The 230,686-nt window shown below is 37.9% G+C and carries 210 protein-coding genes, 14 tRNA genes, 3 rRNA genes, 1 pseudogene and 2 riboswitches (2 of these 230 running past the window's edge); of the genes and pseudogenes, 58 read left to right on the top strand and 170 right to left on the bottom strand.

Features of this window, described 5'->3' with window-relative positions; all coding sequences use genetic code 11:
- The 6 genes from BME96_RS03880 to BME96_RS03855 form a co-directional block, all read right to left on the bottom strand.
- Positions 1 to 484, bottom strand: the start of a protein-coding gene (locus BME96_RS03880; protein ID WP_197035842.1) for an acyl-CoA synthetase. 1,115 nt of this gene lie to the left of the window's left edge; 484 of the gene's 1,599 nt are visible here — the first part of the coding sequence; it begins with the start codon at positions 482 to 484; the stop codon falls past the left edge of the window.
- A 220-nt stretch (positions 485 to 704) separates the two neighbouring features.
- Entirely contained in the window at positions 705 to 1,160 is a 456-nt protein-coding gene (locus BME96_RS03875; protein WP_071648323.1) for an RDD family protein, read from the bottom strand.
- A gap of 15 nt (positions 1,161 to 1,175) precedes the next feature.
- Complete coding sequence (gene sppA / locus BME96_RS03870) at positions 1,176 to 2,171, bottom strand: signal peptide peptidase SppA (protein ID WP_060680293.1); 996 nt, start codon at positions 2,169 to 2,171, stop codon at positions 1,176 to 1,178.
- Positions 2,172 to 2,185: 14 nt separating this feature from the next.
- Positions 2,186 to 2,797, bottom strand: coding sequence for a 3'-5' exonuclease (locus BME96_RS03865; RefSeq protein ID WP_060680291.1), 612 nt, complete (start codon positions 2,795 to 2,797; stop codon positions 2,186 to 2,188).
- 44 nt (positions 2,798 to 2,841) lie between these two features.
- Complete coding sequence (locus BME96_RS03860) at positions 2,842 to 3,267, bottom strand: RDD family protein (RefSeq protein ID WP_019377079.1); 426 nt, start codon at positions 3,265 to 3,267, stop codon at positions 2,842 to 2,844.
- Between the two features lie 80 nt (positions 3,268 to 3,347).
- Positions 3,348 to 4,046, bottom strand: a complete 699-nt coding sequence (locus BME96_RS03855; RefSeq protein ID WP_071648322.1) for a CBS domain-containing protein — start codon at positions 4,044 to 4,046, stop codon at positions 3,348 to 3,350.
- Positions 4,047 to 4,248: 202 nt separating this feature from the next.
- Positions 4,249 to 4,354: riboswitch (SAM riboswitch) on the top strand.
- An 87-nt stretch (positions 4,355 to 4,441) separates the two neighbouring features.
- On the opposite strand from BME96_RS03855, the gene BME96_RS03850 reads away from it, so the two are divergent.
- The 6 genes from BME96_RS03850 to serA all read left to right on the top strand — a co-directional run bounded on the left by BME96_RS03850 (position 4,442) and on the right by serA (position 11,004).
- Positions 4,442 to 5,491 carry a homocysteine S-methyltransferase family protein gene (locus BME96_RS03850; protein ID WP_071648321.1) on the top strand — a complete coding sequence of 350 codons (1,050 nt, stop codon included), beginning with the start codon at positions 4,442 to 4,444 and terminating at the stop codon, positions 5,489 to 5,491.
- 28 nt (positions 5,492 to 5,519) lie between these two features.
- Positions 5,520 to 6,281 (top strand): cyclase family protein, encoded by a 762-nt coding sequence (locus tag BME96_RS03845; RefSeq protein ID WP_071648320.1) that lies wholly within the window; start codon positions 5,520 to 5,522, stop codon positions 6,279 to 6,281.
- Positions 6,282 to 6,325: 44 nt separating this feature from the next.
- On the top strand, positions 6,326 to 7,429 hold the full coding sequence (locus tag BME96_RS03840) for a 5-methyltetrahydropteroyltriglutamate--homocysteine S-methyltransferase (protein WP_071648319.1): 1,104 nt from the start codon (positions 6,326 to 6,328) through the stop codon (positions 7,427 to 7,429).
- Between the two features lie 117 nt (positions 7,430 to 7,546).
- Positions 7,547 to 7,975, top strand: a complete 429-nt coding sequence (locus BME96_RS03835) for a general stress protein (protein ID WP_071648318.1) — start codon at positions 7,547 to 7,549, stop codon at positions 7,973 to 7,975.
- 270 nt (positions 7,976 to 8,245) lie between these two features.
- Complete coding sequence (locus BME96_RS03830) at positions 8,246 to 9,397, top strand: pyridoxal-phosphate-dependent aminotransferase family protein (protein WP_071648317.1); 1,152 nt, start codon at positions 8,246 to 8,248, stop codon at positions 9,395 to 9,397.
- Positions 9,398 to 9,417: 20 nt separating this feature from the next.
- Positions 9,418 to 11,004 (top strand): phosphoglycerate dehydrogenase, encoded by a 1,587-nt coding sequence (gene serA / locus BME96_RS03825; RefSeq protein ID WP_060680280.1) that lies wholly within the window; start codon positions 9,418 to 9,420, stop codon positions 11,002 to 11,004.
- 132 nt (positions 11,005 to 11,136) lie between these two features.
- Here the strand turns inward: serA and BME96_RS03820 are convergent, their stop codons facing one another.
- A complete protein-coding gene (locus tag BME96_RS03820; protein ID WP_071648316.1) occupies positions 11,137 to 11,913 on the bottom strand; it encodes an HAD family hydrolase in 777 nt (258 codons plus the stop codon).
- A 160-nt stretch (positions 11,914 to 12,073) separates the two neighbouring features.
- Between BME96_RS03820 and BME96_RS03815 the strand changes: the two genes are divergently transcribed.
- The 3 genes from BME96_RS03815 to BME96_RS03805 all read left to right on the top strand — a co-directional run bounded on the left by BME96_RS03815 (position 12,074) and on the right by BME96_RS03805 (position 14,727).
- A complete protein-coding gene (locus BME96_RS03815) occupies positions 12,074 to 13,171 on the top strand; it encodes a branched-chain amino acid aminotransferase (RefSeq protein WP_040954510.1) in 1,098 nt (365 codons plus the stop codon).
- Between the two features lie 173 nt (positions 13,172 to 13,344).
- A complete protein-coding gene (locus BME96_RS03810) occupies positions 13,345 to 14,112 on the top strand; it encodes an NRDE family protein (RefSeq protein ID WP_071648315.1) in 768 nt (255 codons plus the stop codon).
- Positions 14,113 to 14,127: 15 nt separating this feature from the next.
- A complete protein-coding gene (locus tag BME96_RS03805; RefSeq protein ID WP_071648314.1) occupies positions 14,128 to 14,727 on the top strand; it encodes a class I SAM-dependent methyltransferase in 600 nt (199 codons plus the stop codon).
- Positions 14,728 to 14,793: 66 nt separating this feature from the next.
- Here BME96_RS03805 and BME96_RS03800 read toward each other — a convergent pair whose 3' ends face one another.
- The 8 genes from BME96_RS03800 to BME96_RS03765 form a co-directional block, all read right to left on the bottom strand.
- Positions 14,794 to 16,155 (bottom strand): FAD-binding oxidoreductase, encoded by a 1,362-nt coding sequence (locus BME96_RS03800; RefSeq protein ID WP_060680272.1) that lies wholly within the window; start codon positions 16,153 to 16,155, stop codon positions 14,794 to 14,796.
- Between the two features lie 474 nt (positions 16,156 to 16,629).
- A complete protein-coding gene (locus tag BME96_RS03795; RefSeq protein ID WP_071648313.1) occupies positions 16,630 to 18,285 on the bottom strand; it encodes a peptide ABC transporter substrate-binding protein in 1,656 nt (551 codons plus the stop codon).
- A gap of 225 nt (positions 18,286 to 18,510) precedes the next feature.
- Positions 18,511 to 18,945 (bottom strand): universal stress protein, encoded by a 435-nt coding sequence (locus tag BME96_RS03790; protein WP_019377064.1) that lies wholly within the window; start codon positions 18,943 to 18,945, stop codon positions 18,511 to 18,513.
- A 105-nt stretch (positions 18,946 to 19,050) separates the two neighbouring features.
- On the bottom strand, positions 19,051 to 19,473 hold the full coding sequence (locus BME96_RS03785) for a DUF1801 domain-containing protein (RefSeq protein WP_071648312.1): 423 nt from the start codon (positions 19,471 to 19,473) through the stop codon (positions 19,051 to 19,053).
- A gap of 16 nt (positions 19,474 to 19,489) precedes the next feature.
- Positions 19,490 to 19,819: a chaperone CsaA gene (gene csaA / locus BME96_RS03780; RefSeq protein ID WP_019377062.1), complete on the bottom strand. Its 330-nt coding sequence runs from the start codon at positions 19,817 to 19,819 to the stop codon at positions 19,490 to 19,492.
- 117 nt (positions 19,820 to 19,936) lie between these two features.
- A complete protein-coding gene (locus BME96_RS03775; protein WP_071648311.1) occupies positions 19,937 to 21,184 on the bottom strand; it encodes a glutamate-5-semialdehyde dehydrogenase in 1,248 nt (415 codons plus the stop codon).
- A gap of 13 nt (positions 21,185 to 21,197) precedes the next feature.
- The gene (proB, locus tag BME96_RS03770) at positions 21,198 to 22,298 is read right to left on the bottom strand and encodes a glutamate 5-kinase (RefSeq protein ID WP_071648310.1); all 1,101 of its coding nucleotides are present in this window, start codon (positions 22,296 to 22,298) and stop codon (positions 21,198 to 21,200) included.
- Positions 22,299 to 22,675: 377 nt separating this feature from the next.
- Positions 22,676 to 24,100 carry a DHA2 family efflux MFS transporter permease subunit gene (locus BME96_RS03765; protein ID WP_121615660.1) on the bottom strand — a complete coding sequence of 475 codons (1,425 nt, stop codon included), beginning with the start codon at positions 24,098 to 24,100 and terminating at the stop codon, positions 22,676 to 22,678.
- Between the two features lie 226 nt (positions 24,101 to 24,326).
- Here BME96_RS03765 and BME96_RS03760 point away from each other — a divergent pair, with 226 nt between their 5' ends.
- Entirely contained in the window at positions 24,327 to 24,833 is a 507-nt protein-coding gene (locus tag BME96_RS03760; protein ID WP_071648309.1) for a YusW family protein, read from the top strand.
- Positions 24,834 to 25,174: 341 nt separating this feature from the next.
- On the opposite strand, the gene BME96_RS03750 is transcribed toward BME96_RS03760, so the two are convergent.
- The 24 genes and pseudogenes from BME96_RS03750 to BME96_RS03630 form a co-directional block, all read right to left on the bottom strand.
- Positions 25,175 to 26,038, bottom strand: coding sequence for a DUF6612 family protein (locus BME96_RS03750; protein WP_019377057.1), 864 nt, complete (start codon positions 26,036 to 26,038; stop codon positions 25,175 to 25,177).
- A 129-nt stretch (positions 26,039 to 26,167) separates the two neighbouring features.
- Positions 26,168 to 26,545, bottom strand: coding sequence for a hypothetical protein (locus BME96_RS03745; protein ID WP_071648307.1), 378 nt, complete (start codon positions 26,543 to 26,545; stop codon positions 26,168 to 26,170).
- A 120-nt stretch (positions 26,546 to 26,665) separates the two neighbouring features.
- The gene (locus BME96_RS03740) at positions 26,666 to 27,019 is read right to left on the bottom strand and encodes a DUF7957 family protein (protein ID WP_040954496.1); all 354 of its coding nucleotides are present in this window, start codon (positions 27,017 to 27,019) and stop codon (positions 26,666 to 26,668) included.
- 644 nt (positions 27,020 to 27,663) lie between these two features.
- Positions 27,664 to 27,915, bottom strand: coding sequence for a hypothetical protein (locus BME96_RS03735; protein ID WP_071648306.1), 252 nt, complete (start codon positions 27,913 to 27,915; stop codon positions 27,664 to 27,666).
- A gap of 208 nt (positions 27,916 to 28,123) precedes the next feature.
- Positions 28,124 to 28,609: a hypothetical protein gene (locus BME96_RS03730; protein ID WP_071648305.1), complete on the bottom strand. Its 486-nt coding sequence runs from the start codon at positions 28,607 to 28,609 to the stop codon at positions 28,124 to 28,126.
- A gap of 85 nt (positions 28,610 to 28,694) precedes the next feature.
- On the bottom strand, positions 28,695 to 29,168 hold the full coding sequence (locus BME96_RS03725; protein WP_019377048.1) for a hypothetical protein: 474 nt from the start codon (positions 29,166 to 29,168) through the stop codon (positions 28,695 to 28,697).
- Positions 29,169 to 29,367: 199 nt separating this feature from the next.
- Complete coding sequence (locus tag BME96_RS03720) at positions 29,368 to 29,628, bottom strand: hypothetical protein (protein WP_071648304.1); 261 nt, start codon at positions 29,626 to 29,628, stop codon at positions 29,368 to 29,370.
- A 215-nt stretch (positions 29,629 to 29,843) separates the two neighbouring features.
- Positions 29,844 to 30,206, bottom strand: a complete 363-nt coding sequence (locus BME96_RS03715; protein ID WP_071648303.1) for a hypothetical protein — start codon at positions 30,204 to 30,206, stop codon at positions 29,844 to 29,846.
- A 493-nt stretch (positions 30,207 to 30,699) separates the two neighbouring features.
- Entirely contained in the window at positions 30,700 to 31,287 is a 588-nt protein-coding gene (locus BME96_RS03710) for a hypothetical protein (protein ID WP_156035940.1), read from the bottom strand.
- A 415-nt stretch (positions 31,288 to 31,702) separates the two neighbouring features.
- Complete coding sequence (locus BME96_RS03705; RefSeq protein ID WP_121615661.1) at positions 31,703 to 32,182, bottom strand: hypothetical protein; 480 nt, start codon at positions 32,180 to 32,182, stop codon at positions 31,703 to 31,705.
- A gap of 658 nt (positions 32,183 to 32,840) precedes the next feature.
- A complete protein-coding gene (locus BME96_RS03700) occupies positions 32,841 to 33,167 on the bottom strand; it encodes a hypothetical protein (RefSeq protein ID WP_071648302.1) in 327 nt (108 codons plus the stop codon).
- 800 nt (positions 33,168 to 33,967) lie between these two features.
- A pseudogene (locus tag BME96_RS19940) lies at positions 33,968 to 34,410 on the bottom strand (pre-toxin TG domain-containing protein); the annotation flags it as partial.
- Between the two features lie 601 nt (positions 34,411 to 35,011).
- A complete protein-coding gene (locus BME96_RS03685; protein ID WP_071648299.1) occupies positions 35,012 to 35,500 on the bottom strand; it encodes an SMI1/KNR4 family protein in 489 nt (162 codons plus the stop codon).
- The gene (locus BME96_RS19935; RefSeq protein ID WP_231478667.1) at positions 35,497 to 36,552 is read right to left on the bottom strand and encodes an HNH endonuclease; all 1,056 of its coding nucleotides are present in this window, start codon (positions 36,550 to 36,552) and stop codon (positions 35,497 to 35,499) included. The genes BME96_RS03685 and BME96_RS19935 overlap by 4 nt, the downstream gene beginning before the upstream one ends.
- A gap of 279 nt (positions 36,553 to 36,831) precedes the next feature.
- Positions 36,832 to 37,458 (bottom strand): hypothetical protein, encoded by a 627-nt coding sequence (locus BME96_RS03675; protein ID WP_071648298.1) that lies wholly within the window; start codon positions 37,456 to 37,458, stop codon positions 36,832 to 36,834.
- 17 nt (positions 37,459 to 37,475) lie between these two features.
- On the bottom strand, positions 37,476 to 39,236 hold the full coding sequence (locus BME96_RS03670) for a T7SS effector LXG polymorphic toxin (protein WP_071648297.1): 1,761 nt from the start codon (positions 39,234 to 39,236) through the stop codon (positions 37,476 to 37,478).
- A 20-nt stretch (positions 39,237 to 39,256) separates the two neighbouring features.
- On the bottom strand, positions 39,257 to 39,556 hold the full coding sequence (locus BME96_RS03665) for a YwqI/YxiC family protein (protein ID WP_019377040.1): 300 nt from the start codon (positions 39,554 to 39,556) through the stop codon (positions 39,257 to 39,259).
- Entirely contained in the window at positions 39,553 to 39,984 is a 432-nt protein-coding gene (locus BME96_RS03660; RefSeq protein WP_071648296.1) for a YwqH-like family protein, read from the bottom strand. Before BME96_RS03660 ends, BME96_RS03665 begins: the two co-directional genes overlap by 4 nt.
- A 26-nt stretch (positions 39,985 to 40,010) precedes the next feature.
- Complete coding sequence (gene essA / locus BME96_RS03655) at positions 40,011 to 40,466, bottom strand: type VII secretion protein EssA (protein ID WP_019377038.1); 456 nt, start codon at positions 40,464 to 40,466, stop codon at positions 40,011 to 40,013.
- Positions 40,447 to 43,371: a type VII secretion protein EsaA gene (esaA, locus tag BME96_RS03650; protein WP_071648295.1), complete on the bottom strand. Its 2,925-nt coding sequence runs from the start codon at positions 43,369 to 43,371 to the stop codon at positions 40,447 to 40,449. Before esaA ends, essA begins: the two co-directional genes overlap by 20 nt.
- A complete protein-coding gene (gene essC / locus BME96_RS03645) occupies positions 43,368 to 47,792 on the bottom strand; it encodes a type VII secretion protein EssC (protein ID WP_071648294.1) in 4,425 nt (1,474 codons plus the stop codon). The genes esaA and essC overlap by 4 nt, the downstream gene beginning before the upstream one ends.
- A 21-nt stretch (positions 47,793 to 47,813) precedes the next feature.
- Positions 47,814 to 49,151, bottom strand: coding sequence for a type VII secretion protein EssB (gene essB, locus BME96_RS03640; protein ID WP_071648293.1), 1,338 nt, complete (start codon positions 49,149 to 49,151; stop codon positions 47,814 to 47,816).
- 83 nt (positions 49,152 to 49,234) lie between these two features.
- On the bottom strand, positions 49,235 to 49,474 hold the full coding sequence (locus BME96_RS03635) for an ESX secretion system protein YukD (protein ID WP_019377034.1): 240 nt from the start codon (positions 49,472 to 49,474) through the stop codon (positions 49,235 to 49,237).
- Positions 49,475 to 49,610: 136 nt separating this feature from the next.
- On the bottom strand, positions 49,611 to 49,904 hold the full coding sequence (locus BME96_RS03630; protein WP_019377033.1) for a WXG100 family type VII secretion target: 294 nt from the start codon (positions 49,902 to 49,904) through the stop codon (positions 49,611 to 49,613).
- Positions 49,905 to 50,188: 284 nt separating this feature from the next.
- On the opposite strand from BME96_RS03630, the gene BME96_RS03625 reads away from it, so the two are divergent.
- A complete protein-coding gene (locus BME96_RS03625; protein ID WP_197035853.1) occupies positions 50,189 to 51,514 on the top strand; it encodes a D-serine ammonia-lyase in 1,326 nt (441 codons plus the stop codon).
- A gap of 48 nt (positions 51,515 to 51,562) precedes the next feature.
- Here the strand turns inward: BME96_RS03625 and BME96_RS03620 are convergent, their stop codons facing one another.
- Positions 51,563 to 52,039, bottom strand: a complete 477-nt coding sequence (locus BME96_RS03620; protein ID WP_071648291.1) for a GNAT family N-acetyltransferase — start codon at positions 52,037 to 52,039, stop codon at positions 51,563 to 51,565.
- 123 nt (positions 52,040 to 52,162) lie between these two features.
- Between BME96_RS03620 and BME96_RS03615 the strand changes: the two genes are divergently transcribed.
- Positions 52,163 to 53,392, top strand: coding sequence for an MFS transporter (locus BME96_RS03615; protein ID WP_071648290.1), 1,230 nt, complete (start codon positions 52,163 to 52,165; stop codon positions 53,390 to 53,392).
- Here the strand turns inward: BME96_RS03615 and BME96_RS19325 are convergent.
- From BME96_RS19325 to BME96_RS03560, 11 genes are all read right to left on the bottom strand, one after another.
- Entirely contained in the window at positions 53,333 to 54,145 is an 813-nt protein-coding gene (locus tag BME96_RS19325) for a helix-turn-helix domain-containing protein (protein ID WP_083547407.1), read from the bottom strand. The two genes, BME96_RS03615 and BME96_RS19325, sit on opposite strands and share 60 nt — an antisense overlap.
- Before the next feature lie 46 nt (positions 54,146 to 54,191).
- Entirely contained in the window at positions 54,192 to 54,692 is a 501-nt protein-coding gene (locus BME96_RS03605; RefSeq protein WP_071649941.1) for a GNAT family N-acetyltransferase, read from the bottom strand.
- A gap of 504 nt (positions 54,693 to 55,196) precedes the next feature.
- A complete protein-coding gene (locus BME96_RS03600) occupies positions 55,197 to 55,472 on the bottom strand; it encodes a hypothetical protein (RefSeq protein ID WP_156035938.1) in 276 nt (91 codons plus the stop codon).
- Between the two features lie 38 nt (positions 55,473 to 55,510).
- Positions 55,511 to 56,542, bottom strand: a complete 1,032-nt coding sequence (locus BME96_RS03595; RefSeq protein ID WP_060681068.1) for a potassium channel family protein — start codon at positions 56,540 to 56,542, stop codon at positions 55,511 to 55,513.
- Between the two features lie 233 nt (positions 56,543 to 56,775).
- Positions 56,776 to 57,192, bottom strand: a complete 417-nt coding sequence (locus BME96_RS03590) for a GNAT family N-acetyltransferase (protein WP_071648288.1) — start codon at positions 57,190 to 57,192, stop codon at positions 56,776 to 56,778.
- A gap of 7 nt (positions 57,193 to 57,199) precedes the next feature.
- Complete coding sequence (locus BME96_RS03585) at positions 57,200 to 57,550, bottom strand: ASCH domain-containing protein (RefSeq protein WP_071648287.1); 351 nt, start codon at positions 57,548 to 57,550, stop codon at positions 57,200 to 57,202.
- 5 nt (positions 57,551 to 57,555) lie between these two features.
- On the bottom strand, positions 57,556 to 57,969 hold the full coding sequence (locus tag BME96_RS03580; protein ID WP_071648286.1) for a VOC family protein: 414 nt from the start codon (positions 57,967 to 57,969) through the stop codon (positions 57,556 to 57,558).
- Positions 57,962 to 58,672, bottom strand: a complete 711-nt coding sequence (locus BME96_RS03575; RefSeq protein ID WP_071648285.1) for an aspartate/glutamate racemase family protein — start codon at positions 58,670 to 58,672, stop codon at positions 57,962 to 57,964. The genes BME96_RS03580 and BME96_RS03575 overlap by 8 nt, the downstream gene beginning before the upstream one ends.
- Before the next feature lie 3 nt (positions 58,673 to 58,675).
- Entirely contained in the window at positions 58,676 to 59,140 is a 465-nt protein-coding gene (locus tag BME96_RS03570) for a GNAT family N-acetyltransferase (protein ID WP_060681060.1), read from the bottom strand.
- A complete protein-coding gene (locus BME96_RS03565) occupies positions 59,130 to 59,555 on the bottom strand; it encodes a hypothetical protein (RefSeq protein WP_071648284.1) in 426 nt (141 codons plus the stop codon). The genes BME96_RS03570 and BME96_RS03565 overlap by 11 nt, the downstream gene beginning before the upstream one ends.
- A 12-nt stretch (positions 59,556 to 59,567) precedes the next feature.
- Positions 59,568 to 60,053: a GNAT family N-acetyltransferase gene (locus BME96_RS03560; protein WP_071649940.1), complete on the bottom strand. Its 486-nt coding sequence runs from the start codon at positions 60,051 to 60,053 to the stop codon at positions 59,568 to 59,570.
- 166 nt (positions 60,054 to 60,219) lie between these two features.
- Here BME96_RS03560 and BME96_RS03555 point away from each other — a divergent pair, with 166 nt between their 5' ends.
- A complete protein-coding gene (locus BME96_RS03555) occupies positions 60,220 to 60,489 on the top strand; it encodes a hypothetical protein (RefSeq protein WP_071648283.1) in 270 nt (89 codons plus the stop codon).
- A 97-nt stretch (positions 60,490 to 60,586) separates the two neighbouring features.
- Positions 60,587 to 61,360: a glycoside hydrolase domain-containing protein gene (locus tag BME96_RS03550; RefSeq protein WP_071648282.1), complete on the top strand. Its 774-nt coding sequence runs from the start codon at positions 60,587 to 60,589 to the stop codon at positions 61,358 to 61,360.
- A gap of 331 nt (positions 61,361 to 61,691) precedes the next feature.
- On the opposite strand, the gene BME96_RS03545 is transcribed toward BME96_RS03550, so the two are convergent.
- The 8 genes from BME96_RS03545 to BME96_RS03510 all read right to left on the bottom strand — a co-directional run bounded on the left by BME96_RS03545 (position 61,692) and on the right by BME96_RS03510 (position 69,341).
- Positions 61,692 to 62,345, bottom strand: a complete 654-nt coding sequence (locus BME96_RS03545) for an SIMPL domain-containing protein (protein ID WP_083547405.1) — start codon at positions 62,343 to 62,345, stop codon at positions 61,692 to 61,694.
- Between the two features lie 81 nt (positions 62,346 to 62,426).
- The gene (locus BME96_RS03540; protein WP_071648281.1) at positions 62,427 to 62,984 is read right to left on the bottom strand and encodes an SLOG family protein; all 558 of its coding nucleotides are present in this window, start codon (positions 62,982 to 62,984) and stop codon (positions 62,427 to 62,429) included.
- Between the two features lie 195 nt (positions 62,985 to 63,179).
- The gene (locus tag BME96_RS03535; RefSeq protein WP_071648280.1) at positions 63,180 to 63,593 is read right to left on the bottom strand and encodes a spore coat protein; all 414 of its coding nucleotides are present in this window, start codon (positions 63,591 to 63,593) and stop codon (positions 63,180 to 63,182) included.
- A 200-nt stretch (positions 63,594 to 63,793) separates the two neighbouring features.
- Entirely contained in the window at positions 63,794 to 63,946 is a 153-nt protein-coding gene (locus tag BME96_RS03530) for a small acid-soluble spore protein P (protein ID WP_019377013.1), read from the bottom strand.
- 129 nt (positions 63,947 to 64,075) lie between these two features.
- Complete coding sequence (locus tag BME96_RS03525) at positions 64,076 to 65,422, bottom strand: dihydrolipoyl dehydrogenase family protein (RefSeq protein WP_071648279.1); 1,347 nt, start codon at positions 65,420 to 65,422, stop codon at positions 64,076 to 64,078.
- 618 nt (positions 65,423 to 66,040) lie between these two features.
- Positions 66,041 to 67,264 carry an IS110 family RNA-guided transposase gene (locus BME96_RS03520; RefSeq protein ID WP_071648278.1) on the bottom strand — a complete coding sequence of 408 codons (1,224 nt, stop codon included), beginning with the start codon at positions 67,262 to 67,264 and terminating at the stop codon, positions 66,041 to 66,043.
- A gap of 518 nt (positions 67,265 to 67,782) precedes the next feature.
- Positions 67,783 to 68,715 carry a manganese-dependent inorganic pyrophosphatase gene (locus tag BME96_RS03515; protein WP_071648277.1) on the bottom strand — a complete coding sequence of 311 codons (933 nt, stop codon included), beginning with the start codon at positions 68,713 to 68,715 and terminating at the stop codon, positions 67,783 to 67,785.
- A gap of 68 nt (positions 68,716 to 68,783) precedes the next feature.
- A complete protein-coding gene (locus tag BME96_RS03510) occupies positions 68,784 to 69,341 on the bottom strand; it encodes a hypothetical protein (RefSeq protein WP_071648276.1) in 558 nt (185 codons plus the stop codon).
- 144 nt (positions 69,342 to 69,485) lie between these two features.
- Here BME96_RS03510 and BME96_RS03505 point away from each other — a divergent pair, with 144 nt between their 5' ends.
- On the top strand, positions 69,486 to 70,604 hold the full coding sequence (locus BME96_RS03505; RefSeq protein WP_071648275.1) for an NAD(P)/FAD-dependent oxidoreductase: 1,119 nt from the start codon (positions 69,486 to 69,488) through the stop codon (positions 70,602 to 70,604).
- Positions 70,605 to 70,705: 101 nt separating this feature from the next.
- The gene (locus tag BME96_RS19505; RefSeq protein WP_019377008.1) at positions 70,706 to 70,867 is read left to right on the top strand and encodes a hypothetical protein; all 162 of its coding nucleotides are present in this window, start codon (positions 70,706 to 70,708) and stop codon (positions 70,865 to 70,867) included.
- Positions 70,868 to 70,902: 35 nt separating this feature from the next.
- Here BME96_RS19505 and BME96_RS03500 read toward each other — a convergent pair whose 3' ends face one another.
- The 5 genes from BME96_RS03500 to BME96_RS03480 form a co-directional block, all read right to left on the bottom strand.
- Positions 70,903 to 71,856: a cation diffusion facilitator family transporter gene (locus BME96_RS03500; RefSeq protein ID WP_071648274.1), complete on the bottom strand. Its 954-nt coding sequence runs from the start codon at positions 71,854 to 71,856 to the stop codon at positions 70,903 to 70,905.
- Between the two features lie 56 nt (positions 71,857 to 71,912).
- On the bottom strand, positions 71,913 to 72,557 hold the full coding sequence (locus BME96_RS03495) for a YczE/YyaS/YitT family protein (RefSeq protein WP_071648273.1): 645 nt from the start codon (positions 72,555 to 72,557) through the stop codon (positions 71,913 to 71,915).
- A gap of 183 nt (positions 72,558 to 72,740) precedes the next feature.
- Positions 72,741 to 74,237, bottom strand: a complete 1,497-nt coding sequence (gene hutH, locus BME96_RS03490) for a histidine ammonia-lyase (protein WP_071648272.1) — start codon at positions 74,235 to 74,237, stop codon at positions 72,741 to 72,743.
- A 286-nt stretch (positions 74,238 to 74,523) separates the two neighbouring features.
- Positions 74,524 to 75,090 carry an NADPH-dependent FMN reductase gene (locus BME96_RS03485; RefSeq protein ID WP_071648271.1) on the bottom strand — a complete coding sequence of 189 codons (567 nt, stop codon included), beginning with the start codon at positions 75,088 to 75,090 and terminating at the stop codon, positions 74,524 to 74,526.
- A gap of 12 nt (positions 75,091 to 75,102) precedes the next feature.
- Positions 75,103 to 76,158, bottom strand: a complete 1,056-nt coding sequence (locus tag BME96_RS03480; protein WP_071648270.1) for an LLM class flavin-dependent oxidoreductase — start codon at positions 76,156 to 76,158, stop codon at positions 75,103 to 75,105.
- A 153-nt stretch (positions 76,159 to 76,311) separates the two neighbouring features.
- Between BME96_RS03480 and BME96_RS03475 the strand changes: the two genes are divergently transcribed.
- Positions 76,312 to 76,665: a winged helix-turn-helix transcriptional regulator gene (locus tag BME96_RS03475; protein WP_019377002.1), complete on the top strand. Its 354-nt coding sequence runs from the start codon at positions 76,312 to 76,314 to the stop codon at positions 76,663 to 76,665.
- Positions 76,666 to 76,811: 146 nt separating this feature from the next.
- On the opposite strand, the gene BME96_RS03470 is transcribed toward BME96_RS03475, so the two are convergent.
- Positions 76,812 to 77,213 (bottom strand): RDD family protein, encoded by a 402-nt coding sequence (locus BME96_RS03470; RefSeq protein WP_019377001.1) that lies wholly within the window; start codon positions 77,211 to 77,213, stop codon positions 76,812 to 76,814.
- 131 nt (positions 77,214 to 77,344) lie between these two features.
- Between BME96_RS03470 and BME96_RS03465 the strand changes: the two genes are divergently transcribed.
- Entirely contained in the window at positions 77,345 to 77,911 is a 567-nt protein-coding gene (locus tag BME96_RS03465; protein ID WP_071648269.1) for a Maf family protein, read from the top strand.
- Positions 77,912 to 78,266: 355 nt separating this feature from the next.
- On the opposite strand, the gene BME96_RS03460 is transcribed toward BME96_RS03465, so the two are convergent.
- Positions 78,267 to 80,084, bottom strand: a complete 1,818-nt coding sequence (locus tag BME96_RS03460; RefSeq protein ID WP_071648268.1) for a hypothetical protein — start codon at positions 80,082 to 80,084, stop codon at positions 78,267 to 78,269.
- Positions 80,085 to 80,086: 2 nt separating this feature from the next.
- Positions 80,087 to 82,033: an efflux RND transporter permease subunit gene (locus BME96_RS03455; RefSeq protein WP_083547404.1), complete on the bottom strand. Its 1,947-nt coding sequence runs from the start codon at positions 82,031 to 82,033 to the stop codon at positions 80,087 to 80,089.
- A gap of 268 nt (positions 82,034 to 82,301) precedes the next feature.
- On the opposite strand from BME96_RS03455, the gene BME96_RS03450 reads away from it, so the two are divergent.
- Positions 82,302 to 82,871, top strand: coding sequence for a TetR/AcrR family transcriptional regulator (locus BME96_RS03450; RefSeq protein WP_082388048.1), 570 nt, complete (start codon positions 82,302 to 82,304; stop codon positions 82,869 to 82,871).
- A gap of 132 nt (positions 82,872 to 83,003) precedes the next feature.
- Here BME96_RS03450 and BME96_RS03445 read toward each other — a convergent pair whose 3' ends face one another.
- The 21 genes from BME96_RS03445 to BME96_RS03345 all read right to left on the bottom strand — a co-directional run bounded on the left by BME96_RS03445 (position 83,004) and on the right by BME96_RS03345 (position 96,205).
- A complete protein-coding gene (locus BME96_RS03445) occupies positions 83,004 to 84,935 on the bottom strand; it encodes a fructose-bisphosphatase class III (protein WP_040954448.1) in 1,932 nt (643 codons plus the stop codon).
- Between the two features lie 199 nt (positions 84,936 to 85,134).
- Positions 85,135 to 86,325, bottom strand: coding sequence for a DUF4317 domain-containing protein (locus BME96_RS03440; RefSeq protein WP_071648266.1), 1,191 nt, complete (start codon positions 86,323 to 86,325; stop codon positions 85,135 to 85,137).
- A 457-nt stretch (positions 86,326 to 86,782) separates the two neighbouring features.
- Entirely contained in the window at positions 86,783 to 87,880 is a 1,098-nt protein-coding gene (locus BME96_RS03435) for a metallophosphoesterase family protein (protein ID WP_071648265.1), read from the bottom strand.
- Between the two features lie 422 nt (positions 87,881 to 88,302).
- Positions 88,303 to 88,386: transfer RNA gene (locus BME96_RS03430), tRNA-Leu, on the bottom strand.
- A gap of 7 nt (positions 88,387 to 88,393) precedes the next feature.
- Positions 88,394 to 88,467: transfer RNA gene (locus BME96_RS03425), tRNA-Cys, on the bottom strand.
- Positions 88,468 to 88,476: 9 nt separating this feature from the next.
- Positions 88,477 to 88,551, bottom strand: a tRNA-Gly gene (locus tag BME96_RS03420).
- A gap of 3 nt (positions 88,552 to 88,554) precedes the next feature.
- A tRNA-Gln gene (locus BME96_RS03415) sits at positions 88,555 to 88,629 on the bottom strand.
- Between the two features lie 25 nt (positions 88,630 to 88,654).
- A tRNA-His gene (locus BME96_RS03410) sits at positions 88,655 to 88,727 on the bottom strand.
- A gap of 10 nt (positions 88,728 to 88,737) precedes the next feature.
- Positions 88,738 to 88,811: transfer RNA gene (locus BME96_RS03405), tRNA-Trp, on the bottom strand.
- Between the two features lie 22 nt (positions 88,812 to 88,833).
- A tRNA-Tyr gene (locus BME96_RS03400) sits at positions 88,834 to 88,918 on the bottom strand.
- A 21-nt stretch (positions 88,919 to 88,939) separates the two neighbouring features.
- A tRNA-Phe gene (locus BME96_RS03395) sits at positions 88,940 to 89,015 on the bottom strand.
- A gap of 38 nt (positions 89,016 to 89,053) precedes the next feature.
- Positions 89,054 to 89,130, bottom strand: a tRNA-Asp gene (locus BME96_RS03390).
- Between the two features lie 47 nt (positions 89,131 to 89,177).
- Positions 89,178 to 89,254: transfer RNA gene (locus tag BME96_RS03385), tRNA-Met, on the bottom strand.
- Between the two features lie 21 nt (positions 89,255 to 89,275).
- Positions 89,276 to 89,351, bottom strand: a tRNA-Val gene (locus tag BME96_RS03380).
- A gap of 4 nt (positions 89,352 to 89,355) precedes the next feature.
- Positions 89,356 to 89,430 (bottom strand) — tRNA-Glu (locus BME96_RS03375).
- Between the two features lie 16 nt (positions 89,431 to 89,446).
- Positions 89,447 to 89,538 (bottom strand) — tRNA-Ser (locus BME96_RS03370).
- A 2-nt stretch (positions 89,539 to 89,540) separates the two neighbouring features.
- A tRNA-Asn gene (locus BME96_RS03365) sits at positions 89,541 to 89,615 on the bottom strand.
- 36 nt (positions 89,616 to 89,651) lie between these two features.
- Positions 89,652 to 89,767, bottom strand: a 5S ribosomal RNA gene (gene rrf / locus BME96_RS03360).
- 154 nt (positions 89,768 to 89,921) lie between these two features.
- A 23S ribosomal RNA gene (locus tag BME96_RS03355) occupies positions 89,922 to 92,837 on the bottom strand.
- 397 nt (positions 92,838 to 93,234) lie between these two features.
- A 16S ribosomal RNA gene (locus BME96_RS03350) occupies positions 93,235 to 94,800 on the bottom strand.
- Together the 16S, 23S and 5S rRNA genes with 14 tRNA genes alongside form the textbook arrangement of a ribosomal RNA operon.
- Positions 94,801 to 95,329: 529 nt before the next feature.
- Positions 95,330 to 96,205, bottom strand: a complete 876-nt coding sequence (locus tag BME96_RS03345) for a nucleotidyltransferase-like protein (protein ID WP_019375472.1) — start codon at positions 96,203 to 96,205, stop codon at positions 95,330 to 95,332.
- Positions 96,206 to 96,337: 132 nt separating this feature from the next.
- Between BME96_RS03345 and BME96_RS03340 the strand changes: the two genes are divergently transcribed.
- The 3 genes from BME96_RS03340 to pabB are packed head-to-tail and all read left to right on the top strand — an operon-like array spanning position 96,338 to position 99,082.
- Entirely contained in the window at positions 96,338 to 96,730 is a 393-nt protein-coding gene (locus tag BME96_RS03340) for a YgzB family protein (RefSeq protein WP_060680259.1), read from the top strand.
- Positions 96,731 to 96,774: 44 nt separating this feature from the next.
- Complete coding sequence (locus BME96_RS03335; protein ID WP_060680257.1) at positions 96,775 to 97,374, top strand: anthranilate synthase component II; 600 nt, start codon at positions 96,775 to 96,777, stop codon at positions 97,372 to 97,374.
- Positions 97,352 to 99,082 carry an aminodeoxychorismate synthase component I gene (gene pabB, locus BME96_RS03330; protein ID WP_071648264.1) on the top strand — a complete coding sequence of 577 codons (1,731 nt, stop codon included), beginning with the start codon at positions 97,352 to 97,354 and terminating at the stop codon, positions 99,080 to 99,082. Before BME96_RS03335 ends, pabB begins: the two co-directional genes overlap by 23 nt.
- A 184-nt stretch (positions 99,083 to 99,266) precedes the next feature.
- Here the strand turns inward: pabB and perR are convergent, their stop codons facing one another.
- The 5 genes from perR to BME96_RS03305 all read right to left on the bottom strand — a co-directional run bounded on the left by perR (position 99,267) and on the right by BME96_RS03305 (position 102,697).
- Entirely contained in the window at positions 99,267 to 99,716 is a 450-nt protein-coding gene (gene perR / locus BME96_RS03325) for a peroxide-responsive transcriptional repressor PerR (RefSeq protein ID WP_033353393.1), read from the bottom strand.
- A 172-nt stretch (positions 99,717 to 99,888) separates the two neighbouring features.
- A complete protein-coding gene (locus BME96_RS03320) occupies positions 99,889 to 100,836 on the bottom strand; it encodes a D-2-hydroxyacid dehydrogenase (RefSeq protein ID WP_083547403.1) in 948 nt (315 codons plus the stop codon).
- Between the two features lie 76 nt (positions 100,837 to 100,912).
- Entirely contained in the window at positions 100,913 to 101,542 is a 630-nt protein-coding gene (locus tag BME96_RS03315) for a sugar transferase (RefSeq protein WP_081504556.1), read from the bottom strand.
- A gap of 202 nt (positions 101,543 to 101,744) precedes the next feature.
- Positions 101,745 to 102,212, bottom strand: a complete 468-nt coding sequence (gene bcp / locus BME96_RS03310) for a thioredoxin-dependent thiol peroxidase (protein ID WP_060680250.1) — start codon at positions 102,210 to 102,212, stop codon at positions 101,745 to 101,747.
- 53 nt (positions 102,213 to 102,265) lie between these two features.
- Positions 102,266 to 102,697: a potassium channel family protein gene (locus tag BME96_RS03305; protein WP_060680248.1), complete on the bottom strand. Its 432-nt coding sequence runs from the start codon at positions 102,695 to 102,697 to the stop codon at positions 102,266 to 102,268.
- A 168-nt stretch (positions 102,698 to 102,865) separates the two neighbouring features.
- On the opposite strand from BME96_RS03305, the gene BME96_RS03300 reads away from it, so the two are divergent.
- Positions 102,866 to 104,158, top strand: coding sequence for a glutamate-1-semialdehyde 2,1-aminomutase (locus BME96_RS03300; RefSeq protein WP_071648262.1), 1,293 nt, complete (start codon positions 102,866 to 102,868; stop codon positions 104,156 to 104,158).
- A gap of 36 nt (positions 104,159 to 104,194) precedes the next feature.
- Here the strand turns inward: BME96_RS03300 and BME96_RS03295 are convergent, their stop codons facing one another.
- The 3 genes from BME96_RS03295 to BME96_RS03285 form a co-directional block, all read right to left on the bottom strand.
- Positions 104,195 to 105,952, bottom strand: a complete 1,758-nt coding sequence (locus BME96_RS03295; protein ID WP_071648261.1) for an ABC transporter ATP-binding protein — start codon at positions 105,950 to 105,952, stop codon at positions 104,195 to 104,197.
- Between the two features lie 75 nt (positions 105,953 to 106,027).
- A complete protein-coding gene (gene ntdP, locus BME96_RS03290; RefSeq protein ID WP_060680247.1) occupies positions 106,028 to 106,555 on the bottom strand; it encodes a nucleoside tri-diphosphate phosphatase in 528 nt (175 codons plus the stop codon).
- A 277-nt stretch (positions 106,556 to 106,832) separates the two neighbouring features.
- On the bottom strand, positions 106,833 to 107,003 hold the full coding sequence (locus BME96_RS03285; protein WP_019375460.1) for a gamma-type small acid-soluble spore protein: 171 nt from the start codon (positions 107,001 to 107,003) through the stop codon (positions 106,833 to 106,835).
- A 142-nt stretch (positions 107,004 to 107,145) separates the two neighbouring features.
- Here BME96_RS03285 and BME96_RS19750 point away from each other — a divergent pair, with 142 nt between their 5' ends.
- Positions 107,146 to 107,319: a hypothetical protein gene (locus BME96_RS19750; protein ID WP_019375459.1), complete on the top strand. Its 174-nt coding sequence runs from the start codon at positions 107,146 to 107,148 to the stop codon at positions 107,317 to 107,319.
- Between the two features lie 235 nt (positions 107,320 to 107,554).
- Here BME96_RS19750 and mutY read toward each other — a convergent pair whose 3' ends face one another.
- On the bottom strand, positions 107,555 to 108,616 hold the full coding sequence (gene mutY / locus BME96_RS03280; protein WP_060680245.1) for an A/G-specific adenine glycosylase: 1,062 nt from the start codon (positions 108,614 to 108,616) through the stop codon (positions 107,555 to 107,557).
- 131 nt (positions 108,617 to 108,747) lie between these two features.
- On the opposite strand from mutY, the gene BME96_RS03275 reads away from it, so the two are divergent.
- Positions 108,748 to 109,734 carry a metal-dependent hydrolase gene (locus tag BME96_RS03275; protein WP_019375457.1) on the top strand — a complete coding sequence of 329 codons (987 nt, stop codon included), beginning with the start codon at positions 108,748 to 108,750 and terminating at the stop codon, positions 109,732 to 109,734.
- A gap of 259 nt (positions 109,735 to 109,993) precedes the next feature.
- Here the strand turns inward: BME96_RS03275 and BME96_RS03270 are convergent, their stop codons facing one another.
- A complete protein-coding gene (locus BME96_RS03270; protein WP_060680243.1) occupies positions 109,994 to 110,332 on the bottom strand; it encodes a YfhH family protein in 339 nt (112 codons plus the stop codon).
- 107 nt (positions 110,333 to 110,439) lie between these two features.
- On the opposite strand from BME96_RS03270, the gene BME96_RS03265 reads away from it, so the two are divergent.
- Positions 110,440 to 111,099 carry an SDR family NAD(P)-dependent oxidoreductase gene (locus tag BME96_RS03265; protein WP_060680241.1) on the top strand — a complete coding sequence of 220 codons (660 nt, stop codon included), beginning with the start codon at positions 110,440 to 110,442 and terminating at the stop codon, positions 111,097 to 111,099.
- A 54-nt stretch (positions 111,100 to 111,153) separates the two neighbouring features.
- Here the strand turns inward: BME96_RS03265 and recX are convergent, their stop codons facing one another.
- Positions 111,154 to 111,966 carry a recombination regulator RecX gene (gene recX / locus BME96_RS03260; protein ID WP_071648260.1) on the bottom strand — a complete coding sequence of 271 codons (813 nt, stop codon included), beginning with the start codon at positions 111,964 to 111,966 and terminating at the stop codon, positions 111,154 to 111,156.
- A gap of 125 nt (positions 111,967 to 112,091) precedes the next feature.
- On the opposite strand from recX, the gene BME96_RS03255 reads away from it, so the two are divergent.
- From BME96_RS03255 to BME96_RS19500, 3 genes are all read left to right on the top strand, one after another.
- Complete coding sequence (locus tag BME96_RS03255; RefSeq protein WP_071648259.1) at positions 112,092 to 113,000, top strand: TIGR01777 family oxidoreductase; 909 nt, start codon at positions 112,092 to 112,094, stop codon at positions 112,998 to 113,000.
- Between the two features lie 330 nt (positions 113,001 to 113,330).
- Positions 113,331 to 113,888: a GNAT family N-acetyltransferase gene (locus BME96_RS03250; protein ID WP_019375452.1), complete on the top strand. Its 558-nt coding sequence runs from the start codon at positions 113,331 to 113,333 to the stop codon at positions 113,886 to 113,888.
- A 142-nt stretch (positions 113,889 to 114,030) separates the two neighbouring features.
- Positions 114,031 to 114,162, top strand: a complete 132-nt coding sequence (locus BME96_RS19500) for a YfhE family protein (RefSeq protein WP_019375451.1) — start codon at positions 114,031 to 114,033, stop codon at positions 114,160 to 114,162.
- A 171-nt stretch (positions 114,163 to 114,333) separates the two neighbouring features.
- Here BME96_RS19500 and BME96_RS03245 read toward each other — a convergent pair whose 3' ends face one another.
- A complete protein-coding gene (locus BME96_RS03245; protein WP_019375450.1) occupies positions 114,334 to 114,624 on the bottom strand; it encodes a hypothetical protein in 291 nt (96 codons plus the stop codon).
- Between the two features lie 146 nt (positions 114,625 to 114,770).
- Here BME96_RS03245 and BME96_RS03240 point away from each other — a divergent pair, with 146 nt between their 5' ends.
- The 6 genes from BME96_RS03240 to BME96_RS03215 all read left to right on the top strand — a co-directional run bounded on the left by BME96_RS03240 (position 114,771) and on the right by BME96_RS03215 (position 119,015).
- Positions 114,771 to 115,187, top strand: a complete 417-nt coding sequence (locus tag BME96_RS03240) for a helix-turn-helix domain-containing protein (protein WP_019375449.1) — start codon at positions 114,771 to 114,773, stop codon at positions 115,185 to 115,187.
- A 357-nt stretch (positions 115,188 to 115,544) separates the two neighbouring features.
- The gene (locus BME96_RS03235; RefSeq protein WP_019375448.1) at positions 115,545 to 115,940 is read left to right on the top strand and encodes a GntR family transcriptional regulator; all 396 of its coding nucleotides are present in this window, start codon (positions 115,545 to 115,547) and stop codon (positions 115,938 to 115,940) included.
- Positions 115,941 to 117,047, top strand: a complete 1,107-nt coding sequence (locus tag BME96_RS03230) for a DUF1648 domain-containing protein (RefSeq protein ID WP_019375447.1) — start codon at positions 115,941 to 115,943, stop codon at positions 117,045 to 117,047.
- Between the two features lie 76 nt (positions 117,048 to 117,123).
- Positions 117,124 to 117,327 (top strand): PLDc N-terminal domain-containing protein, encoded by a 204-nt coding sequence (locus BME96_RS03225; protein WP_019375446.1) that lies wholly within the window; start codon positions 117,124 to 117,126, stop codon positions 117,325 to 117,327.
- Positions 117,328 to 118,236 (top strand): ABC transporter ATP-binding protein, encoded by a 909-nt coding sequence (locus BME96_RS03220; RefSeq protein WP_071648258.1) that lies wholly within the window; start codon positions 117,328 to 117,330, stop codon positions 118,234 to 118,236.
- The gene (locus BME96_RS03215) at positions 118,236 to 119,015 is read left to right on the top strand and encodes an ABC transporter permease (RefSeq protein WP_019375444.1); all 780 of its coding nucleotides are present in this window, start codon (positions 118,236 to 118,238) and stop codon (positions 119,013 to 119,015) included. Before BME96_RS03220 ends, BME96_RS03215 begins: the two co-directional genes overlap by 1 nt.
- 9 nt (positions 119,016 to 119,024) lie before the next feature.
- Here BME96_RS03215 and BME96_RS03210 read toward each other — a convergent pair whose 3' ends face one another.
- The 6 genes from BME96_RS03210 to mbcS form a co-directional block, all read right to left on the bottom strand.
- Entirely contained in the window at positions 119,025 to 119,726 is a 702-nt protein-coding gene (locus BME96_RS03210) for a hypothetical protein (protein ID WP_019375443.1), read from the bottom strand.
- A 2-nt stretch (positions 119,727 to 119,728) separates the two neighbouring features.
- Positions 119,729 to 120,589 (bottom strand): ATP-binding cassette domain-containing protein, encoded by an 861-nt coding sequence (locus BME96_RS03205; protein ID WP_083547402.1) that lies wholly within the window; start codon positions 120,587 to 120,589, stop codon positions 119,729 to 119,731.
- A complete protein-coding gene (locus BME96_RS03200) occupies positions 120,576 to 120,953 on the bottom strand; it encodes a GntR family transcriptional regulator (protein WP_071649938.1) in 378 nt (125 codons plus the stop codon). The genes BME96_RS03205 and BME96_RS03200 overlap by 14 nt, the downstream gene beginning before the upstream one ends.
- Before the next feature lie 833 nt (positions 120,954 to 121,786).
- Positions 121,787 to 122,662, bottom strand: a complete 876-nt coding sequence (locus BME96_RS03195; RefSeq protein WP_019376992.1) for a ComEC/Rec2 family competence protein — start codon at positions 122,660 to 122,662, stop codon at positions 121,787 to 121,789.
- 297 nt (positions 122,663 to 122,959) lie between these two features.
- A complete protein-coding gene (locus tag BME96_RS03190) occupies positions 122,960 to 125,089 on the bottom strand; it encodes an ATP-dependent Clp protease ATP-binding subunit (RefSeq protein WP_060680224.1) in 2,130 nt (709 codons plus the stop codon).
- Positions 125,090 to 125,359: 270 nt separating this feature from the next.
- Positions 125,360 to 126,934: an acyl-CoA synthetase MbcS gene (gene mbcS / locus BME96_RS03185; RefSeq protein WP_071648256.1), complete on the bottom strand. Its 1,575-nt coding sequence runs from the start codon at positions 126,932 to 126,934 to the stop codon at positions 125,360 to 125,362.
- 162 nt (positions 126,935 to 127,096) lie between these two features.
- On the opposite strand from mbcS, the gene BME96_RS03180 reads away from it, so the two are divergent.
- Positions 127,097 to 127,474, top strand: coding sequence for a PilZ domain-containing protein (locus tag BME96_RS03180; protein ID WP_019376989.1), 378 nt, complete (start codon positions 127,097 to 127,099; stop codon positions 127,472 to 127,474).
- 14 nt (positions 127,475 to 127,488) lie between these two features.
- Positions 127,489 to 129,183, top strand: coding sequence for a sensor domain-containing protein (locus BME96_RS03175; protein ID WP_071648255.1), 1,695 nt, complete (start codon positions 127,489 to 127,491; stop codon positions 129,181 to 129,183).
- Positions 129,184 to 129,211: 28 nt separating this feature from the next.
- On the opposite strand, the gene pdaA is transcribed toward BME96_RS03175, so the two are convergent.
- The 4 genes from pdaA to BME96_RS03155 form a co-directional block, all read right to left on the bottom strand.
- Entirely contained in the window at positions 129,212 to 130,006 is a 795-nt protein-coding gene (gene pdaA, locus BME96_RS03170; RefSeq protein WP_019376987.1) for a delta-lactam-biosynthetic de-N-acetylase, read from the bottom strand.
- Positions 130,007 to 130,060: 54 nt separating this feature from the next.
- Positions 130,061 to 131,368 carry a Na+/H+ antiporter family protein gene (locus tag BME96_RS03165; RefSeq protein WP_019376986.1) on the bottom strand — a complete coding sequence of 436 codons (1,308 nt, stop codon included), beginning with the start codon at positions 131,366 to 131,368 and terminating at the stop codon, positions 130,061 to 130,063.
- A 700-nt stretch (positions 131,369 to 132,068) separates the two neighbouring features.
- Positions 132,069 to 132,866: a YfkD famly protein gene (locus BME96_RS03160; RefSeq protein ID WP_071648254.1), complete on the bottom strand. Its 798-nt coding sequence runs from the start codon at positions 132,864 to 132,866 to the stop codon at positions 132,069 to 132,071.
- A 68-nt stretch (positions 132,867 to 132,934) separates the two neighbouring features.
- Complete coding sequence (locus BME96_RS03155) at positions 132,935 to 133,327, bottom strand: OsmC family protein (protein WP_019376984.1); 393 nt, start codon at positions 133,325 to 133,327, stop codon at positions 132,935 to 132,937.
- A gap of 145 nt (positions 133,328 to 133,472) precedes the next feature.
- Here BME96_RS03155 and BME96_RS03150 point away from each other — a divergent pair, with 145 nt between their 5' ends.
- Positions 133,473 to 134,648: an MFS transporter gene (locus tag BME96_RS03150; RefSeq protein ID WP_019376983.1), complete on the top strand. Its 1,176-nt coding sequence runs from the start codon at positions 133,473 to 133,475 to the stop codon at positions 134,646 to 134,648.
- A 198-nt stretch (positions 134,649 to 134,846) separates the two neighbouring features.
- Positions 134,847 to 136,787 carry a heavy metal translocating P-type ATPase gene (locus tag BME96_RS03145; protein WP_071648253.1) on the top strand — a complete coding sequence of 647 codons (1,941 nt, stop codon included), beginning with the start codon at positions 134,847 to 134,849 and terminating at the stop codon, positions 136,785 to 136,787.
- 17 nt (positions 136,788 to 136,804) lie between these two features.
- Here the strand turns inward: BME96_RS03145 and BME96_RS03140 are convergent, their stop codons facing one another.
- Both BME96_RS03140 and BME96_RS03135 read right to left on the bottom strand, forming a co-directional pair.
- Positions 136,805 to 137,623: a YihY/virulence factor BrkB family protein gene (locus BME96_RS03140; RefSeq protein WP_019376981.1), complete on the bottom strand. Its 819-nt coding sequence runs from the start codon at positions 137,621 to 137,623 to the stop codon at positions 136,805 to 136,807.
- 30 nt (positions 137,624 to 137,653) lie between these two features.
- Positions 137,654 to 137,950, bottom strand: coding sequence for a YtxH domain-containing protein (locus BME96_RS03135; RefSeq protein ID WP_019376980.1), 297 nt, complete (start codon positions 137,948 to 137,950; stop codon positions 137,654 to 137,656).
- 254 nt (positions 137,951 to 138,204) lie between these two features.
- On the opposite strand from BME96_RS03135, the gene BME96_RS03130 reads away from it, so the two are divergent.
- A complete protein-coding gene (locus BME96_RS03130; protein ID WP_019376979.1) occupies positions 138,205 to 139,569 on the top strand; it encodes an alanine/glycine:cation symporter family protein in 1,365 nt (454 codons plus the stop codon).
- Between the two features lie 120 nt (positions 139,570 to 139,689).
- On the opposite strand, the gene BME96_RS03125 is transcribed toward BME96_RS03130, so the two are convergent.
- The 3 genes from BME96_RS03125 to BME96_RS03115 form a co-directional block, all read right to left on the bottom strand.
- Complete coding sequence (locus BME96_RS03125) at positions 139,690 to 140,358, bottom strand: SOS response-associated peptidase (RefSeq protein WP_019376978.1); 669 nt, start codon at positions 140,356 to 140,358, stop codon at positions 139,690 to 139,692.
- Between the two features lie 23 nt (positions 140,359 to 140,381).
- Entirely contained in the window at positions 140,382 to 141,377 is a 996-nt protein-coding gene (locus BME96_RS03120) for a glutaminase (RefSeq protein WP_060680213.1), read from the bottom strand.
- Positions 141,378 to 142,011: 634 nt separating this feature from the next.
- Positions 142,012 to 142,911: a CAP domain-containing protein gene (locus BME96_RS03115; protein WP_019376894.1), complete on the bottom strand. Its 900-nt coding sequence runs from the start codon at positions 142,909 to 142,911 to the stop codon at positions 142,012 to 142,014.
- A gap of 440 nt (positions 142,912 to 143,351) precedes the next feature.
- On the opposite strand from BME96_RS03115, the gene mreBH reads away from it, so the two are divergent.
- The 4 genes from mreBH (at position 143,352) to BME96_RS03095 (ending at position 148,666) form a co-directional block, all read left to right on the top strand.
- Complete coding sequence (gene mreBH, locus BME96_RS03110) at positions 143,352 to 144,359, top strand: rod-share determining protein MreBH (protein ID WP_019376895.1); 1,008 nt, start codon at positions 143,352 to 143,354, stop codon at positions 144,357 to 144,359.
- A 439-nt stretch (positions 144,360 to 144,798) separates the two neighbouring features.
- The gene (locus BME96_RS03105; protein ID WP_071648252.1) at positions 144,799 to 145,953 is read left to right on the top strand and encodes a CaiB/BaiF CoA transferase family protein; all 1,155 of its coding nucleotides are present in this window, start codon (positions 144,799 to 144,801) and stop codon (positions 145,951 to 145,953) included.
- A gap of 19 nt (positions 145,954 to 145,972) precedes the next feature.
- The gene (locus BME96_RS03100; protein WP_071648251.1) at positions 145,973 to 147,178 is read left to right on the top strand and encodes an acyl-CoA dehydrogenase family protein; all 1,206 of its coding nucleotides are present in this window, start codon (positions 145,973 to 145,975) and stop codon (positions 147,176 to 147,178) included.
- 42 nt (positions 147,179 to 147,220) lie between these two features.
- Entirely contained in the window at positions 147,221 to 148,666 is a 1,446-nt protein-coding gene (locus BME96_RS03095) for an NAD-dependent succinate-semialdehyde dehydrogenase (RefSeq protein WP_060680209.1), read from the top strand.
- A 399-nt stretch (positions 148,667 to 149,065) separates the two neighbouring features.
- On the opposite strand, the gene BME96_RS03090 is transcribed toward BME96_RS03095, so the two are convergent.
- The 7 genes from BME96_RS03090 to BME96_RS03060 form a co-directional block, all read right to left on the bottom strand.
- A complete protein-coding gene (locus BME96_RS03090; RefSeq protein ID WP_060680207.1) occupies positions 149,066 to 149,383 on the bottom strand; it encodes a DUF3870 domain-containing protein in 318 nt (105 codons plus the stop codon).
- Between the two features lie 12 nt (positions 149,384 to 149,395).
- Positions 149,396 to 150,157, bottom strand: a complete 762-nt coding sequence (locus BME96_RS03085) for an IclR family transcriptional regulator (protein WP_060680205.1) — start codon at positions 150,155 to 150,157, stop codon at positions 149,396 to 149,398.
- Between the two features lie 110 nt (positions 150,158 to 150,267).
- A complete protein-coding gene (locus BME96_RS03080; protein ID WP_071648250.1) occupies positions 150,268 to 151,440 on the bottom strand; it encodes a saccharopine dehydrogenase family protein in 1,173 nt (390 codons plus the stop codon).
- 75 nt (positions 151,441 to 151,515) lie between these two features.
- A complete protein-coding gene (locus BME96_RS03075; RefSeq protein ID WP_060680203.1) occupies positions 151,516 to 153,012 on the bottom strand; it encodes an aldehyde dehydrogenase family protein in 1,497 nt (498 codons plus the stop codon).
- 33 nt (positions 153,013 to 153,045) lie between these two features.
- On the bottom strand, positions 153,046 to 154,728 hold the full coding sequence (locus BME96_RS03070; protein ID WP_172675281.1) for a thiamine pyrophosphate-dependent enzyme: 1,683 nt from the start codon (positions 154,726 to 154,728) through the stop codon (positions 153,046 to 153,048).
- Positions 154,698 to 155,879: an aminotransferase class I/II-fold pyridoxal phosphate-dependent enzyme gene (locus BME96_RS03065; protein ID WP_019376904.1), complete on the bottom strand. Its 1,182-nt coding sequence runs from the start codon at positions 155,877 to 155,879 to the stop codon at positions 154,698 to 154,700. The genes BME96_RS03070 and BME96_RS03065 overlap by 31 nt, the downstream gene beginning before the upstream one ends.
- 115 nt (positions 155,880 to 155,994) lie before the next feature.
- Complete coding sequence (locus tag BME96_RS03060; protein WP_019376905.1) at positions 155,995 to 157,578, bottom strand: Na+/H+ antiporter NhaC family protein; 1,584 nt, start codon at positions 157,576 to 157,578, stop codon at positions 155,995 to 155,997.
- A 303-nt stretch (positions 157,579 to 157,881) separates the two neighbouring features.
- On the opposite strand from BME96_RS03060, the gene BME96_RS03055 reads away from it, so the two are divergent.
- Together BME96_RS03055 and BME96_RS03050 are read left to right on the top strand one after the other, a co-directional pair.
- Positions 157,882 to 159,228, top strand: a complete 1,347-nt coding sequence (locus tag BME96_RS03055; RefSeq protein WP_071648249.1) for a sodium-dependent transporter — start codon at positions 157,882 to 157,884, stop codon at positions 159,226 to 159,228.
- 36 nt (positions 159,229 to 159,264) lie between these two features.
- On the top strand, positions 159,265 to 160,611 hold the full coding sequence (locus BME96_RS03050; protein ID WP_071648248.1) for a CoA-disulfide reductase: 1,347 nt from the start codon (positions 159,265 to 159,267) through the stop codon (positions 160,609 to 160,611).
- A gap of 203 nt (positions 160,612 to 160,814) precedes the next feature.
- Here the strand turns inward: BME96_RS03050 and BME96_RS03045 are convergent, their stop codons facing one another.
- The 6 genes from BME96_RS03045 to BME96_RS03020 form a co-directional block, all read right to left on the bottom strand.
- The gene (locus BME96_RS03045) at positions 160,815 to 162,035 is read right to left on the bottom strand and encodes a hypothetical protein (RefSeq protein WP_071648247.1); all 1,221 of its coding nucleotides are present in this window, start codon (positions 162,033 to 162,035) and stop codon (positions 160,815 to 160,817) included.
- Positions 162,019 to 163,239 carry a DUF58 domain-containing protein gene (locus tag BME96_RS03040; protein ID WP_071648246.1) on the bottom strand — a complete coding sequence of 407 codons (1,221 nt, stop codon included), beginning with the start codon at positions 163,237 to 163,239 and terminating at the stop codon, positions 162,019 to 162,021. The genes BME96_RS03045 and BME96_RS03040 overlap by 17 nt, the downstream gene beginning before the upstream one ends.
- 445 nt (positions 163,240 to 163,684) lie before the next feature.
- A complete protein-coding gene (locus tag BME96_RS03035) occupies positions 163,685 to 164,359 on the bottom strand; it encodes a hypothetical protein (RefSeq protein ID WP_019376909.1) in 675 nt (224 codons plus the stop codon).
- A gap of 111 nt (positions 164,360 to 164,470) precedes the next feature.
- Positions 164,471 to 165,523, bottom strand: coding sequence for a C45 family autoproteolytic acyltransferase/hydrolase (locus BME96_RS03030; protein WP_071648245.1), 1,053 nt, complete (start codon positions 165,521 to 165,523; stop codon positions 164,471 to 164,473).
- 25 nt (positions 165,524 to 165,548) lie between these two features.
- A complete protein-coding gene (locus BME96_RS03025; protein WP_071648244.1) occupies positions 165,549 to 167,423 on the bottom strand; it encodes an ABC-F family ATP-binding cassette domain-containing protein in 1,875 nt (624 codons plus the stop codon).
- Between the two features lie 314 nt (positions 167,424 to 167,737).
- Positions 167,738 to 168,316 carry a redoxin domain-containing protein gene (locus tag BME96_RS03020; protein WP_071648243.1) on the bottom strand — a complete coding sequence of 193 codons (579 nt, stop codon included), beginning with the start codon at positions 168,314 to 168,316 and terminating at the stop codon, positions 167,738 to 167,740.
- A gap of 294 nt (positions 168,317 to 168,610) precedes the next feature.
- Here BME96_RS03020 and BME96_RS03015 point away from each other — a divergent pair, with 294 nt between their 5' ends.
- Complete coding sequence (locus BME96_RS03015) at positions 168,611 to 169,966, top strand: alkaline phosphatase (protein WP_071648242.1); 1,356 nt, start codon at positions 168,611 to 168,613, stop codon at positions 169,964 to 169,966.
- Positions 169,967 to 170,152: 186 nt separating this feature from the next.
- Positions 170,153 to 171,139, top strand: coding sequence for a DmpA family aminopeptidase (locus tag BME96_RS03010; RefSeq protein WP_082388029.1), 987 nt, complete (start codon positions 170,153 to 170,155; stop codon positions 171,137 to 171,139).
- A 569-nt stretch (positions 171,140 to 171,708) separates the two neighbouring features.
- Here the strand turns inward: BME96_RS03010 and BME96_RS03005 are convergent.
- Entirely contained in the window at positions 171,709 to 172,608 is a 900-nt protein-coding gene (locus tag BME96_RS03005; protein WP_019376915.1) for an RluA family pseudouridine synthase, read from the bottom strand.
- A gap of 184 nt (positions 172,609 to 172,792) precedes the next feature.
- Between BME96_RS03005 and BME96_RS03000 the strand changes: the two genes are divergently transcribed.
- Positions 172,793 to 173,464, top strand: coding sequence for an NAD(P)H-dependent oxidoreductase (locus BME96_RS03000; protein WP_071648241.1), 672 nt, complete (start codon positions 172,793 to 172,795; stop codon positions 173,462 to 173,464).
- A gap of 264 nt (positions 173,465 to 173,728) precedes the next feature.
- On the opposite strand, the gene BME96_RS02995 is transcribed toward BME96_RS03000, so the two are convergent.
- From BME96_RS02995 to pdxR, 5 genes are all read right to left on the bottom strand, one after another.
- Positions 173,729 to 174,172, bottom strand: a complete 444-nt coding sequence (locus BME96_RS02995; protein WP_071648240.1) for a GNAT family N-acetyltransferase — start codon at positions 174,170 to 174,172, stop codon at positions 173,729 to 173,731.
- Positions 174,173 to 174,362: 190 nt separating this feature from the next.
- Positions 174,363 to 174,593 (bottom strand): excisionase family DNA-binding protein, encoded by a 231-nt coding sequence (locus BME96_RS02990; RefSeq protein ID WP_026041369.1) that lies wholly within the window; start codon positions 174,591 to 174,593, stop codon positions 174,363 to 174,365.
- Between the two features lie 116 nt (positions 174,594 to 174,709).
- Positions 174,710 to 174,985 (bottom strand): GNAT family N-acetyltransferase, encoded by a 276-nt coding sequence (locus BME96_RS02985; RefSeq protein WP_019376920.1) that lies wholly within the window; start codon positions 174,983 to 174,985, stop codon positions 174,710 to 174,712.
- 16 nt (positions 174,986 to 175,001) lie between these two features.
- A complete protein-coding gene (gene cyoE, locus BME96_RS02980) occupies positions 175,002 to 175,919 on the bottom strand; it encodes a heme o synthase (RefSeq protein ID WP_060680183.1) in 918 nt (305 codons plus the stop codon).
- Positions 175,920 to 176,740: 821 nt separating this feature from the next.
- On the bottom strand, positions 176,741 to 178,153 hold the full coding sequence (pdxR, locus tag BME96_RS02975) for a MocR-like pyridoxine biosynthesis transcription factor PdxR (RefSeq protein ID WP_071648239.1): 1,413 nt from the start codon (positions 178,151 to 178,153) through the stop codon (positions 176,741 to 176,743).
- A gap of 129 nt (positions 178,154 to 178,282) precedes the next feature.
- Between pdxR and BME96_RS02970 the strand changes: the two genes are divergently transcribed.
- On the top strand, positions 178,283 to 179,212 hold the full coding sequence (locus BME96_RS02970) for a DMT family transporter (RefSeq protein WP_071648238.1): 930 nt from the start codon (positions 178,283 to 178,285) through the stop codon (positions 179,210 to 179,212).
- A 135-nt stretch (positions 179,213 to 179,347) separates the two neighbouring features.
- On the opposite strand, the gene cspD is transcribed toward BME96_RS02970, so the two are convergent.
- The gene (cspD, locus tag BME96_RS02965; RefSeq protein ID WP_019376924.1) at positions 179,348 to 179,548 is read right to left on the bottom strand and encodes a cold-shock protein CspD; all 201 of its coding nucleotides are present in this window, start codon (positions 179,546 to 179,548) and stop codon (positions 179,348 to 179,350) included.
- Positions 179,549 to 179,757: 209 nt separating this feature from the next.
- Complete coding sequence (locus BME96_RS02960) at positions 179,758 to 182,292, bottom strand: transglycosylase domain-containing protein (protein WP_071648237.1); 2,535 nt, start codon at positions 182,290 to 182,292, stop codon at positions 179,758 to 179,760.
- Positions 182,293 to 182,668: 376 nt separating this feature from the next.
- Here BME96_RS02960 and qoxA point away from each other — a divergent pair, with 376 nt between their 5' ends.
- From qoxA to BME96_RS02935, 5 genes are read left to right on the top strand one after another with little or no spacing between them, the layout of a single operon-like run.
- Positions 182,669 to 183,610 carry a cytochrome aa3 quinol oxidase subunit II gene (gene qoxA, locus BME96_RS02955; RefSeq protein ID WP_060681297.1) on the top strand — a complete coding sequence of 314 codons (942 nt, stop codon included), beginning with the start codon at positions 182,669 to 182,671 and terminating at the stop codon, positions 183,608 to 183,610.
- 24 nt (positions 183,611 to 183,634) lie between these two features.
- A complete protein-coding gene (gene qoxB / locus BME96_RS02950; RefSeq protein ID WP_071648236.1) occupies positions 183,635 to 185,578 on the top strand; it encodes a cytochrome aa3 quinol oxidase subunit I in 1,944 nt (647 codons plus the stop codon).
- 1 nt (position 185,579) lies between these two features.
- The gene (gene qoxC / locus BME96_RS02945) at positions 185,580 to 186,185 is read left to right on the top strand and encodes a cytochrome aa3 quinol oxidase subunit III (RefSeq protein ID WP_019376928.1); all 606 of its coding nucleotides are present in this window, start codon (positions 185,580 to 185,582) and stop codon (positions 186,183 to 186,185) included.
- Position 186,186: 1 nt separating this feature from the next.
- Positions 186,187 to 186,555 carry a cytochrome aa3 quinol oxidase subunit IV gene (gene qoxD / locus BME96_RS02940; RefSeq protein ID WP_060681300.1) on the top strand — a complete coding sequence of 123 codons (369 nt, stop codon included), beginning with the start codon at positions 186,187 to 186,189 and terminating at the stop codon, positions 186,553 to 186,555.
- A 25-nt stretch (positions 186,556 to 186,580) separates the two neighbouring features.
- Positions 186,581 to 186,784 carry a cytochrome C oxidase subunit IV family protein gene (locus BME96_RS02935; RefSeq protein WP_060681302.1) on the top strand — a complete coding sequence of 68 codons (204 nt, stop codon included), beginning with the start codon at positions 186,581 to 186,583 and terminating at the stop codon, positions 186,782 to 186,784.
- 58 nt (positions 186,785 to 186,842) lie between these two features.
- Here the strand turns inward: BME96_RS02935 and BME96_RS02930 are convergent, their stop codons facing one another.
- Positions 186,843 to 187,112 (bottom strand): hypothetical protein, encoded by a 270-nt coding sequence (locus tag BME96_RS02930; protein WP_019376931.1) that lies wholly within the window; start codon positions 187,110 to 187,112, stop codon positions 186,843 to 186,845.
- Between the two features lie 288 nt (positions 187,113 to 187,400).
- Between BME96_RS02930 and cyoE (BME96_RS02925) the strand changes: the two genes are divergently transcribed.
- Together cyoE (BME96_RS02925) and BME96_RS02920 are read left to right on the top strand one after the other, a co-directional pair.
- On the top strand, positions 187,401 to 188,309 hold the full coding sequence (gene cyoE, locus BME96_RS02925) for a heme o synthase (protein ID WP_071648235.1): 909 nt from the start codon (positions 187,401 to 187,403) through the stop codon (positions 188,307 to 188,309).
- A 166-nt stretch (positions 188,310 to 188,475) separates the two neighbouring features.
- Complete coding sequence (locus tag BME96_RS02920) at positions 188,476 to 188,748, top strand: hypothetical protein (RefSeq protein ID WP_071648234.1); 273 nt, start codon at positions 188,476 to 188,478, stop codon at positions 188,746 to 188,748.
- 162 nt (positions 188,749 to 188,910) lie between these two features.
- Here BME96_RS02920 and BME96_RS02915 read toward each other — a convergent pair whose 3' ends face one another.
- The 33 genes from BME96_RS02915 to BME96_RS02760 all read right to left on the bottom strand — a co-directional run bounded on the left by BME96_RS02915 (position 188,911) and on the right by BME96_RS02760 (position 230,345).
- A complete protein-coding gene (locus tag BME96_RS02915; RefSeq protein ID WP_071648233.1) occupies positions 188,911 to 191,181 on the bottom strand; it encodes an ATP-binding cassette domain-containing protein in 2,271 nt (756 codons plus the stop codon).
- A 454-nt stretch (positions 191,182 to 191,635) separates the two neighbouring features.
- Positions 191,636 to 192,772: an ArgE/DapE family deacylase gene (locus tag BME96_RS02910; protein ID WP_071648232.1), complete on the bottom strand. Its 1,137-nt coding sequence runs from the start codon at positions 192,770 to 192,772 to the stop codon at positions 191,636 to 191,638.
- A 222-nt stretch (positions 192,773 to 192,994) separates the two neighbouring features.
- The gene (rlmD, locus tag BME96_RS02905) at positions 192,995 to 194,371 is read right to left on the bottom strand and encodes a 23S rRNA (uracil(1939)-C(5))-methyltransferase RlmD (protein ID WP_071648231.1); all 1,377 of its coding nucleotides are present in this window, start codon (positions 194,369 to 194,371) and stop codon (positions 192,995 to 192,997) included.
- Positions 194,372 to 194,492: 121 nt separating this feature from the next.
- Complete coding sequence (locus tag BME96_RS02900) at positions 194,493 to 195,416, bottom strand: diacylglycerol kinase (RefSeq protein ID WP_071648230.1); 924 nt, start codon at positions 195,414 to 195,416, stop codon at positions 194,493 to 194,495.
- Between the two features lie 155 nt (positions 195,417 to 195,571).
- Positions 195,572 to 197,002 (bottom strand): Asp-tRNA(Asn)/Glu-tRNA(Gln) amidotransferase subunit GatB, encoded by a 1,431-nt coding sequence (gene gatB, locus BME96_RS02895; RefSeq protein ID WP_019376942.1) that lies wholly within the window; start codon positions 197,000 to 197,002, stop codon positions 195,572 to 195,574.
- Entirely contained in the window at positions 197,002 to 198,468 is a 1,467-nt protein-coding gene (gene gatA / locus BME96_RS02890; RefSeq protein WP_019376943.1) for an Asp-tRNA(Asn)/Glu-tRNA(Gln) amidotransferase subunit GatA, read from the bottom strand. The genes gatB and gatA overlap by 1 nt, the downstream gene beginning before the upstream one ends.
- A gap of 13 nt (positions 198,469 to 198,481) precedes the next feature.
- The gene (gatC, locus tag BME96_RS02885; protein ID WP_040954361.1) at positions 198,482 to 198,772 is read right to left on the bottom strand and encodes an Asp-tRNA(Asn)/Glu-tRNA(Gln) amidotransferase subunit GatC; all 291 of its coding nucleotides are present in this window, start codon (positions 198,770 to 198,772) and stop codon (positions 198,482 to 198,484) included.
- Between the two features lie 451 nt (positions 198,773 to 199,223).
- Complete coding sequence (gene putP, locus BME96_RS02880) at positions 199,224 to 200,744, bottom strand: sodium/proline symporter PutP (protein WP_019378807.1); 1,521 nt, start codon at positions 200,742 to 200,744, stop codon at positions 199,224 to 199,226.
- Positions 200,745 to 201,240: 496 nt separating this feature from the next.
- Positions 201,241 to 201,384, bottom strand: coding sequence for a hypothetical protein (locus BME96_RS19495; protein ID WP_156035936.1), 144 nt, complete (start codon positions 201,382 to 201,384; stop codon positions 201,241 to 201,243).
- A gap of 29 nt (positions 201,385 to 201,413) precedes the next feature.
- Entirely contained in the window at positions 201,414 to 202,691 is a 1,278-nt protein-coding gene (locus BME96_RS02875) for a helix-turn-helix domain-containing protein (RefSeq protein ID WP_331279799.1), read from the bottom strand.
- Positions 202,692 to 202,902: 211 nt separating this feature from the next.
- Positions 202,903 to 204,450: an L-glutamate gamma-semialdehyde dehydrogenase gene (pruA, locus tag BME96_RS02870; RefSeq protein ID WP_019378804.1), complete on the bottom strand. Its 1,548-nt coding sequence runs from the start codon at positions 204,448 to 204,450 to the stop codon at positions 202,903 to 202,905.
- 130 nt (positions 204,451 to 204,580) lie between these two features.
- On the bottom strand, positions 204,581 to 205,828 hold the full coding sequence (locus tag BME96_RS02865) for a CamS family sex pheromone protein (protein ID WP_071648228.1): 1,248 nt from the start codon (positions 205,826 to 205,828) through the stop codon (positions 204,581 to 204,583).
- Between the two features lie 14 nt (positions 205,829 to 205,842).
- On the bottom strand, positions 205,843 to 207,846 hold the full coding sequence (gene ligA, locus BME96_RS02860; RefSeq protein ID WP_071648227.1) for an NAD-dependent DNA ligase LigA: 2,004 nt from the start codon (positions 207,844 to 207,846) through the stop codon (positions 205,843 to 205,845).
- Positions 207,847 to 207,861: 15 nt separating this feature from the next.
- Positions 207,862 to 210,081: a DNA helicase PcrA gene (gene pcrA / locus BME96_RS02855; RefSeq protein WP_019378801.1), complete on the bottom strand. Its 2,220-nt coding sequence runs from the start codon at positions 210,079 to 210,081 to the stop codon at positions 207,862 to 207,864.
- A gap of 20 nt (positions 210,082 to 210,101) precedes the next feature.
- Positions 210,102 to 210,788, bottom strand: coding sequence for a heptaprenylglyceryl phosphate synthase (gene pcrB / locus BME96_RS02850; protein WP_071648226.1), 687 nt, complete (start codon positions 210,786 to 210,788; stop codon positions 210,102 to 210,104).
- A 358-nt stretch (positions 210,789 to 211,146) separates the two neighbouring features.
- On the bottom strand, positions 211,147 to 211,926 hold the full coding sequence (locus BME96_RS02845; protein ID WP_071648225.1) for a TatD family hydrolase: 780 nt from the start codon (positions 211,924 to 211,926) through the stop codon (positions 211,147 to 211,149).
- Between the two features lie 553 nt (positions 211,927 to 212,479).
- Positions 212,480 to 212,776: a YerC/YecD family TrpR-related protein gene (locus tag BME96_RS02840; RefSeq protein WP_019378798.1), complete on the bottom strand. Its 297-nt coding sequence runs from the start codon at positions 212,774 to 212,776 to the stop codon at positions 212,480 to 212,482.
- A 23-nt stretch (positions 212,777 to 212,799) separates the two neighbouring features.
- Positions 212,800 to 213,843 (bottom strand): DUF3048 domain-containing protein, encoded by a 1,044-nt coding sequence (locus BME96_RS02835; RefSeq protein ID WP_071648224.1) that lies wholly within the window; start codon positions 213,841 to 213,843, stop codon positions 212,800 to 212,802.
- A gap of 42 nt (positions 213,844 to 213,885) precedes the next feature.
- Entirely contained in the window at positions 213,886 to 215,628 is a 1,743-nt protein-coding gene (locus BME96_RS02830; protein ID WP_071648223.1) for an adenine deaminase C-terminal domain-containing protein, read from the bottom strand.
- Between the two features lie 259 nt (positions 215,629 to 215,887).
- The gene (gene purD / locus BME96_RS02825; RefSeq protein WP_071648222.1) at positions 215,888 to 217,132 is read right to left on the bottom strand and encodes a phosphoribosylamine--glycine ligase; all 1,245 of its coding nucleotides are present in this window, start codon (positions 217,130 to 217,132) and stop codon (positions 215,888 to 215,890) included.
- Between the two features lie 36 nt (positions 217,133 to 217,168).
- Positions 217,169 to 218,704 carry a bifunctional phosphoribosylaminoimidazolecarboxamide formyltransferase/IMP cyclohydrolase gene (purH, locus tag BME96_RS02820; protein WP_071648221.1) on the bottom strand — a complete coding sequence of 512 codons (1,536 nt, stop codon included), beginning with the start codon at positions 218,702 to 218,704 and terminating at the stop codon, positions 217,169 to 217,171.
- Positions 218,701 to 219,279 (bottom strand): phosphoribosylglycinamide formyltransferase, encoded by a 579-nt coding sequence (purN, locus tag BME96_RS02815; RefSeq protein WP_071648220.1) that lies wholly within the window; start codon positions 219,277 to 219,279, stop codon positions 218,701 to 218,703. The genes purH and purN overlap by 4 nt, the downstream gene beginning before the upstream one ends.
- The gene (gene purM, locus BME96_RS02810) at positions 219,272 to 220,291 is read right to left on the bottom strand and encodes a phosphoribosylformylglycinamidine cyclo-ligase (RefSeq protein ID WP_071648219.1); all 1,020 of its coding nucleotides are present in this window, start codon (positions 220,289 to 220,291) and stop codon (positions 219,272 to 219,274) included. Before purM ends, purN begins: the two co-directional genes overlap by 8 nt.
- A 27-nt stretch (positions 220,292 to 220,318) precedes the next feature.
- The gene (gene purF, locus BME96_RS02805; protein WP_071648218.1) at positions 220,319 to 221,728 is read right to left on the bottom strand and encodes an amidophosphoribosyltransferase; all 1,410 of its coding nucleotides are present in this window, start codon (positions 221,726 to 221,728) and stop codon (positions 220,319 to 220,321) included.
- Complete coding sequence (gene purL, locus BME96_RS02800; RefSeq protein ID WP_071648217.1) at positions 221,704 to 223,935, bottom strand: phosphoribosylformylglycinamidine synthase subunit PurL; 2,232 nt, start codon at positions 223,933 to 223,935, stop codon at positions 221,704 to 221,706. Before purL ends, purF begins: the two co-directional genes overlap by 25 nt.
- Positions 223,919 to 224,602, bottom strand: coding sequence for a phosphoribosylformylglycinamidine synthase subunit PurQ (gene purQ, locus BME96_RS02795; RefSeq protein WP_071648216.1), 684 nt, complete (start codon positions 224,600 to 224,602; stop codon positions 223,919 to 223,921). Before purQ ends, purL begins: the two co-directional genes overlap by 17 nt.
- Positions 224,599 to 224,850, bottom strand: coding sequence for a phosphoribosylformylglycinamidine synthase subunit PurS (gene purS, locus BME96_RS02790; RefSeq protein WP_019378788.1), 252 nt, complete (start codon positions 224,848 to 224,850; stop codon positions 224,599 to 224,601). Before purS ends, purQ begins: the two co-directional genes overlap by 4 nt.
- Entirely contained in the window at positions 224,847 to 225,560 is a 714-nt protein-coding gene (purC, locus tag BME96_RS02785; protein ID WP_071648215.1) for a phosphoribosylaminoimidazolesuccinocarboxamide synthase, read from the bottom strand. The genes purS and purC overlap by 4 nt, the downstream gene beginning before the upstream one ends.
- A gap of 1 nt (position 225,561) precedes the next feature.
- Complete coding sequence (gene purB / locus BME96_RS02780) at positions 225,562 to 226,866, bottom strand: adenylosuccinate lyase (RefSeq protein ID WP_019378786.1); 1,305 nt, start codon at positions 226,864 to 226,866, stop codon at positions 225,562 to 225,564.
- Positions 226,863 to 227,993, bottom strand: a complete 1,131-nt coding sequence (gene purK / locus BME96_RS02775) for a 5-(carboxyamino)imidazole ribonucleotide synthase (RefSeq protein WP_197035841.1) — start codon at positions 227,991 to 227,993, stop codon at positions 226,863 to 226,865. Before purK ends, purB begins: the two co-directional genes overlap by 4 nt.
- Positions 227,980 to 228,471: a 5-(carboxyamino)imidazole ribonucleotide mutase gene (purE, locus tag BME96_RS02770; RefSeq protein ID WP_071648213.1), complete on the bottom strand. Its 492-nt coding sequence runs from the start codon at positions 228,469 to 228,471 to the stop codon at positions 227,980 to 227,982. The genes purK and purE overlap by 14 nt, the downstream gene beginning before the upstream one ends.
- Positions 228,472 to 228,730: 259 nt before the next feature.
- Positions 228,731 to 228,830: riboswitch (purine riboswitch) on the bottom strand.
- 195 nt (positions 228,831 to 229,025) lie between these two features.
- Positions 229,026 to 229,559 carry a GNAT family N-acetyltransferase gene (locus tag BME96_RS02765; RefSeq protein ID WP_071648212.1) on the bottom strand — a complete coding sequence of 178 codons (534 nt, stop codon included), beginning with the start codon at positions 229,557 to 229,559 and terminating at the stop codon, positions 229,026 to 229,028.
- A 138-nt stretch (positions 229,560 to 229,697) separates the two neighbouring features.
- Entirely contained in the window at positions 229,698 to 230,345 is a 648-nt protein-coding gene (locus tag BME96_RS02760; RefSeq protein WP_071648211.1) for a DUF2179 domain-containing protein, read from the bottom strand.
- 228 nt (positions 230,346 to 230,573) lie between these two features.
- On the opposite strand from BME96_RS02760, the gene BME96_RS02755 reads away from it, so the two are divergent.
- Positions 230,574 to 230,686, top strand: partial view of an Hsp20/alpha crystallin family protein gene (locus BME96_RS02755; protein ID WP_019378781.1) — the beginning only. It continues 325 nt past the right edge of the window; only the first 113 of its 438 coding nucleotides appear in the window; the start codon lies at positions 230,574 to 230,576; its stop codon lies beyond the right edge, outside the window.

The raw sequence follows: 230,686 nt of genomic DNA, 5'->3' as shown, positions 1-230,686 counted from the left end.
ACGGTGTCCATGCAGATAAATTATTATTATCCGCTTCCTTCATATCCATCAAATAACGATGGGCTATATTCAGCCCTTCTGCAGATTGATCAAGTACTGAAGCATACTCTTCCGAAGCAATTAATCCTGTAACCTCTGCATGTTCGAGAATGTACGTAATATCTTCTTTTGTCAGCATGTAATTAATAGGTATCATTACCGCACCAATTCTTGCTAAAGCAAAAATACTAATTACAAAATCAAGACTATTTCTGGACATAACCGTAATCATGTCCCCTTTTTTCATTCCTGCTTCTATAAAAGCTCTTGCCGTTTGATTAACACGGTTATCTAAATCTTTATATGTTAATCGGAGATTGTTGTAAGCGATTGCAAATTTATCTGGAGTACGTTCTCTTGTCCTTGCAAGCAGATCCCCTAACGTGTTCCTTCTAACCCGTTGCAGCAGCTGATCAAGTTCATTGTGAATCGTTGTATTCTTCAATACATCCACTCCTCATTATTTTTGATGCTCACACATGCGCAATATTCTAATTTTTATAATATTTCAGTTATTAGATAAAATCAAGTATCTATACAAATTTCTACAAATGAAAGTTAACATAAAAATATAAAACTCGATTTGTCTCAGGCGCCCATATATTATTGTTAATATTCAAAACAAAAGGCAGTCTTCGCAGACTACCTTTATTTGGTCTTATTTATTATTCAATAATTACTCTTGTATTTCCAATTCTGTCATGCACTCCCTGCTTTTCAGGAGAAAATGCTACGACAATATAAAGCAAAAACGTGAAAAAGAATACACGATGCAGAAACCTTCCGACTACCTCTCTAAATAAAAGATCACTCCATAAGAGCTGTTTTTGATCCTCTCGTACGACTTTGAGACCAAAGATCATTTTTCCCAATGTTTGGTTATAAAATTTGGTCATCAACAAGAAATAAAGATAAAAAATCAGCGAACCTAAAATACCTGTCACTGTCCAAAATCCAATATCAATGGGAGCTCCTTCAAAAAACTTGAATGGACTAAGCAGGATGCCAGTCACACTAAAAATAATGAGAAGATCTGCCAGATATGCCCAGAAACGCATCCAAAAACCAGCATATCTAACAACTGGTTGATCAGTCAAAGAGAATTCGTTTGCCTCTTCCATTACGACTGCACCTCCTTATTCCGAATATAAATACATTGCTCTTGGCCCATTGGATTGTCTTAGGAATTCCTGTATTCCGAAAAGATCTTTTTCTGTACCAAGCATATTTTGCATTGTTCCACTTAAGAGTTGGTTAAAAGGTAAACCTTTTTCATATTCAATAACAGACGCTTTACCAAGTTGATTGTCTTTTTTCATCAAAGCAATCGTGTCGTCCAATGTCCCCAAATCATCCACGAGATTAATCTCTTTCGCTTGGGATCCTGTATAAACACGACCGTCTCCAATTTCCCTTACCCTCTGTTCTTTCATCTCTCTACCTTCCACTATAACGTCAACAAAGTCACCATATAAGTCATCGATCATAGTTTGAAGAATGTCACGCTCATCGTCTGTCATTTTTCTACTGGAAGACATGATGTCCTTGTATTTCCCACTTTTAATTGTATTGAAATTAATCCCATGTTCTTCCGCAAATTCAGCAAAGTTAAAACTTTCCATAATAACACCGATAGAACCGGTTAATGTAGCAGGATGAGCGACAATCTTATCAGCAGGAGCCGAGATATAATAACCACCAGAAGCAGCTGTATTTCCCATTGATACATACACAGGCTTTTGATATGTATTTTGAATGTCTACGATTTTATCGTGGATTTCAGCACTTTCTACAACACCACCGCCAGGGGAATTAACCCGGATAATGATTCCTTTTACGGACGAATCCTCTCCTGCTTGGTCTAGCGTATCCAGAAAGCGCTTGTGATTATATACGTTCGCATTTATTAGAGAACCTCCGGAAGCATCCTGAATCACACCTTCTAAATGCAGGACAGCTATTTTCTTATCTACTGCTCCTTCTTCTATTACTGTTTCAGATAGTTGATTATCTTCAAAATTAAACATTTGATCAAAATTGGCTGTCGCAACACTTGTAGATAACTGCACGACAATGGATATAACAAACAATCCTATCGCAATAACAAGTGCAAACCATCTTTTGTTATTCATTTATAAACCTCCTTTTATAAATATAGCCTTCTTTTTTTCTTTGATGAAATAGATTTAGGTGCAACATATCCTCTTTCGTAAATCTTCCCTTTTCTCATTTGGCATATTTTTAAGAAACTATCAAACGAATCAGCTTTTCGTTCATCAAGTGCCTTCATAAAAACTTTGGCAGCTACACGAGCGTCTTCTAGTGCGTGGTGATGTTCAAAGTTAATCTTATGATGGCTAGCTAGTGTATTCAGTTTATGATTTTGTAAGTGTGGCCAGATTTTTTTAGAAATATTCACTGTACAAAGGTATTCCATTTCTGGATATGGCAGTTGAAAATAATCTAATGTATTTCGAATTACACTCATATCAAAACTTGCATTATGTGCAATAACCAAATTATTGGATAAGTAATTATTTAATTGTGGCCACAATTCAGCAAATGTCGGTGCTTCTTGAACATCATTTTCAGTTATCCCATGAATACCAATATTAAATCCGCTAAAAGACATCATAGGATTAATCAAACTATAAAATTCATCAATTATTTTGTGTTCATTAGCAACTACTAGACCTACTGCGCAAGGACTGTGTCGCTTCTCATTAGCTGTTTCAAAATCTATGGATACGAAATTCATATAATAGCTCTCCCCCATTATAAATATTTACACTGGTATCTGAATTATTTATTTCTGTACACTACCCTCGTGCCACAAATGACATCATGTAGAGCTTTTTTATTTTCCGTAAAACCTGCAACAATAAAGCCAAGCATAAACGGAATAGCCGAGAGAATATAAGAAAAATATCTTCCAACAGATTTCAATATACTAATTTGTGTCATATCTTTATTTAAGACTTGTATTTTACAAACCATCTTTCCAGGAGAACCACGAAACTTGCTTGCCGTAAATATTATAATGAATACTACGGAGTATAATAGACTTGATATCCCTTCCGATATGGAGTCCTCCGAGCTTCCTCCCTGGAAGAATGTCTGATCACCTATAATGACCGCGATAATTAGTGCCATTAAGGAAATAATAATTCCATCAACAAAATTTGCTAAAAACCGTATCCAAAATCCTGCTGGTTTATAATTGTCCATGTTGTGCCTCCTTACATTTTTCATTTACTTTTCTATACGATAAGAGAAGAAAAAGTTTCCATTTTTCTTCCACTTCAGATTTATGGAATTTCAAGAATATCAGAGGTAGTGATAATCCCTGCTAGTTTTTCTCCCTGCGATCCATTTCTAGTTATTAACAAAGCTTCAAGCCGTTTTCCCTTTGATGCATATTCCTTGTAGAGTTCAACTGCTGCATAGATGGAGGTTGAAGCTGAAATAAATAGCACATTATCTTTTTCTTCGAATGGGAGCACATCCTTCAATAAAATATCGTTGAAAGAGAAACTACCCTCTCCATTATTTTCTGCAAGCCAATTTGTAATTCCTTTCTGTGTAAGTAAACCCATAAACGTTTGATTAGCGTAGACAGGAAATTTGGTATGCCCTTTCTCATGAATGGTGTGTAACATATCTGCTAAAGAATCCTGTTCATCAAAATAATGTACTTTCTTGTTGAATAAGGGAATAACTTTTTTAGGATGTGCAAGCTCTTCTTGGATTGTTTCAATTTTATCAACGATCGAATCATGTGGTTCTGCTATTGCATGTGTAAGCTCCACTTTATTATGTACAATTGCGTTTCGCAGTTCAGCAAATTCCAATAGGTCCTCGCTGTAACGTTTTACCAAAGAATTGGAATTCCTCAGTATTTTAACCATTTTAGAAAATCCTAAATCTTTTTTGTTAATCATCATGGACCTTAACTCTTTTTCAATTCGGTTAAATGCTGTTAAAAATTTCTCTGAGTTTTTGAACATTCGATAATCTCCTGCTTATTAATTTAGTATTCCTAGTATTATTTTAAACTATTATGCGGATGCATGAAAGAAACTAATATATATACTAGGATTCTGTTAATTAAATATCGTTTAGTGAAAGATATGAATTTTCAATTATCCACTTGACAATCCATTCTTGCTCCTGTATGTTATTACTTAATATCAAATTGAATAGTTAGAATTCTTATCCAGAGAGGTGGAGGGACTGGCCCTTTGAAGCCTCGGCAACAGACTTAGCAAAGTACTGTGCCAATTCCAGAAGCATATTACATGCTTGAAGATAAGAGGAGAAACAATATTTTGGTGACAACAGCCTCTTCTTATTTTTAGAAGGGGCTTTTTCTGTTCACACAATAAAAAGAGGAGGAAACAAAATGAAAAGAAGTTTAGAACAACGTCTACAAGATGGGACAGTCATTGCTGGTGAAGGTTACTTATTTGAACTGGAAAGAAGAGGGTATTTACAGGCTGGCTCTTTTGTTCCGGAAGTCGCATTGGATCATCCAGAAGCTTTAAAACAAGCTTACCGCGACTATATGAATGCAGGTTCTGACATTGTCTTGGCATTTACATACAATGCCCACCGAGAAAAGATGCGAATTATCGGTAAGGAAGATTTACTGGAACCATTAAACAGAAATGCAATCCGTCTTGCTAAAGAAGTAGCCAAGGAGCATCCAATCGAAGAAGCGCTGGTAGCAGGAAATATCTCCAATACAAACTTATTTGACCCGAATGACCTTGAATCAAAAGAAAAAGTTATGGAAATTTTTGCAGAGATGGTCCAATGGTGTAAAGAAGAAGGTGTAGATTTCGTTAATGGGGAAACTTTCTACTATTATGAAGAAGCTCTGATTGCTTTAGAGGAAATTAAAAAGCAAGGCTTGCCTGCTGTTATTACATTCGGTTTAATGGGCGAAAACATTCTCCGTGATGGGTATACCGTAGAAGAAGCATGTCGACTCCTTTCCGAAAAAGGAGCATTGGTTGTGGGAATGAACTGTTTCCGTGGGCCACACACTATGCAACCATATATAGTTGATATCAGAAAAAATGTAGATGGCTATGTTGGAGCATTGCCAATTCCATACCGTACTTCAGAAGAACATCCAACCTTTTTTAATTTGCCAGATGGGGGCTGTAGCTGTCATTTGCCTTTAGAGACCACATTCCCAACAGCTTTAGATCCACTTTATCATAACCGTTATGAGTTGGCGGAATGGGCGAAGGAAGCTAACGATCTGGGTGTTAATTATATTGGCTTATGTTGTGGTGCATCTCCGGCAATGCTTCGAGCTGTTGCAGAAGCAGTCGGTGTTGAAACCATTAACTCCAAATATTCACCTGATATGGAAAAGCACTTTTTGTTTGGCAAAGATAAAACATTAAAGCAGCATAATTTAAGTTATCGTTTAAAAGCATAATAAACTTTCAATTAAAGAGGTGATTGTAATGACAAATGAGTTAGTACACCAAGAAAAAAACGAATTATTGCAAGCAATTGATTTATTGAAACAAAAGCAATGGATAGACTTAACTCACACTTTCGGACCGAATTCCCCTCATTTCGCTGCGTTTGATGGTGCGGAATTTAAAACATTATTTGATCACAGCGACGGATTTTTTGCTCAACAATTTAGCTTTGCAGGTCAGTATGGAACACATATAGATGCTCCAATCCACTTCGTACCTAATTCGCGTTATGTTGATGAATTGGATTTAAAGGAACTTGTCCTACCATTAATCGTAATTAATAAATCAAAAGAAGCCCAACTAGATCCTGATTTCACTTTATGTGTTCAAGATATTCTCGACTTTGAAGCGGAGCATGGGGAAATAGAATCCGATGTATTTGTAGCTTTACGAACAGATTGGAGTAAACGTTGGCCAGATCAACTAGCTTTTGACAATAAAGGAGAAGATGGTGATAACCGCACACCTGGATGGGGACTAGATGCTCTAAAATTTTTATTTACGGAAAGAAAGATAAAAGCCATTGGACATGAGACATTCGATACTGATTCTGCTATCGATTATAAAAAACGAGGAAAACTGGCTGGTGAATATTACGTACTTGATCAAGACACGTTCCAAGTAGAATTATTAACAAATCTCTATCAACTCCCTCCCACTGGGGCAGCAATTTTAAATTTTGTACCGAAAGTAGAAGGAGCTTCTGGATTCCCAGTACGATCTTTTGCGATTCTACCTTAGAAATAGGTTACAAAAAAGACAAATGAAGAAAGAAGGATTAGATGATGACTGTTACATTGACGAAAGCACCATTTAAAGCCGACCATGTTGGAAGTTTATTGCGGCCAGATACATTGCACAAAGCAAGAAATGAGTTCAAAGAAAGTACTATTACCGCTAGTCAGCTCCGAGAAATAGAAACAGCTGAAATTAAAAGAATAGTAGATAAACAGATTGAAATAGGTCTTGAAGTAGTAACGGATGGAGAATTCAGACGTTCCTGGTGGCACTTGGATTTCTTGGAGCATTTAGATGGAATAGAAGGATTTGTACCGGAGTCAGGCTACCATTTTCAGGGGGAAGAAACAGAACGATACAATATACGAAATACAGGCAAAATAGCTTTCAACCCAGATCATCCGTTTATTCAGGATTTTATTGAATTTAACAACATTGTAGACGGGCGTGCGACAGCAAAACAGACCATTCCAAGTCCAAACCAACTATTCCACGCTGGTATTCGTAACCCTGAGGTTTATCCTGATGTAGAAACATATGCTGATGACATTATTAAAGCATATCAAGATGCCGTGGCAGCATTCTATAAAGCTGGAGTACGGTATCTTCAATTCGATGATGTTTATATTGCTGGACTAAACGTGGATGACCTCTTCGCATATGAGCCAGATTATTCAAGAGAACAATTAATAGAATTGGCACTACGCGTTGTCAATAGTGTATTGGAAGCAAAACCTGCTGATCTTGCCATTACCACCCACCTTTGTCGGGGTAACTATAAATCGACATGGGCATTTGAAGGTAGTTATGCACAGATAGCTCCTACTTTATTTGCAAAAGAAGAAGTAAATGGCTTCTTTCTTGAATACGATGATGATCGATCTGGCAACTTTCAGCCATTAGCACATATTCCCAATGGGGGAGCACAGGTTGTAATTGGTGCAGTCACCTCCAAGTTTGGAAATCTAGAGGAAAAAGAAGCAATCAAGGCAAGAATAACGGATGCTGCTAAATACGTACCCTTAGAACAGATTTGCTTAAGTCCACAATGTGGATTTGCTTCCACCCATCACGGTAATAAACTAACGGAAGAACAGCAATGGGAAAAATTAAAACTTATCGTTGAGGTTGCTAAAGAAATTTGGAACTAGTAAATTTTTATTCTTTTCCAAAAATAGATTCTATTTTTATGATCTCCCATGTTTTAAACCTCTTAGTGCTGGGAAGTTACTTATATAGGTAGTTTTTCTTATAAAAGGAGGTTGCATATGGGTAAGGAAGTCTTTGGTCCTTTCCAAGCAAATGATGAAGTAATCAGACTTGTAAGCAACTTAGAATTAAAAGGCTATAAATCTGAAAACATTACTGTATTCGCCAACTCTGATGATTTCGAAGAGCTAGACAAAAGAACAGATGTATCTGTTGAAAGTAGTGTGACTGATGAGGAAGAACCTACTTTCATGGACAAAGTAAAACGAATCTTCTCCAATGATGCAGGAACACACCCGCACTTACACGACCGCCTGTTAAATTCTGCTGTAACAGATAAACAAGCCAAGGAATATGTGGATGCAATTGAAGATGGCGGCGTACTTGTAATTGCAAATAATGATTTAAAAATGGGGCATGATGCCACGAATGAACCAATGGTAAATAATACAAATATGAGTGAATCTGCTATTAAAAGAGACTATTAATGAAATGGTGAACATAAAATTGTTCACCTTTTTTATTGTTCAAAAAAGTACTTAAAGTGTAAAACCCCTTCTCCTACTACTGATTTGCCTTTCCTACAGCTTTTAAAAATCTCCCTATCTTAAAAACAAATTCTAAATTTCATATATTTTATTGACATTATATTTATTTCTGCTATGATTTTAAATATTTACACAACATAATGATTAACAAACTTTTTAAGGTTAAAAGTCTAATAATGTTCGGATTTCAAAAAGGAGTCGATAATAAGTATGCTTGCAGAACAAACAATTTTAAGAATACCAGGACCCACACCTATTCCCCCCTCTGTGAATCGGGCAATGAACCAACCAATGATTGGGCACAGGGATCAGGAAACCAAATCTCTCTTAGAAAGCATCAAGCATAGATTAAAGCCAATATTTGGTACGAAGCAAGAAATAATGGTACTTGCAGGAAGTGGAACTGCAGGTTTAGAAACAGCTGTAGTAAATACCGTACAGCCCGGGGATGAGGTATTAGTTATTATTACTGGAGCATTTGGGGAGAGGTTTGCCAAAATCTGTCAGGAGTATAATATTACTACTCATCTACACGATGTCCGTTGGGGTAATGCGGCAGAACCTCAAGCAGTTGCGGAATTACTAAAAAAACATCCGTCCATCAAAGCAGTGTTCGCAACATATTGTGAAACCTCCACGGGAGTATTAAATCCGGTTAAAGATATAGCCGAAGCAGTACATACTAATTCAGATGCGTTGTTTATTGTGGATGGTGTATCATGTGTTGGTGCAGTGGAAACCAAAATGGACGAATGGGGTATTGACGTTCTCGTAACCGGATCTCAAAAAGCAATGATGCTGCCACCCGGGCTTACATTTATTGCTGCAAGTAAGAGGGCGTGGAAAGTAATAGAAAAGAATAAACAACCCCGTTTTTATTTTAACCTGCAAAAATACCGGGATAATCTAGAGAATAATTCTACACCATTTACTCCAGCAGTGTCTCTATTATTCGGTTTAGAGCAAGTGCTGCAACTATTGGAGAGTGAAACGTTAGAAAAGGTATATCAGAGACATCAAGTAATGATGAATATGACAAGAGCAGCATTTAAAGCAATGAATATTCCGCTTTTAACAAGCGACACAGCCGCCTCCCCTACAGTTACGGCCATAAAACCAGAGGATTTCAATCCAGAGGATCTTAGAAATATAATTAAGCAGGATTTCAAAATGACTGTAGCCGGTGGCCAGCAGCATCTAAAAGGAGAAATTTTTCGCGTTGGTCATATGGGTTACTGCTCACCTGCAGACGTGCTTCAATCCATTAGTTTAATAGAGATCGGCATTAAAAAGATAGGAAAAGATATTACATTAGGTCGAGGAATTCAGGCCGCACAAGAAGTGTACATTCAACAACTATAAATTCAGGAGGTTATTTATAAATGGCACATAAAGTCTTGATCACCGATCCACTTAGCGAAGAAGGTATCCATCCACTCCTCCAGTCAGAGGATTTTACAGCAGACATTGCTACAGACCTGACACCTGAAGAGTTGAAAATCCGAATTACTGGTTATGATGCATTATTGGTAAGGAGCCAAACACAGGTCACTCGCGATTTAATTGAGAAAGCAGTAAATTTAAAAATCATTGGACGTGCTGGAGTCGGCGTTGACAATATTGATCTGGAGGCAGCTACGGAAAATGGGATAATCGTAGTAAATGCACCAAATGGTAATACGAATTCGGCTGCTGAGCATACAATGGCGATGCTGATGGCATTGGCGAGAAATATTCCACAAGCCTATTTATCTCTCAAAAACCAACAATGGGATCGTAAAAAGTATGTTGGGACCGAATTAAAAAATAAAACGTTAGGTGTCATTGGTCTAGGTAGAATTGGCGCTGAGGTTGCTTATCGAGCCAAAGGCCAGCGAATGAATGTAATGGCATATGATCCATTTTTAACAGAGGAGAAAGCAGAAGCTATGGGGCTGGACTATGGATCTGTTCAAGATGTTCTTAAAGCTGCAGATTTCATTACTATTCACACACCATTGTTAAAAGAAACCAGGCATTTACTTAATAAAGAAGCTTTCGAAATAATGAAAGATGGTGTTCAAATCGTGAATTGTGCTCGTGGTGGGATTATAGATGAGGAAGCCTTGTATGATGCAGTTCTTTCAGGAAAAGTGGCAGGCGCAGCACTAGATGTTTTTGAAGAAGAGCCTTTTTATGATAACAAACTTCTCGATTTACCAGAAGTTATTGCTACACCACACCTTGGTGCGAGCACGGTAGAGGCACAGGAGAATGTTGCCATTGATGTATGTGCAGATGTCATGCATTTTCTTGTATCTGGCGCTGTAAACAATCCTGTAAATCTTCCATCCGTCCCAAGCGACATATTAAGTAAAATCAGGCCTTATTTTGAGCTGGCGGAAAAGCTTGGCACCTTCCTTATCTATTTAACTGATGAAGTGCCTGAGGAAATTAATGTTACCTATTCCGGGGAAGTGTCAGCAGGAGAAATAGCTCCAATCACAAGAAATGCAATTAAAGGAATACTAAAACGCCACCTTGGTGACCATGTAAATGATGTAAATGCAATGTTCCTTGCTGATAAAAAAGGAATTAATGTAAATGAAAGTAAAACATCAAAAGCGAGAGGCTTTGCTAACCTTCTGACTTTAGAAGTGAAAACGAAGTCAGGAGTACGAAGGGTTTCTGGCACACTATTAAACGGCTTAGGGCCACGTATTGTTAAGGTTGATAATTATAGTGTTGATGTCACTCCACAGGGCCATATTGTCGTAATTCATCACCAAGATCAACCAGGCGTTATTGGTAGAATGGGAAGCTTGTTGGCAGAACATCAGATTAATATCGCTACAATGCAAGTGGATCGTTCTGATATGGGTGGCGATGCCATTATGATGTTAACGGTTGATAAACATTTGGAGGATGCAGAGATCAATGCCCTAAAAAACCTTGAAGAAATAAAGGAAGTAATGGCAGTAGATTTATAGATACGAAAAACTGCTGGATTGCAGTGTTGCAAACAATAAAGCCGGACGCACTCGAAAGATAGTACTAATTTTCGGGTTCGTCCGGCTTTTACTTTATTCAATAACTTTTAGACTTTGAATCTTAGTGGGGTTCTATAGCAACTTATGAATTTCCCGTAAGCTACTTATTTCATATGTAGGAACAATCTCATTATTCTTTTCCTTCCCATTACGATTAACCCATACAGAGTCGATCCCGGCCTTTGAGGCCCCTAATATATCTGTATGTAAATTATCTCCAACCATCAGCACTTGCTCTTTTTTTAAAGAGAGCAGCTCCAAAAGATGCATAAATATGCTGACATCCGGTTTTCCCCTTCCAAAAGCACCAGAAATAACAATATGTTCAAAATACGGTTGCAGCTCCGGTGTAATATCCAATTTTGTATATTGTAGTTCTGGAGAACCGTTGGTTAGTAATACAAGAGGATAATTATTTTTTAACTCATCAAGCACTTCAAACGTTTCCTCATAAACATACGGATGTCTTTTTCTCATTTCGGGGAATGTGTTAGCCAGCTCTTTACCTAATGCAATATCATTTACACCGATGTCCTTTAAACCCAACGTCCAAGCATCCTGTTTATATTGGGGCACTATTTCTCTCAATCTATTAAAGTCCTTGCCTTCATCATTAAAATTCCCCCAAAGTCCTTCAAATGGGTTAATTCCTATCTCTTGAGTAAATGCATACGTGTCATAACCTGCATATAATTGTCTGGCTCGCACCCTAACTTTTTCCTCGAACAGCTCAGGGTCAACACCATATCTTTCACGAACCACCTCACAGGTAGCTTTAAATGCTTCTTTTACACTCTTTGCATCCCACAATAGAGTGTCATCCAAATCAAATATAATAGCTTTTTTCATTATCTGTATTCCCCCTTTTCAATTCATAATTACGTCAAATTATACTACAATTCAGTAGACATTTTAATTAATTCTAAAAAACTGAAAATTTAGGGTTGCGTTTATATTGAATATAGCTTATTATTAGTATTAAAATTTTTAACAACAAGGGGACAGTGACATGGAAGAATGGACAGTAGAAGTAGAGCATTGTAAATCACCAAAAGAAAAGCCGAAAACCGAGGAATTGGAGTTTGGGAGGATTTTCACAGATCATATGCTAGTGATCGATTACACGGAACCGGTAGGATGGCATGATGCCCGCATTATACCTTATCAGCCATTGACCATCGATCCATCTGCCATGGTATTTCACTATGGCCAGTCGGTATTTGAAGGTTTAAAAGCTTATTATACACCGGATGGCGATATCCAATTATTTCGCCCGGAAAAAAACCTGGAACGTATGAATCGTTCGAATGATCGTCTCTGTATTCCACAAATTGATGAGTCGCACGTGTTGAAAGCAATTAAGCAGCTTGTTCATATGGAAAAAGACTGGGTACCAACTGCTGAAGGAACTTCTCTTTACATTCGTCCATTCATTATATCAACAGAACCTTTTATTGGCGTAGCACCGGCACACCATTATAAACTAATCGTCATCTTATCACCTGTAGGCGCCTACTACAAGGAAGGAATAAATCCTGTAAAAATTGCAGTCGAAAACACCTTTGTCCGCGCAGTTAAAGGGGGCACCGGAGAAGCAAAGACCGGTGGGAATTACGCCTCCAGTTTAAAAGCTCAAGAATTATGTGCAAAACAGGGCTTCACCCAGGTTTTATGGTTGGATGGAGTAGAAAAAAAATATATTGAAGAAGTTGGCAGTATGAACGTTTTCTTTAAAATCGATGGCGAGATTGTAACCCCTTCGTTAAACGGAAGTATATTGGAAGGTGTTACACGAAATTCTGTCATCCAACTATTAAAGCATTGGCAATTGCCTGTAACGGAAAAAAGAATCTCCATGGAAGAATTATATCAAGCTCACATGGATGGTACTTTAGAGGAAGCATTCGGCACAGGTACGGCAGCTGTTATCTCTCCTATTGGACAATTAAGCTGGGAAGGTAAGGATTTGCATATTAACAACGGTAAAACAGGCAAAGTAGCTAAGGCCCTTTATGAAACATTAACCGGCATTCAATATGGCAAAGAAAAGGATCCATTTAACTGGATCGAAAAAGTTACTGAAACAGAAACAATACCAGTGAAATAATTTGTTATATAGGACGATCGTATTTTTTACGATCGTCCTTTTGCGTTTATAAGAACAATATAGATTAGAGCAAAAACTTTCTCATTGTAATTTGTTTGATGATATACTTTTTACTAAGCAAACTTCCTGGGGCATACCATGAAGAAATTTACTGTAAGTAGAGGTGGGCCTCTATGTGCCTAATTAATTTGCACTTTCAGCAACACGCAAATTATAAATTAATCGTAGCTGCAAACAGAGATGAATTTTATGACAGACCGACAAAACAAGCACATTTTTGGGATGACAAACCTTTTATATTGGCAGGAAGGGATCTTCGACAAATGGGGACCTGGATGGGAATTACAAAAAATGGACGTTTTGCCGCATTAACCAATTACCGAGATCCAAGTCAAGCTGAAACCGGAAAACGATCCCGTGGAAGCATTGTTACAAATTTTCTATCTGGTAATGTCAAACCAATAGAATATCTTTCTTCCTTACAAAAAGACAAAGATAACTTTGCTGGATTTAATGTCATTCTAGGCAGTAGTGATTCTCTCTATTACTATAGTAACCAAGAAAATAAAATTAGGCCAATAAATGTTGGCACACATAGTTTGAGTAATCATTTGCTCAATACCCCATGGCCAAAAGTTACGAAAGGCAGAGATAAATTAAAAGAATATGTACAAACACATTCAGAAATGGTCCACGATGATCTGCTCCAGCTTGTCGCGGATGCCGAAATGGCAGAAGATCATGCATTGCCTGATACTGGTGTAGGACTTGAATTAGAACGTAACTTATCACCTTTGTTTATTAAGACCGATGGCTACGGTACTCGAGCTTCTACAATATTAACAATAGATATAAATAATATGGTACATTTTACGGAGCGTACGTATGAAGGTGGAATAGCAAAAAACGAAGTAAGTTACCATTTCAAAATCAACTCATAAAGAGGGGAAGAAAAAATGTCAAAGAAACATTGGAATGATCAATTTTCAGAGGCTTATTATATTTATGGTGAAGATCCAAATGCGTTCATAAAAGAAAACAGCAATCGAATCCCCTCTCATTCTAGCATTGGGTGTTTTGCGGAGGGCGAAGGCAGAAATGCAGTATACCTTGCCGGGTTAGGACACGAAGTCACTGTATACGACCAAGCAGAAGAAGGTTTAAGTAAAGCGAGACGGCTTGCCGATAGAAATAATGTCACTATAGAAACAAAAGCAATAGACTTGGTACAGGAAAAAATAGCTCAAAACCAATATGATGCAGCCATTCTTGTTTTTGGACATGTGCCAAAAAATGGTCAAGAGACCTTTTTCACTAATATATTTAATTCTGTTAAACCTGGTGGTTATATTTTGTTTGAGGTTTATTCAGAAGATCAATTCCAATATAAAACTGGCGGGCCACCAACAATCGAAAATCTTTATGACCCGGCCTCTATTTTAAATTGGATAAAGGAATATAAGTGTTTACATTTCTACTACGGAGAAGCAGTAAGAAACGAAGGAAGTAAACACACGGGATTATGCCATGTTATTCAAGGAATTGTTCAAAAATAAAAAATGCATATTCAAAAAAGAGTCTGTCACTAAAATTGTTTTTTGAGACAGACTCTTTTATATACTTTAACCTAATACCTTACCTGGATTTAATATATTTTCCGGATCAAGGGCTGCTTTAATTTTACGCATAACTAATAATGCATCTCCATGTTCCTTTTCCTGGTATTTTTGTTTCCCCACTCCAACACCGTGTTCACCTGTACATGTGCCTCCCCTTGCAAGTGCATAGGAAACGATATGTTCATTAACCTGATTTGCCTTCTCTATATCCTTTGGGTTATTTACATCTACCATGAGGAGGATATGATAATTTCCATCGCCAACATGACCAACGATTCCGCCAATAAGTCCGGACGCTTCAACTGCTTGTCTTGCATCCTTTACCGCTCCAGCAAGTTCAGAAATTGGTAAACAGACATCTGTCACCATTTGCTTTTTACCTGGATTCCCGTGCAAATATGCATAAGCGGCATTATGTCTTGCTTCCCATAATTGATTTCTGGCTGCGGTATCTGCTTCAAAAGCCATCTCTTCACAGTTGAAATCAGTAAGTATCTCTTTGGTAAACGAGACATCTTGGTTTAAGCCTGCCTCATTTCCATGAAACTCAAGAAAAAGTGTTGGTACTTCTTTATAATTCGTATCACTAAAAGAATTAATTTGTTTCATAGATTGCTCATCTACTAACTCTACTCTGGCTACTGGTACACCAGCTTGTAAAATTCCAATTACAGCATTAACTGCATCTGCAACTGTTTTAAAGGATGCTCTTCCAGCCATAATTTCTTCTGGAATTCCGTGAACTTTTAATGTTAATTCTGTTATACATCCTAATGTACCTTCAGAACCTACAAACAAGCTATTCAAATGATAGCCTGAAGAAGACTTAGCAGCCATATTTCCAGTATGTATTACCATTCCGTCAGCTAGAACAACTTCTAAATCTCGAACTTGATCACGCATAATACCATATTTTACTGAGGTCGTTCCACTCGCATTCGTGGCAGCCATTCCTCCCAGAGTTGCGTCTGCTCCTGGGTCAACAGTGAAAAACAAGCCATATTTCTTTAGTTCTTTTTCAAGCTGTGTCCGTGTAACTCCTGGTTGCACTTTTACTAAGAAATCATCTGCTCTTACTTCTAAAATTTTATTCATTAATGAAAAATCTATTGTTATTCCACGTTCATACGGAATCACATTTCCTTCTAAACTTGTACCGAGTCCATAAGGTACAACTGGAATGTTGAGCTCTGCAGCCACTTGCATCACCTTACTTACTTCCTCTGCACTATTTGGAAATACTACGACATCCGGTGTTTGTGGTGTATGATAAGATTCATCGGAACTATGCTGTTCCAGTACGTTCTCGTTTATTGTTACTCTGTCTGCTGGTATAAATTCTTTTAAAGCATTAAGAAGTTCCATTGTCGTTCCCCCTTCATAAAAGCAATCTCTAAGCCATTTTATCAGACAATTACGTATTTTTGAAGAAATAGCACACCTCAACTTCTCTATGATAGACATTCACTCTCGATTCCCTACCCCCAATGTCCGTCATCTACCTTATGATAGACATTCACATCCGATTTCCTGCTCCCAATGTCCGTCATCTACTCCATGATAGACATTCACATCCGATTTCCTGCTCCCAATGTCCGTCATCTACTCCATGATAGACATTCACTCTCGATTTCCTGCTCCCAATGTCCGTCATCTACCTTATGATAGACATTCACATCCGATTTCCTGCTCCCAATGTCCGTCATCTACTCCATGATAGACATTCACATCCGATTTCCTGCCCCCAATGTCCGTCATCCTCCCCACCACATTCTCACAAAAAAAGATTATCCCTAAAGCATTGCTTTTGGGATAATCTTTTACCTTGCTCTATACTATTTATTCCATGCTTGCCCACTTATATTCATACTTTGCTCCAAATGAATTATTAATTACTCCCGTCAGCTCAGGAGAAATTAATTGAGCTCTTGCTTTCTGGAATAATGGTGCAATTACTGCATCGTCGAATAATACCTTTTCAGCTTCAAGAGAAGCTTCAAATCGTTCTACTGGTTTTTGTGCTAAGTCTCCTACAGTACTCTGGACGAGCTTGTCATATTCTTCACTTGAATAACCAGTTTCGTTATTTCCGCCGTCCGTTAACCATAGATTCAACCAACCGTAAGGATCAAGATAATCTGCACCCCATGCAGAAATCGCAATATCGTAATCCATATTTGTAGTTAAATCAAGACGTTGTTCGAAAGGTACTTGCTTTAAAGTAACAGTGAGACCTGGCAAATTCGTTTGCAATTGGTTTGCAATATATTCATTCATTACTTTAGATGTTTCACTATCTCCACTTAAAAATTCAAGTTCAACTTTATCTTGACCTATTTCTTCGAGACCTTTTTCCCAATATTTCTTAGCTTCATCCTTGCTAAATGTCACCATATCACCATTAATATCCCGGAAATCTTCTCCAGTTTCAGGGTGAGCAGCAAAATCCTGAGGCACTGCTCCATTGGAGACAAGTGAGCCATTATTTAAAATTTCATCCACTAACGCTTGCTTGTCAACTGCACGACTCAATGCTTTACGGATATTCTCATTCTTAAGTGCTTCTGATTTAGTCTGGTTAAATTTAATAAAAGTCATGCTAGATTCGGTAATCGTATTAAAATCGTCTCTTGTTGAATAAAGATCCACAAGATCAGAAGAAAGATCTGCACGATCAATTTCACCTTTTTCATATAAATCAACAAGTGTTTGTGGGTTCTGAACTACATCATAAGTTATTTCCTCAAGTTGTACTGTATCTGCATCCCAATAATCAGGGTTCTTTACAAGCTTCCATTTATTAGCAGTACTTTCCCAATCTTTTAAGATAAATGGCCCATTCGATAATAACGTATCCGTAGAAGTTGCATAGTCTTTCCCTTGTTCTTCAACAAACTTCTGGTTCAGAGGTAAAAATGTACCAAACGTAGTTAAAGACTCAAAATAAGGCGTAGGTTTTTCCAAGGTAACTTCCAATGTATAGTCATCTAGTGCTTTAACACCTAGTTCATCTACTTTTTTATCTCCACTGCTTATCGCAGAAGCATTTTTAATTACACCACTCATCATGTATGGTCCATATTCAGAACCGGTGTCCGGGTTAACCGCACGTTGCCATGCATATACAAAGTCATTAGCTGTAACAGGGTCACCATTAGACCAAACAGCATCTTCACGAAGATTAAATGTCCAAGTTAACGCATCTTCACTTACTTCATGATTAGTAGCAATTCCTTCTTTAATCTCTCCATTCTCCCCCAAACGGTATAAGCCATCTGTGGTACTGCTTAAGAATTGAAAGGCATACTCATCTGTAGCCATCGATGCATCCATCGTTGGAATTGTATCTCCATTTGTTAAGTGTAAGACCTGCTCGTTATTTCCTTCAGCAGAATCTCCTGCATTATCCTCATTATCATCGCCACCACACGCAGCCATTAAGCTAAGCAATAATGCTGCCACTAACAACAATGATAATTTTCTGAATGATTTCATGTTGTATTCCCTCCTGTTTATGTAATCCCTGATGAAAAAGTCACAAAAACCATTATACTCTTTTCCTGATTAATTTGCACTAGTTTTCAAAAAATATGTCGAAATCTGTAACTTATTATTCATACTATTTTTATAGATAATGACTTTTTATTTCTTAGATAATGCTTGAACATGTTTTTTGAAGACATAAAAAATAGCCAGCATTATCAGCTGACTATTTTCGATTTATTTCATTATTAATATAGGAGACGTAGAATGTTGGACAACATAGTTACTCACACTGCCGAGGATAATCTTCTTTACATTTCCCAATCCTCTACTACCTACAATAATTAGATCGATATCTTGTTCTTCAGCGAACTTACATATGCTTTTTCCTGGGTTTTCATTTGGATCCCCCACAATAACTTCCATAAATATGGAGATGTCTAGACGTTCAAATTCTTGCTTTATTTTCTCAAGCTGTGGATGAAAATGTTCTGCGAGTTCATTCCCTATGCTTCTGGAAACAACTACATTTGTGTTAGGACCGGAAGTTCTCGCCACTGCTATGACATACACTTCTGCACCTTGTTTGATGGCCGCCTGTTGTTTCGCCTCTTCAATAGCCTGTCTGCTTAATGGAGAACCATCATACGCTACAAGTATTTTTCTACTCATCGCAGATCAACCCCTTCGTAGAGCTATTATTGACTTCCTACTTTTAGTTTAACATATTTTGGCAATATAATTAAGGTAATTAGTAGCTCTTCTATGAATTCCCTCTTATTCAGGATAGGTCTCTCTCAAAAAGGTAATAGATTGAAGGATTAATTCTTTTAGTATATTTATGTCTATATCTTCTACCTTATTAATATACACACAAGCCTTTCCGGATTTATGCTTACCTAAGGATTTCAATAATTTTTCACGTTCCATATCACCTGTTGCAAAATACAAACTTATTCTTGCTTTTCTGGGAGAAAAACCTACAAGTGGTGCATCTCCTTCATGACCAGTTTTATATTTATAATGGTAAGAACCAAAGCCAATAATACTATCTCCCCACATTTTCGCTTCATATCCAGTTGTTTCTGTAAAAATCTCCAGTAGTTTATAAGCATCCTCACGCTTCCGGTTATTTTCCACTTTTTCTATAAATTCAATTACATTTTCATCATTTTCTTTCGTTTTCAATTCGTATGCCATCATGCTTCATCCTTTTTTAAGATATTGAAGTTCCATTCTCCACTTTTTCATCAGGGCGTAATAAAACCACATCACCTTCTTGAGGGACTCCTCCGATTACGAGGACTTCTGATTTAAATCCAGCTATACGCATTGGTGGGAAATTTACGACACCTACTACTTGTTGACCAATCAGATCTTCAGGGGAGTATCGCTTGGTGATTTGAGCAGAGGTCTGCTTTATTCCTATTTCTCCAAAATCAATCTTCATTTTAATTGCCGGTTTCTTTGCCTCAGGAAAAGGCTCTGCTTCCAAGACGGTTCCTATTCTCATATCAACTTTCATAAAATCCTCAATATTAATCATTACGTTTGCCTCCTGTCAATTACTTATTAATCATTATTTCTATTTAACAAGGTAAAATACCTTTAAAAATAGACACATTTCTAAGCATAGAAATATGTCTATCATTTGTTATATTATTCAATTCCGTATTTGACCATTTCCATGAATAACAAATTTACTTGATGTCATTGCCTGTAAACCCATTGGCCCTCTTGCATGTAGTTTTTGAGTACTGATGCCAATCTCTGCTCCATACCCAAACTCAAAGCCATCCGTAAATCGTGTAGAGGCGTTATGGTAGACAGCAGCCGCATCTACACCAAGCATAAATTGAGTAGCATGCTTATCATTTTCTGTAATGATTGCCTCTGAATGCTTTGTTCCGTATTTGTTTATGTGCTGAATAGCATCACTACAAGAAGATACAACTTTTATGCTTATAGACAGACCGAGATATTCAGTTGACCATGCCTCCTCTGTTGCTCTTTCTGCATCAGGGTAAACCTCACAGACATTTTCATCCCCTACAGTCTGCACCTCATTATCATTAAGTGCCTGTAGCAGTTTCTTCCCATGCTCCATAAACCATCCCTCATGTATTAATACACTTTCAATTGCATTACATACAGAAGGTCGCTGCAGTTTTGCATTTAAAACAATATCTATAGCCATTTCTTCTTTTGCGGATTCATCAATAAAAACATGACAATTACCTGCCCCTGTCTCTATTACTGGCACGGTAGCTTCTTTTACAACTGTGTCAATTAAATTTTTTCCTCCACGTGGAATCAATACATCCAGATATTCATTTAATCGGAATAGTTCTTTTGCTGAATCACGACTGGTATCTTCTATCAGTTGCACTGTGTTGACAGGTAGTTTACTTTTCTTTAAAGCTTCGTGAATGGATTGTACGAGTGCCATATTGGAAAACTTTGCAGACGAACTTCCTCTTAATATCACAGCATTCCCTGCTTTAAGGGTTAATGTTGCAGCATCAATCGTTACATTTGGCCGAGCTTCATAAATCATTCCAATGACCCCAATTGGAACGCGCTGTTTCTGGATATGCAAGCCATTTTCCTTTTCGATCGATTCCAGTACTTCCCCAATCGGATCGTTTAACTCTACGAGCTGATAGATGGAATCAATCATGCCTTTCACTCGTTGTGTATTCAGCATTATTCGATCAAGAATTGCAGGGAAAATACCTTTCTTTTTGCCAGCTTCCAAATCTCTTTGATTTTCTGCAAGTATTTTCTCTTGATCTAGAACTAATTGTTCTGCAATCAACCTTAATGCTTCATTTTTTTCTTGGGTAGTAACACGCATTAAAACAAAACTCGCTTCCTTGGCAGCCTTCCCTTTTTCCCTTACCTCTGTCATAAAAACTCCTCCTTTATTTTACATTCACCCAGCGATTGCGATGAATCACTTCTACTGATGGTATGATTGACTTATCGCTTATTCCATGTCTTCTATTTATAGCACGATTTACATCTTCCGAAGAACAGCTCACCTCTCCTTTTCCAAGTAAACCATTTAACCCATATACTTCTACAACATCACCTATGTTGAACCGGCCTTCCACTTTGAAGACTCCTGCTGGTAGCAAGCTTCCGCCATGGTATAAAATGGCCTCCTCGGCACCTTGATCAATAAAGAGTTTTCCACTTGTTTCCGAATGAAGGGCTATCCACTGCTTTTTTGTATTAATCGGTTGTAGGGAACCATTGGATATATAAGTACCGTCACCTTCACCTGCCAGAATACGAAGCAGTTTATCCCTTCCTCTTCCTTGACCGATAAAAACAGAGACTCCTAAAGAAAGAGATGTTTTGGCGGCCTGTAGCTTTGATTTCATACCACCCGTTCCAACTTTTGAACCTCTATCATCTGTTTCCTTCAGCATTTCTTCTGTAATGTCTTCAAGATAGTCATATCTTTCTGCATCAGGGTTCGTTCGAGGATTCCCATTATATAATCCATTAATATCTGTTAGCATAATTAATAAATCAGCATGAATAAACCCACTAACAAGTGCTGAGAGCATATCATTATCTCCAAAAGTTAATTCTTCAATCGCAACGGTGTCGTTCTCATTAATAATTGGTAAAATTCCCCTGTCAAGTAATTCAGTGACTGTGGCAAAGCCATTTTGATATCGTTCCCGACTGGCAAAATCCTCCCGCGTCAATAATATTTGGGCAGGGATGATGTTAAATTCTTTAAATTTAGCAATATATGTCTGAATAAGAAGGCTTTGTCCTACTGCGGCCGCAGCCTGTTTGCCTTTTACGGTAACAGGTCTGGAAGAATACCCTATCTTAGGAAAGCCTGCAGCCACGGCGCCAGAGGAAACAAGAATTACCTCATGGTTTGCTTCTCTAAGACCAGCAATTGCTTTCACATGTTCATCAAGCTTTTTTTGGTCGATTTCACCACATTCATTTGTTAAAGAACTACTGCCAATTTTTACAACAATTCTTTTTTTGCTCATTCATCTCTACTCCTATACACTGTCCATTATATTTTTCTTCTCTTAGCTCTCTTAAATAACGGAACTAAAAAAAGCCCAATCATCCTCTATATAAGGACGAAAGGGCTTCACTTCCGCGGTACCACCATTATTGGATGCATAGTGCATCCCACTTCATTCTCTAACGCTGAATAGCGCCCATGTTTTGCATGGGACTCTAAAGGCAGGTTCTGCAAGGAGATCGTGGCGATATCTTCCAGCTGCTAAATATCACTCTCTGTCACTACTCCAACACATACTAATCCTTCATTAACGTTCATCTATATTTCATATTATTATGGAGAGAATTGGAGCGTATGTCAATAGTATTTTCAAAATATTTTTTTATACTTGGAGATCTAGGCAGATTGCTTTATCTCTGATCTGGAGCCTTTAATAAAAAAGGCAAGGATTAAAGCAATTACTGCGAACACACCAGCAACAATAAAGGACACATTTACACCATGAATGAAACCATGCACACCTTGTTCAGGTATAGCGCTGTTCGTCATGACGGTTACGAGCAATGCAGTGCCGACAGCACCAGCAACTTGGCGCATCGTGTTATTCATAGCTGTTCCATGTGGAATCAAATGAGCTGGAAGCTGATTAAGACCAGCTGTCGTTACCGGCATCATTACCATTGCAATACCGAACATACGAACAGCATTAACAGTTGCTAAGTAAGCAAACGTAGTGTTTTCATCCAAGTTTGTAAACATAAACGTAGTAACCGTAACAATAGATAAACCAATGATCGCTAACCATTTAGCACCATACCGATCAAAAATTCTTCCTGTTATCGGGTTCATTATCCCCATGACGACTGCGCCGGGTAACAGCATTAAACCAGATTCAAATGCACTAAAACCAAGCATGTTCTGCATGAGTAATGGAAGTACAACAGCTCCACCAATCATTGCCATAAAGACGACCATGCCCAGGATGGTAGTGAGCGTGAAAATACTATTTTTAAATACTCTAAATTCCAAAATAGGCTGTTTCAACTTCATCTGTCTTAAAATAAACCATGTGAGTGATACTGCGCCAACAATCATAGCTATCGCAACTTGCAAGCTTAGCCAGCCGGAATTTCCTGCTGTACTAAATCCATATAGCAAACCACCAAAACCAAAGGAAGATAATATAATCGATAATACATCCACTTTAGGAAATGTTTGTTTGGTAATATTTTTCAAAATAAAATATGCAACGAAAATATCAATAATAACAATTGGAAGGATTACATAAAATAAACTTCTCCAAGGATAGTGTTCAACTAACCATCCAGATAGTGTTGGTCCTATAGCCGGAGCAAAGGCAATCACTAAACCGAACATCCCCATGGCAGACCCACGTTTTTCAATTGGGAATATTAAAAATAGAATTGTTTGCATTAATGGCATAATAATTCCTGCTGCTGCAGCTTGCAAAATTCTGCCGACCATTAGCATTGCAAAATTCGGTGCTAAAGCACAAACTAAAGTCCCCGCAGCAAAAGTAATTAGAGCCGTTAAAAATAATCTTCGAGTAGTAAAACGTTCAATTAAAAATGCTGTTATTGGAATCATAATACCGTTAACGAGCATAAATACAGATTGCAGCCATTGCGCTGTATTCGCATCCAGCTCTAAATCTGCCATTATGTGAGGTAAAGCTGTAGCTAACAAGGTCTGATTTAAGATAGCTACAAAAGCCCCTGAAATTAATACAATCATAAGAGGTACTCGGTTAATCTCTGGAGTTCCAGACTGATTATTAGTTTGATCCATTTGATCTCCCATCTTTTATTTCCTTCTTTCTATATATACTGCCTGTGCCCACTATTTCTTAACTCATTTTATACTACCCATTCTATATGTGCTTAACACTTAAATCGGATAACTTGTACACTTTATCATAACTTACCATAGAATAAAAGTGATAAATCAATCCTAACTCATACGTTTAAAAGCTGTGTTTTCGGGTAATACTACTTCATATATTCACAACAAGATGGGAGCGAAAAGAATGAAAAAGAGATTAGCAATAACACGCTTATTAGCCTTTCTCCTTTTAGTTATAATTATTACTGCATGTAGTGACAATGAGGAAGTGACAAATCCTCCACAAGACAATGCCACAGAGCAACAGCAGGGAGAAAATGATAATACGGATACAGGAGATGCCGGAACTAAAAAAGAAACAACTACGAGCTATCCATTTACAGATTTCGACTTGGATGCTGACTTTAATAATATAAATGACACCGTGGATGTGGATTACGAGCAAGAAACAGAGAAAACAGAAGCAACGTATAAGGATAAAGAACAAGAATTAGACCTAAAAGGCAATGAAGCAATGGACAAACTAGATAATATCTTCTCTAACTTTGACTTTAACAAAGATACATCTCAAGAAGAAGTTATAAAAGCTGTACAAGATGCATTCAAATTACCAGAAGATGCAGCTATAGATCTAGAAATCACTTTTACGGATGGCACCAATAAAGAGTATCAACTATATAATCCTAACTAAAACGAGCAGCTAAATGCTCGTTTTAATTATTTTTTGTTTCTCTTTTTTTTCTGAAAAAATTAGTTGAAAGTAATAAAAGTATGCTTACAACGATAAGGGGGGTAGACAATGCCCCAAGAGCTTCAGGCACTTCCTCCACCAATTCAAATCGGTCACTTAAAGCAAAACCAATCGCAAAAACAACCAACCCAACATAAAAAAGAGCTTTACCGGTTCTTGTATAATTAAAAATGGTCTACACCTCTTTCAAAGCCAGAGAATCTATAATTAGTATTATAATGCATTTCTAATAAACCGTAAAAAAGGACACTCGTGGAGTAATAACGAGTGTCCCTTTATTTTTATTGTACTACAGCATCATTTTTAACTTCTTCAGGAACTTCAATTTTATCAATACTGTTGATATTGGAATACGTTGAATCAACTTTTTGAACGATGTTAATTGCATCCCCCTCCGGCTGCATTGTCATATCCATATCCATATTAAATTTATTCATTTGATATGTTTCTTTATCAAGGTAAAGTTCGAAAGACATGCTATTTACTTTCATGTCTTCAATCGCCTGCTGTTCTTCTTCTCCCATTTCTTGCATAAGTTCAGGAGGCATTTGTTCCTTTAACATTTCTTGAATTAATTCATTGAATTTCTCACCATCTGCTTTCAGCTTTAAAATGAATTCATCAGAGGATTGCTCAAAGGATAATTGATCTGCATAATCTTTTAACATCTTTAACTGTTGAGATGGATCCGGTTGTTGACCTGCCATTTGTTGGATCATTTCCATAGAAGCACCTTCCATCTTCATCCATTGACCCATTTGATCGCTAAAGACATACATAGCGTTATCGACCAAATACATCTCCATTTCCATTGCCGGCAAATTTTCCGTACCTGCCATATTCATCTTTGTCGTCCCTTTTAAATGAGTGGCAAGTGGATCTAATGTCATTTTTGTCGTAAAATCACTCTCTGTATCCATTGCTACTCCGTCAGCTTCCGAGCTAATTTGTTGTTCTAGCTTCATATCCACTTCAGCACTTTCCATCTTTTCTGAAGCTTCCAGTGCCTTAGTATATACTTCTTCTGCCGTTAACTCACTTTCCTCTTCTTTTTCTGTACCTTCTGTCGGCTCCGCCTTCTCATTACAAGCCACAAGAACAGTTGCCAATAGAGTTGTTAGGAGCAGCATCATCCATTTCTTCAATGTAATATCCACCTTTCTAAGTTAGTCTCCCTATCTATACGAAAGACGGATATGGAAGGTTCCAGGTTTTTCCGAATAGTTAGTGATTTTAAGGGGCAGGAATTTTAAAATAGCTTATTTCCTGCTATTCTATTGAAGTAATTGTTTTAAGTAATCGTTTATATAAGAAGGATTTACTCTAGTTGTAACCAAGCCTTTTCTTCTAAATCTTAATATATGATTTTTCATCTCAATGAGGGCGTCAATCTCTTCTAGCGCTACATTCTTATGGCATACAAATTTATCTTCTCGAAAAAAATTATGGGTGGAGATATCCTGTAAATTATCACTTAACAACAATAACTCACCTTCGTCTAAGGTATGTTTTCCAATTCCACTCGTTTGAAAAGTTACTCCCTTAAAAATAGCTTCATGTGTTAATTCATATACATCTTCTACTTTTCGATCACTTACTTCCTTTATAAATATATCAGAATGAACATTTCCTTCTAAATCAATCAATGCCAAAAAATAATAACACCCTGACAACAAATGTTTTTTATTTATTTGTTCAACAGATTTCTTCTTGAATTGATAAATTTTCTGGTATTACCACCATTAAAGATGTTGTTAATTTGTTAAATAAAACTACTTAACTATTTGCATATCTATTATTTTTCCATCGTTTACATCAATTTGAAATTTTCTCCCCATAAAATCAGTGGCAAATAAATTATTATTTTTATCTAGATTTAAACCAACATAAGGCACACTTTTCAGTTCTTTTCTACTCCTAATATTTGAGGGGCATATTTGCCAAAGCTTATCTCCTGAAATAGTATAACATTGTACGTTGTTTAGTTCCTTGTGGCTTAGTGGTACTCTAGTTGGAATCTTTAACAGTATGAAAATTCTATCTGGTAAAGATATGGTACTTTCTATAGTATATTCAAAATAAATAGTCCGGTCTCTTAATTTTAATTCATTTTCATTTACTAACATGTTTATTACCTCAACAACTCATCACACTGTTCAATGTTTAAGCAATTTTATACTTTTAAAAAATATTAATGCTCATTTGAAGTTCTTTTTATGTTGTATTAGCACGAGTTCATAGAAGTAATTAAAAGCATCGGATTCTTTATTGAATTTTTTAATAATATAATGACCTAAACGTTCACGAGTTTTAAAAACCTTCCATACTCCTTCATCAAAACAACACCCCATCACATAAGAGTCATCTGTAATTTATTCTAACTCAATTTCAAATTCACCCAGATTTATATCTTCTTTCTCAAGCCTTTTTATAAACTCAGATTTCCTCATAATGTACCTCTTTCTATTATAAGAATTCTGTTTTGGAGAAGATGTCGCCAGTAATTCGATAGACATCAACAGAATAGTAAGCAGCAAACTTTAATTACGGTGGTTTTATGTGAGTGAACTGGATGAAATTTGTCATGCATTTAGTGGGAGGAAAATTTATTCAAATTTAAAAAAACAGCTGAATAATTTACATTTACTGTATTTACTGTTGTAAATTATTTAAATGGTAGGAAATCCCCACCATTGGTACAGTATATCTATTTTTAGTCATTCACCACTTTTCAGATATTGAAGATTTTTTTGTTGAATAGTAAAATGTGTTAATTGCTAAATCTATTATGCTGACTTAACACTAATTTATAAAAATAGTCAAACGCATCCTCTTCACTATCTATCTTTTTAATAATGAAGTGACCACCACGTTCTCTTGTTTCGTAAACTTTCCATACCCCTTGATTATATGCACAACCTAATACAAGTGGAGCATCAGATATCTTGTCGAGTTTTATAATATATTCCCCAATATTTAACCCTTCAGATTCTATTCTTTCTAAAAATTCTTGCTTTTTCATTTTTACCCTCCTTCTATTATTTCGGTATAAACCTAATTATTCCCATTATTTGGGTACCACCTTAATTATAGTGGTAAAGAATACACTCATCAGATAAAGGCGCGAAAAAGAGAATTAAGCCCGTGTCTGCTGAAAAATAATACCCTGCCAAAAAGGTTAATTCTATCTTTGTTTAGAAGGTTGGATTGAATTTATCTGTTATCAATACTTATTCAATTAGGTTACTTATATATTCTCTTATGTTCTCTTTATTAATTCGATTTACTTCAGTATCTCTATCACTAAATTTCAAAATTGGTACTTTATATTCTATGAGTGCATCAATATCATTTAATGCAATTTCTTTCTCAAAAATAAATTTATCTATTCGCTCAAAACCATAACGAGGCATATCTTCAATATTATTACTATAGATGGGAATAGAATCATTACCTAACAAAAACTTACCTATGGCAGTTGGCAAAAAAATCTCCCCTTTATAAAGCACTTTAAATTCCAGTTTATAAGCAAAGCTAATTTCTGTCTCCGATACTATCTTAATTAAAATCTCAGGGTGTTCTTTACCAAGAATATCTGTATATTCTTTAAAACCATATATTTTGTCTTGCGGGTTATGGCTAGTTAATTCTATTTCTTCATTAACTAAATCTATTGTATATATGTTATTTTTATAAATACCATATTGAATTGTCATCAAACCCTTTTCAATAAATATACATTCACTTAAATACTTTCATTTTTTAATTTATAAATGTAGTTGTTTATTTTAATTATCCATTTTAGATAATGCTGAAAATATACTCTTTCTCATAATACTTATTAAAATTTTCAATGTTTTTTAGAGGGTTATTTTTTTTCATACCATTTTCAAAGGTTATTATTTGAGTTAACTCATCTTTATTTTTATATACTGCTTCTTTTATATTTCGTACCAGGATTTCTCTGTTGATAAAAAATGTTGCTTTTCCAATTTCTTCGTAAAAAATACAGGCATCAAAATATAGTATTGCAATATACACATTACATGCATTCTCGTTTAACAACTGTTTCAAATTATTTTCAAATATTTCCTTTATATTTGCTGCATTTTCAAGTTGTTTATAAAAACAATTTACTAAAACTGAATTTATATCTGTGGGAAATACATCTGATGTATACTTTGATACCTCTACTTCATATGGCTTTTTCCCACATAACAGATCTTTGGCTTCATTATTTTGAATAGCTTTATTTATCAAGTAATCATAATTCATATTTTATTCTCCCTAAACGTAAACTCTAGTATTTTATAATTGAAACTTATAAAGTGATCGTTAATAAATAATTCTTCTTCTTTAACTTTAATTTTATTCAATTGATACCATCCTTTCTAATTAATCTCCCATTTCCAAATTCTCCTATATGCTGACCAATTAAGTTCGACATAAATTGTTCGACATGTAATTAGATTCATTATTTATCTCTATTTTTTATATATTTCTCTTGCAATTTAACCAGCTCATATAGTTCATCAAAAGCTATATTTTCATTCTGCACTTCATCTATAATAAAATGCCCACTTCTCTCCTTTTTTTCATATATTTTCCATGTATTATTTTCCTTATAGCACCCTAAAACAAATGGTTCATCTGTCAAACTATCAACTACTACAATATATTCTGCTAAATTAATATTTTCATTTTTTAATCTATCTAAAAATTCATGTTTAGTCACAATATCTCCTCCCTACTAAAATTCAATATTTAATAAACCTAACCTTTTTAGAAAATCATCGATAAGATTTATACTTCTACTAGCTACTGGTTTTAAAATAAATAATATGCCAACGACTCATGTACTTCAGTTGCTGAGGTTTTCCCGTCGACAACATCCTATTTTCATCTCTAATTGCTTTAAATTCTATCAGTTAGTTTTTTAAGTAACAGTAACTAATATGCCTTTCCATGCTTTTTAAATTCACCGGTTTTAAGATCAATTGAAAAATACCAGTCCTGCCACCCAGAACTTTTATCTTCATAACAAACTACTGCCGGCTCGATTTTAGGGTGAGTAGTTACATAGGAAAAATGATAGCCATTAGGAGAATTGGCTTCTATCATCTTTTTTCCTTGTGCAGTATAGATTAATAACTTTTTGTTCTCTTTTACTTTTTCATCAATGAGTAAAACCAATCCTAAATCCTGTATTATAGTTCCACTATCTACTTCTACCTCTTTGACTTTTATTGTATTTCCATCAAAGTCCCAAATAACTATATTTTTTTCTCTGTCTAAAATCAAATCACTAATCATCTTATTTATCCTTTCTTGCCTTGGATTTTATCTCGAAAATCGCTTTAATAAAGTATATCCATTATTTTATTTTCAAGAAACACTTAATGCCATTATATTTATTCTGTGGTGCAATTCTTCCTTTGTAATTTCAATGTGTTTATTTCTAAGAAATTCTATCCTACTCAGTTCGTTTGCATTTTGTTTTAAAAAGTGAGTTTTATTAGCGGCTGCTTTGTATTAGGATTCTCACTACGAAGAGCAAGATCTAGTTTTATCAGAAGCTACTTCTTCTGAAGATAAGTAAGTACCTCCAGAGTATCTTGGGAGAAGTGATAGTGATAAATCTCGAAGCATGTTAGATGGGCTTTGAGGGAGATGGAAATGATACAGTGATTTCATAATTCTTATATAGGAATTTTTATACTAGGAAACCTGTCAAAAAATGAAGTTTATAACAGATTTCCTATATTTATACTTAATTAATTTACATCTATTTTACAGTTATACAAATTTATAAGTATACACAGATATCCTCATCCGTGAAGTTGGAAGAAAGTACATTAGAATTCATTAATTCTTTCTCCAATGTTTTAAGTAAATATAAAAGGTATATTCTCTCATACATTACTTCATAACCTTCTTCAATTTCTAACGGAAGTGTTTCCAAATGGATTTGCTGATCATTGCCAATGAATTGTACAATTAAGTTGTTTTCATTATTCTTTTCTACTTGAATCGAAGAGGGCTTTCTTTTATCTTTAAAGTCATAATAGCTTGAAGGAATGCCCAGAACCGAAACTTTTTGTTTAACTATTTCTTTTGTGAAATCTACTTCATTTTTACTAGTAGGTAATACAAAATTAAGATAATAGTGGGAAGATAGCTGCTTTAAAAAGAAATATTTAACCGCGATCTCTTCATTTGAAAATTTTTTAATTACTTTTTTCTTAGGTGCATCTTTTCTTTCGCTATATATAAGACTGTATTCCCAGTTCTTTTCTGTTTTTTGTACTTGATAGTAATTCTCCCCTTGACCAGACTTTTCTATTAATTTATCTCCAGAAAGGATTACTTCCTTCCCAACTTTATTTAAAATCATAGACGCTTCCTCATATTTCAACTTTTTAGCTCCTCTCGCTCAACATATCCAACTTATATCTCTTTAATATGTTTGTTTTTAAGTAATTTTTCAACCGTAGCTTCTACCATATTGCCTTCAAAAACTTTAATTTGCATAGAAAAATGAAATTGTATTCCACCGCCTTTTCGGTCAAACCAAGGAGATATTTCCCCTCATTCTAAATAGAAGAGGGAGAGATACAAAAAATTTGGTATGCAGAAAATCATATTACTGTGGAGGATAAGATAAAGTAACGTGATTAGAAACATAAACCGTATGGTGAATTATATGATAAATACAAGCTTACTTTCGACAATTAGCGTGTAAATGGACGTTAAAAGAACTAATTCTCTATAGTTGTCATAGATCGCACCTATTACCAGGTCAGTAAGATCTATAAAAGAGATATCCCCCAACGTCTTTTACAAATACTATCCATTCGTAAAACTTCCGTCCACATTCCTTCTGGCTTTCCAAGTCCTTCCCATTCAAAACAATTCTTCAATTCCTTCTCCTTACGATTCAAAGTAATTCTAAGCTTGTTTAGAATTTTATCTTGATTAATTTTAAATGGAGCTGTACCTAGACCTTCCTCTATTAATTGGCAAAAGATAGTTGATAGAGCACAATATATATCAAATAATTCACCATCTATCATAGTTATTAAAGATTGTTCTAATTTCAATTCTACTCTTTTATTTTGATCATCTAAATATAGTGGATAAATTCCTTTCGTTAATATACTCTCTACATCTGTAGGCACGTTTGCACTAACCCCTTGATGAAGTTCAATTTTATAATCTCCTTTCCCCTTTAACAAATCAATGAACTCATTATTATCAATAGCTTGAATAACTTTCATCTTAATATTCATACAAACTACTCCTATTCTATAAATGTTTTATTTACAATCTATTTTTTTAATATTAATAATAATGAGCTAATCTATTTCAATTAACTCACCATCTCATTTCAATACATTATATATATAAATATTAAATAATAAATACACCTATAAATATGAAAAATTACTATTCATAAATTCTTTACTTATTTGTAGATTATTTATTCTATTTGATGGGATGAATAATCTAATTTACCCCATCAAGTAATGAGACTCATAGTTTCATTTACTTTATAAGGTTCTACTTATCTTTTCACTTGAACCATAAACATAAATTTTATAGGCTTTGGCCCCTATATACTTCATCCTTATAGAAAAAACATCTGCCTGTAATTTGCTAAATTTATACTTTTAATACTTTGAAATCACAACCATTAACTCTTTTTGTAGAAACAGACGAAAGGTGAGCCTATATTGATTGGCTCACCTTTCGTCTGTTTCTTTGATTAGTATCACTTAAAATCTGTCCTAAGATCAATCTACTTCAAAATATGCTCTATTTCAATTTCTTAATTAATTAAGATTATCCATCACTTAAAACTTATATTAATTCAAAAAACATTTATTCATTAAACATTTTCTAAATCATTTACTCGCTACTACTTTTAATACTAATAAACAAAATAATTTAATCATCTTTCATTTGCTCATCTACTTCTTCAAGATATCTTTCTGTATCTAAATAAGATTCTATAAGATTATCTAAAAATTGAATACTAACCTCTCTATTATCTTCATATATATGGATTTTGGCACCAGCTTTTGATAATAAACTTATAAGTTTTCTCATTTCTAACAATTCGTCAATATCTAATAAATTATACGATAAGACAAAGTCGTTATTATTAAGTAATTCTTTTATTTCATATATACTTTTATCAATTTTATTTCTTAAAATAGCGACGTACTTGACTTCATTAGCATCTTTCTCTATTCGCATATTCATTTTAGCCATTCAAATATCTCCTTCCGTAAATTAGAAATCATAAATATGGTTAATCCTTTTTCCTGGCAGACTATTTTTCCAGTTACCACCATGCCAACCGTTAAAATACTCATTAGGTATAGCTGGATATATAATTTCCCCTTTATTTGCTAAATGCGGATATAGCGAAGCACTGTAAGAATGATGCCCTTGTATGTTTTACCATCTACTTTTGGTTACTTGCCATTCAGAATATCATTTAATTGCTTCTGATCCCAGTTTCTTGTTGGAGTTTCGTTATTCAATATTCTTTGACGTTCTTGCTACGAGAAATCGTTCACACCCATACTTCTATGTTTAGCAAACTTTTTATTCCATGTATATTGTTCATACTCGACTTTTGTAATTGTCCTATTCTCTATTTTAACTCTGAGTTCTTTCATTTTCTTAGCACTTAATTGTTTTTGCTGAATAGGATGTTTCATTAAGTCCAAGCCTTTAGTTCTTTCCAAAATCACTTCTTCTGCAACTATAGGTTCAGTAGTTTCCTTTCTAGCCCCACCCGTACCTTTAATACCTACACTAACTCCTTCAACACTTTCAGCTTTTTGAGAAGTGACACTCTTCTTCTCTACCTGATCCACAAAACCAAACATATCCTTTCGCACAGAGGAAGCTCCAGCTGTTGCAAGGTGTGGACCATTACCTATACTTAAACCATCAAAAGCCTTTGAAACTTGTTCATTTAGGCCTTTTCCTAGCTCTTTCCCACCAGCGACAAAGTTTGTTGCATCCTTTGAAATGCCGTATACACCCTTTATGCTAACATAACCAACGCCCAACACAAACAGTGCTTCTGTCAAACTGCTATTCCGCTTCTCTTCACTCAATTCATTTCCAAACATATCTTTTCCGGTAATATATTCACTGAAGCCGTTTGCGGAAGCAAGGCCATAAATGCCGTACTCTGTTTTTTGTAGGTAGTGAATGCTTTGGCATTTTTATAGGCATCCAGGGAGTGGTCCACCGCGTTGACGCCCTTGGCGGTTTTGTAAATGGCATTTCCGCCTTTTGCAGCTCGGCCGGCCTAGCCGACAAAGGGAATGAAGCCTGCTGCTGCAAAAGTGGCTGCTTTGACACGATCTGCTTCAGATAGTTCCTCGCCCGTCATTGGATCAATACCTGTAGCTGCGCGTTTCATATCATAATAGCCAGTGACTTCTCCAGTAAACGTAGAAACAGTATCCCATGCTTTTTGATACCATGGTCGGTTTTCCAATCGTATAAATTCAAGTTAGTCCCCAACATGATTTAATTACATCTTCTTTATATTTCAAGCTACTTTCATCTCTTGCCTGCTCTTTAGTTAAGACACGTATATACCCGTCGACGTTTCACATTTCACCGTCTCGTAAATTTATAACGCTATTTTCGGCTGCCCTGTTGTAAAACTAGTAACCTTCTTATGTAAACTACCGTTTATCGCCACGAGCTTTGTCATTGTCTTTAATTTGTGGTTTTTTTAATATAATAAGTCTTCTTGGGATTAAAAATGTCATGACTCCTATTTATCTTATTATTTTCACAAACCAATTAATAAAACAACATGCCTGGATAGTACCGCCTTCATGAGTTATGAATTTCATTAGCTATTTTTATGTTGTCCAAAGTTACAATTCAAAAAAATCACTTGTTGCCTAAAAGACAATCAAGTGATTTTTTGTTATATCTATAGTATTAATTAATAGTTCTCTCTTAAACCAACATGCCCGTCTATTTACGTTAGTTTTAGTTTGATCTCTGTACCAATACATTATGTTAATAATGTCATCTCGCATATTTTATAATACTTATTTTCTTAACTTCACAGTTTTTTAGTCATGTAACTTATTAAGAAATTCTGTAAATGTTGCTGCAACGTAAAATACATTTTCTCTTGCACGTTCTTCAGCCTGTTCTTCTGTTAACCCTTCTTCTTCCATTAACATTTCTTTTTCAGCAGCATTTTCATGTTCCCAAAATACCACAATGGGATTATCTTCATGATCTGTATAATCAAAGCATATTAAATTTCCAGACGGATCAAAGGCAAATGGAATTATTTTTTTTTGAAGAGTATCCTTATAATCATTGAAAACTTCTAGAATATGCTCATCATCTTCACTATCATATGTTAGTAATGTTCCAAATACCTTTTCTTTTCCTTCAACTTGAAATAACTCAGGGCTAACATGTGCACCATTATAATCCATAGCAACTTCTATATAATCTAAGGGAAATTTCACTCCTAATTTTTCTCCAACATTCTCCACTTCTTTCTTAGTTATTGGTTCATCCCATGATCTCCAATTTAACTTACTCATCTGATACCATCTCCACATAATTTATTTCCACCTAAATGATTCACTTTATGCGTCTTAGATACCACAAGTTGCATCTTACCAGGTGCCTGATGATGATGCCATGTCAATCCTTTAATTCTGGCTTCACCATTTTCAATATCTCGAAGTTGTTTTGGTGTAAATATGCTCTTAGAGATTTCCCCTTGTTCAATCGCTTCTTTTAACAACCCTGTACATTCTTTAAATTGAGTATCATCAATTGCTTTAAACATACTCCCCTTTAGTTTCATTGAAAATTTAACATCGTCTCCCTTAAAAATTGGAAAACCTAGTACATCATAATCTACATCTTTCACATGTTTTCCTCCCGCTAATCCTTTATTTACTATATTATTCTTTGGTGAGGCATTTAAATAATCATCCACATGCCCCACTACGGCTTTAAATTCTTCAACACTCTCGTAACCAAATTCCTTTATAGTTGTATCATCTACAACTTTCAAAAAGTCTTCAACACTCTCATAACCTTTTGGAACAATGGATCTGTTAATCAAGTCTCCATTTTTATCATAATTATTTTTAATAACTTCATCAATTTCAGAACGTTGAACATCACCCGTGCCCTTAGCACTTAAACTAACTCCTTCAGCTTTTTGAAAAGTGACACCGTTCGTCTCTACCTGATCCACAAAACCAAACGTATTGGATCTCACAGGGGAAGCTCCAGCTGTGGCTAGGTGTGGCCCATTACCTATACTTAAACCATCAAAAGCCTTTGAAACTTGTTCATTTAGGCCTTTTCCTAGCTCTTTCCCATCAGCGACAAAGTTTGTTGCAACCTTTGAAATGCCGTCTACACCCTTTATGCTAACATAACCAACGCCCAACACAAACAGTGCTTCTGTCAAACTGCTATTCCGCTTCTCTTCACTCAATTCATTTCCAACCATATCTCTTCCGGTAATATACTCACTGAAGCCGTTAGCTGATGCGAGTCCGTAAATACCGTACTCCGTCTTTTGCAGGGTGGTGAAGGCTTTGGCATTTTTATAGGCGTCGAGGGAGTGGTCCACCGCTTTCACGCCCTTGGCGGTTTTGAAATGGCATTTCCACCTTTTGCTGCTCGGCCAGCCCAGCCACAAAGGGAGACCCTGTTTCTGTAGAAAAATAATAACCTGCCAAACAATAATAAATTTTTATCATTGCTTAGCAAGTTATTTTACTACTTATCATTTTTTATACAACTCACTACAGGTCCATATGGTAAATCTAAAAATTGTTTGTTCTACTAGTTCCGTACATTTTATCATTTTTTATTTCGGCTTCACACAAACACAGGTGCTATGTTTAGCTTAAGATAGAACTATTTTTATATACTCATCTGATAATTTTTCCGCATCTAGATTGCAAGTCAATAAAAATTCAAAATGTTTATCTAACAAATACAGCTTATACACTTTCTTAAAAGTATTATAATAGGCTAACCAGTTTTCTACTACTGGAGATTCAACAACAATCTTTTCGCCTTCTCCTATAAAGAAAACCTTACTTTCAGTAACGTTAACTGGCTCTAGTAGAATACTATTAGCTTTTTTAAGTCCGTTAAAACTATAATACGATTGACTTATATTTAATCTATTAAATGCTTCCTGTAAATCTCTTAAACTACAATGAGGCTCTCCAATATTTATATCCTTATTATCTTGCTCAAATGGATAAATATATTGTTCAAAAAAGTACCTTTTTAGTTGGAATGAATAGAAATATTTACTTGCCTCCGTTTCCGACGAAAAGTTTTTTAAAATTTTTATTTTACTATTCTTTTCTTTTTCAACGAATTCAAACTTCCAATTAAGCTTGTCTTTGTGAATTCTATAAAAATTCTCTCCTTGCCTTCTTTTTTCTTCTAGACCTTCCGTAGTAATTTGTATAGGTATTGTTAGTTTATTTAGTAGGACCGAAACTTTCTGAGTATTCATATACAAACCTCGCTTTTTTATTTTATTGACTTTATATATTTGTACTCAACTAAATTAGAAACTGTTGCTTCTACCCAATTGCCATCAAAATCTTTTATTTGGTAATCTGAATAAAATTGTATGCCCTTCCCTTCTTGGTCAAACCATGGAGCTACTCTTCCTGATTTCACATTAAATTCTCTAATTACTTCATATCTTTCATACGGTTTATCCTTCATAAAAGGCGGTAATGCTCTACTCTCAAACGATGACCCATCAGGAGAAAAGTATTTACCTGTACCGTTGTCTCCAAAACGATCTATAACTTTCCCTTTAGTTATCATCTCTTTATCGTATTCTCCTCTAATAAATCCATCGGTATTTGGGTCTCCATTGGTACCTGGGTAATGTATGTTACCTGTATATTGGTCAAAATATTTAGGGTTATCATAAATGTTTTTATTAGCTAAATATAAGTTATCACTTGGCGGATACACCCATCCATCTAATCGCTTACGATCATTTGCACTAAGAGTTTTAACTTTCTCTCGCATTACCAATTTTTGCTTAAATTGAAGTCTATCAACACCATACCCTGCACCACCAACGCCCAACACAAACAGCGCCTCTGTCAAACTACTATTCCGCTTTTCTTCACTCAATTCATTCCCGAACATATCTTTTCCTGTTATATACTCACTGAAGCCGTTAGCTGATGCGAGTCCGTAAATACCGTACTCCGTCTTTTGCAGGGTGGTGAAGGCTTTGGCATTTTTATAGGCGTCGAGGGAGTGGTCCACCGCTTGAACGCCCTTGGCGGTCTTGTAAATGGCATTTCCACCTTTTGCAGCTCGGCCGGCCCAGCCGACAAAGGGAATGAAGCCTGCTGCTGCGAATGTGGCTGCTTTGACGCGATCTGCTTCTGATAGCTCTTCACCCGTCACTGGATCAACACCTGTAGCTGCGCGTTTCATATCATAATAGCCAGTGACTTCCCCTGTAAACGTAGAAACAGTATCCCATGCTTTTTCATACCATGGTCGGTTTTCCAATTCTTCCATTTCCTTTTGGATACGCCGCTGCTCCTCCTGTTGCTCTTTAAATTCGAGATAAGCATCTGTTTGTGCTTGTGCATCTTCTAGCATCTGGTATACATCACTATTTTGATATGCCTGTGCATCAAAATTTATTGGCGAAATTGCTGAGCCTTGGCTTGTTGCATCAAGCAGAGCACTGAAGAGACCTACCATCATATTCTCGAGATACTCAGAAGAGGCATATTCCTCCACTAGTCCTTCATCCAGATTAACTACCTGTTCCATCGTATCTTTTCGTTTCTTATTGGCCTGGTCTATCTTTTCTTCAAAGTCCTCCTTTGAGAAAGGCTGAAGAGAGACAAGGTCGTTTATTCGATCAAAAATGCTTTTTAATGATTTATGCTGGGAGTCAACCATCTCTTTTGACTGTGTATGTCCAGTATATAACTCTTCTTTCAAGAATGGTACCTGGACCAACGTGTCTCCTGATAAATCCACATCCTCCGTTGAACCTGATATACCATTAAAGAAGGCAATTCTCACATTGCAGATAGAGATCCAGGAATCTACCACTTCAATCTGCCCCTGATAGAATCCTTTGATTGCCCTGGCTCCCTGACCCTTAAAACCATCCAGATCCACTATTTTTTGAAAGGCATTTTTCAAACTAACAAACTGCTTCTTCAAGCTTTCATATTGTACAGCTCTATCTTCCATGGAAGCTACCAGTGTTTTGGATTCCAATAAACGTTCATTACCCATGACTTTCCTGCCTCTCCATGTTAAGTTCGCTTTATGGCTTCATCCTGCTCTTTGAGTGTCTTCACATTAGCCACTGTATCTGCTAGATTTTTTTCCACGACCTGCATATATTGCTTAAGTAATTCCTCTAGATTTTTTTCTCTTTCCAACCATTGGTCTGTATAATTCAGCTTGTTTTTCCCATACACATCTTCGCTAGCACCTGTTAATTTGACTTCTTGCAATGCTTCCTTTGCATCATCTATTTCACTTAAAACAGACTCTATTTCCAAACGGATTTCTGAAGCTCCACCACCAGTTGTTTCTATATGTGCCTTCATGAGAACAACCTGCCTTTTAGATCTCTGATTTTATCTCCCAATTCTGCAGCAACCTCTTCACCTTTATCCAGAAGGTTGTCTGCCTGATGAGCAATAGAACTCGCTATATCCAATGCACCTTTTTGCAAATTTAATTGAAATATTTCATTCTCAATGCGCTGAATGTAGTCATCATAGTCATCAGTAATTTTTTCCATAATTTCTAAAGCATCTTCTCGATCATCATCAAAGTTGTTAGCACGGTTGCCTGACCAAACACCTTCTAAAGTCGGCTTGGTAATTTTCGTTATTTCCGTCATACTGGATGCCTGTTCCTCACGAATATCATTTTTAGCTTTCGTTAATCTGTCAATTTTTTCTTCAATATCAGCAGACCGACCGGATATAACTGCAAAAGCCTGACTTAGGAAATCAGCATCATCTGCCATCTGATACACCTCCGATATAAGTTTACTCAGCTCTCCGAGTGCTTTAACTTAGGTAGAAGAACAAAGAACATAATGCCGATAATAAGCACGACGGCTATAATTAATAGCATCATGACATTCGTGCTACTTTCCACATTCTCCTCGTCACCATCTAGCTTCATTTGTTTCTCTTTCTGTGAAAACAAACCAAGTTGGTTCGACTTGGATGTAATCGTATTTGTCTCTTTTACAGAAGAGGCAAATAACTTTTCCTTAATTAAGTTACTCTCCGTCTTATCTTTCTTCTCAAAAGATAATTGTTTCTGTTCTTCTGGAAGTTCTTCACGTTGTTCGATTTGATCCCGACTATTCGGCTTAATATTAATTTCTTTTTTTTCATATATATTTGGCTCTACCGGTGCTTGATTATCCTCTGCATGCACCGGCAGGCTTACAAACATAATAGATACTAATAGAAGAAGACTAAGAAGCTTTTTCTTCATTCGGCTCCACCCTTGCTTTATTTCTCATAACTTGCAATGTGTAAATAAAAGCAGAGATTGCTAGTGTAATAGCAGCTAATACAATTATTGTTAGTATAAACGATGTTTCCGTACCATACTGTAATCCCATATATACATTGGATACTGGATTATTAAAGGTGAACTCAGGAACCACAATATTTAATAGTGGTGTAATAAAGAACACGATCATCGCTATACTTGCCAACCACCCGACAAATGGTCCAATGAACAAACCACCACGGACCACGTTTGCACAGGCCATCAATAAAAGAATCGTAAAGACAGACCATTTTATTGCCTGAGCATCATCCAATTCATATAGATTCAAACCATAAATACTTATTATCATTCCAACCGCCAGATTCAGTAAAAGGAATAAACCACCTTGTACGAGATACGTATTGTTGGAGTAATAATGACTTAAGAACCCGATTAATAATCCACTTATAAGGATAATCATGAACATAACCACAGGTGGCACTCTTTCCTCCGTTTCAGAAAGAACCTTGCCATTTACTTGTCCTTCTACATTTACAGGATTGGCTAAATGATTATAAACAAATGGATTTTCCTGGCCATCGACAACGGTGTTCCCAAGGATCTCGTATGCATCCTCTCTGATTAACCCAGTCGAAGCTACATTGACAGACCATTTATTATTCAACTCATCCGATTGCTTTTGAACAGTACTAATTTGAGCTTGTAAATCTTTTGTGTTTGTGGTAATTTCGCTCTGATTTTCTTCCAGGTTGGTAACTAAATCAGATAATTGCTTTAAGTCAGAAGCAGTGCCCTGTTGGATACTGAATACCATTTGACCATCTAAATACTCCAAAGACGGAGATTCCTGCCATTCAAACGTATCTGCATTCACCGTTTGAAGTTGGTTCGTAATCTCAGTTGCGTTTTGTTGGAGTGCTTTTATTAAATCGTTTGTATTGGCTTGCTCTGCTTGGATAAGTTCTTTATTTTCGTTAAGAGTCGATTCTAATCCATCCAAGACCTCAGAAAAGCTTTCAGTTGGACTTTGATTTCTTAGTTGATTTATTTCCTCACTTGCTACACCAAAGACTGGACTTAAACGATCAGTATATTTTTGGTTAACTTCTACAAATAATTCTTTCATTTTTAAATCTATATTCAACTTATCTATTTCTTTAATTATTTCTTCATTTATATTTGTTTTCTGATGTAGTGTTGTTTTTACTACGGTAAGAGAATCGTTATATGTTATTAATGAATCAATGGTTTTCTTTTTAAGGCTGTCCTTTTCTGGAAAGCCTACCTTCAATTCGTCCTCAAGTTGATTATTTATAGCTCCCTGCTTTTTGTCAATGTTATCAACTATCCTTTGAACTAATCCTTTTCTATTTTCCTTTATTTGTTTGAAAATATTTTCATACTCAGTCACCAAGTTATCCCAGCCTTCAAAAGGAAGACCTTTATTTATTTCGCCCTCTTTTGAAGATAATGCATCACTAATATCATGAATACTAGTGTATAAACTATCCCAGTCCAAAACAGGAAGTTCAACGACATTATTTATTCGACCTTGCCCTTGTTGCGTTGAATCGCCTGTATTTTCACCCTCTCCTTCACCACTATTATCAGGAGGAGAAGTTTCAACTAAGCTCTGAATCGCCTTAATTTCACCTTCCAAAGTACTCAAATTTTCTCTAAATTCTTCTAAGGAAACGGTACTATTTTCGGGTTTGTTTAAGTCACCTATTTCCATAGAGACAGGTGCGTTCGTTATCAAATTAACTGCTTTAACCGCATCTTCACGTGCAGCATTCCGTTTTTGATTATCTATTCCATCAATATAGGAATCTATTATGCTATTTATCTCCGTATTTAGGTTTGTATAGATTTCCTTATTCGATCTCTCCCATTCCACCCAGTCATTAATCGCATTTTTACCTTTAGCGATATTCGTAGAATAGTTTTCAAGAAGGTTTCTATTTTGATTTTCTAAATAAACTACGGAATCCTGCATTTTACTTATTTGCTCTTGTTTTTTTGCCATACTCTCAGAAAGCTTCGTATTGTATTCCTCTATAATACCTGCAATAGCTTCCTGGTTCTTTGTCTGTGCTGCTTCGAGTAGCTTTTGCTGCTCCAGTTGTGTTTCTTTATATGCTTCCAAAGCTTCGGTAAATGTCTTCATTTTATTTTCTGCTTCATTCGCAGCATTGGCACTGTCGCTGGATACATCATTAATTTGATCTGTCTGATTTAAGATGTTCTCCAAATTGTTTTTATGCTGATCAATTTCATGTGCCAATGTTTTGGAGGATGGAGTATAGAATGAGTACATCGCATCCTGAAAAGCAACTTCTTTTTCAAGAATTTTATCAAACTGGGCTCGGATGTTGTCTACTTCTTTTGACACATAGCTCCAGTAAATGGTGGACATCTCTTCATTAATTTTGTTTTTTGCAGTCGCCATTTCTCTGTGAATCCGTTGACGATCTTTCGCTTCCAGATTTGGCTGGATAACGTAGTTCAATGCTGCCTTTGTAGGCTTATCTTCCTTAAAGGTCATGATGTTCTCTGAAAAAGTTGATGGTACATAAATAATGGCATCATATTTTTGATTGCTAAATCCTTGTTCTGCTGCACTTCTGTTTACGACTGTCCATTTGTAATCCTTTTGTTCATTTAATAGAGCTGGGATCTCTTGCCCCAATATCAATTTTTCTTCTTCCTGTATTATTCCTGTATCTTCATTTACAACAGCAACACTTCTTGTCGCTTCATCCTCTTCCTCCTGGACAGCCGGTACTGGCTGGCTGTCCACATAACGGAATAGAAGGAGTGGGAGAACAAGTATGACAAGAATTTTTGCTGCTAGAGTTAAAGAGGATTTAAGTCCTTCACTCATGTAGCTGTCACCCTTTCTGCATCATAATGGGGAACCTGTATTTTCTTAACTTGGCCATTTACTACAAAGTAGCCAAATCCTGCTTTAATTTCAGGTTCATTTCTTGTATATGGTAATGTAATGAAACTTTGATCAGACTTCTTCATTAATAAAATAGCTTGCTTTATTTGTTTTACTTCACTTGTCAGTGGATCGAATCCTTTAGAGAACTCGTTTGCATTTCCTGTTGCAATAAAACTAAAGCCTAAATGACTGTATTTTTTAATAAAGTCAGCAATTTTCGTTTGTAAACCAGCATCCAGATTTTGCTGGAAATTCGCCATACTATCAACAAGAAGAATATATGGTGTAAATTGAAGATTCGCTGAGGTACGCTCACGTAGTGCCTCACGATATTTCTCTTCCCGGCTTTCAAACTCGCTTCCAGCCGTATTCAGCCAATTTTCCACATGCTCTTTTACTTCCATATAGGTTACGCCGCTCTCATCAACATAGTTTGCCAATGAACGATCAACTGAATCGAAGACACCAATCTGCGCGTCCGCCTGTTCCTGCATTCGGTGAATAATCAGTTGCAGCATATTTGTTTTTCCTTTTTGAGCGTCTCCTAAAATAAGACAATGACGATTTTTTTGCCAGTCAATGTACACTGGCTTAACTGTGTCCTCATCTAATCCTATAGCGAGCTTTGTTTTAGAAGGTATCACGTTGTAATCCTGATAGAACGTGATGAACCCTAAACGTTGTGGTAGCATGGCAATTCCTTCTGGTTTTTCGCTATGCTTATATGTTTCTTTCAATTGTTTTACTTTTTCTTTTATATTTTCCAATACTTCCACTTCTGTTTCTCCAGCTACCGGCAAATAGATCTGAGCAAGAAAGGCATCATCATTTTTGATATATACTCTTCCTGGCATTGCCTCTGTATCGTATTGGGTTTTACCAATAATCGCGTATTTCTCTGCCTGATCCATAAGGTAGTGAGCAATTTTGGTTTTTAAATTACTCATCAGTGCATGCTTAACGGCGTTGGATCTAGTCGCAGTTAATACAGTGTATACACCAAGTGACTGGCCATCTCTGGCAATCTGGGTAAATCTGTTTTCCAAATCGATCATTTCTTCTTTTACTAAATCATAGTTATCAATGGCAATATAAATAAGTGGCAAACTTTCCTCAGAAATCAGATTATACATCTTGATATTACTAACTTCCTTGCTTCGGAAAAGCTGCTTTCTTCTTTCCATTTCTTCCGCCATAAATGTTAGAAATTTTTCTATTTTACGTTGATCATCCGAACGGAAATAATCTCCTGTATGTGGTAATTGTTGCAACGGAAGAAGCGCGCCATTACCAAAGTCAAAAATATAACAATTAAAAGCTTCAGGGCTGTTTTCTTCAGCGAAAGCCAACAGTAATGTTTGTAGAGTGGTAGATTTCCCATAACCTGATGAGCCAAAGACACCAATATTCCCATCATCCATTGCCTTATAGGTATATGGCATTTGACGTTGTTGCTCTGGTTCATCCACCATAGCAATTGCATAGTGATTGACTTCATTGCTTATCTGCTCAGGTGCAAATGCTCTGGATGGCAATGGAGGCAACCAAGGACTTGGCAGCTTATTAATATTGAGTCGTTGCTGCACCACAGCTATCTCTTCAACCACCGCATCAATTTCAGTACGTTTATCCTTTTTACCACTCTCTTCTGTTGCTACATCAGATAATGGGATTAATCCCAAATCAGTAACGAGAGCTATTTCATCTTCAGCACCGAAGGCTTCTTTCGTATAAGGCGCGCCACTCCATGCTGACTGGAATAATTCATAGACTTCGTTATTGCCAACCTGCAAATAGCCTCGACCGGTAACTGTTATTTTTGCGGCATCTCCATTTTTAAGGATCTCTTTACTATCACTCTCATCCTGTACCTTTAATGCGACTTTAAATCTAGCATTACTCCATATTTGATCATCAATAATTCCTCCTGGCTTTTGTGTTGCCAATATCAGGTGGACACCAAGACTACGACCAATACGTGCAGCACTGACCAGTTCTCGAATAAATTCCGGTTCTTCGCTCTTTAATTCAGCAAACTCATCGGAAATTAAAAATAAATGTGGTAATGGCTCCTCTGCTTCGCCTTCTTTATACAAATCCGTGTAATCATTAATGTGATTTACTTCATACATATCGAATAATCGCTGTCTTCGTTTTAATTCACTCTTAATTGAGGCAAGGGCACGTTTACTAAAGTTCTTGCTGCCTTCAATATTCGTAATAGTACCCAATAAATGCGGCATGGATTTAAAAGGCTGTGCCATTCCTCCACCCTTATAGTCGATAAGCAGAAAAGCAACTTCATATGGATGGTAATGAACAGCAAGGGACAAAATATACGATTGTAAGAATTCACTTTTTCCTGATCCCGTGGTACCTGCTAATAATCCGTGCGGACCATGTGCTTTTTCATGCAAATTTAAATATACATAGTCGTCCTTTCCTTTAAGCCCTACTGGTACAGCAAGCGACTTAGAGGATTGATTCTCCAGCCATTTTTCCTGAATCCCGATCTCCGCAGCATCTTCTGTATGAAATAATTCTAAGAAACTTACTTTATCCGGAATAGAGTTACTCATGCCTAATTGGTGATCTAGCGATCGTAGCGTCCTCGCAAATGTTTCATTGTCCTGTTTCGTATGTTCATCGAGATAAAATGGAATATGTACTGCTTTTTGTTGTTGAATTAAAATATCACCTTGTGTTTCATCGATATAACGGACAAGTGTGTGAATATTTTCGGATAGACTTTCCTTCGTGTCAGCTGCAAAAATAGTGGAAATCCCTATATCTGCATGCTCTCCTTCTAAATACTCTAAAATTACGTGCTCGGAGATCAGCTGTCTATTCGTAATTAAAAAGACAAAATGTGGACTGAAAATTTTCTTATCCTTTTCTTCATCTAAATCTCTTTCCTTCAATAACTCGTAAATAGAAGTAAGCAGCTGATCTCTCGTTTGTTCATTATAAATAAACCCCTTTGCATACGCATGTGGTAATTGAAAATGTGGCAGCCATTTCATCCATTCCCACGAGGCATATTCCTGTTCATCAAAAATCGCAACAAATCGAACATCATGGTAGCTTTGTGAGAAGCTTAGCTGTCCTACAATTTGTTGTATTTCCTTTTTTACGATAGAGTCTTTTCCAATCATCCCCATAGAGCCTTCAGATAAATTAATAACGAGCGGAGAATTTTTTATCGTTTTATAATGCGACACTAATTCTTGGGATTTTTCCAGGAGATCATCAATTTCCTGATTGGACATATCCGTTCGTTGAGCAGAAACTTTGAAACTGGCTGGCACACTTGCACGCCCTACGCGAAATTGTAAAAAGTCATTACTAACAAGTGTGCGTTCCCAAATACGGTTACTTATCTCGTTCGTTAAATATTTCATTCTTTCAAAGGAAGGAAAATGATAATACAACACGTCCCGTTGTTTATCTGCTAAATTCTGCAGCTCTTCCCGCTTGTTTTCTAAGTAACGTGTATACAGACGCTTTCTCTTTTCCTTGCGATGTCGTTGCTTCTTTTTTTCCTTAAAATATTGTACTGTAGATGTTACTAATGTTGTTCCAAACATAGCTACTGAAATAAGTATAAAGATTCCTCTTGGACGTACTAAAGCTACTACCCCCATAACAATCAGCATCATCAATGGAGGCATAATAATTAACCAAAGTCCACGCTGATTATCTTCACTTTCTTCAGAAGGAAAAGAGAAATCAATCTTATCCTCTGGTTGCTCATAGATCATCCGAGGGGTTCTTCTGTATTTTGGATACTTTTGCTTTAACACACTGGAAGGTAGTTCTATTTGTTCCAATTCCATTTGAATATTCTCATGAGTGGATAACTCAAGCGTGTCATCATCTGTTAATGTCACCAAACTACCGGCACTGTAAATAATATCTCCACAATTCAGTACTGTTCTTGACCTGATCTGTTGCCCATTAATATAGACAGCTTCATCTATAGGCAATACACACCATCGTTTATTCTGCTTTAACATACGGAAAGCTGGTAAGTCAGCCGCATGTGGAATGCTTATTTCAGTTCGATTACCCGTATAGAACATTTTTGTTTCATATTTGGACGTAGTAATTAGAAATTTAACCTCTTGGCCATCAATAAAAACAGGAAGCGGAACCCCTTCCTTCAGATCATGAATTACTTCCTGGTCTAAGTACAAAACAGTTCTATCCTCATTTAGTTCTAATCTGTATGGTGTTGGGATTTCAACGGCTTTAATTGTTAGTGTATGGTGTAATTGGTTACCAATGGTAATTTCTTTCAAATCATCTATTCCTAAACGCTGATAGTAGTCTTTATAGAAGACCCATAATTCCCTCATTCTGACACCTCCTTACCCATTTTACTTTTTGGAATCCTCTTCTTTATTTGTATCTTTCTTTATCGTTTCAGCTGATTCTTTGGACTCTTCTTTTTCTTTTGCCTTTTCATCTGTCGAAGTTCCATTTTCTTGACTGCCAGCTGCCTCTTCTTCTACAGTGGTGCTGCCTTGCTCAGAATCAGATTCTTTTTGCTGCTCCAATTCTTTTTCCATTTCTTCTTGGTATTCATCAATTTCTTTTTCAATCGCATCTAATTGGTCTTCACGTTCAGATCCAGTAAGACTTTGGTCTGTTTTAATATCCTCTCGCTGCTTCAGCAACCCATAAATAATTAATTCTCTATCTTCCAATAGTCTTGCGGTGTCTACTGCTTCCTGATAATTCCCGCGACCGATATCTATCCAATAAAGAAAGTACTTACGGTCAGACTGAAGTGTGATCGTATTTTGGACATTCTCCCTTTGTTCCTCTGTTAATGATTCACTTACAATATAGGAAGAAGCTAACTGATATTGAACTACGTACGGCATATCGTCATGATCGTATTTTTGTAATTGGTCGATCACTACACTGTACTCGTTTTGTAAGAAGGAACGATTACTTGCGACATATGCCTCTGTTTCCGGAATTTTAAAGAACAATGCATAAGCTGTATAAATGAGGGCTGGAACTAAAAAAATAAGTAATGCTAGAGAAATATATCTCTGAAACTTCCACTTTTTCCTCGGAACATGGAAAACAGTTTCTTCATATGCTTGATCCTTTTTCAAATTATCTTCAATAATTTCATATAGCTCTACATAAGAAGCTGCATGCATAATTTGTTTTGTAACAGAGGAAAGGTCTTTCGTTTCATAATGCGATAAGTACGTTTTAAAATCATACTTTTCATCAGCAATTGCCGCTATTATTGCTTTCGTTTCTAACCAAAGCCTGTCCGTATCCTCCTCATAAGGTGGAAGACTTTCCTTTACCCCATAATGAAGGAAATGGGGAGTTAAACCTCGATCATACATGATGTTCTCAGGACTTATAATTAGTTTTAATCTATCCAATGAATGACTTTGTATCTTTTGGAGTATGTTATAAGCAAACTGCCATCTTGACCGCACATTTTGCTGATGTATTGCTTGGAATGATGCGAAAGTATCAGGTGGAGTTAGTGTAATAATCAGTTGATCCTCTGTAAGCGTAAATGTTTTATTGAACTCTGGCTCTATTTCCTTCAAAAAATGTATCTCCATCTCATCATTCAATTTTAGCTTTGCACGCTGAAAGATAAGATTAATTCTCTCTTCCTCATAAGAGAGGTTTACTTCTGTTTTTTCTTCTAAGTATGTAAGACTTTCCTTTGCCATTTATATACCACCTTCTGCAGCAGTCTATTGTATATTAACAGCTCTTCCGCTGTTATATTTTCCTTAAATATGTATTCATAGTTTCACAGAATTTCAATACGGTCACCTGCTGTAATTCCACAGTCTTTCAGCGTTGATGAGCCATCAAAAACTCTTTTTTTGTTGGCTATACGAATCCAATAGCCCTCCCGTGGTTTGGTAGGTATTTTAGCAGCCTGCCAGGTAATATCCACCAAATTCTTTACCCGATGCTGGTCAGATAGCCTTAATTCAACTGGTGTTTGATTGTATTTGTTTAAATCAATTGTCACATTTATATACATATCGCCAGACTCCTTCTTTAGTAACTAACCCTCTAGACACTACCATTCTCCTGGTATATAATACTTACATTTTATACAAAAAATAGTGCCGACATGTTATAACTGCGGCACTATTTCATCTTCTATTTCTACTGTATTATCCGCGAATTTGACCTGCAATATTAGCATCTGTTTGTCTAAGTGTATCAGCACTAGAAGCTAATTGACGTTGAATGTCCTCTAAAAGAGTTACCATGTTAACAAAAGAAGGTCGTAGTTCTACATATTGATCTTGGAAAGCTTGTGAAGCTCCACCTTCCCATGCGTCTCCTAACTGTGCAATGAGATCATCCAAGGTTTTTAGAATGGCATTTACATTTCCACTTTCAATACCATACCTTCTCGCAAAATCTTCTAATTCTTCAGGGTTTAAACGAATCATACCAGACATTTAAACAACCTCCATTTATTTTATTGTTCTTTCTACATGATATTATAAAAGAAAATATTGGTAATAACTACAGTTTATACAGAATGTTTTATAAAATAAGTCCTTATTCCCACAAAATCAAAGCTTCAAAAATCATTTATAGGCAATAAGTTTGATTAATCTGGTTACCATTAATTACCCATATTGGATGAAAGCTAAACCTTATAGATTATAATATTTGTTTCCTTCAGTAAATACTGAGAAAATAGAAAAATATCAATGAAGCATTTAAGGAGGGATTGTTTATTTTTACAAATAACGAATTAAAAGCGTGGGAATCAACGTATCCTTTATTAACTGATTTAAGAGAATTACGGCCTGTGTATTGGCAGAATCCTCATTTAGCACCTGCTTCTTGTTTTGATACATTACCCTTAACGATGCAGGATATGAAAGAAGCCGAAGAAAGATGGCATAGATTTGCTCCTTTTTTGGCTGAGGTTTTTCCGCAAACCGAAGAAAGTAACGGAATCATTGAATCCCCTCTGCGCCGCATCGCTGGTATGAAGGACAAACTTGCTAATTACTATAATAGAAGTGTAGCTGGAGAGCTCTATTTGAAATGTGATAATGAATTACCAATAGCTGGTTCTGTAAAAGCAAGAGGGGGAATTTACGAAGTATTGCATCATGCAGAAGCACTTGCTATTGATGCAGGCTTAATCTCAAAAGAAGATAATTATACCCTTTTTGCTACCAAAGAGTTCAAGGATTTTTTCAAAGATTACTCCATTGGCGTTGGGTCTACTGGGAACCTTGGATTGAGCATTGGTATTATGAGTGCAGCATTAGGCTTTCAGGTTTCTGTTTATATGTCCGCAGATGCCAAGCAATGGAAAAAGGATTTATTGAGAGAAAAAGGAGCTAAAGTAGTTGAATTTAGTGGCGACTTTAGTGAAGCGATTGAAGAAGGAAGGAAAACAACAACAGAGGACCCTAATGGCTATTTTGTTGATGATGAAGACTCCAAGCATTTATTCCTTGGTTACAGTACTGCCGCATTTCGACTAAAGCATCAATTGGAAGAACAAGGAATAAAGGTGGATAAAGATCATCCTCTATTTGTCTATATACCATGTGGAGTTGGTGGGTCCCCAGGTGGTATTACATTTGGGCTTAAGCAACTGTTTGGAGACCATGTTCATTGTTTCTTTGTTGAGCCCACACATTCCCCGGCTGTGTTAATTGGATTATTAACTGGAGAAATGGACCGTGTTAGTGTTCAGGATTTCGGACTCGATAACAAAACGGCTGCGGACGGTTTAGCTGTAGGACGCCCATCCCAGTTTGCTACTTCTATTAGCGATCAGTTAGTAAGCGGCATGTATACCATGGAGGATGATGATTTATATCGATTACTTGCTATGCTTCAGGATACAGAAAATATCCAAGTTGAGCCATCAGCAACAGCAGGACTTCTTGGTCCCCAAGCCGTCTTAAAAAGTGACTATGTTAAACAACTGGAAATAAATCCGGATCATATTAATCATATCGCCTGGGCAACCGGAGGAGACCTTGTGCCTCAGAAAGATCGAGAAGTATTTTATAAGACGGGGAAAGATCTCATGTAGAAGAATGTAGCGGTCAGAGTGCCGCTACATTTTTTAAAAAGAGGAAGCTTATCCTTTATTTCTTGTCATCGTAATAAAAGTTGCCCGCTCTGTATTAAATTCGTTTTCTTGTTTAAATCCAAACTTTTTATATAAATGGATGGCACGTTTATTGAAAGTAGCGACTGTTAGACGTTGCGGCAGATCGGGTGAATTCTGCCCAATTGTTTTAAATATATAGTCACAAAATGAATAACCTTTTCCTTGACCAGTTAAATCTGGATTCATACCGAACCCAATATCGAGTTTTCCTTTCTTGTAAGCTTCTACCCTATTCCCCGCTGGCACTTGTGCAGCAGTTCCAGTACAGTAAAAACCAATCAGTCTCTGCCTCTCATCTACAATTGCAAAATAATCCTCGCTTATAAATTCATGTAAAGCTTCTTCCGTTAGTTCATTATTATAAAAATCATATGGTTTATCATATTTCCAGTTTAGTATGGACATGGCAAGCTCTACATCCATAGGAACTGTTTTTAGCTTCATATTATGTCTCCCCTTCTCATAATCGAATGAAGTAATTCTATCAAAAAATTGCTGGAGTTCAGCGCAAGATTCAGAAAGAAAAGGTAGCCTCTCCTTCGTAAAATAGATGAGAGGTGAAAAACAATGTATCTAACTACATTAACTAACAAAAATATTCGATATTATTTGCTCGGAGGTGGTGTTTCTCGTTTAGGTGATGTACTTTCTGGCATGGCTTTTCTTTTTCTTGCTTATGATCTTACTGATTCAACTATATATACAACTATAATGGCAATTGCAGAAACAATACCATACTTGTTATTTGGACTGATTGGTGGTGTTATTGCAGATTGGATTCCTCGAAAAAAACTATTAATTTTATTAGATAGTCTACGTATTCCTATTATTTTATCCGTCTTTCTTTTCCATCAGACTGGTTTACTAAGCTTTAGCTATTTACTTATTGTAAGCTTTGTCATTCAAACAATAGGGTGTTTTTTCAACCCTGCACACCGGGCCATTTTACCAATGATTACACAAGCTGAGCAACGTGCCTCTGCAAACAGTCTATATGATACGGTTAGTCGTGGCGTCACAATCTTAAGTCCCGTCTTATCTGTTTGGCTTCTAACTTATGGAACGGTTTATTTTTTTATCGTTGATGCATTATCCTATGGTATTAGTATTGTATGTCTCAGAAAGATCCATTTTACGGAAGAAAAAAACCTGGCTAAAAAGACAGTTCGAACTGCAGTTCTTTCTATCGTTGAGTTTTTTTCGTGGGTGAGAAAACATACAAAGGTAAAATATTTGTTTACTGTAACATTTCTAGTTGTGTTTTTTAACACCTGGGTATGGCAAGTTGGGTTGTTGCTTGCTCTAACTGAACTAACCTCAAACAGTAAAGAACTATATAGCATCCTTCAAGGGGTTTTCGGAGCTATTGTTATCATTACTAATCTAATTATCCCTTACTTCATTCGGGAGATGACCCTAAAAACATATCTTATAGGAGCACTTTTATGGGGTTTGGGGATAACCTATTACGGATTCATGTATAGTCTGACACACTTTTTTATTGGTGTAGCCTTAGTAGGAATTGGCCTGCCATTGTCCAGCTTAGCGAGAGTTTATATGCTCCAAACTCTTGTGCCTGAGAACATGCATGGTCGTGCCTTTAGTTCCAATGCATTTCTTCTTTATACGGCAAATACTGTTTCTCTTTTGCTTTTTGGACTGCTTGTTATAGTTACTCCTATTCAATGGTTAATGCTTGGTAGTGGCCTAATGATCATCACAATAAGTTTAGCCGCGTTAACTATTTCTTCGGTAAAGCAGTCGAAATTCCGAGGGAGTTCTCCCATAGATTTTTAGAAATAGCGTGTTAAAGGATGAAACGTTTTTAAAACCAACATCCAGGGCAATTGATATAATACTTCTATTCGTCTTAGTTAAAAAATGCTGGCTTTTTAGTAAACGAAATAACTGCAACCAAGAGTACGCAGATAATCCCGTTTCTCTTTTAAATGCATGAGAGAACGGAAATTTATTCATGCCAGCTATCGTTGCCATATCATCCAACGACCAATCCTGCTGGTAAGATTGCTTTAACGCATCAAGCACTCTATTTATATTCGGCGAATATAAGCTATGTGGCAATTCCTCAAGCTGGGACCCTGGAGCGTATTGAAGCATCAGTGTTGTCAACTGAATAAGGCTTGACTCAATAAATAATTTCTGCATTCCAATTGTCATATTTTCATTCATGGTAAGAAAATTTTTCGTGAAAGATACCCATTGTAATAGCAGGGGATTTTTAAAAGCAGTAGAGGCAAATTCCATATCTGTTCCTGGAACACCCAGTTGACTAGCTATTTCATTTAGTAAATTCGGTTCAACTTCAACGAGAAATTTTTCTTGTGTTACCTGAATCTGTTTGTGCTCAAATTTCGGATTAAATATAAAAAACTGGTCTTCCTCTATTTGAATGTCAGAACGAGACGTTTGATAGAGGCTTTTTCCATAAGGAGTAAATATTAACTTATAGCATGAATCATATCTCCAATCACGTTCACCTAATCGGTCGGTACGATATAATAAAAGCCCTTTTTTATCCTGCAAAATCATTTAAAAAACTCCTAATCTTAGTCAATCAGCTAAAATACAAAACTTCCTAGATGAACAATACCATATGAACTTCATCATAGTACACATCTTCCAACTTAAGTGCCTTGGTCTCTGTTCCAAAAGAACGAAAACCCATATCTTGATAAAGGCGACTTGCTCTCGTATTTGTTTTTACTACACTAAGGTTAATTTGTTCAATTTCTCTTAATGCTTGTGCCTTTTCTATTGCCTCTTGCAGAAGGGCTCTTCCTATACCCTTGCCGCGTTCTTCCGTGGAGACATACATTGCAAACAGATTTGCTTTGTGCTTTATTTTCTCTCTTGTTTCAATTAATAGAGTTACCATTCCAATGAGACTTCCATTCTCAAACGCTCCAAATGTGTAATTCTCTTCCTTTTCCAGATTGGCAGCAACGCCTTGCAATGGGTTTTCTCGCTGAACTGCCTCTTCATAACTAGTTAAGAATGCTTCTGGATGTCTCTTCAAAGCTTCCAATCTTAAATTCCAATAGCTTGCTGCATCTGCAGGCTTCAATCGTTTAATCAGCATCGTCCAATCCTCCTATTTTCTAATCTATTATATTCGCTATTTATCAAGCATTTTCCTTTAGTGGTTTGGAGAATAGACAAAAAAGTTTCATAATAAAGGTATTTTTTATGTACGTTTGGTGTATTTCTGCTAAATAACTGTTGGAAAAAATATGCTTTAGCTATAAATCCCCCGCTTTTTCAGTGCTTCAGTGATCATAAACCAATAAAAAAAGGCAAAATGAAACAGGCTAATGCCGATTTCATTTTGCCTATTATTAGGACCGATTAAAATTTTTACTATTTTTTCGTTTGTTAAGAAACTTTCTAACGATCGGATAGATGACTGGCCCGTATCTAATTAGTCTTTTGATTAAGCGTCCCATTCATTGTTCCTCCAATTCATTCTTGGGTTATTTATATATTCCCTTTAACTAGACAACATTAAACAATCTACTTGAGAAAAGCGCAGCTGTCCGTAAAATATAGACATTACTTCTGTTAATATATCTTTAAGGGCATATTATAAAAATAAAAAAGGGGCTCCTATACACAGTACCGCAATAATTATTAAATACCATGTACTTGCTTTAGACAACTTCTTGCTTCTTTTACCTTTATACCAACCAGTGAATTGCAGTCTATTTCGGTAGTATACAAATAACAAAATATAAATACCAACGATCCCATACCATTGATCCTTTTGTTCAATACCATTATTTGTATATACCTGTCCTAATATATACCAAGCGATTCCTCCAACAAGCGTAAAAATAACAATAATCCGTATTAAGTCCAATACTAGCCTCATCAATTCACACCTTTCCCCCGTGGTAACTAGCTTGATTTCTTAATTTGTTCGTAAATTTCACTCTTACAAACAATTAACAATTTGGATTGAGGTGGAAGTTTTTCCGAAGATTTAGCAGCGATATCCAAGTTATTATCTACAGACAATAATGTTGCTCCCATGTTATGCAGAGATTGACACGCATCCCCATATGTTTTCCATGAAGCCTGGGGAACTATCGTAAAAATATCTTCACCATAATTAGAGGAGGTCAACTGTCTGAAAACCTCACTTATCCCTTTATATGTTCCGCTTTTGGCTATCAATCTGGCACTAGTTTGATTAGGTGTAATAAATTCATCCACCCCGCCGTGAACAAAGCTTGCAATATGCTTTTCGCTTGTCACTTCTACAATCGTGTAAATAGATTTGTTTATTTTTTGAGAATAGTCTTCAACGGAAGTAGCGACGAGCAAAGTTTGACCATCCGCAAAAGATGCATTTGGAACACCATCTGAAGAAAAAATCATAACAGAAGTAGAGTCAGCAATATTTGCTTTTTCAAGTGTATGTATATCGGCAGGCTCTCCATGCACAAAATGGACATGCTCATGGACAAAAGGCACCTTTTCTATATCTTCATCTATTAGAACGATTTGTTTATCTTCATGCATATTTAGTAACTCTTGTATGGTTTCCTTGGAACGTCTTGTGTAATTAATAATGACAAAATGATCTTTTCCTTTAAAAGCCAATTTCCCACTCTCCTTCTTATTTTTAAATTCTACGTATACGTCCACTACATAGCCTACAGCTACCCCCATTATGCCAATACCGACAATGTAGACAATAACCATAGCAAATAGTTGACCACCCGCTGTCACAGGAGAAATATCTCCGTAACCTACCGTGGTTACACTTGTCATAACCCACCAAAGGGCAGAGAAATAAGTGGTAAATGTTTGTGGTTCTATTACCTGAATTGCTTTGGCAGAAAGTAGAACAAAGATGAGCAAGCCTATAAATATCGTAGCTTTCACATTCATCTTCATTGCTTTCTGCAAAATACGAAATATCATAAATGACCTCCTGGGTTTTTAGTAATCGATTGAGAAAGGACAGGTTGTGTTGTTAAGTGTCGCGAATGTACGTGGTGTTGTCTCGGTTGTGAGCGCTGCTGTCTTGGCTGGGCGCGTTGTTGTCTCGGCTGAGTGTCCTGCTGTCTCGGTCGATCCGCGCGTTGTCGCGGATGAGTGCTTTGTTGTCGCGGACAGCTCTTATTTTGGCTCAACCATTAGGATAATAACAGCCCCTATTCCAAAATTGTTTTTCTATAACCATAAAAAGGACGAAATTGTTTTTGTTCATAGAACGTGCGTGAAGTGCTGCTTGCTAACAACTCCATTCTGGTTTTCGGGTATAATTGATGAACATAGTCTAATAACATTTTACCAATCCCCTGTCCCCTATGTTCCCTCTTTACTAATAGTTCACAAATAAAAAGAGTTATATATTTATCTGTCAGCCCGCGTACATAGCCAACGATCTCACCGTCCAGTTCAGCAATATAAGTCACATTTGAGTGAGACCAGGCTTTTTTTAAGTCACCAGATTTTACGACAAGGTTGCCCCACTCTTCTAACTTGTTGAGTTGATTAATAGAATCAAAGTCCTTTGTGTCATAAGCACGGACAATGATCTCAGATTCACAGATGGAATTCCTCTCCATATGAAATTCACCTTTCTTTAATTAATTTCACCCCGATTGCAAGTGTTCCCCATTTCTCTTCCTGCCTCGGGGAATAGATTTCATAAGTAGCTTCCACCATTTCACTTAAAGAACCACCCTCATCTCCAAAGTGTTGAGTTGGTATCGCTAAATACATAGCTTCAAATGTATTAAAAGTCTCCAGACTAATTACGTGGACTTCTAGCTTTTCTTTTAACTCAGGCAGCTTTCTGAATTCAATTCTATCTCCTACAGATAGCCCCTGTCTTTTAGGATCATTTAAGCGAACTTCAATTGTTTTTTTACCTGACTTCATAGCAGTAAAAGGGCCTTCATTTAATTTCATTTTATGCGACATGCTAATTACTCCTTCATCCTTTGTTTGAAGGTAGGACTTAACTCACTCCAAACATCAAACTTATTACCATCCAAGTCGGCAAATACAAAGTTCCTTCCAGCATGGCCTCTGTCTTCTATATCACCAACCTGGACAGCTTTTTGTTTTAAATCTTTATGTAGGATTTTTAATTCTTCTAAACCATCTACCTCGAAGGTAAGAGAAAAACATTCCGTTCCATTAGCTGCATAGAAATTGGCTGATGCTTCTTCCTTTGCTTTTATCAGAAAAAAACTTTGATCAGCAAGTTCTAGAATCGCCTTTTCTTTATCCTGATAATTTATTTTAGCCCCTAACTTAGCTACATACCACAAGGCTGCCTCTTCAAGGTGACGCACAGGTAAGTAGATTGTTCCCACTCTTATTAGCTTTTCATTCAATTTTTGTCGCCTCTTCTCCTAATGAAATTTTCACAGCTTCCACGGCATGAATACTCGTCGTATCAAATACTGGGAGACATACTTTTTCCTGCTTCACTAAAAGTCCGATCTCTGTGCAACCTAAAATAATCCCTTCTGCACCTTGCTCTTTTAACTTTTCAATTACTTCATGAAAAAAAGCACGGGACTCTGGAAGCAGTTGTCCAAGGCAAAGCTGTTCAAATATAATTTGATTTATTTTCTCTCTGTCTGTTTGACCTGGTGTCATTATTCTGAGGCCTTGTGATTCTAATGTCCCCTTATAAAAGTTCTGCTCCATTGTATATGCAGTTCCTAATAAGCCTATATTTTCTATACCCTGCTGTTTAATTCGGGTAACAGTTGCTTCCGCAATATGTAGTATGGGGATACGGATAAATTTCTCTACTTCTTGAGCTAACTTATGCATGGTATTTGAGCAAATAACAATAAATTCAGCACCAGCCATTTCTAGTCTCATTGCAGCATCACCCAAAACCTCCGCTGCTTTCTCCCATTCATTTAATGATTGATATCTCTCTATCTCGGCAAAGTTAACACTAATCAACAAGCATTCAGCTGAGTGTAATCCACCAAGCCGGCGCTGTATTTCCTGATTAATTAACCGATAATATTCAGAAGTCGATTCCCAGCTCATACCTCCAAGAAGCCCAATTCGTTTCATTCATTAGCCTTCTTTCTGTAAATTTTTTTCTAAACGAAGCATATCTCTACATCTGATTCCATTTTCAACTATTTCTTCCTCATAATGATCTGTAAAATAATCCTTTCTTACACCGATAATGCGAAAGCCACATTTCTGATACAATGCAAGTTGTCCAATGCTGGAATTACCAGTACCAATCTGTATCACGTCATAACCCTTTTGTTTTGAATTCTCAATGGCATGTAAAACCATTTTTCTTCCGATGCCTTTTCCTTGCATATTTTCTTTCACAGCAATGTTAACCAATTCAATAAAGCGAAGGCCTCTTGGAAGAAGAACATATACACCTACTATAGCTTCACCTTCAAATGCAACATAACATTCCCCTCTAGCAAGATAATCCTCTACTATTTTTAAGGAAGGATCTGCAAGAAGCAACAAATTCATTGGGGCATCTTCCAGATCTTTTATTCTTTTAATTTCCATTGCTTGCTTTCCCTTCTATTAAATGATCGTATTCTTTTGTACTGGTTACAGGGATAGAATATCTACCAGCATAATTATGTAAATCGTCAAATACTTTCTGCGAGTTATAGTTATTAATATGGATAGGAAACCCCTTTTCTCGTAATATTGCAGCCCCTCTCTTCTTCCAACCAACACGCTTAAATTGTATCTCCTTCATTTCTTTTGGAGAAATCCTTACTTCTCTAATAATAAAATTAAATAGTGTTACTCTATAAAAGATTTCTGTGTCCAATGTTAACTGCATGCGACATAAACTAGCAGCAAATAGAAGCACCGTACCAATAAGAAAATATGAACTTATATCAATTAGAATCAATGTGACTAGTATTAAAATGAGTAGAAACGCAGTTCTCGGTCTGCCATAATACGTCATTACCCTGCTCCTTTAAACTGTTAATTCCATGCGAATAGTTTTCAAAATATGGCCATCAAAATTCTCATCGAAGGTAGAGATCATTTCAAACCCTTTTGCTTTGTAAAATTTCTTACCTATTTCATTATCTTTTTCTACATTAATAAAGATCTTTTTCACCTCAGGTAAATAGGTTATTCCCTTTTTAAGAAGGGCTGTGCCAATGGAATTACCTTGATATTCAGGGAGTAAATAAATTGCACCCAGCTCTGCTACTCCTTCGTTAGAAACAGAAGAGAAATTAGCAAAGCCAACTACTTTCCCGCCTACTTCAGCAACAATAATTGTTGATATTTCGATTCGTTGTTTGAGCATTTTTTCACTGTATGCATGTTTTAAAAAGTTATCTTGAATTTTCCTCGGTATAATTCCTTCATAGGTTGCATGCCAGCTTGTTTCAGCAACATATTGCACTTCTAAAATATCATCCTGCTTCATTTTTCTAATTAAAAATTTCATTTCGTCTCCTCCATTTACAACTATAATATCAGAATTTTCCTTTATAGCGGGAGTATTATGTAAAACTTTACTTCCCTTATTTTTAAAATGATTTTCATATGTTATCTTACGAACTTGGCTTATAATGTAGTTATAATCCGCAATAATCATAAAAGGAGCTCAAAAAATGACATTATTTTTTATAATTGCGCCACTAACCTTTATCCTTCTTACTAGTTTAAATTGGTTTTTTGGTCGGTCAAAATCACCACTGGCATATCTCATTCCTATTTCAGTTATTTTCATTAGTATGATATTGATAATAATCGCATTTCTTATAAATGATCTTGAAGGTATTGGCATCATTGGTTTTGCATTATTTATTGGTGCAGCGGTCGCATTGTTGATTACTGCCATTATTTCAAGTAGTAAAGAACTGAAAAAACATCTCTTTTAGCCTGTGCCTTCTTATAGGGCAGGCTTTTTTCATCTGCTTAACGCCCAAACATGAGATTCCATTCTCCCATATACTGCAATAATGGGAGGTGGGGAAGTTGAAGAAAATTGACTTGCTCGTATTTTTAGGTTCAGTAACCGTGCTAGCCATATCAGCCTTTTTCATTTTATTTACAGGTAAGCAGAATAATGATAATGCTAATGATGGCGAACAGACATCAGGTAATGAAGGTACTGAAATTTTTTGGGGAGTAGATTCAGCCAGTAAGGTAGATGAAGATATGTTTCAGTGTGTCGCAGAAAACTTTGGAGAACCGCGTGTATGGGGAAGATATCTGGTAGATATTCAAGATGTTTCCGTTAGTATTGATAAAGAGGAAGCAGCATTGTTACATCAAAAGGATGTGGACATTCTTGCCATTTATAACGCTGTTACTGATGCTACCGGACAGGAAGCTGGAATAGATCATGCTAATAAAGCAATTGAAATAGCAAAAAGCTTAGATATCCCCGATGGTGTTGTTCTTATTGTGGATATTGAACCGAGTTTTCCTATAGATACCGCTTTTCTAGAAGGCTGGTATAACACGATAACTAATTCTCCCTATTCCCCTGGGGTGTATGGCGTATTTGACGAAGGAAGTGATCTTCTGACAGCATTTACAGCCACAGACAAAAAAGTACAAGAAAATATGATTGTCTGGACCGCTTTCCCTCAGGTAGAAATAACTACAAAAGAAAACGCTCCTGAATATAATCCCCAAGGTCCTGAGAACAGCATGCTTTACGGGTGGCAATACGGAATTGAAGCAGATGCCTGTGCAATTGATACAAATTTATTTGAAGAGGAAATTCTCGATTATCTATGGTAAATAGAAGTAAAGATCAAGGTTCCTATTATGGATGTATGATTGGGTTCTATTTGTATTACCCTTATTCAAAAGAAGCGATAAATTGGTTTTAGCATCGTTTTAATGATGAAATAAAATGAGGGAGGTTAACTAAGTCTAGCTAGTTAACTTCCCTCTTTTGTATATTTTGTATGATACTAAGCTAAATTAAGCAAGATTTTTTGGGGGAAGAATTGCTGCCGTCTCGGATAGAAGGCTTGGGGTGAGGCGCACTCTAGATGTCCCTTGTGAATTTAGGCTATTATCGAAATTTCAGATATAAGTTTAGCTAGCTCAAGAGCTTTTTAATTTTTTAATAGTTAAAGGTTGCTTCCAGGGCTGCTTGAATAATAATCTGTCCAGGCTCTATTGGTGTTTGCGCCTGACTGAACGCCATTGTTTTGTATAGAACAGGACCTTCACTTCTAAATTCTTTTATTCTTATAGGGATTGATGAAATGGTAGTATTCATTGTCTGGCCCAATACGCCAGCTTTAGTTACTGCATCTTTCAGAGCGTTGCTTAATGCCTGTTCCTCAAACTTCTCTGAATTATCCACTTGAAACTGAACGTTGCTCACACGGTTTACTCCATTTTGAACAGCTAAGTCAATTAAATAGCCGGTTTTTTCAAGCTGCTTAATTTGCACACTGATTGTATTCGTTACTTCATAGCCTCTAAAAATCTGTTTACCTTCTACATAATCGTACATTGGCTCCACCGTATATGAGATGGTTTGTATTTGTTCACTTGGAATTCCTGCTTCATCTAGAGCTTGAATAACTTTTGTCATTATTTCTGAATTTTGTTGTTGCGCCTGGCTAAGTGATTCACTCTCTGTTATTACCGATAGCTGAACCACAGCCATATTCGGCTCAACAACTACTTCCCCATTCCCCGTTACTACGATCGTCCGATTCATACTTTCGCCGTTTTGTCTGCTCGGCCATATATACGTAGGATACAAAGCTGGCCCTCCTTACTACTTCATCGTTCTTTATCATTGTATGCAAGGAGTGAGGATAGTGTAATCCGCAGGCTTGTCCGATTAGCCAGACCAATAATCTGGGTTTTGCATACGAAGTTCCTCTACAACGTCATCCAAATCAGCAGGAGTTATCACGTAGATCGGATAATCCTTTTCTATTTCCTTTGCTGCCTGATAAAAAAATCGATTACTTCCGGGAAATTCATCATCCATTAGCAAAAGACAGCCATCACTTTTATCAGCAAACCACAAATTTTTTGCTTTAAATTGAAAAGCACCTTTATAATCCCCTTGGTAAATTGGTTTATAAAAGTCAGCAACCAATGTTAACTCCTGATACTTTTCCTGTAAATGCTCCGGCCATCGATTTTCCTGATTTTCGAACGGAGGAAATATCCCCAAGTTAATGTTATATTTTTCTTTCAAATCCATAACTACTTCGGCTGTCCACAACTCTACTCCCATCTGTCCGGAAATAATTACCCATTGCAGGCCCTCTTCAATAAAACCTATTAAACGTTTTTCTATTGCTGCTTTAATAAAATCAATTCGTGGATCATTTTCCTTAAATATGCTCAACTCCATCGGTTTATACCCAGTCACAGTTACTATTTTCATTTCGTATTCTCCTTTTTCCCAGCATACAGAGCAAATATCGAAGCATTTGCAAGTAATAAAAAACGAACATAAGCCAATAAAACGTTGTGACTACTTTGTCGTAGTTGCTTTATTCATCAAAATGATGGCTGTTCGTGCAAAAGTAATTATTAAGACCTAAAAAAGAGGCCAGCATTTGCCAGCCTATGATTTACATTAACACCATTTGTTTGGTTTCTTCCAATGATGTGGTCCATACATACCTGGATCCATCGCACCTGCTACCTGACCTGGAGCATAACCTGGTCCCATTCCTGGTGACATTGCTCCAGCTACTTGGCCTGGAGCAGCTCCTGGTCCCATTCCCGGCGACATCGCTCCTGCTACTTGGCCTGGAGCTGGTACGTTAAATGAACCTCCATACACATCTACACTATTTGTTGTATGCTGTACAGAAGTGGAATGTGGATACATGTGTTTGTTTTTTATCAAATGATGATTCATTATGGTTGTATGTGATGGATGGATATGATCAACTTGACTTTCTGAAAAGTTGTTCACACAATTATGCTTGGTCGGATATACTATTTGTTTCGGGCAACCGCAATGCGGTCTCTTATGATGTCTCATTTAAAAATCCCCTTCCTCTAATAGGTTCACTAATAACCTATGGCAAACGGCTATGACTTGTATAAGTCATGTACCTATATTTGGGAAATTTAATCATACTAATTTATATTTTACATCAATGTACTGTTATTTACTCACCTATCTTTTAAAAGAAAAAGCTGTCTGCAGATAGCTCTTGCTATTTGCGGACAGCTTTTTTCTTACATATCATGACCTGGATTATGTTTTTGCCTCGTATGATTCGCTTGTTTTACTTTTTTTGATCCACTTAATGGTTCACCATATGGTTGCTGGGGACTTTGTGGTAATTTTGGTCGCTCTTGCTGCTTTGGTCCTTTAGGTTTCCCACCCATCGCACCTGCCTCCTTTCTTATCTTCCTTAGGATTCGAGGATCAATCCATTTTTATTCACTATATACCTTCTGACTTGGTAAATATAGGAGAGAATAGTAAGGAAACATTGAAGTCATCATTCTATTGAATTATAGCATTGTCGGGATGTCTGATATTGCAGTTGGGAAAACCAGAGTTAGCTTTTTAATCTCTTCTCTACTAAGTTGTAATTGAATAGCCATTGCGAAGAAGTTAATTAACTCATCTGCCTTACTGCTTATCATATGAGCACCCAGCAATCGTCCTGTTTTTTTATCTGTAATAATCTTCACAGCTGCTCTAGATTCATTTTTGTGTGCATAAGTAAACCAATCCTTCATACCTGTAAATTTCGATTCAGTATCGTAACCTTTCTTTTCTGCTTCTTCCTCTGTAATTCCGGCAGAAGCTACCTTTGGCATAGTAAATACAACAGAAGGAACCCCAGTATAATCAGCTTCCTCCCTGTTTCCATTAACAATATTTTCAATTACCACTCTTGCCTCTATACCCGCAACTGGGGTCAAGGGAGCTCCTTCTGTATCAGCAGCATCCCCTGCAGCGTATACGTGTGAATTAGTTGTGCTTTGTAAATATTTGTTCACGGTTATACCTGCTTTTTCATATGCCACGTTTCCATTTTCAAGCTGCAGATCCTCCAATTCAGGTATTCGGCCACCTCCATGTACTACCATATCTCCTGTCATTATTTCTTTTTTTCCATTCTTTTTCGTGACAACCTGGTATTGGCTTCCCTCTTGTTTAATTTCTTCTACTTCCGTATTCAAATTTACAGAGACACCTGTTTCCTCCATAGCTTCAATTAATTGCTGCACCATATCCTTATCAAATTGCTTTAAAGGCTGTTCTCCCCGTTGAAGAATATGCACATCACAACCTGCTTTTGCAGCAACATGAGCTAACTCAAATGATATATATCCCCCGCCTACGAAAAGAATACGGGACGGTAATTTGTCCAAATCTAAGAATTCATCACTTGTGGTAAGGTGCTCATTTCCTTCTATTGGTAATGGCATTGGTTTTGCACCGGTAGCTATTACAACATTTTTACCAAACAATGTTTCTTGTCCAATCATTATTTCCTGGTCATGTACAAAAGTTGCTACTCCATGAAAGGTCTCCACACCTGCATCTTGCATGCTAGTCTCCTGTTTTTCAGGAACAGGTTCAGTAAAAGAACGTTTAAATTGCATGAGTTCCTTCCACTCGATATTACTTGTTCTACCTATTCCTTTCCCTTGCATCTGCTCTGAATGTTGAACCACTTCCACTGCATCTGTCAACACTTTCTTCGGTATACATCCTCTCAACGGGCATGTTCCTCCATACCCACGGGAATCAACAGCCGCTACTTTTAATCCTTGTTTACTACATCCTGCAGCTATTCTTGAACCGCTTGGCCCTGTTCCAACCACAATCACATCAAACTTTCTCATTACACCACGACACCTTTCCGTCTTTAACAATCTAGTATAAATTTCCCCTATCTACATGTGTTTGAAACTCTCGGTTTAGTAGCTCATTCGATTTTAATAACGGTAATGAGTTTTAATGAAGTTATGCAATAGTTCGCAAATTGTATAAACTCCGACGTAACTTGATAGTACTGTAAACGGATTTCTAAAAATACACTAGCAAAAAGGTTACTTTAAGACGTTTAGAAGATCACCTATCGCCATTGATTTCCATTGCAGATGAACGCTTTCCACCGGCATGGCTTAAGCCGCTTCCTCCGCTACGCTCCGTCCAGGGTCTTCAGCTCATGCTATTTCGGCAGGAGTCGTGGGCCAACAGGACGTTGGTCATGCAATCGTTTCCACAGGACGTGGCGTTTTTAGATTGCCATCTTCCATTCCAATCAATTGGAATGGCTCTTCTATTTTAGAGAGTTAGAATGAAGTCTTTAGCGAAGGGAAAATATGAAGACTCCTACCATGAAAATAAAAGTACTATAATACTGAAAAATGTCAACACTAAAGTAGACGCAGCTCATTCACTTTAAAAAAAGTAGGAGAGCGCCGATGTCTAATGGGATATAGAAATTCAGTAAGATGTTAAGATACTATTTGTTCCTTGATTTCAACTGTATACCCTAAACTTTCCAGACGGCGCAGGGAATGTTTAACAATAGATTGTTGTCTTTGCTTATCGAAGTGATCTTCCCCTAAATCTACATACATTTCTTTACGAGTTAGTAGATAATAGGCTATTCGTAAAATGGCATGGGCGACTACAACTGCTGCTCGTTTTTTACCCTTACGGGAAGCAGTACGACGATAGAGTGCTCCGAGATAGTTTTTGGAACCCCGAAGTGAATGAGCCGCTTCAATTAATGCAGATTTCAAATATTTATTTCCATTCCTGGTTTTAGATGATTTGCGTTTCCCAGCACTTTCATTATTACCGGGAACTAACCCCGCCCATGAACACATTTGCGGTGCACTAGGAAATTGTTTTTTTATATTTGTTCCCAGCTCTGCAAGTATTTGTTCAGCCATTCTTGTTGCTATTCCTGGGATTGAATCCAGTCGCTCAATATCTTCCTGATATTCTCTCATTCTTTGTGCTATCTCCTTATCAAGCATATCTATTGTGTTAGTAAGGTAATCATAGTGGTCTATAATAGTCTTTATCATGAACCGTTGATGATCTTGTATATAACCTTGTAGTGCAAGTTTTAGTTGTTCTTTTTTCTGTTTCATTACGCCTCTTGCATAATTGGCTAAAACATCAAGGTCTTCAACGCCATTAGCTATAGATCGAAGCATATCAAGAGAAGACACTCCCGTAATGTTAGAAACAACAGAACCTAGTTTGATGTTAGCGCCTTCTAGCACTTTCTGAATTCGATTGAGTTGTCTTGCACGTTCTTCAATGATACTTCTACGATACCGAACAAGTTCACGTAGTTCCCGTTGATTCCGATCTGGGATGAAACTAGCCTTGAGTAAACCATGACGAAGAAGCTTGGCAATCCATTCAGCATCTTTAACATCTGTTTTTCTTCCTGGAACAGCTTTAATATGTTGCGCATTTACTACTAGGAATTCAATATCATCTGCTTCTAACAAATTAACAATTGGTTTCCAGTAGACGCTTGTACTTTCCATCGCAACATGGGTGCATTTGTGTTCCTTAATCCAATCCACTAACTCGATCAGATAAACGGTTTTGGTTGAAAATGTTCCAATCTCCTTTCCTTTTGGTGTAATAATGCATGCAGTAATGTTGTCTTTGTGGACATCTAGACCGCATGCTCTTTCAATGAGTATATCCATTAAAAAGTATCCCTTCTACGGCATCAAATATTTTAAGGCTGGCGCAACAACCAGAATAGGGTTAATCTACCATGAGTGCTTCCCGAAAGGAGCAACAATAAGTGATGCGCCGTGGTCGAAGGAGTCAGACTGCGGGTAGGGCTCTAAGGCACCAAGGAGTATCGACCTTCCTCATCCAGCCGTAGCACTAGTATCGTCACTCTACATCTATTTTCATCCCTTGTGGTGTATAGCTCTTTTTTTAATACATGGTTGACTGCGGGAAAAGCGAGACTAGCGAGACCCCACAGAACGGAACGTTAGTGTAGTTCGAGGAGGCTCGCAGGCCGCCCGCGGAAAGCGGAATATTTCCCCGCAGCGGTGATTCACGCACCCTCTATATTCCTAGTTAGTTCGCAGTTCCCACCAACTCTGCAAGTACAACATAACTTTTGACACCAATGTTTGCAATAGAACCCAATTGCTAGTCCAATAAAAAAGCAACCTCATTCTAAAATGAGATTGCTCTGACCATGATTTTATTTTGTAAATGCTTCTGTTAATGCAGTCACAATTTGTTTTTTACGAGATACTACTCCTTTAAGTAAGGCACGATTGTTATGGTCGAGTTCCACTCCAAATGCAGACTCTACTTTCTCCTTACCTTCTCCAAGCGCAAGTACTTCAGAATCATTATTAAGAATATCTGTAACAACAAACAAGAATAAATCAAGATCTTTATCCTTAATTATTTGAGCGATTTCTGGATTAATGTCATCCTGGAAGGCATAAATTTTACTCGTATCCACTGCGTTTACTTGAGCAATTTCCACTTTGGCATCCCCCATGGAGAACTCTTTTGCATCCATAGTTAATAATTCTGTAACTGTCTTATCACTTAAATCAGCACCGGCCTGAAGCATTTCCAAACCATATGTCTCCAGATTAACACCAGCAATCTCGGCAAGTTCATAAGCTGCATCGACATCTTCTTTTGTGCATGTTGGAGATTTTAATAATAAAGAATCTGAAATAATAGCAGATAACAATAACCCGGCAATTTCCTTGGAGACAGGAACTCCATTTTCTTTATACATTTTATTTAAAATGGTTGCAGTACATCCAACTGGTTCTGCACGAAAATACAAAGGTTCCTTTGTCTCGAAGTTGGAAATACGATGATGGTCAATTACTTCAGCAATTCGAACATCCTTAATGTTGTCAACCGTTTGTTGGAATTCGTTATGATCCACCAAAATAACTTCTTTAACCTGCTCATCTACTTTTTCGATTTGCTGTGGGGCTTCCATACCAAAATAATCTAACGCGAACTGTGTTTCCTTACTGACAACACCAAGTCTTGCTGCTTCCGCATTTACATTTAGCTTATTTTTTAAGTCAGCATAAGCAATTGCTGAGCAAATAGAATCTGTGTCCGGGTTTTTATGTCCGAAAATCAATGTCTTTTCCATGATCATTCTCCTTCTGTGTTTCATTCTATAATACAGATTACCATATTATATTCGCTGAAGAATAGCAGTTAGTTTTTAGCCTCTAATGTCTTTGTCACATTCCAAATTTTATCATATCCATTATAGCTATTCAATGCAATATCAAGGTCATGAAAGTGACGGTGCAGCTGTCGTACATCTTCAGTTTTTTGTTGATCTATGACGGACTTTGCAAGCTTTTTGATATCGTTTAAATCAGCCTTCAGCGTTTTATTTTTCACAGATTCTGATTGTTGTGCAATAAACTTGGAGACTTCTTCCGCTTTACTGACCTGTTTGTCCCAATCTAAATTACTGATTCCACCATATCCAGTTGTATTATTGTAAAAAGCATGCGCCTCCGAAATATACTCACCTATTTCTTTATGTTCCTTACCTACTGTATTTTGAATTTCTTCTATCTCTTGAACCTTTTCCTCAGACACTTCTTTTTTGCTTTGCGCTTCTCCGTCTCCTTCTCCTCCTATAACCGATTGAACATTAAGGTCAAATAATTGAAAGAAAAATATAAATGCACCAATTATGATAACTAATATCGTACTTATAACGGTCCAACCGAACCAACCTATTTTCTTCTTTTTACTCATAAAAAAACTCCTTTATATAATCCCTACCCTATTTACTTCTCGGCTATTGGTAATATTCCTTTAATTACTTTGCAATTCTTTACAATTCTACTGATTGTTTTTATGATTAATAAGAAAATAACTATACATTGGAGACGGATATACATGCATGTGACATACATTATTATAGGTGGCGGAATAGCTGGAGCCTCTACCGCCTACTATTTAGCGAAGGCGGGAAATTCGGTAACTATTATTGATCGAAAGGATGAAGGACAGGCAACAGATGCAGCAGCAGGAATTATTTGTCCATGGTTATCACAACGCCGGAATAAGGCATGGTATCACCTGGCTAAAAACGGTGCTAAGATTTACCCTGAATTAATTAAGGATTTAGCTCAAGATGGCGAAAAAGACACAGGTTATACGCAGGTTGGTGCAATTAGCCTACATACAGATGAAAAAAAGTTAATTGCAATGAAAGAACGCGGGTTAAAACGACGTGAGGAAGCACCTGAAATCGGAGATATAAGTCTACTGACACCTGAACAGACACGTGCCTTATTCCCACCATTAGGAGAAGAATTTGGAGCTGTTCATGTGAGTGGCGCTGCCCGAGTAGACGGTAGAAAACTTCGGGATGCCCTACTCCGTGGTGCACAAAAACATGGTGCCACATTTATTAGGGGAGATGCTTCATTGACTTTTGAAAATAAAATAGTAACAGGAGCAACAGTTAACGGAAAAAACATGACAGCAGATAGGGTAATTGCAGCAAACGGAGCATGGATGGGCAATTTACTCGCGCCACTTGGTGTTACTTTTCGTGTTAAACCACAGCGTGCTCAAATAATGCATTTAAAAGTAGAGCAGGAAGGCACGGGAGAATGGCCTGTAGTCATACCACCAAACAACCAATATATGCTGGCATTTGAAGATCAGCGCATTGTTGTGGGCGCAACACATGAGGATGATACCGGGTTTGATTATCAAGTAACAGCAGGTGGATTACATGAGATACTAACGAAAGCAATCGATGTTGCACCAGGTCTTCGTAACGCATCTGTTTTAGAAACAAGAGTTGGTTTTCGCCCTGTAGCTCCTGGATTTCTTCCCATCCTTGGTCCATTACCTGGATTTGAAGGTATTTTACTGACAAATGGCTTTGGGGCATCTGGCTTAACTATGGGTCCTTATATTGGCTCCCAACTTGCCAAACTGGCTCAAGGAAAGGAATTGGATATTGACCTTGCAAATTATGAAGTTGGAGGAGCAATTGGTTAGAAAAGCCTTTCATGACAGATAATTGAACATAGAACTAACCTTGTTTACACAGTGGGAAGGCTTTGGTAATCTTAGGATAAGAAACGTAAGGAGGCAATTGGATGAAAGGAAAATTCGTCGTCTTTATACTTATAATAGCTACTTTAGCCATGCTCGTACTCGCATGGTTTATGTTACAGGATGTAATTGTAGATTATGATTTGGATAGTGCACTTTCAACTGTCCCATACGCAAATTCAATAACCAAGCTACCTCCGATATAATTTTTACATAGACAGGGTAAGTAATCCTGTCTATGTTATTTTTCAGTCCAGCTTTTTTTATCATCATCTTCAATTATTCCTAGTACTACATCTGCTATTTCCGACTGTCGTAACAGTTTATCAGTTAGTTTAAATTTAATATCATCCGCATCTGCAAGACTAAGTCCTTTCATAAGTTCGACAGTGCCTTCCACATGGTATAATCTTCCTTCCTGCACAATTCTTATTTTTTTTATATCGACGACAGCTTTATCTTCTAATAAAATGCCAGTAATCTTTCTTTCCACTTCCACAGGAGCAGCCACTCCGATCAGACCGACCATATTATCATAACCAACGCGGAATGCGACAAACAGCATTAATAAACCAATTAGAATGGATATAAGCCCATCCGCTGCCAATATACCAAAGAATTGGGACAAAATAATTCCCAGCATTGCCAACACAGCCCCAGATGTTGCCACAAGGTCCTCATAGAACACCAAACGAGTAGCCGGAGATGCTTTTTTAACATTTTTAAATGCCGTGGAAAACAGTCCACCCGAATTATCAGCACTGGATTCTGCCTTAATTTCTTTCATGGCCTTTATTAAAATAAAGCCGTCTACTAACAAGGAAGCAAATAAAACACCAAAATTAAGTAATAGACCAGTGGATTCTTCCGGTTCTCTAAACAAATGCCATCCCTTTAAGATTGTTTCATACGCCATTACTGTGACTACAATTACTGCCACCATACAAAAAATATTAATAACTCGGCCAAACCCAGTCGGAAACCGTTTGGATGCAGGTAGTTCTGCTACTACACTTCCAAAATAAACAAACCCCTGATTAATAGCATCAGCTAGAGAATGCATAGAGGAAGCAAATACAGAGCCATTCCCTGTAAATGCCGCAGCTATCCCTTTTATACCAGCCAAAAAAGCATTACCTATTGCCGCAAAGCCGGAAGATGTATTCCCTTGCTTCAATCTTTTCCATAAACCCATAAATCAAACCTCCCATCATCTTAGCTATACCCTTAATTAAGATGATTGATTACAGATTATGCTCCCAGGTTTCTTGATTGCTTTTTAAGCAGTCTTGTTTCAATGTGGTCGATCTTATATTTACACCGTTTAAATGTGTATTGAAAGATAGGACTTTGAATAAAGGTGAAAATAAAGGTAAAGAAGAACACAGGCCCTCCGAGCAGTAAACCTAAGACGAGCACAGTACTTTCCGTTATTATTCTTATTCTGCCAATTGGCGCATGAAGCTTATCTGATATGGAAAGCATAAACCCATCACGCGGACCAGACCCTACTCCAGCTGCATTATATATTCCTCCGCCAACTCCCATGATGATAATGCCAGAGATCATAATAAATATGTCCGTCCATGTGTGAGTAGTTACTGGTAAAATATCAGTCCATAGATAAAAATCTACAAATAGACCTACCAGGATCGCGTTAAAAAATGTACCAATTCTTATGTAACTTTTATCCAATATCCAAGAGATAATGATAAGTAAGACAGATATAATGATATTCCAAGTTCCTATCGAAAAGCCAACTTTCTCATATAATCCGACATTCAACACATCCCACGGATGCACCCCCAGATATTGAACACGTATTGCCGTACTAATCCCCAGACTAAAAATCATGACCCCTATCAGGAAAATTGTCCACCGCATTGTTTGTATCATAACTTCCCTTCTTTCTGTCCCCACTATCATAATATGAAAAAAGAAAATATTGAAGCAACTTACTCATGCATTTATTTACTGTCACAGAAAGCTTTACTCGTTAGGAGGTTCCACTACATATGGAAACGTCAAAATATCCATACAAAAAGATCGGCCATTAACCGATCTTTAAATTTCTATATGTTAGCAACCAAAGTCGAAAGTAGTTTTGTTCATCCAGTCAGCAAGGTTTTCGATATCTTTCGAGAAAACTCTATCTAGCTGAATAGATGGTGCGACAGATCTACCTTCTTTGTATAATCGTTGAATCGAAGGGGATGCCATTTTTTTATCCCGGTATTCCAGTGCCTGCATGCCACAGAATAGTTCGATTGCCAAGACTTTTTGTGCATTCTCAATAATTTGATGCGCATGTCTTGCGCCAATCGTTCCCATACTTACATGATCTTCCTGATTGGCCGAGGATGGAATGGAATCCACGCTCGCAGGATGTGCCAAGGTTTTATTTTCAGAAACCAGGGATGCAGCCGTATACTGCATGATCATTGCACCTGATTGCAGGCCAGGATTAGGACTGAGAAATGCCGGCAAATCATTCAATTGTGGATTAACAAGTCTTTCAATTCTACGCTCAGCGATGTTTGCTAATTCTGCAGCAGCAATTTTCAAAAGATCCATTGCAATCGCAATGGGCTGGCCATGGAAGTTACCACCTGATACAATTGTTTCCCCATCATCAAACAAAAGTGGGTTATCAGTAGCTGCATTCATTTCTATCTCTAATTTTTCTTTTACATAAGCTAAGGCTTGTCGTGACGCTCCATGCACTTGAGGAATACACCTTAAAGAATAAGCATCCTGCACACGCTTTTCTCCCTGTGTAGTCACTAAATTACTACCTTTGGTAATTTCCCTGATCCGATACGCAACTTCAACTTGTTCAGGATATCCTCTTGCCTGGTGAATTGCTGGGTGAAACGCATCTATAATTCCTTCAAGTCCTTCCAACGTCATAGAAGCAATCCAATCTGCTTGGTTCGCAAGCTTTTCTGCTTTTATATAGTTAACAACACCCATTGCAGTCATTGCCTGTGTGCCGTTAATTAGCGCAAGACCTTCCTTTGCTGTTAATGTTAAGGGTTCATACCCTTTCTCCTTGTACATTTCCTTCGTTTCTTTTATCTTGGATCCATCATAAACCTCACCCTCACCTACAATAACGAGAGCTAAATGAGCTAAGGGAGCTAAATCTCCAGAAGCACCTAAAGAACCCTGACTGGGAATTACAGGAATAATGTCTTCATTTGCAAGATCTCTTAAACGTTCTACAATACATGGACGTACTCCTGAAAAACCTTTTAAAAGGGCGTTTAGCCTTAGAACTACCATTGCTTTGCTCACTATTTTCGAAAAGGGAGCACCAACACCACAAGCATGTGAACGAATTAAATGTAACTGAAGTTCGTCTACATCCTTCTCTTTAATCCGCACATCACTAAATTTGCCAAACCCTGTATTAATTCCATATACTGTACTTCCTTCTTTAACAATTCGTTCCACTGCATAGCGACTTTTTTCAACTTCGCCCATACTTTCTTTATCGATCTCTACCTTCTCATCCCTATAGCAAATCGCTTCCATATCATTTATTGATAGCTTCGATCCATTTAAATAAATCATACCATTCTCCCATCCAGATTAATTACTTACCGAAGAAATTAATCTCTACACTTTAAACGTATTGTAATAGGGATAAACGTTCATGTCAATAAATTTACAGAATATTTAGTATATTAATTCATTAAAACAATAGTTCATTAACGTAGTGCAGTAAACATTTGTTATTCATTTATTTTTCATTTAACAAGCCAGAGACGGCTGACAAGATACGTAGAACAAAATTTTTCCATATATAAAAAAACAGCTTGCACAATACCTTTGTAACAAACTGTCTCTTTTATACCAACTAAAAGTCATATTCTTCTTCTTTTTGTTCTCGGATTGCCATAAATGTCTTGGATAGAAGTACCGTATCTTCCACTAAACGATCCATACGAAAGAGGACATCATCATTTACAATTTCTTTTCTATGAAAATCCGCCTCTTCGATAAATACATACGTCTGTACAAGCTGGGCCTTCATATATGCGAGTATTGGTTTTAGCTGTTGTTCCGCAATTAAATAATGCTTTGCCGAACCGGCAGTAACTAGCATACTGACAACTTTCTCTCGAAAAGCATTTATGGGAAGTAAATCAAAAATGTTTTTTAGGGTTGCAGGGATGGACGCTTGAAAAATCGGAGTTCCAATAATAATTGCATCAGCTTCCATCAGATTTTCCAAAACAAATTTTGTATCTCCTTCATACTCCATATAATTGCGTCCGTCGCTAAATTGAATATCATATGATGCCAAATCAATGAGTTGAAAATCTTCTTCCGGATACTTTTCTGTAATTATTGAAGCAGTATAGTCCATGGCTGTTCTTGTTTTCGTTCCAACATTGGAACCAGATAATCCTACAATTTTCAATGCTATTGCTCCTTACTTTGCTGTATATTTTTTTATAGCTGGTAAGATTTCAGTACCGATTATTTCAATATTTTTTTGTAACTTATCAAAAGGCATACCCCCAAAATCAATTTGAGCGATATACCGCTGATGACCAAAAGTTTCATGCTGATAAAGGATTTTTTCAATAATTTCCTGTGGACTTCCGATATTCATGATATTATGTGGGTCAACGCCTTGTGCAAAATGCTGTTTCGGAAAGCCCTGCCCGTTTGTTTTTTTCATTCCTTCATTAATATAAGGATACAAATCTCTTAACGCTTGTTGGGAGGTCTCTGCTGCATAGAAAAATCCTGCTGTTGCAACTGGCAGCTCATCGGGATTATATCCACGACTTCTAGCTGCATCACGGTAAGCGTCAATTGAGCGTTTAAATAAAGTTGCCGGTCCCCCAAGATGGGCAAGGAACATCGGAACACCTGCATACCCTGCTTTTCTCGCACTAGCTGGAGTACCACCGACTGCCCGCCAAATTGGCAGTGAACCATTTTTTGGGCGAGGAAGCACTTTTGCATTCTTTAAGGGAGCACGAAATTCTCCTTGCCAATTTACTGTTTCTTGCTCGTTAATTTGTAACAAAAGATCAAACTTCTCTTCAAATAATTCTTCGTAATCACGGACATCATAACCAAGCAGATCAAATAGACCGATTCTAGATGCTCTACCGGCGACGAGTTCCGCACGTCCGTTTGATATTAAATCAAGTGTAGAAAAGTTTTCAAATACACGAACCGGATCTGATGTACTTATAATCGTTGAGGAACTGGCAATCTTAATATTTTCTGTTGCTTGGGCAATGGCAGATAAAACTACAGCATGTGCTTGGGTAGCAAAATATTCCTGGTGACTCTCTCCTACACTAAAGAAGTCTATTCCTGCCTGATCAGCCAGCTTAGCATATTCAATGATTTCATGAATGCGTTGCTCTGCTGAAATTCTATTCCCTGTTAAAGGGTCAGGTAAATGATCTCCTAATGTATATATTCCGAATTCTAATCCCTTGTTAGGATTAATTCCGTATTTTTCCATTATTTTATCCCCTTCATTTTCGCATTTATTGTTTATAGGGTAAAGGTTTGCTGTTTATTTATCCAATGTTATTATAGACAATATAAACCTATAAAGTAAGTACGCACTTTTAAGTGGTATAGTATCAAAAAAGATACTAAAGGAGGGAAAACAATGGACAAAGTCCCTGAAGAATGTCGCGTGGAAGATGCGCTCGGCATTTTAGTAGGAAAATGGAAACCAATTATATTATTACATCTTTTGCAAGAGGGGACAAAACGATTTAGCGATTTAAAACGTAGTATGCCTGGCGTAACGCAAAAAATGCTTACAAAGCAACTTCGTGAACTGGAAGAAGAAGATATTATTCAGCGTGTAGTATATCCTCAGGTACCTCCAAAAGTGGAATATTCCATTACAGAGTACGGTAGAAGCCTTGAACCAATACTTGAGGCCATGCATGAATGGGGTACAAAACACACAGCACATAAACAAGAGAAGCAAATAAACCAAATTAAACAAAATTAACCTTTCAACTCAACCTCTAGAAGGAGGGGGTTAATTAAAATTTGATGTACAAAGCCCATAAGGTAAGAAAAGCAAGTGTATAGGAGTATTATTACTAATAAAAAAAACCAGCTACCGTAAGCTGGTATAGTAGTCTAGCGAGGCTTCTATTGTACTGTCTCCACTTCCTTTACTTTCGTTGCAGAATAGTGGTCATGAGGCATAATTGCTCCCTCTTCCTTATCAAAGCCTTTAGGGTTTCCTAAGTATGCAAATGTACTGATCGTATCGCGGTAGGCCATTCGTTTTAAAATTTGACGAGAAGTTGGCAGTCCGCCATTTTCATTTTCTAAGATGAGTCCCAACTGCTTATAGCCAATTGTTTGGCCATTTCTGCGCAACTGAGCATATTCCAAAGACCACATAGCTACGGTTGGTGTAACTAATGCATGGAATGCCTCATTTTTAATTTTTTTGCGCAGGATAAACTCTGCCCCTGCAGTTACTGCGGTAGATATAGCCAAATCTATGAAGAAAGCCTTGGTACGTTTCTTAGTAATTTCATTCATAGGTAAAACCTCCTCTTTATTTCTATAACAATACGAATTCTAGCAGGATAGGTTTCACTAATTTAGAAATATATAAGCTCAAGAGCTGCATAATAAGAAACACACACGTAGAATTTCAGGAGGCATAAAAAATGACAAACAAATTAATTCTGGCATCTTCCTCACCTAGAAGACAGGAACTTTTAAAGCAAGTAAAAATCCCTTTTATCCAGCGATTACCAAACATAGATGAATCATTAGTAGTGACCAATGATCCAGTAGAAAAAGTCAGGCAGCTAGCCCTAAGAAAAGGGCGTGCTGTTTCTTTTGAAAGTAAGAACGAGATCATTTTATCTGCTGATACGGTTGTTTCTCATAAACAACAGATATTTGAAAAGCCAAAGAACAGAGAAGATGCTGTGCAAATGATTTCTGCCTTAAGTGGTGATATTCATGAAGTGTTTAGTGGTGTTATGATCCGCTCCCAAACGGAGGAAGTAATTTTCACGGTTTGTACAAAAGTAGAATTTTTGCCATTATCTAAAGAAGAAATAGAATGGTATACAGCCACTGAAGAACCTTATGACAAGGCAGGAGCTTATGGTATCCAAAGCATTGGAGCTATGTTTGTTAAGCAAATTGTCGGAGACTATTTTAATGTTGTCGGGTTACCACTCTCTCGAACTGTCAGAGAACTAAACAGGTTTTCTATTTACTAGAAATGTTGATGATAAATAAGAAACAGCTGAAATTTTTAAGCTTAGTCCCCACTCTACATGTAGCGGGGAACTAAACTTTTAATTTCTTCCACCACGAGCATTAGATTTTCCTTTGGAACGTCTTTGTTCATTAGGCAATTTAGCTTTATTGTTCTTTTTCTTCGGTGCGTGTGAATCCTTACCCATAATTTTACCTCCATTTGTTTTAACACTCGTTCGTACACCTGTATTGTTAACTGATAAAATAAAATTATTCTTTTCTGCAGATACCATGGGTCGTATAAAAGATGGCAAGGATGGAAAAATTATTCCCATCCCTGCCATTTTTTGTTTATACGCTATAATGTTGCGCTGATCAAGTGAACAAATCTTTTAAGCGAGCCCAGAATCCTGTTTCCTTTTTAGCTGGTTTTTCTTTTGATTCTGGCTCTTCATGTTTAATACTCTCTGTTTTTAAAACAAACTGAACGGAATTTACATTCTTATTTTTAGCAGAGACAAAGGATACTGCTTCAAAGTCTGATTTATCATATTCGGACATCATTTCATCGATTTCTTTTGTCATCTGTTTAGGTAAGTCCTTAGTTGATTCATGCAGCTTGGATGTACCATTATGAAGCTCACCAACACCGTCTTCCAGTTTTTCTGCTCCGTCTGCCAACCCACCAATGCCAGTGTGGATGTCTTGATAAGAACCAGATAGCTGGCTTACTCCATTCGTATATTCGATCAGTCCCGAATGGAATGTATTATAGTTATTAGATAATGCTGCCAGCCCTTCCTGCAATTGTGCAATTCCCTCAGAAACATCGAGGCTCTCTATAGAAGAAGATACTTTGGCAGCCATCGTATCTATATTGTCTGCCATATCTTGAAGTGAAGTGACAACACCTTCTAACGTCCCACCTACAGAATCAAAAGCTTGCTTTACTTCATTATAGGTCCCCTTTGCCTTACGTGCAGCAGTATACGTATCCACTAACTGTTTAATCGTTTTCTCGTCAGCTCCGGAATTATACAACTTCTCAATATCCTCTTCAGAAATATCATTTGAAGATATATCATTCATGGCTTGATCTAGTGCACTATAAGCTTTAGCATAATTGTCTTTTAATGTTGTTAGTCCCTTGGCTGTTTCCCTTAAGCCTCCTGAGATCTGTGAAAGACCTTTCGTCATTTCTCCCAGCTTACTTAAATCTATTTCTTCTTCTCCACCAATTGAGTTACTCATTTTCTTCAGGGCTTGTTTCATCTCATTTGAGCCATTAACCAGTTCAGAAGAAGACCCGCTAAGGCCTGCTATTCCATTTTTGTATTGATCTGAGCCGCTTTTTAATTCCGATGCACCTTTTTCAAAAGAAGCAACATTATTATTAAGCTTGCTCACACCATTATTTAAATCTGCAATAGTTCCAGTCAGAGATTTCATATCTCCTGTCATTTCATCGACATCTGGCTCATCAATGGACATATTAGAAGGCACTCCTGTGATTTCAATCCCGTTTAATTCAAAATCAACTACATCAGCTTCTACCTTAAATTCACCTTCTTTTTCAGGCATAACAGTAAACGTAACTTGTTTATTTTTACCGACATTGGCGATCGTACCCTCTTCAGTCTTTATATTACTGTATACTTCTGAATCAAGCGTCAGAGAAATTTGTAATAAATAATTCTCAAAAAACTCAGTGTTACCTGCTTCGTTAGCAGAGGTTTTTATTCGGACTTCCACATGTCCACTTTTCCCTGCAAGCTCTTTTGGTGCAATTTCCTTTCCATCTAAATAATAAGAAATAGAGAAATTCCACGGCAATTGCTGATTATCTAAATTCCCCTGATAATAAAATTTACCCTCAGGAGCTGCGACATTTACCTTTTTACCAGCCTGCTTCAATTCAGAGTCATCTGTTAAGTTTTTCAGGTTTGAATAATTTCCATAATCAGCCACTTGGCCTGCTTGAGAAACATCCAACGTGTTTACAACATATATATTTTGTGTGTTTCCATTCGCATTAAATGTAGCATAGACTACTTCATCCTTTGATGAAACCTTCCCATCTTTCTTTGTTGCAGCTTCTGTGCTTTTACCATCATTTGTAGAGGCTGTTACTAAAAGTGACGGCAATACAAGTAACACAGCTGCAAGGACAAACAATATCTTTTTTATATTCATCATCATTTCTCCTTATAAAAGTTTGCTTTCCAGGTTGTCTTTTCAATAATCTTATCGAATACCAACAGCATCGCCGGCAGGAATAATACCACCATAATAAACGCTAGCAATGCGCCTCTTCCAAGTAGTAAGCCAATGGATGAAACGACCGGATTAGAAGAAGTGATCCATAGAATAAAACCGACACTGGATAAGATAGAAGCAGAAATAGCAATAGAGAAAATTTTCTCGTCAAGGGTCTTCTTTATCGCTGCAAGGGCTGGCATTTCTTTTCGATTCTCTTTATATGCCTCCGTTAACAGAATGGCATAATCAACCGTTGCTGCGAGTTGAACCGTACTTACAATCAGATATCCTACAAAGACAAGCGAAGAGCTTGTAAAGTAAGGAACAGATAAATTAATCCAAACAGCTGATTGAATGGTCAAAAGAAGGATAATTGGAAAAGAAATCGACTTAAAGGTGACAAGCAATACAAGTGCAACTGTAATAACAGTTAACAAATTTACCAATGTATTATCTTTTTGGACCACATTTTTCATATCATACAGGGTAACACTTTCACCAAGTGCATAAAATTCTTTTCCATAATAATTTCCAGTGGTCGCTTCCACATCCTCAATTAAGTCAAAAGCTATATCTCCCTCTGTATCTGTATTTGTTTGCAGGATGATTCGACTGTAATTCTCTGAATAAAATTGTTCAGTAACAGACTCATCCAAATATTCAGGAGGAATGGCGGGACTTACTGTATTTACATAGGATAGAACGCTTGTTACATGTTCCATTTTCTCTAAGTCTTGCACCAATTCTTCTTCTTTTGCAACATCCCCTTTTGGTACAAGTAAGACCATTGAGGTACTTTTTCCGAATTCATCTTCAATTTTTACCACATCACTACCTGCTCGAGTTGTTTCGGGTTGTTCACCAATCCCATAAATGAAACTCGTTTGACTTTGTGCTAAGAAAGCAGGTACCAGAAGTAAGAACACAAGAATCAGACTTGGGATTTTTAGCTTTATAACTTTGCTTCCAATATTTTTAAAGCTTGGAAGCAATGGCTGATGTTGGGTTTTATCAATCCATTTATAAAACATGAGTGTTAGAGCAGGCAAAAATACCATAACACTAATAAAGCTTAATACAATTCCTTTTACGAGGTTGACGCCCAAATCCGATCCAATCTCAAAATTCATGAACGTTAATGCCATAAAACCGAAAAAGGTGGTTGAGGCACTGGCGACAATTGCCGGGAAGGACCGCTTCATTGCCAACCGCATTGCTTCCTTAGGATCGGACACTTCCTTTCGATAGTCAGAAAAACTATGAAGAAGAAAGATAGCATAATCGAGTGAAACCGCAAGTTGTAAAATAGGTGCAACAGATTGGGTAACAAAGGATATTTCTCCAAGAAAGATATTTGTTCCTAAATTTATTAATACAGAAACTCCAATTGCTGTAAGAAAAAACAGTGGTTCCACCCATGAGCTTGTTGAGATCACCAAAATAATGATGATGATTGGTATTAATAATGCTGCTGCGTACATCGTTTCAGTAAAGGCCATGGTTTGTTGGGTTGCTGTATTAAGTGCCTCCCCTGCCATAGCATTGTTGTCCTCACCAATGAGGTCATAAATCTTATCTGTAACAGCTACTTCATCTCCCTCACGGATACTAAAGGAGAATAGAGCGTTACTATCCTTATAATAGGACTCTACTGTGTCTTCATCAGCCATCTCAATAGGGGTTTTGATGTCAATCGCATCATCCAGCCATGTAACATCAGACACGCCATCAATGGCTGCAAGCTGTTCTTTATAAGCGAGTGCCTCCTGAATGGAAACGTTATTGATCATGACACAAGTATTGGGTACCGCCCCATCAAATTCCTGTTCCATCACATCCATTGCTTCTGTAGATGGTGCATCTTCAGGTAAATAATCTACCATATTGTAATTGACAGCCACCGCAAATTGAGCAACGGCGCTGATTAATGTAATTATAAAAAAAGTAAGTACAATGGGCTTTTTATGTTTAATAATTCGAGCCGCGATGTTTATTATGGTTCACCCTCTCTTGCATTTTGAAAAATTCCACTATATCATTATATAAACACCGTGTTGTTTTTACAACAAACAGTTTTATAAAATACGTATGTATTCCAACATGATCGGTTATTGTGTTGGAATACAATAAAATTTTTAGGAGCGATTCACCGTGACTTCCGAAAAGCTGGATAGAAGAAAGAAATATACCCGCATGGTATTAAAGGATAGCCTAATGAAACTATTACAGAACAAACAAATTTCAGCCATTACAGTAAAAGAAGTATGTGAACTGGCAGATATTAACCGTTCCACCTTCTATGCACATTATGCTGATCAGTTTGATCTCTTGGAACAAATCGAGGAAGAACTGATTGAGGATCTGAATATGTATCTAAGCGGATACGATTTTGAGAGTGAGGACGAATCTTTACAAATGACGGAGAGATTAATTGAATACTTTGGTTCAAAGCAGGATGAATGCCAGACTCTGCTTAATATAAACGAGGATTCCTCTTTTCAAACAAAAGTAATGGACGTAGCTCAGCATTTTCTTATGAAAAATTGGATGGAGGTAAGCCGACTTGATCATGATATGTCTGAATATATAAGTTCATTCATTATAAGTGGAAGTATTCAAATTATGAAGGTTTGGCTAAATAATGGCATGGATAAATCGTCCAAGGAAATGGCACAGTTAATTACAAATCTCGTTAACCAAGGATTGAGTGGGTTGAAGTAGGGTTATTCAACGGTATTTCAGATCCACACAACATATTTCCTTAATTGTAGAGCTGAAGCAAAGAACAGACTAAAAAAGAGCCATTAAATCGGCTCTTTTTTAGTCTGTTTTAAATTAATGGCATCAAAGCTTTCACTTCATATAACGATCTTCAAGCAAACTATTCAACATGAAGATCTCTTGGAGCAATTCCTCACCAACATTCGTTTCTAGAACTTTCTTTCTTTCTAACTCTTTATCTACCAATCTTCTAACTGATAAGACATCCGTTCCGTGCAATAGAACATCTTCCTTTGAAGTGAACTTTTGATGTGCCACAAGCTGCATACCGTAGGAGTTATATAATAATGTGTAGCCTGCAATCCCTGTTGTAGACTGATACGCCTTGGAAAAACCTCCATCAATGACGATCATCTTCCCATTTGCTTTAATTGGGTTTTCTCCATCAATCTCTTTTACAGGGGTATGGCCATTTATAATATGACCTTGATCTGGATTCAAACCGAATTCCATTAATATTTTCCGGCAAATATCCTCGTCTTCTCTTAAATAATAGTAAGGATTTTTTGTTTCTTTATGTGTAGTTTTGTCGCTGATAAAATACCTCTCAAATGTCGTCATTTCTCTTTTCCCAAAGAGGGATGAACGCTCCCCTGTCCATAAATACCACACCATATCTGTCGCCAAATCATCTGTTTCTTCAGGATGGGCAAATGCCTTCCGTAAATAATGTTCAAATACATCCAGCAATTCGCGCCCTGCATACGTTTTATTTTCGATGCCCATTTCTTCCATATTCCCTTGCTCATCAACTGGGATACAGCCATGAATTAATAAATTTCCGTTATATTTCAAATAAAGGCTGCCTTTTTTCATCAGAAATTTCATGTGACGAGCGAGCTTTTCAGAATGCTGCACAGAGAATAGCAGTTTATCAATTACTTCTTTTTCTTCGGCCAATAATTCTCCAGGCTGGTCTGGATTAACCGTAGCAAAACAGGTGTTTTCCAGTGGGTATGTTTTATCATCAATGGTGACTTCCTTGTTTTTATAATCCACTCTCTCCAGCAATAGCCTTCTTTTCATATTAAAATTAGGACGTCTCTTAATAATAGGCATCTCCAATTTAAATTGAATCATTGCAATGGCTTGATGAATTTTAGTAATTTGCAGTGCTTCCTGTTCGGATAGCTCTTTATCTGAATTACGCTTTGGACGAAATGCCGGATTATCTCCATAGTATTTTTCTGCAAGGTTTTGAAGTGGACGAAGATTAATACCATACGCATCTTCAATAATATCCAAATTATCATAACGGGCACATATACGAATGATATTGGCAAGGCAAACCTTTGAACCGGAAAATGCCCCCAGCCAAAGCACATCATGATTCCCCCACTGAATATCAACCGAATGGTAGTTTATGAGTGTATCCATAATTTTATCGGGTTCTGGTCCACGATCATAAATATCCCCCACCACATGAAGATGGTCAACAATTAATCGTTGTGTCGTATACGCAAGTCCGGTAATGAGCTTATCTGCCTGCCCGAGGGAAATAATCTGTTGTACAATCTGACTATAATAGTACTTCTTATTGGTATATTCATTCGTTTTATAAAGCAGTTCTTCAATAACGTAAACAAACTGCTCCGGCAAGGCTTTACGTAACTTTGATCTCGTATATTTAGAGGAAGCGTAAGAAATTAATTTTATGAAATACTCTATCGTTTCCGAATACCAATCATTAAGTTTCTGTTGATCGGCAAAATTATTTTTAATCAATCGCAGCTTTTCTTCCGGATAATAAACCAATGTGGCTAATTCGTTCATCTCTTCTTCTGTCAATTGGTCTACAAAAATATCCCTTATTTTTTCCTTCACTTTTCCTGAACCATTTCTTAGCACATGTTGAAAAGCCTGATATTCTCCATGTAAGTCACTGACAAAGTGCTCTGTACCCTTGGGCAGATGGAGAATCGCTTCCAGGTTAATAATTTCCGTTACTACTTTTTCTTCACAATCGTATTCTTTTGCCAACAAATCTAAAAAATTCTTTTTCAAGTGATTCCCTCCCCATCAAAAGGTTTATGCTTCTTTTGTCTGTATAGATCAACTGATTTAATGTCTGCCCTTTTTACATAATGGCTACTCTTTAATGATAGTTTAAGGGTAGTCTACCAACTCCGCAAGCGTTTCCACGAAAATGAATAATGCAATAATCTGGAGAGGAGCTACTACCGCTCCCCTTTCATCCAAAAAACTATTCCTCTTTATCTACCACTTTCTGAACGAGTGCTTCCGGAATCATCTCAAATCCTTCAATGATCGTGTTTTCCTCCACTTCGATCATAAGGCTGATCTTCCCATTGAAGTGTACTTGGCGAACATATCTTAAGTCTTGCGGACTAACTTTAATATCCGCTACCTTTGTTTTTATTTTAATAGATTTTGATGTGTATTTCGGTACAATACTACTAGCTTTTAATTCATATTTTTCATCGTCAATGACCGTTTTAAAAGCTTCTTCCACCTTCTCTGTTTCAATATCTTTAACTCCACTGCTCCTTAATACCTGCTCAACATCCTTATAGTCAAACTTCGGTATCTCTTCCTCTTCATTTTCTTCAATGGTCCGATGAATTTCATCATACACATTGGAAAGCGTAGATGTATTGATTTGATCACCAGCAACCTTTTTTACGATTTCCTCGAAAACAACCTTATCATCCTCAGCGGTCATTGTTTCTTCGGCATTTAAAACTTCTTCGATGAAATGATAATCCAGCTCATAGGCTTTTCCTGCTGAGTAAAGCACATGATTGACATCTGCTGCGCTATCCGAAAAGCACGGGAATAAGAATCCCGACATAGGTGCCTTCAAATTAATAATTGGGTCTACGACGATATTATATTTGAATTCCTTTTCCACATAGTCAAACAGCAGTTCTTTCTTCGGGTCCTGTGTCTTGTTCATACTTCCCATAATAAAGGAGTGCGAATAAACCGCATCTCTTGCATTCTCTTCGGACTCCTCATTACTGCGCTTCATCGGCTTCATATATTCACCACGAATGAAGGTAATGACAATGTCCATCTCATATTGCTTGTCTTTCAACATTTTCTCTACAAGACGAAGCATTTGGTTATTCCATTCCTCTGTATCATTACTTAATAGACCCTGATGTAAAATAAGCTGGCTACTATCTTCCACATCACGCTGAAACTTCAACTCAAATAGTTTCTCATCCATTTGCCCAGACAATACTTTCTTAAAGTTAGCCAAAAAGAGCTCCTTTTGCTCATCCTCCAGTAACTCAAATGGCACACTTTGATAATGATAAATCTCACTAGATTCCTTCATAACATATACATTAAAAATCTCATGTATTTTTAATAAGTCATTATTCACTTTAAATTGTTTACGAATATTTGCGATATCTTTTTTATTCAATCCTGTTTCACTCCTAAGGCTAATACATATATAACTCTATATCTATTCTATCATTTTTTAGCATGTGTGATTAAATTTAATAGAAAATAAAACGCAATGTGGAAAGGAAAGTTTTGTGCTAGTATTCCTTCATTAGTAATAAATTAAGCGACAGAATCCGTCAAGAATATCTTACATATTCACCAACTACCTAATTCCATTACAAATTAATTTCTAGATTTCTTTCAATTAAGATTCCAAGATTTTTCAAATTCCGTCTTCTTCTTTGCCTGTTATAATAAAGAAGAGATCAATTTCATAGGGGAAGGGACAGAATATGTACCTAACACGTCTCTAAGCTAAACATAAGGGAAAAGACAAGAAAAAAGAACAGCCAGATTCATCTCTTATCAGGACTGTTCTTACTTTTAAAATTAACCTTGCAATTAATATCTAATTAGATTTATTCAAGAATCTCTTATTCAATCCCATAATCTCTAGCAAAGACCATTTGTGTATCGACAAATACATCTTTATCTTTTTCATCCAATGTGAACACTCGAGCTCCACGCAAACGGTTATTTTCCTCGCCACCAAGGCCATACGCCCCAAACCCAGTACTTCCTGCGTAACCAAGCTTAATACCGTAGTAATCACCAACGTATGTATTAATATGGTCATGGCCGGCGAATACACCTTTAACATCCCCGCGTTCTAGCATTGCTGAAAACATACCACTGTTAAATGGACCAGTACAAACACATTCATTTTTCTCTCCGGTTATGTTATGCTTTTTTATTGCTTCTTGATGACTTGCTTGATTAGCCTGGTATGGGCGAGCAAACCACATATACTCAAATTCCGGAAGTGGGATATGCATGAAAGCAAGCGATGGAACTGGATAGCCGTTCTTCTTTTCAAGTTTTTTTGACGTCTCATAATACCACTCGACTTGATCCGTTTTTAGCCAATCATAGGTTTGATAACCTTTAAAATCTTGACCTGCTACTTCATCTGGAGCATACCTTCCACTGTCGAATAACCAGATGTTAAATGCGGCTTTTGCGTTTTTGGAATTCCTGATTTCAATCGAATTATTGCCGGTTCCTGTAACACCTTTTGGGCCAGGCTGGTTCATATTATGTTCATATGACATATAGATATCAAGCATCTTTTCTTCATCTATACCAGTCTTAAATGTATGATCTTCATCGTGATTTCCGAATGTAATTGCCCATTTCACACCACGTTCTTCCATAGGCTGCGCAATATTGTCTATTGCTTTTTTAACTTGTTTTTTGTTTTTTACATCACCTTGTATCATATCACCGTTAATCACAACAAAATCAGGTTTTTCTTCATCTAGAGTTTTCTCCATTAAAGCAACAGTTCGTGGATCAATATCCTCGTCATCCTGCGTGTCGTTAAACTGTACAATCTTAAATTTCCCGTTACTGTTAAATTGCAGTTTTTGATTCTTGTCTGTTTTACCTTCCACAACGTTCATAGAAAAACCAAAAGTGAAAATGAGTGCTAGTCCAAGTGTAATCGTACTAAAAATAGCTTTAAATTTCACACAAAGTTCCTCCTTTAGTAAGTCTTGTCTCAATACTATCAATCATTTATTAACTGACAATAAATTGTGAATTAAGGTTTAGTAAAGATAATTATTTTGTGAGAGACAGGAGTTTAGAAACGAAGAGATGGTTTCCTCGTTTCTTCTATATAAATACGCTTATTACAATTAACAACCTTTTAATTTATCAACTAGAGCTAATGCAATTATTGCCTTTGCGGATGTATGTTTTATGAGTTATTTCTTTGTATATCTCGATTTTTAACCATAAAAAAAAACTCCCCTTCGTTCGTTCAAAGAAAAGCCCCTGTTTACAAATGGACAGGAGACTAGCCACACACATACTGCGTAATATGAACGCAAAAAAGACGACCCTCTAACGAATAAATTTCGCTAAAACGTCGTCGTATTTATATCTATGATACCGGTGGTCGGGGTCGAACCGACACTCCCGTGAAGGAACGGGATTTTGAGTCCCGCGCGTCTGCCAATTCCGCCACACCGGCATGTTCATGGAGGCGGTAACCGGATTTGAACCGGTGATAAAGGTTTTGCAGACCTCTGCCTTACCACTTGGCTATACCGCCATAATATATTGGAGCGGAAGACGGGATTCGAACCCGCGACCCCCACCTTGGCAAGGTGGTGTTCTACCACTGAACTACTTCCGCAATTGGCTGGGCTACTAGGATTCGAACCTAGGATACACGGGATCAAAACCCGATGCCTTACCGCTTGGCTATAGCCCAATATAAGATATTGAATATTAAAAGGGGCGACCGGTGGGGATTGAACCCACGCGTGCCGGAGCCACAATCCGGTGCGTTAACCACTTCGCCACGGCCGCCATATTAAAATGGCAGGGGTAGTAGGAATCGAACCCACATCAAAGGTTTTGGAGACCTTCGTTTTACCATTAAACTATACCCCTACTTATATGTTAAAAAGATAAATGGTGGAGGGGGGCAGATTCGAACTGCCGAACCCTGAGGGAGCGGATTTACAGTCCGCCGCGTTTAGCCACTTCGCTACCCCTCCATATTTATAAAGACAAAAAAATGGTGGCTCGGGACGGAATCGAACCGCCGACACAGGGATTTTCAGTCCCTTGCTCTACCGACTGAGCTACCGAGCCATTTAGTTGTAAAGTACCAACATGGTATTAAATAATAGTGGCGGTCCGGACGGGACTCGAACCCGCGACCTCCTGCGTGACAGGCAGGCATTCTAACCAACTGAACTACCGGACCATATTAATTTGCACTCTTAAGTGCTATTGTCATTCAATGAATTAATTTGGTTGCGGGGGCAGGATTTGAACCTGCGACCTTTGGGTTATGAGCCCAACGAGCTACCGAACTGCTCCACCCCGCGATGTGAATAATTTAAAATTAATGGTGGAGGATGCAGGGCTCGAACCTGCGACCCCCTGCTTGTAAGGCAGGTGCTCTCCCAGCTGAGCTAATCCTCCATGTTGGTGACCCGTACGGGATTCGAACCCGTGTTACCGCCGTGAAAGGGCGGTGTCTTAACCGCTTGACCAACGGGCCATTAATATAAGTAAGGTGGCGGAGAGCGAGGGATTCGAACCCTCGAGGCCGCGGTAACGGCCTACACGATTTCCAATCGTGCTCCTTCGGCCACTCGGACAGCTCTCCATTGGCTCCACAGGTAGGATTCGAACCTACGACCGATCGGTTAACAGCCGATTGCTCTACCACTGAGCTACTGTGGAATAATCCAATATAATGATCAACTTTTTATTGAATATGCCTGGCGGCGTCCTACTCTTGCAGGGACAAAGTCCCAACTACCATCGGCGCTGGAGAGCTTAACTTCTGTGTTCGGCATGAGAACAGGTGTGACCTCTCCGCTATTGCTACCAGACCATTTCAAACTTGATCCGAGTTACTTAGGAATTTTTCATGACAATCATTATTATAATTGTTTCTAGGAAAAAATCAAGTATTTATTGTAAATATGTATGATTTATACCCTAAAAACTAAATAAGAGAAAAACAACGACGATCAAAGAAGAAAATTAGTTAAGTCCTCGATCTATTAGTATCCGTCAGCTCCACGTGTCACCACGCTTCCACCTCGGACCTATCAACCTCATCGTCTCTGAGGGATCTTACTCACTCGAAGTGATGGGAAGTCTCATCTTGAGGGGGGCTTCATGCTTAGATGCTTTCAGCACTTATCCTTGCCACACGTAGCTACCCAGCTATGCTCCTGGCGGAACAACTGGTACACCAGCGGTGTGTCCATCCCGGTCCTCTCGTACTAAGGACAGCTCCTCTCAAACTTCCAACGCCCACGACGGATAGGGACCGAACTGTCTCACGACGTTCTGAACCCAGCTCGCGTACCGCTTTAATGGGCGAACAGCCCAACCCTTGGGACCGACTACAGCCCCAGGATGCGATGAGCCGACATCGAGGTGCCAAACCTCCCCGTCGATGTGAACTCTTGGGGGAGATAAGCCTGTTATCCCCGGGGTAGCTTTTATCCGTTGAGCGATGGCCCTTCCATGCGGAACCACCGGATCACTAAGCCCGACTTTCGTCCCTGCTCGACTTGTAGGTCTCGCAGTCAAGCTCCCTTCTGCCTTTACACTCTACGAATGATTTCCAACCATTCTGAGGGAACCTTTGGGCGCCTCCGTTACCTTTTGGGAGGCGACCGCCCCAGTCAAACTGCCCGCCTGACACTGTCTCCGGACCGGATCACGGCCCTGGGTTAGAATGGTCGTACAGCCAGGGTGGTATCCCACGGATGCCTCCACCGAAGCTGGCGCTCCGGTTTCCAAGGCTCCCACCTATCCTGTACAAGCTGTACAAACATTCAATATCAGGCTACAGTAAAGCTCCACGGGGTCTTTCCGTCCTGTCGCGGGTAATGCGCATCTTCACGCATAGTATAATTTCACCGGGTCTCTCGTTGAGACAGTGCCCAAGTCGTTGCACCTTTCGTGCGGGTCGGAACTTACCCGACAAGGAATTTCGCTACCTTAGGACCGTTATAGTTACGGCCGCCGTTTACTGGGGCTTCGGTTCTGCGCTTCGCGTAAGCTAACGCTTCCCCTTAACCTTCCAGCACCGGGCAGGTGTCAGCCCCTATACTTCGCCTTTCGGCTTCGCAGAGACCTGTGTTTTTGCTAAACAGTCGCTTGGGCCTATTCACTGCGGCTCCTCCTTAAAGGAGCACCCCTTCTCCCGAAGTTACGGGGTCATTTTGCCGAGTTCCTTAACGAGAGTTCTCCCGCTCACCTTAGGATTCTCTCCTCGCCTACCTGTGTCGGTTTGCGGTACGGGCACCTATGAACTCACTAGAGGATTTTCTTGGCAGTGTGAAATCAGGAACTTCGGTACTCTATTTCCCTCCCCATCACAGCTTGAAATTGTTGGACGGATTTGCCTATCCAACTTTCTCACTGCTTGGGCGCACACATCCATCGGTGCGCATTCCTTATCCTACTGCGTCCCCCCATCGTTCAAACGCTCATGAGGTGGTACAGGAATATCTACCTGTTGTCCATCGCCTACGCCTTTCGGCCTCGGCTTAGGTCCCGACTAACCCTGAGAGGACGAGCCTTCCTCAGGAAACCTTAGGCTTTCGGTGAAAGAGATTCTCACTCTTTTTTCGCTACTCATACCGGCATTCTCACTTCCAAGCGCTCCACCAGTCCTCACGGTCTGACTTCACAGCACTTGGAACGCTCTCCTACCATTGTTCGTAAGAACAATCCGCAGCTTCGGTGATACGTTTAGCCCCGGTACATTTTCGGCGCAGAGTCACTCGACCAGTGAGCTATTACGCACTCTTTAAATGGTGGCTGCTTCTAAGCCAACATCCTGGTTGTCTGGGCAACTCCACATCCTTTTCCACTTAACGTATACTTTGGGACCTTAGCTGGCGGTCTGGGCTGTTTCCCTTTCGACTATGAACCTTATCACCCATAGTCTGACTCCCAAGTCTAAGTAGCTGGCATTCGGAGTTTGACTGAATTCGGTAACCCGATGAGGGCCCCTAGTCCAATCAGTGCTCTACCTCCAGTACTCATTCCTTGAGGCTAGCCCTAAAGCTATTTCGGAGAGAACCAGCTATCTCCGTGTTCGATTGGCATTTCACCCCTACCCACACCTCATCCCCGCATTTTTCAACATACGTGGGTTCGGGCCTCCAGTCAGTGTTACCTGACCTTCACCCTGGACATGGGTAGATCACACGGTTTCGGGTCTACGACCACATACTCAAATCGCCCTATTCAGACTCGCTTTCGCTGCGGCTCCGTGTCTTCCACTTAACCTTGCATGGGATCGTAACTCGCCGGTCCATTCTACAAAAGGTACGCCGTCACCCATAAACGGGCTTCGACTACTTGTAGGCACACGGTTTCAGGTTCTCTTTCACTCCCCTCCCGGGGTGCTTTTCACCTTTCCCTCACGGTACTGGTTCACTATCGGTCACTAGGGAGTATTTAGCCTTGGGAGATGGTCCTCCCGGATTCCGACGGAATTTCTCGTGTTCCGCCGTACTCAGGATACACTCCGGAGAGAATTCCTTTTCGATTACAGGGCTCTTACCTGCTGTGGCTGATCGTTCCAGATCGATTCATCTAAAGAATTCCTTTGTAACTCCAAAGGAGTGTCCTACAACCCCAGAAAGCAAGCTTTCTGGTTTGGGCTAATTCCGTTTCGCTCGCCGCTACTTGGGAAATCGCATTTGCTTTCTCTTCCTCCGGGTACTGAGATGTTTCAGTTCCCCGGGTCTGCCTCACATAGCCTATGTATTCAGCTATGCGTACTGTTCCATTACGAACAGTGGGTTCCCCCATTCGGAAATTCTCGGATCGATGTCTACTTACGACTCCCCGAGACATATCGGTGTTAGTCCCGTCCTTCTTCGGCTCCTAGTACCAAGGCATCCACCGTGCGCCCTTATTCACTTAACTATTTTTACAATGAATAAGCGTGCTAATTTCTTAGCCTTGCTTTTATTTAAATCTAGCTTTGGCTCCTAGCGACTAGCGCGACTTCCTTCCCCTTCGTACAATAAGTCAACATCGATTCATTTACATTCATCGTGTTTCCTTTATCTCCTACGGGTCAGTCCAGTCCGTACGTCGCTGAGCAGTCGCCTCAGCTTTTTATTTGATGTCGTTGTTACTCTTATTTAGTTTTCAAGGTACAAAAAGAGAGATTCGCTCTCTCAAAACTGAACCAAACAACCATGTATGTCCTTACCGGAAGACCCGAAGGCCTGGGCCTGCAGGATGCAGGTCATGCCGACGTTGCCACAGGACGTGGCGAACTTAGTCGGTCTTCCGTTTCCTCGTTCTAAATCCTTAGAAAGGAGGTGATCCAGCCGCACCTTCCGATACGGCTACCTTGTTACGACTTCACCCCAATCATTGGTCCCACCTTCGGCGGCTGGCTCCAAAAGGTTACCTCACCGACTTCGGGTGTTACCAACTCTCGTGGTGTGACGGGCGGTGTGTACAAGGCCCGGGAACGTATTCACCGCGGCATGCTGATCCGCGATTACTAGCGATTCCGGCTTCATGCAGGCGAGTTGCAGCCTGCAATCCGAACTGAGAATGGTTTTATGGGATTTGCTTGACCTCGCGGTTTTGCTTCCCTTTGTTCCATCCATTGTAGCACGTGTGTAGCCCAGGTCATAAGGGGCATGATGATTTGACGTCATCCCCACCTTCCTCCGGTTTGTCACCGGCAGTCACCTTAGAGTGCCCAACTAAATGCTGGCAACTAAGATCAAGGGTTGCGCTCGTTGCGGGACTTAACCCAACATCTCACGACACGAGCTGACGACAACCATGCACCACCTGTCACTCTGTCCCCGAAGGGAACTCGGTATCTCTACCGATTGCAGAGGATGTCAAGACCTGGTAAGGTTCTTCGCGTTGCGTCGAATTAAACCACATGCTCCACCGCTTGTGCGGGCCCCCGTCAATTCTTTTGAGTTTCAGCCTTGCGGCCGTACTCCCCAGGCGGAGTGCTTAATGCGTTAACTTCAGCACTAAGGGGCGGAAACCCCCTAACACCTAGCACTCATCGTTTACGGCGTGGACTACCAGGGTATCTAATCCTGTTCGCTCCCCACGCTTTCGCGCCTCAGCGTCAGTTACAGACCAGAGAGTCGCCTTCGCCACTGGTGTTCCTCCACATCTCTACGCATTTCACCGCTACACGTGGAATTCCACTCTCCTCTTCTGTACTCAAGTCCTCCAGTTTCCAATGACCCTCCACGGTTGAGCCGTGGGCTTTCACATCAGACTTAAAGGACCGCCTGCGCGCGCTTTACGCCCAATAATTCCGGACAACGCTTGCCCCCTACGTATTACCGCGGCTGCTGGCACGTAGTTAGCCGGGGCTTTCTGGTTAGGTACCGTCAAGGTGCCGCCCTATTCGAACGGCACTTGTTCTTCCCTAACAACAGAGCTTTACGATCCGAAAACCTTCATCACTCACGCGGCGTTGCTCCGTCAGACTTTCGTCCATTGCGGAAGATTCCCTACTGCTGCCTCCCGTAGGAGTCTGGGCCGTGTCTCAGTCCCAGTGTGGCCGATCACCCTCTCAGGTCGGCTACGCATCGTTGCCTTGGTGAGCCGTTACCTCACCAACTAGCTAATGCGCCGCGGGCCCATCTGTAAGTGGTAGCTAAAAGCCACCTTTCAACTTCTCATCAGGTGATGAAAAGTATTATCCGGTATTAGCCCCGGTTTCCCGGGGTTATCCCAGTCTTACAGGCAGGTTGCCCACGTGTTACTCACCCGTCCGCCGCTCGTTCCACAAGCGTCACCTCCGAAGAGGATCAGCTTGCTTCCCGCGCTCGACTTGCATGTATTAGGCACGCCGCCAGCGTTCGTCCTGAGCCAAGATCAAACTCTCCATAAAAGTTTGAATAAGATCGACACCAATCAATCTTATCTCATGTCTTAGCTGCAGAAGCGTTAACTTCTGGCTTTTTAAAAATTAACGAAAAACGTCATGTTTTTCTTGACATACTGGTTGTTTTGTTCAGTTTTCAAAGAACGAATTTGTTAGTCACTCATTTAAAATAGCGACCTTATTAATATATCATGTTTCAGATATCATGTCAACAACTTTTTTGTTATTTCATAAGCTGTTGTGCCGCTAATCAATTTGGCGACTTTATTAATATATCACACTTACTTGAACTAAGTCAATAAGTAATTTATATATTTTTTTCGCTGTCTGACCAAAAATCCATTCGTTTTTTGCGACGGATTTAACTTTATCATGGTTACATTACAAAGTCAACAAAAACTTTAACAAATTATTACACATTGTGACATACAACGCTATCTAGCCCCTAAATCATTGCAATTAAAGACACTATCTATAATTAATTAGATAGAAATGGATCCTCACCTTAGACGAGAATCCATTCATCTAACTTCATTTAACTCTCTTCGTTGATCATATACTTCCGATGGTATACATCTATACCTTTAGTCTCCTGCTTAACCGTCATTATTATTTCTTTCTCAATTAAGTAAGAAATAATAGCTGTGAGATCAAGAGAAAAATCCTTAATATCAGGATGCTCAATTAATTCTCCGTAAGACCAAGGTGTATCTTTTGTCTTCATTACAGTTAAAAGTTGTTGTGAGGAAGCAAGTGCCCTGCTGCTTAATACAAAATCCATAGCTATAATCATTAGCTGAATTCTTTTCTCTAACTCTTCGTTTCCTTCAATGAATTCTTCATATAACTTATAAACTTCAAGATCTATTTGCTTCACCTGACTCCAAACAGTTACTTCCGGATAATAGCCTTTTTCAATAACCGCCAGTCGAGCTAAATAATGCAGGGAGTACAGAATTTTACTATTTGCATCTTTATAATCGCCTGATTCATACAAGTCCTTTGCCTCATTAAAGCTTTTTACTAGCTTTCCAAACTCTAACATCTTACGAGAGTTTCGCTTTTCATTCGGAAAATCCCTAAGCTGGTCTTTCAAATGGTAAATGTATTCATTCCGGTCAAAAATAACCCGTCCATAAATAATCCACTCGACCGCTCTTCGGTATCCACTTTTATCAATCCATTCCATAAGGACATTTTCTTTAACAACATGCATGGCAGCAGTTTTATCATCAAACTCATAATGTTTTACATGCCAATCCTGTTTTGCTTCCTTCATTATAATAAGCAGGATGACGTCAAAGTTATCAGTAACTGGACTGTTTTGTTTAGTTCTTTCCATAATTAGTATTCCCAAAGTATCAGCATCACTGGCATGTTCTTGATATATAGGTCTCAGGAAATTTTCCATTGCAGATTTCCTCCAATTTATTTCTATTTCTATATATAATAATTCGTTACATTTACGTGAATTCCTTTTTCTTCATCAAACTTTTCTTTAAAATATGCTATACTGACTATTGTATTATTAAGGAGGATAAGCATGGCGCAATTAGTTTATTCAAGTAAAATAAATAAAATAAGATCATTTGCATTGATACTCATTTTTGCAGGGATACTTTTAATGTATGGTGGAATTTTAACAAAGAAGATAGAGTGGTTGATGGTTACCTTTTTCATTCTGGGAGTAATAATGGTTGTGCTTAGTTGTGTTGTTTACCTTTGGATTGGCACATTATCACTAAAAGCTGTCCCTATTGTCTGTCCAAATTGCGAAAAGCCAACAAAAATGCTAGGTCGTGTAGATGCTTGCATGCATTGCAAACAGCCACTTACACTTGATAAGAATTTGGAAGGCAAAGAATTTGATGAGAAGTATAACACGAGGAAATATAAAAAAGAACTAAAGTCACAGCAAAAAAATAAGGATAATTAAACTCCGTCTTCGTGGCGGAGTTTTTTATCGGAAAGAGGACTACAATGATATTTGTTATAGACAATTACGATTCCTTCACTCATAATATCGTACAATATTTGAAACAACTCGATTTAGAGATCAGGATAAAGCGTAATGATGAAATAACTATTAAAGAAATAGAAGAAATGGAACCATCTCATATATTAATTTCTCCTGGACCTGGTTGCCCAGATCAAGCAGGGATTTGTTTAGAAGTAGTAGAACACTTTTATAAGCAACTACCTATTTTCGGAGTATGTTTGGGGCATCAGGTTATTGCCCAAGCCTTTGGAGCAAGCGTTATTAAAGCGGAACAGCCTATGCATGGAAAAGTATCATCCATTCAACATGATGGTAAGGGTATATTCCAGGGCTTAAACAACCCGCTAACTGTGACCAGATATCACTCTCTTGTCGTCGATACAACTACAGTACCTGATTGCCTCCATATAACAGCTAGGACGAATAAAGGAGAAATCATGGCATTAAGACATAGCTTGTATCCGATAGAATCCATCCAATCCCATCCAGAAGCAATTCTAACTGAACAGGGATTAGAGATTTTAAAAAACTTTTTTAAAAAGAAAGAGGTGCCAATGAATGGATCCCCTGCTCTATTTTAATTTCCGTACAAATGATAAAAATGAAGCTCCATTACTTTTTCAACATCCTGATCGTATCATTCAAGCTTCATCTATAACTGAAGTGCTTCCAGCATTAGCAGAAATTCAACACCTTGTAAATAAAGGCTATTACGCTGCAGGCTATCTTTCCTATGAAGCTGCCTCTGCCTTTGACCATGCAGCATTCACTCATTCCAACCCAAATCTCCCTTTACTGTGGTTTGGTATCTTTAATGAGCCTGAGCAAAGAGAGATTAAAAGCTATAAACCATTCCGGACTTCTAAGTGGTCACACCGTAGCTCCAAGGCTGAATATGAGAAGAACTTAAATAAGATAAAAGAACAAATTGAAAGCGGAAATACATACCAAGTGAATTATACTGTACGGATGCATGCAGCCTTCCATGGTGATCCTTTATCGTACTATACCAGCTTGAGTAAAGCTCAATCTGCAAATTACAGTGCCTATTTTGATATTGGTGATTACTCCATTCTATCAGCGTCGCCGGAATTATTCTTCCATTTAAAAGAAGGGAAATTAACCACAAGACCAATGAAAGGGACAGTAGCACGAGGAAATACAACTTTTGAGGATACCAAAAATAAAGAATGGCTTTATCATTCCGAAAAAAATCGAGCGGAAAATGTGATGATTGTTGACTTGTTACGAAATGACTTAGGGGCAATTGCCATTCCTGGAACAGTTAAAGTACCTGAATTATTTTCTATTGAAACATACCCTACTGTCCATCAAATGACTTCAACAGTTACAGCTGAAATAGGAGCGCAACACACAATTACCGATATATTTAAAGCACTTTTTCCATGTGGTTCCATTACAGGCGCACCTAAAATTAGCACGATGAGAATTATTAATGAGTTGGAGGATGAGCCGAGAGATGTATATTGTGGAACAATGGGTTACATCACACCGAAAAATGAGGCTGTCTTTAATGTACCAATTCGAACGGTTATTTTAGACAAAGAAAAAGGAAATGTTACTTATGGAGTGGGCGGCGGGATAACTTGGGATTCAAAAACGGATGAGGAATATGAAGAGGTAATCACGAAAGCCAGGGTGTTGGAGGTAAAACATGAACCATTCCAACTATTAGAATCAATTGGGTGTGAGGATGGGGAATTATTCCTATTAGAATTACATCTAGAACGCCTAAGAAAAACTGCCGACTTTTTTAATTTCCAAATAGATACGAAAAAGATCAAACAGGATTTAACTAACTACCTAGAAGGTTTGAATCATGGTCTGTGGAAAGTCCGTTTACTGGTAGACGAGAACGGCGACACGGAAATCGAAGCAAAAGCCGCTTCTCCCTTTACCAATATTCTTTCTGTTGCTCTTGCAACTAAACCGATTGATCGTACCAACCCGTTTCTATATTATAAAACGACGAACCGTTCTATCTACAAGGAACATCTTCCTACAAATACGGGTGTATTCGATGTACTCTTATGGAATGAAAATAGAGAAGTAACGGAATTTACTAACGGCAACATTGTTGTAGAAAAAAACGGAAAGCGGTATACCCCACCGGTTGAATCCGGTCTTTTGGCAGGAACATTTCGAGAGCATCTTCTTGATAAGGGGGAAATAGAAGTAAAGGAAATAATGCTCGATGAGCTCCCTTCGTATTCTCGAGTATGGCTGATAAATAGTGTGAGGAGATGGGTTGAAGTAAAACTGGTTTGATTAGAAAGACGTTGTTTGGACTATTAACGAGCTAGATGAACATAGTTGTGCAGGCTCCGTCGTGCAACCTTCCCCCTAAAACAGCAAGAAAACCCAAATGCGTAACATACGCATTTGGGTTTTTATAGATAAAAAATTTATAAAGCGAAAATAACTTGTTCAGGCTATTGCCATTTGTGGAGTATTAATGCTTTTGTGTGGCGACTTGTTGGCACGCTTCGCACGTTCCATACACTTCCATCCGGTGATGACTCACATCGAAACCAGTAACCTGCTCCGCCAATGATTCTACTTCATCCAATGGAGGGTAGTGGAAATCAACTATTTTTCCGCATGATTCACATATAGCATGATAATGCTCTGAAGTATTACAATCAAATCTGCTTGAAGCATCTCCATAGGTGAGCTCTCTTACCAACCCTATTTCTTTCAGGACACGCAGATTATTATAAACTGTTGCAACACTCATATTCGGAAATTTACCTTCCAGTGCTTTATATATTTCATCGGCTGTTGGATGAACCATGGAATTTAAAAGATATTCCAATACCGCATGGCGTTGTGGTGTGATCCGGACGCCTGATTCTTTTAGTGTATCTATTGCTTGTCGTAAACGTTTTTCAGACACCGTCATCCACCTCTCTTTCAGTATTTTGTCTAATTATAAGGATATTATCAATTTATAATCTTTATAAATAGTGTACTGCTTACCATGGCTCTCTGTCAATAAAAGTATATTATAAATTAAGAATCATTATAACTGATATTTCCACTTAGACTGCATGGATCATTTTAATAAGATTCTTTTAATAACCCCTGCTAACATCAATTTTGTTTACATAATCATCCTTACCTTGAAGGTATATCTTAAGATTTTCTTCAAAAATATCTAATGCCCGGGTTTGGTATAGCTTGGAAATCCCTGACAAATGTGGTGTAACAGTAATATTTTCTTCATCCCAAAAAGGATGGTCATTTGGTAGAGGCTCCTCTTCAAAAACATCTAAAACAGCATGTGCTATTTCTTTATTTCTTATCGCATCTAAGATAACTTCTGTTTTCACTGCATCCCCTCGTCCCATATTTAGAAACACGGCATGCTTTGGAAGCTTTTTGAAATGTTCATATGTATAAAACTCTTTTGTCTCTTTTGTGCTGGGCAGCACAGATACAATGATATCTGTTTCTGGCAATAAGCTCTCCAGTTCAGTCGATTGATAATTTTCATCAAAGTATTCTCTCTGTTCCCCACTTCTTGAAAGACCAATTGTTTTCATTTGAAAAGCTTTTGCAAGTCGAGCTACTTCCTGGCCAATTGCTCCAGCCCCTGCTACAAGTACCGTCTTTCCATTCAATTCTTCCATTCGCACATTACGATCCCATTCATGGGCCTTTTCTTTTTCCATTAGCGTGTTTGCCTGTCGGTATACTTGAAGTAGCATAGATATTGCATACTCTGCCATCGGTGTTTTATGAATGCCTCGCGCATTGGTTACAAGAATTCCTTTAGCCTTAATAGCATCAAATGGCATCCGGTCCATCCCTGCAGATAAAACCATGATCCATTTTAATTGAGCGGCATGTTCGATTAATTCAGGAGTTAAATCTTCTCCATATGTTACTAATATCTCCGCTGCTTTCAAATAAGCGCTCGCTTCATCCATCGAGGAACACATAATGAACTGCTGTTCAGTAAATTCTTCTTTTAATCTGGTCTGATGTTTTTCTGATATTTTTGCCGAAAAAAGGATCAAGATGCATAACCTCCCTTAATATATACTCTATACTAAAGGATTTTATATGCATTGAAAACTAAGAAGGTTATGAATCTTAATTAGTCAATGTTTTTTTCACTGATTTCCAAGCAATTTTTATATCCAACTTAAATGAACAATATTTACAATAGAAGCGTTCTTCTTCACCATACGCTTGGCTATGTTTTTCAATTTCTTCTATTAAATTAAGTCCGGTCAAACCTGGTCTCATAGAAAGGCGGCTTGAATTCGCTAAATTATTTTTGTCTGACTCCTTTGCCAGCGGGCCAACGAAGCTCATTTCCCCTTTTAACACATTCCATAATTGGGGTAATTTATCTAGATTATACTTCTTAAGCCACCTGCCTGTTGGCGTAACAATACTGATGGATTGCTGATAATAATGAATTGGGATCGTTTTTGTTTTTGCTTCCGGAAAAGCATGAATGACACGTGATGGGTTGGTCATTGTACGAAAATAAAGCATTTGAAAGCCTCTGCCATTTTTACCAACACACGACTTCCGACTCAGAATCGGTCTTCCTTCTTTCTTTACTATTTGGTAACTAATGAATGCAAGTAACGGAGACAGTAGAAATAATAGAATGATGCTTATACAAATATCCATGGTCCGCTTTATGAAAAAATACCTCGAGAGTCCCTTTTTTCGTGAACGTACTAATACTTTTTGTTTTTCATGCATCATACAATCACCTAATTTCTAATAGAATTAAAACTCGTTCTCTATTAAAAATCTATTCTTGCGTATTCCTTTATATTACAAAAAGATCCTGTATACTTACTTCAATTCGAAATCCATATGGCGTTATTCAAGAAAAAATTGGTAGTACTCGATAGGGACCAGAAAACATAAAAAAAGCAGCCTGTTAAAGACTGCTTCACACCTTTTATTGATTTGCACGTAGATATTCAAGTGCCGCTTCCACATGCCCTTTCACGCGCACTTTTCGGTATTCTTTAATTAAGTTGCCTTCTTTATCAAGTATAAATGTTGAACGCTCAATTCCATAATATTCTTTACCAAAGTTTTTCTTTAGTTTCCATACATCAAATTCCTCTGCCAACTTATGATTCTCATCTGCAAGCAATAAAAAAGGCAAATCATGTTTATCAATAAACTTCTGATGCCGCTCAATCGGGTCTGGGCTCACACCAATAATTACTGCATCTAACTCACCAAAGCTTTCATATGCATCACGGAAATCACATGCCTCCGTGGTACAGCCTGGTGTCATGTCCTTTGGGTAAAAATAAAGAACTACATTCTTGCCTTTAAAATCAGATAGACGAACTTCATTTCCCTGCTGGTCAGGTAATGTGAAGTCTTTTACTTGTTTACCTACTTCGACAGCCATTATACCCCTCCTGAATGATAGTATGTCTACTATACCATAGTAACCTTTATCCTTCATTCATCTCTACTTCTCCCTCTTAACTCCACTACTCTTAATACAAAAGCGGCAGGCAATATATATCCAATAAGTGCTTCAGCAATTGCGATCAACCTCCCAATTCCGATTGGGGTAATATCGCCATAGCCGATGGTTAAAATGGTTACTCCACTAAAATACATCGAATGGATGAAAGAACCGAGTTTTCCTACCTCTCTTAATTCGCCATTTTCCACTAAGATAGTATTTTGTAAAGAGAGGATAAAATACACTAAACCAAATCCTATAATCACAACAATATACGTAATAAATAGAGTAAAGAATAGCTCAGAGGAAAAGCGGCTATCCTTTAACTCTATCTTGTATTTTCCAATTGGAATAAAATTAATAATGCTTTTAAGGATGATCACGCTAATTAATATTAAGCTAATAACAGGAATTGTATTCATAGGAACCCTCTCTATCCTTTTCTATATAATCAGTCTATGCTTCTTTTTCTTAAGCTTGTCATTTATTTACAAGAGGTTTACGATAATGTAGGGAAACCGTAATGTACTCTAATCGTTTATTTTGTTATATTGTTAATTGATTTGATGCTTAAAGGAGGATAATTTTTAATGGACTTTACTAATTCAGAACGATTACATAAAGAAGCATTGCAACATATTGTGGGAGGAGTTAATTCTCCATCACGTGCCTATAAAGGAGTTGGAGGTGGAACTCCTGTTTATATGGAAAGAGGACAAGGTGCTTACTTTTGGGATGTAGACGGAAATAAATATATTGACTATTTAGGAGCATATGGACCAATTATTACAGGCCATGCCCATCCGCATATAGCTAAAGCAATTGCTCATGCTGCTACAACCGGGGTACTATATGGCACCCCAACAAAATTGGAAAATCAATTTGCTAAAATGATTAAAGAAGCAATTCCTTCACTGGAAAAAGTGCGTTTTGTTAATTCCGGGACAGAAGCAGTAATGACAACTATTCGTGTAGCTAGAGCTTATACTGGTCGCAACAAAGTAATTAAATTTGCTGGTTGCTACCACGGACATTTTGACGCGGTTCTTGTACAAGCTGGTTCTGGTCCTGCTACATTAGGAACACCAGATTCTGCGGGCATTCCTAAAGCTGTTGCTCAAGACGTGATTACTGTACCATTTAATGACTTAGATGCCTTTAACGAAGCAATAACTAAATGGGGGGACGAAATTGCAGCAGTTTTGGTAGAACCAATTGTTGGAAACTTCGGTATTGTTGAACCTCATGAAGGCTTCTTAGAAGCAGTCAATGACATCACACATAGAGCTGGTGCTCTCGTAATTTATGATGAAGTTATTACAGCCTTCCGCTTCACCTATGGAAGTGCCCAGCAAGTTTATGGTATTGAACCAGACATGACAGCGATGGGTAAAATTATTGGCGGCGGACTTCCAATTGGAGCATATGGAGGCAGAATGGATATTATGGAACAGGTGGCACCACTCGGGCCTGCATACCAAGCTGGAACTATGGCAGGTAACCCCGCCTCGATGGCAGCAGGAATTGCTTGTTTAGAGGTTCTTCAAGAAGAGGGCGTTTACGAAAAACTTGATCAATTGGGAGAAAAATTGGAGGCAGGTATCCTTCACCAGGCGAAAAAACACGGCATCCCTGTATCTGTGAATAGATTATGCGGTGCGCTTACTTTATATTTTGGAGACCAAAAAATCACTAATTATGATCAAGCCGAGGCAAGTGATGGAGAGGCATTCGCAAAATTCTTTAAGCTAATGCTAAAGCAAGGGATTAATCTCGCCCCATCTAAATTCGAAGCATGGTTCTTAACAATAGCACATACAGAAACAGATATAGAACAAACGATTGACGCAGTTGATAAAGCATTTGCGGCTATGAGTGAATAGATATAAAAAAGCATCCTTTGAAAGGATGCTTTTTTATTAAATCGTACCATCATCCAAGTGCTGCACTTGGTATAAATTATAATATCCGCCTTGCTTACGCATTAATTCTTCATGTGAACCAACTTCTACAATTTCTCCATTTTCGATAAGCACAATTCTATCTGCATGTGTAATTGTTGCAAGTCGGTGAGCAACAATGAAAGTTGTTCTTTCCGAGGCAAGCTTTTCTAAAGCCTCTTGAATTGTATGTTCACTTTCCAAATCAAGCGCAGACGTAGCTTCATCAAAAATTAAAATTGGCGGGTTTTTTAGAAATACACGTGCGATAGCTATCCGCTGTTTTTGACCACCAGATAACTTAACTCCTCGTTCCCCAACAAATGTATCATAACCGTAAGGAAGACTTTCAATAAACTCGTGAGCATTCGCAGCTTTAGCCGCAGCAACCACTTCTTCATCCGTTGCATCAGGTTTCCCCATTCGGATATTCATAGCAATAGATTCACTAAATAACGTATTATCCTGTAACACCATGCCAATATTATTACGCAACGAACGTGCATTTACATGTTGCACATTATTTCCGTCGACTTTAATCGCTCCTTTGGTAACATCGTAAAAACGAGGGATTAAACTAATTAACGTAGATTTTCCTCCACCACTCATACCAACAAATGCAATTGTTTCTCCTGCCTTCACATGTAATGTAACGTTATTAAGAACTTCCAGCTCTTCCTCATCATACCGAAAGGATACATTTTCAATATCAACATATCCTTCTACATCCATAAGCTGTTTTGCATCTTTTTTATCTACAACATCGTATTTTTCATTAAGTAATTCAAAAACACGATCAATTGAAGCAATAGATTGCACAAGCGTAGTTGATGAATTAATTAGTCGTCGAAGTGGACTGTATACTCTTTCCATGTAACCAACGAAAGCTACCATTGTACCTAACGTCAAGTTACCATGAATGACCTGATACCCCGCGTACGCGATAACAAGTAACGGAGCAAGATCAGTAATGGTATTGGTAACAGCAAATGTTTTTGCATTCCAGCTGGTGTGTTTCAATGCTTTATCCAGGAAGTTCTCATTTCGGTAACTGAATTGCTTCTGCTCGTAATCCTCCAATGCAAAGCTTCTGGTAACCGGTACACCTTGGACGCGTTCATGCAAATGTCCTTGTACCTCGGCAAGAGCCTGTGATCTTTCACGGGTAAGCCTTCTTAATTTGCCATAGAAATACTTAATCGAAAACCCATAGAATGGAAATAGTATTATTGCAACGAGAGTTAAGCCTACATCCATTGTCATCATAATACCTATTGCAATAAGAATTGTTACTAAATCCAGCCATACATTCATTAATCCTGTCATTACAAAAGTTTTTGTTTGTTCGACATCATGTATTACCCGGGAAATAATTTCCCCGGTTTTTGTCTTAGAGTAATATTTCAAACTAAGTTTTTGCAGATGATCAAATAGTCTATCCCTTATGTCATAAAGGATTTTATTACCTACCCATTGCGCCAAATATTGTCGTATGTATTCTACAGGAGGACGTAGCACGAGGAATACTACAAAGGATATACCCATTAACCATAATAAGTTTGTCGTTTTCTCTGGAGAACTCAGTCCTTCTGCATTAATAATATTATCTATTACATATTTAAGTATGAGCGGCATTAATAACGGTATTCCGAATTTAATAATACCAATTAATATAGTAGCTACTATTTTCCATTTATATGGTTTTACAAATTTCATGTATTGCTTTACACTGCTCATGTTTTAAACTTCCTTTACCCGTAATTGAAAGAAAAACCTCGCTACTAAAGTAACAAGGGGAATTTTTTATCAGGTTTAACGATATGTTAAATATCTCTCATACCAGCCATCAACAAAATCTGGAGAAAAAGGACCTTTCTTTTGACGAACCCACCGGAGTAAATAATCCATATTATTATGTAGAATACGATCAAGCACCCGTGGATAATTCATCAATTTACTATGCTCTTCATATTCATCCTCATCGAGAAGATCGTATGTCATGTCTGGATAGATTTTAACATCTAAATCATAGTCAATATACTTTAATGCTTCTTCATCATATACAAAGGGAGAACTTATGTTGCAATAATAGTAAATCCCATCATCACGTAACATTCCAATGATGTTAAACCAATGTTTGGAATGAAAGTAACAAATAGCAGGCTCTCTTGTAATCCAAGTCCTGCCATCGCTTTCCACTACTTTTGTTTTATCATTGGCCAGAATAACAATAGATTCTGTTCCTTTTAAAACAAGGCTGTTTTCCCAAACACGATGAAGTTGTCCATTATGTTTATAGCTTTGTATCTTTATTTTGGTACCTGGCCTCGGCGCAACCATCCTATCTCCCTTTCTCCTAGTTTGTAATCCGTATCTAATCTTGACTACATTATACGGGCTTCAATAGGAAATATAAAGTATAACGCCCACTATAAGAGCAAACAAGGTAGGTTTATCCTCGCAAATTAGCGGGCTAAATGTTTATCGATGTACTTGCTCGCCAACGACAGTTCGATTCTTTTAATTTATAAATAAATTATTATGGAAAAATTAAAAAGAGTCCCTCTGTCACAATCCAACTGCAACAGAGAAACTCTTTTCATATCGGGGGAAGATACTATTTTTTATTTTGTTGTGATTTTTGATTTTGCTTTTTAACTTCCTGAGCGTTTGTTTCAGAAGCAAATTCAGTACCGTATTGCCCTTGTCCTTGAGCAGCTTTTTGGTTTTGTTGCTTTACATGCTGAACGTTTGTACCTGAAGTAGTTTGGTTAGGTTTTTTAGCCATCATTATCACCTCCGCAATAATTAATCTGTCCACCTTCAAATGTTATTATGCTTATCAAATATTGGTAAAATATCCCTTAACGGAATAAATATTTTGGTTAAGTAAATTATAATAATGTACTACTCATTATGGAGGGAATAGGATGGACACAAGCAGAAGAGATTTCACAGAGCTTTCCATGATGTCGAAGACAAAATGGCATGATGATGAACTTTACTATTTTCAACATGCATTATCCCAACTATTACCGTATGTAAACCCTGAAGGGCTATCCATACTACATGAAATAAATAAAGAAATGCAAAGTAGAGATTAAGAAAAACGTCTTGGTTACCCCCTGACAAACTTAATCAAGACTTCGTAGTAGCGATCTCCAAGGTCCAGCACCGATCTGGATATGACCGTGTGTTCTTCTTAAGGCAAATATTTTAAAGTATGGAAACCCGCTCCAGAAAATGTTTCGCTAATTTCAAAAATAAATCCGAACCATGATTCATTAGTAATACAAATCGGGTTCGGATTTTCAATGTATAAAATTTTATCCCAGCCTCTTATAAGTAATCCATCATTTTTTGATGAGAGACGGGGAATGGGTATGCGGACATCTCTTCCTTGGAAACAAAGCGAATATCGTTTCCTAAGAGTCTTTCAACAGTTGTGGATGCTTCATAAATATCCAGTTCCCATATAATATGAGAAAAAACATGTTTCAAATTACCAACTTTACGGTCTAATTCAATCGATATTCCATATTCATTGTAAAACCAATTTCCCAGGTTATCCACTTCTTCTTTCGGGACCATAGGAAATTGCCATAGATTTGCTAACAAACCTTGATCCGGCCGCTTTTCAATCAGATATTGATCGCTAGTATTCTTTATTAAAGGAACAATATATGGAAGTGTCTTTTGTTTTTTTGCTTTTTTCTTTATCGGCAATTCTTCCTGAATACCTTCAGCAAAAGCACTGCATTGTTCTTGAACAGGACAAAATAGACATGCTGGCGCTTTAGGTGTACAAATGAGAGCCCCTAGTTCCATCACGGCTTGGTTAAAAGAGGAAGGATCATCTTTATCAATCATCTCTTTTACATAGATTTCAAAAAGCTTCTTGGTCCGTTGCAGCGTTATATCCTCTTCTATTCGAAGCACACGAGAAAAAACCCGCATCACATTTCCATCGACTGCAGGCTCAGCTTGATTGAATGCAATAGATAGAATAGCCCCTTTTGTATAAGGGCCCACTCCTTTTAATGCCCCAAGATCTTTTGGATCAGAAGGAACTTCTCCCCCATATTCTGCTACTACTTCACGGACGGCGTTTTGCAGGTTCCGTGCTCGGGAATAGTATCCTAAACCCTCCCATGCTTTCAGGACTTCCTGTTCGTCCGCAGCAGCTAAATCTTCCAGCGCGGGGAACTTTTCCATGAAGCGATGGAAATAGGGAATAACTGTGTCTACTTTTGTTTGCTGAAGCATAATTTCAGAAACCCAAACACGGTAAGGATCTTGATTCATTCTCCAGGGCAAATCCCGTTGATTGATCTTATACCAATTAACTAAATTTCTTTGAAAACGCGTAATGTCAATGTTTTGTAAGCTTTTATTAATCATAAAATCACTTCCTATATGGTACAATAAAAATATATATTTTCTACTTGTACTTAATACTGTCTAACTTTCTAAGAAAACAATTTTGAACAAATTTTAAATATTAACCCTACCACTGGAGGAGGACCTTTTTAATGGATACTGGCACACATATCGTAATGGGTGTAGCACTTGGCGGCATTGCTACATTAGATCCTGCCGTTCAAAGTGATCCAGCATTATTTAATGCAGTTCTCGTGGGAACAATTGTAGGTTCTCATGCACCTGATTTTGATACCGTTTTAAAATTAAAAAATAACGCCACTTATATACGTCATCACCGGGGAGTAACTCATTCTCTGCCTGCTGTTATTATGTGGGGCATCCTTATTTCAAGTATTATACATTTGTTTGTGCCACAAGTAGAGTTTTTCAACTTATGGTTATGGACCGCCTTAGCAGTAATACTCCATGTATTCGTAGATATATTCAATGCATATGGGACACAAGCATATCGGCCGTTTACAAATAAATGGGTAGCCCATGGTTTTATTAACACATTTGATCCATATATATTTATCCTGCATATAGCAGGGATTTGCGTATGGGCACTTGGGGCGAACCCTGGATATACGTGGTTAATTATCTACTCGGTAATTTTCCTTTATTATATTAAAAGATATCTAGATAAAAGGGAAATTGTTAAAAAAGTTAAAAGCTATTTTCCTGAAACAGAAAAAATTGCAACCTCGCCAACAATAAAGCAGAACTACTGGCGTGTAGCGATAACGACAAAATCGAAGTTCTATGTTGGTGCAGTAGAAAACGGCCATATCGAAATTGTAGATGAGTTTATTAAGAAACCCCTTCCGGAAACAGAAATAATGAATAAGGCATTAACAGATAAAAACATTTCAGCATTTTTATCCTTTTCCCCTGTTTACCGTTGGGAGATCAACGATTATGATGATTTTACCGAGGTTCGATTTATTGATTTGCGTTACCGTTCTAAAGGCTATTACCCTTTCGTTGCGGTAGTACAAATTAGTGATAATATGAACATCATCAGCTCCTACACAGGATGGATTTTCTCTGAAAAGAAACTACAGAGCAAATTATATGTAGAAGAATCTCCGGTATAAATATAAAAACAGACGCGCCTGTTTAACAACATACAAACTGCGACTCAATAAGCAAGGCGAACCAGGGTTGTCCCACATAGCGATCTTGATTGATCTTCTTTTCACAACTTGATAAAGAAAATCTTAAATATGAAACAGCAGGCAAGCCACCTGCTGTTTTGTTATTTTCAGCTCTAAATTGATTATAACTTACCGGCAACAAGCTTCCACTTCGTAAATCCCTACTTGGATGTATCGTCTCCTCAATAATTGAGATCTTCTATTTCGCTTCTTCCAATAAAGAAATAGGAATTGCTTCTTCTTCTTTGAATTCTTCCTGAAGGAGATTTCTTCTATGCCCCCAAGCAAAGACTCCGTTCACATAATTTATTTTAAATGTATAACCTGGATCATTCTTCAGCCCATAAACCTCTCCCGGGATAAACTCCTCAGGATTTAAAGTGTAGGCTAAGGCAACCTGCATCTTTCGTTCATTTATTGCCACTTCTGAAACATTGCCAAGCTGCTCCGCTTTCTGTGCCTTCTCCTTTAACTTGCCGATCTCTGCTCTTAATTGTTCTATTGTATAATCACTATATCTATAATTATTTGCCATCATTAACACCCCTCTCTACCTATCATTTTACATTTTACCAATTGTTTAAGACAATGGGAATAATGTTTTCTAAATAAGAACTGGTATTTCTATACTACAGGAGGGATATAATGCCAAATGCAGCTATTACAGGTGCAGGTACAGGGTTAGGAAGAGCCTTGGCAATTGAATATGCCGCGAAAGGGTATAAACTATTTTTACTCGGCAGAACAGATACAAAACTACAAATCGTGAAAGAAAAAATAATGCAAGCTGGTGGTCAAGCAGAAGTTATTCTTTGTGATGTTAGAGAACAGGCTTCTGTGAGTGTTGCCTTCCAACAAATTGGTCGGCTTGACCTGTTTATCAATAATGCAGGAACAGGTATTTTTGGCCCTCTAAATAATTATACATTAGAAGAAATTGAGAACATTCTTGATACAAACGTAAAGGGAACGATTTTTACCGTTCAGTCAGCTGCTCCACTTATTAAAGAAAGTAAAGGAAGAATATTGACAGTCATATCTACTGCAGGGTTACGTGGTAAAAAGAATGAATCATTATATTGCGCAAGTAAATTTGCAATTCGGGGATTTACGGAAAGCCTCCAGAAAGAGTGGGAACATGAGGAACATACAATCACATCTGTTTATATGGGCGGAATGAATACACCTTTTTGGAAGGATTCGACCCATGTGAAGGATGCTTCCGGTCTGCAAAGTCCTCAATCTGTAGCGAAAAAAATCATTGAGCAGGATGACGGCAGGAAGGAAATAATTATCGACAAATAGGAATTGCAGTTAAGGATGTACAAAGTCGTGCATCCTTTTTCTTTTAGCAAACTTTCATTCTCCCTCCGCCTTTTCATCCAAAAAGCGATTGATTAATTCCAGGGAAAAGCCTTTGCGGTATAAGCCTTCTTTTACTTTGTTGCGAAGATAATACCCTTCTTCTTTTCTGGAGTGCTTGTGCCACAATTTTTCTCCTTGGTATAAAACAGCCTCCCATTCAGCATCTCCATCTTTAGTCTCTTCCATGTTCGCTATTGCCTCTTGGATCACTTCCTGTGTAAATCCTTTTTGAACCAGGTTAGCCTGTGCTTGCTGTAATTGTTTGCGATAAGAATCCTTTTTCTTTTGATTCATTCTTTTGTTAATCCATTTAAGGACTTTTTCATATTGCTTCTCAAAAGAATAACTTTCTGTCGCTTGGCCAGCAATATCCGCTGCCACTCCCTTTTCTATCAGTTCTTTTTTTATGAGCATGGGACCTTTAGAAGATGTATTGATTCGAGATCGTACAAACATGTCAGCAAATTGACGATCATCAATCAAATTCTCTTTTTCCAGTTTTTCCATAATAACAGGTATGTGTTCCTCATCGACTTCCTTCTTTAGCAAATAATCTCGGATTTCTTTTTTTGTACGCATACGGTAGCTTAAAAAGTTGATCGTTTGGGTATATGATTTATGTATCGTATCTTTTTGGACAAGCATCTCAATCGTAGAAGCATCCAGCCCCATATTTTTACGTAGCTGATACTCAACTAAGATGGCTTCATCCACACTAAATCCATACGTTTCTTTTTGACCATCATCCAAAAAGATATTATACCGATTCTTATTTTTCTTTTGTGTAGTGATTCGGGAAATCTTCATAAACACCTCACCCCCTTTCCCTATAGTAACATGTATAGATTACCCGGACACTACAATAAGAATCGAAAAATAGCATATAATAGAACGAAGATTTAGTATTAATAGCATAGGGCAGGTGACAAAAAATGAACATATTAATAACCGGAGGAACAGGATTTGTTGGAAAGCACCTTACTGCATCACTGCATAAAAAGGATCACCATACGTACATACTTACCAGATCTCCTGAAAATAAAGAGAACACAAATCTCTCCACATTCATTGGCTATGATTATCCTGCGGAGAAGCTCCCTGTTATACATGCGGTAGTGAACTTGGCAGGAGAATCCTTATTCGGATATTGGTCAAAAAAGAAGAAGGATGCCATTCTATCCAGTCGCATTAACACAACTAATCACGTTATAGATTTGCTTCAGAAAATGAAAACAAAGCCGGATGTTCTTATTAGCGGTTCAGCAGTCGGTTATTATGGGACTTCAGAGGACCTCATATTTACTGAAGCTACGAAACAATCGGGTAATGACTTTCTGGCCCATGTTACTACTCAGTGGGAAAAGGCTGCAAAAAAAGCTGAGGACTTTGATATTCGCACTGTCTATACCCGATTTGGGGTAATATTAGGTGAAGAAGGCTCCCTCCCTTATATGCAGCTCCCCGTAAAATTGTTTGCGGGAGGAAAAATCGGCAATGGAGAGCAGTGGCTTTCATGGGTTCATGTTGAGGATGTTGTTAGACTACTTGAGTTTTGTATTTTCAATAAAGAAATGAAAGGACCAATTAATGTAACTTCTCCCCATCCTAAAAGAAACAAAGATTTCATGCGTTCACTTGCCAATGTGTTGCATCGTCCTTACTGGTTGCCAGTACCTTCACCACTCATCAGGCTTGTTGTTGGAGAAATGGCGATTTTAGTCAATAAAGGACAATATGTATTGCCTCAGAAGGCACTCGATAACCAATTCGAATTTAGCTTTCCTTATCTTAAAGAAGCCTTACAACATATTAAGCAAAGACACCAAGACTTTAATAAATAACTTGATAATTATTCATTTATTTTTCCACAAAAAAATATTCATTTTGACAAAAAAAGTTATTCCCTTTTTCAATAATAATGTGTAAAATAAAAGTACCAAATTTAATGCTTAAAGCATAAATTACGAAAGAGATGAAATTTATAAAACATAAAACGTGTAAATTAAATAGGGAAGGCAAATGGTGCGCCACCAGCTTCTGCTGGTTCTAGTGGGTTCGATTCCCACCCCGAATTTTTGTTGAACGTTAACTAAAAATTCGAGGGTGGGCGCTGACTAGATTTCCTTAAAGGATATGTAGCATACCCACCTGGATGTAGGAGGGTATTTTTTATGTTAAAAAAGCGTGATTTGCATGAAGTGCCAGTATTATACCAGTTGATGTCTCACCCGGACGTCTTTCCCTATGTAAGACATAAAGCAGCTTCAAGCGATGAATTTTATTTCGTTACGAAACAAACAATGGAAGCCGAAGAAAATGGTGAGCTTATTTCCCGGACCATTACTGATGAAAACTATCATCCTATTGGCACAATCAATTTATTCGACATACAAAATAATCATGGATTTTTAGCAACATGGATTGGTCAGCCCTATTTCGGAAAGGGTTATAACAAAGTGGCAAAGGAACAATTTTTTGATGAATTATTTTATGTTCACGACATTGAAGGTATCTTTATGAAAGTACGTAAAACGAATAAGCGATCCTTAGGGGCAGTACTTAAATTACCTTATGCTGCACTTGCAAACGCAACTTATCCACATGTGTATAATCAGATTAATAAACAGGCTGATGTGTATGATTTATTTATTATTACTAAAGATCACTATCTTGCATATCAACAATTTGCCAACTCAGAAAGTAACCTAACAGAAGAAGATGCAATGTAATAGTATATTTTTCTTTATATCTACCCATCCTATATAAGAAAGCGCAAGTGGCCTCACCAAAACATGTTAAAGACTTTGCATAGTCAGACATTGGTGCTGGACATTGACCGAACTTTTTATTTTAAAAAGATAGGGTGATTGTATGAAACAAAGTTCAAAGGGAAACCAAAGAGAACGTTTTCTCTCCAAAACCCAAGAAGTGCTTTACCAAAAGGAATTTAAGCAAGCTGACCAAGTATATAGACAGTTATCTAAAAAAGGAAGCCGTGGATAAAAACCAGCTTCCTTTTTTATCCACATTTATACACAGGCTGTGTATAAACGCTAAGAAAGCCTACTGTAATAAGTATAAGTTATCAACATTATTTCATCGCAGAGTTGTGTATATCTGTGGATAACGGGGATAACTTTTATGAATAACTAAGGAGAATTAACTTTGAAGCTGTTATGCCTGTGGATAAACAATCTTTGTTGTTTTCTGTAGAGAAACATTTGCTGCTGCATATGCTTCGTAAATATTCGAACCAAATCCATAACCAACAGAAAGCTGTGAGGAAATAAACTGTAGTACTGTTTGCCAAATAACTGTTTTCTTGACGTTCCATAAATAAATATGTAACGTTTCTTTATCCTGTATTTCAATTTCAAAATCTTCTTCGTAAAAAATAAGTCGCAAAACCTTACATATAGCTAAGCTAGTAATATCCTCATGCTTAATGATTATACAACTGGTCAATTATATCCCCTCCTCAGTTCTTATTTAGTACATTTTACTATATGTTATTATTTAGAACAAATATTTAACAGTGCTCACCCTTTTACATGATACGATTAAAATGAACTACGAGCATATAAACTTTTAAAATAACTGAGTGTGATAACATGAGTGTTGATCAAATATCGTATAATATAAGGTTTTTTAGGGACCAACAGAATTGGACGCAAAAGGAATTAGCTGAAAAGTTATCAACCTCCCGTTCTGTCGTTGCTAAGTGGGAGAGTAATACTGTTACTCCAGATGTGAATGCACTTATTAAGCTGAGCAATTTATTTAGTGTATCACTTGATCATCTTACTGGTAATCATACTTTTCGAGACGATTTATTAAAGGATTTCAAACGAATCTATAGTTCATCCTCAAAGAGTTTTGATGAAGATGTAGTAGAACTTGTTGAATATCTGATGACACATCCTAAGCTAAAAAAAGATATTTATCGTTTAAAAGAATTATCAAATAGAAAACAACAATCCATACATAATCTTCTAAGTGAACTCATTGATCAAATAGAGCAAATTTAAAAGGTCGAGCTGAAAAAAATTTCAGCTCGATCTTTTTTTTGGTATATATGTTGGAATTACCCAATGATTGGTAAAATAGAAAAACTGAACTGACTTGGAAGACCATAAAGAATTACTTAAAAAAATGTATGGCAGATTATCTTGCCCTCCTGCTGATTTATTTCTCCTCCGGCGGATACTTTTGCTCTCCTGCCGATTGTCTCCTTCACTACTTCGCATTATCCAATACCGCCTCCCACCCTTAGGCATGCCTATAAATTCAACCTTTTTATAGAGAATAAATTTCCCTTGACACTCTGTGTTATCTGTTATACATTAAATATAACAGATAACACAACGTAAAGGGTGTGGCATAAGTTGCTTATACAATTGGATTTTGAATCCAAGGAACCAATATATTTACAATTAATCCATCAAATAATTGAAGGGATTGCCAAAGGCCAGTTGAAACCTGGCGAAGACTTACCATCTGTGCGTTCTCTCGCTTCAGATATTGGGGTAAATCTTCATACAGTTAATAAATCGTATCAACAGTTGAAACAGGAAGGATTTATTTTAATTCACCGGCAAAAGGGTGTCGTAGTAAACCCTGAGGGTGTACCTTCAGCAACTACTGCTTATATAAAGCAGCTTTCACATAAGCTACGTCCTCTAATCTCTGAATCAATCTGCAGAGAAATGGATGAGCAAGCCTTTTTAAATGTTTGTAGTGATTTATATAAAGAATTTATGACAGAAAGGCAGGGAAATTAAATGGAAGTGATACCAATCCTTCTTTTGCTAGTTATCCAGATTCCTGTTTATATTTCGATTATTTTTATCCCGTACTGGACCAGAAAGACTGAAAGTTTTGGGGTGTCCATCCCGGAAGAAGTATATTTTAACAATGAGCTAAAGAAAATGCGCAAAAGTTATGCCTGGTGGACTGGGATTCTGAGTATAGTGGTAACAATCGTATTTATTTTATCAGCTACTACTCTCGACACAGAAAAGAAAATCAGCTTATTTTTTAGTGGCCTACTTATCTTGTACATTATTAGTAGTTTTTTCATTTATATTCACTTTCACAAACAAATGAAACAACTAAAAGATCAAAATAATTGGGTGAAAATTAGAACCCAGCAAGTCACGATTAATACAGAATTTCGCCGGCAAAAACTAACCTATTCCAATCTATGGTTTATTGTAGCGTATGTATTAGCTTTTATAATGATTTTAATCACTTTTCAACTTTATGATCGTATACCAGAGCGAATACCTACCAAATATAATTTTTCAGGAGAGGTAACTAACTGGTCGACGAAAACGTATCGATCTGTTCTTATGATACCTATCATGCAAATCTATTTAACATCACTTTTCTTATTCATTAATGTAATGATTGCAAAGGCGAAACAACAGATTCATACAACAAACCCAGAGGATTCCATCAGAAGAAATATCATTTTCCGACGAAGATGGTCTCTCTATACCGTTATTTCCGGAATAGCTATGAGTATTTTATTTTCTGCGATTCAAGTATCCTTCATTTTTCCGATTAACCAGAAATGGTTGGTATTACTATCCATCATTATTTCTATTATGTTGACACTTGGTGCCATTTTGCTCGCGATTACCACTGGGCAAGGAGGAAGTCGTTTAAGTAAACCATCAGAAGGCCAACAATTATCCATAGACAGGGATGATGATAAGTATTGGAAGCTAGGTCAGATTTACTTTAATAAAGATGATCCTACCTTGTTTTTAGAAAAAAGATTTGGTATCGGCTGGACGGCAAACATGGCAAGACCAATGTCTTGGGTTATATTGCTGGCTATTATTCTTTTAGCAATAGGGATACCTTTGTTATTAAATTTATAAATATTAACCTTTTATCGGCTTCGAAGAATGGAAGATAGAACAGAAATTACTATAAAATACCGATTGGAGTGGTAATATGCAAGAAATCTGGAGTTCCATAAACTGGGCAGTCATCGCCCCATTGATTGTTATTCAAGGTATATTATTAATTATTGCACTAATTGACTTGGCAAAAACAGCACAAACTAACGGCCCTAAGTGGTTGTGGTTCCTTATAATTTTTTTCATTAATATCATTGGTCCAATCCTTTATTTCCTGTTTGGCAGGAGGCAAGGATAAATGAATTTGTTAACCGTAAAAAACTTATCAAAAAAATATCGGGATACCTATGCTGTGAAAGATGTTGAATTCGCGTTTCCTAGTCAAACTTGTATTGCTTTACTCGGTCCTAATGGTGCTGGAAAAACAACTATTCTTCGTATACTAGCAGGGCTTTTGAAACCCACTTCCGGTGAGATTATATTTAATGAACATGAGCAGAGGAAGGACTTCCGTTCCGATATTGGTTATTTACCACAACACCCTGTCTTCCATGAGTGGATGACAGGAAACGAATTTCTCATTCACAGTGGAAGGCTTGCTTTATTATCTAAAGAAGAAGCAGCTAAGCGAGCAAATCAGTTATTAGATAAAGTCGGGATTGCTGAGGCTAAGAACCGGCAAATTGCAGGATATTCCGGCGGTATGAAACAACGCCTTGGTATTGCTCAAGCCATTATTCACAAACCAAAATTATTGCTTCTAGATGAACCGGTGTCATCTTTAGACCCGATCGGCAGAAGAGAAATATTAAATTTGATGCAACAATTGAAGAAAGAAATGTGCCTTCTTTTTTCCACTCATATCCTGACAGATGCTGAAGAGATTAGCGATGAACTACTTTTATTAAACAGAGGTAAGCTATTTGAATCAGGTAAACTGAGTGATTTACGGCAAAAATATCAAACTGCTACTATTGACATAGAATTTAAAGACAATTCAACTGCTTACCTTGAAAAGCTTCTTCGTATACCCTCGATCATTAACGGCTACAAGGGGCAAAATACTATCCGTCTCACGGCGGAAGACATTTCTAAGGCACGGAAGGATATTTTAATAAAGGCTGTGCATGAAGAATGGCCCTTGGAATATTTTTCGATCAATAAAGCTTCCTTGGAAGAATTGTTTATAAAGGTGGTGAATGGATAATGCAATGGTCAGCACTTTTTAAAAAAGAAATGCTGGAAAACTGGCGGAATAAAAAGTGGCTCTGGTTTCCGCTAGTAATGATTTTGATTGCTATCATGGATCCTATCTCCAATTATTATTTACCACAAATTATTAAATCGGTAGGCGGTCTACCAGAAGGGGCTGTCCTTGAATTACCTGAATTTACGCCGGTAGAGGCTATCATGATGAGCTTAGGCCAGCTAAGCAGCTTGGGAGTTTTGATAATTGTGCTAATATCCATGGGTTCAATCGCTTCCGAGAAAAAAAGTGGGGTTATTGAATTAATTCTTGTGAAGCCTGTTTCCTACGCAAATTACATTACAGCAAAATGGGCATCCCTGTTCGTGTTAATATGGACAGCACTCTTCCTTTCTTTAGTTTGCAGTTGGTACTATATTAATATTTTATTTGGATCGTTTTCCTTGCTTCAGTTAATACAAGTTACTTTTTTCTATGGAATTTGGCTTACATTAGTAATAACTATCTCTATATTCTATAATTCATTATTTCACACTCCTGGCCTGGTAGCCTTTCTATCCGCTGGAACGGTTATAGCTATGAGTGTGCTCACAAAAGTGTTTCACCATGTTTTGACATGGAGTCCAAATAAAATCTCGGAATATATTCATACAATGCTTCTTACTGGTGAAATTCCTTCCGAGCTTATTGCTACCTCCTCCGTTACAGCTGGATGCATTGGGTTGTTGCTGTTTTTATCAATAATTATCATACAAAAAAAAGAACTGGGCTCCCGTTAGGGCCCAGTTCTACTTGACTTTCCATATAGTTATTCTGCGTATAAAAATATAGGTCAATAGATAAATAACAAATGCAATTCCTATTAGCTGAAGGAAATAGGTGATATCAATTGTTGCATATATCTCTTTAAAGAAATCAAAAACCCATCCTTTGGCTATTCCTAGCAATAGCATAACCATAAGAATTCCAAGTACACTCCCTCCACCAGCTAACCCATACTTATAAAATAAGAGCCCAATCATAAACATGACGGAAAACAGGAAGAACATGATGGATGTATCAATAACAATTCTACTGTACCATGTATCCTCTAAAAAATATGCCAGATGTAAAAAATGAAAATTATCCATCCCAACTATACCATTTATATAACTCACAGCCTCTTGAAGCATACTTGCAATTGTGGAAAACAATAATGAAAGAGAAAGAAAAAAGATACCGAAACTAATAAACAAATTCCTTCTTGTTGCTCCCATTTTAATGGAAAAAGGGATCGCTTCTTTTACAGATAGAAAACCTAAAATTGCACAATAGATATAAATAGGAGCTGTAAGGGAAAAAGCCATCATGCCATTTTCTATAGATAGTAAAAAATAGGCTACTGCCATTGTCAAAACTAAGATGCTTAATAAGATCGTCCAAAAGATGGCCATAGAATAACGAAAGTCTGATACATAGAAATATAATAAGCCCTTAAGTTGTTTTTTCATCGTTAAGCTCCCTTCCTTTTATCTGTTAAATACACCATCAAATCCTGGATAGGTATACTTTCGGCCTGTAATCCTATTTCCGCAGCTTCTTCCCTGTTTCCATAAATATAGGCTGTCATCATACCGGCAATTTGTTTCTTTTCAAGTATTCGCTTATTTTGTATAAAGCTTTCCACTTGTTCTGCATTTCCAGTTACAGCACAAGTATGCTCGCGCAGTACATCGGTCTCCTCTTTAACAATTAAATTCCCTTCCTCCAAAATTAAAATCTCTTCAAACATGAGACTGACCTCGTCAATCAGATGTGTGGAAAAAATGATCATTCGTTTCTCTTCCTCATACTCCCTTAATAACAGTTCATAAAATTTCTTTCTTGCTACGGCATCAAGGCCAATATACGGTTCATCAAAAATGGTGATAGCTGCCTTGCTGGCCAGACCTACAATAATTCCCAATGATGATTCCATGCCTTTAGACAATGTCTTTATTTTTGCGTTTACATTTAACTTGTACTCACGTACCAAATCGTTAGCTAATTGCTGATCCCATTTTGGATAAAAATAAGAAAAAATCTTTAGTACGTTTTTAACTTTCAAATCTCGTTTAAAATTATTTCCTTCTTTTATTAAACAAATGGCTTCATTTAATCGTTGATTATCAAATGGATCTTCACCATCAATACGAATTTTCCCTTCTGTTGCCAGGATATTCCCAGCCAGTATATCCATAAAGGTAGTTTTCCCAGCTCCATTCCTTCCAAGCAATCCATAAATTTTAGGTTCATCTAACGTGAAGGAAACTCCTTTCAAAGCAATGTTGTCCTTGTAGCGCTTCGTTAAGTTACTCACTTCAATTTTCATCATCAGGCTCCTCTCTCTTCATTAATTCCATTAATTGATCAGGAGAAATCTTTAATTTCTTCGCTTCGCTTTTTAATGGGCGGATAAAATTCTTATAAAAAGTTTCTTTACGCTTTTCAATTAAAATAATTTGTGCATCTTTAGTAACAAACATCCCCACACCTCTCCGTTTATAAAGAATTGATTCAGCAACAAGTTCATTAATTCCTTTAGCAGCTGTAGCCGGGTTAATTTGATAGTAAGCTGCAAATTCATTTGTCGATGGGACTCTTTCTTCAGGCTTCATCGTTCCATTAATAATGGAGTCTTCTATTTGCTCTTTAATCTGAAGAAAAATTGGTTTATTTTCATCTAAAGTATTTTTCATTCGCTCACCTTCGTTGTTTGGTTCATTACTTATGTAACTAACCATATAACTTCTTAAGTTAATTGTCAAGTTATTTTCAGAAATTAATGAAAAATAATTGTTAGTTTATAACCATTTATATTTTATTAGGTTCTACTGCAAATGTTGGGGAAACGTATTTAGTAATTTCATAGTTGGAGGAAACTGCGACGTAACTTTATTAATGAAAAGCTCAGTGAAATATTTTGGAGAAGTGCCCCATTGATTTGCGTTTCAGGCGGACGCTTTCACACCTCCGGGTACAAGCGCGACATCTGCTCGTTACCTCACAGTGGCTTCTTTGCCGCCCGGCATGGCTTCAGCCGCTTCCTCCGCTACGCTCCGTGCAGGGTCTTCAGGCTCATGCTTTTCCGGCAGGAGCCGCGGGCCAAAAGGACGTTGGTCATGCAATCGTTGCCACAAATGTTTTCGGTGGGACGAGTTAGCGCAGTCCCAGGACGTGACGTTCTTAGATTGCCGCCCTCCACTCCAATAAATTCTTACACAGCACATTCTGGGTGTTTCCGAACGCAATTTTTCTTCGTAGATATAATAGTAAATAGTAGCGAAGGGGAAATATGAAGACTCCTGTGGGAGGAGAGGCCTCGATGAGATCCCGGAACGCGCAGCGTGAGGAAGCTCATCAGCCGCCCACGGAAAGCGGAATATTTCCCCGTAGCGGTGATTTACGCAGCCTCTATATTCTTAGTTAGTTCGGAGTTTATCTATTTTCCGAATTATTGAATAACCCTAACATATTTATTAGAACCATATTTTAAAACAGCAAAAAAGTATCCCCTACGTATAAGAGGATACTAACTAACTTCTTCGATCATTTTTTGTACTGGATGTTGCTCTGGCTCAACTAAATAATTTATGCCATCTGTACGTATTACTATATTACCAAATGCTGCAGTGGAATAAATAAAAGAATTGACTTTGGTTAAATTTCTAATTACCCTATCAACAGGGTGCCCATAATCATTCTGCTTGCTATACGTTAATATAGCGACTTGAGGACTTACCTCTTTTAAAAAACCTAACGAAGTACTTGTATTCGACCCATGATGTGCAACTTTTAAAATTTCCGCCTGTAAATTATGTTTTTTAATAAATTCCTTTTCTTGCTCTATCTCTACATCACTCATAAGTAGAAAATCCATTTTATTATAAGTTAACTTTAAAACAATAGAAGATTGATTATTTGTTTTCATTTTCTCAAATGCATTTAGAATCTGTATTTTCAGTTCACTGTCCACTTTCAGCTGGTCATCAATTTTGGCTATTTGTACAGGGATTTCTTGCTTCCGAATTTGACGAACATATTTACCATATGTCCGGGTAGTGTGAAGCTTGCCCGAATCCACTATCTTTTTTATGGGTATCTGACCCATAACATGTGGAAGCCCCCCGATATGATCAACATCGGGATGTGTTACTACAAGCAGATCTATACTCTTGATGCCCTCCTTTTTTAAATATGAAACGATTCTCTCACCAGCATCTGGGGGGCCACCATCAATTAAAATGTTTTTATTCTGAGGGGTTTGGATTAATATACTATCACCCTGGCCTACATCTATAAAATGAACCTCCATATCCATTTGTCTTTCTTTAGCATAAGAAGAAGCCGGAAAAAGAGTAATTACTGTGAAGAAAACGATAAATAGGAAAAAGGTGTTTTTCACCATATCATTCCATCCTTCATAATAGGTTAGCTATAGTTTCACACAATGCTATCCATATTATGAGTAGAAGAGATTTATTTCATTCCTGTAATTGAATTGAATCCTTATTATAAATGATCCAACTTTCTTAGGTATTCAAACCATAGCTATAGTTAATCTGCAGTAAAACCACAGATATGTTACCTAGCAGTATAATTCTACTTTGCGAAACATTGATTAACCCAAACAAATATTTTGACCAGAAATAAAAAAACGCCACATGAGGATGGATTTTCCTCATATGGCGCTTTAACTTACCGATTAAGCTTTTTTTACAATAATATCTTCTTCAATAAAGTCTACATGAACATTTTTTACAGTTTCTTCTTCCAGAATTAAATCAGTTAACTGATCTTCAATCTTATCTTGGATTACTCTTCGTAAAGGTCTTGCGCCAAAGCGGCGGTCGTAGCCAATTCGTACAAGCTCATGCTTTGCTTCCGGTGTAATGGTAATGGAAATATTACTTTCTTCCATATTTTTCTGTAAATCCTCAAGCATAAGATCGACAATTTCCATTAAGTTTTCTTCTGTTAGTTCATTGAAGTTAATAATGGCATCAAATCGGTTTAGAAATTCCGGCTTAAAATAAGCTCCCAAATTCTCTAGAGTAGATACTGATTCGTGTGCTGCTTTATTAAAGCCGACACTAATTTCTTTCACCCCAGTACCTGCATTACTAGTCATTATAATGACAGTTTCTTTAAAGCTGACTGTTCTACCTTGTGAGTCTGTTAGATGTCCGTCTTCCATAATTTGTAGGAACATATTCTGTACATCGGGATGCGCCTTTTCAATTTCATCTAATAATAAGATAGAGTATGGGTTACGACGTACTTTCTCTGTTAATTGGCCTGCTTCCTCATGACCTACATAGCCTGGAGGTGAACCAATAATTTTAGATACTGCATGTTTTTCCATATATTCACTCATATCAAGGCGAATCAAGGCGTCCCTCGTGCCAAATAGTTCTTCTGCTAGTGCTTTTGTCAATTCAGTTTTACCTACACCAGTCGGTCCTACAAATAAGAAGGAACCAATTGGACGATATTTGGACTTCAGTCCTGCACGACTACGTCTAATAGCTTTCGCTACTTTTTCCACCGCATCTTCTTGTCCGATTACTTTAGCACCTAAATTTGCTGATATATTGTTAAGCTTTTCTCGATTTTCTGCTTGTAGCTTAGTTACAGGTATTCCCGTTTTCTCTTCAATAATCAATTCAATATCAGAAATATCTACATCAATAACCTGTGCTTCGTCTTTTGCTTTTTCATACTGCTTTTGTAGTTGGATCTCCTGATAGCGAAGATTTGCTGCACGTTCGTAATCCTCTTTTTCTGCAGCCTGTTCTTTTTCCTTAATGATCTCATTTAATCGATGTTCAATGGAATCAGAATCTTTTTCTGCATTTTTCAGATTCAGCCGAGATCCTACTTCATCCATTAAATCAATCGCTTTGTCTGGTAGGAACCGGTCTTGTATATAGCGTTGCGATAATGTTACGAACGACTGTATAGCCTCGTCTGAATAGCGCACTTCATGGAAGCTTTCATAACGATCTTTTATTCCGTTTAGTATTTGTACTGCTTCTTCCACGGAAGGTTCTTTTACAATAATTGGTTGGAAACGACGTTCTAATGCAGCATCTTTTTCAATTTGACGATACTCTTTTAATGTAGTTGCCCCAATTAATTGCAATTCTCCTCTTGCTAACGCAGGCTTTAAAATATTCCCGGCGTCCATTTGAGAACTTTCAGCAGTCCCGGCACCTACTAATAGATGAATCTCATCCACGAAAAGGATGATGTCCTGTCGAGATTGCAGCTCCTGAATTAGTTGCTTCATCCGCTCTTCGAATTGCCCACGTACTCCTGTATTCGCAACCAAGGAAGCTACATCCAATAAATATATTTCCTTGTTCATTAGTTTAGCAGGAACATTGCCTTCAGAAATTTTTAAAGCCAATCCTTCCGCAATAGCTGTTTTACCTACACCTGGTTCACCAATAAGAACAGGGTTGTTTTTATTTCTTCTATTCAATGTTTCAATGACACGTTTTACTTCAATGTCTCGACCGATAACAGGATCAATAAGCCCTGCATTGGCCGCACGGGAAAGATTTTTTCCTAATTGGTCAATAAGACCATTATTATTACCTTGTTTTTGTTTCGTTGTTGTTCCCATTTTTGAAGAACCGTTACCTTGGAAAAATTGATTAGAAAATGCATCGTGTGCATTTCCACTAAATGATGAATCAGAGAGGTTCATCATTTTACCTTGGATCTCCCGGAAACAAGTATTACATACATGCATTTGCATCTGCTCGCTATTAATTTGCATTGTAACATTAATGCTTGCTGGATTTATTCCACATTGTTGACATTGCATTTTCCATTCCTCCTATTAGTTATAATTCATTTATCTAAAATTGTTGTTAAGCATGTTTACTAAGGTCAATAAAATAAGTTTGACTTTGACTATATTTGACCTTTGATTCATATTATACTCTGACCTTTTTTGACTTTCAAGTACTTTGATCAAAATTCTTTTTGGGTTTTTAAAAAATTTTATTAGGTTTGTTCCCACTACTATCTATTCCACAATTTCCTAAATAAAAAACAGGTGAATCTATTTAGATCCGACCTGTTTTCTGCTCTATTAATTTTTCACTTTTTCTTTATTACGCAATTCGACTCTTCTTATTTTACCGGAAGTAGTTTTAGGTAATTCCCTCAAAAACTCAATCTTTCTTGGATACTTATATGGAGCAGTCCATTCCTTCACATGATTTTGCAGTTCTTTGACTAAAGCTGAATCCTCCTGCACGCCTTCTCGTACAACTACAAACGCTTTAACAACACTACCTCGGATCTTATCAGGGCTTGCTACAACAGCACATTCTTGAACAGAGGGGTGTTTTACAAGCGCATCTTCTACCTCGAATGGCCCGATTGTATATCCAGAGCTAATGATAATATCATCACTTCTTCCCTCAAACCAGAAGTAACCATCCTTATCCTTGGAAGCCTGATCTCCAGTTAAATAGTAATCACCACGACGGGACATTTTCGTTTTCTCATCATCCTTATAATATTCTTTGAATAATGCTGGACAGTTGAGCTTAACTGCAATATCTCCAACTTCGCCAATTTCAGCCGGCTCCCCCTTCTCATTAATAATCTCAACCTCATTTCCTGGAGTAGGTTTTCCCATTGAGCCAGGTCTTACTTCCATATCTTTCATAATACCAAGTAATAATGTATTTTCTGTTTGTCCATAACCATCCCGTACGGTAATATTAAAATACTTTCTGAAGATATCAATAACCTCTACATTTAATGGTTCACCTGCAGATACTGCACTATGAAGAGCCGGTAATTGGTATTCATCCAGGTTTTCCACTTTTGCCATTATACGATATTCCGTAGGTGTACAGCACAGTACATTAATCTCTTTATCCTGCAATAGCTGTAAATATTTTTTTGCATCAAATTTTCCGTTATACACAAATCCGGTCGCACCAGAACCAAGGACAGATAAAAACGGACTCCATATCCATTTTTGCCAGCCAGGGCCCGCTGTTGCCCATACTTTATCTCCTTCATTAATACATAACCAATTTTCTGCTGCTGTTTTGAAGTGAGCATACCCCCAACCGTGTGTATGTACGACGCCTTTTGGGTTGCCGGTAGTCCCTGATGTATATGGAAGAAAAGCAATATCATCTCTTGTGGTTGCTGCGATATCTAATTCGTCAGATGCTTCTTCTTTTAACACATCCAAATTCAACCAACCATCTTGGTCATTCCCAACGACGAACTTCTTCAATTGTTCATATTCATTAATCCCATTATATTGATTCACAAACGGATAATAGCTTACAACACCACTCACTTCTCCATGTCTTACTCTATACTGTAAATCCTTTGTTTTAAGCATTTCTGAACTCGGGATAATTATAATTCCAGTTTTTAATGCTGCCAAATAAACTTCGTATGCCTCTATTAACCTTGGTATCATAACAAGTATTTTATCACCTTTACTTAATCCTGAATCAAGGAAAGCGTTACCAATTTTGTTCGTATTTTTAATTAATTGCGTGTAAGTGATAGATTTTTCATTTCCAAGCTCATCTTCCCATAGTAGTGCTGTCTTACTTGGATCCTTTGCGTATTTTTCCATTTCCATCACAATATTATAATCTTTTGGTGCGATTAGCTCTTCTCTGTTCACTATGACTCATCTCCCCAACAAAGTTTCTATATAATTATATCAAAACTTTCGAAAATTTTAAACAGATGAACTTTTTAACGCTAGCATTTCTTTCTATATTTAAAGTTAAAACAATTCGATATAAATGTTACAATTGAACTATTGATGAAGGAGGCTCTATACATGAGATATAGAAGAAATGCACCCTTTCGATATGCATTTGAACACCCACTTACTGCACATTTTTATATTTCAAAGGTTAATAATGAAATAGTAAAGTCTTCTAATGGCGAAGCTACCATCATTGATATAAGCCCGGATGGAGCTCGGCTAAATACTTCTCTGCATTTACATCCTTCAGCTGACAATTTGATCCAGCTTATTCTTACCTTTAAGTTAAACAATCAAGAATTTGATATTAGAACCGAGGTCATATGGGAAAAACCAAAAGCGAAATCATATGACTATGGAGTTCAATTTATAACGGATGATGTGACCAAAAAACAACTCACAGAGCAGTTAAAAATATATGCAAGGAACCATGTGACAGATAGTATTTGATAGGAGGCGGCCAAATGAGACTAGAATCAATAAAACACGATCAACAAATGATTATGAATGGTATTCAAGATATGGTATTTATTATAGATGTAAAACCAGGCCCCTCCTTTCATTATAGTTTTCTTAACATTGCTGCTATGAAAGGTACTGGTTTATCTGAAATAGTAATAGGAAAATCTTTTCATGAGGTGAATGCAGAATCAAAAGCAAATCTGCTCGAAAAAAAATATAGTCTTACCTGCAGAGAGAAAAAAGTTACTACCTATGAGGATTCTTTTCTTTCTGCTAGTAATGAGACATTATACTCCAAGACTACATTAACCCCTCTTTTCAGCAAGAATAATGAATGCACTACGATAGTTGCTGTTGTAAAAGATATAACAACGGAAAAAAAAGCAAAGCAAGAAGCAGACAAATCCAGAAAAAAATTGCTTGAAAGCAATCAGCGATACCAATCTCTTTATGCCTATAATTTAGATGCAATTGTGTCTGTTGATTTTAATGGTAAAATTTTAAACGGAAATGCAGCTGCAAGTTCCATCACGGGTTATGATATTGAAGAAATACAGGGAAAGAGCTATTATGAATTTGTTATCCAAGAAGATATCCCTAAAGTGGAGGAACATTTTAATGAAGCTCTTAATGGGAACTTCCAGGAACTCCATTTAGCAATAAAGAGTAAATCCGGGAAAGAAATAAAGCTTATGTTGAAGTTTAATCCAATTATTATAAACACAGAGGTAACTGGTGTTTACAGTATCTTTAAAGACATTACGGAACAGGAGCAAACACTGGATAAATTAAGACAAAGCGATGAGCGTTTTCGTATTATATCGGAACATGGACATATACTGATTACGTTATTAGATAAAAACGGAATAATTAAATATGTATCTCCTTCCTATCAAGACATTTTAGGATATAATTTTGAAGAATATAAAGAGAAGCTGTTTTTGCATAATACCCATCCTGAAGATCGCCCGAAGCTAAATGAACAAATTTTGCAATCCATTAAACAAGGAAAATCATGTACATTAAAATTTAGACAACAGCATCGTACAAGAGGATGGATCTGGACAGAGATATCTGCTGATCCTATCTTTAATGATGAAGGAAGTTTTGTTCAAATGATGGTTTTAACAAGAGACATTACGATGCAGCGAGAATATGAAAAGCGACTGGAATATTTAGCAATGTATGATTCTCTAACAGAGCTTCCAAATCGGCGCTACTTCAATGAGCATTTAGAAAAAATGGTGAAGGATTTCAATCAAGGTGAGTCATCCGCAATGATCAGTCTCTTTGTGTTGGATATTGACCGTTTTAAAGACATTAACGATAACCTTGGCCATGATACAGGTGATGCAATCATTAAAAAATTTGCTCAAAAGGTTCATGCTTGTCTTCAACAAGATCAAGTGATTACTCGGCTTGGTGGAGATGAATTTGCAATTATAATATCTGATTGCAAAGAAAGGAATGAAGTGGTTATGCTAGCAAAGCGAATTGTAGAAACACTTCAAGAACCTTTGGAGATATTTGATACATCTCTTCGGATAACGACTAGTATTGGAATTGCCACAGCAAAAACCCCTACTATTACGGAGTATTGCTTATATAAACAAGCCGACTTAGCATTATATGAGGCTAAAAGAGCCGGAAAAAACACATATAAAATAAAGGAAGTTACTGAAATGAAAGAAGGTTGACGCTGATTCCGGCGTCAACCTTCTCCTTTTATTCGAGCCCATAAATTACTTTAGGTATGTGGTCTTTCATCACTAATTCATCTAGACTTTTAAAGCTGTATCCTTGCTTTTTTAATTCTGTAATCATATGCTGCAATGCTTCCGCATTATCAGAAGAAACAGTATGCAAAAGTACGATCGCACCCGGGTGAATTTGATCCATTACCTGTTCATACGCATACTTCCAGCCTTTTTGCTTCTTGGTATGCCAATCAATAAATGCCAAGGACCAAAAAATATGTGTATAGCCCAAATCATATGTCCATTTTAACGTGTTTTCGCTAAAGGTACCTCTTGGTGGCCTGACATATCTCAAGCTTTTTTGGTCAGACACTTCTGCTACAGCCTTCTCTAATGTCTGTAATTCTTTTTTAATTTTGTCTTTATCCATAATAGTAAAGTCAGGGTGATGATAGGAATGGTTTCCAATAATATGCCCTTCATCCACCATTCGTTTAACCAATTCAGGCTGATCTTTTACATAATGGCCTGTAACGAAAAATGTAGCTGGTACCTTTTCCTTTTTTAATACATCAAGAATATTATCCGTATAACCTTCTTCATACCCGTTATCAAACGTTAAATAAATATTTTTTTCACCTGAGAAATCAGCATAATATGCTCCGTACTTATCAAGCATGTCTTTATATTTGCCTACATCAGGTATTTCATGATTATTATTTTTCTTGTATCCCCAACCATATCCTCCTGCTAAGGCAGTATGAGGTAAAGAAATAGAAAGGAAAAGCAAGATCGAGATTAGGATTTTCACTTGGTTTCGCATAACAACCCACCTGTTTTTATCTTACCTTATCCATTTCTATATTTATTTATACAATTATAAAACGATGGAAGCAATCCAACCAAATAAGAATAAAGGAATATTATAATGAATAAACGTTGGAACTACTGTGTCCCATATATGATGGTGCTTTCCGTCTGCATTCAATCCAGAAGTTGGCCCAAGTGTACTGTCTGAAGCTGGTGAACCTGCATCACCAAGTGCCCCTGCTGTACCGATAAGTGCAGCAGTAGCTAATGGAGAAAATCCTGCTGCTATACATATTGGTACATAGAGTGCAGCTATAATCGGTATCGTTCCAAATGAAGAACCAATGCCTATCGTAACAAGTAGGCCAACAAGTAACAGTACAAACGATATTACGACTTTGTTATCACCTAAAAAACCAGATGATACTTCAACTAAAGCATTAACTGCACCTGTTTCTTTTAGCACGTTACCGAAACCGGATGCAACTAACATAACAAACGCGATGAATCCCATCATTTTGATGCCGTCTGAAACGATTTTATCTCCCAATTTAAAAGGTACGACAAGAAATAGGAACATAAGAAATAATCCAGTTAGTGCTCCAAAAATTAAATTCTCAAATATGATTTGGATAATTAATGCACCAATGATTGCTAAGATTGTTAGTGCATGAGTTTTGTTGAAGGAAACCTTCTCCACATCAGTTGTAATAGTGGCGTCTGTTCCACCTGCCCCCTCAATCGCAACACGATCTTTACGATAAGAAATAAATACAGCAAACAACAAGCCGACAATCATTCCTGAACCGGGAATAAGCATTGATAATGCTACTTCGCTCATAGATATGGTTGCACCGTTTTGATTCATCCCATCTGCAATTGTTTGGTGAAATATAAGACCAAATCCGGCTGGGATCATAATATAAGGTGCTTTTAATCCAAACGTTAGTGCAGTTGCCACTGCACGACGATCAAGACGCATTTGATCAAAGAGCTTTAGTAATGGTGGTATTAAAATTGGAATAAAGGCAATGTGCACTGGCACTAAGTTCTGTGATAAAGATGCTACACCTGCTATTGCCAAGACCATCATAGTTTTCTTTCCTGACAGCACTCTAATAAGATAATTTACAAGTATGGACGTTATCCCTGTATAACTAATCGCTACTGCAAAAGCACCGAGCAATATATAACTAAGTGCGGTATTTGCTTGACCACCCATGCCATTTACGAGCATATCAATGGAGTCTACAATTGATAAGCCGGACATTAATCCTGCTACAAGCCCTGCTGTGATAATAGCGATAATAACATTTACTCTCAATAAACTAAGTATTGTCATAACAAGTACAGATACTACAACAACCCATTCCATTATTCTTCCCCCTACATTCATTCCAGTAAAATTTATAAGTTATTTTATACTTCACTATGATAAAGCATTAAAGCGTTAAAAGCAACCCTTTTTCTCAAATGGATGTATTTGTAAATTTTAAATGTGTGCGTATTTTGAGTTTCTGTTCATGAGAGAAATGCGAAGTAACTTGTGGTGTACGCAGTATTTCATTTTACAGAGGAAGCACCCATTGATTTGCGTTTCAGGCGGACGCTTTCCGCCGGCATGGCCTTAGCCGCTTCCTCCGCTACGCTCCGTCCAGGGTCTTCGGCTCATGCTATTACGGCAGGAGTCGCCGCCCTACACTCCAATCAATTCGTACACAGCATATTCTGGATCTATGGGAACGCAATTTTTCTTCGTAGAATTAATAGGAAATAGTAGCGAAGGGGAAATATGGAGACTCCTCGAAAATGAAAATACACATTTTCTTCGTGCGATGCCTTGCTTACGAAGCTTTCCTTGTCCTGCGGGAGGAGAGGCCTAGATGAGACCCCGAAACGCGTAGCGTGAGGAGGCTCATCAGCCGCCCGCGGAAAGCGGAATATTTCCCCGTAGCGGTGATTTACGCAGCCTCTATATTCTTAGTTACTGCGCAGTATATCTATATTGCGAAATATTATTATTTAAGAACTTAATCTATATCTAGCAACAAAAAACCCCAGGGAGTCCTGGGGATTTATTTGAGACTATAGGAAAATGAGACGTGATCCTGAATGGGTATCCATGCACCGATTCCTTGTTTTGTTACATTTTTAATAACGAGTGCTTTTTTGGAGCCTTTTAATTCCAAATAGACCTCACCAAAAGTTACTTGTCCTTTTTCGTTAACAGCTGGCGCAAAACTCTCCAATTTACCTAGCTTTTTTACTGGTACATTATAGGAATTGCTCTTTTTTGTGTTCTTCCCAATAATGGTTTCATAGGAAAGTGGAAGCTTTGTTTTGTCTTTAGATGTAAGTAACATCATTTTTTTTACATCATCAGGGTTAGCAATTTTATTTGTCAACGCACCTTTTATTTCTTTTTGCTCTTGTTGTACGTAGTTTAATGTTTGGTTTGTATCCCCGCCAAGATTGTTTAACTCGTTCTCATTTATTGGCTGATACTCCCAATTTATTGTTGTTTCTGAAGAATGATAGTTCAAAGGCCAGCGACCAAGATAAATCATACCTCGATAACCAATTGCAATTGGTGAAGGCTTAAGCGCACTTTCGTTAAGCATTTTAATCAAGTCTGGATTTTTTATTGGTACCTTTACGTTATCCATTAATTCCTTAGCCAATTCACTCGGCTCAATAACTTCTTGATCTTCCGTGGAATTGGGAAAGGTATTCTCTTTTGAAATATTTAATACGTGACTGGGAATTTCAAATTCTTCTTTTAACTTTTCCTTCTTTTCAGCAGCAAATGCGGATACAGGGAAAAGCAATGTAAGAGTTAACAAAAGCAAGACTAGTTTATTATTCCATTTCATATGTCCATGTCCCTTCCTTTTTCCTATAGTTTTTTCGGACATATGAATTTTATACGTTTAAATACAACTTAATTGCTTAATTCGATTGTTTCTATCTTTTCTTCAATTTGAATACTTCCTTCTACTGAACGAACCATTGAGCAATTTTTACGGGAGATTTCCAGGTTTTTTTGCAATTTTGCTGGATCTAAATTCTTCCCCTGGACCTTAAAGTTCAATGTAATCTTCTCAATACGATTTGCTTCTTCTGGATTTCTTTCCACTTCAGCGGTTATTTGCATGTCATCTATTTCGGTGCGTTGTTTTTCTAAAATTTTACGAAAAACAGAACCACTGCAGCCAGCTATGGAAGCAACCATTAGCTGATATGGGCGAAATCCATATTCCTCATTCCCGGATATGTCTAACACACCATACTCTAATTCCGTTCTCAATCCATTTTCCTTCATTACTAATTTCATATTTTACACCCTCCTAAGGTAAATCTTATCTTATATATTCTTTGTACCATAATAACCTATTATTTTACGAATTACTTGTTTGGTAATTGACTTGCTGAAAAAAACCAATTAGATTAGAGGACAGACAAAGGTGGGGAACATAAACATGGTATCTGCAAAAACACGATTTTGGATATTAATAGCACTTGTTACAATTTCCGGTTTTTCTCAAGGAATGCTTCTGCCTCTTCTAGCTATTATTCTTGAGCATGGTGGAATATCATCTTCTGTAAATGGATTGCATGCTACCGGCTTGTATATTGGTGTCATTCTGGCTTCCCCTTTCATGGAAAAGCCAATGAGAAGATTGGGTTTTAAACCAATCATCCTTATTGGCGGTATGCTTGTATTTTTATCTTTAGCTCTTTTTCCATTATGGGAAGCCTTATGGTTTTGGTTTATATTACGCATGCTGATCGGTGTTGGAGACCAGATGCTTCATTTTGGAACTCAAACCTGGATTACTACTACAGCTACGAAGGAAACACGAGGCAGAAGTATCGCTTATTATGGGCTTTTTTTCGGTCTTGGTTTTGCTTTGGGTCCATTAATGACAAGGATGTTATCTGTAAATGAAGCATTACCTTTCCTAGCTTCAGCTGTACTAAGTTTGCTGGTTTGGTCTATGATGTTTTTCGTAAAAAACATGTGGCCGGAGAATGACTTAGAAACAGCTACTACTACAAGCTCTGTCGGAAGGTTTATTCAGACAGGAAAAATCGCCTGGATTGCTTTATTACCGGGCTTTGGTTATGGTTTCCTGGAAGCATCTTTACATGGAATCTTTCCTATATATGGATTACGAATTGGCCATGATGTAAACATGCTTTCTTTAATTATTCCCTGTTTTGCTTTTGGAAGTCTTATCACACAACTTCCTTTAGGTATACTTAGTGACCGACTAGGGAGAAAACCAGTTTTATTATTCGTTTTAGCCGGGGGAGTTATTACTTTTGGTTTAGCAGCATTATTAGAATCATCTGTGGTAGGACTGTTCATATTATTTACCTTGTCAGGAATGTTTGTTGGCTCGTTGTTCTCCTTAGGAATTTCCTATATGACAGATTTACTTCCAGGAGAATTACTTCCCGCTGGTAACCTAATGGTAGGTGTAACCTTTAGTCTTGGAAGTATCAGTGGGCCATTCTTGGGAGGATTATATGTTGAACTTTTTCCTGACCTATCCTTCTTCTATTTAATTATGACCATCTTGCTTCTGATTATGGGAGCCATTCATTTTAAAAAGACAAATTTATCTACACCAGATGATCAAACCGGTTAGGCATTGCGCTAACCGGTTTTTTGATGTTCGAAACTTTTCCACATCCTCCCTTGCTATTTATTTTTAAAAATGGCCATTTCTATCTTGACTTTTCACCTTCCCATGATAATATAATAATAAATATTAATTTATAATAATTATAAATAATAATCATTCTCAACGTAATTATCATACAAATATTAAAATGGAGGTGCTGAAATGGCTACAGAGGTAGATTCGATTTACAAATTAAAACGAAACCAGTTTAAAAGAAATATATTGAATAGAAAATCTTTGATAAAGATAAAGGAACATAAAGAGTTGATCGCCGCACTAATCAGCGGGATCACGATTCTTTTTGCTTGGATGTTTGAGTCTCATTTAACCAGTACTACTTTCGTATTTCTTCACCTACTTGCTTTTATTATTGGTGGTTATGCCAAGGCAAAGGAAGGCATAACAGAAACAATCACTAATAAAGAACTAAATGTTGAAATGTTAATGATTTTTGCAGCAATTGGCTCCGCCATTATTGGCTATTGGACAGAGGGAGCTATCCTTATTTTTATATTTGCATTATCTGGTGCGTTAGAAACTTATACGCTTAACAAAAGCAACAAAGAAATCTCCTCTCTTATGAATTTACAACCAGAGGAAGCAATTATCGTAAAGAATGGAGTAGAAAAGAAAGTTCCTGTTGACACATTACAGGTTAAGGACACTGTTCTTATACGTGCGGGAGAGCGCATACCTGCTGACGGAAAAATAAGCAAAGGAACAACATCCGTAGATGAAAGTGCCATTACCGGTGAATCGCTGCCTGTTGAAAAAACCCATAGTGAAGAAGTGTACGCAGGCACAGTTGCACTTAATGGAACAATTACAATAGAGATTACAAAGCCTGCAAACGAAACGTTATTCCAAAAAATAATTGAGCTTGTACAACAGGCAAAGGACGAAAAGTCACCTTCTCAGCTATTTATTGAAAGATTTGAAGGAACATATGTGAAAATTGTATTAGCTGTTGTTTTTCTTATGATGTTCTTACCTTATCTATTATTTAATTGGACATTATCGGAAAGCATATATAGAGCAATGATTCTGCTCGTTGTAGCATCTCCGTGTGCATTAGTTGCTTCTATTATGCCGGCAACACTTTCAGCAATCTCTTCTAGTGCAAAAAAGGGTGTTTTATTTAAGGGCGGGGTGCATGTTGAAAATTTGAGTCATATAAAAGCAGTGGCATTTGACAAAACGGGGACTTTGACAAACGGGAAGCCCGTTGTCACAGAAGCTTTTTATAAAGAAAAGGATAATCAAAACCAGACATTAAAAATTGTTGCTGCAATTGAAAAATATTCTACGCATCCATTAGCACAGTCCATCGTACAATTCACGAAAGAAAAAGGCCTAGATGAGTTAGCTTCTGAAGTCTTGGATATGAAAACAATCAGCGGAAATGGAATATCTGCGGTAGTAGACGGTGATCATTGGAAGATTGGCAAGGCAGATTTTGTCGGAAAGGAAGATGCAATGAGCTTCCTTCATGGAGTAGCAAATAATCTGGCGAAAGAAGGTAAGACTATTGTATTTGCTAAGAAAAACAATGAAATTACCGCCGTTTTTGCATTAAAGGATACGATAAGAAAGGATGCAAAAAATGCGATAGCTTTATTAAAAAAGCATGGTATTACTACTGTGATGCTAACTGGTGACAATGAACTTACAGCAAAAATAATTGCTAAAGAAGCTGGTATAGATAGTTATATAGCTAACTGTCTACCTGAAGAAAAAGTCACTCACGTAAAGCAACTACGAGAGAAATATAAAAATGTCTCTATGGTGGGAGACGGGATTAACGACGCTCCAGCCTTAGCAAGCGCAAACGTCGGTATTGCAATGGGAGAAGGAACTGACGTTGCAATGGAGACTGCTGATGTTGTACTAATGAAAAATGATCTTACGAAGATTACAGAAGCAATGGCTATTTCTACTAAGATGAATAAAATTATTAAGCAAAACGTCTTTTTCTCCCTGAGCATAATTCTAATATTAATTCTCTCTAACTTTTTTCAATTACTCGACCTGCCACTGGGCGTAATTGGTCATGAAGGTAGTACTATTTTGGTTATATTGAATGGATTACGTTTATTAAAATAGTTGCCTGCTTACGGCAGCTATTTTAATTTTTCTGTTCTCAATACAGCATTAATTACTCCGCCCATCATGAGGATAATCCCAGAGAGATAGAACCAGATCATTAGAACAATTACTGTACCAAGACTTCCATATGTAGCAGAATAATTACCAATACTGCTGACATAGTAAGAAAAACCAAGGGAAGTCAGTTGCCAGAATACAGTAGCAAAGATAGCTCCCCAAATGGCATTTTTGAAATAAATTCGCGTGTTAGGAGCCAATTTATATAGTGCTAGAAATACGATGAAGAATACAACAGAGGATACTATCCAACGCATAGCCTGCCAAACAGTAATGAACCCATCCGACATACCAATAAATGAGAAAAGATATACACCTATCATTTTTCCAAAGATAGGCAGTAAAAATGCGGTAAGTATGATAACCACCATGGCAACAGTGAGGATAATTGCAATTATTCTTGATATAATAAATGAGCGATCTTCATCCACTTCATATGCTCGGTTAAAACCACGCATAATAGCATTAACACCATTCGATGCGGACCATAACGTACCAATAATACTGAAAGACAACAGGCTGCCATTTCGTTCGTTTACAAGCTGGGTAATATTTGTATTAATTAATTCATTAATTTGAGGAGGGGCATATGTCCCAACAAATTCAATAATGGATATTTCACCTATAGGAAGATAACCCACAAGTGTGAGGACAAATAAAAGGAAAGGGAAGAGTGAAAGTAAGAAAAAATAGGCCAATTGTGCAGCTAGTCCAAAGACATCCGTTTCTTCCATCTTTGAATATAATTGCTTTCCAAATGTTACTACTTCATTCATTTCTATCACACTCCCAGCATCTCACTCCTTCTATTCTATTCGTGAGGACTCCTCTTTATTTGTATATTTTTCTAAAGTTGATTCTACTTGTTCCAATGCATTTATTGCGCTCTCTGAACTACTGGAAATTTTTGTATTAAATTCATCAAATGCTACACGGACTTTATGTACAGCATCTGAAGGATTTTTAATAAGATAACTGGAGCCTGCTTTTACATTTTTAAGCTTTCCTTTTGTATACTCTCTCGTTTCTCTATCGAATAATGCTGCTAAACCACCTGCTACTGCTCCCACTAACATTCCAGTAAATAATCTGCGTTTTGCCATCCTTTTTCTCTCCTTTATGTATGTATAAAATTATAAAACGTTAACTTACTTTCTACCTCTATTATAATCATCTACTTACAAGATAAGCAAAAGATTTCGTCCTGTTTTTCAGTATGCGCCCCTTTTTCAACAATACTCAACTATCTCGGATTAATTTTTAAACTTTTTTTCAAAATCACTTGACATTTGAACTAAATTTTCGGAATATTTACTATAGATACAAAAAATAAAACGAAAGCAAAGGGGGAAAAAACATGAATGAAATTCTTGATGCAATCAGTGGCTTTGTATGGGGCCCGCCTACGTTAATTTTGATTGTGGGAACGGGCTTATATTTAACCTTTCGATTGGGCTTTTTGCAATTCAGAGTATTGCCTTATGCACTTAAGCTCGCTTTCAGTCCTTCCAAACAGGACAAAAAGTCAAAAGGGGACATCAGTCACTATCAGGCATTAACAACCGCAATGGCCGCAACAATAGGTACAGGTAATATTGTTGGTGTGGCAACAGCTGTTGTTTTAGGGGGGCCTGGGGCCGTATTTTGGATGTGGCTTTCTGCTTTATTTGGGATGGCAACAAAGTATGCAGAAGCAATTTTAGCTGTTAAATACAGAGTGACAAACAGTAAAGGTGAAATGTCTGGTGGTCCGATGTATTACTTGGAAAGAGGCTTGAAAGCTAAGTGGCTAGGCGTATTATTTGCTATATTTGGTGCATGTGCTGCCTTCGGTATAGGAAATATGGTTCAATCAAATTCCGTGTCTGATGCTTTAGAACGTTCTTTTAATATACCTGGATGGGCAACTGGTATTATTCTTACTGTCTTAGTTGGTTTAGTTATTCTTGGGGGTATTAAAAGTATCGGACGTGTAACAGCCTTCTTCGTTCCGATTATGGCTGCACTATACGTGCTTGGTGGATTAATTATTATCATTATGAATTTGGATATTGTACCAGCAGCGATTGGTTTAATCTTTTCTGATGCATTTACAGGTAGTGCACTTGGTGGCGGGATCTTAGGTACAGTTATTCGATACGGGGTTGCACGTGGTGTATTCTCCAATGAAGCTGGTTTAGGATCTGCTCCAATTGCCGCGGCTGCCGCAAAAACGGACTATCCTGGACGTCAGGCACTTGTTTCCATGACTCAGGTATTTATTGATACAATCATCGTTTGCTCTATTACTGGTATTACCATTGTTATGGCAAACATGTACGGTGGGGATCTTTCCGGCGGGGATTTAACTGCTGCCTCATTCGGTAAATTCCTCGGTGATTTCGGTGGCATGATTGTAACAATTGGAATTGTATTATTCGCATTCTCTACATTAGTTGGTTGGTCTTATTATGGAGAGAAATGCTTCGGTTACCTATTTAGCGAAAAAGCTATTCCTTATTATCGAATTGTATTTGTTGCAGCTGTATTCTACGGTGCAGTCGAAAAGCTAAGCGTGGTATGGGCAATCTCCGATATTATGAATGCGCTCATGGCCGCACCAAACTTAATTGGTCTACTTGGTCTTTCCGGTGTCGTTGTATACGAAACAAAGAAGTTCTTGAAAGTAGCCAAAGAAGAAAAAGAACAAGAGAAGGCGCAAAAAGCTGGAAGAAGTGCCTAGTTTTACTAAGAGATAAAGTACTGAAGTGTACTGGGGCTTTTCCCAGATCATAATAAAGCCACAAATTTCATATGTACTGACATTAAAAAAGTTGACCTGTTTTCATCTGGGTCAACTTTTTTATAAAAGTGGTTCAATACATACCGCATCATTATTTTTTGCTGAGTTAACGTGTGTTCCAACATCATATGCCGTAAGCTTCTCTGTAGACAGTGAAGCTAGAAATTGATGCGCCTCCGTCGGTGACTGCTTTTCAGGTTTTATCCATAAATCTTCTTTATCTTTTGGTAAAATAATTGGCATTCGATCATGAATATCCCTCATAAAATTGTCGGCATCCTTTGTTAAGATTGTACATGTATAAACCTCTTTATCTTGTGATTCCCATTTATCCCATAATCCTGCAAAAGAAAACAGCTGTCGATTGCTTGTACGAATGCGCTTAGGTTGTTTTTCCCCATTTGCCTTTTTCCATTCATAAAAACTGTCTGCAATAATCAAACATCTTTTTCTAGACATTAATCTTTTAAAGCTTGGTTTCTGATGTGCCGTCTCACTTCTTGCATTTATCATTTTATAACCAATTTTTTCATCCTCTGCCCAGGATGGAATAAGACCCCAACGAAGATAACCTGCCCGCTTTCTTCTCCCATCATGGATAATTGCCAGCACTTGTTGGCCTGGGGCAATATTATAGCTGGATTGATAGGATTCTATCCTGTCTTGCTCCAATTGGTATTCATTTAGTATTTGTACTTCCTCTGCAAGTAATGTGTAGCGACCACACATGGCAAACTCTCCTTAAATGAATTTTAAAAAATACTCAAATCCCATTGTTTGGCAATGTGACGTAATAGCTTTATGCCTGCATAGCTATTTCCTTTATCATCAAGAGCAGGGCCGTATACTCCAATGCCACAGCCATTTATAAACGGCAAATCTTCATCACGTACCCTTGGTGGTGCAAGGGCAACGATCCCCCCTGACACCCCACTTTTTGCTGGTATACCAACATATGCAGCAAATTTCCCTGAGGCATCATACATCCCACAAGTTAACATTAATGCCTTTGCCAGACGTGTTATTTTTCTTGGGATAAGTTCTTCACCAGTTTTCGGATCCTCTCCGTCATTCGCAAGCACCACGCCTATTTTAGCCAGATCATCTACCGTCACTTCAATAGAGCATTGTTTGAAATACGTTTCCAGAGTAATATTAAGATCCGATTCAAGAAACCCCGTTTCAAGCAAATAATAGCCTATTGCACGGTTCCGCATAGATGAATCTCTTTCTGATTCATACACCTCTACATTAAGGGCAGGTCTATAACCAAGGATTGTTTCCATTAAATCCAGAATAGGTTTTAATTTTTCATCTGATGTATTTCCCTCTAAAGTAGATGTCACTGTAATAGCTCCTGCATTAATTAAAGGATTAAATGGTTTTTGAACCTTCCTCATTTCAAGGTGCATAATAGAGTTAAATGCCTCTCCAGTAGGTTCTACATCAACTCGATCCAACATATAGGCAAGTCCCTTTTCCATACATGCGACAATAAAACTTAGTACTTTCGAGATACTTTGAATTGTAAAAGGAATTTCAGTATCTCCGGAGCGTACTTTCATTCCATCCTTACCAATAATAGATATTCCAAGATGATCCGGATTTGCTTCCTGCAAAATTGGTATATACGAAGCAACTTCTCCTTCGTCTGTTTGCTTACGGTAAAATGAAACCCAATCATCTACATAATTTTGCAACCATTCCTGGGTTTGTTCTGTATTCCAATTTGCTGCACCTTGCACCATTTAATCACCCCTTTATTATTATGTATGATCTCCATGAAACCTTTTTTGATTAGGAATAATGCTATTTGTCCTCTTCTATACAGTATTCAAATAAGAGGATGATTGTCAAACAACTCAGGCTGAGCAGTACTGTACTTTTCTTTTTATCCCTGTGCTTTGAAATATTTCCCTAAAATAGTCTACTTTAGTCCTTCGTCTTAGATATTCCCATTTCATTGTCTTATTTTATGCCAAAGATTATAACAAAACCTCTTTATAAAAAAGGTTCTACCGCAAATGTTGGGGTACAAACGTATTTTGTTCATTCATATTTGGAGGAAAATGCGAACTAAAGTAGTCACATTTTAAGGAAGTGGATGGACCCATTGATTTCTGCTGCAGGGGGACGCTTTCACACCTCCGGGTACAAGTGCGACATCTGTTCGTAACCTCACAGTGTCTTCTTTGCCGCCCGGCATGGATTCAGCCGCCCGCGGAAAGCGGAATATTTCCCCGTAGCGGTGATTTACGCAGCCTCTATATTCTTAGTTACGTCGCAGTTTATCTATTTTCCGAATCATTGAATAACCCCAATATATATTAGAACCATAAAAAAGAAGACTAGCAATTCCATGCCAGCCTTCTTTCTCAATTATTATTTACCAATAAATTGTTGTGTCCAGTGATTTCCTTGTTCTACATAACCGATACCAATGTGAGTATATTTGCTGCTTAGAATATTCGCACGGTGTCCTTCACTGTTCATCCAAGCATTTACAACTTCCTCAGGGGTACGTTGTCCTTTAGCAATATTCTCACCTGCTGCACGGTACGTAATACCGAATTGTTTCATCATATCAAATGGAGAACCATAGGTTGGGCTATTATGAGAAAAGTAGTTGTTTGCTGCCATGTCACGAGACTTTTCACGCGCTACCTTACTCAATTCAACATCCACTTTTAGTGGTGCCAAACCATTTTTTTCTCTTTCTTGATTTGTTAATTCAAATACTTCTTGCTCAAACTGACTCAATTGCTGTGATTGCGTTTGATTCGTTTGTTCTTCCTTCTTATCTGGTTGTGCTGGTTGTTTTACAGGCGCTTCTGGTTGCTTTGCTGGTTTTTCTTCTTTTTGAACTGGCTTGTCCTCTTTTACAGGAGCTTGTTCCTGCTTGGCAGGCTTTTCTTCTTTAACTGTATCTTCTTTATTTGATTCTTCTTTATTTGGTTTGTCTTCTTTTTGTACCGGTTTTTCCTCTTTCACTGGTTTTTCAGTGTTTCCTTCTGTTTCTGGTGCCTTTTCTTCTTTGTTTCCATTCATATTCCAATCAAAGTTCAACAAATTAATATTATAATTTTTAAGATACTTATCTAGAATACTATTCACTTGGTCTTTTGACATATTGTCCAAATTACCATTTATAGAATAGTAGATTTTATATGATGGAATCTGTGTTTGCTGCTCATTTGCTGAAGCATCCACAGTTTGTTGAAATGTCCCTCCGAATAATAATGCAGTAGATAATGCTGTTACTACGCCAAGTTTCTTAAACATGAAATGCACTCTCCTTTTGAGTTGTTTTGTTTGACAAAAACATCATACCATGCATTTTTTGTAATATTTGTGGTAGCTTTTCCCACAATCATTGTTTTGGGTCACTAGATTGAAAGATAACTAGCATAATCCTTGTAAAATAAGAAAGTAACCAAGAAATACAATTTGGTGATTGAGGAAGATTCTATGTAACCTGCCAAATATTTCAGCAAAAAGAATATTGACAGGCCTCTAAACAGACCTGTTATATTACAATAGGAAGGTTTTTGTAAACAAAATGTCACTTGATTTTTGGGGTAATATTAATATACGTTTATCTGTAATACTATTATTTTCATAAGTAATTACTAAACTATGACACTTCTGTTTCCACCCCCAAAAATTGAAATGATTTGTAGAATCATTATAGAAGAAAATTGTCAGCAATGGAGGACTTTATTATGTTATCAACTGCAGAAATAGGAATTGACCTTGGTACTGCTAATATACTTATATATTCAAAAACAAAAGGAATCGTTTTAAATGAGCCATCTGTAGTAGCTATTGATGTAAACACAAAACAAGTTGTGGCTGTAGGAGCAGAAGCAAAGGAAATGGTCGGCAAAACTCCTAAGAACATCATCCCAATACGTCCACTAAAAGATGGGGTAATAGCTGATTATGATGTAACTGCTCAAATGTTAAAAGAATTTTTGAAAAAAGTCAGCAAGAAAATGGGTATGTCTATGAGAAAACCTACCGTAGTTGTATGTACACCTTCTGGCAGTACTACTGTGGAACGTCGTGCTATTCATAATGCTGTATCAAGCTATGGCGCCAAACAGGTACACCTTATTGAGGAACCGGTCGCTGCTGCAATTGGGGCAGATTTACCTGTTGATGAACCAATCGCAAATGTAATCGTTGATATTGGGGGAGGTACTTCCGAAGTAGGGATTATATCTTTCGGTGGTGTCGTCTCTTGTAACTCTGTTCGAACCGGTGGAGATAAAATGGATGAAGAAATTATTCACCACATTCGAAAAAATTACAATATATTAATCGGCGAGCGTACTGCCGAAAATATAAAAATGGAAATCGGCCATGCCCATCCTAATCACCAAGAGGAAACAATGGAGATTCGCGGACGAGATATGGTTTCAGGACTTCCAAAAACAGTGACAATTACCTCGACAGAAATCTATACTGCATTAAAAGAATCATTGGAACAAATTTTGGAGACAGTACGTGCGACGTTGGAAAACTGTCCTCCTGAGCTAAGCGGAGATATTGTAGACCATGGGATCGTACTCACTGGAGGCGGATCCTTGTTAAATGGCATGCAGGAATGGCTTGCGAACGAAATAATCGTCCCTGTACATTTAGCACCTAACCCACTTGAATCCGTGGCGATCGGAACCGGCAGAGCACTCAAAATGATTACTAAACTGCAAAAAGCAACAAAATAGTAAAACCAGTAAAACCCCCTATCCCTTTAGTGATAGGGGTTTTACTTATGGCTCATTGAGTTCTTTCAATGGATCCCCAAAATAGATAATTTCTGTCTATTCAAACGTCGCTATGGCAATTTTATATATAATCGAGCATTAAGATTATCTCGCTCCGCTAAAAATACTTTACAGAGTTTGGAAAAAATGTTTATTTTTTAATTTTTCATTTACATATTATTCAGAATAAAGTATAATATATTTAAATCATGCCCCATAACGATTTACTCGTTTAAATCGCATGATACCATGACTTCTATTAACATTCTACTGCCTAATCTGTTCACAGTTCTACCCCAGAACTGCATCAACAGATAAAAGCCAGTTCAAATTGATTTACAGGTAAAACTGTAGTCTATTTGGATTGGCTTTTTTATTTTTCAAGGAAAGGAGTGAAAGTATGGCTGGCGCATTAAAACATATAAAGATTCTTGATTTATCTCGTGTCCTTGCAGGTCCCTATTGCACCATGATCCTCGGAGACATGGGAGCTGACGTTATAAAAGTAGAGGCTCCTGGCGGAAGTGATGAGACACGTAAATGGGGGCCTCCCTTCAAGAGTAATGTAAGCGCTTATTACTTATGTGCCAATCGAAATAAAAAGAGTATTACGTTGAATTTAAAAACTGAAGAAGGGGTTGCTGCTATTAAGGAACTAATAAAAGAGAGCGATGTAGTAATTAACAATTTTAAAACTGGTACTATGAAGCGATTAGGGCTTGACTATGACACACTTGCCAAAGTTAACCCGGCTATCGTATTTTGCTCCATAACTGGCTTTGGTGAAACAGGACCTTATAAAGATATGCCTGGCTATGATTTCATTATTCAAGCGATGAGCGGATTAATGAGTATAACTGGAGATAAGGAATCAGGTCCGCAAAAAATGGGGATAGCCATTACAGATATATTAACAGGCTTATATGCTTGTATTGGTATTCAAGGCGCCCTACTTGAAAGAACTGTATCTGGAAAAGGGCAAAAGCTCGATATCTCTCTTTACGATTCCGCTGTTAGCTCATTGGTAAATATCGGTAGTAATTATTTGATGTCCGAAGAAGTTCCTCAACCTTTAGGAAATCACCACGCAAACATTGTTCCATACCAAACGTTTAAAACATTGGACGGCGAAATGGTAATTGCTATTGGAAATGATACTCAATTTAAAGCATTCTGTTCTATTCTAAAAAAAGACGAATACAGTATGGATGACCGATTTCAAACAAACCCGGATCGCGTTGCCAATCGCGAGGTCCTAGTACCTTTACTACAGGAGGTACTCTTAACAAATACAACAGCACACTGGAAGCAGGAATGCCAGAAAAACAATATTCCATGTGGTCCTATCCAAAATTTAAAGGAAGTGGTAAAAGATCCACAACTCCAAGCAAGAAATATGTTCATAGATTGTAACCATCCCACCGCAGGGAAAGTCAAGATGATTGGAAGTCCGCTGAAATTCTCCAGGACTCCTGTATCAGTTAGGCATTATCCGCCAGATGCAGGCGAACATAATGAAGCTATTGTCGATAATCTTAAAGCCAAAAACCAATAAAAAGTAAGGAGAGATTTACATGGATTTTAATTTTTCCGAAGAACAAGTGATGTTAAGAAAAACAGTGAGAGATTTTACAGATAAAGAAATTATGCCATATATTGGCCATTGGGACAGGGAAGGTAAATTTGATCCTGCCATATTAACAAAGCTAGCCAACCTTGGTTTAATGGGTGTTTGTATTCCAGAAGAATATGGCGGCAGTGGAATGGATTATAATTCCCTGGCTATTGTTTGTGAGGAGTTGGAACGAGGAGATACCGCTTTTCGTACCGCCGTCTCTGTACACACTGGTTTAAACAGCATGACTTTATTGCAATGGGGCACGGAGGAACAGAAGCAAAAATATCTCGTTTCACAAGCAAAAGGCGAGAAAATTGGTGCATTTGGTTTAACAGAACCAGCTGCTGGATCAGACGTTTCGGCATTACAATCAACAGCACAAAAGCAAGGAGATTATTATATTTTAAATGGACAAAAAACCTGGATCTCTCTTTGTGATACCGCAGATCATTTTTTAGTTTTTGCCTATACCGGAGATCGAACAGAGAAGCATAAAGCGATTTCTGCATTTATTGTTGAACGTACATGGGATGGATTTTCCTCCAAAGCAACTAAAGGTAAATTGGGCATCCGAGCCGGAAATACAGGAGAATTATTTTTTGAAAATGTAAGAGTCCCTAAAGAAAATCTCCTTGGTAAAGAAGGAGAAGGTTTTAAAATAGCAATGGCCGCTCTTGATAACGGTCGTTTCACAGTAGCAGCCGGCGCTGTCGGACAAATCATGGCATGTTTGGAAGCCAGTGTGAAGTATTGCCAAGAAAGAGAGACTTTTGGAAAATCAATTGGAAAACACCAATTGGTCCAACAAATGATTGCTAATATGGAAGCAGGTCTGCAAATGAGCAGACTACTTGTTTATCGAGCAGGAGAACTCAAGAATGACGGAAAGCGAAATACGAGAGAGACTTCACTAGCAAAGTGGCAGGCATGTGATTTCGCCAATAAAGCTGCAGATGATGCTGTTCAGATTCATGGAGCTTACGGGTTTTCTGATGAATACCCTGTGGAACGATATTTGCGTAATTCCAAGGCCCCTGTTATTTATGAAGGGACACGAGAAATTCATACTGTAATGCAAGCAGAGTATGTGTTAGGTTATCGAAAAGATAAAGAGCTTAATCGAATGCTTCCTGCATGGGACCAATCCCAATTAATCAAATAAAAATTGTGCGTGCGACTAGTTTCTTAAAAGGGAGGCAGATTCATGATTACTAATTTCACAAAAAGTATTTTTATTAATGGAGAGTGGAGAGAAACAGGTTCTAAGGGAACAAATGAGATTTACAATCCAGCCACAATCGAACGCCTGACAGAGGTTGCAAATGGGGGAAAAGCTGAAACGGTAGAAGCAATCACATCCGCTTCCGAAGCGTTTCCTGACTGGAGTGAAAGAACAGGACGCGAGAGATCCCGGATACTCTATAAAGCATACCAGCTCATGATGGAGGATGCTGATCGTTTGGGGGAAATTTTAACACGTGAACAAGGAAAACCATTAAATGAGGCTGTAGGAGAAGTAAAAGGTGCTGCTAACTTTCTATTATGGTATGCGGAAGAAGCAAGCCGGGGATACGGTGAATGGATCCCCTCTTCTTCAAAAGAAAAACGATTGCTTGTCATTCCCCAGGCAGTTGGCGTGGTAGGTGCTATTACTCCATGGAATTTCCCATCTTCAATGATAACAAGAAAACTTGCACCTGCATTGGCTGCGGGTTGCACGGTAGTCCTGAAGCCCGCCCCGGAAACACCATTATCCGCTATCGAGATAATAAAAATATTCGAACGAGCAGGAATGCCTCCGGGTGTTGTTAATCTCGTGACTGGAGATGCAGAAGAAATCGGCAATGCATTACTTGTTGATAAGCGTGTCCGATTAATTACTTTCACAGGTTCTACAGAAATAGGTAAATATTTAATGAGAGAAAGTGCAGCAAATGTGAAGAAACTGTCCTTAGAGCTTGGCGGCCATGCTCCAAGCATTGTATTTGAAGACGCAGATATTGATAAAGCAACCACCCTTGTACTTGGGAGCAAATTCAGAAATAACGGGCAAACCTGTATTTGTACAAATCGATTATATGTCCATGAGTCGATTAAAACGTCTTTCACCAATTTGTTGAAGGAAAAAGCTTTAAAAATGAAAATTGGCTACGGAATGGAAAACGGGGTAGAACTGGGTCCACTAATTAATAGGGCAGCATTAGAGAAAGTAGGTTCACATGTGGAGGACGCTATTTTAAAAGGCAGTGAGATTATATGTGGGGGTAAGGCGTGGAATAGCAATTTAAATGGGCATTTCTATGAACCTACCATTCTTTCTAACGTGGAAGATGACATGAAAGTGATGAATGAAGAAACTTTTGGTCCAGTCATTCCTATTCAGTTCTTTACAGATGAGGCAGAAGTTCTTCAGAAGGCGAATAACACCGATTACGGCTTAGCTGCCTACATTTTCACAGAAAACACAAACCGTGCTATCCGGGTTTCCGAGAAATTAGACTATGGCATCGTTGGTGTAAATGACGTATTTCCTGCAGTCCCAGAAGCTCCATTTGGTGGGATAAAGCAATCTGGAATTGGCAAAGAAGGCGGGCACCATGGCATGGATGAATTTTTGGAGAAAAAATTTATCTCAATTGGAATGTCTTAAATAGAAAAAGCACAAGTGTCTGTTTAGCAAACTTACTAAATTTTAGCAGCGCCCCTATAATGGGTGTGCTGCTATTTTAAAAAATTATACCTGGCTTTCTTATTTGATATGTGGTGTCTCTCATTTGAATGGCCGTGTCTCTCATTTGGGACGCGGTTCTCTCATTTGAATGGCTGTGTCTCTCATACGGGACGCGGTTCTCTCATTTGAATGGCTGTGTCTCTCATACGGGACGCGGTTCTCTCATTTGAATGGCTGTGTCTCTCATATGGAACGCGGTTCTCTCATTTGAATGGCTGTGTCTCTCATTTGGGACGTGGTTCTCTCATTTGGATGGCTCTGGCTCTCATACGGGACGCGGTTCTCTCATTTGGCTAGCTCTGTCTCTCATATAGAAATTCACTCGTCGATCTGCTTATAGCTTTTATATTGCTTATACAAATCCTTTAAAGCGGAAGCTAATGCATTTCCAGCTTTTCCAAGGTAGCGAGCTTTAATTTCATCAACAGGCTTCTCGATTCCATCCTGTAGACTATATCCTCTGAGCAGGTGTTGAATAAAGTTTTTTCCATGTTCTGTTGCGAGTGTACAGTTTGCAGCTACAATTACTCCATATTTTTGATCTATTTCTGCTGTAATTGTCAGTGTTTCATAAATGCTTTTGGCTGCCATTCCTGATGGCAGGCGGGCATGCCCTGCAATAAAAACTGTATTCATATCCGCTCCTCCTTATCCTTTCCGGTAACCCAATTCCTCTGATATATATACAGCTGTTTGCGATGCTTTTTCTTTTAATTTATTTAAATTCTCACCTTCAAAATGGCTGGATAATCCACTAACCGCTAATGCGGCAATTACCTTATTGCTATAATCATAAATAGGATAGGAAATTCCAGTCGTATCTGCATCCTGTTCACCAATGCTATAAGAATAGCCCGTGTTCCTTATTGTTCTCAATTCTTCTCTAAGTTTTTCTACTGAAATTGGTTTATTTGTAATTGAACCAAGCTCTGATTTGCTTAGAATTTCGTCTTGTTTCTCTTTAGGTAAAAACGCCAATAAAAGCTTCGGACCAGATCCAGTATGTAATGGTGAACTTTTTCCAATCCGTGTGTATAATCGAAGTGCTCGGGTGCTTTCCACCTTTTCAATATAGGTAGCTTCCGAGCCATTTACAATAACTAAATGGATTACCTCATTAATTTCTTCAGCAAGCTGTTTCATAAATGGGAGAGCAATTCCTCTAACCTCTAAATTGTCAGAAACGAGTTGTCCTAATTCCAACAACTTCAAGCCTAAACGATATTTACTATCATGTTCTGTTTCCTTTGTCTTGTAGAGAAATCCGCTCACTTCCAATGCTGTTAACATTCGATAGGCAGTTGGTTTAGGTAATCGTGAGCGATCAGCTATGTCCTTTAATGTTAATTCCGGGTTTTCCTCTGTAAACAAGTCCAATAGTTTTAGTGCTTTGATTACACTTTGATTCATTATTAATCTCCTTGCTGTCATAATTAAATCGTAGAATAAAAGAAAAGGTCCCCCTACCTTTCGTAGTAGAGGGTTAACTATTTAATATATAATTATAAAATAATTTTTCTTTACATGCTAACTCTCGTCTTTTCCAGTTGTTCTGTTTCTATAATATTTACGCCCCGTTTAGCCATTTCTTTAATATATACTGCACCCGGCACGCATTTTTCCGGAGGGAAGACACCTTTTTTTGCGATCGTTCCATTTCCTATCATCTGTGCCACAACTGAAATCGTATTGGCAGTTGCGCGAGCCATTGCTGTAACCTGTGTATTACGATCTTTATATGTTGTCATTTCATATTGATATGTTGCCGGCATGCCCGTCTTTTCTCCTGAAATAACAGTGCGAAGCAATACAGCGTCATCTTTCTCGCCAAGTTCCACAATCGGATCAAGTACTTTTAATAATACTTCCCGTGGGTTTACCCTCTGACCTTTTACATCTACTTCATAATCCATACGAGTCAGATTCAAGTCGACAAGGAGCTTAAATTTCTGTGCATGGCCGGGATAGCGTATCGTTTTATATTCCAATGTTTCCAACTCCGGATAAGATATAGAAAGTGTTGATGTACCGCCGGAAGTATGAAAGGCTTCAAGAGGTCCAAACTTTTCAAAATGGATGGCCTCCACTTCACTCAATGAAGGTATTTCCTGTTTTATCCCATTTCGAATAATAAGAGAGGGATCTGTATAATGGTCAAACACACCTTCCATGGAGAATACATGATTATACTCTAATGGGGGTTCCGGGCGAACGGGAATACCTCCCACAAATAACTTAATGGAATCCAATTTTTCCAGTTTGCTTGCCCCATATCCTGATAAAATATTTATCATACCAGGCGCAACTCCGAGATCTGGGATTAAAGTTACCCCTGCTGTCTCAGCATCTTCCTTCATTGCAAGCACTTTGTCTGTCATATGACCAATATGCCCCCCCAGATCCACAGAGTTAACACCTACCTGTATAGCTGTCCGTGCAACAATTTCATTAAATGAATAAAACAGTGCATTGATAATCACGTCAAACTGACGCATATAATTGGCTAGCTCCTGCTCACTACTCGCATTCACTTGATATGCAGTTAACTTAGAAGAATTCAGTTGGTCACATACTTGTTGGGCCCTTGATAAATCAATATCTGCCAGACCTACTGCTGCCACACCTTCACTTGCTGCTAGATCCCGTGCTGCTTCCTTTCCCATTAAACCAGATCCTAATACACCTATTTTCATCCAACCACTCCCTGCAAAGAATAATATTTATAGAAATATATCTTTCAACAGCTTTTTTAACTCGTCGCCTCGTTATTATTCCACGTCAATTTGAGCACGTTGCAGCTTTCCACTGTAATCGACATAGACTGCTTTCCATTCCGTGAACACATCCAGCGCCTGTACTCCAGAATCACGATGTCCATTTCCAGTACCTTTTGTGCCACCAAATGGAAGGTGAATTTCCGCTCCAGTTGTTCCCGCATTAACGTAAACAATTCCCGTATCTAAATCACGTTGTGCTTTAAACACTCTATTTACATCCCCTGTGAAAATAGAACTGGATAGACCGTACGTAACCCCATTATTCACTTCTATTGCTTCTTCAAAGCTTTTAACCGGAATAAGAGATACGACAGGACCAAAGATCTCCTCTTGTGCTATTCTCATATCTGCGGTAGCATCCGTAAATAACGTAGGAGCAAAATAATTCCCTGCACGTTGCTCACCGTCGGTTATTTCATAGCCACCTGCCAACAATTTGGCCCCTTCATTCTTACCGATTTCAATATAGCTTTTTATCTTATCCAAGCCAGCTTTATTAATAATCGGGCCAACCTTATTGGATTCATCTAAGCCATTCCCAATAGTTAATTTTTCCATGGAAGCAAGCAATCGTTCTTCCAACGTTTCTTTTACTTTTTCATGTACGATAACTCGGCTGCATGCTGTACAACGTTGGCCACTTGTGCCAAATGCGCTCCATAGAATTCCTTCTACAGCCAAATCGATATCAGCGTCGTCCATTACAATTACCGCGTTTTTTCCACCCATTTCAAGAGATACCTTCTTTAACTGCTTCCCACATTCACCTGCTATATTACGACCTGTATCATTTGACCCTGTGAAGGATATAACACGTATGTCGTCATGATGCACCATTGCATCTCCTACGGTCGACCCTTTGCCAAAGACAACGTTAATAATACCTTTAGGTAGCCCAGCCTCTTCAAAAATCTTAGCCAATTCATATGCCATAATCGGAGTCTCCGTTGCAGGCTTCCAAACTACTGCATTCCCCGCAACAATTGCCGGGAATGACTTCCATGTAGCAATCGCAATTGGAAAATTCCATGGGGTGATAATACCTACAACACCTACTGGACAACGCTGGCTCATCGCAAATTTATCTTTTAACTCTGCTGGTGTTGTTTGACCGAATAAGCGGCGTCCTTCTCCTGCCATGTAAAAAGCCATATCGATTCCCTCTTGAACTTCGCCACGTGCTTCTTCGATTACTTTTCCATTTTCCATCGTTAAAAGCTGGGAAAGTCTTTCTTTACGCTCCTTCATAATATATCCAACCTGGTAAAGTACCTCTGCTCGCTGTGGTGCCGGAACCAATGCCCATTCCTTCTGCGCTTTTTTCGCTGCAGCTACTGCTTGTTCCACACTATCAGCTTCGGAAAGAGGAACCTGAACAACTTCTTCTCCTGTTGCCGGATTGATAACAGAAGTAGATTCATTTACTTCCACCCATTCACCATTAATGTAATTTGCTAGTTTTTCTGTTTGTAGTGATACTGTCTCCATGCTTATACCTCCTATAAATACTATTAAATTTAACTATTTCATTGCACGTTTACGTAGTTCAGTAATCGTGGATGAAACAGATATTTGCTCTTTTTCTGTTACAATTTCTATAAGTACCGGATTGAATCCTTGTAAAGCTTGCTCAAAAGCTGTTTCAAATTCTTCCAGCGTTGTTACTTTGAAGCCGCTCACACCCAAACTTTGAGCAAAGTCTACAAAGGAAACTTCCCCTAAATCTGTTGCCATTACCTTTCCCGGATAATGCATTTCCTGATGCATACGGATCGTACCATACATTTTATTATTAAATACGAGACATATGACAGGTATCTTGTATCTGACTGCTGTTTCCAGCTCCTGGCCAGTCATCATAAAACCTCCATCTCCAGACAGAGAAACAACCGTTTTCTCCGGGAAAGCAAGCTGTGCTCCAAGAGCTGCTGGCATCCCATAACCCATGGCTCCGGAGGTCGGACCTACATACGTATGTGCCTTTCGAAAAGGATAAAAGGCATGCAACCAGCCTGCAAAATTCCCTGCATCATTTGTCAATAATGCATCTTCAGGCAGTTTTTCTTTTAGTACGGCGATTATATTTTTATTAAGCACTTCTTCGGGTTTTTTTTCTAAATAACTAACTTCTTGGAATGCATTTCTTCGATGTTCCGCCCACTTTTTCCATTTCGTTTTGATCTCTATTATCATAAGTGCTTGTAATGCCTCATTAAGATCCGCCACCACCCCTATTTCCGGTGGATACACTTTTCCGAGAGTTTGAAAATCTATATCTATGTGTATAAGCTTTTTCTCGCTAGTTATAATGGAATAATCTTGGGTAGTTACTTCGGACAGCCTTGTTCCCAAAGCAATAATGACGTCAGCTTCAGCCACTGTATCAATTACTTCTTTTCCTGTACCCAGTCCCAGGTGACCTACATACAGGCTATGGTCATTTGGAAATACATCCTGCCTGCGAAAAGCAGCAATGACAGGTAGGGAGTATTTCTCAGCAAATTCTATTAATTTATTTTCCGCACGCGCCCCCTTTACTCCCCCTCCTGCGATAATAATTGGTTTCTCTGCAGCTTGTAATTCGCTCTCTATTTGTTTTATTTCAATCTGGGACGGAGCTGGCTTTGGAACTGGAGCAACTGGGCCAAATTGCATTTCAGCTTCTTTAACTAATACGTCTTCAGGCAGGGAAACGATCACCGGCCCGGGTCTTCCTGAATGAGCTATTCGAAATGCACGCTGGATAATTTCAGGAGTTCTTTCTGCATCAGTCAATTCTACCGACCACTTAGCAATCTCTTGAAAGTAGTTTTCCAGATTAACCTCCTGAAAACCTTCCCTCCCCCTGAATTTACTATGCACCTGCCCAAGAAAAACAACCATTGGTGTTGAGTCTTGGTATGCTGTGTGCACTCCAATAGATAGATTTGCTGCACCGACTCCTCTTGTGGCAAAGACAACTCCAGCCTTTAGTTTGGATTTAGCATACCCCTCTGCCATAAAGGAAGCTCCCCCCTCATGCCTTGCAGAGATAACTTGAATGGAAGGTTGGTCATACAATGCATCAAGCACAGGTAAATAACTTTCTCCTGGGACACAAAACACATTTTCTACCTCATGTCTTTTCAGGCATTCTACAATTGCTTGTGCTGCATTCATTCTCTTTATTTCTTTCAAGCCTTGCTCGCCCCCTTTTCCTTCCATTCCTTTAACCGAAGAATAACCTCTTCCAACCTTGATTCATCCACAGTTAAAGCAATTCGCACAAATCCTTCTCCTGATGGGCCAAAGGCCGTACCAGGTGTCAGGATAATCCCCAATTCTTCCAGCATTTGATCTGCAAACTTCATAGAAGTGTAGCCTTCGGGTACTTGCGCCCAAAGAAAGATCGTACCCTTAGGCTTTTCTGTATGAAGTCCTAATTCATTTAAGACAGGTTGCAGTTTTTCCATCCTTTTCTCATACACATTGTTATTAGCAGCAACAGTAGAAAAGTCACTTCGTAAAGCTTCTACTGCTGCCTTTTGAATGGGGATAAATTGGCATGTATCAATATTGCTCTTTAACGTGGCAAGCGCCTGAATAACTTCCTTATTCCCAACCACATAGCCAATCCTCCAACCAGTCATATTGAAGCTTTTGGAGAGAGAGCCAAATTCCACGGCAAAATTTTTCGCATTTGGAGCTTGCAGGATGCTGGGCGAACGGTAATTACCAAATGTAATGAGATCATAGGCGGCATCATTGACTACTAATAGGTTATACTTTTCAGCAAATGTAATCGCTTCCAAAAATACCGATGGATTTGCTGTAGCAGTTGTCGGATTACTTGGGTAATTTAAGAAAAGCAGTTTAGATTTTTCCGCGTCCTTTGATGATATTTTTTCAAACTGAGGTAAAAATCCATTTTCTTTTTTCAAAGGAAAGTGGATAACTTCTCCCCCTGCCAAATGAACAGCGTTACGATAGACCGGGTAACCAGGATCGGGAATTAGTACAGAGTCTCCAGGATTTATAACAGCTTGAACCAAATTAGCAATCCCTTCCTTTGACCCTATTAGCGCAAGCACTTCCGTTTCGGGATTTAGCCTCACATTGTATTGTTTTTTATAAAATGAGGCAACCGCTTCTTTAAATTCATCACATCCACTATAAGTGGAGTACCTATGGTTTGCGGGATATTTTGCTTCCTCAATTAACTTTTCATAAACAAATGGTGGTGCAGCTAAGTCAGGTGCTCCTATTCCAAGATCAATTACGTCCATACCTTCTTCTTGAAGCTTTTTCTTTTTTGCCTGAAACTCTGAGAACAAGTACGGAGGTAAACTCATTACCTTCTCTGAAACAAAGCTCATTTCCCATCCCCCTGCATTTCATTTATTAAAACGTTGTTTCATATATTTAACATTAGTATAGCTTATTATTTAAAAATTTACAATATACTGATCTAAACTCGTGCAAATGGCCTAGTTATTTTGCTATTGGCTCTTCTGCTATCTCATCTTTAATCACAGGTTTCTTTAAAGTAACAAAGAAGATTGTCAGGCCAGCCAGCACTGTAATTAAACCTACAACTACACTTCCAGTAAATCCAAGCGCCAGATATCCAGCCCCCGTAATTACTGCTGCAACAATTGCGTAAGGCATTTGTGTAGTAACATGGTCAATGTGATGACAACTGGAACCTGTAGAAGAAAGAATTGTTGTATCAGAAATCGGTGAACAATGGTCTCCAAATACCGCACCAGCAAGAACCGCAGCCATCATTGGCATAATTAATGCAGGGTCTGTTACAGCGGCAATTTGTCCAGCAATCGGTAATAATATTCCAAATGCTCCCCAGGAAGTACCTGTTGAGAATGCAATGAATCCTGCCATAACAAAAACAATTAAGGGAAGCAGAGCCAAATTAAGATTAGCCTCTTCAACAATGCCTGCCAAGTAAGTCCCTGTGCCGAGCTGATCAATTAAAGCAACAATTGCCCACGCAAAAATTAAAATAGTAAAGCCTGGGAGCATTGACTTTGCGCCTTCTTTTACACCTTCACCGAATTGCTTTCCTGTCAGCTTCTTTGCACGATAGTGACGACTAAACAATAGAAAAGTAGCTGCTAGACCTATAAGCCCACCGTAAAAGAGGGCAACAGACACATCCGCACTTCCAAAAATGTTGATAAGGGTCGCTTCACCCTCAACCGCACCAAGGCCATTTATATATATGGAACCAAGTGTTGCTACAAATAAAATTGCAATTGGTAATAATAAGTCGCTAACTCTTCCTATCTCACTTTCAGGTAGTTTAGATTCAGCATCCAACTTTTCTTTATTTGATGGATCGAGTACTTCACCTGTCTCCATAGCACGTTGCTCATGAATTTTCATTGGTCCGAAATCTGCTTGTTTCAAGGCGATTACCAGCACGACACCCAAAGCTGCCCATACATAAAAATTCATTGGAATCATTTGTAGGAAAGCGCCAAAAGCTGTATGCTCTGTAATCTGTTGTGTTGTAAAAATGGTACCAATAATGCCAATAATATATGCTCCCCAGCTTGAAATTGGGGCAACAACACAAATTGGTGCTGCAGTAGAATCTACAATATACGCAAGCTTCGCACGAGAAACGCGATGTTTATCCGTCACCGGCTTAGCTATTTGTCCTACTGTTAAGCTGTTGAAATAATCATCCACAAATATAATAATTCCCAACACCATTGTCATAATTTGCGCACCAGCGCGTGTCTTTACCCGTGAAATCATCCAATTCGCAAAAGCCTGTGTTCCACCCATCATACTTACAAATGCAGTAAGTATTCCAAGCATTAGTACGAATAGCAAAATATAAATGTTCCATGTGTTTAGAGCTCCGTCTGCGATAAACACCCCTTTAAATGACTCCCATACAAGCAATAGTGATTCCATAATATTAAAACTTCCTATAAAGAAAGCTGCAGCAACTATACCTACTCCAAGTGACAGTAAAACTCTTTTTGTGAGTAAAACCATGACAATTGCCAATAACGGGGGTACCAAGGACCATATAGTGTTTTCCATAAAAAAACCCTCCTTTACAATTTATCAATCCTTACTAAATCGCTAAGCTACTGTGTTTCAGTTATAACGAATGATGTTCCAAGTTTACCGGAAAGAAATCACCCCCCTTTATTTGTAATCGCTTTCATAATTGGATTATTTATACTATTCTACTTTATTTCAAAAAAACCTTTTTTATACGAAAATATACGTAAACGCGCTCGTAAATAACTGATTTATTTACCAGAAACACAATACAGCATAAACGTGATATACTAGAAAGAAATTTTCATCACTAGATATACTTGGAGAGGAAGACGCATTATGCAAGAGAAGAAACAAGATCAATGGGCTTCTAAGCTGGGCTTTATTCTATCTTCAGCTGGAGCCGCTATCGGACTCGGAGCAATTTGGAAATTCCCATACATGACAGGGATGAATGGTGGCGGAGCATTTTTCCTTTTATTTATTGCTTTTACAGTTATCATTGGTCTTCCCATTTTAATCGCCGAATTCATTATCGGCCGTGGTGCACAAAAGGAAGCTGTCACTGCATACAAAGTACTGTCACCGAAGTCAAACTGGAGCTTCATCGGGAAGTGGGGAGTTGCAGGAGCGTTTCTGCTCATGTCCTTTTACTGTGTTGTAGGTGGTTGGGTGCTCACCTATAGCGTTTTATCCATCCCAGGATTAATTATTAAAGAAGGGGCAGATTATCCAGCCTTATTTGAAACAATTACTGGCAGTCCATTAATAACTCTTATTGGGTTTGCATTGTTTTTACTTATTAACGTTGTAGTGGTATCTTTCGGTATCAAAGACGGGATTGAAAAATCGAGTAAAATTCTCATGCCGTTACTATTTATCTTTTTTATCATTTTGGTTATCCGTTCACTAACGTTCGAAGGTGCAATGGAAGGCTTATGTTTCTTCCTTCAGCCTGATTTTTCCAAGCTAAATGCTTCTAACGTACTTTATGCATTGGGGCAGTCCTTCTTTTCATTGGCAGTAGGTATTTCCGTTATGGTAACTTACAGCTCTTATTTACGAAAAGATGTTAGTTTACCTATGTCTGCAGCTTCGGTATCGGTAATGAATATTTTTGTATCCCTACTTGCAGGGTTGGCCATCTTTCCCGTTGTTTTTGCCTTCGGTTTAGAACCTGCTGAAGGGCCTGGTCTACTATTCATTGTGTTACCGGAAGCATTTGCACAAATGCCCTTTGGGGAAGTGTTTTTAAGTTTATTTCTATTGTTATTTTTATTCGCTGTACTAACTTCTTCCTTTAGCATGCTTGAGATTATCACTTCAGCGTTTACCGAAAATAAAAATCGGTCTCGAAAAAAGGTAGCTGCATTTGCAGGAATACTCGTATTTATCGCAGGTATCCCTGCAGCTTTATCATCCAGCAATTTAGCTGATTTTAAAATTTTCGGTCTTACTGTTTTTGACGCTTCTGATTTCCTTGTCAGTAACATCATGTTGCCTGGAGGATGCTTATTTATTGCTATTTTTATTGGATACAAAATGGAGCATGCTGTCATGCAAAAAGAGTTCTCCTATGGAAACCACTTATCTCCATCGGTATATAAAGTTTGGTTTCAATTAATGCGCTGGTTAGTACCTGTTACAATTATTGTCGTATTTCTTGGGTCACTTGGGCTTTTTTAGGGAAGTCTAAAAGTAAATAGTGTTGGAGGTGTTTGTTTGACCAGAAAAATTGTTATTATTGGCGGAGTTGGCGGGGGCGCTACCGTCGCCGCCCAGCTTCGCAGAGAGGATGCAGAATCAGAGATTATCGTACTCGACAAAGGAAGTCACATTGCTTTTTCCAACTGCGGAATGCCTTACCATATCGGTGGTCTGGTGAAAAATCGGGATGACATTCTCTACTCAACAGAACAGTTCCGTAAAAAATACAAAGTTACCGTACATACGAATACAGAAGTTAAAGCTATTAATCGAAGTACACAGCGTATTTATTATCAAGCCGCTTTGGATGCTGGTGAGTTAGGCTATGATAAACTTATTTTGGCTCCAGGAGCTTCTGCAATCATTCCTAATATAGAGGGATTAAATCCGCAGCGCACCTTTCCGTTACACACTATATCCGATATGGATAACATTTCTGATTTTATAGAAACAAAAAAACCTCAATCTGTTGCAATTGTCGGAGCCGGGTTCGTAGGATTAGAAATGGTGGAAAATCTAAGTGAACGAGGTTTGAAATGTACGATTATTGACCGGTCTTCGCAAGCCATAAAAATTATTGATGAGAATCTTGCTGCAATCGTAGAAAATCATTTAAATGATAAAGGAGTTCAAATCTTACTTGATGATGGCCTTGCTTCTTGTTCCAATGAGGGTAAAACATTGCATCTAAACAGCGGCAGAAAAGTGGAAGCAGATCTCATCATAATGGCAGTGGGAATTAAACCAAACACTGAATTGGCAATTGACGCTGATCTAAAAATAGGTACCACGGGTGCTATAGCAGTGAATGAATATATGCAGACATCTGACCCAAACATATATGCTTTAGGAGATGTGGTTGAAGCTCCTGATACAGTAACAGGTACCCCTAGACATGTCGCATTAGCATGGCCTGCACACAGACAGGCATATATTATCGCCATGCATTTGACCGGTGCAACTGCTTCATTTAACGGTACTCAAGGCTCCGCTATTCTAAAGGTATTTGATTTAACGGTTGGAGCAACAGGGCTTAATAGCCATAAACTAAAAGAACTTGGTATGTATTTTCAAACCGCTTCATTGGAGACAATGTCTAATGCTAGCTATTATCCTGGTGCTGAAAAATTATGGATTAAAGTATTATTTGATGAAGCGCATGGACGTATTTACGGGGCTCAAGCGATAGGTTATGCAGGTGTAGATAAACGACTTGCCGTGTTGGCAACTGCACTAAAAGCAGGTCTAACCGTAGCTGATCTACCAGAATTGGAGCTTGCTTATGCTCCTCCCTATTCCAGTCCAAAAGATCCAATTAATATATTGGGATACAAGGCAGCAGCAATGTTAAAAAGCCTCTAACACTAAAATTGAAACACACCTCCACTAGTTTAGTCGTAAGTTAAACTAATGGAGGTGTGTTTTACAGTAGATATATACTATAAAGAGGATTTTACTGTGCCGTTATCCAATAATGATTCTGCAGGGGATTATTTCGCTCTACTGCCGATTAATTTCACCTGCAGCAGATACATAATTAATATAATGCTATCTTTTTAAACGGACTATTTCCTACTATTAGTTGCTGTTTGAAGCCATGCTTTTATTCTTGAAATTTCTTCTTTAAAATAGACTGTCTCTTCTTCTGTTGCATATTTATTTCCATATCTGACATTTTGATAGATTTTTAATTGGGAGGTGTTAAGTTCAAGACGCTCCAGCCATTCTTCAATTGTTTCATATTTCAACCTTCCATAGCCTTTTTCAAATGCCAGTTCTTCCAGTTCCATTACTTGCTTACGTATTTCGTTATCAACCTTCCATCCTTTTTTGGAATTACTTCGGGTCAGTCTGTTTTTGGTCTCCCTCTTTTCTACAGGAGATTGGCTAACAGAACCTTCTGCTTCTACTACTTCCAGATTTTTTGACATATGCTTCTTTTTTAAAAAGAAAAAAAGTAGAATAAGTAGGCTTGCAACAAACACGCTTAACAACCACCAACTAGAGAAGGAATCGGTTATCGCTTGGTCAACCTTATCCTCGTTATCTGATCTTGGGATTTCATCAGGCATTTCCATTTTTACATTATTGGTATTGTTAGAAGTGATCATCTCTCTGATTCCTTCTATCTCCAATGGGCTTACATCAATTAAATAAGCAATTCCTTTAGAAAAAATCATTAATAATTGAGCCACACTACTCCAAAGGAAGCCTGTGGCGGGTTGAATCACATCATATAAGAGATAAAGTAATATACCACCAATAAGCATGCTTGCTATCGTAAAGCCAATAAATTTCAATTGATGGTAACCATTCCTGCCATGAGAAATATTACTGACCATATACCCCGCAATCAAGACAATGAGAAACGTGAGAGCTATCCAAATTAATTGTTCATCATACATCCAATAAATATCAAAAATAAAGATAGAGAGCATAACAACTATCAATACTTTTTGATTTTTTGCATCAGCTTCTTCATCATGCACAATCTGCCGCCAAACGAGAAATATAGTTAGTAGAATCACCAAAAATATTGATATCCCGTAGACCAACAAAAGTATAATAAGTAGGGAAATAAACATGATTGCATATAAACTGAAATTTCTAACCCATCTTTGAACCACAGCATGCAAGAGCAAGGATATAATAATGATAGATATATAAACCCCATAGGAAATGGATGTATTTGTTGCAATAAGAATAGGGTGAAGGAATAGGTAAAAAAGCAAATACTCTGAAATCAATTGATAATACAGTACTATAAGTTCATTTTGCTTTATCATATTTCTCTCCACCTTTTTGTAAAGGCCCGATATGAGCCCCAGCCTTTCCATTATTCACATGAAATACTTGCTTTTGACCTTTTGCCCATTTCTCGTAAAAATAATTAGTGTATTCTTCTGCTTCCCCAATTAATATAAGCAGGCGAGATCCACTGGTTTGTGAATCCAATATACGATAAATTCTGTTCATCGTTAATAGTGGCCCATTATCCTCAAATCTTGCTAAAAATTCCAGAATGCTTTTTAAATGCTCTCGTCCTTCGCCCAATGGTAAATGATATGGACGATGGTTCAAAACTGCAGAATTAATATAGATCTCCACGGGAAATCCCTGTTGAATAAGGTAACGACTAATGTACGCAGCTTGAGATAGAAAACGCTCTAATTGTTCATTATTGTATAAATTACCTAATGGACTTATTTTTGCTATATTAATTATAATCGACCAGGAGAAGTTTTTGACCGGCTCTAACTCCTTTGTCTGCAGTTCTTGTTTTCTTGCTGTAGCTTTCCAGTGAATCTTATTAAACGGATCTGAAGAAATATAATCCCTTGTTCCCCTTGTTAAAACCATATCTTCAAATGGCGAAAAACGGCTTTGCTGCTCCCCAAGTATGGAAGAAGAAATTTCTTTTAATCCGCCTACTGTTTCCAATTTCGGATATACAATAATTTCAGTTTGGTATCTCTCACAGTATTTTAAATAGATTAATCTGAAATCAAATATGTGGGGAAATCTAACCTGTATATTTTCCAATCGCGCTATCCCGCGTTGCACGGTGTGAAATGAAAAAATGAACTTTTTTTCTTTTTTCCCTCCTAGAGAAAATGAATACTTATACTGATTTTTCCCCAGCTGCTTACGAAATAAATTTTTATTGTTTCTAATATTTTCGTCTGAAGCGAATGTAAGTTGGCTATTAAAATATGGAATAAAAAAGTGATTAGTAAATTTAATCTCCAGTTCTGCTTCTTCTCCTTCGAATAGCCGAATCGTGTGTTTTTGGTTTGTAAGCTCCAGACCTTGACCAATCCGCTTAGAATATTGCCATAATAACATAATATATATACCAATAAACCCTGCAAGAATAAATGTTAAAGGATTGTCCCAAATCATACCGCCAATCATTATGGCTATCATTAAAGTGAATAAAATTTCAACTGTATTAGTAGATTCTCCCGTATTCTCTATCTTCCATTTCATAAATTTGCTCCTTTACAAGCTGTTATTTTCCATTATCAGTCAATTTATTTGCAGTTTCAATTGTTTTTAGATATTTTGTGTTTAACCTATATAATTTTCTGTGGAGCAGGGAGGAAAATTAACATTTCGTGTTGTGAGGTTACGAACAGATGTCGCGCTTGTACTCGGAGTGTGAAAGCGTTCATCTGTAATGAAAATCAATGGCGGGAGATGATCTGCTAAAGGTGTTTAGCCCATATAACCCTGTTACAATTTGAATACTTTCGCACCTTTGAGCACAAGAGATAAGTGTATTTTCCAAAACGGGAGTTTGTAGCCCTACCAAGTTAGTTCGGAGTTTATATATTTTCCGAACATGGTATCACCCCAATATATATAAGCACTTTTATTTTAAAAGCAAAAATACCACAGCAACGGTCACTGTGGTATTTTCTAAAAGAAATCTTTATAATAGTTCTCCTTCAAACTGGTAAATAAGCTTGAAGTTACTTTCATCGAGAAGCTCTGCAACATGGACACGAACACCATGCCCAAATACAACTTCATCCTCTGTCATAGCAACAATCATTGCTTTCGTATTATTTTTCACATCCATATAGATATCTCCAACAACTGGTTGAAGAGAATCATCTGACTCTGCTAAATAACTGATGGATTCATCCTCAATTTGTTGAGCTTCGGGAACCAGACTTTTGTCATAATATGCAATTTCTTGGCTCGCATCATTTTTCCCTGGTACAAGTACAACATACTCACTATGTTTTACCCCATTATCTCGTGTTGTTACGACATTACCATCCTCAACGCTTTCTACTTTTTCGATCTCGTTTAGAGAATAATGATCGAGAAAATCCGGTGCTGGCTTAACAATTAAAATATAATCACCAGGCTCAGGTCGTTTATCTTTATCAATGGTATATCGTTTTCCATAAAAAATAAACGTGTCATTATGTTGTGGTCTATACAGATCAATCTCACTTGCACTAGTAAGTATTTGCTGCATGTCCTTTAACCGATATAAATGAACTGACTTTTTAAACATTGGCTTAACCGAATAAACTTTATGCAATTCATTTTTATAAAAAACGAATTGTCCTTTTCTAACCTGAAAGAGCTTCATCACGTTACCTCCTATAATGCATTTGTGTCTATTATAACTACAATTTCAAAAAAAGAAACCTATAGTATTAGTTTCCCTTTCTAACTTTTCTTTTAAACCTAAATTAATTGATTAACGAACTTGATCCTCCATATGAACAAATGGGAGTTCTGTATTGACCTCACCTAGAATCCGCTTAATCCCTATTTCCTTACCCTGTAACCAATCCTGAAAATTAATAACAACTGGCTCTCGGTCACCACCAAGTGCAAACCATGCTTTCATTTCTTTAGGAAAATATGCCGAAGTATGAATGGTACCAGACCAATTTTTATATTGATCAGAAAACACACCTTTATCTGTATCATTCAGCATACGGAAGGCTTTATAAGCATCTGTCACCTGCCCCTTCTGTTTTTCCATAGCTGTCATCCTTTTATAGGAGTCATTCAAATGGTAGCGGTTTTCATCTTTCAATATTTCAAAATGATTTGTACACACATTTGAGGTACGTACTTCAACTCCACGAGGGGTTGCTTCAACCACAAATGTTTCCCCTTCTCGATCAAGTAGAATATAGCTAAAAGAGTGTCGATGCGGGATTTCCTTTAAAAAGTGAATAGCTTCTCCGACATCTGCACAAATCTCCAATGTCATTCTGCCAATCATATTACAAATAAAACCTTCTCCCGGTTTTTTTCGATGCATAAAATTATAACCAAGTGCCAGGCCTTTTTCATTCATACCATCCATTCTGCCAGTGATCCGCTGGGAAGGCCCAATCACTGCGTAACCTTGATCAGTTGGCTGATACAATGTATAACGACCTTCATATGTCTTCGGATGGTAATCATAGTTTCGAATCATATAGTTTGTATCCGTAAAAATAGAACATCCACTTTTTACGTAGTCAAGTCGATAACCGCCAAATTCCATCAATACTTTATTCATATTCCATCCAAGCGCGTCCCTTAATCCCGTTAATTCATCCCATACACCTGGTGCCAATGGAATAATAGCAGCCTTAACCTCTGCCTCAGATATAGAAAAACGCGGCCTTCTAATCTTCCATTGTTTATCTCTATTCTTTAAAGTAAAAGAGTCTTTTAATAAAAGGCCCTGATGGTATCCGAATTCATAATGACTTCCTCGGAACTGAAAAATATCACTATATATTCTTTTCACCGTACATCCCTCATTTATTTGAAAACTATTTATTTTCCAGTTCTTCAACGAGTAAGGATAGTTCTTCCCAGCGTTCCATCTTTGTCTCTAGCTCTTCCTCTACAGCCTGCTGCTCTGCAAACAGCCGTTGTACTTTTTCAGAGTCACTACCAGCCGTGGTGATTTCTTCCTTTAATAATTCTATCTTACTCTCCAAATCAGAAATTATATCTTCAATTTCATTCCACTCTTTTTGTTCCATATAGGAAAGCTTTTTCTTTTGCTTTTTTGGCTGCTCCTTCAATGGCTTTGGTTTTGATTTAGTAGAATCTAGTACGTGTTGATCTAAGTATTCACTGTAGTTTCCATAATAGAGCTCAACTTTACCGTTTCCTTTGAAAATTAGCAAGCGATCAACAACCCGGTCAAGAAAGTAGCGATCATGGGAAACGGTAATAACAACTCCAGGGAAATGTTCTAAATAATCCTCCAGAACGCCCAACGTTTGTGTATCCAAATCATTTGTTGGCTCATCAAGAAAGAGAACGTTTGGCTCCGTCATAAGAACCTTCAACAAATAGAGGCGACGTTTCTCCCCACCGGATAGCTTACGGATATATGTCCATTGCTCAGCTCTTGAAAATAAAAATCTTTCAAGCATTTGTTCTGCTGTAATCTCATCTCCATCTTTTGTATAAATAACTTCGGCTATATCTTTAATATAATCGATGATACGGACACTGCCATCCAGTTCTTCATCACCTTGTGTATAATAACCAATTTTGACTGTTTCACCAATATCAAGGCTGCCGCTGTCAGGAGAAATTCGGTTAGCCATTATATTTAATAACGTCGTTTTTCCTGTACCATTTGGTCCGATAATCCCCATTCTTTCTCCAGGCACCATGATGTGACTAAAATTATCGATTAATTTTTTATCGCCATATGACTTATGGATGTTTTCAAGCTCAATTACTTTTTTCCCAAGTCGGGCAGACCCTACTTGGAATTCCGCTTCCTGCTTTTTGGTATCAAAGGTTTTATGCTTCATTTCCTCGACACGTTCTATTCTGGCCTTTTGCTTGGTAGAACGCGCTTTTGCTCCACGACGAAGCCATGCAAGCTCTCTAGTAAGAGTATTTTTATGCTTCGCTTCCAGACTTTTTTCTAAAGCTTCACGCTCTGCCTTCTTCTCAAGAAAAAGCTCATAATTACCTTCATATACATATAAATTCCCTTTATCCAACTCAAATATGCGGTTGGTCACACGGTTAAGAAAATATCTGTCATGTGTTACGAGCAATAATGCACCTTTATATGTCTGTAAATATTTCTCAAGCCATTCAACAGAATCATTATCAAGATGGTTTGTAGGCTCATCCAAAATAAGTAAATCTGCGGGCTGGATGAGAGACTTCGCTATAGCAACACGCTTTTTTTGGCCGCCAGATAATGTGGTAATCTTTTCATTAAAAGAAGTAATACCTAATTTTGTTAGAATCGTTTTCGCGGTAGTATTTGCCTCCCAAGCAGCTTCCTCATCCATTTTTTGTTGACAATAAAGAAGGTTTTCCTGTGCTTTTTGACTGGAAGGCTTAAGCTGCAGCTCCAATAATGCTTGTTCATATGCACGCATCACTCTCATGATGGTGGAGTCCCCGTAATAGATTTGTTCAATTACCGTCAGCTCAGGATTGAGCTCAGGCTCCTGGGCAGCATATTCAATATGATACTCCTTAGGGTGTTTAATAACTCCTTTTTCAGGTGACTCTATTCCGGCAATTGTCTTTAAAAAGGTGGACTTCCCTGTTCCGTTCACCCCAATAAGTCCTATTTTTTCACGCTCTGTTATGGTGATGGAAATATCATCAAACAAGACCTTCTCACCAAATGATTTATATAAATGTTCAATAGTTAGCATAACAAGAAACCTTCCCTTGACTTGTAGTCATTCATTTGCTCTTTCTTTTCCCAAGTAATGTTCTTAAAATAATTACGATCAAAAATAATAACCAAGATGTAACAAGATAGAAAATAGCTTTACTTTGTGCATTCATGTCTGAAAAGAAGAAAGCCATTCCCGTCCAAATCACCGCTGTGATAAGAAGCTGTGTCACTAAAAGTTTAATGATAATCTCCCCCGATAATGTTTCATACTATATGCTAGTTTACCACAAAGAGACCAAGGAAATCAGCATTTACAATTGCTGTACCTTGGTCGTCGGAAAGGTTACATTATTTCATTTTTTCAAACTCACTTACCATTTGTTCATAGGTCATAGCTCCATATGCCTTAAATCTAATTTTACCTTGGGAATCGATCATATAGGTAGTCGGGATTGGTTGAATGCGATATTTATTGCTTACTTCAGAAGCCTCATCCAGCAGGACGGGAAAGGTGACTCGATGCATTTCCATAAAATCTACTACATCTTGCTTTTTAGCTTCCGTTTGGGTCAAGTTAACCGCAAGAATAACGATTTCTTTTTCTTCATAGAAGTTTTGCATAGCTGGTATTTCTTCTCTGCACGGCGGACACCATGTAGCCCAGAAATTTAGCATTACTTTCTTTCCCCGATAATCAGATAACTTTACTTTTTCTTCATTTGTTGAGACCAATTCAAAATCTGGAGCTGTATCGCCAATTTCGGTACCTTCCAATGCTTTCTCTGTCTGTGAGGTATTTACCATGGCTGTATTCTTTTCCATCTGTAAGGTATCAGACGAATTTGGAGCTGCATTTATAATTCCATAACTGTAGTATCCGACCCAGAAGAGGCCTGATAACACGACTAGCCAAAACACTTTTTTCATGCCCATCCTCCTGCTTCTCCATTACATTTAACGATAGCCTTCCACAAAAAAGGACATAACATACTTTTTTACCAGGGATATGGAATTATTTTTGACAATTTTAACGTTAATTTATAAACCTCTTGTAAAGTTTTGTAATACCTTTTTACTAAATTGCTTGGTTATACCCTTCCTGGATTGCCTTCCATCAGTCTCTTCTTCTAAAAATATACCTTTTCTACCATTTAGTTCTCCTATCTTTTCAACTATGATAATAGTAAGACTAGTCTTATTATTAATTGAAGGAGGAGAAGGATGAGAAAAAAGCTCTGGATTATCGCCACGATTTTTGTATTGGCAATTGGAAGCTTGTTAGCTATGAATGGGGAAGCAACTGGTGCAAAAAAGGGAAAAGATAACAATACGTCCCAGAATAACGGTAAAGTAAAGAATGTGATCGTTATGATTGGAGACGGAATGGGGCCATCCTATCCTACAGCCTATCGTTATATGAAAGATGACCCTTCAACACCACAGATGGAAAAAACAGTATTCGACAAGCATTTAGTAGGAATGGCAACAACTTATGCAGACGACCCAGAAGAAAATATTACTGATTCAGCAGCTGCAGCAACCTCCATGTCGGCAGGTATAAAAACATATAATGGAGCAATTGCAGTGGATACAGAAAGAAGCGAAGTGGAAACCGTACTTGAGGCTGCCAAGAAAAAAGGCAAATCTACAGGTCTTGTTGCCACATCACAAATTAACCATGCCACTCCAGCAGCTTTTGGAGCACATGATGAATCCAGAAGGAATTATAATGAAATTGCTGATGATTACTTCGATGAAATGATTAATGGAGAACATAAAGTAGATATTATGCTCGGCGGGGGTACAGACTATTTCGACCGAGAAGATAGAGATTTAATAGAAGAATTTGAAGAAGATGGCTATAATTATGTAGATGATAGAGAAGAAATGCTTGAGAATGAGAATGATAAATTACTAGGTTTATTTGCTCCAGTCGGTCTTCCGAAAGCAATTGATGGGGAGGATAGTCCGTCCCTTGAAGAAATGACGACGACAGCTCTTGAGCAGCTAAGCAAGAATAAAGATGGGTTCTTCCTTATGGTAGAAGGAAGTCAAATAGACTGGGCTGGGCATGCAAATGATTCTGTCAGTGCCATGAGTGAGATGGAGGATTTTGCTAAAGCATTTGAAACCGTTATTGAATTTGCTAAGAAGGATAAACATACACAGGTTGTTTTAACAGCAGACCATTCTACAGGCGGTTTTTCCATTGGCCGTGATGGTGAGTACAACATGTATCCGGAAGTGATCAAAGCAGCTGAACGCACACCTGAGTTTATGGCAGAAGAGATAATGGATGGTGAAGAAGTTGAAGAGGTTTTAGATGAATACGCTGATCTCGACTTTACTGAAGAAGAAATCTCAGCTATCCAACAAGCAGCAGAAACTGAAGATTTCGATACAGTGTATGCAGCGGTTTCTGAAGTATTCAATGTTCGAGCAGGCATCGGATTTACCACAAGCGGACATACAGGTGTAGATGTTCCCGTGTACGCATATGGACCGAAGAGTGAGGTCTTCTCCGGATTAGTTGATAATACAGACATCGCCAATGAAGTATTTAACTTTCTTAAATAAGCATTAAAGCAGACTGTGTATGCAGTCTGCTTTTTGTTATTACAAAATTAAATCCCTGAAAACCATATGTTGGAGAAGAGACTTTTTATGGCAGGATTTGTGCGCTTTTTGTTGAATGAGAAAATATATAGTTTAATTTTTGTTATAATTCTTATAATAAATATAAATTGGAAGGTAGTGGATTTTTTGCATTTACAAAAAGGGAAAGCAAACTGCATTACAGATGTACCTGGCGTAAAAGTCGGTCATACCACATTATATGAAAAGCTAACCGAGGAAAAAACAATCTGTACAGGAGTAACAGCGATATTACCACATGAAGGGAATCTCTTTCGTAAAAAAGTTAGAACTGGAAGTGCTGTCATTAATGGCTATGGCAAAACAACCGGCCTCGTACAAATAGAAGAACTGGGATTATTGGAATCTCCAATTATGCTGACAAATACATTTAGTGTCGGAGCTGTTTGGCAAGGGACATTAAAATATATGCTCGATCGCACGCAAGAAATTGGTGATACAACCAGCTCAATTAATATTGTAGTCGGCGAATGTAATGATAGCTATCTAAATTCGATCCGCGAACAAGCAATCAAACCTACACATGCAATCAGCGCATTAGAAAATGCTACGAATCATCCAGTGGAGGAAGGAGATGTCGGAGCAGGTAAGGGAATGGTTTGCTTTGGTTATAAAGGTGGTATAGGAACAGCTTCACGAACAATTACAGATAATTTAAATACATACACTGTCGGTTGTCTTGTTGTAAGTAACTTTGGTAGAAGAGAACATGCATTATTTGCAAATCTGGAAACCACGCAAATACCTACACCGGATGGCTCTATCATGATGATTATTGCAACTGATGCCCCCTTATATGACAGGCAGCTAAAAAGACTCGCCAAGCGTTGTGCAGCGGGACTTGGGAGAACAGGAAGCCGCATTGATAATGGCAGCGGGGATATTGCCATTGCTTTTTCAACTGCCAATGTATACGATCATAAAAGTGATTCCGCTAAAGAAACAGCTTCATTTCTTCGTGATGATCACCCTGTTATGAATGATTTGTTCCAAGCAGTTATCGAAACAACAGAGGAAGCAGTAATTCGTTCCTTAATGCAAGCAAAAACGACAGAAGGAAGAAATGGCAGGGTAGTAGAAAAAGCTCCTATTTAATTTAGCTACAATTTTAGAATGTAGGAGTAAAAAACTATCAGCCATGGAGAGTACTATTCAACAGTCGATCTGATTTATCCGCCGCAGGATGAGTAAGCAGCAGTAGGTGGAAACAACTTCCGCACATTCTAAGAAATAGAGAGCACTTATTTACAATAAAAAGTTTGCAATAGCACTTGAGTAAATAAACTCAATATTTCAGTGTTCTTGTAATTAAATTGTAATTCCAACACCTAGTTACTTTGCTGTTTATCTTTTTTGTGAAATTTAACTATAATATAAAACTTATATCAATAAGAGGCTGAGGCAATAATCTTTAGTTAATAAAAAATCCGAACTGATTTATATTGTATTTAAATCATAGTTCGGATTTTTTATGGAAAATTAGCGAAGGGAAAACGCGCAGACTCCTGTGGGAGAAAAAGCCTAGGTAAGACCCCGGAGTGCATAGCACGAGGAGGCTTAACAGCGCCCACGGAAAGCGAAGCGTTTTCCCGTAGCGGTATATCTGTCACTTTCAATGTTCATCTCTAGTTTTGTTCTATTTAGTTATGTCCCAGACTGTTTACTCATTTAGATTTTGCATAAAATGACTTTGGTACCTCGGCTTTAAAAAGTAATAGTTGCCCAGTACTCGGATGATTAAAAGAAAGGATCTTCGCATGCAACCCCAGTCTTCTGATCACATTTTGTTTAGACCCGTATTTTTTATCCCCTACAACGGGATGTCCAAGGTCTTGCATGTGCACCCGGATTTGATTTTTCCGCCCCGTTTCCAATTGAACCTCTAATAAAGAAAAATCATTATTAGACTGGACGACCTTATAATGTGTTATTGCATGCTGTCCGTCATTTTTAACAGGACTGGAATACATCATATGGGTTTTGCTCTCTTTTAACCAGGAAGAAATATATCCTTTTTGCTTCTCTACCTTCCCCTCTACAAGCGCAGCATAGGTGCGTTCCTTTACGCTTTTTTTCCACGTATCTTGAAGCTTTCTCTTCGCAGCTTCATTTTTAGCGAAGAGCATAACTCCAGAAGTATCTTTATCTAATCGGTGGACGACAAAAACCCGGTTTAATGGATCTTCTTTCCGGACATGTTCCATAAGCTGATGATGAGCGGTCTGCTTTTTTTCTTTCTGTGTCGCAATGGACAACAATCCCGCCTCTTTATTAATCACTATTATATCTTCATCTTCATATAGAATCGTCATACCAATCAATGCACTTTCTTTTACTGCTGCTTTGTTTTTTAAAATCTTGATCGTTTGACCACTATATAAAGGATAATTATGCTTCGTTTCAATATGATCATCTACGGTCACCTGGCCACGCGTCAGAATGGATTTCACGGAATTCCGGCTACGATTGGGCATAGCTTCCAGTAAAAAAGGGAGCAGCTCCATTTGCTTTTCCACGGTAAAATGTAAATTATTCTTATCTCTTGATGGCTGTTTTTTTGGCAATAATAAAACTCCTTTATCTTTAAAGAACGTATTTCTTATATATAAGAGTAATCTTTCTTTGATCGTTACGCAAATCCCAGAGTCTCCTATATCCTTATCGCAGACTTCAAGATAAACATAGAAGCACAAAACTTCCTATATCTGAACTTTCCACGTATTATCTTTTATCAGGAGGGGAATTTTTATGACAAATCAAACATCTACAATTAAAGAGAAAGTGATGGAGGCATACCACTTTCGTCATGCCACCAAATTGTACGATCCAAACAGAAAAATATCGGATAACGACTTTAAATTTATTTTGGAAGCGGGAAGATTATCACCCAGTTCATTAGGTTCTGAACCTTGGAAGTTTTTAATAGTTCAAAGTCCAGAATTACGGAATAAGTTAATGGAAGTAGCCCCAGGCGCTGTAGAAAAATTAAAGTCAGCAAGCCATTTTGTTATTCTTTTAGCAAGGAAAAATGTCCGGTATGACTCGAATTATCTGTTCAGTCAAATGAAAGACGTACAACAAATGCCTGAAACAGTGGTTACAGAGGTCTCCGGTCATTATAAACGCTTCCAAGAACAAAAACAGATATTAGATAATGAGCGAACTCTTTTTGATTGGGCATCAAAGCAAACATATATTGCCTTAGGAAATATGCTGACGGCTGCAGCACTCCTAGGAATTGACTCCACTCCAATGGAGGGATTCAACCAAGAAAAACTTGATGCATTACTAGAAGAAGAAGGGCTACTGGAAAACGGTCAATTCGGCGCATCTGTACTCGCCGCATTCGGCTATAGAAAAGAAGACCCAAAACGAGGAAAAACACGAAGAAATATTGAAGAAGTAGCACAGTGGGTTTAATGTTGAAACATAGGGAAGCCTGATAAGCTGATATCTACATTAATCTCATAGTTAATTTCCACCCAAAAAGAAGCCTACTCCTGGGCTTCTTTTATTTTATTAACTTTGAATACATTGCTTAGATGAAAAGCCTGATGTAGACCTTGACTTACAAGGAAAAGACACTTCCATCTCAGACGTACTGACCATGGCCTGCCCCCATTTCCTATCATTTTTTTATAAACAGATTTTACCATTCTAGTAGATTTGATCTTATTATTATTACTATACTTTTTTAACCAGATTAACTGAATCTTTTAAATCTGAAAATCCATTTTTATGATAGAATCCATATGCCGGAACATTCTTTTCTGTAGTTAATGTTATATGCTTAATCTCCTTTTCGTTTAATATTTCATTCATTAGTTGAAGAAAAGAACTACCTAGTCCTTGATTTTGCCTTTTTCTAGAAATAAAAAACTCTCTAATAAAATATTCCCGACCTTCCCACCAATTAAAAATATAACCTAATGCACAGCCGATAAGCTCATCCTCCTCACTATATAGAGCTAATGTTAGTGAGTTATTATTTTCGGTTAGTTCTGTTAAATATGCATGTAATTGTTCTTCATTGTTCCATTTATCAAACCAAGGTTCATTAGTAAATACATCCAAAAATAGATCCTTCATTTTCTCAAAATCATTTTTCTTTAATATGCTAACCTTCATCTCGTTCTGCCTCCTGCTATATAATTTATAAATAATATACTAATAACTCTTGTTGCTTTTTATGCTCAATCTATATAATAACCTAAATAAAAACGAGTAAAAATCCTTTTGGGTTTTCTACTCGTTTTCTAGAGATTTTTTGTGAATTTGCTTTTAGATAATAGTAATTAACCGTGCTTTAGCAGTTCTATTAATCTTCATCCTTTACGTCAATATCTTCAGGAATCGGTTCATTTAAGTATTCCTGAATCTTTTGTCTATATTTCTCTACATCTTCAAAGTGTGTTTTAAATTGGGCTTGATTTATTAAGTATTGGTTACCATCATGAATGGCACGAATTCTTCCTTCCAATACGAGTGCTCTCACTTTTGCTATGTCCATTGATAAATACTCAGCAGTCTCCTGTATGGTTTTGTACATATCCTTGGTCCTTTCCCGAATAGCCCAGACTGTTCCTATCTAATACATAGTTTATCTCATCAAAATTTTCCAGGTACGTATCAATCAATTCCTCAAGCAGATTTACAGTGACCATCTCACTTTCCTAGTACATCCTGATATTCCGGTGTATTTTCAAGCTTCTTTTGTGCATAAGAGCATTGAGGGATGATTTTCAATCCTTCCTCTCTGGCATACTGTACCAGTCTATCTACTAACTTTCCTGCAACACCTTGCCCTTGCAACTCAGCTGATACGACTGTATGATCTACAATAATCGAGTTTCTCTCACCTGGAATAAATGATATCTCTGCTAATGGTTCGTCTTGATTTTCACCGATAAAAAAAGAATGATTTCCTTGCTTAATGTCCACAAAAATTCCTCCTTATTTATTGAAATGCTGGCAGAGTTACTACAACAGCAAGAACAAAAATAATCGTAATATAATTAACGGAATATAAGAATATCCAATGTGCCCATTTTTGATCGTCTTTCGTAAAAAATCCTCTTAAGGCAATAATCAACCAACCAACGTTCAAAATTGTTGCAACTGTAATAAAAAAGGTCCCTAATTGAATCAAGTAAAAAGGTAACGGTAGCAGACAGGCAATATAAATTACTATTTGGCGTTTTGTAATCGAAAACCCATGCACTACTGGTAGCATTGCTACATCTGCCGCCTTGTATTCTTCATATTTTTTAATAGCAATTGCAAAAGTATGCGGCATTTGAAAGATAAATAAAATAGCAAAAAGCATAATTGGGACAATATGAAAAGCAGATTCTATTGCGGCCCAGCCAATTAAAGGAGAAACTGCACCCGATATACTACCGATCACCGTATTTAAAGTGTATTTTCGCTTTGTCCACATTGTATAAAGAACCACATAGGTAAACCAGCCGATGAAGGCATATAATGTGGCTTCCCATGTCGTAAACCATAACAAGATGAAACCTGCCAGTGATAAGACAATCCCTGTCCATAACACAATCTTGAGTGATATCTTCCCCGTTACAGTAGGTCGATTCTGCGTCCTGGCCATAATCTCATCGATATCCACATCATACCAATTATTAATTACTAATGCTCCAGCCATAACCAGTGTACTTCCGAGCATGATAAGTATAAGGAGTGGCCATTGTTCTGTTATTAAGGATCCAGAAAAATAAAGGGCGAGCCAAAAACCTGAGAAAACAGGTAATACATTTGCAATTAAAACTGGTCCTTTTATAAGTGATTTTATATCCGAAAACGTCGCTCGTTTCGAATCGTTTTGTATAGTTGGTGATGCACTTCCCATTCCCATATCATATATCCTCCCTGATTCGGGCAATTTTAAACTTTGTTTATACTTTTATCATATCACGGAATGTCATGAGAGACTATTACTCTATATTACTACAGAATTTTCACTATACAGCATGAAAACTTTTGACGGAGGAGGCAAGTAGCTAATCCAGCTTTACGATTTAATGTTGGTAAACTATTAATTTAAGAGAAATATTTGACTGGAGCGTGCTATAGAATAGTAATTTCTAGTATGATAGACATTCGGGGTTGTTTTTTCGTACTCAATGTCCGTCAATCAATCCATGATAGACATTACGACCCGATTTCTCATTCCCAATGTCCGTCATTCACTCTATAATAGACATTCACACTCGATTTCTCGATCCCAATGTCTGTCATACGCCCTATGATAGACATTCACACTCGATTTCTCGATCCCAATGTCCGTCATCACCTCTATGATAGACATTATGACCCGATTTCGTGCTCTCAATGTCCGTCATCCACTCTATGATAGACATTCACACTCAATTTCTCGCTCCCAATGTCCGTCATCACCCCTATGATAGACATTACGACCCGATTTCGTACTCTCAATCTCCGTCATTCACTCTATGATAGACATTACGACCCGATTTCTCGCTCCCAATGTCCGTCATACGCTCTATGATAGACATTCACACTCGATTTCTCGTTCCCAATGTCCGTCATTCACTCTATGATAGACATTTAGACCCGATTTCTCATTCCCAATGTCCGTCATCACCCCTATGATAGACATCCACACTCGATTTCCCGCTCTCAATGTCCGTCACATCCGCCATCTTTAATAGAAATCTATTTTATATCTTTAAGTAATTTCCCTAATTCATATATTCCCTTTCTTATTTCTTCCATAGAGGCGCATCCATAAGAGATTCTTATAAATTGCCCGGAGGTTTCTGCGTAAATGCTGCCTGGATTTAATACAATTCCCTTGGATAATGCTTTTTCAAATAATTTAGTTTTTTTGAATTCGGGTTTTACTTTTAGCCATATAAACAATCCTCCTCGGGGGATTTCCCATGTAGCATAATCAGAAACGTAACTATCCAACGCGTCTAATGCCGCAGTTCTACGAATTCTTAATTGTTCTCTTACGGTTTTGATATGAGCTTCATAAAGGTCACTTGTAAGCCATTCTGCTGCCACAAGTTGGGAAAGAGTACTAGAACCATAATCAGATTGCATTTTAAGATCTGCCAAACGTGAGATGACCGATTCTGTACCAGCAATCCAGCCAATTCGTAAGCCTGGGCTTAACGTTTTGGAGAGGCTTCCCAAGTAGAGTACATTCCCGTTCAAATCCTTTGATTTTAATGAAGCTGGCGGGGGGCCATCCAACCATAAATCTCTGTACACATCATCCTCAATAATTGGAAGTTGGTGTTCTTTGCAGACATCCAACAGTTCCTCTCTCCTTCTATCTGACATTAGCTTTCCAGTGGGATTTTGGAAAGTAGGATTTGTATAAACTATACTGTTATCTGTGTGTTTCGCTTGATAGAGAGTATGCAGCATTGGTCCCTCTTGATCCATTGATAGCCCCTTCAGCTGCATACCTGCAGATTGGAATACAGATAGAGAATAGAGATAGGAAGGTTTCTCAAGAAATACGGTGGAACCTTTTTTTAATAAACCAATTGAGATAAGATGCAAGGCTTGAAGCGCACCAGATACAATTAAAATTGCTTCAGGTGATACGTCCATCCCTCTCTTATTTAAATACTGGCTTATTGCGTAACGGAGTCGAATATTCCCCTTTGGCTTTTCATAACCTAATGCTATTTCTTGTTCTGCGACTCTTTTGACCACTGATTTCATTTTATCGCCAGGAAACAAATCTTTTGCCAATTCACCTTTACTCAATTGGATAAACGCTTCATTTGCTTCCGCCTCATTAATTGCTTGTACAGTTGCTACACTTGCCTTATGTGTCCCTAATGAAACATTTTCATTCCAATTTGCTGTGGGATTATTCCCCATTAATGTCCACGTATTATTAGTAACAATTGTACCTTTGCCAGCTACACCTTTAATAAGTCCGTCTGCCATCAATTCTTCCAAGGCAGTAATTACAGTACTCCTATTAACATTAAATGTCGCTGCTAGAGTTCGCTGGCTGGGAATCCGACTACCTATTACCCATTCACCTTTGGCAATTTTTTCTTTTATGTATTCTATAATTTCCATATATTTAGGCTTACTCATCTAACCCCTCATTTCAAACAACTGGTTGGCTTTTAATTAATAAACTGGTTGGAGACATTTTACCAAAATGCCGTTATGATTGGAAACACAAAAATAAATTGGTTGGATAAAGAGACGGGGGGATTAATTATGAGGGTTAAATTACAACCAAAAATAGTTATTGCTCAATTATTAACCATTATCCTATGGGCCTCAGCATTCCCTGGTATCCGAATAGCATTAACAGCATACTCTCCAGAGCATCTTTCACTTTTACGGCTAGTCATTGGCTCTGCTCTGTTACTAATTATTGCTTTCTTTTTAAATATACCTTTGCCTGAATTGAAGGATATACCAGTCATTCTCTTATTGGGGTTTTTGGCATTTGCCGTATATCATGTAGCCTTAAATTATGGGGAACGCACCGTGAGTGCAGGTGTAGCAAGTTTACTCGTTTCTACTACGCCAATATTTACAGCGCTCATAGCTTTTCTTTATTCTGGTGAGCGACTGAAAGTCCAAGGTTGGATGGGTGCATTGATCGCCTTGATCGGAGTCGTATTTATTACGATAGGAGGCTCTTCTACTAATTTTTCATTTACTATTGGAATATTTTTAGTTTTACTGGCAGCATTATCTGAAAGCTTTTACTTTGTTTTCCAACATACCTATTTAAAGAAATATGGATTCTTTCCTTTTACCATGTATACGATTTGGGCTGGAACCATCAGCATGCTGTTTTTTACTCCTGGTTTGGGTCAGGAGATATTACAAGCGCCTATGGAGGTTACGCTAGTAGTTATTTATCTGGGAATATTCCCGACAGTTATACCTTATTTTGCAATAGCATATGTAACCTCAAAAAATGGAGCAGCCGAAGCCACAAGTTCCCTATACCTTACACCTGCATTCTCTTTCCTGATTGCTTGGATTTGGTTGGGCGAAACACATACGATTCATGCGATTTTTGGTGGGATCCTCACATTACTAGGTGTTTCAATTTCCAATCTAAAAAACAAAGCAGAAGAAAATGATGTATCTTGGGAGGGCCACTCTAAGAAATTGCATAATTCCACTTAAATAAAAGTGTAATTTCTTTATATATAAAGGCTGAATATCATTGAGCCTGCTTTTTTGCATCTCAACTTAAAATCTTAGGGATGTTTCTAGAGGAAAATAAAAAAGGACTCTGTAATAGAGTCCTTTTTTTATAAGTTACGCCTTAACAACGTTAGTTGCTTGAGGTCCGCGTTGTCCTTCTTCGATATCAAAAGAAACTTTTTGACCTTCTTCTAAAGTTTTGAATCCTTCACCTTGGATAGCTGAGAAATGTACGAATACATCGTCTCCACCTTCAACTTCGATGAAACCGAAACCTTTTTCTGCGTTAAACCATTTTACTGAACCTTCTTGCATGTTTGTTTCCTCCTACGTGGCATAGCCACATTATATTACTATTGTTGCTCAATTAGAAATCGAAGGTGAAAATTAAATCCTTCTTACACACCGAACAAGAATAATTACTCTTAATTATAATGGAAAAAAAATAAAATGCAAGGGATTATACAAAATTAGTAAAAAATTTTTACATAGTGGATTTTTTCACTGAAAATTCACAGGAAGGATCAGCCCCCAGTATCTTTTTCCGTTGAGCTGGAATCCTTCTTCTGTGCATCCGTTGAATCCTCTGTTTTATTTGGGCTGTTACTTTGACTAGTTACATCTTCCTTTCTACCACCATCCGATTGTTCATCTGTTTTATTTCCCGAGGAGCTCTCGTCTTCTTTATCTTCTTTATTAGATCCATCCCCTGTACTACCTTCCTCTTTTTTCTCATTATCCTGTTGGTCGTCTTTATTCTCTTGATCTTGCTCCTGATCTTTACCTTGATCATCTTTTTGCTCTTGATCTTTGTTCTTTTCTTCCTTCTTGTCTTTCTTATCTTCTTCATCTTTTTTATCTTTCTTTTCCTGTTCTTTCTCTTTCTGTTCTTGCTCTTTCTTTTCCTGCTCTTGTTCTTTTTTATCTTTTTCTTTCTCTTTATCTTCCTTATCCTTCTCTTTATCCTTTTCCTTCTTATCTTCTTTCTCTTTCGGCTCAGGCTTATCTGGTACTGGAATTGGCTTTGTTTCAGGAACAGTACCTTTTACGAATAATTCGGTCACAGTATTTTCTTCTGGTGTATATTTATTTGCTTTAAGGCCGGTTTCTTTATCAATTTCCACTTCTACAACCGAAGAAGGTTTTTCAAAGTCAGCTGTCTCTTTTTCTTTTGATACTTCTTCCATAATATACTTGAAAATCAATTTAGAAATATCATCATCTTCTTTTTTAATATAGGTTTCCTGGGTTGTTTTATCATATCCGGTCCAAACTGCTGCAGTATAGTCAGTTGTATAGCCTGCAAACCATGCATCCGATACGCCTTCTCCCTGAATATGCTCCGGGAGCATTTTTGTACCAGTTTTCCCTGCTAATGGAAGACCAGGAATATTCGCCATTGTTCCAGTTCCTTCTTTAACCACTGTTTTCAACATGTCTGTAACCATATATGCTGTATAGTCACTCATTGCTTTTACTGATTTCGGTTGAAAGTTTTCTTCCTTACCTTCAGGATAGACTACTTTTCGAATGGTATGTGGTTTATTATATTCTCCTTTATTACCAAAAGCAGCATACGCTCCCGCCATGTGCAGTGGTGAGGTCCCGTGTTCAAATCCACCAATTGCATATGATGGATATACATTCTCCAAGTTGATCCCTAATTTCCCTGCAAATTCCTTAGCATTCTCCGGGCCGACCTCTTGCATGGTCTTAATTGCCGGAATGTTATAAGACCATTGCAATGCGGTCCGCATAGAAATCTCACCATGGAACCTTCTATCCCAGTTGCGGAAAGTCTTTCCATTTATTTCTACCTCTTCATCTTTAATCTGCTTATACGTAGACCATTTTAATTTTTCAATTGCCGGGCCATATGCCATAATCGGCTTTGCAGTAGAACCAGGCTGCCGTCTTAATTGTGTTGCATAGTTATATCCTTTCTTAATATCTTCCTCACCCGGACTTCTATCCCCGCCAATTGCACGAATAGCTCCTGACTTTGTATCAAGTAGGACGACACCAGCTTTCAGCTTATCGTCAGGATAGGAGATATATTCATCTGTCGTTAATACTTTGTCAGTGAATTTCTGAGCCTTTGGATCAAGGGTAGTGTAAATTTTCAAGCCAGAAGTATAAAGATCTTTTTCAGAAATTCCATTTTTCTTTAGCTCATAAATAACTTGATCGATATAGCTATCGTATGATGTATTGTCTTTTTGCTCTGTTAGCATATCTTTTACTGCAGTTGATTGAGCTTTTTCGCTCTCCTCTGCGGAAATAAAACCATGCTTTTCCATTAATGAAATAACTGTATCTCTTCGTTTCTTAGCAAGCTCCGGATGTTTGTATGGATTATAACCACTCGGCCGTTGTGGCAGGCCTGCAAGTAGAGCTGCTTCGCTGGTGGTCAACTCGTCTACTGATTTTCCAAAGTAAACTTCCGCTGCTGTAGAAACTCCATAGGCTCCTTCACCAAAATAAATTTTATTCAGATACATTTCCAATATTTCTTTTTTGGTGTACTTTTCCTCCATTTTTACTGCCAAATAAGCTTCCTGTACTTTTCTTTCTATTGTTTTCTCCGGACTCAGAAAAGATTTTTTCACTAACTGTTGTGTAATGGTACTGGCACCTTCCGCACCAAACCCATTCTTTAAATTCGCAAGCACAGCCCCACCAATACGTTTAATATCAACGCCTCCATGCTCCCAAAATCGGACATCTTCTACGGCGATGAAAGCATTTTGCACATGCTTCGGTATTTTATTAAGTGGGACAATTTCTCTATATTCTTTCCCAGCTACATCTGTCACTTCCTGGTCATTCATATCATAGATAGTAGATGACTGGGGATTTTCCAACTGGGCAGGAGTAATTTCCGGTGCATCACTTATGTATGCTATTACTGTATAACCACCTAAACCGATAGCCAATACAGCTATTAAAACAAATGCTAAGAAGGTACGAAATAGAATTTTTCTAGATTTACTTTTTTCTTTCTTCCCCTTCTTTTTTTCTTTTTTATATTGTTGACGAGACTGGAGATCTTCACTCATGCCTCTCCCCTCCTTAAGACGCTTCATTCCTTATGAGAAAATACCCAATTCCACTTCATCTGAAACATAAAGAAAATAGTGATTCTTTTTTATTTATCCAATGAAGTATTTCTTACACCTAATTCAGTATAGTAAATCTTTATTGAAAAGAAGTAACATTCAAAGAAATATATGGCTTATTTTCTTTAATTTAGGGAAAACAACAGATAAATTCCTTTCGTTTGTCGACAATTTGTGACAAAAATTTTACTATAAATTGAAAGTTACATGACACTTTCAAAAACACGTAAAAAAACTTATTCAAATTTGGTATACTCGGGAAATCCAATAATGAATAAATTTTTTAAAATAATGGATAGACAGGAGGGGCAATCCCATGAAATCTAAACTTCTGCGGTCAAAATGGATTGTTTTAGCATCACTTGTTTTACTCGTATTTTTGAGTGGCTGTGAAGGCATATCAGTACTTGATCCAAAAGGGCCAGTTGCGGAAAAGCAATATGATCTGATTATATACTCCCTATGGTTTATGCTTGGAATTATTGTAGTAGTATTCGCTTTGTTTACGTACATGATCATCAAATATAGGGAAAATCGCCCGAATCGTAAAGAAAGTGACTATGCTCCAAACCTACATGGTAATAAAGCAATTGAAGTAGTATGGACAGTTATCCCTATTATCATAGTGATAATGTTATCTATTCCAACAGTTACTACCCTATTTGATTTGGAGAAAGCACCCGAGCCTGTAGAAGCAGAGCCGGCGAAAGAACCATTGGTTATTCATGCAACAACAGCTGATTGGAAGTGGTTCTTCAGCTACCCAGAACAAAATATTGAGACGGTCAATTATTTACACATACCAAAGGACCGCCCAATTGAGTTTAAACTTACCTCAGCAGATGCGATGACAGCACTTTGGATTCCATCTCTCGGAGGACAAAAATACAACATGGCTGGTATGCAAACGACATTATTCCTTCAGGCAGATGAAGAAGGTGTCTATGATGGACGTAATTCCAATTTTAATGGAGAGGGCTTTGCAGCTCAGACCTTTAAGGTACATGCAGAAAGCGAGTCAGCCTTTAATGAGTGGGTAAGCAACATACAAAATGAATCTCCAAAATTAACACAAAAAAAGTATGATGAATTACTTAAACCTGGTCTAACAGATATAGATTCATTTTCTTCCACTCATTTAGAATATGTGAATCATGCCACAAGAGAAGGCATGGATTATTCAGTTAAACGTTATCGGGAGCTCTTTGAGCAAAAACTTCATTTAGACAAAATCAAAGAAGAGGAAACTTTTCAGTAAAGGATTAGGAAAGCAGGTGAAACCATGAATATAAAAGCCCTTTTAGTTGATGGCGACCCGCTCATTTATGGAGCAATGGTCTCTATTGGTCTTGTAACAATAGCAATCCTCTTTCTATTAACCTATTTTAAGAAATGGGGATGGCTATGGAGGGAATGGTTAACTACGGTTGATCATAAAAAAATTGGGATCATGTATATCCTGAGTGCCCTTGTCATGTTATTCCGTGGTGGAATGGACGCCATGATGATGCGTGTGCAGTTGGCATTTCCGGATTTAGGTTTTTTAGATTCCCAACATTATAATGAAATTTTTACAACACACGGTACAATTATGATTATATTTATGGCAATGCCATTTTTAATCGGATTAATGAATATTATTGTTCCATTACAAATAGGAGCACGAGACTTCGCATTTCCTTATTTAAATGCATTAAGTTTCTGGGCGTTCTTCATGGGGGCAATGTTATTCAACATTTCCTTCGTTATTGGAGGCTCTCCAGATGCTGGGTGGACAAGCTATACACCACTATCTGGTGCTGCTATGAGTCCTGGACCAGGGCAGAACTTTTACTTAATGGGACTGCAGCTTTCAGGGATAGGTACTTTAGCAACCGGGATTAACTTAATGGTAACAATCCTAAAAATGCGTGCACCTGGAATGAAGCTTTTCCATATGCCGATATTCACATGGTCAACACTAGTGACTTCATTTATAATCGTGTTTGCTTTTCCAATACTAACGATCGCACTAGCATTACTAACGATCGACCGTATATTTGGCTCACAGTTCTTTACATTAACAGGTGAAGGCTTACCAATGATGTGGGCAAACCTGTTTTGGATGTGGGGACACCCGGAAGTTTATATTGTAATCTTACCGGCGTTCGGAATATTTTCCGAAGTTATCGCCACATTTGCAAAGAAACGCCTATTTGGCTATAGTGCCATGGTGTGGTCAATGATTATCATTGCATTACTCAGCTTTTTAGTTTGGGTGCATCACTTCTTTACAATGGGTGCAGGCGCCTTTGTCAACTCTGTATTTTCCGTATCTACGATGTTAATTGCAGTTCCGACAGGGGTTAAAATATTTAACTGGCTTGCCACCTTGTATAAGTCAAAAATCGAATTCTCTGTCGCCATGTTGTGGGCATTAGCCTTCATCCCAAGCTTTATACTTGGCGGTGTTACAGGTGTTATGCTAGGAATGGCAGCAGCAGACTTCCAATTCCATAATTCTTATTTCCTTATTGCACATTTTCACTATGTGTTAATTGCAGGAACTGTATTTGCATGCTTCGCAGGTCTTGTATATTGGTATCCGAAAATGTTCGGTCACAAAATGAACGAGCGTATCGGAAAATGGGCATTCTGGTTTTTCGTAATTGGTTTCCATGTTTGTTTCTTCCCACAATACTTCCTGGGATTAGACGGCATGCCTAGAAGATTGTTTATAACAAATGTGGTAGAGTGGTTGCCACTAAACGTTATTTCAACTGTAGGTGCTTTTGGAATGGGCATCGGCTTCGCTATCTTCGTTTATAACGTTTACTATAGCTACCGTCACAGCGAACGTGAAGCAACAGGAGATTCTTGGAATGGCAATGGACGTACACTGGAGTGGGCTACAACTACACCAGTTCCTTATTACAACTTCGCCACTGTGCCATATGTGGATGAAATTGACCCATACGTAAGAATGAAGAAAGAAGGAAAAACAACCTTTGATGAACCTAATGTAAAACCGATCCACATGCCAAGCTATACCGGACGACCATTTATTATGATGGCTTTCCTTGGATTAGCAAGCTTTGGTCTCGTATTTGAATGGATTTGGCTGGCTATTGTTGGGTTAATTGGTGGAATTATTTTCATGATCCTTCGTACTTATGATTATGATGAAGGTTATTATGTAAGTGTTGAAGAAATTAAACGCACTGAGCGGAAAGCAAGGGGGTTATGATATGTCGGAAGAAGTAAAAACTACCGGTCCATTAGAATACAGAACGAATGAAGGTCAAATGACTATTCTCGGTTTCTGGATTTTTCTTGGAGCTGAGGTCGTCTTGTTTTCTACCTTATTTGCAACCTATGCAGTACTATTTGGCCGTACTGCGGATGCTCCGACACCTGCCGAACTGTTTGAGCCGGGCACCGTTTTAATCATGACCTTTTTATTGCTTACAAGTAGCTTTACATGTGGTTTAGCTGTCCATGAAATGCGAAGAGGCTCTGTGAAAGGTCTAACTAGATGGATGTTAGTTACACTTGTGCTTGGGTTAGGATTTCTTGGTTTTGAAATCTATGAATTTATTCATTATGCACATGAAGGTGCTACAATACAGTCCAGTGCCTACTGGTCAGGCTTCTTTATTTTAGCCGGTACCCATGGTTTACACGTTACACTTGGTATTGGCTGGGCATTCGCGTTACTGCATCAAATTTCAAAACGAGGTATAACAAACGTAACAAGCCGTAAATTCTTTATCATCAGTTTATATTGGCACTTCTTGGATGTTATTTGGATCTTCATTTTTACAAGTGTCTATTTAATAGGGATGGTGTTATAGTATGGCAAACAGTAAGAAACGAATACCAACCAACCATATTGTCGGTTTCCTTTTATCACTAGTTATGACCATTGTCGCTGCATGGGCAGCATTGCAGTCCGACTTACCAGTAATGTGGATTATAATTGGAATTATGGCACTTGCGGTTCTCCAAGCCGGTGTCCAATTATTCATGTTTATGCATGTTACCGAATCAGCAAGCGGGAATGGCCATGTACCATGGAATATGATGTTCCACGGCTTTGCACTTGCAGCAATTGTCGTAGCAGGTTCCCTATTCACGATGTCATTTGGGTTTAGTCATGACCATGGGGATAACGGGGGCAATGAGCAACATCATGAACAACATCAAGAGGAATCAGGATATTAGTATAAAGACGAAGGAGAAGGAAGTAATGAAAACAGAACTCGAAAGCGTACAAAAAAATACGTGGAAGCCAATGTTTTTATTTATTGCCTGTATCATTCTTACAGCCTTTTCCCTGGGTGGCTTTCTTTATTCCTCTTATGAGCCAAAGTTTATACTTTTAATAATTACTGTGCTTGCATTTATTCAAGCAATGTTTCAGCTATTTAAAATGCAACCAAGTCATGAATAAAAAAACGCGCTTGCTTCAACCTGATTACAGGTTCGGCAAGCGCGTTATATTTATTAGATTAATTTTCCTGTAGTGTAGCAGGTTTTTCTTCCACCAAAGCGATAATGAACATGATCCAAGCAACATGAGCACCAATAAGACTTCCGTAGAACATCATCCAAGAAATTGAAAAAACTCCAGGTGCGGTAAAAAACATAATTTGAAAACTGTACAACCACATACCGACGAGCAGCACGGATTGAACTACCGCAAATACCGGCCTCTTTAGTTGAATTAATAGAAATGGCGTAATTGTTGCCAATAACAAGAACATTGCAGTAACACCCATTTATCTCAGCTCCTTTGGTTGTTTTTTGAAAACGATTTCTCTTATAAAACTATTGTAACAAATAATTCCTATTTTGGACACAAAATGTACACATTTATTTTAAATTTATTTATTATTTCCCCTCTGATAAAATTACAAAACATATAGTGGTAGAAAAAGCTGTTAATTATTGAAAAACTGTCACATGATAAAATCCCCGACTTGTCTTATAATAGTACAAGGAGACATATTGTTACCAGTTGGTTTTAGCCAACGATTAACCTGTTAAGGAAAAGGAAGATAGATATAATGAACAAAAAAATGGGAGCAAAGCATAAATCAGTTGATATTTTATCAAAGACTGTAAAAACGGGAATTATACGATCCAATTTAATACCCATGTTTGCCGGTCTTACTTTAGCGATGTATACGTACCAATTCGGCATCATGGAAAAGCTCCCTGATATACTATTTGCGATAGTAGGCTCTGCGTTTGTCATCGCAGCAGCTGGAGCATTCAATAATCTGTATGACAGAGATATTGACGCTGTTATGGAAAGAACGAAAACCCGTCCAACCGTCACTGGTGATATTAACTTCCATACTGTCCTGTGGCTGGCTATCATATTAAGTATTACGGGGATCGGTTTATTAAGCTTAACTACTTGGCTTGCTGCATTACTCGGGTTTTTGGGGCTGTTCTTTTATGTTGTACCATATACGATGTGGACGAAAAGGAGAACAGTGTATAACACAGAGGTAGGGAGTATCTCCGGAGCCATGCCTCCACTAATTGGCTGGGCAGCAATATATCCTGATATTAGTCATCCAGCCGTCCTGGGATTGTTTGTTGTTATGATTATTTGGCAAATGCCGCATTTTTACGCGATCGCTATTCGAAACCATAAACAATATGAGGCAGCAAAGGTTCCCATGCTACCTGTAGTAAAAGGAATTAGAAGAACATATCTGCAAACAAATGTTTACTTGATCATCATGATTGCGATAAGTTTCCTTTTTGGTACATTGAGCTTGGGCTTAATGCTTGTTGCCCTATTGTTAAGTTCAGGATGGCTCATTTTAAGCATTACCCAATACCACAGAGCAAGCTCTGAAAAGTGGGCGATCTCTCTGTTTGTATATTCGCTTATTCATATGACAGTATTATTTTCAACTGTCATTATTTATTCGCTGATGGGGATTATTTTTAACTTATAGTTGGTGCATGAAAGCTGGTATTACAAAAGAGGCTCGGTTGGTGAGCCTCTTTTGTATTGTTCTAATATGAAGCTTGATTCAGGCATTTGTATTAAGCATCGCATATGTATTATAATGAGCAAATAGAACAGTGCCATAATCCCCTGTGTAGGAAGGAGAAATCACAATGCTAAATTGCTCCTGGTGCAATAAGAAGATCGGTGAAAATGACCCATTAAGCGCAATCGATATTAAATTCCATAAAGGAATGGATTTTTCTGATCGAGAAGGAGAAATTATTCCTGTATATCTAAAATCAGCAGATAAAAATGTTTCAATGATTGTAACCACATCAGATTCTCTTGCAAAGAAAAAAGGACAAGATGGCTTATTTCCTGTATGTAGTGATATTTGTGGAATAAATCTAAAAGAAGCTTTGAATGCGGATTTGGGAAAGTAATTATAAGATAGGATATTCAGGATAAGAAAGTAATGGATTATTATCGGGCTTGTTTGAATAACAGGATGTCTATTAATAGAAGTATGATCTAAAATAAAAGAACCTTATCCTATTCAGATAAGGTTCTTTTATTTTTAATATTTATTTTAAAAGATTATACAATTAGTTATTAGTGGCCTCTTTCAACCACTTTGCTGTTGGTGTGTTTGCTTCCAGCATATGTGTCGGCGTCCCTTCGAACAGAACATATCCACCTTCCTTGCCTCCTGCTGGCCCCATTTCAATAAGCCAATCACTTGCCGCAAGAAAATCCAAATTATGCTCAATAATGATAACAGAATTCCCTTTGTGCACAAGATTATGAAAAACATCTAAAAGCTTGTCATTATCTTGAGTGTGAAGTCCTAATGACGGTTCGTCCAGCAAATAGATCTGCCCCTCTTTTTTTAGTTGGCTGGCCAATTTAAGTCGCTGGACTTCTCCACCACTTAGAGAGCTTGTTGTCTGACCTAGTGTCAAATACTCTAACCCTACATCTTTTAATGTATTTACCTTTTTTACGATCTTTGGCAATGTAAAATAGTTATTTGTTTCATCTATCGTAAGATCCAAGACCTCTACTATATTCTTCCCTTGGTATTGATAAGATAATGCTTCTTCCGAATACCTTGTGCCTCCACAAGCTTCACAAGTAACAGTTACCGGGTCTGCAAAAGCAACGTCCGGGGTGGTTACTCCCTTTCCATCACAATAAGGGCATGCTCCTTTGGAATTAAAGCTAAATAATCCAGCTGGCTGTCCTGTTTCCTTCGCAAAAATCGAACGGATATCATCCATAATTCCCATATAAGTAGCAAGTGTCGAACGGCTGGAGGTTCCGATACTGCCTTGACTTACCGCTATGGTGTCCGGGTACTTTTCTTTGAAGGCCTGAAACATTAAGGAGCTTTTTCCTGAACCAGAAACTCCACATACAGAGACTAAGACATTTTTAGGTATCTCCACACTAATATCTTTCAAGTTATTATCAGTCGCTTTTGTTATAGTAAAATGCGCTTCCGCTTCTCTTGGATTTTTATTTACCACTGGTTTATGAGACAGGTCCGTAATAGCAGAAGCTTTATTTAATCCTTCCAGTTCACCTTGATATACTATTTCCCCGCCATGCACCCCCGCTCCCGGGCCCATCTCGATTATTTCATCTGCTGCGTTTATGACAGTGAGATTATGTTCGATAATAACTACGGTATTATGATTATCACGCAGTGTTTTAAGCACGTAAATCAATTTATCTATTTCTTCTGGATGAAGACCAGCACTAGGTTCGTCGAAAATGTACGTCATATTGTTTAGACTGCTACCCAGATGACGAGCAATTTTTACCCGTTGTGCTTCCCCACCTGAAAGAGTCCCCATCTTTCTAGCCAGACTTAAATACCCTAATCCTAATTTCACAAGTTGCTGTACACTGGGAATTGCCTGCTGTGCGATCGAGCTGCCAATCGGGTCTTTTATTTTTCCCAATTCCACAAGTAATTCTGTCAATTCCAATTGATCATATTCTGCGATATTTAATCCATTTATTTTGCATTCCAGAACTTTAGGGTTTAGGCCCGACCCTTCACAAACGGGACATAATGTATGTGTAGATACAGCTAAAACATCATCCTGAGATGTTTGTTTTAACTTTGATACATCCCTGTTAATGTAAAGACGCGTAAACCGTGGTAGTAATCCATCCCACTCATGATCATGAGGACCATCTTTCGTATGGAAAGGCGCAAATACCCGTTCGCCTTCTGGTGGTCCATAAATGAATAAGTCAAACGTTTCTTTTGGATAATCCTTTATCGGTATGTCAGGATTAAATAGTCCGCCAGTGATCATCCATCTGCCTTGCCATCCAGAAGGAGATAGTGGTTTAAATCTTACTGCATACTCTCGAAGTGACTTATTTAAATCGACAAGCTTATTTAAATCAGGTGCAATAACCTCGCCATACCCATTACATTCAGGACATTTGCCAAAAGAACTCTGGCTCGAAAAGTCGGTAGCTGTACCTATAGGCGGACTGCCAATTCGAGAGAACAATAGCCGAATCAATGGATGGATGTCCATATAGGTCCCAACTGTCGAGCGAGAATTACTTCCAACAGCTTTTTGTTCTACTACTACGACTGGACTCAAATGCTGCATCAGATCAGCATGAGGTCTTTCATATCTCGGCATCTGGTTTCTGACATAGAGAGGATAATTCAACGTCATTTGTCTTCTGCTTTCCGTCGCCAATGTATCAAAAACAACCGAGCTTTTTCCTGAACCTGAAATACCAGTAAATACATTTATTTTCTCTTTAGGTATATTGATGTCTATGTTTTTTAAATTATTTTCTTGAAGTCCTTTTAAAATAATTTCATCCTTATTTTTCGCCACTTTTTATCCTCCGTTTTCTAGGTAGATGCTTCACTAAAGAGTAGTTCCCTGTTTTGTGGAGATGTACACTGGATGCTGTAGGTAGTTTTTTGTTATGTGATTTACTAAATATTTTTTATGGATTTTCTTATTGCTTAATAGATCGTTGTTTGAAATAGGTAGACCCAATTCTTCTATAATAGTGTTCGAGCCTATATAATAGTTCCCGCTACTCCCAGGTGTTGTCACATACAACCCTCACATGTGGAGTGGGTGACGAGTTTTTTAGTATGAATCTAATATAAAAAGCCTATCCTTAAATGGAAATAGGCTTTTTAAACATTCTTAAGCGTTATTTAAACTAAATTTCACTCATACCCCTTACCAGAACATCCTTGTAAACCAACAAGTTTCAACCTTAAAGCCTCAAATATTGGAACGTCAGGAATATACAATGAACATCAAATTTTACAATTTATTTTAAGTATTCTTTATAAATTGCTTTGTAAGTGTCAATCATTTCTAAATAGTTTTCAATTGATACGTATTCGTCTATTTGGTGGGGTAAATTTGGAACACCAGGACCATAGATTACAAGGTCGAATTCATTTTCTGCTTTAGTAAATGCAGCTGCATCTGTCGTTGGTGAAATACCTGTTATAGGCAATTCTTGTTTTAAAACAAATTGGATTGATTTAATTAGTTCAGAATCAGGTTTTGATTGTACAGGGTAAATATCATAATCAACGATTAATTCTAGGTTAAAACCATCCTTTTTATTCAAGTCATCAATAATATTTTTTAACAATGTTTTAATTTTGCTATTATCAAACTCAGGAATAGTACGAATATTACCTTGTAATGTTGTAATAGCAGGAATACTGTTAACTTGATCCCCTCCATTGATAATTGTAATTGAATGTGCAGTTTCACCCAATACCTCATTCTTGTATTCGTTAGTGACTTCTTGCATTTCTGCATTAGCACGCATCACAAATTCATTAATATTTGCGATAGAATTAATACCTTCTTTAGGCATTGAGCTATGGGCCGATTTACCACGAGAAACAACTGTATAGTTCATTGAACCTTTGTGTGTGTAAATCAATGCTTGGCCAGTTGGTTCACCGATAATTAGTCCATCAAGATCATCTGCATATCCTTCTTTAGTTAATTGTTCAGAACCTAATTCACCGACTTCTTCACCAACAGTTCCCATGAACTTTAATGTTCCATTGATTTCTACGTTTTCTTCTTTGATTTCAATCATAGCGATAGCTAAAGCTACTAGACCTGATTTCATATCCGTTGAACCACGGCCGTATAATTTGTCACCATCAATCACAGCTGAGAATGGTGGGAATATCCACTCACTTTCATCACCAGCTGCCACAACATCTTCGTGTCCGCTGATACCTAAAACTTTACCGTCCCCCTTTTTGTATGTGGCGACTAAGCTTTCACGACCTTCACAATATTTAACTTTTTGGGATTCGATGCCATATTTTTTGAATAGATTTGCTAAATAATCAGCTACTTTCGATTCATAATCGTTTACCGATTTTATTTTGATTACATCTTGTAAAACTTTAATTCGTTCCTCTTTATTCAATGTATTGATCTCCTTTCGTAGAGGATCAGGATCAGTATCAAACCACTCTTTTGCCAGAAAGTCTAAATTTATGAGAATATTAGTCATAAGATACCCTTATAAGGAAAAAAGTAATCGAAAAGTGTAATTGATTCCCGAGTTATGCCGTTATATAATCACGGTTTTTATTAAATTACCAAAAAAGCCTTATTCTAATAAGAATAGGACTTTTAAAATGATACTTTACTTCAACTCCAACCTCACTACACACTCCACATGATTCGTCTGTGGAAACATATCAACAGGCTGCACCTCTTTCGTTTCATACCCGCCTTCATCCAGGATTTTGAGATCTCTTGCCAATGTAGATGGGTTGCATGATACGTAAACAATTTTCTTTGGTTTCATATCGATCATTGCCTGCAGAAAATCAACTTCACAACCCTTCCGTGGTGGGTCCACAACGATCACGTCTGGCCTCAAGCCCTGCGCCTTCCACCATGGCATTACTTTTTCTGCTTCTCCTACTACGAATTCTGCATTCGTAATCCCATTTAACTTGGCATTCATTTTAGCATCACTGATTGCTTCTGGAACAACTTCCACACCATATACCTTTTTGGCTTTCTGTGCTAAGAACAAAGAAATCGTTCCAATACCGCAATACGCATCAATTACAATGTCATTAGGTTCAATTTCAGCATATTCCAGGGCTTTATCATAGAGTTTCTTCGTCTGTGGAGGATTCACCTGATAAAACGACTTTGCAGATATGGCGAAACGGATATCTCCGATCGTGTCGTAAATATATTCTTCTCCCCAGATTACTTTCGTTTTTCTCCCTAAAATTACGTTTGTTTGCTTATTATTGATGTTATGCACGATGGATTTCACATGTGGATAGGTTTCCGTTAATTCCTTAATTAACTGCTCCTGATGTGGCAGCTTGTCCGTTCTGGTAACGAGTACAATCATCGTATCATTGGTAGCTCTCCCCGTACGTACCATGATATGCCTTAACACTCCACGGTCTTTCTTTTCGTCATATGCCCGGATTCCAAGGCGATCTGCAATACGGCGAACAGCCTCTACCATCCGATCGTTCACTTCATCCTGAATCACACATGTGTCCATATCCTCGATAATATGGTGGCTTCGTTTCTGATAAAATCCTGTAATCAGTTCTCCATCTCGTTCACCAACAGGAATGGAAATTTTATTACGATAACGCCACGGGTCCTCCATCCCTATTGTCGAGTGAACTGGTACGTGTTCCATATGGGCAATCTTCCGCATGACATTCTTTACTTGGTTCTGCTTCATTTCCAGCTGCATGACATAGCTCATATGCTGTAATTGACAGCCACCACATTTGTAATATACATCGCAAGGTGGTTCAACACGCTGCGGACTCGATTTTATCACTTTTAATAGCTTCCCGAATCCAAAATTTTTATTAACTTTTACTACCTTAACTTCTGCTTCTTCACCAGGAAGACCATGAGGTACAAATAATGGATACCCGTCAATTTTGCCTACACCATTTCCTTCATGTGTAAGATCTTCAAAGCTTATTGTCACTGTTTCATTCTTTTTAACCGGTGCTGCTTGTTTTCCCATTTATATCTTCCTTTACGTGCTAGTATGTGATGCTATCTTATCATATTTTGCTAGGTAAAATCATTTTCATACGTTTTTAAAAGGGAGGTGGGTTGTGATTTGAAACGAAAAAAAGAACTCCCTATGACGGAAGCTCCCTGTCCATTTCTTTTTCCATAAATGCTTTCGGTACGAAAAATTCGATATGTTCCTGTAAATTAATAAATTCACCTGGAAGCAGTCCGCCGAATTCTCCATCAATATTTAACTGCATCTTTTCATCTGTGGTTACTTTTATTTTTTTGGCTTTTGCATAAATTACATTTTTATCTTCCAAATGTGCACCACGTAATGCTAAAGAAGCAATGCGAATAAATTCCGCGAGGTTTGTTTTACGTAAAATTAACAAGTCAAAATAGCCATCATGCATATTCGCTTCTGGTGCAAGCTTCTCAAATCCCCCAACTGAATTCGTGTTGGAGACTAAGAACAGCATAATATCCTCATCGATGATGTTATCATCATATTCTATTTTGGCGCGGATCGGCTTTAACGAAGGAAGCATCTCCATTCCCTTCATATAATAAGCCAACTGTCCAAGCATTGTCTTAAGCTTACTTGGTACCTCATAGGTCAATTCTGTCAGCTTACCGCCACCTGCGATATTCATAAAATAGTGATCGTTTACTCTTCCTATATCTAAAAACATGGATTGATCTTCTAAAATTACATCAACCGCTTTTTTTATGTCACGAGGGATACTTAATGCTCTGGCAAAGTCGTTTGTTGTGCCGACTGGTATAATACCCAATTTTGGCCTATTCTCCTGCTCTGCCAAGCCATTTATGACTTCATTAATCGTACCATCTCCACCAGCTGCAACAACTAAATCAAAGCCTCTCTCTACAGCTATTCTTGCTGCATGGATGGCATCACCTTCACAAGTAGTTGCGTGTGCAGATGTTTCATATCCTGCGACTTCAAAACGCTCTAAAACGGTCGCCAGTTCTTTTTTAAAAGCTTCCCGTCCAGATGTCGGGTTATAAATGATTCGGGCCTTCTTCATTGTTTTCCCTCCCCATTCCTTCAATTTTGCAAGGGCAAATGATATGTTTGTTTGTCCATTGCTTATCATAGCCCTTTTCATTGAATTTGAAAAGGGGTAAGGACTAAAAGAACAGTCTGTTGCCTAAAACAGAACAACAGACCGCCACATTTCTCTTACTTCTTATCAAGCTCTTCCACAAGAATCTTATTCACCATTGGAGGGTTTGCCTGTCCTTTGGTTGCTTTCATTACTTGTCCTACTAAGTACTTTTGTGCTTTATCTTTTCCATTTTTATAATCAATTATGGATTGTTCATTTTCAGCAAGAACTTGAGCAATAATTTCTCTTAGCTGACCTTCATCGGAAATCTGTACAAGACCTTTGTCCTTCACGATCTGCTCTGGATCTCCGCCATTTTCTACTAACTCTGCAAATACCTTTTTGGCAATTTTAGATGATATAGTACCATCCTCTATTAGCTTAATCATTTTTGCAAGAGCTGGTGGAGTTATAGCAAGGTCATGCAGTTCTTTATAATGCTTGTTCATATAAGCAGATACTTCGCCCATTAACCAGTTCGATACTTGCTTCATATCCGCACCATCTTGTAATGCAGCTTCAAAGAAGTCAGCCATTTCCTTCGAGCTTGTTAGAACTGCTGCGTCATATGCAGGTAACCCCAGCTCTTCAATATAGCGCTTTTTGCGAGCATCAGGAAGCTCAGGGATTTCCTTACGAATACGTTCCTTCCAAGCATCATCAATATATAATGGAACCAGATCCGGTTCAGGGAAGTAACGGTAATCGTCTGACCCTTCCTTAATACGCATAAGTATAGTTTCTTTTGTCTTTTCATCATAACGGCGGGTTTCCTGTAAAATCTCCCCACCAGTCAAAAGAACTTTCTCTTGGCGCTTTTCTTCAAATTCAAGGCCTTTTTGTACAAAGCTAAAGCTGTTCAAGTTCTTCAATTCTGCTTTTGTACCAAACTCTTCCTGTCCAACTGGGCGTAAAGAGATATTGGCATCACAACGAAGGGAGCCTTCTTCCATCTTTACATCGGACACGCCTGTATATTGGATAATATTTTTCAATTTTTCAAGATAAGCATAGGCCTCTTCCGGTGAACGCATATCCGGCTCGGAAACAATTTCAATGAGTGGAGTTCCCTGACGGTTAAAATCCACTAATGAGTAACCATCATTTCCATGGGTCAGCTTCCCTGCATCTTCCTCTAAGTGAAGACGAGTAATTCCGATTCGCTTCTTTTCCCCATTTACTTCGATTTCAATCCAGCCATTCTCACCAATTGGTTTATCAAACTGAGAAATTTGATATGCCTTTGGATTGTCCGGATAAAAATAGTTCTTACGGTCAAATTTAGTATCTGTTGCTATTTCACAATTTAATGCCATAGCAGCCTTCATTGCAAAATTAACCGCTTCTTCATTTAGCACCGGTAACGTCCCGGGATATCCTAAATCGATTGGGTTTACATTCGTGTTTGCGTCCGTTCCAAACGCGTTCACACTAGGACTGAAAATTTTTGAGTTTGTTTTTAATTCCACGTGCACTTCTAATCCGATAATTGTTTCGAAATTCATTAGTTGGCACCTCCTAGTTGAGGTCGTTTTTTATGGTGGTCTGTTGCCTGTTCATAGGCGTGTGCTGCACGATAAACCGTACTCTCATCAAAATGCTTTCCGATAATTTGCAATCCGAATGGTAAGCCTTCTTCAGAGAAACCACATGGTAAAGAAATTCCTGGTACGCCTGCAAGGTTAACCGGAATAGTAAGGATGTCATTCGCATACATGGTTAGCGGATCATCTATTTTCTCTCCTACCTTAAATGCCGGAGTTGGTGTTGTTGGTCCGATAACTACATCATAGTCTTCGAAAATCTTATCAAAGTCATTTTTGATTAATGTACGAACTTTTTGTGCTTTTTTATAGTAAGCATCATAGTAGCCCGAGCTTAATGCAAAGGTTCCAAGCATAATACGACGCTTCACTTCTTCACCAAAGCCTTCACTACGGGATTTTTTGAACATATCGATCATATTATCTGCATTTTCGCTGCGCACACCGTATCTTACCCCATCAAAACGAGCAAGGTTTGCTGATGCCTCAGATGATGAAAGCAGATAGTAGGTTGCTACCGCATATTTAGAATGTGGTAAGGAAACCTCTTCCCATGTGGCACCAAGTGATTCATATACTTTCAATGCTTGAAGTACAGATTCCTTTACCTCAGGCGCAACACCTTCAGCAAGATATTCCTTTGGTACTGCGATCTTTAATCCTTTGACATCTCCTGTTAGTGCTTCCGTATACTTTGGTACTTCTACATTGGCACTAGTAGAATCCATCGGGTCGATTCCAGCGATTACTTCTAGCACGCGAGCATTATCTTCCACATTACGGGTAATCGGTCCAATTTGATCCAAGGAGGATGCAAATGCTACAAGACCAAAACGAGATACACGGCCATATGTCGGCTTCAAGCCAACCACACCACAGAATGCTGCAGGCTGACGAATCGATCCACCTGTATCAGAGCCTAGGGAGAATAACACTTCTCCTGCCGCTACAGAAGCTGCAGAGCCACCACTGGAGCCCCCTGGAACATAATCGGTATTCCATGGATTACGTGTTGGTGTATAGCTTGAATTTTCATTAGATGAACCCATAGCAAACTCATCCATGTTTAATTTCCCAATTGTAACTGCTTGTTGGCTTGCCAGCTTATCAACAACCGTTGCATTATATAATGGATCATCAAAGTTATCCAAGAATTGGCTGGCACAGGTTGTGCGCAACGCTTTCGTTACAATATTATCCTTAATCCCTGCTGGCATACCGAAAAGACTTGCAGTTTGATCAGCTGCAGCATCTAATTTCTTTGCTTCTTCTCTAGCACTTTCTTCATTTAATGTTAAGAAAGCATGAACCTGTCCGTCCACTTCTTTAATACGTTTATAAGAAGTGTCTACGAGGTCCTGGACCGTAACTTCTTTATTATGTATTTTTTCTTCCAATTCTTTTATCGTGTAATCAAATAATGACATCTATTTTCCCTCCCTATTCCAAAATGGATGGCACACGGTAATGTCCATCTTTTTTATCAGGAGCATTTTTCAGTGCTTCCTCTTGTGTAATCCATTCCTTCGGCTCATCCTTGCGTAATACGTTCTTTAAATCTAATACATGTGTAGTTGGTTCTACACCTTCTGTATCCAATTCATTTAATTGCTCCGCAAAGGAAATTATGGAATTCAACTGTCCCTGAAACATTTCTGCTTCTTCTTCTGTAATTGCAAGTCTTGCCAAATTCGCAACATGTTTAACCTGTTCTTTGGTGATATCAGCCATTTATTACCCTCCAGTCTTTATCTATCTTTGGTTTATTTTAGTTATTATTGTCTAATTATACTATTATAACACTATAGATGATAGCAGAATTGACTGCTATTAAGCAAATAAGACAGAGATGAAAGATCACTCCAACAAAAGCGCAAGCGCCTTGCAAGTAAGGAAGACAGGCTAAAACCGCCCCGTCCTGGGACTGCGATTACTCGTCCCATCGAAGACCGTTTGGGGCAACGCCTGTCTGACCTACCTCCTGCAGGCCCCCGACAAGCTTAAGCAAGAAATCCTAATGGCGGTCTTTGCCATGTAGAGTTATTGCTTAAGACCTCGAGGGGGTAGGCGCTGGAGCTGGACGCAACCGTTCATGCAAAAGAACTTAATGGAGTCAAAAATTTTATTCTTTAACTTCTAAAAAAATGGCCCACTTCCTAAAGAAGCAGACCATTTCTTATGCTTATTCTTTTAATTTCGTCAACGTTTCGGTAAACTCTGCTTCTATTTCCGGTGCTGGCTTACCAAACATACTGATGAGGATAGTAACAAGAAGATTCAACAAGAACCCTGGAACGATTTCATATAAATCAAAAATTCCACCTGATAGGAATTCGCCCCATATAATAACGGTGACCGCACCAACAACAATCCCTGCCAGCGCTCCATTTCGAGTAATTCCTCTCCAAAATAAGGATAAGAGAATGATTGGCCCAAAAGCTGCACCAAAGCCTGCCCACGCGTAACTGACGAGCTCAAGCACAGAGCTTTCTGGGTTCATTGCAATAATTGCGGCAATCAATGCAATACCTAACGTAGCGATTCGTCCAACCCATACTAATTCTTTTCCAGAAGCCTTCTTGCGGAAAATAGCCTTATAGAAATCCTCTGCAACTGCAGATGACGATACTAGTAATTGAGAATCAATCGTACTCATAATGGCAGATAAAATAGCTGCAAGCAATATTCCTGCAATTACCGGATGAAATAGAATTTGCGAAAAAGCGATAAAGATTTTCTCCGGATCTGCCAGCATTTGCAGGCCACCCTCGTTTACTACATCAATTCCAAACTTTCCAAGAATGGGCACTTCCTGGGTACTAATAAAGGCAAGCCCAATAAAGCCTGTAAAGATAGCCCCGTATAGCCCTAAAATCATCCAAGCAGTACCAATGAATTTTGCTTTTGGCACATCTTTAGCCGATCTTAATGCCATAAAACGCACAATAATATGTGGTTGGCCAAAATAGCCCAGTCCCCACGCCAAGGAGGAAATAATCGCCATGATTCCTACTCCTTTGACCATATTCAAATGACTTGGTTCTATTTCACCAACAGCCTGTACTGCCGCTGACCAGCCTCCCATTTCATTTAAGGCTACAATTGGTACAGCAATCAATGCTAAGAACATTAGTATTCCTTGAATAAAATCGGTCCAGGCTACTGCCAAAAATCCTCCTAACAATGTATAGGAAACTACCACGATGGTTCCAATCCAAAGCGCAGATTGATAGGATAATCCAAACGAAGCTTCAAACAGTTTTGCTCCGGCAACCATTCCCGATGAAGTATAAAAAGTGAAGAACAGTAAAATTACTAAAGCAGAAATGACACGTAGAATATGCGATTTGTCTTTAAAGCGGTTCTCCAGAAAATCTGGAATGGTAATTGCATTATTTGATACTTCAGTATAAATGCGTAATCGTTTGGCGACGAACTGCCAATTTAAATATGCACCTGTAGCAAGTCCGATTGCCATCCAGGCTTCCGACATTCCTGAAGCATAAATAGCACCTGGCAGACCAAGCAATAACCACCCGCTCATGTCCGATGCGCCTGCACTCAGTGCCGCTACCCCAGGGCCCAGGTTCCGTCCACCAAGCACGTAGTCAGATAAATTATTTGTCATGCGGTACATGATGACACCAATGACAAGCATTCCAATTAAATAAACAATAAAAGTAATCAAGGTTGTGAGACCCACGCTTTATTTTCTCCTCTCCGTAAATAGTGTAATGATAGATAATAAAAGTACGATTGGCATTGGTACAAATAGCCAAAACCATGTTGCTCCTCTAATTGCGTATTCCAATTTGCTTCTCCTTTCGCTGTTTTTCTCTGTTTATCTGCTTAATAGCACAAAGACTATGGTTTCACATCCAGAAAAATATTTCAACCGAAGTAAGAACAGAGACGCAAATTTTCAAGGGTATTATAGTGGAAGCAACTTGGCTGAGATTCGAAATAAACGGTTTAACTATCATATAACGTCTTAAGAGAAAAATGGATAATCATACGTATAAAATTGTAGCGTATAATCTCATTACCTCGTAAATCCTCTGAATTTATGAGCCTAAAAAATTTTTATATTTTTTCCTGAAAAACAAAAAAATCCTGAAATAGGTTCCACGCTATTTCAGGCAAGTATATATCATATAATAATAGGGTAAAAACAAATGTTAACTACTTATTAAATCATCTTAAAAATATACTGTAGGTTGTTTGATTGAGAAAATGCTAGGCTCTCTATCCATGGATAAATCTACTGGATCATTTTGCTGTGCAAAAGCAAAGCCTGATACTAGAAGTGCCCCTAAAGACAATCCTGCTATAAACTTTTTCATTTCATTTCCCCCCCTTATCAAAATAAACTCTAAATATTTGCAATTTGCTCATAGGCAAAATTAGCCACTTTATAATATTTTGTTGCGTCTTTGTATTTGTATTGCTTTTCAAAATGTCTTGCTAATAATTCTGCATAAATAATTACATTAGCAAAGTCCTTGTGTTTCTCCAAGAACGGGATAAAATCTTTAATAACCAATTCCTCGAATTTTTCATATTCTTCTTTCATTAAATAGCTATAAGTATTTAAAACATAATCAAATATTTTATATTGCTGAATATTCTTCAATTGATTTAATAATTCAAAACCATACTTTATAGCTTCTTTCGTTTCTTCAAAGTTATATACATTATAATATTCTCTAACTAAAGAAGATACAGAAGCTAATCTCTCAACTAAATGGACCTCTTCATCGTTAATTACTTCCTTAAAATGCTTAATTGCTTCTTTAGCTTCCCCTTTGGAAGAGTATAGGTGACCAAGATTTTGATTAGTCAATTGTATTAATTGTTTGTTATTATTCAATTTCCCTAAGTGCAACGCCAAGTTAAAGTTCTTAATAGCTTTATCATACATTCTAATTCTTCTATATGAAATACCAAGCACATTATGACATTGAGCACATCTCAAAAAGTTGTAATTTTTCATAAAGACATTTAAAGCTTTATTAGTATAATCTATAGCTTCTAAAGTATTTCTAAGTTTACTATGGGTAATTGCCATAACATATTGTAAATCAGCTACTTCATTCTCATCTATCTTAAGACGAGCAGATTTTTCCTCAGCAAGTCTATAAAGATACATTGCTTGATTATATTCTGCGTTAGCTGAATTATAATTCCCTCTAAACTTATACCAATAATATAGATGTAAATTATCAAAGGTACCTGATATCTCATTTAGCTCATTGATTTTATTTAATGCTTTATCAAATTCACCTAAAATTAGGTAGTATCTAATTTTATGAATCTCAAATAACAGTAAGCTTTCAGTCAAGTTTGAATCCATTAAACTCTGAATTTCTTTAAACTTTGAAGTAATCTCTTCTTTATCGTTTACTTCAAACAACATCCCATACCATTCTTTGCATTTCTCTTGAATGGTAGATTCAAGTGAATTATCGATTTGGATTCCGAGGCGGGTGCAAAGAGCTTGAATGATCTCTGGACTTGCTTCTGTTTTGAGATTTTCAATTTTTGATAAATAGGATAGGGACACAATTCCATGTGCTAATTCCCCTTGTGTCATCTCTTGTTTTGTACGTTGCAGCTTAATATAAGATCCTAACTCTATCAATATACCCACCTTCTTTCCAATTTGAAGGAAATGTTTTCTTATAGTAATAGTATATCATACTTTCAGATAATTCATATTGGGAAAATTAGTAGCATTTACCTGCTATAAACACCCAAAAAACTTTCCGACTTTCCTCGAACAGGAAAATCAGCCCCTACTTTTGATCTATTATCAAGAAAGGGCTGATTTTAATATTGTTACTTTAGTCTTATTTTTAAAATTAAAACATTTCCGATGTGGTCTTTCCTTGCATATGATGGATTAAATAATCTGGACCGCCTGCTTTGGAATCTGTTCCAGACATATTAAATCCGCCAAATGGCTGGTAGCCAACAATTGCTGCTGTGCATCCACGATTAAAGTATAGATTTCCTACGTGGAAGTCACGACGAGCTTGTTCTTGGTGTGCACGGTTATTTGTAATAACAGCGCCTGTTAAGCCATATTCCGTATTGTTAGCAATCTTAATTGCTTCTGTGAAATCCTTGGCTTTTGTTAATCCAACAACTGGACCAAATATCTCTTCCTGCATAATTCGAGCTTCGGGATCTAAATCTGCGAAAACTGTAGGATTTATGAACCATCCCTTACTATCATCGCCATCTCCACCAACAAGCAATTCTCCTTCTTTTTTCCCGATTTCTACATACTCCATAATTTTATCGTATGCACCTTGATCAATTACTGGTCCCATGAAATGTGAATTATCATGTGGATTACCTGCTGATAATTCTTTTGTTAATTCAGCAACACGAGCTTTTACCTGATCATAAACATCCTCGTGAATAACAGCTCGTGAACATGCGGAGCATTTTTGACCGGAAAATCCAAAGGCTGATTGCACGATAGACTGTGCAGCAAGCTCCAGATCAGCTTCATTATCTACTACAATTGTATCTTTTCCACCCATTTCAATGATTGTACGTTTCAACCATTTTTGGCCTTCATGTACTTTCGCAGCACGCTCGAATATCCGAGTTCCAACTTCACGAGATCCTGTAAAGCTTACAAAACGGGTGCGCGGATGATCAACGAGATAATCCCCAACTTCTCCACCAGGACCTGGTATATAGTTAATAACTCCTGCCGGCAGTCCAGCCTCTTCCAGCACCTCCATTAATTTATATGCGATAACTGGTGTAGCACTGGCTGGTTTCAGCAATACGGTATTACCTGTTACCATTGCTGCAACAGTTGTTCCTGCCATGATCGCAAATAAGAAGTTCCACGGAGATATGACTACACCGACACCAAGCGGTATGTAATGATATTGATTATATTCAATCGGACGGCTTTCCACTTTTACTCCATCCTTTAATGCAAGCATCTGGCGGCCATAATACTCCAAAAAGTCGATAGCTTCGGCTGTATCTGCATCCGCTTCCTTCCACGGCTTTCCGCCTTCTTTTACAAGATGTGCACTGAATTCATGTTTTCTACGGCGGATAATGGCTGCAGCTCTGAATAAGATATCTGCACGAAATTTCGGATCGGAAGTTCTCCATGTTTCAAAAATGCTGTCAGCAACCTGCATGGCTTTTTCAGCTAAATCTTTATTTGCCTTGGATACATACCCAATTACTTCTTCTTTGTTTGCAGGATTCACAGATACGATTTTTTCTTCTGTCGTTATCCGCTCGCCGCCAATAATTAGTGGATACTCTTTACCTAGATCTGCTTCCACTTTTTTCAAAGCATTCAGCATTTCTTGCCTGTTTTCCTCTAAAGTAAAGTCTGTAAAAGGTTCATGTTTGTAAGGTACTACCATAAAAAAACCCCTCTCCTATTCCTTTTTACCCCGTATGATTACGCTTTCATTAGAAAGCAAAAAAAAGGACGGGACATTCCCATCCTTCATTTTAACTGAAATATTCTTAAAGTTCAATGTATGCATTAGATTAATGGAAAAAATGTATGGTAGGCTTATCCGAGCCAGCTTTTCGGTAAATGACACTTTCCATTCTGTCACTTGAAGTAACCTTTACCTCTAAATCATAGTAATCCGAAAACATTTCTTTAACTAGCCCGTAAGCAAATTGAGTAAAACCAATTACTTCCCCTTTTCCATAAAACTCAATTGGAATTTCAAGCGTTAGCTTTTGCAATTCCTCATTAATATAGAAGCCTTTACCAATAACACCTACATAATTAGGGAAGTAACTAGCAATTTCGTTCCCAAAGCTAGTCACAATTTCGTGATCATCAAAATACTTTTTCTTACCCTCATCAGAAGGGAAGAGAATATTTTCTTCCTTAATGGACTCCCAATCCCCAATCTTTTCTTTTCCAGCATCCACTACTGTCTTAGCTACAAAATTTCCTGGTACAGGAGAGGATTGGTCTTCTTCTCTATAGATGGCGATCATAATTGGGATATTTTTTGCACCCTCCATACCACGGATTCTCTCTAAAATAGTTTGTGCTACTTCATTACCTTTTTCCAGCATTTCCTTCTTAGGTATATCTCTGTAATAATAAGCTCCTCCTGTTTCGGTTTGATACCGATAAACAGATTTCATAGCAATACCTATCGACATCCCAGCAACTTCCACTGATTTATCTTCTTTCTTTTTCAGGAAGTTTTGTTCAAGTACATGTGTCACATATTTAGGACTATTAATTTGCAATTCTTTTTTCTCTTTAGTTTTCATTTCATCGGTCATGTCTTTTATAGGCGGGTTTAGGCCACGACGTAGTTCTTCTTTTGTATTTGCGAGCCATTGATCAGAGACGGGTTGCTTGTCTTTTTTGCGTTTATCAATCGCTGCTTCTAAAGCTTCATCAAACTGTTTCTTAGTTAAATCCCTGCTAAGCCAATCATACAATAAATCTTTTTCTAAAAATTGTCCTTCTTGAAATAGATAGTCCTTCGGTGAGAACACTTCCTTGGAATGTCTCCTCAAACCTTCTTCCATTTCATCAATATCAAGGCGATTACCAACTTGGTTTGTAATAACACCTCGTGCTTGACTTGGTTCATATGGAAGGATCATTTTATAATTCTCATCAGAAAGCTGATAGCTTGGGACAATTGAGGTTTGCTCTTCTTGTTTATCTTCCTGCACGACCTCTTCCTCTGTATTATTCTGTGCACAGCTAGTTATAAGTAAAAGGCTGCTTAATAAAAGCAAGCTTATTTTTTTCATTTTATTAAAACTCCTTAATCCTCCATTGCTTCTTTCAGCTGTTGTTCATTCCAAATTGTTATTCCGAGTTTTTCGGCTTTATCATATTTGGATCCAGCATCTTCCCCAGCAATAAGAAAATCTGTTTTTTTACTGACACTGCCTGTTACAGTACCACCTTGTGCTTCAATTAACTCCTTGGCTTCTGAACGGGTGAATTGCTCCATTTTGCCTGTAAGTACAATGGTCTTTCCTGCAAAAATACCTTCTCCTGATTGTGTTGCTTGTTTCGGCCCTTTGTACTCCATATTCACACCAAGTGAACGAAGATCCTTCAATAAATCAATAACCTTTTGCTCTTCAAAATATTGCACAATGGAATCAGCCATTTTATCCCCAATCTCATCAATAGCAACGAGATCTTCAAAGGAAGCATTCTGAAGCTTTTCCATTGTACCAAATTCTGCTGCAAGTGTCTTGGCAGCCTTTGCGCCAATAAATCGAATCCCTAAGCCAAATAACAGTCTTTCCAGCGAATTACTTTTGGATGTCTCAATTGCGTTCAATAGGTTAGAAACGGATTTCTCACCCATTCGCTCCAATTGCAGTAAATCCTCTTCCTTTAATCGGTAAAGGTCTGCCATCGTATGGATTAGTTTTTCCTGGAAAAGCTGTATAATTACCTTTTCTCCCAAGCCATCAATATTCATGGCATTACGGGAAACGAAATGGATCAGCCCTTCTTTCAGCTGTGCCGGGCAATTAGGATTAATACAACGAAGTGCTACTTCTTCTTCCAACCGCACTAGCTCACTTCCACAAGCTGGGCAAGCCTCCGGCATATAAAATTCTTTTTCATCTCCAGTTCTTTTCTCTTCCACAATACGTACTACTTCCGGGATGATGTCGCCAGCCTTTTTAATTACTACCATATCCCCAATGCGAATATCCTTCGCTCGAATTAAATCTTCATTGTGCAAGGATGCGCGCTGAACAGTAGTACCGGCAACCTTTACCGGTTCCAGTAAAGCAGTCGGTGTAACTACACCAGTACGCCCTACACTTAATTCAATATCGACAAGCTTTGTCATCACTTCTTCGGCAGGAAATTTGTATGCAATAGCCCATCTTGGACTCTTTGCTGTATACCCAAGTTCCTCCTGCTGTTCCAGATTATCTACTTTAATAACGATTCCATCAATTTCATAATTTAAATTAGGTCGCTCATTTGTCCAATAGTCGACATATTCAAGCACTTCCTCTATGCTTTCACATCGACGCCACTCAGGATTTGTTTTAAAACCGAGCTCTTTCAATTTATCCAGCCGCTCACTATGTGTTTGAAGGGAACTTGTCGCCCATTCTCCGACTCCGTATAGGAAGATATCCAAATTCCGTTTTGCGGCAATTTTAGGATCAAGCTGTCTTAAAGATCCTGCCGCAGCATTACGAGGATTAGCAAATGGCTCCTCCTCATTTTCCTCTTTTGCCTTGTTCAAAGCGAGGAAGGACTTATGTGGCATAAATGCTTCCCCACGAACCTCAATCGTTTCTTTTTCTTTTATCGTAAGAGGGATACTCCGAATTGTACGCAGATTACTCGTTATATCTTCTCCGATCGTTCCGTCACCACGTGTTGCTCCTCTGACAAACTTTCCGTTCTCATATGTTAAAGATACAGCAAGTCCATCAATTTTTAATTCACAGACAAAGGTTACCGGCTCCTCCATGTGCTGTGTTGCGCGTCTTGCAAAGTCACGGAGATCCGTTTCGTTAAACGCATTGCCAAGGCTCAACATAGGAATACGGTGCTCTACCTTTTGAAAGCCTTCCAAAGGGTCTCCTCCCACACGTTGGGTTGGGGAGTCAGGTGTAACTAGCTGTGGATGCGCCTCCTCTAGCTTGATAAGCTCCTGAAGCTTCTGGTCGTATTCTGAATCTGGTACAGATGGTTTATCCAACACATGATATTCATAGCTATATTGATTTAATATTTCCCGTAGTGCTTCAATTTGTTTTTGCGCTTGTTGTTCCTCCATGTGCGAAGGGCCTCCTTATTCTTTCGTAATTGGAGCGAACTTTGCCAATACCCGTTTGATTCCTGTTGGGGCAGGAAATGCTATATCAAGCTCCATTCCTTCTCCTTCCCCTTGAACTTTAACGACAGTACCGACACCCCATTTTTTATGGTTTGCCTTGTCACCAGGTCCCCATGTTTTACTTTCTGCTCCTGTTGTTTGCTGCATTTTTTGAGCCTTTCTTTTCACTGGGGCAGGCTTTTCTTTTGGCTGACCGAAGATACTGCCACCAAACAAGGCAGCATTTGCCTCTTCCATTCCATCAATAAGTTCATCTGGTATTTCATTTATAAACCGACTAACAGGGTTCATATTCGTTCTACCAAATAATGTTCGCATTTTAGCATGAGTAAGATATAGTTGCTGTTCTGCTCTCGTTATTCCTACGTAAGCAAGTCTGCGCTCTTCTTCCATTTCCTCCTCTTCCATAAGGGAGCGGCTATGTGGAAAGACATTCTCCTCCATCCCGATCAGGAAAACAACTGGGAACTCCAAACCTTTAGCAGCATGCAATGTCATTAAGGTGATTTTCTCTTCATTTGTAGGATCTTCCTCGTCCACCTTATCAATATCAGCGACCAATGCCAGGTCAGTCAGGAAGGCAACGAGCGTCTTATCCTCTGCAGATGCTTCAAATTCCTTGGTAACAGTCATAAACTCTTCCAAGTTCTCCAGACGGCTTTGTGCTTCAATAGTCCGCTCACTCTTTAGCATCTCTTCATAGCCTGTCCGTTGCAGTACTGCCTCAACCATATCCGTTGCAGTTAAAAATTCCTGTTGCTGTGAAAGTGTCTTAATCAGGTTACCAAATTCCGCAAGTGCATTTGCTGCTTTTTTGGATACACCGGTAAAATCGACTTCTTTTACGGCTTCAAAAAAGGATATATCATGCAATGTCGCATGCTCTCTCAGCTTCTCTATAGATGTTTTACCTATTCCACGTTTTGGTACATTCACTACACGTTCAAAACTAATATCATCATCAGGGTTTGTAATTAATCGCAGGTATGCAGTTAAATCCTTAATCTCTTTTCGCTCATAGAACTTGTGCCCGCCTACCATTTGATACACAATATTGGATTTCATAAATGTTGCCTCAATCGCTCGTGACTGCGCATTTGTCCGATAAAGAATGGCAATATCACTTGGAGAAAATCCATCTCGGGTAAGTTCTTGGATTTTATTCGTTACGAAAAGAGCTTCCTCTTGTTCTGTCGCCCCTTGATAGTAGTGTATATTCTTTCCGTCCGGGTTCTCTGTCCATAGATTTTTCGGTTTCCGTCCTGGATTATTTGCAATGACTTTATTCGCTGCTTCCAGAATAGACTTGGTGGACCGATAATTTTGTTCCAAAAATACAGTTCTTGAACTTGGATAATCTTTTTCAAAAGTGAGGATATTCGTAATATCTGCTCCACGCCAACGATAGATGGACTGATCCGAATCCCCTACGACACATAGATTCTGATATCGATTAGCAAGCTGCTTAACCAATGAATACTGAGCGTGGTTTGTATCCTGATACTCATCTACATGGATATATTGAAATCTACGCTGATAATATTCCAGTACTTCCGGTACTCGGTTAAATAGATGTATTGTTTGCATGATTAGATCATCAAAATCTAAAGATTGATTTTTTGTAAGCATTTTTTGATAGCCTTCATACACTTGGGAAACCTGGCGCTCATAAAAATTCCCCACCTTATTGCTGAATTCCTCTGGGGTAATCAATTCATTTTTCGCTGCACTAATTTGCCCAAGCATAGCCCGCGGGTCAAACTTTTTAGGATCAATATCCAGGTTTTTTAGAACTTGTTTAATAACGGACAGTTGATCACTGCTGTCCAAGATGGTGAAATTTTGATTGTAACCGATTCGGTCAATATCTCTTCTGAGAATACGAACACACATGGAGTGAAATGTCGAAACCCACATATATTCACTTTCCGGACCTACCAGCTTTCTCACTCGTTCCTTCATTTCTCTAGCTGCTTTATTTGTGAAGGTAATTGCAAGGACGTTCCGTGCTGCTACATCCTTCTCACCTAGTAAATAAGCTATTCGATGTGTTAGCACACGTGTCTTACCACTACCTGCGCCTGCCATAATAAGAAGTGGTCCTTCTGTATGTTTTACTGCTTCCTGCTGTTCTTTATTCAATCCAGATAATAAGTCACCCATTGTCTGACTCATTATTACACCGCCCTTGCCTTTTAATTATCTTTTATTGCTTTTACCGTTTTTAATGCTTTCTTTATATCTGTATAAATAATATTCCCTACAATAATAACATCTGCATGTTCTTTCATTTCTCTTGCCTGGAATGTGTTTTCAATTCCACCACCATAGAAAAGCATTGTATCTTCCAGTTGTTCCTTTACCTTTCCAACAAGCTCCGGATCTCCGTACTTCCCACTGTATTCCATATAAAAAATAGGTAAATGGAAGACTTTTTCAGCCATATACGCATAAGCAATTACGTCTTTTTCATCTGGTAAATAGCTATTCGTATGACTAAATGCCTTTGCATCCTCGTTTAAGATACAATACCCTTCAAATAGCACTTCACTAAATTCCATCATATCAACAAATTCTTTTATTGCTTGATGTTGAATGTCCATCATCCACTTTTTCTCTGTTGAGTTTAATACCATCGGGATGTAATAATAATCAAAGCCAGGTGTAATTGCCTCCATATTGGAAACTTCCAAAATACAAGGAACGGTATAACGACGTACTCTTGATAATAGATCAAGTACGCCGTCCAATGTGATATCATCTGTACCACCTACGATCACTGCATCGGTACCAGACTCACAAATTGCTTCCAAATCCTCCTCAGAAATTTCTTTGGCTGGATCTAATTTAAATATATGTTTCCACTCTTTTATGTTATACAAAGTGATAATCCTCCAATTTATATTAAATTCTACCGTCTATTTATAAAATGTCAGTTCGCTCATTCGTTTATTATACCAAAAAAAGCAGTGGTAATTTAGGGATATGAGCAGGATTTTTTAGGTTGAAAAATTTTTAATGTGAGTTAGATGCTACAAAGGGAAAATTGTTCCCGGTAACAAACGCTTTGAAGCCTATTGAGGGTGAGGGTAGAAAGATTTCGGAAAAATTCTTTAGGGAAGGATCATTTACACAAAATGTAATGGTAAATCAGTTTCCTCTTCTATCCATTTCGATCTTGAGCGACAACTCTCCCACCTCTTTTTCAGAAGTGATGCTTTTTGGGGAAAGCGGAGGTTATTAGAGAAGTAAACGATAAAACTTTACTGTGTTTGCATATAGTTTATCATATACTTGTCCTAAATCCCGTCCCTTTAACTTAGCAATTTCCGCAATAGATGCATGTATCATTTCAGGGTGTGTCAATTGATGTTGAAAAGGTCCTTTGAAAGGCCACGGTCCATCCGTTTCTACCATCATTTGCTCCAATGGGTAAGTATGTACTAATTCCCTGATTTCTTGTTCATATAAGCAATCAGGAGTAATAGAGATATAATATCCATTTGAAACCATTCTTTCGACTGTTTTTGTATCTCCTTTAAACCAATGAAAATGCGCTGCCTGTGTACGATGCTTTTCCAAAAGGTCACATACAAGAGGGGCATCCTCATAAATAGCATGAAGAACGATCGGTTTATCTAAGTCTGCAGCTATTTTAACGAAATCTTCGAGTAGCTCTATGTATGGAGTGAGTGAAACTTCAGGATTCTTTTTTCGCGTATAATATGGGAGGCCAACTTCACCGATGGCAGTTATCTTCTTATGGTGTTTGTTTATATAATGGAACAATGCTTCTTTTTCCATATCAGTAGGTAGTTCCTGTTCAGGATGATAGCCAACTCCAGGCTTAATACGTCTATCTTGCTTCGCCAATTTGCATATTTTTTTAGCAGATTCATAGTTATTGGACACACAAATAAGTGCTTCTGTGCTGGTCTTATCTAATCCCTGCAGAAGACTGCTTCTTTCTTCGGCACTATATAAATCCAGATGTATATGTGCATCAATAATTGACTTCACACAAACTCCCTCCTTAAAATAATCTAAGCAACTTTAATAAAGGACTTTAGGAACTACCAAGTTTAGCATTCTTGCTTATAATAGTTTGGACATAAGTAGAAGAAAGCAGTAGGCAGGAGTCGCCCCCTTCCGCTTCAATCAATTTGTAGCAACTTAAAACTCTAGGACACAGACTAGTATTGCCTGATTTCTTTCAAGTTTATCTCCCGTAGGCTACAATCCACCAAACCTGTACTTAAAATGTAAAAGTGACTACATTTCAGCCTTAAATAATAATCTAATCTTTCTAAAAAGCAACTCTAAGCGGAGGAAAATACGAAGACTTCTGGGGGAGATGAGGCATAGGTGAGACCCCGGAATGCGGTAGCATGAGGAGGCTCATCAGCCGCCCCCGAAAAGCGCAGTATTTTCCGTAGCGGTATCAATATTGCAGCAAGCAAGTTCCTATTTGAATCACTAATAGTTACTCCTGAGTTTCTCTATTATGTGTAATAGTATAGCTGAGCTTCTTGTAAAAAAAGAGATGCGTTAGTTGAAACGGCATCTCTTCTTATTATTCCTCATCCATAATTCTGTCTAGTACCATCTTGTATCCATCACTACCATAGTTCATGCATCTTCTCACACGTGAAATAGTAGCTGTTGATGCATTTGTTTCCTGCTCAATGGCATTATATGTTCTGCCTTCACTTAACATTTTTGCTACTTGCAGCCGCTGAGACATTGCATGAATCTCGGACATTGTAGCCATATCATCAAAAAAACGATAGCATTCCTCTCGATCCTTTAATGAAAGAATAGCATCAAACATTTGATCTAATTGTTTACCACGCAATTTATCTATTTGCAAAACGAACACCTCCTGCTCCTTAACTAGTTCATTATTGTAACCATTTGTTGCAGACCAGGACTTGACGGTATTACATTAATCCAAGTTTTACCGGGAACAAAGCCAACAGCATTGCCATCTTTAACTGGAATAATTCTACCATCCCGATTTTCCCACTGGAGTTTCTGTACTTGTCCATTTTGAAGCAAGTATGCATCACCGCCTGATGTCATATCAACTGAACGACGTCCTGCTTTATCAATTATTTTGTGATCTGTTTCTACGATAAGTACATTTTCAACTTGAATCGCTTCTTCTGTATTGAGCTCCACCGTTTGCTCTCCGTCATTAAACCGTTTATATGCCCCATCTCCATTATACTCATATTCCACTATTTCCATTGGGTTTTCTGAGTAAGTGATTTTGGCATGCTTTGCCGGTTCGCCAGAAAGCTCTTTTACTTCTTTTTTTGATAAAAACGGCAATGGTTCGTATTCATGTGTAGTTTTATAACCTTTTTCTGAAGCAACATCATATACAGCATCTACCTGTAAATACGAGTTATGAGGTGCTTTTCTAAAAGACTCCCGTTTAAACAAATTACCATCATTATCATACATTGCGCCATCCAAATGCTCAATGCCTCTATCCTTAATCATATCATTAACAAACCCGGCTGCACCATGATAAATATACAGCGCTCCATATCCCTTTGCCAATTCAAAGTAATATTCACGAGCACTCCGCACAGGGCCTACTACTTCTGGCAGTTCACTTTGAAACAAAGCCAGGAACCGGGTGATTTGCCCTTCAGCTAAAATTTCAAAAACCATATCTGCCTGTGACAGTCCTGTTTGAGGTCTTGCTTTTGTATGATTGTTTACCATTACACCAATCATACGTTGATTTATATTATCAGTGGCTTCCTTTCCGGTTAAAGGATAAACCTTCTCCTGTTTGTCTGGTATTTGTGACTTTTCCTGTACACTATTTTCTTTTGATTCACTGTTTTCTGCTTTTCGTTCCTCTTTTGAACAGCCTGCCAAAATAAGCATTAAAATGAGCAGACTGAATAGTAACTTCCTCATGACCCCACACCTTTTTACTAAATTCTTATAATCTATTATACGCTAGCACATGTTGGCTGGAAAGAGTACTTCTTTCTTTATAACATCGACAATTCCTTGCTGTGTAATACGTATATATGGTAAGTGAGTTGACGATAAGAAGAAGATGGTATAAATCGGATCATTATAAGGGTAACCAAAATCTTTCAAGATCTGTTTGAACTTATTTTCTTTTACAATAAGCTCTTCCATTGTACCATTGTGCATAATACCACTTAAATTCAAAGGTATTTCAAGGAGCACTTCTCCCTCATGTACAAGGACAATGCCCCCACCGATTGCTTTTAATCTTTTCCACGCAAGTAAAATATCCGGTTTACTTTTCCCAATAAAAACAAGGTCACCAGTAGTAGAATAAGAACTTGCAATTGCACCGAGGCCTTCAGTAAATCCTCTTATTGTCGTATTGACTCGCCATTTACCTTCACGATCAATTAACAATAAGAAAGCCTCATTTTTATCAGAGGGGATTTCCTCCAGCGTGATATCTGTTTCAATTGCATACGGCTTAATAATTACATCATTAACCAAGTCAAGACCTACCGGAACAGAAAATTGCAATTCGTTCTCATCCATTTCCCAGTCAAGTTCTAAGCTCTTCAGTCCGTATTTTCCCCAGTCTATCAACTGTTTTTGTTCCTGTGCAACTCCATCTTTCACAACCCACTTCCCTTTTGCTAACACCCCTGTCGGATGTGGATTATCTTTTTCTTGTAAGATATTTATATGTGCGATGCGACCAGGGGAAATACTCCCAAGCTGTTCTTCCATATTATAATGAATTGCTGCATTATAACTGGCCATTCGATAAGCATCTTCCACAGGAATCCCATGTTCGATAGCTATTTCAATACAAATATTAATCAACCCATGTTCATAGAAACCAGGCGTAGCTCCATCTGTTGTAAAGGTCAGATTATCATAGGTTGGTAGCTTTAACTTTACAATCTCATCTATTAATTTAGGAAGATCCGGTCTAATGGAAGAATGTCTTAATCCCACACGATAACCTAGCTGCAAGCGCTGGATTACCTCTTCTCCAGTCATTGACTCATGATCCGCACTTACTCCTAACAATTTCATTTTAGTCAAAGTCTTTTCCGAGGCTCCAGGAAAATGCCCTTCCACAGGCTTACCAAGTCGTTTAGCTTCCTGAATCCAGTATAAAAGGCGATCATCTCCTGCAAGCAATTTTGGCCATGATGTTAATTCTCCTCCTTGGACAACTGCCGGATGTGATAACCAGGAGAGTACATCAGGAGTGTTAAACATTTCCTCCTCATCCTGTAGTTCTGTTTGAGCATCAAAACGAGCCCACCAATACATTGAAGATGGTAACTTACTAAACTCCTCCAATAAAGTAAACGCTTTCTTCTGTTCTAATAAAAAAAGCCACAACATATTGTCATTAATTAATGTGGTCGTGCCAAATCTGGCTGCATAATTCGCCAATTCCTCTGGATTGTATAGTTGAAAAGGATGGGCATGTGGCTCTATATAACCGGGAACCAAGTATTTTCCTTCACAATCTTTTATTTCCGTCCCACTTGTGTTCCTTGGTAGTTTACTTCCAACATACACAATACGATCATCAACGATCCAAATATGGCCTTCCTGCCACTGCTTTGTAAATGTATTTAAATACGTACTATTTTTTAAAACCAAGGTAGGGGCTTCTAATCCATCCAATACCCTGACATGTCGTCTTAATTCTCTATTTCTCCAAAAGTATCCCTTATCAAGCATGAACAACTCTCCAACAAATTATTTTTTTCTAGTTTAACACATTTTCCACTTTAACGCAGTAAAGTTACTGTAAATTATACATGACTATTTTGTGACAAAAATTTCAAATCATTGAGCCTTAGAACTAGCTAAAATAAAGTAATCCCCTTACGAACGATTCACATTACTTATGTTTCAGACTTGCTCCTTCACAGGTTCTGTTTGTCGGTTTCTGGGAATAAAAAAATCCACTCTCATTACAATATGAGAGTGGATGGGATCACATGCCAATATCTTTACGATAGAAAAAGCCTTCCTTCACCTTCAGTGAATCAAGCATTTCGTATACGGTACGTTGTGCTGCTTCTTGGTTAACTTCTTTAGCGCCTGCTAATAGCACTCTGCCTCCATCCGAGACGATTGTTTCCCCGTCCCACTTTGTGCCAGCATGTATGGCAAAGAAATTTGGGGCATGTTTCCATTCTGGCAATTTTATCCCCTTTTTATATGTACCCGGATACCCTTCCGAAGCGATAACAACACCGACACATGAAGCTTTCTCCCATTCAAGTTGTGGATCCTCTCCTTGAAGAACATCCTTTATTACCTGTACGAGATCATTTTTTAGTAATGGTAATACAACTTGGGTTTCCGGATCACCAAAGCGTGTATTAAATTCGATGACCTTTGGCCCTTCTTTAGTCATAATGAGTCCTGCATAAAGTATTCCAGTAAATGAACGTCCTTCCTCTATTAACCCGTCAGCCGTTTTTTGCAGAATCTCTGAATAAGCAAAGTCAAGATGCTCCTTGCTTATGTCTGCAACCGGAGCAAAAGCACCCATTCCTCCAGTATTTGGTCCTTGGTCGTTATCAAAAGCACGTTTATGATCTCGAGCAGTTACCATTGGAAAAACCTTATTACCATGAACAAAGGCCATTAATGAGAACTCTTTTCCTTCAAGGAATTCCTCTATAACAATCGTTGCTCCAGCTTCCGCGAACGCCTTATTAACCATCATTTGGTCTACAGCTTCCAATGCTTGTTCTTTAGTAAATGCAACCACTACGCCTTTGCCGGCAGCTAGCCCGTCTGCTTTAATAACAATGGGCGCACCCTTTGCTTTAATATAATCTTTCGCCTTTTCCACCGAGGTAAAAGTCGCATAAGCGGCTGTTGGAATGTTATGTTTTTCCATAAAATCTTTAGCAAAGCTTTTACTTCCTTCTAACAAAGCAGCTTCTTTTGAAGGTGCGAATACGGTTAACCCCGCTTCTATAAAATGATTGGCAATACCTTCATTTAATGGATTTTCCGGTCCGACAATAGTAAGGTCAATAGAATTAGTTTTAGCAAATTCAATCAAACCCTGTATATCCATTTCATCAATTGCTACACATACTGCTTCTTCCCTAATACCTCCATTCCCTGGTGCTGCATAGAGGTTATCCACCTGCGGACTTTTAGTCAATTTCTTAATAATACTATGCTCACGACCACCCCGGCCAACAACTAATACGTTCATTTTCAGTCCCCTTTCAAGCGTGCTGGGTTGTTTTATTTAATGTTTAAAATGACGCATTCCTGTATACACCATAGCGATGTTATGTGCATCGCAAACCTTAATGGAATCTTCATCACGCTTAGATCCACCCGGCTGAATTATTGCTGTTACACCAGCCTTGACTGCTGCTTCAACTGTATCCGGCATTGGAAAGAAAGCATCCGAAGCAAGCACCGATTCTAAAGCCTTGTCTCCTGCTTGTTCAATTGCGATTTGGGCTGCACCTATTCTATTCATCTGGCCAGCTCCGATACCAACGGTCTGATTTCCTTTTGCAAGTACAATTGCATTAGACTTCACATGCTTAACAGCTTTCCATGCAAAAAGTAGATCGGTTAACTCTTGTTCTGTTGGTTGGCGCTTCGTGACAACAGTTAGCTCGTCAGGCTTTGCCATCCCATCATCCTGTGTTTGAATTAACACACCTCCACCTACACTCGTTACCTTGTGGGTGGTTTCCTTTTTCGTATCCATATCTAACTTCAGCAGACGGATATTTTTCTTTTGTGTTAGAATATCCAAGGCTTCTTCTGTAAATCCAGGTGCAAGTATAATCTCTAAGAATATTTTGCTAAGCTCCTTTGCAGTTTCCTCATCAATTTCTCTATTGGAGGCAACAATCCCACCAAAAATGGAAATAGGATCTGCTTCATATGCCCGATCAAAAGCTTTACTGATCGTTTCAGCAACTCCAATCCCACAAGGATTCATATGCTTAACAGCTACGACTGCTGGTGATTCCAAGTATTCTGCAATAATTTCCAGGGCAGCATTTGCATCCTGAATATTATTATAGGATAGCTCTTTTCCATGTAATTGTTGCGCTGTGGCAAGATTCATCCCCCCACTAAGCGGTTTTCTATAAAAAGCTGCTTCTTGATGAGGGTTTTCTCCATAACGTAAATTCTGAGCTTTTTCATATGTAATCGTATAGGTTTCAGGAAATCTTTCTTCCGTTTGCTCTGTGAAATAATTTGCGATTAATGCATCATAGTTTGCCGTATGACGAAATACCTTTGCAGCAAGCTGTTGACGTTTATTCATATCGAGTGAGTTATTTCGTACATTTTCAATAACCGAAGAGTAATCTGCTGGATCAACAACTACCGTAATATCTGCGTAATTCTTCGCTGCTGCACGTAGCATTGTTGGTCCACCAATATCAATGTTTTCAATCACTTCTTCATGGGAAACTCCCTCTTGTTCAAGCGTTTGTTTAAACGGATAAAGGTTCACAATGACAAAGTCAATTGGTGTAATTTGATTTGCTTCCAATTGTTCCATATGCGCTGCCTCTGAGCGTTTTGCGAGTAAGCCACCATGTATAAGCGGATGCAGGGTCTTCACACGACCATCAAGAATCTCAGGAAAGCCAGTCACTTCATCTACTGGAAAGGCTGGTATTCCAGCTTCCTTCAAGACACGTAATGTCCCACCAGTAGAAATGATTTCCACCCCTAGTTCAGTAAGATTGTTTGCGAAATCAATGATATTTTCTTTGTTAGATACACTGATCAGTGCGCGTTTTTTCATATCAATCCCTCACTTTGCTGTAAAAGTTGGTTAATTACTTTTGGGTACAATTGATGCTCGACTTGCTGTATTTTTTCCTTCAATGAGCGTTCTGTATCTTCATTTAAAACTTCTATAGACTCCTGAGCAATTATTGGCCCTGTATCCATTCCTTCATCCACATAATGAATCGTTACTCCCGTTTTCCTTACGCCTGAATGATACGCCTGGCCAATCGCATCTTTGCCGGGAAATTCAGGCAGTAGAGATGGGTGGATATTTATCATTTTATTATTAAAAGCCTCCAATAGCGTGGGACCCACGAGTCGCATATAGCCCGCTAAGAAAATCCAGCTTATCCCAGCCTTCTGTAGTCGTTCAACTATCCTTTCTTCAAAAGCTGCTTTGGAGGAAAAGCTTTTCGGGTTAAAAGCGAACACAGGAATTTTATAGGCAGATGCTTTATCTATTACGGCTGCATGAGGGTTATCACATACTAAAAGAGCAATTTCACATTGTAAGTTATCCGTCTCCAGTAATGCTTGAAAATTACTTCCAGTTCCAGATGCAAATACCGCCGCTTTTACTTTACTCATTTGTAAAATGGACTCCTTCACCAGTAATTACTTCACCAATGTGGTAAGCCTTTTCCCCATTTTCCTGCAATATGTTTAACACGTGCTCAGCATTTTCCTTTTCCGTTACGATAGCCATACCGATCCCCATATTAAAAACACCAAACATTTCTTCATCGGTAATGGAACCCTTCTTTTGGAGGAATGGAAAGATTTCTGGAATATCCCATGAAGTCGGGTTTATTTTCACACCAAGTTCTTTCGGCAGCATGCGTGGAAAATTCTCATAAAATCCTCCACCGGTAATATGAGAGATTCCTTTCACTTTTACCTTAGCCATGACTTCCTTTATAGCCTTCGCATAAATCTTTGTTGGTGTTAATAAGACCTCACCAAGCGTACTATTTAACCCGTGGTTTTCTTCCAAAGACAAACCATCTACAATTTTGCGGACTAAAGAATAGCCATTGGAGTGAATACCACTAGAGGCTAGACCAATCACTGCATCTCCTGCCTGAATGGATTCTCCTGTCACTAAGTTTGACTTCTCCGCAATCCCCACAACAAATCCCGCTAAATCATAATCTTGATCCTGGTACATTCCTGGCATTTCTGCAGTTTCACCACCGATTAATGCTGCTCCTGCATCTACACAGCCCTCAGAAATTCCAGCAACAAGCTGCTCAATCATGGAAGGTTCATTTTTTCCACAGGCAATATAATCAAGAAAAAATAATGGCTGGGCACCCTGTGCTACAATATCGTTTACACACATTGCAACAAGATCTTTTCCTACTGTGTCATGCTTCTGTAATTGGATAGCTAACTTTAACTTTGTACCAACTCCGTCTGTTCCGGAAACTAATACTGGTTCTTTGTAGTTAAAGGATGTCAGTTCAAATAATCCGGCAAAGGCCCCAATTCCACCCAATACTTCTGGGCGAGTTGTCTTTTCTATATGTTTCTTCATTCGTTCAACAGCCTCATAGCCTTTTTCTACATCTACACCTGCTTCTTTATAAACATTCGCCATCATTCATCCACCCTTTAGCTTGTAGTGTTAACATTTCACATAAGAAATGGTCTCTCGGCCTTCTTCTGTAACTGGATATTTCCCTGTAAAGCATGCATTACAAATTCCTTGATGTATTGTCTTATCCTTTACAATGGCTCTTTCCAGTCCATCTGCAGATAAATACGCAATGCTATCTGCGCCGATGATTTCGCATATTTCCTCTAATGAGTTGTTTGCAGCAATTAATTCTTCTCTTGTTGACATATCAATCCCGTAATAACATGGATTTTCTATTGACGGGGAAGCGATCCGGACATGTACTTCTTTTGCTCCTGCTTCTTTTAGCATCCGAACGATTCTTTTACTTGTAGTACCTCTAACAATTGAATCATCAATTAGGACAATCCGTTGCCCTTCAACAATACCGCGAACAGGCGAAAGCTTCATTTTCACACCTTGTTCCCGTAATTCCTGAGATGGTTGAATAAAAGTACGGCCAACATACCGATTTTTAATGATTCCCATTTCATAAGGTAAGCCAGTTTCTTCAGCATATCCAATTGCTGATGAAATACTTGAATCAGGAACCCCAATCACACAATCAGCTTCCACTGCTGCTTCTTTCGCAAGCTCCATACCCATTCTTTTTCTGGAAGCATGGACGTTAACGTGGTTTAAATTGCTATCTGGTCTGGATAGATAGACATATTCCATTGCACACATCTTCCGTTGCTCTCTTAAAGCGAAACGGGTGAACTCCATTCCTTCATCACTGATCGTAATCAATTCACCAGGAAGAACCTCTCTCTCAAAGGTTGCCCCAATCAAATCAAATGCGCAGGTTTCAGAAGCTACAACATAGGCACTACCCAATCTTCCAATGGAAAGTGGGCGAATACCTCTTGGATCAAGTGCCACATACATTTTATCTTCCTTTAAAATCGCATATGCATAGGCACCAACTACTTGTTGAAGTGCTTCTGATATGGAAAGCTCATTTGTCTCCCTGCCATTTTTTCTAATTAAATGTGCAAGTACTTCTGTATCTGATGTGGTTTGGAAAATACTTCCTTCTGCTTCCAATTCTCCCCGAAGCTTATATGCGTTCATGATATTTCCATTATGTGCTAAAGCCATACTCCCATTTTGAGAACGAAACAGTAGTGGTTGAACATTGTCAGAGCCACCTTCTCCCTGGGTTCCGTAACGCACATGACCAATTGCAGCTTGGCCTGACAATCTGTTAAAATCAGCATCTTTAAATACATCATTCACTAGACCAACATCCTTATGAACCTTCAGCTTATCTCCGTCACTGACAACTACTCCAGCACCTTCCTGCCCGCGATGTTGCAAGGCATGTAAGCCGTAATAGGTTAGTTCTGCCGCTTTATCATGACCCCATATTCCAAATATGCCGCATTCTTCATTTATGCCTTTGAGTTCAGCAAGCATGGGATAGCTCCTTTCCATAACTTCTGTAGTTCTTGCACATTTTCTTGAATGATAGTTTCATTATTTACCTTAACCGTATACTTGTGATCATCTGTAACAATTCCAATTTGATTGGCATTATCGACAATAGATTCAAATTTTTCTTTATTTTCAGCTTGTACGGATACAACAAAACGTGACTGTGTCTCACTAAATAATTGGACAGTATCGTCCCCTGTCAAGGAAACCTCAAGGCCAAGCCCCTTATCATGGAACAGGCTTTCCGCCAACGCTACTGCTAATCCCCCTTCGGAAAGATCATGGACAGATACTATAATACCTTCTTTAATAGCAGATAAAATTTCCTGTTGTCTTTTAGCCTCAACTTGCAAATCGATGGTCGGCGCTTTACCTTCGTACACTCCATTATTCACTATATTCTGGAGCTCACTGCCACCGAACTCAGCCTTTGCCTCTCCTATTACATAAATAAGATGACCAGCTTGCTGAAAATGACTAGGCGTAATATGATCAAGGGATTCATGAAGCCCGACCATACCTACAATTGGAGTAGGAAAAATGGACTTTCCTTTTGATTGATTATATAAAGAAACGTTTCCGCTGATAACTGGAGCACCGAGTGCCTCACATGCCGCACTCATACCTTCAACACTTTTTTCCATTTGCCAGAAAATCTCCGGGTTTGTTGGATTCCCATAGTTCAAACCATCAGTAAGACCAAGTGGACGGGCTCCAGAACAAATAATATTCCTTGCCGCTTCAGCAACAGCAATTTTCCCACCAGTTTCCGGATCAAGATAAATATAACGGGAGTTACAATCTGTAGTAATTGCTAATGCTTTGTCTGTACCTTTCACACGAATAACAGCAGCATCCGAGCCTGGTGTAACAACTGTATTTGTTTGTACCATGGAATCATACTGATCATAGACCCATTCCTTACTCGCAATTGTTGGTTGTTGAAGCAGCTTTTTTAGCATTTTTGAATGATTAGTAACCGTTGGAGTTTCCATTTCCATTTCTTGAAATTCCTTATAATATACAGCTTCTTTTGATGGCATGTGGAACACTGGAGCATCATCTGCAAGAGAATCTACAGGAATGTCAGCCATTATTTCTCCATGCTGTTTTATACGAAATACTTTTTCACTAATTACTTCACCAACTGCAACAGCTTGAAGACCATATTTTTCAAACACTTCAATGATTTCTTGTTCTCTTCCTTGTTTAACAACAAGAAGCATTCTTTCCTGTGATTCTGATAACATTAATTCATATGCGTTCATATTTTGTTCGCGCTGTGGAACAAGGTCCAAATTCATTTCCATTCCTGTTCCGGCTTTACTCGCCATTTCACTGGCTGAGGAAGTAAGGCCTGCTGCTCCCATATCCTGCATTCCTACAAGTGCATCCGAGTGGATAACTTCCAAGCATGCTTCAATAAGCAGCTTTTCCATAAACGGATCACCAACCTGTACGGCAGGGCGATCTTTATCAGCATCTTCGCCTAGATCATCAGAGGCAAATGTTGCCCCATGTATTCCGTCACGTCCAGTCGGAGCTCCTGCATAGAGAACCGTATTACCAACACCAGCAGCAATACCTTTTTGGATTTCATCATGGTTGATAAGACCAATACACATGGCATTTACAAGCGGATTATCTTCATAGCTTTCATCAAATTGAACTTCTCCACCAACAGTAGGTACACCAACACAGTTTCCGTATCCTGCAATCCCATTGACTACTTCAGAAAACAGATATTTCACCCGATCTGTAGTTAAATTACCGAACCTCAGTGAGTTCATGAGTGCTACCGGACGAGCACCCATAGAGAATACATCGCGAATAATTCCACCAACACCTGTGGCTGCACCCTGATATGGCTCTACTGCGGAAGGATGGTTATGGCTTTCGATTTTAAAAACCACAGCTTGATTATCCCCAATATCAATAATCCCCGCTCCTTCACCAGGTCCTTGCAGAACATGCGGAGCCTTTGTTGGAAATTTACTCAACAGGGGCTTAGATGTTTTATAACTGCAATGCTCTGACCACATTACCGAGAAAATTCCAGTCTCTGTAAAATTCGGTAATCGATGAAGTATCTTCTTTACCATGTTAAATTCTTCATCACTTAGCCCCATATCACGGTAAATCTTTTCGCTTTCAATTTGCTCTGGGCTGATATCATGCATTTGTAACATAGGATTCCCTCCAATTTTTAATCATTGACTGGAATAACTTCATCCCGTCATTACTGCCTAATAACGCTTCTACCGCCCGCTCCGGATGTGGCATCATACCAAGCACATTTCCTTCCTTATTAACAATCCCGGCAATATTATCAATCGAACCATTCGGATTGTTTTTATATGTGAAGACAATTTGATCATTATTTTTTAATTCCAGTAATGTAGCTTCATCACAAAAATAATTTCCTTCACCATGGGCGATTGGCAGATGTATCACTTCCTCCTGATCATAGCCAGTTGTAAACGGTGTTTTGTTATTCATCACGACTAAAGGCTCCTGATGACACATAAAGGAAAGATTCTTATTGCGCATGAGAGCTCCCGGAAGCAATCCAGCCTCTGTCAGCACTTGGAATCCATTACAAACACCTAGCACAGGCTTTCCTTTGGTGGCATGTTCCTTTACCTGCTTCATTACTTCAGAAGTAGCCGCAACCGCTCCTGATCGAAGGTAGTCTCCATACGAAAATCCACCAGGTAATAGAATCCCATCATAGTTTTCAAGATTACTATTTTCATACCAAACCAGATCTGCTTCGGTCTTCATTACATCTTTAATAGCATTGTACATATCACGATCACAATTTGATCCCGGAAATACGATCACTGCAAATTTCACGACCGAACAGCCTCCTCCACATCGAAACGATAATCCTCAATAACCGGATTCGCTAAAAGCTTGTCACACATTTCCTTCACTCTTGCTTCCAGTTCAGGTCCTTCTTCCACCTGCAGTTCAATGTACTTCCCCACCCGGGCTTCCTGTATTTCTTTATACCCTAAAGAGTTCAAAGATTCCTGTATAGCCTTGCCTTGCGGATCAAGCACACCTTGCTTCAATGTAATGAAAACAGTAACTTTTCTCATGATATTGCCTCCAGTCGTTGTCGTATTTCTTCATATACTTCTATTAAATTTCCAGTCCCTTGCCGAAAAACATCCTTATCCAGTTTTTCATGTGTTGTTACATCCCATAGCCTGCACGTATCTGGTGAAATCTCGTCTGCCAACACAATATCACCACTGGCAAGTCTGCCAAATTCCATCTTGAAATCTACTAAAGTAATTCCTATTGCAGCAAATATTTCTATTAACTGTGTGTTAATTTCTAGAGCTTTTGCCTTTATTTCTCTTAATTCTGAAAAAGTAACATTACATAAAAACAGTGCATGTTCATCATTCATTAACGGGTCTCCAAGGGAATCTTCCTTGTAAAACAACTCAATAAGAGGCTGCGAAAATATGGTTCTTTCTTCAATACCAAGCCTTTTCGTAATACTCCCTGCGGCCATATTCCTTATGACCACTTCCATCGGAATGATTTTGGTTTGATGTACCAGCTGCTCTGTTTCATTCAACTGTTCAATAAAATGGGTTTCAATCCCTTTTTGGTGAAGGATTTGAAAAATACGTGATGAAATTTCATTATTCAATCGTCCTTTACCTTCAAATAAAGCTTTCTTTTGGCCATTAAAAGCTGTCGCATCGTTTTTATAAGCTAAAATAAGCTGACCTTTTTTATTTGGCGTTTGATAAACCTTCTTAGCTTTTCCTTCATATAAAAGAGATTGACTCATTTTACTCCCCTTCCGTTAATCCGATTCGTTCGAAAATAAAATCTACATTTTTCAAATGATACGTATAATCAAAGCAAGCATTAATTTCCTCTGGTGTTAGGCGAGTAGTTATTTCCTCCTCGGCTTCCACTAGGTCCTTAAAATGAGTTGCTGTTTCCCATGCCTGCATTGCCTTTGGTTGAACAATGTCATAGGCTGCTTCTCTTGCCATTCCCTTATCAATTAACGATAGGAGAACACGTTGGGAGAAAATAACGCCATATGTCTTATCAATATTTCGCTTCATATTTTCAGGGAAGACAGTTAAATTCTTAACAATGTTGGAAAAACGATTCAGCATATAATTCAAAGCAATCGTAGCATCAGGCAAAATAACCCGTTCTGCAGAGGAATGGGAAATGTCCCGTTCATGCCATAAAGAAACATTTTCATATGCGGTCATCATGTAACCACGAATAACCCTTGCCATCCCCGTCATATTTTCGGAACCGATGGGGTTACGTTTATGTGGCATTGCCGAAGAACCTTTTTGCCCTTTCGCAAATAATTCTTCTACTTCTCTTGTTTCGGTTTTTTGCAAGCCACGGATTTCTGTTGCGAATTTTTCTATGGAGGTTGCAATTAATGCCAATGCAGAAACATAAGCCGCGTGTCGATCCCTTTGAAGGGTTTGAGTCGATACAGGCGCAGGGCTTAAGCCCAATTTCTCACAAACATACTTCTCCACAAATGGATCAATGTTAGCGTAGGTACCAACAGCACCTGATAATTTACCAAACTCGATATTTTTAGCAGCAAGTTCAAAGCGCTCTAAGTTTCGCTTCATTTCTTCATACCAAAGGGCGAGCTTTAAACCGAATGTTGTCGGCTCTGCATGTACACCGTGCGTCCGTCCCATCATGACAGTGTGCTTATGCTCAATCGCTTTATTCTTTAAAATTTCTATAAAAGCAGTTACGTCTTTACGGATAATTTCATTTGCTTGTTTAATCACATAGGAGAGTGCCGTATCGACAACGTCAGTGGAGGTTAATCCGTAATGCACCCACTTTCTTTCCTCTCCTAATGTTTCGGAAACTGCCCGGGTGAATGCAACCACATCGTGTCTTGTTTCCTGTTCAATTTCATAAATCCGATTGATATCAAAGGAGGCATTGGCGCGAAGTTTCTCCACGTCTTCCTTAGGGATAACTCCAAGCTCACTCCATGCTTCACATGCTAAAATTTCTACCTCTAGCCATGCCTTGAATTTATTTTCTTCCGTCCAAATGGAGCCCATTTCTTCTCTGGTGTAACGACTAATCATTGCATTGCCTCCTCAAAATGTTGTAGCTGTGTTTTCATTGTTTTATCAGATGGTGCAATAAATGTAATATGCCCCATTTTTCGTTTTGCTTTCGCTTCGTCTTTTCCATAAAGGTGAACAAAACCTGATTTACTATGGTTTAGTGCATGTAAAACAGGCTCTAAATCTTCACCAAGCACATTTATCATTACTGCCTGCTGGAGCAGTTGAATGTCTATTAAAGGCAACCCGCAGATTGATCGAATATGCTGGCCAAATTGAGATATATTGCATGCCTCAATCGTGTAATGTCCGGAATTATGAGGTCGTGGAGCCATTTCATTTAAATAAATGTCATCTCCATCAACAAACATTTCAATTGCAAATGTCCCGACAATGTTCATTTCCTCAGCTAGTATTTCTGCAGCAGCACAAGCCTTTTCCGTTACTTGATGGCTAATGTTAGCTGGGACAGTTGTTTTATACAGGATATGATCTTTATGATCGTTTTCGGAGATAGGAAAAAAGCTAATTTCTCCATTTCTACTTCTTGTAAATAGAACCGAAATCTCCCTTTCAAATGCTATCCATTGCTCTATAATGCAATGCTTGTTTTTCTCTGCAAATGCAATCGCCTCTTTAATGTCCGCTTCAGAAGTTAGTTTTAATTGCCCTTTTCCATCGTAACCCCCGCGGCACGTTTTAATAACACATGGATAGGTAAAGTTTTGTAACGCCTTCTCACAAGCCTCACCACTTGTCACAATAGTGAAATCAGGAATTGGCAGACCAGCATCCTTCATTAGTTGCTTCTCTTTCTCTCTGTTTTGTGTAACCTCCAAGGCGTAGGCCCCTTGTGGCAATTTACCTTGTTTTTCTATGTATGCAGCAGCATGAAGGTCTACGTTTTCAAATTCGTAGGTAACGACATCACTTTGATCACACAGCTGTTTAATTGCCTCCATATCATCATAGGCAGCAACCACATGATGATCTGCTACCTGTGCGGTAGGACAATCCGGAGTAGGATCCAGTACTGTGATTTTATACCCCATATATTTAGCAGCGATTGCCATCATGCGTCCCAGTTGTCCTCCTCCAATAATGCCAATCGTTTGTGGTGGAAGAATCGGTTTATTTTTTTGCAAGGTCATCCCTCATTTCCGCTACTTTTTCCTTCATTTTATTTCGATAGTTTTCGAGCTTTACAGCAACCTCAGGATCAAATGCCCCTATGATTTGTGCAGCAAGGATTCCAGCATTGGTTGCTCCAGCTTTTCCAATCGCAACCGTTGCTGTCGGCACGCCTCCTGGCATTTGGACAATGGAGAGTAAAGAATCCAACCCATTTAATGCCTTACTCTGTACAGGAATGCCTATTACAGGTAAGGTAGTTTGCGATGCTACCATCCCCGGCAGGTGTGCAGCTCCTCCGGCACCAGCGATAATCACTTTTAAACCTCTATCACGCGCCGTTTTAGCATAGTCAAACATCTCATCAGGTGTACGATGTGCAGATATCACATCTTTTTCATAGGAGATTTCTAATTCATCTAACACGTTACATGTATGCTTAATCGTTTCCCAATCGGAAATACTTCCCATAATGACTCCAACTGCTGTCATGCTATCCCTCTTTTCGCTTCATTTAATAAGATGGCACTTTTTAAACTTTATCATTTTATATAAAACAAAAAAGTCTATTCGTCTCCCTCATTTGCATGAGAGAAGATGAACAGACTTCATTCTAACAGTAAAGAAAATGCAGGTTCCGCAAATAAACAATGGGTGCCAAAGCTTACACGTAGGCTATACCTATATGCTTATCCTGCTGCCATTGCAAATCTTTACTATATAAAACACATTAAACGGATCATCGCCAGTGCAATGATTCATCTCCCCTCATAGTCCAGCATTTACGGTGCTGGGTAGAAACTTCGAGCCATATTCTCATGAAATATATGAGGTACCGTATTCATTTGTTGTTTTCAGCATACCAAAATCCTTCATCGCATGTCAATAAAAATCGAACAATAATTTACAATTCATTATTAATGTTCGCTTTTTGCTTGAGTTGTAAAAACTCACTTCTAGTTTACGTTGTTTCTATTTATATGATTTAAAACGCACATACTGTTTCGGGCGTTAATTCGCAGGTGTTTCCTCAGGAGATAAGACTATTACTCTCCACCACTAATATGGTATAGCACATGTTTATATAATGGGCTGTTCTTATCCACTTTCGGGTGATTAAATGTTTCCACAAAATCCATGCCGATCTTTGCCATGACGTTTTTTGACAATGTATTTATATCAGCTGTAAAACTGTAAATATCTCTAAAACCTAATTCAGTGAATCCATATCGCAAACAAGCTGCTGCTCCCTCTGTTGCATATCCTTTTCCCCAGGCCTCTCTTTTCAATCGCCAACCAATTTCTATACAGGGTGTGAAATCAGCTTCAAATGTCGCTCTATGAAATCCTGTAAATCCGATAAATTCGTTGTTTTCTTTTCGTTCCACCGCATATAACCCAAATCCACATTCGTGGAACTTGGATAAAATCAACTGATAAAACAAATTCGTCTCTTCCCTTGATAAAGGAGCAGGGAAATACTTCATAACCCTTTCATCTGCGTTCATTTGACGAAAGGGTTCTAGATCGCTTGCTTCCCAATCACGTAATCGTAATCTCGACGTTTCAAAATAGATCATATTACACCACCTCCTACCTAATCAGCATACATTAAACGAATCTGCTTCAAAACACGAAACGAGTATAAAATAGTCGCTATTTCATACTCGTTTTTACATATACATTCAATTGTATCTTCTCTGCTTCACTACTCCAACTTATTCCTGTTTGGGCGTGTTGTATGTTGTTGTATCATTTTCTTCTCTTGTTGCTTCCGGTGGCGTAAATGAATTGGGTTCAGGTGCAGCTTGCTGTTTTTTTCTTGGATTCATTAATCTACCCTTACGTACCTGCTTAACCCAGAAGCCACCATGAATTTGTTTTGGTTCATAAGAAATAATAAACGCTTTTTCATCAATCTCCTTAATTGTTTCATATAACTTAAGTTCATATTTTCGTGGTGTAAGTATTTGCATCGACAAACGATCTCCATCCATACCATATGCAAACCAACTGGTCACCCCGTATCCTTTATCCCTCAGCTTACGAGTGAATTCTATATCCGGATTAGAGGAAATAACGTTTACCGTAATATAGCCTAAAGCTAATTTTTCTTCAATTTTTGTACCTACAATGACACCTGTCCCAAAACCGACCGCATATGCAATTAAATTTTGGATTTGGTCAAGGTTATCTAATACAAGACCTAACCCCACTACGTAAATTACAATCTCAAACATACTAACTATAGCAGCAATATATCTTCTACCCTTTAACGTTAAAATCATACGAACCGTAGACAAGGAAACATATACAATGTTAATTACGAGGATGATCGCAACCATCACAAAAGCATTACTAAGCAAAATAAAACCTCCCAAGCCTCTATCTTATTAGAATACATTATTTTCTATTTATATGAAAATGATTTATTTGTTATGAGCTGGGATTATTCTCTAGCATGGTATACACTTTACGTCATTCACAAAAAGAAACCACTGATTGTTACATATCTTAGCTTATTTAAATCTGACACCCTCCGCCCAGTTTGGGCATATGTTAATACAAAATAACAATATAAGGAGGGGATCTCTTTGGATCCGTTTCAGCAAATGGGAGATTGGAAGAAAAATATGGATCACTTTTTTGGTGATCAATTTTGGAATGAATTTGAAGGAATTATTAAACCAACAATTCCCCACGTAAA

Source organism: Virgibacillus halodenitrificans (genome assembly GCF_001878675.1).
GTDB lineage: Bacteria > Bacillota > Bacilli > Bacillales > Amphibacillaceae > Virgibacillus_Q > Virgibacillus_Q halodenitrificans.
The sequence above is the reverse complement of the archived record's forward strand: the minus strand, read 5'-3'. Positions and strand labels throughout refer to the sequence as shown.

What these genes read in the sequence shown, in the direction of transcription:
- BME96_RS03830 (WP_071648317.1), top strand. Translation starts at nt 8,246, where the DNA reads ATGCTTGCAGAACAAACAATTTTAAGAATACCAGGACCCACACCTATT.
- BME96_RS02930 (WP_019376931.1), bottom strand. Translation starts at nt 187,112, where the DNA reads ATGGGTGTTACTGCAATGTTCTTGTTATTGGCAACAATTACGCCATTT.
- cyoE (WP_071648235.1), top strand. Translation starts at nt 187,401, where the DNA reads ATGAACAAAAAAATGGGAGCAAAGCATAAATCAGTTGATATTTTATCA.
- BME96_RS03025 (WP_071648244.1), bottom strand. Translation starts at nt 167,423, where the DNA reads ATGCTAACTATTGAACATTTATATAAATCATTTGGTGAGAAGGTCTTG.
- BME96_RS03000 (WP_071648241.1), top strand. Translation starts at nt 172,793, where the DNA reads ATGACAAATCAAACATCTACAATTAAAGAGAAAGTGATGGAGGCATAC.
- BME96_RS03090 (WP_060680207.1), bottom strand. Translation starts at nt 149,383, where the DNA reads ATGAATACAGTTTTTATTGCAGGGCATGCCCGCCTGCCATCAGGAATG.
- BME96_RS03210 (WP_019375443.1), bottom strand. Translation starts at nt 119,726, where the DNA reads ATGAAAAAACAACTTAAGGGCTTATTATATTTCTATGTATCAGACTTT.
- BME96_RS03850 (WP_071648321.1), top strand. Translation starts at nt 4,442, where the DNA reads ATGAAAAGAAGTTTAGAACAACGTCTACAAGATGGGACAGTCATTGCT.
- BME96_RS19505 (WP_019377008.1), top strand. Translation starts at nt 70,706, where the DNA reads ATGAAAGGAAAATTCGTCGTCTTTATACTTATAATAGCTACTTTAGCC.
- BME96_RS03855 (WP_071648322.1), bottom strand. Translation starts at nt 4,046, where the DNA reads ATGTTCAAAAACTCAGAGAAATTTTTAACAGCATTTAACCGAATTGAA.
- gatC (WP_040954361.1), bottom strand. Translation starts at nt 198,772, where the DNA reads ATGGCTGATATCACCAAAGAACAGGTTAAACATGTTGCGAATTTGGCA.
- csaA (WP_019377062.1), bottom strand. Translation starts at nt 19,819, where the DNA reads ATGATTAATATTGAGGATTTTATGAAAGTTGATATGAGAATAGGAACC.
- BME96_RS03620 (WP_071648291.1), bottom strand. Translation starts at nt 52,039, where the DNA reads ATGAAGCTAAAAACAGTTCCTATGGATGTAGAGCTTGCCATGTCCATA.
- BME96_RS03255 (WP_071648259.1), top strand. Translation starts at nt 112,092, where the DNA reads ATGAACATATTAATAACCGGAGGAACAGGATTTGTTGGAAAGCACCTT.
- BME96_RS02900 (WP_071648230.1), bottom strand. Translation starts at nt 195,416, where the DNA reads ATGAAGAAGGCCCGAATCATTTATAACCCGACATCTGGACGGGAAGCT.
- BME96_RS03180 (WP_019376989.1), top strand. Translation starts at nt 127,097, where the DNA reads ATGAGATATAGAAGAAATGCACCCTTTCGATATGCATTTGAACACCCA.
- BME96_RS02765 (WP_071648212.1), bottom strand. Translation starts at nt 229,559, where the DNA reads ATGATCTATTTTGAAACGTCGAGATTACGATTACGTGATTGGGAAGCA.
- qoxC (WP_019376928.1), top strand. Translation starts at nt 185,580, where the DNA reads ATGTCGGAAGAAGTAAAAACTACCGGTCCATTAGAATACAGAACGAAT.
- BME96_RS03225 (WP_019375446.1), top strand. Translation starts at nt 117,124, where the DNA reads ATGCAAGAAATCTGGAGTTCCATAAACTGGGCAGTCATCGCCCCATTG.
- esaA (WP_071648295.1), bottom strand. Translation starts at nt 43,371, where the DNA reads ATGAGTGAAGGACTTAAATCCTCTTTAACTCTAGCAGCAAAAATTCTT.
- BME96_RS03215 (WP_019375444.1), top strand. Translation starts at nt 118,236, where the DNA reads ATGCAATGGTCAGCACTTTTTAAAAAAGAAATGCTGGAAAACTGGCGG.
- BME96_RS19495 (WP_156035936.1), bottom strand. Translation starts at nt 201,384, where the DNA reads ATGAAAAAGTTTATAGCAGGATTGTCTTTAGGGGCACTTCTAGTATCA.
- BME96_RS03120 (WP_060680213.1), bottom strand. Translation starts at nt 141,377, where the DNA reads ATGGTGCAAGGTGCAGCAAATTGGAATACAGAACAAACCCAGGAATGG.
- purL (WP_071648217.1), bottom strand. Translation starts at nt 223,935, where the DNA reads ATGTTACAAATGCATGATATCAGCCCAGAGCAAATTGAAAGCGAAAAG.
- BME96_RS03800 (WP_060680272.1), bottom strand. Translation starts at nt 16,155, where the DNA reads ATGGAACTTCTTAATGCTTTAAAAGAATTTATACCAGCAGACAGAGTA.
- BME96_RS03740 (WP_040954496.1), bottom strand. Translation starts at nt 27,019, where the DNA reads ATGTTAGTAAATGAAAATGAATTAAAATTAAGAGACCGGACTATTTAT.
- BME96_RS03725 (WP_019377048.1), bottom strand. Translation starts at nt 29,168, where the DNA reads ATGAATTATGATTACTTGATAAATAAAGCTATTCAAAATAATGAAGCC.
- pcrA (WP_019378801.1), bottom strand. Translation starts at nt 210,081, where the DNA reads ATGAGTCAGACAATGGGTGACTTATTATCTGGATTGAATAAAGAACAG.
- BME96_RS03570 (WP_060681060.1), bottom strand. Translation starts at nt 59,140, where the DNA reads ATGGAAATTAAAAGAATAAAAGATCTGGAAGATGCCCCAATGAATTTG.
- purB (WP_019378786.1), bottom strand. Translation starts at nt 226,866, where the DNA reads ATGATTAGTCGTTACACCAGAGAAGAAATGGGCTCCATTTGGACGGAA.
- BME96_RS03335 (WP_060680257.1), top strand. Translation starts at nt 96,775, where the DNA reads ATGATATTTGTTATAGACAATTACGATTCCTTCACTCATAATATCGTA.
- BME96_RS03595 (WP_060681068.1), bottom strand. Translation starts at nt 56,542, where the DNA reads ATGATATTTCGTATTTTGCAGAAAGCAATGAAGATGAATGTGAAAGCT.
- BME96_RS03250 (WP_019375452.1), top strand. Translation starts at nt 113,331, where the DNA reads ATGTTAAAAAAGCGTGATTTGCATGAAGTGCCAGTATTATACCAGTTG.
- BME96_RS03165 (WP_019376986.1), bottom strand. Translation starts at nt 131,368, where the DNA reads ATGGAATGGGTTGTTGTAGTATCTGTACTTGTTATGACAATACTTAGT.
- cspD (WP_019376924.1), bottom strand. Translation starts at nt 179,548, where the DNA reads ATGCAAGAAGGTTCAGTAAAATGGTTTAACGCAGAAAAAGGTTTCGGT.
- BME96_RS02835 (WP_071648224.1), bottom strand. Translation starts at nt 213,843, where the DNA reads ATGAGGAAGTTACTATTCAGTCTGCTCATTTTAATGCTTATTTTGGCA.
- BME96_RS03530 (WP_019377013.1), bottom strand. Translation starts at nt 63,946, where the DNA reads ATGGGTGGGAAACCTAAAGGACCAAAGCAGCAAGAGCGACCAAAATTA.
- BME96_RS03160 (WP_071648254.1), bottom strand. Translation starts at nt 132,866, where the DNA reads ATGAAATGGAATAATAAACTAGTCTTGCTTTTGTTAACTCTTACATTG.
- BME96_RS03195 (WP_019376992.1), bottom strand. Translation starts at nt 122,662, where the DNA reads ATGGTGAAAAACACCTTTTTCCTATTTATCGTTTTCTTCACAGTAATT.
- BME96_RS03845 (WP_071648320.1), top strand. Translation starts at nt 5,520, where the DNA reads ATGACAAATGAGTTAGTACACCAAGAAAAAAACGAATTATTGCAAGCA.
- BME96_RS03590 (WP_071648288.1), bottom strand. Translation starts at nt 57,192, where the DNA reads ATGGAGAGGAATTCCATCTGTGAATCTGAGATCATTGTCCGTGCTTAT.
- BME96_RS03675 (WP_071648298.1), bottom strand. Translation starts at nt 37,458, where the DNA reads ATGAATACTCAGAAAGTTTCGGTCCTACTAAATAAACTAACAATACCT.
- BME96_RS03715 (WP_071648303.1), bottom strand. Translation starts at nt 30,206, where the DNA reads ATGATTAGTGATTTGATTTTAGACAGAGAAAAAAATATAGTTATTTGG.
- BME96_RS03020 (WP_071648243.1), bottom strand. Translation starts at nt 168,316, where the DNA reads ATGAAAAAAGTGTTTTGGCTAGTCGTGTTATCAGGCCTCTTCTGGGTC.
- BME96_RS03295 (WP_071648261.1), bottom strand. Translation starts at nt 105,952, where the DNA reads ATGAGCAGTGTAAAGCAATACATGAAATTTGTAAAACCATATAAATGG.
- BME96_RS03080 (WP_071648250.1), bottom strand. Translation starts at nt 151,440, where the DNA reads ATGAAAATAGGTGTATTAGGATCTGGTTTAATGGGAAAGGAAGCAGCA.
- qoxB (WP_071648236.1), top strand. Translation starts at nt 183,635, where the DNA reads ATGAATATAAAAGCCCTTTTAGTTGATGGCGACCCGCTCATTTATGGA.
- BME96_RS03505 (WP_071648275.1), top strand. Translation starts at nt 69,486, where the DNA reads ATGCATGTGACATACATTATTATAGGTGGCGGAATAGCTGGAGCCTCT.
- essA (WP_019377038.1), bottom strand. Translation starts at nt 40,466, where the DNA reads ATGAAGAAAAAGCTTCTTAGTCTTCTTCTATTAGTATCTATTATGTTT.
- BME96_RS03805 (WP_071648314.1), top strand. Translation starts at nt 14,128, where the DNA reads ATGTCAAAGAAACATTGGAATGATCAATTTTCAGAGGCTTATTATATT.
- rlmD (WP_071648231.1), bottom strand. Translation starts at nt 194,371, where the DNA reads ATGGGAAAACAAGCAGCACCGGTTAAAAAGAATGAAACAGTGACAATA.
- BME96_RS02970 (WP_071648238.1), top strand. Translation starts at nt 178,283, where the DNA reads ATGAGGGTTAAATTACAACCAAAAATAGTTATTGCTCAATTATTAACC.
- purE (WP_071648213.1), bottom strand. Translation starts at nt 228,471, where the DNA reads ATGACAGCAGTTGGAGTCATTATGGGAAGTATTTCCGATTGGGAAACG.
- BME96_RS03155 (WP_019376984.1), bottom strand. Translation starts at nt 133,327, where the DNA reads ATGAAATTAGTAATGAAGGAAAATGGATTGAGAACGGAATTAGAGTAT.
- BME96_RS03630 (WP_019377033.1), bottom strand. Translation starts at nt 49,904, where the DNA reads ATGTCTGGTATGATTCGTTTAAACCCTGAAGAATTAGAAGATTTTGCG.
- BME96_RS03275 (WP_019375457.1), top strand. Translation starts at nt 108,748, where the DNA reads ATGGATACTGGCACACATATCGTAATGGGTGTAGCACTTGGCGGCATT.
- BME96_RS03130 (WP_019376979.1), top strand. Translation starts at nt 138,205, where the DNA reads ATGAATGAAATTCTTGATGCAATCAGTGGCTTTGTATGGGGCCCGCCT.
- BME96_RS03065 (WP_019376904.1), bottom strand. Translation starts at nt 155,879, where the DNA reads ATGAGCTTTGTTTCAGAGAAGGTAATGAGTTTACCTCCGTACTTGTTC.
- BME96_RS03510 (WP_071648276.1), bottom strand. Translation starts at nt 69,341, where the DNA reads ATGAGTAAAAAGAAGAAAATAGGTTGGTTCGGTTGGACCGTTATAAGT.
- ligA (WP_071648227.1), bottom strand. Translation starts at nt 207,846, where the DNA reads ATGGAGGAACAACAAGCGCAAAAACAAATTGAAGCACTACGGGAAATA.
- BME96_RS03220 (WP_071648258.1), top strand. Translation starts at nt 117,328, where the DNA reads ATGAATTTGTTAACCGTAAAAAACTTATCAAAAAAATATCGGGATACC.
- BME96_RS03015 (WP_071648242.1), top strand. Translation starts at nt 168,611, where the DNA reads ATGAGAAAAAAGCTCTGGATTATCGCCACGATTTTTGTATTGGCAATT.
- BME96_RS03865 (WP_060680291.1), bottom strand. Translation starts at nt 2,797, where the DNA reads ATGAATTTCGTATCCATAGATTTTGAAACAGCTAATGAGAAGCGACAC.
- pdxR (WP_071648239.1), bottom strand. Translation starts at nt 178,153, where the DNA reads ATGAGTAAGCCTAAATATATGGAAATTATAGAATACATAAAAGAAAAA.
- BME96_RS03140 (WP_019376981.1), bottom strand. Translation starts at nt 137,623, where the DNA reads ATGAATGAAGTAGTAACATTTGGAAAGCAATTATATTCAAAGATGGAA.
- mutY (WP_060680245.1), bottom strand. Translation starts at nt 108,616, where the DNA reads ATGATTAATAAAAGCTTACAAAACATTGACATTACGCGTTTTCAAAGA.
- BME96_RS03340 (WP_060680259.1), top strand. Translation starts at nt 96,338, where the DNA reads ATGGCGCAATTAGTTTATTCAAGTAAAATAAATAAAATAAGATCATTT.
- BME96_RS19500 (WP_019375451.1), top strand. Translation starts at nt 114,031, where the DNA reads ATGAAACAAAGTTCAAAGGGAAACCAAAGAGAACGTTTTCTCTCCAAA.
- BME96_RS03285 (WP_019375460.1), bottom strand. Translation starts at nt 107,003, where the DNA reads ATGGCTAAAAAACCTAACCAAACTACTTCAGGTACAAACGTTCAGCAT.
- BME96_RS03810 (WP_071648315.1), top strand. Translation starts at nt 13,345, where the DNA reads ATGTGCCTAATTAATTTGCACTTTCAGCAACACGCAAATTATAAATTA.
- BME96_RS03615 (WP_071648290.1), top strand. Translation starts at nt 52,163, where the DNA reads ATGTATCTAACTACATTAACTAACAAAAATATTCGATATTATTTGCTC.
- BME96_RS03300 (WP_071648262.1), top strand. Translation starts at nt 102,866, where the DNA reads ATGGACTTTACTAATTCAGAACGATTACATAAAGAAGCATTGCAACAT.
- BME96_RS03875 (WP_071648323.1), bottom strand. Translation starts at nt 1,160, where the DNA reads ATGGAAGAGGCAAACGAATTCTCTTTGACTGATCAACCAGTTGTTAGA.
- BME96_RS03265 (WP_060680241.1), top strand. Translation starts at nt 110,440, where the DNA reads ATGCCAAATGCAGCTATTACAGGTGCAGGTACAGGGTTAGGAAGAGCC.
- essB (WP_071648293.1), bottom strand. Translation starts at nt 49,151, where the DNA reads ATGGCAAAGGAAAGTCTTACATACTTAGAAGAAAAAACAGAAGTAAAC.
- cyoE (WP_060680183.1), bottom strand. Translation starts at nt 175,919, where the DNA reads ATGGGAATGGGAAGTGCATCACCAACTATACAAAACGATTCGAAACGA.
- BME96_RS03660 (WP_071648296.1), bottom strand. Translation starts at nt 39,984, where the DNA reads ATGGCAGATGATGCTGATTTCCTAAGTCAGGCTTTTGCAGTTATATCC.
- BME96_RS03200 (WP_071649938.1), bottom strand. Translation starts at nt 120,953, where the DNA reads ATGAAAAATACTTTAGATGAAAATAAACCAATTTTTCTTCAGATTAAA.
- BME96_RS03205 (WP_083547402.1), bottom strand. Translation starts at nt 120,589, where the DNA reads ATGATGAAAATTGAAGTGAGTAACTTAACGAAGCGCTACAAGGACAAC.
- BME96_RS03460 (WP_071648268.1), bottom strand. Translation starts at nt 80,084, where the DNA reads ATGAATATAAAAAAGATATTGTTTGTCCTTGCAGCTGTGTTACTTGTA.
- BME96_RS03860 (WP_019377079.1), bottom strand. Translation starts at nt 3,267, where the DNA reads ATGGACAATTATAAACCAGCAGGATTTTGGATACGGTTTTTAGCAAAT.
- BME96_RS03670 (WP_071648297.1), bottom strand. Translation starts at nt 39,236, where the DNA reads ATGGGTAATGAACGTTTATTGGAATCCAAAACACTGGTAGCTTCCATG.
- perR (WP_033353393.1), bottom strand. Translation starts at nt 99,716, where the DNA reads ATGACGGTGTCTGAAAAACGTTTACGACAAGCAATAGATACACTAAAA.
- purC (WP_071648215.1), bottom strand. Translation starts at nt 225,560, where the DNA reads ATGAGTCAATCTCTTTTATATGAAGGAAAAGCTAAGAAGGTTTATCAA.
- BME96_RS03555 (WP_071648283.1), top strand. Translation starts at nt 60,220, where the DNA reads ATGACATTATTTTTTATAATTGCGCCACTAACCTTTATCCTTCTTACT.
- BME96_RS03085 (WP_060680205.1), bottom strand. Translation starts at nt 150,157, where the DNA reads ATGAATCAAAGTGTAATCAAAGCACTAAAACTATTGGACTTGTTTACA.
- BME96_RS03785 (WP_071648312.1), bottom strand. Translation starts at nt 19,473, where the DNA reads ATGGCATACGAATTGAAAACGAAAGAAAATGATGAAAATGTAATTGAA.
- BME96_RS03495 (WP_071648273.1), bottom strand. Translation starts at nt 72,557, where the DNA reads ATGATACAAACAATGCGGTGGACAATTTTCCTGATAGGGGTCATGATT.
- BME96_RS03045 (WP_071648247.1), bottom strand. Translation starts at nt 162,035, where the DNA reads ATGATAAAGCAAAATGAACTTATAGTACTGTATTATCAATTGATTTCA.
- bcp (WP_060680250.1), bottom strand. Translation starts at nt 102,212, where the DNA reads ATGGCTGTCGAAGTAGGTAAACAAGTAAAAGACTTCACATTACCTGAC.
- BME96_RS03475 (WP_019377002.1), top strand. Translation starts at nt 76,312, where the DNA reads ATGGACAAAGTCCCTGAAGAATGTCGCGTGGAAGATGCGCTCGGCATT.
- BME96_RS03070 (WP_172675281.1), bottom strand. Translation starts at nt 154,728, where the DNA reads ATGGAAGGAAAAGGGGGCGAGCAAGGCTTGAAAGAAATAAAGAGAATG.
- BME96_RS03345 (WP_019375472.1), bottom strand. Translation starts at nt 96,205, where the DNA reads ATGGAAAATTTCCTGAGACCTATATATCAAGAACATGCCAGTGATGCT.
- BME96_RS03840 (WP_071648319.1), top strand. Translation starts at nt 6,326, where the DNA reads ATGACTGTTACATTGACGAAAGCACCATTTAAAGCCGACCATGTTGGA.
- BME96_RS02865 (WP_071648228.1), bottom strand. Translation starts at nt 205,828, where the DNA reads ATGAAAAAAATAAGCTTGCTTTTATTAAGCAGCCTTTTACTTATAACT.
- BME96_RS03790 (WP_019377064.1), bottom strand. Translation starts at nt 18,945, where the DNA reads ATGAGTAGAAAAATACTTGTAGCGTATGATGGTTCTCCATTAAGCAGA.
- BME96_RS03465 (WP_071648269.1), top strand. Translation starts at nt 77,345, where the DNA reads ATGACAAACAAATTAATTCTGGCATCTTCCTCACCTAGAAGACAGGAA.
- BME96_RS03525 (WP_071648279.1), bottom strand. Translation starts at nt 65,422, where the DNA reads ATGAGAAAGTTTGATGTGATTGTGGTTGGAACAGGGCCAAGCGGTTCA.
- BME96_RS02960 (WP_071648237.1), bottom strand. Translation starts at nt 182,292, where the DNA reads ATGAGTGAAGATCTCCAGTCTCGTCAACAATATAAAAAAGAAAAAAAG.
- BME96_RS03560 (WP_071649940.1), bottom strand. Translation starts at nt 60,053, where the DNA reads ATGAAATTTTTAATTAGAAAAATGAAGCAGGATGATATTTTAGAAGTG.
- BME96_RS03500 (WP_071648274.1), bottom strand. Translation starts at nt 71,856, where the DNA reads ATGGGTTTATGGAAAAGATTGAAGCAAGGGAATACATCTTCCGGCTTT.
- BME96_RS03190 (WP_060680224.1), bottom strand. Translation starts at nt 125,089, where the DNA reads ATGCAATGTCAACAATGTGGAATAAATCCAGCAAGCATTAATGTTACA.
- BME96_RS03115 (WP_019376894.1), bottom strand. Translation starts at nt 142,911, where the DNA reads ATGTTTAAGAAACTTGGCGTAGTAACAGCATTATCTACTGCATTATTA.
- BME96_RS03035 (WP_019376909.1), bottom strand. Translation starts at nt 164,359, where the DNA reads ATGAAGCTCTTTCAGGTTAGAAAAGGACAATTCGTTTTTTATAAAAAT.
- pruA (WP_019378804.1), bottom strand. Translation starts at nt 204,450, where the DNA reads ATGGTAGTACCTTACAAACATGAACCTTTTACAGACTTTACTTTAGAG.
- BME96_RS03175 (WP_071648255.1), top strand. Translation starts at nt 127,489, where the DNA reads ATGAGACTAGAATCAATAAAACACGATCAACAAATGATTATGAATGGT.
- gatB (WP_019376942.1), bottom strand. Translation starts at nt 197,002, where the DNA reads ATGAATTTCGAAACAATTATCGGATTAGAAGTGCACGTGGAATTAAAA.
- ntdP (WP_060680247.1), bottom strand. Translation starts at nt 106,555, where the DNA reads ATGGTTGCGCCGAGGCCAGGTACCAAAATAAAGATACAAAGCTATAAA.
- BME96_RS03305 (WP_060680248.1), bottom strand. Translation starts at nt 102,697, where the DNA reads ATGAATACAATTCCTGTTATTAGCTTAATATTAATTAGCGTGATCATC.
- BME96_RS03705 (WP_121615661.1), bottom strand. Translation starts at nt 32,182, where the DNA reads ATGAATATTAAGATGAAAGTTATTCAAGCTATTGATAATAATGAGTTC.
- purF (WP_071648218.1), bottom strand. Translation starts at nt 221,728, where the DNA reads ATGCTTGCTGAACTCAAAGGCATAAATGAAGAATGCGGCATATTTGGA.
- BME96_RS03535 (WP_071648280.1), bottom strand. Translation starts at nt 63,593, where the DNA reads ATGAGACATCATAAGAGACCGCATTGCGGTTGCCCGAAACAAATAGTA.
- BME96_RS03815 (WP_040954510.1), top strand. Translation starts at nt 12,074, where the DNA reads ATGGAAGAATGGACAGTAGAAGTAGAGCATTGTAAATCACCAAAAGAA.
- BME96_RS03145 (WP_071648253.1), top strand. Translation starts at nt 134,847, where the DNA reads ATGGCTACAGAGGTAGATTCGATTTACAAATTAAAACGAAACCAGTTT.
- BME96_RS03515 (WP_071648277.1), bottom strand. Translation starts at nt 68,715, where the DNA reads ATGGAAAAGACATTGATTTTCGGACATAAAAACCCGGACACAGATTCT.
- BME96_RS03060 (WP_019376905.1), bottom strand. Translation starts at nt 157,578, where the DNA reads ATGGAAAACACTATATGGTCCTTGGTACCCCCGTTATTGGCAATTGTC.
- qoxA (WP_060681297.1), top strand. Translation starts at nt 182,669, where the DNA reads ATGAAATCTAAACTTCTGCGGTCAAAATGGATTGTTTTAGCATCACTT.
- essC (WP_071648294.1), bottom strand. Translation starts at nt 47,792, where the DNA reads ATGAGGGAATTATGGGTCTTCTATAAAGACTACTATCAGCGTTTAGGA.
- hutH (WP_071648272.1), bottom strand. Translation starts at nt 74,237, where the DNA reads ATGATTTATTTAAATGGATCGAAGCTATCAATAAATGATATGGAAGCG.
- BME96_RS03685 (WP_071648299.1), bottom strand. Translation starts at nt 35,500, where the DNA reads ATGAGTAAGTTAAATTGGAGATCATGGGATGAACCAATAACTAAGAAA.
- BME96_RS03270 (WP_060680243.1), bottom strand. Translation starts at nt 110,332, where the DNA reads ATGATGGCAAATAATTATAGATATAGTGATTATACAATAGAACAATTA.
- BME96_RS03765 (WP_121615660.1), bottom strand. Translation starts at nt 24,100, where the DNA reads ATGGGAGATCAAATGGATCAAACTAATAATCAGTCTGGAACTCCAGAG.
- BME96_RS19325 (WP_083547407.1), bottom strand. Translation starts at nt 54,145, where the DNA reads ATGATTTTGCAGGATAAAAAAGGGCTTTTATTATATCGTACCGACCGA.
- BME96_RS03230 (WP_019375447.1), top strand. Translation starts at nt 115,941, where the DNA reads ATGGAAGTGATACCAATCCTTCTTTTGCTAGTTATCCAGATTCCTGTT.
- BME96_RS02995 (WP_071648240.1), bottom strand. Translation starts at nt 174,172, where the DNA reads ATGAAGGTTAGCATATTAAAGAAAAATGATTTTGAGAAAATGAAGGAT.
- sppA (WP_060680293.1), bottom strand. Translation starts at nt 2,171, where the DNA reads ATGAATAACAAAAGATGGTTTGCACTTGTTATTGCGATAGGATTGTTT.
- BME96_RS03820 (WP_071648316.1), bottom strand. Translation starts at nt 11,913, where the DNA reads ATGAAAAAAGCTATTATATTTGATTTGGATGACACTCTATTGTGGGAT.
- BME96_RS03095 (WP_060680209.1), top strand. Translation starts at nt 147,221, where the DNA reads ATGATTACTAATTTCACAAAAAGTATTTTTATTAATGGAGAGTGGAGA.
- BME96_RS03240 (WP_019375449.1), top strand. Translation starts at nt 114,771, where the DNA reads ATGAGTGTTGATCAAATATCGTATAATATAAGGTTTTTTAGGGACCAA.
- BME96_RS03480 (WP_071648270.1), bottom strand. Translation starts at nt 76,158, where the DNA reads ATGGAAAAATACGGAATTAATCCTAACAAGGGATTAGAATTCGGAATA.
- BME96_RS03735 (WP_071648306.1), bottom strand. Translation starts at nt 27,915, where the DNA reads ATGAAAAAGCAAGAATTTTTAGAAAGAATAGAATCTGAAGGGTTAAAT.
- gatA (WP_019376943.1), bottom strand. Translation starts at nt 198,468, where the DNA reads ATGTCATTATTTGATTACACGATAAAAGAATTGGAAGAAAAAATACAT.
- BME96_RS03150 (WP_019376983.1), top strand. Translation starts at nt 133,473, where the DNA reads ATGGTATCTGCAAAAACACGATTTTGGATATTAATAGCACTTGTTACA.
- purD (WP_071648222.1), bottom strand. Translation starts at nt 217,132, where the DNA reads ATGAACGTATTAGTTGTTGGCCGGGGTGGTCGTGAGCATAGTATTATT.
- BME96_RS03835 (WP_071648318.1), top strand. Translation starts at nt 7,547, where the DNA reads ATGGGTAAGGAAGTCTTTGGTCCTTTCCAAGCAAATGATGAAGTAATC.
- BME96_RS03055 (WP_071648249.1), top strand. Translation starts at nt 157,882, where the DNA reads ATGCAAGAGAAGAAACAAGATCAATGGGCTTCTAAGCTGGGCTTTATT.
- BME96_RS03635 (WP_019377034.1), bottom strand. Translation starts at nt 49,474, where the DNA reads ATGTATATAAATGTGACAATTGATTTAAACAAATACAATCAAACACCA.
- BME96_RS02935 (WP_060681302.1), top strand. Translation starts at nt 186,581, where the DNA reads ATGAAAACAGAACTCGAAAGCGTACAAAAAAATACGTGGAAGCCAATG.
- BME96_RS03520 (WP_071648278.1), bottom strand. Translation starts at nt 67,264, where the DNA reads ATGGATATACTCATTGAAAGAGCATGCGGTCTAGATGTCCACAAAGAC.
- BME96_RS03040 (WP_071648246.1), bottom strand. Translation starts at nt 163,239, where the DNA reads ATGAAATGGAAGATAGAGAATACGGGAGAATCTACTAATACAGTTGAA.
- BME96_RS03105 (WP_071648252.1), top strand. Translation starts at nt 144,799, where the DNA reads ATGGCTGGCGCATTAAAACATATAAAGATTCTTGATTTATCTCGTGTC.
- BME96_RS03795 (WP_071648313.1), bottom strand. Translation starts at nt 18,285, where the DNA reads ATGAAATCATTCAGAAAATTATCATTGTTGTTAGTGGCAGCATTATTG.
- BME96_RS03565 (WP_071648284.1), bottom strand. Translation starts at nt 59,555, where the DNA reads ATGACGTATTATGGCAGACCGAGAACTGCGTTTCTACTCATTTTAATA.
- BME96_RS03315 (WP_081504556.1), bottom strand. Translation starts at nt 101,542, where the DNA reads ATGATGCATGAAAAACAAAAAGTATTAGTACGTTCACGAAAAAAGGGA.
- BME96_RS02830 (WP_071648223.1), bottom strand. Translation starts at nt 215,628, where the DNA reads ATGCTTGATAAGGGATACTTTTGGAGAAATAGAGAATTAAGACGACAT.
- purM (WP_071648219.1), bottom strand. Translation starts at nt 220,291, where the DNA reads ATGGCGAATGTTTATAAAGAAGCAGGTGTAGATGTAGAAAAAGGCTAT.
- BME96_RS03455 (WP_083547404.1), bottom strand. Translation starts at nt 82,033, where the DNA reads ATGGTAGATTATTTACCTGAAGATGCACCATCTACAGAAGCAATGGAT.
- serA (WP_060680280.1), top strand. Translation starts at nt 9,418, where the DNA reads ATGGCACATAAAGTCTTGATCACCGATCCACTTAGCGAAGAAGGTATC.
- BME96_RS03135 (WP_019376980.1), bottom strand. Translation starts at nt 137,950, where the DNA reads ATGGCAAAACGCAGATTATTTACTGGAATGTTAGTGGGAGCAGTAGCA.
- BME96_RS03700 (WP_071648302.1), bottom strand. Translation starts at nt 33,167, where the DNA reads ATGGCTAAAATGAATATGCGAATAGAGAAAGATGCTAATGAAGTCAAG.
- proB (WP_071648310.1), bottom strand. Translation starts at nt 22,298, where the DNA reads ATGAGCAAAAAAAGAATTGTTGTAAAAATTGGCAGTAGTTCTTTAACA.
- purN (WP_071648220.1), bottom strand. Translation starts at nt 219,279, where the DNA reads ATGAGTAAAGTAAAAGCGGCGGTATTTGCATCTGGAACTGGAAGTAAT.
- qoxD (WP_060681300.1), top strand. Translation starts at nt 186,187, where the DNA reads ATGGCAAACAGTAAGAAACGAATACCAACCAACCATATTGTCGGTTTC.
- BME96_RS03100 (WP_071648251.1), top strand. Translation starts at nt 145,973, where the DNA reads ATGGATTTTAATTTTTCCGAAGAACAAGTGATGTTAAGAAAAACAGTG.
- BME96_RS19750 (WP_019375459.1), top strand. Translation starts at nt 107,146, where the DNA reads ATGGACACAAGCAGAAGAGATTTCACAGAGCTTTCCATGATGTCGAAG.
- pabB (WP_071648264.1), top strand. Translation starts at nt 97,352, where the DNA reads ATGGATCCCCTGCTCTATTTTAATTTCCGTACAAATGATAAAAATGAA.
- BME96_RS02990 (WP_026041369.1), bottom strand. Translation starts at nt 174,593, where the DNA reads ATGTACAAAACCATACAGGAGACTGCTGAGTATTTATCAATGGACATA.
- BME96_RS03730 (WP_071648305.1), bottom strand. Translation starts at nt 28,609, where the DNA reads ATGACAATTCAATATGGTATTTATAAAAATAACATATATACAATAGAT.
- BME96_RS03760 (WP_071648309.1), top strand. Translation starts at nt 24,327, where the DNA reads ATGAAAAAGAGATTAGCAATAACACGCTTATTAGCCTTTCTCCTTTTA.
- BME96_RS03710 (WP_156035940.1), bottom strand. Translation starts at nt 31,287, where the DNA reads ATGATTTTAAATAAAGTTGGGAAGGAAGTAATCCTTTCTGGAGATAAA.
- purS (WP_019378788.1), bottom strand. Translation starts at nt 224,850, where the DNA reads ATGAGAAAAGTTACTGTTTTCATTACATTGAAGCAAGGTGTGCTTGAT.
- BME96_RS03540 (WP_071648281.1), bottom strand. Translation starts at nt 62,984, where the DNA reads ATGAAAATAGTAACTGTGACTGGGTATAAACCGATGGAGTTGAGCATA.
- BME96_RS03075 (WP_060680203.1), bottom strand. Translation starts at nt 153,012, where the DNA reads ATGGAGACAGTATCACTACAAACAGAAAAACTAGCAAATTACATTAAT.
- BME96_RS03665 (WP_019377040.1), bottom strand. Translation starts at nt 39,556, where the DNA reads ATGAAGGCACATATAGAAACAACTGGTGGTGGAGCTTCAGAAATCCGT.
- purH (WP_071648221.1), bottom strand. Translation starts at nt 218,704, where the DNA reads ATGAAAAAACGCGCACTGATCAGTGTATCTAACAAAGAAAATATCATT.
- BME96_RS03125 (WP_019376978.1), bottom strand. Translation starts at nt 140,358, where the DNA reads ATGTGTGGTCGCTACACATTACTTGCAGAGGAAGTACAAATACTAAAT.
- BME96_RS02920 (WP_071648234.1), top strand. Translation starts at nt 188,476, where the DNA reads ATGCTAAATTGCTCCTGGTGCAATAAGAAGATCGGTGAAAATGACCCA.
- mreBH (WP_019376895.1), top strand. Translation starts at nt 143,352, where the DNA reads ATGTTATCAACTGCAGAAATAGGAATTGACCTTGGTACTGCTAATATA.
- recX (WP_071648260.1), bottom strand. Translation starts at nt 111,966, where the DNA reads ATGAAGATTTCCCGAATCACTACACAAAAGAAAAATAAGAATCGGTAT.
- BME96_RS03585 (WP_071648287.1), bottom strand. Translation starts at nt 57,550, where the DNA reads ATGTCGCATAAAATGAAATTAAATGAAGGCCCTTTTACTGCTATGAAG.
- BME96_RS03470 (WP_019377001.1), bottom strand. Translation starts at nt 77,213, where the DNA reads ATGAATGAAATTACTAAGAAACGTACCAAGGCTTTCTTCATAGATTTG.
- BME96_RS03775 (WP_071648311.1), bottom strand. Translation starts at nt 21,184, where the DNA reads ATGACAGAGGTAAGGGAAAAAGGGAAGGCTGCCAAGGAAGCGAGTTTT.
- pdaA (WP_019376987.1), bottom strand. Translation starts at nt 130,006, where the DNA reads ATGCGAAACCAAGTGAAAATCCTAATCTCGATCTTGCTTTTCCTTTCT.
- BME96_RS03575 (WP_071648285.1), bottom strand. Translation starts at nt 58,672, where the DNA reads ATGAAACGAATTGGGCTTCTTGGAGGTATGAGCTGGGAATCGACTTCT.